This window comes from Aquisphaera insulae (genome assembly GCF_011064615.1).
Taxonomy (GTDB): Bacteria; Planctomycetota; Planctomycetia; order Isosphaerales; family Isosphaeraceae; genus Aquisphaera; species Aquisphaera insulae.
Genome location: NZ_JAALJH010000007.1, coordinates 1 through 183,709 on the forward strand (window position 1 = coordinate 1; position 183,709 = coordinate 183,709).

Consider the following 183,709-nt stretch of genomic DNA (forward strand, 5'->3'; position numbering starts at 1 on the left):
TATCTCCCGGCGCGCGCTTCCGCCGGATGAACCTAAAAAGTGTACAACTGTCGCATTTGATAGAGGTTGCGGTCCCCGAATCCACGCCCCCACCGCCCGGTCAAATCATGGGCCAACCGGACGATGAGCTGCTCGCCGTAATCCGCCCTGGCCTGGCCAGCTTGCTCGGAGACGACGATCCGCCTGCCGATCTCCCAGTAGGTCGCCGTCATGACGTTGTTGACGGCCCTGGCCGCGAAGCGGCGCGCGACCTCGAGGAGGTCCGAGATCCCCGAAAGGATCTCGTCGTAAGAGGGCCCATGGACGTCACTCGGCGCGGGCAGCGATGCCCCCGTCTTTTTCTGCTTCGCCATGCGGGTGGTATACCACGGCGCGGCCTTCGCGCGGAGGCGGAAGCCGAGACAATTCCGGGTGGTCTTTCAAGCTATCCGAGAGTTATCCGCCTCCCCACCCGCCCCAGCGAGGAAAGGTCACAAGTTGGGTTTCTAAACACCTGGACTGGGCCCTCTTCAACGTCCGGAGTCGGGTTTCGCCGTTGCCTGCCACAGCGGGCCGCACATAGAAACAGTAGAACAACCCAGTCCACGCGCTTAAACGACGAACTGCGCCGCTTCAGCGGCGCCAGTCGGCCCGGCGGAAGATCAGGTACTGGAGGCAGATGGGGACCTCGTAGATCAGGAGGATGAAGTTCAGCTCGCGGCCGGGGGGGAACCGCTTGTTGAACTCCGACATGTCGGCGGCCGTGGTCCAGATGCGGTGGCCCCACGTCTGGATCTTGTAGCCGATGGGGACCAGCCCGAGGAACGCCGGGATCGACCACGCGGGCAACCGGGGCACGGCCAGCACGCTCGCGACGAAGAGGACCAGGAAGGCGGCGGTCGCCAGCGTGGCCCGGATCGTCGCGTTGAATCCGACCGCGATGAGGTACGCCAGGGCCGGGGGCACGACGACCCACCAGGCCGGTGCGCCCAGCAGGAGCGCGACCTGCGCGAGGGTCTCGTAGATGCCGAACCAGATGAGATAGAGCGCCAGCAGGTGGTTGACGTTGATCCCGAACTGGGAATGCCGGCCGAGATGCCTGGTGTACAGGCCAGGGAAGTTGACGTGCGTCATGCTCAGGGGCCGAGTCTGAGGCTGGGTCGTCGGCGTGATCATCGTTCCTTCCTTCGTGTCCGAAACGGCATGAGGATGCGGAGAAGGCCGGCGAGGAAGACCCCCGGGAGCGGCCTGCGGAGGACGTCCACGATCGTCTCGCAGGCCCGCCGGATCTCCTCCGGGCCGGCGTCGAGCGGCGGCGTGACCTTGAGCGTCTCCGGCTCATACTGGCAGAAGCCCGCCAGCAACGGGAAGCGATCGTGGCGGAGCATGGCGAGCAGGTAGAGGGCCGAGAGTCGCTTCCGGAGCCGTCGCCTCAGCCCGCCCCGGGCGTCGATCTCGATCGCGATGAGCAGGCCGAACACCCGGACGTCGCGGATCCCCTTGTGCGACCCCAGGCCTTCCTGGAGCAGGCGCCGGAACAGCTCGCCCGACTCGGCGACCCGGCGCGAGAGGTCCAGCTCGTCTCCCAGGCGGAGGACGTTCAGGACGGTCCTGTACCCGAGCTCGTAGCCCTGGCCACGCCGGATCGAATCCACGAGCGCCGGGCCGCGTTCCGACACCGCGGCGGCCACGGCATCGGAATAGAGCGTCAGGGCGAACGGGAAGATCATGTCCGAGGTTGCCTTGCCCAGCAGCAGGAGGTCCGGGGCCAGGCCGAGGGCCCGGGACCGGACGAACGGCCCGGTCCGGTACATGCCGGTCTGCACCTCGTCGACCAGCAGGAGGTAACCCCCGCGCGCCCGGCGCTCGTCGAGGTGCGCGATCACCTCACCCGGGATCGGCCGCACCCCGCCCACGGACTGGATCAGCTCCACCTGGACGACCGCGAACTCGTGCTCCGCGAGGAGGGCGTCGATCCGTTCCCGCGCGTCGGCGGCGAAGGGGTCGACGTAGTGGACCTCGGCGTGGAGGGGGCCGACGTTCTCCTTGTAGAAGGGGTTGGCAGTGCCGGCCAGCGAGACGAGCGTCTTCCCGCCGAAGCCGGCCTTCAGGGCCATGATGTGCCGCCTGGGGAACCGTGCGACCAGGGCGAGCTTGAGGGCGTTCTCCACCGCGGTGGCGCCGCTGACCGCGGGGAGGATCTCTCCCAGGCCGGTGAGCTCTCGGAGCCGGCCTCGCAGCTCGGCCTCATCGCGATCGGCCAGGCCGATGAACGATCTCATCTCGTCCGGGTAGGTCGGGGGATTGTGGCCCCGGACGCTGCACGCCACGCCGCCGACGACGTCGTAGACCCTCCGCCCGTCCACGACGACGAAGGGCCCGTCGGTCCGGATCTCGCCCGTCTCGAAGCCGGCGACCCGGATGAGGCGGCGGAGCGAGGGGCTGTAGTATCGGCCCAGGCCGTCGGCCCGCCGCGCCGGGTCGTCGCGGAAGGCGGCGAGCTCCCCCGCGTGGCGATGGAGGAAGTCCGGGTCCTCCGCGGCCAGGCAATTCATGAAGTGCCGGGTCGAGACCGTGTTCGGCTGGAAGGTCGTCGAGTGGAAGGTGCTCTTGCCGGGCCGGTTCCAGGCGGCGAAGAGCGACCGACGGGCCGTGAAGGCGCCGAACGGCACCCCGTATCCCGTGAACGATTCGTCGAAGACGACGACGTCCGGGATGGACTCCCGCAGGAGGCCCCGCGGGCCGCCGCGGATCGCGTCGAGGCCGCCGCGGTCGACGCAGACGATGAGCGCCGGACGGTCGCGACGCATCAGCCCGCGGATCGCCTCCGCATGCCGTTCGATCTGCAAGTCGGGATCGGCGACCAGGACGAGCAGGTCGTAGCGTGTGCCGGCCCCTTCGGACGCGATCCTGGCGGCGAATTCGTCGAGCTGGTCCCCGCCGATCACGCGGAGGCCCGGGAGGAACTCGGCGCGGCTTCCTCCCGTCAGGTCCAGGTGGGCGAATCCCGTCAGGCGGTCGGTGGGGTCGAGGATCAGGCCGTTCGACGGGGCGGCGACCGCCCCCCGATTGTGGCGGACGAGCTTGATCGCGCCGCCGAGGGCCTCCCCCAGGCTGTTGGCCAGGAACGACTGGCATTCCTCCCCGCCGTGGCGGCCGTTCGGCCCGGAGGCTCTCGCTGTCCACGTCTCTCGGACGTAGCGGTCCAGGCAGAAGCAGGCCTGGACGACGTGCGGGTTGAGGTAGAGCCGCAGCAGGTTCGGCTCCCGCTCCGCGATCATCGGCTCGATGGTCGCCAGCGGCGATGGCAATGGCGATGGGGACGCGTCGGGCATCGCGGATGTCGGCTCGATGGTCTCGGCGAATGATGTTGGCTGGTTCATGCGAGGAGTGTTCGATTCCAGTCAATTGCTGTGCTTGCCGGGGTTGAATCGGACGGAGGGGATCGTCCGTCTCACGTATTCGTCATAGGCGGGCTTGTCGGGGCGGAACAGGAAGAGGTCCGCCGAGACGCAATCGCCGTCGCGGAACGGGGAGTGGGGCATGCCGTCCCGGCGGATGTAGCGGAGCTGGATCTTCCGCAGGGGGACCTTCGCGTGGGTCCTCCAGAAGACCTCGAATTCGTCGGGGGTGAGGAACAGCTCCGTGTGCCAGGCGACGTGCCGGCTGAGGGCGTGCATCAGGTAGGACGAGATCGGATTCTCCTCGAGCCGGTCCCAGAGCCGGCCCAGGGCGTCGCGGGGGAGCTCGAGGGCCGTCCCGGCCGCCGTGCCCGGCTCGTTGTAGTACTTGCTCACGGTCACCCGGTCGCTGGCCGCGCTCCCCTGGCGGACCTCCACGTTGGTCGCGCCGCGATCCCGGAGGGCCTCGAGCAGTTCGCCCGCGGTGGGCCTCGTCCGGATCTCGCGGCGGACGAAGTAGCCGGCCTTCGGCTTCGTCCGCAGGTAGAGCCGCAGGGCGACCGCGCGGGACTTCAGGTTGTAGACGGTCGCCGCGAACTCCGCGTCGTCCCTCGAGGCCGAGACGATCCGGTCGCGATCGGGGTCGTAGAAGACGACCCGGTCGATCGTGTCGGCCACCGTGGCAAAGTCGACCGAGGATCCGTGGATCGGCACGAACAGGGCGGTTCCGAGCGACACGTACGAGTAGTTGGGGAGGACGTAGAGGTCCTCGCCGCTCGCCGACAGGCAATCGAGGGCGTCGCGGATCGTCGCGCCGGCGTCGGCCTTCAGCCTGCCGGGGCCGATGCGGGCCGTCCGGCGGCAGCGGACCGTCGAGACGACCGTCTTCCCCGGGTGCCGATGGCCGAAGTGGTTCACGCCGTTGTTGTAGCCGACCACCCGGACGCGGCCGATGTTCCCCGGATGGCAGAGCGAGATCAGCTCGCCCTGCGATCGCGGCTTGAGAGTATGGACATTCCATGCCCTCAGCCTCGGGATCCGCCCGGCCAGGAGCGTCAGGGCGAGCCCGGCCGCCTGGCCGACGCCCAGCCACGACAGGGCCGTCGCGGCCGCGGCGACGATCGTCCCGCCGAGAGACGGGCTTTCATGGCGGCGGAGCAGCTCGCGCCAGGACGCGTTCTCGCCGAGTAGCGTGTAGGCCCGGCCGTCGCGCCGAGGGGCCCGGCTCATCGCTCCAGTCGACGGCCCGTCCTCGCGGCTCGCGGCCTCGGTCCGCAACGCCTCGATCGCGGCGAAGAGCTCCTGACCCTGGATGAAGCAGGAGTGCAGCCGCCCCGGGACCAGGGGTGAGAACGGGGCCAGACGCCTCAAGGACGCGTCCACGGGCGAGCGCCCGCCGAGCACGTGCCCCGGGCGGAGGACGACGACCCGGGCGTCCGGCACGCCCTCGCGGACCCGGGCCAGGGCGTCGCGCTCGGCCGCCTCGCACTCGGGGTCGTCCAGGTGGATCCGGAAGGAGCCGACGATCCCAACGAACCGGACATCCCGCCCCTGCACGGCCTTCAGCAGATCCGCCAGGGCACGTCGGCCTTCCGCGGTCGGACGAGGCGTGAGGAACAGGATCAGGCTCATTCGATCCGCCTCGCGGGCGAGGCGGCCGGTCATGCCGCCGGGGACGAGGACGGCGCCGGCCCGCGGCCCCCGGCCCAGGAACTCCGCGTAGTCGGCCGCGATGGGATTGCCGAGGTCGGCCACCACGACGATCTCCCCCGTGCTCGGCCGCTCGTCGCGCACCGCCATGCCGACGCCGACGGAGTCGATCCCGGGCACGGGGGGCGTCGAGGGGTCAGGCGAGGCGGAATATGGGCTGTCCATATCGGACCTTCTCGTTGGGGAAGACCAGGGGCGTCGCCTCGGGCGACGAGGAGGAGATCAGGACGACCGTCGAGCCGAGGCCGAAGGTCGCGAGCCAGCTCCCGCGCCGGACGGCGGGGGGCGGATCCGGGGTGCGAGATTCGACGCGCCTCGGGCGGGCCCGGAGCCACGGGGCCAGCGGCGAGGTGATGTTCCCCACGCCCCAGCCGGCGACCATGACCACCGCACACGAGCCTCCGCCCCCTTCGAGGCGAAAGACCGCGCGTTCGTTCAAGGTGTACACCGGGAACTCGGGCCTCTGGAATGGCGGATGGACGAGGAGGCGTGCCCCCGGGATGTGGGCGACCCGCCCGAGCCGTCCGTCCATCGGGCTGAAGACGCGATGGCAATCGATCGGGGACAGGAAGACGATCGCGAAGGCCCCGCCCTCGTACGGCTTCGCGTCCTCGTCGTCGCCGTCGCCGAGGAGCGAGGCCACCGAGTACTCGATCCCCTTGACGGTGAGCAGCCTGCCCCGCTCCACGCGGCCGATATCCTGGACCACGCCGTCGCACGGGCTGAGCAACGCCCGGCCGTCGGCGGGGATGGGGCGATGCTCCGGCTTCACCCCCCGGGTGAAGAGGTCGTACATGGAGCGATAATCCTCGAGCGGCCGGTCCGCCTCCTCCGCGTTCAGGCCCGGCGGGTACATCCGGGCGTAGAGGTCCCGGAAGAGCCGGAGCCGCAGCCGCCGCGAGGGGATGGGGAGGCGGGAGAGCTTCACCACCGCGGCCGCCAGGCAGAGTCGCAGGAATCCGCCATGGATCCGGCGGGCCTGGCGGACCTGCTCGAGCCAGATCGCGAGGCGGCGTCCCGGGCCGATGAGGGATGGGGGGCTCGTGCTCATAGCTCCGACACCACTCCGGACGCCACGCGGAGGGCATTGGCCGCGATCGTGAGCCCCGGGCCGACGCCCAGCGACGTCGGCAGGAAGCTGCCGTCCACGACGAACACCGAGGGATCGGAGTGCATCCGGCAGTCGGGATCGAGGACGGAATGGGCCGGATCGATCCCGAAGCGGAGCGTGCCGCACTGGTGGGCGACGTGCTCGTGCGAGATGAACTTTCGCGCGATGCAGTAGACCGCGCCCGCCCGCTTCAGGATCCGGGCGATCGCGGGGGTCATGCGCTTGCGGCGGGCGAGGTCGTAGCGGGCATAGCGATGCGTGAGCCTGGCCCCACCGTTGGCGGCCAGGGTCACCCGATTGGCGGGGTTGGGCAGGTCCTCGACCATGCCGGCGAGCAGCAGGACGCGCTCGCGGAGGAACTGGCGGACCGGCGCGGGCAGGAACGGCATGACCTTGGCGGACATCAAGGGCCCGGGCACCGGGAGCGACTGCACCAGGCCCATCTTGTGCGGATACCGGCTGGTGCCGAAATAGAAGTCGGCGAACCCGACCTGCTTGATGAACGACGCGTCCGCGGCCGTCGAGAAGGGGAAGACCCCGGCGACGATCGCGCCGATGTGGAACATGTAGTTCCTGCCGATCAGCGGGTGATCGAAGCCGGACCGCAGCAGGATGTGGGGCGAGCCGATGGCGCCCGCCGCCAGCGCGTACCGCCTGGCCCGGTACTGGGTACGCTCGCCCGTGTCCCGATCGCGCACCAGGACGGAGGTCACCCCGGCCTTCGGCCCCTTGACCAGCCGTTCCACCTCCACCCGCGTCCGGACGGTGATCGGGTCGCCGCGATCCACGGCCGCCTCGATCAACTGGGCCGCGGAGCCGCGGGCGCCGGTCGGGCAGAGATAGCCCGCGCAGGTGGCGCACCGGAGGCAGCGCGCGGCGTCGATGGCCAGGGGCAGGCGGAACGGGCGCAGCCCTCGCTCGCGGTTCGCGGCCATGAGCCGCTCGTTGAGCGGGTGCAGGGGCAGGGGCTTGCCGGGATAGCCTCGGGCCGGCTTCTGGAGCGGGCCGAAATCCTCGTCGGCGCAGCCGGCGACGCCGTAGAGCCGCTCGGCCTCCGTGAAGTGGGGCTCGAGGTCGTCGTAGGAGATGGGCCAGTCCCAGATGGCCCGCGAGATCCGCTTGCCGTAGTGGCGGCCGGGCTGGAAGTCCCCCAGGCTCGGCCGGATCAGGGCGCCGCCGTAGAGGCTCGTGCCGCCCCCGAGGAGCCCCCCCATGTAGAGGCGGCGACGGGCGCCGTTGACGTTGACCTCGCGGTCGTCGTACGGCCCCTTGTCGATGAGCATCGTCCGCTCGTCGTGGACCGGCCCGCCGACCGCCTGCCGTCCCCCCCGCTCGAGGATCAGGACGGACTTCCCCGCCCTGGCACACGCATACGCAAAGGTACCCCCCCCGGCACCGCCGCCGACCACGATCACGTCGAAGTCATGCTGCACTCGACCCGCTCCCCCTCGACCCGCTTCTGCGTCGTCAGGATGGTGACCTGGGGGCGGCCCGGATACAATGCACTTGACAAGATTTAACGATACTTGAATGGAAACCTTCGACGACGACGGAGGATCGTGAAGGCGGCGTGATTTTCGGGGGAAGACCCTGCGTGCGTCTCGTTGCGACGTGATGAAGTCACCGAGCCGGCGGGACCGCCGGCCGTTCAGGCCGATCCCGACGACGTGCCGCGGAACGGGTCGCCGACCATCGCGCGGAGGAGGGGAGCGGGGAGGAAGTGTTGATATTGCTTGAAATCCCCCATTCCTCCGGGGCCGGGATATCGTAACGACGCGTCGACGAAGAAGGCGGCGGACTCCAGGATCCGCCGCTGCGGGGACCATTCCAGCATCAGGGGGACATCATCGGACTGCCTCCACTGATCCTCGGTCATGCTGATCATGGGTCATCGTCCGCCTCACATCGGCTGCATCTTCCCGTACGTCAGCGACCGCCAGAGCCATTCGGCCGGCCCGAAGCGGAAGTGCTTCAGCCAGATCGGGCTGATGAGGAGCTGGACGACCCAGATAACCAGGACGATCGCGGCGAGGCCGGTTCGGTTGACCTGGCCGAAGAGGCCGAGGCCGTAGCCGTAGAAGAGCGTGGAGCAGACGATCGAGTGCGTCAGGTAGTTCGAGAGGGCCATGCGGCCCACCGCGGCGAGGCGGCCGGTCAGCCAGGATAGGGTGCCCGACTGCACCAGGAGCATGATCAGGCCGACATGGCCGAGCGCGACGACCAGGCTGCCGAACAGGTTGTAGAAGGCGCCGCCGTTCCACATGTATTCGGGCCGGAACGCATGGCGGATCAGCTCGCGGGCGTCGACGACCATCAGGGGCAGGCCGATGCCGTAGCCGAGGGCGGCCAGCCAGGCGTAGAAGGGCCGCGACCGCTCCGCCGAGAAGACGCCCAGCTTCATCAGGCCCATGCCCAGGAGCATACGCGACATGGCGAAGAAGAACCCGCCGAGCACGAAGCCGATCGTCTGCCCGATGAACAGCTCCGGGGCGCGTTGCTTGACGACATCGAGGTAACGGCCCCGGTGCGCGGCCATCGCCTCGTCCCAGTCCTTCGCCTCCTGGGCGGGGTTGGGGTTGAGCTCCTTCTGGAGCTTCTCCGCCCAGAGGTCGCGGAGCTTCCTGTCCCACTTCGTGGGCGTCTCTCCGGCCGCGACCTGGGCGTCCACCCGCGCGGTGATCCGCTCGAGCGACCGGATGGCCAGGCCGAAGCCCAGGACGATCGGGATCAGGATCAGGCTGAAGATCAGGCCGATCGTGATGAGAGCCTTCGCCGACAGTCGGCGGAAGAGGTACAGGAAGAGGCCACACTCCGCGTAGAGGACCAGGATGTCCCCCTCCCAGATGAGGTACGCGTGGACCAGGCCGATCGCCAGCAGCCAGAGGACGCGGCGGTAATACACGCCGCGGATCGACGCCCCTCGCGCCTCGGCCCGCTCGCCCATCAGGACGAGCCCGGCGCCGAAGAGCATGGAGAAGAGGGTCATCATCTTGTCTTCGAAGACCAGGTGGTTGAAGAGCCAGATGAAACGGTCGGTCCCCGTGAATCCGCCCCCCTTGAGCGGGTTCCCGTAGGCGGCGCCCGGCCAGCCGAAGAGGACGATGTTCATCGCCAGGATGCCCAGCAGGGCGAAGCCGCGGAGCGTGTCCACGGAGGCGAATCGCTCCTCGGGTGTGACCGGGGCGGCGGCCGCGGTGAGGGGCGCCAGGTCGGCCTCCGGGTCATGAGGCACGCGAGGTTCGGTGTCGAGCATCGTCGGCTCGACGGGCGGTCCGTCCTTCTCGGGGGCTACGTCCTGCAATTCCGGCGGCATGGTGCGTCCTCTCGGGCTTGGCCGGGAGCGGCGGTGTCACGGCGACCTACGGCAGTTCGCACGATACCCGCGAATATTGCGGCGCGGAAGGCCGTCCGCGGCCCGATCAGAAGAACATGGCGAACCGCATCCAGAACGTCTGGTAGCCGTCCACCGGGCTCCTGCCGGAGAGCGGGATGCTGTTGTTGAAGTGGGTCCAGACGTAGTTGAAGCTGAACCGGGTGAAGCGGTTGGGCCACCAGTTGACGCCGGCCATGGCGTTCTGCATCCGGCTGGCGTTGACGGCCGGATCCACGAAGCCCCGATTGAAGTCGCCGGTGCCGGCGTTGAACTCCGACCACTGGGCGGCGAGCTGCCAGGCGCCCGGGCCCCACAGGTCGTTGCTCGGGCTGAACGGCCGGTTGGGGATGACCGTGGAATAGCCCTGGAAGCCGTTCCCCTTGAAGTCGCGCTCGCCGGTCAGGTAGTAGGACAGGTTCACGTAATAGGCCCGCTGGGTGGACCGGCCGCGGGTGGTCGGGTCGACGAGCTCGCGGCTGAAGTCGATGTACTCCGCCAGCACGCTGAACCGGCCGAACCAGTAGACGTGCGGCGCGAAGACGCTCCGCATGCCGTCGGCCGAGACGTTCGCGTTGTACGTGTGGAAGGGGACGCCCAGGACGGTGGAGAAGGCGGGGTTCGTGGTCGCCTCGCCGTTGTTCGAGATCGAGACGCCTTCCTGATGGAGCAGATACTGCTGGTAGCCGGAGGAGAAGCCGACGCCGGCGCCCAGGCCCTCCCAGGCGGTGTTGTCCCAGCCCTCGCCGCGGAATGGCGTGAGGTCCACCGCACCGTTGTAGTCCACGTTGCGGTCCAGGTTCCCGAAGAGGCTGGTGCCGCTGTTGGTGACGCCGGACCACCACTGGATCCGCTCTTTCCAGAGCATGCCGGTGAACATCACCCCGACGGGACGCTTGGCGGCGAGCTGGTAGAGCGGCGAGTTGGTGATGACCGGCTCGAGCGCGGGGCTGAAACCGTAGTATTCATAGAGGGGCGGCGTCAGGCCCTTGCCGGCCCGCATCGTGACATATTTGTTGATATGCCAGGCCATGAACAGGTCGAGGAGGTTGAAGGTGCCGAGGAATCCCTGGGTGCCGACCTGGTAGCTGAAGTCCTTGGTGATGTTGCCGTAGAGGAAGGTGCGGGCCCAGGGGACATTGAACCCCTGCTCGTTCGTGGGCAATCCCGTGCGGTCCACGAAGGTGCCATCGACGGTGATCTGGTTGGTGACGTTGAGCGAGAACTCGTCGTCCTCGGAGCCGAAATGGAAGTAGCCGCCGCCGCCGAGCGGGCCGGTGGCCTTGTCGTTGTACTTGTAGCGGCTCTTGAGGCCGAATCGCTGGACCTCCACGTCGGTCTCGCCCGCGAAGGCTCCGGATTGATAGCGGCCGGGCGTCGGCAGCGTGGCGCGGCCGCCGGCGTCGGCACTCGTACCGGCCGGCGTGCCGTTACGGAAGTTTCCCGCGTTCGCGCCCGCCCCGGGGCCGACGTCGCCCCAGGCGTTGGGATCTCCGGCCCTTGCGGCCGAGCCGGCCGCCGCCGCGTTCATGGACTGGATCTGCCCGCGGAGGCTGTGGACCTCATCACGCAGGGCACGCGTCTCGGCCACCTCGGACCGCAGCCGCCTCAGCTCCTCGGCCAGCTCCGCGTTCGTCGGCGCGGCGGGCAGGGCGGGGGCGATCGCGGGCGCCGGGTCCTGGGCGGCGGCGGGGCCCGCCGTCGGCGTCCAGCACAGGACGCCGAGGAGGCCGAGGGCCGGCAGCCGCCGCCGCCGTCGCGATCGGCCCGTCATGATGGGGATCGTGCCCATGAATGGAGCCCGCGCTCACCTGGGGAGAGGGTAATCCGTATAGTGTCGGATGTGGCGATCGTGGCGAGTCTTCTGCTTGTTTCGGCTCCTGGCGCCTTGACCCTTCAACTCTTCCCGGTAATCTGAACCCTAGGCGTGCTACCCGGAGCCGGGAACTGTCGCCATCCACTCGTCGTAGTTCCCTGACCCGGCTCCATTCGGTCCCCATCGCGACCTGAGTGTGTCATCATCGAGACGACTCCGAAGGCTCTTGGATGGATGAGAGATGATCCCCGGCGGGCGGTCCTCGTCGTCCTCCGCGGCGTGGCGCAGGTGATGTTCCAGCCGAGCGCCGCGACGGGCGCCTTCTTCCTCGCCGGGCTGGCGGTGGGGTCGCCGCTGGTGGCCTTCGGCGCGTTGCTCGGGTCGGCGATCGGCACGGCGACGGCCCTCCTGGGCGAGTTCCCGCGGGAGGAGATCGAGCGGGGGCTCTACGGGTTCAACTCGGCGCTGGTGGGCGTGGCGCCGCTGGTGCTCCTGCAGCCGCGGCCGACGACGTGGGCGGCGATCGTGATCGGCTGCATGCTCGCGGCGATCGTGACGCGGCTCTGCCGCCGGTACGTGCCGTTCCCGACGTACACGGCGCCGTTCATCGCGGTGACCTGGGCACTGCTGCTGGCGGTCCACGGCATGTCGGGTCGTGGGATCGACGCCCCGCCGGGCCCGGCGCCGGCCGTGACGGCGTCCCCGGCCGGATTCCTGAGCGAGGTGCTCGCGGGCGAGGCGGAGGTCTGGCTGGGGACGAGCCCGCTGACGGGCCTGCTCTTCCTGGTGGGCATCGCGCTATCCGAATGGCGGCATGCGGCCATGGCCGTCATCGGCTCGGTCGCCGGCACGCTACTGGCGTTCTACCACCGCGACCCGGAGGCCTCGATCGCGCTGGGGATCTATGGCTACAATGCGGCGCTGGCGGCGATGGCCATCTGGCTGGCCCGGCCGTCGCTGGTCCCCGTGCTGCTGGCGGCGCTCGTCTCGGTGCCGCTGACGGAGTTCTTCCCGAGCTCGCTGGGCCTGCCGGCCCTGACGGCCCCGTTCGTGGCGGCGTCGTGGATCGTCCTGATCCTCCTTGCCCTGGATCCGTATTTGCAGAAGCGCGAGACCGCGCGTCCCTGACCTGAAGAGGGCAGCCGGCCCGCGTCCCCGGCTCCTCTTGCGGAGGCGAACCGATGCACCTGACCCCGCGCGAGATCGAGAAGCTGATGATCTACCAGTTGGCCGAGATCGCCGAGAAGCGGAAGGCCAAGGGGCTGAAGCTGAATCACCCCGAGACCATGGCCGTCCTCTGCGCCACCGCGATGGAGGGGGCCCGCGAGGGCAAGACCGTCGAGGAGGTGATGAAGGATGCGGCCACGGTCCTGACCAGGGGCGACGTCATGGAGGGCGTGGCGGAGATGATCCCGTTCGTCCAGGTGGAGGCCATCTTCGACGACGGCAGCCGGCTGGTGACGATCCACGACCCCATCAGGTGAGGCGAGGGCGCCGGCACGCGATCCGCATACCTCATTGTCCGTTGGCAGGAGCATCCCCGATGGCCGAGACGAAGAAACCCGATGGCGGCGGCGACCAGGGGCACGAGCCGGGCGTGGGCGATTGGCTCCGGGAGCCCGGGGCGGCCCCGCACGCCAGCACCATGTCGACGGCGCCGGTCGGCGGGCTGATCGTCGCCGCCGGGGACGTCACCCTCAACGAGGGCCGCGAGGCGATCTCGCTGAAGGTCAGGAACACGGGCGATCGGCCCATCCAGGTCGGGTCGCACTTCCACTTCTTCGAGGTCAACCGGGCGCTCGAGTTCGACCGCCCCGCGTCGTTCGGGCTCCGGCTGGACATCCCCTCCGGCACCGCCATCCGCTTCGAGCCCGGGGATGAGAAGGAGGTCTCGCTCGTCCCGATGGGGGGCAAGCAGTATTGCTACGGCTTCAACAACCTGGTCGACGGCTGGACCGGCGGCGGCCCCCCCGCGACGTACCGGCCCAACCTCACCACCGCCGTGGCGCGGGCGAACGAGCTGGGATTCAAGTCCTCCAAGAGCTGACCATCGGCCGGATCGGGGAGCCTCTCATGCACAAAATTTCGCGCAAGCAGTATGCGGACCTCTACGGGCCGACGGTCGGGGACAAGATCCGCCTCGGGGACACGGACCTCTTCATCGAGATCGAGCGCGACCTGCGGGTCTACGGCGACGAGCTCCAGTACGGCGGCGGCAAGACGCTCCGCGACGGGATGGGCTCAGACAACCAGCTCACCCAGTCCTCCGGCTGCCTGGACATGGTCATCACCAACGTGACCGTCCTGGACCCGATCCTGGGCGTGGTGAAGGCCGACGTGGGGATCCGCAACGGCAAGATCGTCGGCGTCGGCAAGGCGGGCAACCCGAGCACCATGGACGGCGTGACGCCGGGGCTCTCCACGGGCACGGCCACCGACGCCATCTCCGGCGAGCACCTGATCCTCACCGCCGCGGGGATCGACGTCCACGTCCACTACATCTGCCCGCAGCAAGCATGGGCGGCGCTCAGCAACGGGATCGGCACGCTCTGGGGGGGCGGCATCGGCCCGTCCGACGGCACCAACGGCGTGACCACCACGAACGGCCCGTGGAACCTGGAGATGATGCTCCGGGCCGCCGACGGCCTGCCCATCAACATGGGCTTCCACGGCAAGGGGAACTCCGCCGGCGTCGCCCCCCTGGTCGAGCAGATCCGCGCCGGGGCCGCCAGCTTCAAGATCCACGAGGATTACGGCACCACCCCGGCCGCCATCCGCGCCTGCCTGAAGGTCGCCGACGAGTACGACGTCTCGGTGTCGATCCACACCGACACCCTGAACGAGGCCGGCTACGTCGAGGACACGATCGCGGCCTTCGACGGCCGGACCATCCACACCTACCACAGCGAAGGGGCCGGCGGCGGCCACGCCCCGGACCTGCTCAAGGTCGTCGGCCAGCCGAACGTCCTCCCGAGCTCCACCAACCCGACGCTCCCCTGCGGGGTCAACTCGGTGGCCGAGCTCTTCGACATGATCATGGTCTGCCACAACCTGAGCCCCAAGATCCCCTCCGACGTCGCCTTCGCGGAGAGCCGCGTCCGCGGCGAGACGATCGTCGCCGAGAGCGTCCTCCACGACATGGGGGCCATCTCCATGATCAGCAGCGACTCCCAGGCGATGGGCCGGATCGGCGAGACCTGGCTGCGGACCGTCCAGACCGCCGACATCATGAAGAAGGCCCGCGGCACCCTGCCCGAGGACGCGAAGTCCGGCAACGACAACCAGCGCGTGCTCCGCTACGTCTCCAAGGTCACGCTCTGCCCGGCGCTCACCGTCGGCATCGCGGATTGCCTGGGCTCCATCGCCCCCGGCAAGATGGCCGACCTGGTCCTCTGGGAGCCCGCCTTCTTCGGGGCCAAGCCCAAGATGGTCCTCAAGGGGGGCCTGATCGCCTGGGCGAACATGGGGGACCCGAATGCATCGCTGCCGACCTGCCAGCCGATGATCTACCGTCCCATGTTCGGCGACTTCGGCTCGGCCCGCTACCAGACCTGCGTCACGTTCATCTCGCGAGAGGCCCACGAGCTGGGGGTCGCGGAGAAGTACGGCCTGCAGAAGATCGTCCGCCCCGTCTACGGCACCCGCACGATCACCAAGCGGGACCTCGTCCGCAACGACTTCCTGCCCAGGATCGACGTGGACCCCCAGACCTTCGCCGTGACCGTGGACGGCGTCCACGCCACCGTGGAGCCGCCGAAGTCGATCAGCCTGAACCGGCTCCACTTCTTCGGCTGATCGCGGCGGGGCACCGGCCCCCAGGAGGCCCATCATGCTTCTCGTCGACAAGCCGCTCGGGAACCTCGCCGATGCCTCGTGGGCGGACCGCCTGGCGACGGCCACGGTGGATGTCCTCGAGCTGGATCAGTGGCAGGCCCAGAAGAACCGCTTTCGCCTCAGGACGAGGTCGGGCGCCGAGGTCGCCGTCGCGTTCGACCGCGGGTCCCACCTGCACGACGGCGACATCCTGGGCTGGGATGAAGGCACCAGGACGGCCATCGCCGTCCGGATTCGACTCCAGGACGTCCTGGTCATCCACCTCGACGCCCTGCTGGGCGAGCCGGCGGAGACGCTCGCCCGCACCTGCTTCGAGCTGGGCCACGCGCTGGGGAACCAGCACTGGCCGGCCGTCGTCAAGGGGACCTCCGTCTACGTCCCGCTGACGGTGGACCGCCGCGTGATGGACTCCGTCATGCGGACCCACGCCTTCGCCGGGATCACCCACGAGTTCCGGCCGGGGCTCGAGGTCATCCCGTACCTGGCCCCTCACGAGGCCCGCCGCCTCTTCGGCGGGGCCGACGCCACGCCCCATTCGCACGTGCATCCGCACGATCCCGGCCGCCATGTCACGAGCGCCGAGGGGCCGCGTTGACCACGATCTCCTCGATGATGCGGCTGCTCCAGCTCGGGGACTCGGCGCTCCCCGTGGGCGCCTTCTCGTTCTCGAACGGGCTGGAGTCCGCCGTGCAGGCGAAGGTCGTCCGCGACGCGAAGGGCCTGGAGGACTTCGTCCGGGCGGCCTCGAGGACCTCGGCCACCACGGACGGCGTCGCGCTCCTGGTCGCCTTCCGGGCCGCCCGGGCGGGGGACCGCCCGCTCGTGGCGCGGGCCGACCGCGAGGCCTTCGACCGCAAGCTCAACGAGGAGATGAGGCTCATGTCCGTGCGGATGGGCCGCAAGCTCGCGGAGGTGGCCGTCACGATCGCCGAGGCGCCGGGCGTGCAGGCGTGGCTCGAGGAGATCCGCCGCGGCCGGACGCCCGGCACCTACCCGGTCGCGCAGGCCCTCGCCTTCGAGGCCCTCGGCCTCGACGAATCCTCGGCCTTCGCGGCCCATCAGTACGGGGTGGCCGCCATGATGGTGAACGCCTCGATGCGGCTGATGCGGATCGGCCACATGGACGCCCAGGCCATCCTCCGGCGGATCGGCGACGAGGCCCCGGCGGCCTACGAGGAGGCCCGCGGCCGGTCGCTCTCGGACATGGCCTCGTTCTCCCCCCAGGTGGACATCCTGGCCGCCGCCCACGTCCGCGCCACCGTCCGCCTCTTCATGAATTAACCGGCAACTGATGGGATGAGGATGGCAGCGTCATGAAGAAGATCACGCGGATCGGCGTCGGCGGGCCGGTGGGGTCGGGCAAGACGGCCATCGTGGAGGCGATCACGCCGAAGCTGATCGGCCTGGGGATCCGGGTCCTCATCATCACCAATGACGTGGTGACGACGGAGGACGCCCGGCACGTCCGGCGGACGCTCAAGGGGATCCTGATCGAGGAGCGGATCCTGGGCGTGGAGACCGGCGCCTGCCCGCACACGGCCGTCCGCGAGGATCCGAGCATGAACCTCGCCGCGGTGGAGGACATGGAGGCCCGCTTCCCGGATACCGACGTCGTCCTGATCGAGAGCGGCGGCGACAACCTCACCCTCACCTTCAGCCCGGCGCTCGTGGACTTCTTCATCTACGTCATCGACGTGGCGGCCGGCGACAAGATCCCCCGCAAGAACGGGCCGGGGATCAGCCAGTCGGACATCCTCGTCATCAACAAGACCGACCTGGCCCCGTACGTGGACGCCAGCCTGAAGGTCATGGAGGATGACTCGCGCGCCATGCGGGGCGAGAAGCCGTTCGTCTTCACCAACTGCAAGAGCGGCGAGGGGATCGACGAGCTCGTCCGCCTGATCCGCGACAATATCCTCTTCGACCTCGAGCCCGAGGGCGCCGGCGCGTGAGCGAGACCACGACGACGATGCCGGGCCCGGACGCGACGGCCTCGCCCCCTTACGACGAGCCCGAGCTGGACCCCTACCGGGACGAGCCGAGGCAGCTCCCGAGCGGCTCGCCGATGAAGGATGCGCGGCTGCGGCTCCGGTTCGAGCGGCGGGGCGAGCGGTCGATCCTCGCCGCGATGGAGCGGAAGGCGCCGCTGATCGTCCAGAAGGCACTCTACTGCGACGAGGCGATGCCGCGGATGCCCTGGGTGTTCATCATCACCAACTCCGGCGGCATCCTCCAGGGGGACCGCTACCGGATCCGGATCGAGGCCGGGCCGGGCGCCTGCGGGCACGTCACGACCCAGGCCGCGACCAAGATCCACGAGATGGACGCGAACTTCGCCGCGCAGGACCAGTCGATCGTCGTCGAGGAGGGGGCGTACCTGGAATACCTCCCGGACGCCGTGATCCCGTTCCGGCACTCGCGGTTCCTGACGCGGACCGCGATCGAGGTCCACCCGACGGCAACGCTCCTCTACTCGGAGATCCTCTGGGCCGGCCGCAAGCATTACCGCGGGGGCGAGAGCTTCGAGTACGACCTCTTCTCCTCCACGGTCCGCGCCGCGAGGCCCGATGGGGCGTCGCTGTTCGCCGAGAAGCTCGTCATCGAGCCGGGGAGGACCCCGCCCCGGGGCATCGGCGTGATGGGCGATCTCGACATCTTCGGCAACGTCATCCTGCTGACGCCGAAGGCCCACGCCGACCGGATCGCCGAAGCCTTCCCGACGGGCTCCGATTTCTCATCCGGCTGCGTGGACGGCGTCTCCCGCCTCCCCAACGACGCGGGCCTGATCTACAAGCTCCTGGCGAGCGAATCGGCCGTCGCGAGGGCCCGCGTACGGGCCTTCTGGGGCGTTGCGCGCCAGATGGTCGCCGGCCACCACGTCCCGCCGGCATTCCCCTGGAGTTGATCGACGCGGCGAGATGATGATTGATGATCGCATGAACGAGTTATGACGTGACGTTGGAATTGGGGGCGGGTCACCCCCCGCAAGGCGGCAAGGCCCCGATGGTGAGGGAAGGGGCTGCCTCCCGGGGCCGTGCGGCCTTGCGGGTCATGGGCCTCCATAAGGGATACGGAGGTGGAAGGACGCGATTGGCGAAGCAAGTCGACCGTGCGGGCCGGGCTCCTATTTCTGGCCCCAGAGGACCGTGCGGAGGCGGATGCTCCCCGCCGTGTCGGCCTCGAAGAAGCCCTCCTGGAACCATCGCGTCCAGCCTCGAGGCCGGCGAGTCTCCCGACGGACACCGTAGATCTTGCGACGCTTCTTGGCACTCATGGTCGCGCCTCCGTGGGAATGGCAAAGAACCGTTGAGACGATGTGAGGGCCCGTCGTGTGCTCCCGAGCGGGCCCGTCAGGTCATTAAAGCAACACCGATACCACAGACACCTTGATCCCGGAATCTGTTCGGATTTCGCCCGCGGGCCGATGGCGACGCCCCGCGCGGCTGCCGTAAAATGTTCTCCGTGTTAAGGATAAACGAAGCCCCCCGGGCAGGCATCAAGAGCGGGACGCGCGTGGATGCTCCGCGGTTTGGGGCGAAGAAATCCGCTCGATTTGTAAGCACTACCGCGCCGAGCCTGGGCAAGGTTACCGAGATGGGGGCCCGGGGGCGTGAGCACGAGCAGATCCGTTCACGACGCATGAGCAGGGACTCCGCGATGGGAAGCACAGCTCCGCGAATGGGGATCGCGCCGACGATGGGCGTGGCGCTGGTCATTCTACTCCTGGCCCCGGCCGGCCTTCAAGCGGCCGAGCCGACAGTCCGGGGCTCACGGAAGCCGCCCGAACAAACCCTAGCTCTCTGGTACGCGCGGCCGGCCAAGGAATGGCTCGAGGCGTTGCCCGTGGGCAACGGCCGGCTCGGCGGCATGGTGTATGGCGGCATCCTCTCGGAGCGGATCGCGCTCAATGACACCACGCTGTGGTCCGGCGGCCCCAAGGACGGGAACAACCCCGGCGCCCGGCAGGCCTTGCCGGAGATCCGCCGGCTCATCGCCGAGGGCAAATTCGCGGAAGCTCATCAGCTCGGCAAGAAGATGATGGGCCCCTACACGCAGACCTACTTGCCGCTGGGAGAGCTTGTCCTCAAGCTCCACGAGGGGGAGCCCGAGCCGGCGGAGGTCACGGACTACCGGCGCTGGCTCGACCTGGATCGCGCGGTGGCCCTGGTCGAGTATCGGATCGGCGAGATCTCGTATCGTCGCGAGGTCTTCGCTTCCCACCCCGACAACGTGCTCGTCGTCCGCCTGTCCGCGAGTCGCCCTGGGGCGCTGAACTTCACGGCCCGGCTCGGCAGCCGGCTCCATTTCAAGACGAAGGCTGACATCGACGAGTTGGTCCTTGATGGCAAGGCCCCCGCGCATGTCGACCCGAATTACTACAATCGCCCGAACCCGGTCATCTACCAGGACGACGGCGAGGGCATGCGCTTCCAGTGCCGGCTGCGGGCGACGGCCGACGGGGGGCTCGTGTCGGTTGATGACTCCTTCATCCGCGTCGAGGGGGCGACCTCGGCCTTGCTGTTCCTGGGCGAGGCCACCAGTTTCAACGGCTTCGACCGCTCGCCGGCACGCGAGGGCATGGACCCCGGGCGCGAGGCCAAGCGCCGGCTCGGCGCGGCCGTCGGGCAGGCTCATGAGGCCCTCCTGGCCCGGCACGTCGAGGACCACCAGGCCCTCTTCCGCCGCGTGGCGCTGGACCTGGGCGGCTCGCCCGCGGACGCCCCGCCGCTCCCCACGGATGAGCGTGTGAAGAAGTACGGGTCCGACGATCCGGCGCTGGTGCGGCTCCACTTCCAGTACGGCCGCTATCTCCTGATCGCCTCGTCCCGCCCCGGAGGCCCGCCGCCGAACCTCCAGGGAATATGGAACGACGAGATCCGCGCCCCCTGGAGCAGCAACTGGACGATCAACATCAATACCGAGATGAACATGTGGCCGGCGGAGGTGACCAACCTGGCCGAGTGCCACGAGCCTCTCTTCTGGCTGATCCGCGGCCTGGCCCTCAACGGCCGGAAGACGGCCGAGGTCAACTACGGCTGCCGCGGCTGGGTGTCGCACCACAACGCGGACATCTGGTGTCAGACGGCGCCCGTCGGCGACTACGGCGACGGCGACGCCACGTGGGCCCTCTGGCCGATGTCCGGGCCGTGGCTCTGTCAGCACCTCTGGCAGCACTACGAGTTCTCTCGCGACGTGGCGTTCCTCCGCGACACCGCCTATCCGCTCATGAAGGGCGCGGCGGAGTTCTGCCTGGACTTCCTCATCGATGACGGCAAGGGGCGGCTGGTGACGTCGCCCTCGACCTCGCCGGAGAACCAGTTCCGCACGCCCGACGGCAAGACGGCCGCGGTGGCGATGGCCAGCAGCATGGACCTGGAGTTGATCCACGACCTGTTCACCCACGTCATCGCCGCGACCAAGGTCCTGGACACGGATCCCGAGTTCCGTTCGAGGCTGGAGGCGTCGCTCGCGAAGCTCTACCCGCTCCAGGTCGGGCCCGACGGCCGGTTGCAGGAGTGGTTCCGGCCGTTCGAGGAGCCGGAGCCGCATCACCGGCACCTGTCGCACCTCTGGGGGATGTACCCGGGGTCGCAGATCGGCCGCGGGACGCTGGAGCTGCGCGAGGCGGCCCGCAAGTCCCTGATCGGGCGGAGCGACGAGGGGACGGGCTGGTCCACCGGCTGGAAGGTCTGCCTCTGGGCCCGGCTGGGGGACGGCGACCACGCGCTCGCGCTCATCAAGCGGACTCTCCGCATCGGCCCCGGCGGCGTCCATCCGAACCTCTTCGGCAGCCACCCGCCGTTCCAGATGGACGGCAACTTCGCCTTCCCGGCCGGGGTCGCGGAGATGCTCCTCCAGAGCCATGCCGCCGACGGGGAGATCCACCTGCTGCCGGCCCTGCCGAGGGCCTGGCCGACCGGCTCGGTGCAGGGCCTGCGCGCCCGCGGCGGCTTCACGGTGGATATCGCCTGGAAGGACGGAACGCTCGCCTCGGCGGCGATCGCCTCATCGCTGGGGGGCACGGCGAAGGTCCGGCTCGGTGACCGGACGGTGGCGATCGATACCGTCAAGGGGGGGCGATACAACCTGGGCGCGACTCTCGCCCCCGTCGGCGGTCGTTGAGCCGTCGGCGGGGCAAAAGGGTTTGCCCGGTCCCCGCCCGCATGAGATAGTTGCGGGCGGAGAGCGTCGCCACCGACTTATCCCGGAAGGGGTCCAGCATGTCCGACCGCAAGAATCCCGCATGCCTCGGCCGTCGTGATTTCCTGGGCGCGGTCGCCGCGGCTCCGGCCCTGGGGGCCCTCGGGGCCAGCTACGTCTCGGCCCAGGAGCCGAAGGCCGCGGCGGCGGCAAGCGGAGTCGCGCCGGTGCACGTGCCCGTGATCGGCGATGGGTCGCTGGGGATCCCCGGGCCGTATCCGGGCAAGGTCGTCGAGGTTCGCAATCCCCGGATGATCGTGAAGGGCGTCAAGAGCCGGGAGGCCATCAAGCAGTCGGTGGACCGTGGCATGAAGGCGCTGACCGGCGCGGACGACGCCGTCTCCGCCTGGCGGCGGTTCTTCGAGCCGGGGGACGTCGTCGGCGTGAAGATGAACCCGGTGGGCAACCCCCTGGCCAATACCTCCAGCGAGCTGATGCTGGAGGTCATCGAGGGCCTGAAGGCGGCCGGCGTGAAGCCCCGCGACATCGTCGTCTTCGAACGCTACCGCGCCGAGTTCCTGGTCGCGAAGATGCACGAGGCCGTGCCCGACGGCGTCGAGTGGCTGGCCCTGGGGGCGGGATACAACGGCCGCCAGCTCGACCTGAAGGGGAAGGACGACCTGCCCGTGGACGACCTCTCCCACGTCACCGGGTATGACCCCGATGAGTTCGTGCACCTGGAGGCGGTGAACGTCGGCGAGGACCCGAAGGATGACCGGACCAGGCGGTCGCACCTGGGGCTGCTGGTCACGAAGCGGGTGAACAAGATCGTGAACCTGCCGGTGCTCAAGGACCACGGATCGGCCGGGGTGACGGGGGCGCTCAAGAACATGAGCCACGGCCTGGTGAACAACGTCTGCCGTTCGCACAGCACGCCGGATTCGAACATCTGCAATATTTTCATCCCGCAGGTGGTCTCGCACCCGATCATCCGCAGGAAGTGCGTCCTGAACATCATGGACGGCATCACGGGGGTCTTCCAGGGGGGCCCCGGCACCGGCAAGGTGGAATGGACCTGGGAGAACAACGCCCTGATGTTCTCCACGGATCCGGTGGCCATGGACCACATTCTCCTCAGGCAGATCGACGCCAAGCGGAAGGAGAAGGGGCTGCCGCCGGTGGCCGCCTCCGGGCGGACGGCCTCCGATCCCCTGGGCGCCGAGGGCTTCGACGTCCGCCAGCCGCAGCACATCCGGCTCGCCGGGTTCCTCGGCCTGGGCCTCTTCGAGCTGAACTCGCCCCGGGGGCGGAGGTTCTCCGTCCAGCACACGGCGATCGACGTGTCGTGATCGCATCGCACGCGTCACCGCCACGAAAGGCGAACCGCACCATGGGAACGCAAGTCGCCCGCCGAGAAGCCACCATCGTCAACACGTACGGCCTGCACATGCGGCCGTCCACCCGGTTCGTGAAGCTCGCCGGCACGTTCCAGTCCGAGGTCTGGGTGGAATTCCACGGCGCCCGAGCCAACGGCAAGAGCCTGCTCGAGATGACCTGCCTCGCCGCCGAGCGCGGGGCGACCATCGAGATCGAGGCCCACGGTCCCGACGCCGAGCGGGCCGTCGGGGCCCTGGCGGAGCTCGTCGCGGCGGGATTTCACATGGATGATGAAACGGCGGAGAACTGACCACGGAGACTTGGCGCGGCCTTTCGGCCGCGTCAAGGTTGGTCTTTCTGCCGGCGGAAGACCATGAGGGTCTGAGGCGAGCCCGGCTCGGCCTTGAACTCCGTCGGTCGGGGCTTGTCGGGGTCGGCCATGCAGAGGGTGAGCTCGTCACCTTCCTGCTTGTAGATGCCGAGCACGCGTTTTCCCTTCGAGGGTCCGCCATCGGGGAGGACGTCGATCGTCTTCACGTCCTTGCCGTCGGAGGGCTGCACGCCCAGGACGAGCTTCGTGCCGGCGAAGCTCTTGCCGTCGCGCTTCCAGACGACGTGATCGGCCTCGACGGTCCGCGTGATCGTGCGGACGATCCCCGCCGGAGTCTGCTTGCCGTCGCGGCGGAAGGAGACGGCGATCCAGGTGCCGGCCTGGGCCTTGAGCGCGGCTTCGTCGTTCCGCTCGCCGGCCGGCTCCTGCGCGGGGAGTAGGCCCGCGCAGAGCAGGATGGCGATGGGAACGAGGGACCGGGCGGCCGGCCCCGGGCGTCCCACGAGGCACATCATCCGAAGAGCCGCGTCACGGCCTCGGCCTTGACGAGCTCCCTGGGCTGGTTCAGGTGGTTGAGGACGATGGTGGCCGGGTCGATGCCGAAGGCGTGGTAGATCGTCGCCAGCAGCTCGCCGGGGTGGACCGGGTCGGCCAGGGGGGCGGAGCCGGTCTTGTCGGACTGGCCGTGGACGTGGCCGCGCTTGATCCCGGCGCCGGCGACGACCGCCGTGTAGCAGTACGGCCAGTGGTCGCGGCCGTCGGCGCTGTTGCCGTTGCCGGAGGTGCTCACGCCCTTCTGCGGGCTGCGGCCGAACTCGCCGACGGCGACCACCAGGGTCTCGGCGAGGAGGCCGCGGCGGTCCATGTCGATGAGCAGCCCGGAGAGGCCCTGGTCGAGCATCGGGCCGGAGCGGTCGCGCATCCGGTTGGTGAGGTCGACGTGGTGGTCCCACGAGTGGTTGTCCGAGTTGGCGACCTTGGGCCAGACGACCTCCACGACCTTGGTGCCGGCCTCGACGAGGCGGCGGGCCAGCAGGCAGCTCTGGCCGAAGGTGTTCCGGCCGTACAGGTCGCGGGTCTCCGCGTTCTCGGCCTGGAGGTTGAAGGCCTCGCGCGCCTTGCCGGAGACGACGAGGCTGAGGGCCTGGTCGTAGTACTCGCCGAGCTTGTAGTCGGAGACGGCCTGGTCGATGGATTTCATCCCCGCGTTGAGGGCGTCCCGCAGCTTCGCCCGGCGCTGGAGGCGGAGGGCGAAGACCTCCGGGCGGAGCTTGAGGTCGTCCACCTTGATCCGGTCCATCTTGGTCATGTCCATGTCGTCACCCTCCGGGTAGAGGGTGTACGGGTCGTACGCCTTGCCGAGGAACCCGGCGGTGCCCCCCTTGCCGACGACGCCGCTCTCCTGGAGCGGGCGGGGGAGCATGACGAACGGCAGCATCGGCACGGTCTGGGGCCGCAGGCGGACGATCTGCGAGCCGAAGTTGGGGAAGTCCTTCGGGCTCGGGGGCTCGAGCTGGCCCGACGGGCTGACCTTGTCCGTCGTGTAGCCGGTCATCATCTGGTAGATCGCGGCCGTGTGGTTGAACAGGCCGTTGGGCGTGTAGCTCATCGACCGGATGAACGTGAACTTGTCCGTGACCTGCGCGAGCTTCGGCAGGACCTCGGTGACGTCCATGCCGGGGACCTTCGATTGGATCCGCTTGAAGACGCTGCGGACGTTGTCCGGGACGTTGTCCTTCGGGTCCCACAGATCCAGGTGGCTCGGCCCCCCCTGGAAGTAGACCATGATGATGTTCTTGGCCTTCCCCCACCCGGGCCCGCCCCCCTTGCCGCCGACGGCGTCCGCCTCCGCGGCGCGTGCCGACGTCGCCCGGAGCTGGAGCATCGAGCCGAGGCTCAGCCCGAGCAGTCCGGATCCCCCCACGCGGAGGATGTCGCGTCGGGTCATGCCCAGCTCCGGGTCACACAGATCCTTGCCGGCCTGTCCGGGGACGATGATCATGGCGGGGGTCCTGGTTGGGGGAAGTTGGGGCCTACGATTCGAATCCGGGCGGAAAGGGTTCTGCATTCACAGGCTATTAGAGAGCGGAAGGGACAGGATCCTCGAATTCCATGTTGGAGAACGATTTCCCCTTCTCCGAGCCATCGAGCAGGACGAGCATGCTGATGTCTTGCTGGGATTCTTCCGGGAGCAAAGCCAAATAGCGCCAGACTTGATCGTTTCGCTCAACCCGACTCATCCCTCGGAACGCCGGATCGACGATCCGGATCCGGACGGAGACCGAATTCTGCCGGTAAAGATCGACGGAAGCTCCGGGGTGATCGGCCTCATACTGTCGAAGGATGCCGATGATCTGATCAAGGATCTCATCGGCCTCGCCTCTGAGGAGCCTGACGCCCATTTCACAACCTGCCTTTCGCCCATTGGATGAGCCGCCCGGCTGCGTCCAGAAACGCCTTCGCTTCATGCTCATGCAGCGTCGCTGGCTCGTATCGGAGATCAGTAGACCAGGTATCGACAAGCGTAAAGTCCTGGATCACCGTCGTCGGCAGGGAAGCCCCTCCTCTCAGGCGATACGTCTGCCTCAGCCAATTGTAATCATGGGCGCGAGCCCCGCGGAAGGAATGGAGAACTTCCTGAGTGTCGGTCGGTGCAACGACGGCGAGGATGAGGGACTTCAAGGCGCACTCGATGCTGTAGCCTGCGAGGTAAACCGCACCGGTTGGATGATCGGCCTTCTGAAGCACCTCGGCTTCGACGAATCGTTGTCCCGCACAGCGATAGAACTTCCTTGCTTCCTTGGAACGGGGATTTGCCATAAGGTCGAGAGCTTTTAATCGACAGCGATCAATGATTGAACAGGAAGGCCGGGCTGTTGATCAAGGCCCAGGCGACGTCCTGCGCGGCGGTGAGGCGGCGGGAGGCGGCCTGCTGGATGCTCTGCTCGACGTCGTGGCGGAGCTGCTGGAGCGACGGGTCGGCCGCGACCGGGAGCTTCGCCTGGTCCACCTGGGCGCGGAGGGCGGCCAGTCGGGCGTCCTCGGGGAGCGGGGCCCGGCTGGCGTTCAGGGCGTCGGTCTTCGCCCTCAGGTCCGTGTCCATGGCGCGGAGATAGCCCATCAGCAGGTCCTTCTGGGCCTGGGGGCGGACCTCCGGCGCGACGGCGAGGGCGGCGCGGAGCGGCTCCGCCAGGTCGAGCCCCGGCGCGGGGGCCTTCGTGACCGAGATCCGGAACCGGCCGAGCTGGTAGACCCGGCCGCCGTACTTCTGATGCAGCTTGATCGTCAGCAAGGTGCCGCCGGGGTTCCCCGCGGGGGCCTTCGTCTCGAAGGTCGCCCAGTGGATCATCCCGGTCCTCGGCGAGACGGCCCAGCCGTTGTCGCCGTCGTCGGTGCCGTCGATCGCCTTGGAGACGTCGAAGCCGCCCTGGCTGAAGTCCGCCTTCGCGTTCTGGAGCGGGATCGGTGCCGCCTTGGCCGGCTCGGCCTTCGGCGCGGCCGAGAGCTGGATCTCGGAGAGGACGAAGTTGCCGTCGGGGGCGCGGCCCGGGCCGTTGACCGGGAATCTCGGATCCGGCAGCAGCTCCAGGCGGACGCCCGTGATCCCGACCAGGTCGGTCTCGGCGGCGATCGTGTACTCGTCCATGGCGATGTTGCCCGAGGCCACGATCGAGCCGTCGGCCTCCTTCGAGAGCTTCGTCCCCCCGGTCGCGGACAGGGCCTTCGGCTCCAGGACCGCCCAGCGGTTCACGATCGACCCGGCATGCTCCTTCTCCCAGGCCGCGAGCCTGGCCGGGAGCGTCGCCTCGTACGCCTTCAGGTCGGCCTCGAGCTTCGCCGTGGCCGCGGCCTTGTCCTTCTCCTGCCGGGCACGCTTCGGGGCCAGCTCCTTCTCGTACGAGCCGAGGGCGGCCTCGGCCCGGGCGATCGCCGCCAGCCGGTCGCGCTCGAGCTGCGGGCGCTTCAGCGCGTGCTCGAGCTCGTGCCTGGCCAGGTTCTCCGCGAGCTTGCGGTGGTCGTCGTCGATGGCCTTGAGGTCGGCCTCGCAGGTGGCGACCTCCGCGGCGGTGGCCGGGCGGTTGAGGACGCGGACGAAGATCTCGTCGATCAGCTTCGCGTCGTCGGGCTGGGTCGAGACCAGCGCCGTCAGCTCGTTGGCCGGGTCGGCCAGCGCGTCCGCCAGCGTGGGGCCGCTGACCAGCGCCATGACCGGGCCGAGCTGCATGCCGCTGGTCCGCTCGCACTCGCAGGCGCTCTCGCGGGGAGGCCGGCCGAAGGTGGTGAGGAAGCCGCTGGGGAGCTCCACGCCGGAGTCCGGCAGGGCCGCGGCGCGGGTCCCTTCGGGCACGCCGGGGATCTTCGATTTCGTCCCGGTCACCCGGTAGACCGCATCCAGGAGCACCTCCGCCGGCAGCCGCCGGGCGATCGCGTGCGAATAGTTGGTCTTGTCATCCTGGTTCCATTTGTTCGTCCCGACCGAGAGCTGATACGTCCGCGACGTGCAGATCAGGCGGACGACGTGGCGGACGTTGAAGCCGCTCCTGATGAACTCGTCGGTCAGGTAGTCCAGGAGCTCCGGATTCGTCGGCGGGTTGCCCGCGCGGATGTCGTCCAGCGGCTCGATGATGCCGACGCCGAAGAGATAGCCCCAGAGCCGGTTGACGTAGCTGCGGGCGAAGTAGGGGTTGTCCTTGGAGGTCAACCAGGCGGCCATGTCGGTGCGTCGGCTGGCGTGCTCCGGCTTCCGGTAGGCGCACGGGTAGGGGAACTTGGGCGCGGTGACCTGCTTGGTCCGGTCGTGGATCATCTCGCCGGAGCCGGTGTCGCTGACCATCTCGTAGAGGGGCTTGGGGGCCTCAACGTCGGTGCCGCCGACCATCCGGCCCTTGCTCTCGGGGTCCCCCTTCAGGCCCACCTGGGCGAAGAAGGCGGCCGTCTGATAGTACTGGTCCTGGGTCCAGCGCTCGAAGGGGTGGTCGTGGCACTTGTTGCAGTTGAACCGGACGGCCAGGAAGAGCTGGGTGGTGTTCTCCATGATGGCCGAGGGCTCGCGGAGCACCTTGAAGTAGGCGGCCGGCGGGTTCTCCCGGTTCGAGCCCGAGGCCGTGATGATCGCCCGGGCGAACTGGTCGTACGGGGTATTCGCCGCGACCTGGCCGCGGATCCAGGCCCGCAGGCCGACGGCGCCGTCGACGTCCAGGAACTTGCGGTTCACCTGGAGCAGGTCGGCCCACTTGTTGGTCCAGTAGTCGACGTACTCGGGCGAGCCGATCAGGCGATCGACGAGGGCCTCTCGCCTGGCCTTCGAGTCCCGCGAGTCGGCGAGGAAGGCCCTCACGTCGGCCGCGGTCGGCGGCAGGCCGGTGAGGTCGAGGGACGCCCGGCGGATGAACTCCTCGTCGGTGCAAAGGCCGGAGGGGAGGGTCTTCATCCGCTTCCACTTGGCGGCGGTCAGGTCGTCGATCTTGCCGTAGGAGGGGGGCTGGGACCAGGCGAAGTCGCCGCGGTCCCCCATGACGGTGAGCGTCGTCGAGGCGTAGGCCCCCTCGAACCGCGCGAGGATGGGCGCCTCGCCGCGGCGGAGGGCGGTCATCACGCCGGACCTGCCGGCGGAGGCCACTTCCATGTTGCCGGTCTCCAGGAAGGCCTCGCGGGAGACGTCACGGACCTCGCCGTTGGCGTAGGTCGCCATGACCCGGAGCTGCTGCTTCGAGCCGATCCGCGGGAGGATCGGGTTGACGGGCGTGACCTCGATCTTCGCGACCCGCGGGGTGGTCAGGTCGAGCTTCGCGCCGTCGGCGATCCAGGCGCGGAGGGTCTCGTAGTACGGCTCTCCCCCCTGCATGAGGACGCCGCCGACGTGCGGCACGGCGCCGGTCGGCTTGGTCAGCATCATGCTGTCCTCGGGCGAGGCGAGGTTGACGTGCCGGCCGGCGTTGTCGTCCACCAGCGCCCGGACGTCGAAGAGCGGGTCATAGCCGCGGAGCGAGAGCTTGAAGCCGTTCTTCCCCTGGGCCGAGCCGTGGCAGGTCCCCTGGTTGCAGCCCAGGCGGGAGAGGATCGGGTTGACGTCGTGGACGAAGTCCACCCGCGAGGGCCGGCCCATCCCCTCGACCGACACGGGCACCGCGACCGACTTGCCGGCCAGGCGGAGCGTGATCGTCCCCTTGCCGTCCTTCAGCGGACGGACCAGGCCCGACCGCGTGACGGATGCGAAGTCCGAGCTGATCTCGGGCTCGACCATCCGGGTCGCGTCCACCGACTCGCCGCCGGCGAGCCGGCCGGTGACGAGCATCTGGACGTAGGCGAACTTGCCGGAGAGCGCGACCTGCTTCGGTTCCACCTCAAGCGCCGCGAGCTTCGCCCCGGCGGGGAGCGTCTCGGTCTCCACGGCCTCCTCGGTCCGCGGCGCGACCATGCCGGCGGTGGCCGCCTGCGAGGGCTTCGCGGGGGTGGCCGTCACCGGCGCGAACTCCTTGACCAGCTTGCCGGACTCCGCGTCGATCAGCCGGATCAGGCCGTCGCCGCCGGCCGCGGCGAGGACCTTGCCGTCGGGCCGGAACGAGACCGTGTAGACCGCCGCCTTCGGCACCTTGAAGCCGGAGATCTTCGTCACGCCCTGCTTGTGGTAGGCGTCCAGCGCGGCGGCCTCCGCGGCCGACCGCGACGTGACCACCTTCTCGTTGATGGCCTTGATGTTCGCCGGCAGCGCGGTGTCGAACTCGTAGCCGTAGACCGTGACCTCGCCGGAGGCGCCGTCCAGGCTGCTCGCCGCGGCGATCCGCTTGCCATCGGGGCTGACGGCGACGCTGCAGACCCGGCCGGGCAGGGCGGGCAGCTCGCGGATCAGGTTCGAGTCGTCGCCGATGACCCGCGAGGTCAGGCGGAAGAGGCGATACACCTTGGGCTCGCCGTCGGAGCCCCCCACGACGATCTCATCCCGCGACGGATGCCGCGCCACGGCCGAGAGGCCCCCCTTGAGCGCGCCGGGGGTGATCGACGTGATGTTGTCCACGAACCGCTGGGTGGCGAACTCGGTGAGCTTAGCGGCCATGTCGCGGCCGACCGAGACCAGGTGCGACCCGTCCTTCGAGAAGACGGTGTCCAGGGCCCAGTCGCTGTGGGCGCCCAGGAAGAGGACCTGCTCGCCGGACTTCGCGTCGATCGCGCGGACGGTGTTGTCCGCGCAGCCGAAGGCGAGCTTCGATCCGTCCGGCGACCAGCTCACCCCGAAGACCGTGTCGGACGTGACCGGGACGGAGAGCTTGAGGGCCCTCTTCTCGACGTCCCAGACCTGGACCTCGCCCATCCGGGCGGGGCGGCCGCCGGTGACGGCCAGCCGCTTGCCGTCGGGGGAGAACGAGAGCGACTCGACGCGCTCGGAGAGCCCCACCAGCCGAGCCACCGGCGCGGAGCCGTCCGCCTTCCAGAGGAGGACCTCGTGGAAGCCGGCGACGGCCAGGGTCGAGCCGTCGGGCGAGAAGGCGATCGCGGGGATCACCGGGAGGCGGGTGTAGACGGGCGGGTGATCCCTGTCGTATCGCGGCCCGGCGCTCGGCGGCGAGTCGTCGATGGCCCCCTGGGCGATCCAGCGCGCGATCAGGTCGATTTCCGAGGCCGCGAGCGGGGCCCTGTCGCGGGGCATCTCCGCCTTGCCGTCATGCGGCGTGATGAGGCCGATGAGATGGCTCTTCGCGGGCTTCCCCGGGACGATCGCCGCCTCCGCGGATTCACCCCCCTTGACCAGCCGGTCGAAGGCCGTCATCACATAGGCCCCGCCGGCCTTGGCCGGTTGGTGACAGCCCTGGCAGTGGACCTGGAAGATGGGCCGTACCTGCCTATCATAGCTGACCTTCGCTTCCGCCGCCGACTTCGGCGCCTCGCCCGACTTCTTCCCCTTCTCGTCGAGGGCCATGGCCGGCGCGGCCAGGATCAGCAGGGTCCAGGCGAGGCTCGCCGGGGTGAAACTTCTGGGCAGGCTCATCGGGGAGTGCTCCTCAGCCAGGGTTCTCGACTCTCGGTGAGCAGGTCGGTGGCAGTCGCTCGTGGAGGAACGCGGATCGCGAGGCGGGGCGGACTCGGTGTGATCGAGCCGATCACCTTCTGCAAGTTCGGAGGGCGGGTCCCCGGACGGGAATCGTTATAGCTCGTATCCCATCGGAGGGGGCAGCGGACATTGACCCAGCATATTCTACCATGCGACGCCGCATGGGATGCAAACGGATTTGCGGTCGATTCGGCGATTCGCGGCCCGTGCCCCGGGTCGTGGATTTGTGGAGAGTGGACAGGGGGGATGCCCCGAAGGCAACGGAGAGGCATGGGCGGGGAGGGGCCCGCCGGATACCGGGGCGAGGCACCTCGCCAATGCCCGCCGGATATTGCCGGCGGGCTTGCCACATCAGGGACCGACATCGCTGGGTGCCGCGGAGCTCGCCCGCTCGGCGGCGTGCAACGCGGTTCGCGGCCCGGAGCGACGCCGTGTCCGCGCTACTCGTCGAACCCCCGCTCGATGAGGCTCATGATGGCGTCGAGCGCCTCTCGGGCCTCCGGTCCTTCGGCGTGCACCTCGAGGTTCGAGCCGCAGTCCGCGGCCAAGGTCATCAGGTCGAGGACGCTCGCGGCGTTGACCGCTCGACCGTCGCGACTGATCCGGACCTCGGCGCGGAACCCCCGGGCGAGCGCCGCGAGCCGCCCGGCCGCACGGAGGTGCAATCCCGATCGGTTCTTGATCGCGACGATGTGCCGCGACTCTTCCCGCGCGTCGTCGCCTCGCCCCCTCCCGGGCGTGCGCGCGTGCGTCGGGGATTTCAACAAGTCAAGGAGCGTCATCATGGCGTCGCCGTCCAGGGGCTTGATGAAGTGGCGGTCGAATCCGGCGTTTCGGCTGCGGCGGAGGTCCTGCTCCCGGCCGTAGCCCGAGATCGCGACGATGACCATGTCGCCCGGGCATTCGCTCCTCAACCTCGTGGCGACCTCGTAGCCGTCCATGCCCGGCATGCCGATGTCGAGGAGCACGACGGACGGGCTGAACCGATTCGCGGCCTCGATGGCCCGACGGCCGTCGAGGGCGACCTCCACGCGATATCCGTGGAGCCGAAGCAGCAGTGACATGCTCTCGACGTTATCACTGTCGTCGTCAACGACCAGGATGATATCGCCCTTGGGGGCCCCATCGAGTGGGTGATAACTGGGAGTGTTCATATCATGCAATGGAGGCTCGATTCGATGCGATCGGTTGCCGGGGTGCCTCCACCCTGCGACGCGCCGCCTCACGAATGGCCTCCATGCCGCCGGCGTGCTGGGCTACACGGCCTGGCGAGGATGATCTCACTCCCGGTCGAAGCGAAGGGCGATTATCGGGCCCTCGGGGCCGTGGCCGGTATCGGGATTGGCGGGAAAATGGAGGTGGTTTTCCCCGACAATCGGGACGCTCAACCGCCCGTCAGCCATCCCCGACGGATTGCATGGCCGACGATGTCCGCGCGGCTCTTGAGGCCCAGCTTGTCCATGCCGCGGGCCTTGTGGGTCTCGACGGTCTTGACGCTCACGTCGATTTGGGCGGCGATCTCGCGGTTGGTGTAGCCGCGGGAGATGAGGCGGAGGACCTCCCCCTCGCGGTCGCTGAGCGGCTCCGCGGGCGGCGTCTCGTCGGGCGGCGAGGCCTCGGCATCTTTGAGCAGCTCGGCGGCGAGCGCGGGGTCGACGTAGGCGCCGCCCCGGGCGATCACGCGGATGGCATGGATGAGCTCGTCGGCGGCCGCGCGCTTGAGGAGGTAGCCGGAGGCACCCGCCTGGAGGAGCTGCCGGACATAGCTGCGATCCTCGTGGACCGTCAGGGCCAACACCCGGATCCGCGGCCGTTCGCCGAGGATCCGTTCGGTCGCCGCGATGCCCCCCAGGCCGGGCATGGAGACGTCCACGACGGCGAGGTCGGGTTCCAGGTCTGCGGCCAGGAGGCAGGCGGCCTCGCCGTCCTCCGCCTCGGCGATCACTTCCATGTCGGGCTGGGCGTCGATCAGGGCCCTGAGCCCCGCGCGGACCAGGTTGTGATCGTCGGCCAGAAGCACGCGCAGCCTGTCACCCATGATGCCCCTCCGGAGGTCCTTGCAGGGGGACGCGGATTCGGACGATGGTCCCCCCGAACTTCCCCTCGCCGCCGCCCGACTCGATGAGGAAGCTGCCCCCCAGCAGGGCCACGCGCTCCCGCATGCCGAGCACCCCCAGGCTGCGAGATCCGTGCCCGGACCGGTCGAGCGGGGAGAGGTCGAATCCGCGGCCGTCGTCCTCCACCAGGGCGGTGAGTTCGCCCCCGTGGCGTTCCACGATGACGCTGACGTGCCGGGCGGCGGCGTGCTTGACGACGTTGTTGAGGGCCTCCTGGACGACGCGATAGACGGCGGTCTCGACGTCCGGGGGGAGCCGTTCGCCGTCGAGCCCGGGCGACCGGAAATCGGCCGCGATCCCCGTCCGTTCCGACCATCGGGCGACGTAGGTGGCCAGGGCCGGCCCCAGGCCGATGTCGTCCAGGGCGGTGGGACGCAGTTCGATGGCCAGGTCGTGCGACTCGCGGCCGAGCCTGTCGACGATCGCCTCGGCCTGGATGAGCCGGCCGCGTCCCGGCGAATCCGGGGGGACGACCCGCTCCAGCGCTTTCAAGGAGAGGATCAGGGCGGTCAGCTCCTGGCCGAGCCTGTCGTGCAGCTCTCGCGAGATCCGCCGCCGCTCGTCTTCCTGCATCGACACGGCGCGCCGGAGCAGGTCGGCCCGCGCGGCCGCCGCCTCCTGGAGCGCCGCATTGGTCGCCTCCAGCTCGCTGGTGCGCTCGGCGACGCGGCGTTCCAGCTCGTCGCGTGCCAGGCGGAGGGCGCCCTCCGCCTCCTTCAGGCTCGTCACATCGAGGCACACGCCCGACATGTGGCCGGATGAGTCCTCGGCGTCGCCGAAGATGTCGCCCTGATCTCGGAGCCAGCGCACCCGGCCGTCCGACAGGACGATGCGGAACTCGACGTTCAATGGGCGTCCGCGCGAGGCGGAGTCGCGGAACGTCGCCTCGACCCGCTCGCGGTCGTCCGGATGGATGGACCGGGCCAGGAAGTCGCCGAACGGTTGCCTCGATTCGACCGGCTCTTGACCTAGCAGGCGGTTGAGGTTCGCGTCGCGGGTATGCATGTCGGTGGTCACGTCCCACGTCCAGATCCCCATCCTGGCCGCCGACAGGGCGAGCTGGAGCCGTCCTTCGCTCTCCCGCAGGGCATCCCTCGCCTCGACCGCGTCCTCCATCACGTTCAGGGCGGCCCGGCGGGCGGCCCGCAGCTCGGTGACGCGCTCGACCAGCTCGGCCCGGGTGAGGTCGAGCGCACGCCGTTCCTCCCGGCGCCGCTGCTCGGCGCCGGCCCCCTCCCCGCGGGGCGTGACGAGCTCCTCGTCCAGCGATCGGCCGAGCTGGCGGTCCCACGCATCCGGGTCGAGCGCGAGGGCCTCGGCCAGGCGCTCGTTGATCGCGAGGAGGTACTCGATGTCGTCCTCGAGCCGCCGGCCGTTCTGGACCTGGGACCAGAAATGGGCCGTGCGTACGAAGGCGAGGAAGTTGAGCACGGACTGGAGCCTGGCCTCGCCGAGGGAGCGGCAAAGGGCGTCCAGGCAGCCCTCCAGGTCCGGGGTGCCGAGGAAGATGTGGGAGGCGCATGCGAAGACGGCCTCCTCGTCCGGCGAGCCCGGGCCCGGGAGCTCGGCGAGCTTGCCGCCGTCGAGCAGCCGCCCCCGCAACGAGCCGAGATCGGCGCCGCGCGGGAACGGCCGGCGGACCAGGCGGATGACCTCCGCGGCCGACTCGACGGGCGACGCCGCGTCGCCGGACGGGGTCCCCAGGCCGATCAGGAAGCCGACATGCCGGGCGATGCGGTATCGGACGTCGCAGAACCGCGAGAGGGAGACGAACAGCCGCTCCTTGAAGAGCGGCGGGAGGGGGTTGTCGAGGTACACGAAGGTGGCGAAGCCCTGGAGCGCGGCCGCGATCTCCGGGTTATCGGACGGAGAGCCGGACGAGTTCGGCGGGACGCCGAATCGGCGCTCGACTTCCGCCCTGAGGGCTCCCCCCCAGTCGCCCTCGCCGCCAGCCGGCTCAACCGTCATTGTCCCCCCCAGCCTCGAAATCGAGCGAGTATTTCGCGGCCCCTCCCGCCCGTCGGAGCAGTTCGTTGACCTCCCGCTTGAGCTCGATCATCCGCGATTCGCGCGCCACCATCGCGCGGTTGAACCGGGTCAGCTCGTCGATGTTCTCCCGCAGCGTCGCCGCCGCCTGCGCCCGCTCGAGCGCCTCCCAGGTCCGCTCGGCCGTCTCCCGGACCAGGTAGAGGTCCGTCTCGGTCCAGGCCCGGGGCTTCGAGTCGTGCACGCCGAAGGACGCCACCCAGCGGCCCCCCCTGACCAGGCCCACGCCGAGGATCGCCCGGGAGCCGGCCCCGATCAGCGCCCGCCGCTCCGCGTCGGAGAATCGGGGGTCGGACTCGACGTCATCGAGGACGAACGGCTCGCCCCGCCGCAGCGCCTCGGCCGCCGCGGCGCCGAGGGCCTCGATCGGGATCCGCCCCGCCAGCGGGGGGACGCCGCTCGCGTAATCGCGTCGGATGTAGGCCCATGCCCCGTCGATGATGTCGCAGTAGAACGCCCGCGAGACGCCGAGGTGCTCGCCGAGGATCCGCGCGGCCGCCTCCGGGATCTCGAGCGGATCGGCCAGCGGCCGCAGCGCATCGCTCACCCTCAGGAGGAGCGCCTGCCGCCCCTCGCTCTCCCGCAACGCCTCCTCGGCCCGCTTCCGCGCCTCCGACTCCGCATGGTGGGCGATGATGATGGAGGCGGTGTGGGTCAGGAGCGACGCGAGCTCCGCGTCGCGTCGCGGGGCTGCCGCGAGTAGATCGCCAACGTGCCCACGAGCCTCCCCGACGAGCTATGGACCGGGAAGCTCCAGAAGCCGCGGAATTCGAAGCGGTCGGCCAGCGCCCGCCAGGGCTCCCAGGATTTCTCCCGGGCCACGTCCCCGATGAGGACGGGGCGGCCGAAGCGCGCCGCCAGGTCCCATACCAGGGACTCCGGGGCGGTCTCGAGGCCGTCGGCCGCATCGGCGCGGGCTGCCGGCACTCCGGCCGCGTGGCGGAGCGGCGCCCCCTCCTCGCCGGCCAGATAGAAGGCCGCCCGCGTGCCCTGGCCCATCGCGTCGACGGCCACCCGCGCCAGGGCCACGAGGGATGCCCCCAGCGGCTCCCCATTCAGGACCGCCTCGAGCGCCTCTCGCTGGCCGCGCAGCCAGACCTCGCGGTTCCTCAACGATGCCTCGGCCTCCTTGCGGGCGGTCGCGTCGATGCAATACTCGACGATCGTACCGTCCTCGAGGGCGGCCCCGACGAACACCATCCACAGCCGCGACCCGTCCTTGCGGCTGAGCTCCTTCTCGTAGGGCCCGATCCGCCCGGTCTCGGCCAGGGACTGCATCTGCCGCTCGCTCTCGGCGACGAACTCGGGGGGGGTCATCGACCGCCAGCTCAACGACCGGGATTCGACCTCCGCCTGGGAGTAGCCGGTCATCTTCAGGAAGGCGCCGTTCGCCTCCAGGAGCGTCCCGGCTGCATCGAACATCAGGACGCCGACGGCGTCGATGTTGAGCATCCGTCGGAACCGGTCGTCGCTGGCCCGCAGCGCCTCCTCGGCCCGCTTCCCGAACGTGATATCCACGAAGGTGACGACGACGCCCTCGATGCGGTTGTCGGTCGTCCGGTAGGGCAGGACCCGCCGGAGGTAGTGCCGCTCGCGGTCGCCGGCGACCTCGCGCTCGATCGGGACCAGCCGCTCCAGCACCGCATGCGCGTCGTCGTCGAGCTGGGGGTCTTCGAACCGGCGGGCCAGGGCCGTCATCGGCCGGCCGATGTCCGCGGGGATCAGGTCGAGCAGGTCGCGCACCGCGGGCGTGTACCGCCGGATCCGGAAGCCCGTGTCGAGGAACAGGACCGCGATGTCCGTGCTGGCCAGGAGGCTCATCAGGTCGCTGCTGGTGGCCTGGTGCTCCTCCATCTTCGCCCGGAGCTGGGCATTGACGGTGGTCAGCTCCTCGTTGAGGGACTGCATCTCCTCCTTGCTGGTCTCGAGCTCCTCGTTGGCGCTCTGGAGCTCCTCGTTGATGCTCATGACCTCCTCGTTGGAGGCCTTCAGCTCCTCGTTGCTGGTCTGGAGCTCCTCGATGGTGCTCTGCAGCTCGGCGCGGAGTCGGTGGAGCTCCTGGAGGGATCCGTCGGCACGGGCTGCCTCGTCGAGGACGGGCGAGGGGAAATCCCCACGCTCCTCGAAGCTGACGACGAAGTAGTCGGCGGAGCCGGGCGATTCCTCGGCGGGCTCGTCGAGGATCGGCGAGGCCGAGACGGCGATCCGGACGCGGCGGCCGGGCTCGATCTCCACCCAGCCGTCGGTCGCGACGACCTTGGCGCCCTGGGCGGCCGCCCGGTGCAGGGCTACCCGCGCGGCGCCGCGGATGCCATCGCGGGCCAGGAGCATGATGTCCCGCGTCGGCTCGCCCGAGGGCTGCTGGAGGAAGGGCCGGGTGTCGCCGTGGTAATAGAGGATGCGGTGGTCGCGGTCCACGGTCACGGCGGCCGGCGTGTGCGAATCCAGCAGCGTGCGGCGGGTGAGCTGGGCGATCGAGGCCTTCTCCCCATCTCGTCGGCGCGGTCGGACGCGCAGGGCGCCCGTGCCGTCATCCTCGCGGCCCGGCGTTGCGTGCGGGAGCGGGAAGTCGATGAGCCCGTGCCGGGTCGGCCCGACGCGGCGGAAGATCCGCGCCTTCTTGTCGATCGGCTCGAACAGGCCCTCGGCGCCGGCGATGGCCTCGGTGTTCCCGAGGAACAGGGCCCCCCCTTCCCGGAGCCCGAAGTGGAGGAGCGAGAGCACCCGCTGTTGAATCTCGGGCTCGAAGTAGATGAGCATGTTCCGGCAGGTGGCGATGTCCAGGCGGCTGAACGGCGGGTCCTGCAGGACGTTCTGCGGCGCGAAGACGACGCGGTCGCGGAGCTCCGACCGGATCCGGTAGATCTCGTCCTCCCTGGCGAAGAACCGCTGCAGCCGCTCCGGCGGTATCTCCGACTCGATCCCCCCGGCGTAGATTCCGGCGCGGGCGTGGGCCAGGGACCGCTCGGCGAGATCGGTGGCGAACACCTTGATGTCGAACGCCTTGCCTATCTTCTCCGCCTCCTCCACCAGGATCATCGCCAGCGAATAGGCCTCCTCGCCGCTGGAACAGGCGGTCACCCAGCCTCGGATCGCGCTGCCATGCTCCCGGCCGTCGACCAGGGGAGCGATGACGAGCCGCCTGAGGGTCTCCCACGCCTCGGGGTCGCGGAAGAAGCCGGTGACGTGGATGAGCAGGTCGTCCGCCAGCGCGCCGACCTCGGCGGGGTTCTGCCGCAGGAGCCGAGCGTAATCGGCGATGGTGAGCGTGCGGGTCAGCCCCATCCTCCGCTGGATCCGGCGCAGGAGCGTGGGCTTCTTGTAGCCGGAGAAATCCTGGCGCGTGCGGGTCCGGAGCACGGCCAGGATCTCTCGCAGGTGCTGCTGCTCGCGATGCAGGGACTCATCCGCATCGGCCTCCCGCCCGCCCCGCGCGTACGGATGGCGCGCGTAGGAGAGCAGGATCTCCGGCAGGTCCGACGGGCGGAGGATGTAATCGGCGTAGCCGGCGTCGATCAAGTGCCGGGGCATGCTGGGGAAGAGGGCCGACTCCGGATCCTGGGCGATGCATAGCCCGCCCACCGCCTTGATCGCCTGGGCCCCGGCCGTGCCGTTGGAACCCATGCCGCTCATCACCACGCAGATCGCCCGCTCGCGCTGCTCCTCCGCCAGGCTGCGGAAGAAGTCGTCGATGGGCCGGTTGGCGGCCCGCGGCGAACCGAGGATCGGGCCCAGTTGGAGGCGGCCCTCGTGGATCGCCAGCGTACGGCCCGGCCGGATCACGTAGACGTGATTCGGCGCCACGTCCATCCCGTCCTCGACCTGGAACACCGGCATGGCCGTACGCCGAGCGAGGATCTCCGCCATCATGCTCGAGCGGTCGGGCGCCAGATGTTGCACGAGGATGAACGCCATCCCCGAATCCGGCTTCATGGCGTCGAGCAACTCGCTGACGGCCTCCAGGCCCCCCGCCGATGCCCCGATCCCAACGACCGGGAACGGCAGCCGCGGAGGCTGCTCGGCGTCCACCGGCTCCGCCAATCGGTCCTGCTCGACCGGCTTCCCGGACGGATCCTCATCTTCGCCCGGTTTGACCTGGTCTTCCATCACGGGCTACCCTTTCCCAACCCGCAGCTCCGGCGCGCATGACGGAATGTGGTCTTCTTAGCTCTGCTGCGGTAGGCCTTTCCTTCGGACATGTTAGCAAGCGGCGGGCAAGGCGCCTTGCCGGAAGTCGGACGCTCCGGGGCCCGAGGGGCCCGATACGCGGTCGCCGAGGAACGTCGAACGTTTGCGGAAAAAAATCGCCGCATGGGTTGTCTCGCGAGTAAGATTTGGCTTGGCGATCGGACGTTCGATATCCTGTGTGATTGGATCGCGAAGTAATGCGTGCGTGCATCTAATCTCCTCGGCCGAAGTGCACGGCGGACCTGGGAAGTGCCGCTGAATGGCTGGAAGGGACTGACTCCCGGCGTCGGGAGGTTCTCGAGAACGCGAGGTATCGATGGAGTCTCGCCGGTTGGAGAGGATTCCACCCCGACCACGTGGGGATACCGAGGCCCGCGACAGCTCTCTCACCGTAGGAGAGTTGCCCGTCGATGCGTCATCCATGGAAGGCGTCTCGTCCGATTCAACGCTCGCCGATCTGGTGGAGCGACTGACGAAGGGGCTGGAGGCCGGCGAGTCGATCGACATCGACGAACTCGTCGCGAGCGACCCGGCACGTGCCGGGATGCTGCGAGGCCTGTTGCCGGCGTTGCGGCAGTTGGCTCGCCTGGGCTCCGTCGAGGAGAAAGGGGGCGAGAGGGGCGGGCCCGGCCTGGGGCTCTCGGGCCGCGAGAAGCTGGGCGAGTTCCGGCTCATTCGGGAGATCGGCCGGGGGGGGATGGGGATCGTCTACGAGGCGGAGCAGGAGTCGCTGGGCCGCCGGGTGGCGCTGAAGGTGCTGGCGAACGCGGGCTCGGCGAGCGAGCGGGCATTGCAGAGGTTCCAGCTCGAGGTGCAGGCGGCGGCGCAACTCCAGCACCCGAACATCGTGCCGATCCACCTCGTGGGGACCGCCGAGGGGATCCCCCATTACGCGATGCAATTGATCGACGGCAGGAGCCTGGCCGATCTGTTGAGGGACCTGCGACGGCTGACGGGCATCGGCCCGGCTCCCGAGGTCGATGCCGCCGAGGCCACCCCGACCGATCCGCTGGCGGAGCGTCTCCTGCACGACGGCTTCGACCAGGCGGGTGAGGGGGCCCTCGCCGCTTCCGCGCGCCCGGGGGCCGCGTCGGGCGAGCCGGCCGCGACCTGTACGTCGGACTATTATCGGGCCGTGGCGAGGATCGGCGTCCAGGCGGCCCAGGCGCTGGAATGCGCCCACGAGCGGGGGATCATCCACCGCGACATCAAGCCGGCGAACCTCCTGCTCGATCGCCGGGGGAACGCCTGGGTCGGGGATTTCGGGCTGGCGAGGATCCAGGGGGATGAGGGCCTGACGCACACGGGAGAGCTCGTGGGGACGCTCCGCTACATGAGCCCGGAGCAGGTGTCACGCGAGCCCGGGCTCGTGGACCGGCGGACCGACGTCTATTCGCTGGGGGTGACGCTCTACGAGATGCTGACGCTGCGGCCGGCCTTCCAGGGCTCGGACTCGCACCGGATGCTCCGGGCGATCGCGGAGGAAGAGCCGCCGCCGATCCGGGCCCTGGCCCCCGAGGTCCCCCGCGAGCTGGCCACCGTCGCCGCCAAGGCGATGGCGAAGGATCCGGGGGGTCGCTACGCGACGGCGCGGGATCTCGCCGACGACCTGGGGCGTTTCATCCAGGGCCGGCCGGTGCTGGCGAAGCCGGCCCCCGCCTGGTCGCGGACCCTGAGGCGGGCGAAGCGGGGGCTGGGGTCGGCGGCCATCGTCGTGCTGGCCCTGGCGTCGATGATCCTGGCGGTGCAGTCTTACCGCCGGGGACGCGCGGGGAGTGAGTCGCCTTCGGTGGTGGAGTCGCGCCGGACCTCCGCGGCGCTGGCCCTGGACCGGGGCATCGGCCTGGCGGATCGGCGCCGGGTCGGGCGAGGCCTGCTCTGGATGCAGCGGTGCCTGGATCTGGCCCTCGAGGACGAAGAGCTTGCCCGGGTCGCCCGAAGCAACCTCGCGGCGTGGGGCCGGCGAGCCCCCGTGCCCAGGGCGGTCTTCGCCTGCGGCACGCCCGTCGCGGCGATGGCGCTGAGCCCCGACGATCGGACCCTCGCGGTCATCGGCGAGGACGGCGTGCTCAGCCTCTGGGATCTCGTCTCCGGGCAGCGGCTCGCCTCGGCCCGGACGGTTCATCTGAATGACGATCGCATCATCGCGCCCAATATCATGCTGCTCCAGTTCGACGCCGGCGGCCGATTCCTGGTCAGCGGGGGATCGGATCGACGGGTTCAGGTCTGGGAGGTCAACTCGCTGCGGCCCATCGGTCCGCCGGTCGCGGTATCCGACGGGGCGCTTTCGCCCGCTGCACTGGACCGTGAGGGTTCCCTGCTCGTGACGATCGACGCGGACGGCGTCATCCGACGGCGGCGGATTGACACCGGCGCGGTCCTCGGCCCGGGATTGGCCGGACCTCGGAACCTGAGTGGCCTCCATGGCGTCTGCGTCCGTCCGGCCCACGACCAGGTATTCGTCCATGGCCGCTCCGGAACCTCGCGGATCTGGGATGCGGCCACGGGGCGGCCGACCGAATCGCCGCGGCCGACCGAATCGCCCTCCAACGGCGATTCGGAGATCTACTTCGCGACCTTCTCCCGCGACGGCGGGCGTCTCGCCCAGGTGGAATCTGGCCAGGACACCAGCGTTGTGGTCATCCGCGACTCGGTTGACGGCCGCGTCCTGGCGCGTTCGGAGCCCATTGGCGGATCCGTGACTGAGATCCAGTACGGTCCCGCCGGCCGGCGAGTCGCGGTGTTGATCGGGGATGGCACGCCCTACCTGATCGACGCGGAGACCGGGAAGACGCGCGAGGTGTCGATCCCCGACGGCGGCACGGCCCGAGGTCTCGCCTTCAGCCCGGACGCCGAGTGGCTGATCACCTGGGGGGACGACGGCACCGTGCGCTTCTTCGAGGCGGACACCGGCCGGCCGACCGGCCCGATCCTCGAGGGGAGCGGGCCGGTCGGCCGGGCGGCGTTCGCGGGGGACGCCCGAACGCTCGTCGCCATCGGTCACGACGGCGTGGCCCGGGTCTGGGACATGGCCCCGGCCCTGACGGAATGCCGGGCCGCCCCGCAGGCCGTCGACGCCTTCGCCGTCGACTTCAGCCCCGACGGCCGCCTGCTGGCCTGTGACGGGAAGGACGGTGCGGCCCGCGTGTTCGAGGCCGAGACCGGCCGTCCCGCCTTCCCGCCCCTGCTGCACGGCGCCCGGGTGCGGGCGGTGCAATTCAGCCCGGACGGTCGCCTGCTGGCGACCGGCGGCGACGACCGCATGGTCCGGATCTGGGACGCCGCGACCGGGAAGCCGGCGGGGCCGGCCCTCTTCCAGCCCGCCTGGGTGATGAAGCTGCGATTCAGCCCCGATGGCCGGCGGCTCCTGGTGGGCACCTCGGGGGGGAGCGGACGCCTCTGGGACCTGGAGACTTACCGCCCGATCGGGCCGGTCCTCGTCCATCCGATGACGTTCGGGCACGAGGTCCGCTCCACCGCCTTCAGCCCGGACGGGCGCGTCGCGATCACCGGGACGACCCTGACCCAGGCCAGGGAGGCGACGCTCGGCTTCTGGGACGCGGCGACCGGCAAGCCCCTGGCGCCCTTCGCGCGATTCGAATCGAGCATCGTCGACCAGGTCTTCGGGCCGGAGCCCGACGGGCCGCTCTTCGTCCTGGAAGGGGGGCGAATCCACGTCATCGACCTCCGGACGTTCCGTGAAGTTCGGCCGGCATTCGGCCGCGATCTCGTGAGCATCGTGCCCCTGCTCGGTGGGCGATTGCTGGCCGGCGGATCCGACCGGACGGCCCGGATCTGGGACGTCGCGGCCGGGCGGCCCGTGGGACCCGTCCTGGAGCACGAGGATCCGGTCCAGGACGTCGCCGCCTCCCCCGACGGCTCCGTGCTCCTGACGTTGTCGGGGGATCGGCTGAGGTTCTGGGACGCGGCCGCGGGCAAGCCGCTGGGGCCTCGCTGCGAGCATCGTCGCCTCAGCCGGGGACGCCGCCAGGATGACAGCAAGTTCATCGGCTTCGGGCCGGACGGCCGGTCCGCCTTCAGCGTGGGGAGCACGGTGCTGCTCTGGGATACGCCCCGACCGGGATCGGAGGAGGGCTCCCGGGACCGCTTCGAAGGCCTGGCGGGCATGGCCCTCGGCGAGAGCGGCGATTGCGCGATGCTCGACCCGATCGAATGGAACCGCCGGCTCGCCATGGGCGAGGCGGCGCGGCACTTCGAGGTCCCTGACGCGGCCGAATGGCACGACCGGCGGGGGGCCGAGTGCGCGCGACTGCGGCGGCACGACTCGGCCGCGTGGCACCTCGACCGCCTGGTCGCCAACGGGCCCGACGACGGGATCGCCCATGCCCGCCGGGCCATCCACCGCCGGTTCGACGGGGACTTGCGCGGGGCCGATGACGACTGGAGGCTTGCCCGGTCGAAGGGGCCGGGGGCGGCCGTCCGGACCTGGGAGGCCTTCGAGACGCTCGAACGATTGGCCGCCGCCAACTCTCGACAGGACGGGGAACTGGCCGCCGCCCAGCTCCGACGCCTCGCCGACCTGATCGGCGACGACCCGGCCCTCCGCCGCCGTCTCGGCGAGGCCGAGGCCGCGGTCGGCCGCATCCGCGAGGCCCGCGCGCACTTCGCCGCCTTCCTCGCCGATGCGGATCGGTCGGCGCCGGCCGCGGGCGAGCCCTGGGATGTCCGCACCAACCACGCCATCCTGTGCGCCCTGGACGGCGACGTCCCCGCCTACCGGGCGGCGATCCACCGCATGCTCGAACGGGCGGGACCGTCGCCTTCCCACTACCTCGCCATCGTGGCCGCCTGGACCTGCTCGCTCGGGCCCGGCGGGGCCGACCCGGCGACCGCCCTGCGCCTGGCCGACCGCGCCCTTGCGGAGGCGGCGAAGGGGGAGCGGGCGGAGCTCCTCGCCATCTCCGGCGCGGCCCTCCATCGCGCCCGGCGGTTCGAGGAGGCGGTCGGCCGCCTCGAGGAGTCGGAGCGACTCTCCCCGGGGTTGAGACCCCAGGCCTGGGCCCTCCTGGCCCTGGCCAACCAGTCCCTCGGCCGCTCGTCGGAAGCTCGCCGCTGGCTCGACCAGCTCCGGGGACGTCCTCGCTCGACCAGGCCGGATGAGCTGTGGAACGAGCTGGAGATCGCCGCCCTGGCCCGCGAGGCCGCATCGGTCATCCTCCTCGCCCCGGACCTCCCCGCCCATCCGTTCGCCCCGTAAGGCATCGGATCCCAACGGCCGCGAGCTCGACGGTCGGCCCGAGGCCGCTGGCCGATATGCCCTGACCCCCGCGGGGGAGGAAATCGGAAGAAAAAAATGCGCCCCGTGTAACCCCTCCCCACGAGTTACGGCTCCTATCGTGGGAGACTTGCTTCGATGTCGGACCTCGATTCGCGCGCCCAGGACCTGATCGAGCGGGCGGCAAGTGGCGATCGGACCGCCCGCGAGCTGCTGCTGGATCGCTATCGCGACCACCTGCGGCGGATGGTCGTCGTCCGCCTCGATCGACGCGTCTCCAGTCGCCTCGATGCCTCGGACATCGTCCAGGAGACCCTCATGGAAGCCGATCGCCGACTCGACGATTACCTGCGAGATCGGCCGATCCCCTTCCATGCGTGGCTCCGCCGCATCGCCGGGGACCGGATCGTGGACGCCCATCGGGTCCACGTCGCCTCCCAGAAGCGGAGCGTGAACCGGGAGGACAACATCCCCGCGCTCCCCGACGAGTCGAGCAAGGCCCTGGTCCGATCCCTCTTCGCGGACGACACGAGCCCGACCCAGCGGGTGATCCGGGATGAGAACCTCGAGGCGGTCCGGTCGGCGATCGAATCCCTCTCCGGCAAGGATCGCGACCTGCTGGCGATGCGGCATCTCGAGCATCTCTCCATATCGGAAATCGCCGAGGCGGTCGGGATCAGCGAGGGGGCGGTCAAGGTGCGGCTGCTCCGGGCCCTCGTCCGCCTGCGGGCTCGCCTGGAGGGGGGGGCATGAAGGAGGATCGCGGCGCCTTGATCACAACGAACGCGGGACAACGCCTGACGTCGTCCGAGGAGCGGCTGCTGCTCCGGGAACTCGCCGAATGCCGGCTGGCGCTGGAGAGCGCCCCGGCCGACCGGGACATCTCCTCCCTCCGCGAACGTCACGCGACGATTCGCGGCCGGCTCGCGCTGGGCAGCTCCTGGATCGTCTGGAGCGTGGTCCGCCGCTATCGCGACCGCGGCGTCTCCCTCGCCGACCTGATGCAGGACGGCTTCTGCGGCCTCCTCGAAGCCATCGATCGGTTCGACCTCGCCAACGAGAACGAGCTCTCGACCTATGCGGTCTGGTGGATCCGCCAGAAGCTCCAGTGCGCGGTGGCGAGCGGCGCCTACCCGGTGAGATTGCACCCGCGCGGCCTCCAGAAGGTCGCGGAATACTCGCGCGTGGCCTCGCAACGGGAGGTCGACGGCACCCCGTGGGAGCCGGCCTCTCCGACCCTCCGGAGCCTCCTCGCGGCGACTCGGCCCTGCACCCTGCTGGATTCGGCGGACGCCGGTGGATCCTCGCGGGCCTCGTCGCTGGCCGGCGACTCGGACGGTGCGATCCGCGAGCTGGAAGACCGCGAGAGCCTCGATGTGATGCTCGGCGCCCTCCGGCCCCGGGAGCGACGGGTCCTGAAGCTCCGATTCGGCCTCGGCGGCGAGGCCGAGCACACTCTGGGCGAAGCGGGCCGTCGCCTCGGCGTATCCAAGGAGCGGATCCGCCAGATACAGGGCGACGCCATCCGGAAGCTGCGGGCCATGGCCCATGGCACCTTCGAAGACGCCGCCCCCCGCCTCCCTTCCTATCTCTGCCACAGCCTTGCCTGAGGATCGCCGCGAAGAAGACCCGCCGTCACGATCCCCGCACCCGATCGAACCTCATCTTAGGCAGCGGTGTCGAGCGTCGCGTCGGGGGTCGGCGCGACACGACGCGGACGAGGCCAGCCGGCGCGAAGCCTGATCGGGTGGGGAGGACATGACCGACGACGACATCGACTCTCTCGTCGCGCGATTCGAGGACGGCACGCTGCCGGGCGCGGAGTGGACGCACGGGGCGCATCTGGTCGTCGCGCTCTGGTATGTCCGGCAGCATGATCGCGACGAGGCGACGGCCCGGATCCGGGACGGGATCCGCGAGTACAACCGGCGAGCCGGGAACCATACCGGGTATCACGAGACGATCACGCTCGCGTGGGTCGAGGTGATCGACCGGTTCCTTGCGGGCCGGGATCGGCGGGCGCCGATCAGCGTGCTCGCGGCGGGGCTGCTGGATCGATGCGGCCGGTCGGATTACCTGCTTCAATTCTACTCGAAGGATCGCCTCTTCTCGGCCGAGGCCCGCGCCGGATGGTTGCCGCCCGACCTCCGGGCGATCGGCTAAATAAGGCCGGCCGGCGAGCAAGCCCGCAAGACTCTCGCGGCCGGGGCGAATCGCCTACGTTCGTGCTGGGTGGCCAGCACTATTGATCGACCGCGAACAGGACGTGTCGCCCCTCGGCCGCGGCCCTGAGGTAGAGCCGACGGACGTCCTGGAACCATTCCCACGTGTAGCCGAAATCCTCCTCGTCGGGCGGCATGCCGTAGCGGCCCTCGTCGATGGTGTAATACCTCCGACGGAACTCCTCCTCGGTGACGCCCGGCAGCGCGGCCGCGATGTCGCGGACCTGCTCGGGGGTCTTCAGGCTCAGGATGTAATCGTCCTCGGTGTAGAGCAACTCCCCTGCGAGTATCACATGATTCAGCGGATAGTCCCCGCCGTCCCAGGTCAGTTCCCCGTCGGCGAGGCAGCGATGCATCGCGTCCCAGGCCTTGTCGCTTCGGGCCAGGAACTCCTCGCGCCCGGAAAAGTAGGTGTCCTCGAGATACTCGACGACGTAGTCAATCCGGGCCCGCTCGCTCGTCAGGGAGCGCAGGTGCTCGACCTCGGCGGCAATCAGCGCGAAATGAACGCCACGACACGCCATCGAGCCCCATCCCATTCCACCAACGCCGTACGCCGCCGCGCGCGGCGGGACGTCCAGGTCGCGACGAGATCATGATCCCGCGTCATCCTCCCCTGGGCTACCCCATTCTTATCCGCTTCCGGCTGTCCTAGGATGGTGGACGGAAGCTCGACGATCCCGGATCGCCGGGGCTGGCTCACCGATGTGAGGTCGCTTGCCATGTCGCGAACGCGTCAATTCCTGACCCTGGTCGGTTGCGCACTGCTGGGAATGATCGGCTCAACAGCCCTCGCAGAGGATCCGCCTTATCCGCTCGTCACCGCGACCGAATGCCGGCCGCGGGACGGGCTGCCGAACTTCCTGGCGAAGGCCCGCACGCCCGGGGCCGGGGTGAAGGTGGCGTACCTCGGCGGCTCGATCACGGCGCAGGACGGGTGGAGGCCGAAGACGCTCGCGTATTTCAACAGGACCTACAAGGATGCGAGGTTCTCCGAGATCAACGCCGCGATCGGCGGGACCGGGTCGGACCTGGGGGTGTATCGGCTCGGGCAGGACGTCCTCGATCGGGGACCCGACCTGATGTTCGTGGAGTTCGCCACCAACGACGGCGGGGCGCCGCCGGACCAGATCCGGAAGTGCATGGAGGGGATCGTCCGGCAGACGTGGAGGGCGTTGCCGGGCTGCGATATCTGCTTCGTCTACACGCTCACCGAGTCGGCCGCCGGCCCGATGCTCGAGGGGAAGTTCCCGAGATCGGCCAGCGCCATGGAAGCGGTCGCCGACCATTACGGCATCCCGACGATCCACATGGCGATGGAAGTCGCGAAGCTCGCGAAGGAGGGCCGGCTCGTCTGGGCCGGGCCGCTGCCGGGGGCCTCGGGGAGGGTCGTCTTCGCCAACGACGGCGTGCATCCCTACCCGGAGACCGGCCACGAGCTCTACCTCCAGGCGATCGTCCGATCCCTCGGGCCGATCGCCGTGGCTTCGAGGGCCGCCAGGCCGCATGCGCTCGGCCCGCCGCTCTCTCCCGGCAATTACGAGAAGGCGACGCTGATCCCCATCGAGGAGGCCGTGCTCTCCCCGGGCTTCACGCCCGTCGACCTGAAGGCCGATGCCGAGTACAGACACTTCCGCGGGCGGTTGCGATCGCTCTACCGGGGGACGCATCCGGGAGATTCGATCACGTTCAAGTTCAAGGGGACGAGCGCGTCGATCTACGACATCATCGGCCCGAGCGCCGGCCAGGTGATCGTCACGGTGGACGGCCGACCGTCGCAGGTCGTCCGGCGGTTCGATGCCTTCTGCCTCTACGATCGGCTGGCCACGGTCCCCATCGCCGCCGACCTGACCGACACGATCCACGAGGTCAAGGTTGAGATCGATTCGCACGAGCCGGACCGGATCAAGATCCTGGGCGAGGAGGCGAGGAAGATCCAGCGGCCCGAGCGGTTCCGGGGCACGAACTTCTACCCCGGCGCGATCCTGGTCGTCGGGGAGTTGGTGAGATAGACGCACCTCGATCCTGTCCCCCCTGGCCCTCCTCCTTATCCCTCTTCTGGATGCCTCGGTATCCCTGCGGTCAGCTCGCCTTCCGTATGACGAAATGGAACGGCCGCGGCTTCACCAGGGCGCGCTGGAGGTCCTCGATGCGGGCGTTGATCTCGGAATCCATGGCGTGGAGGCGGTCGCGGTCCGGGTGATTCGGCAGGTAGTGGTCCAGGAAGAGGCGACCGGCGGACATCTTGTCGCGGCCCTGGGTCATGTCCTGGAGGATCCACGCCTGGGCGTCCCAGGGGCCGCCGGGCTGCCAGCCGTCGGATGTGGCGGAGGCGAGGCTCTCGGACTTCGCGAGCTGCTCGTCGGTCCAGGTCCCCAGGCCGCGGCCGTCGACCTCGATCGCGTATCGCCCGTGGGGCAGCCCTTTCACCGCGAGCATGTACCGGTTCAATTCGTCGGGGATGGGAATGAACCGGAAGTTCAGGGCCCCGAAGAGGCCGAAGTTGATCGGCGAGCCCTCGTCCAGGCGGTCGAACTCGAGGCGGTCCAGGCCGCCGGTCAGGCCCGTCACCTTGCAGCCGCGGGCCTCCGCCAGGCGAGGGCCCGCGGCCTCCACCGCGAGGTCGACCGAGGAGACCTCCGCGGGCGCGTCCAGGCCCTTGATGATGGCGAAGGCCATGGCGAGCTGGCCCAGGTCGTTGAGGTGGATGCCGTCGGCGACGTGGAGAGACTGTTTGTCCTCGGGCTTCGCCCCCTCGTTCGCCTTGATGACCTTCCTCTGGATCGCGTGCATTGCGCGATGGACGTCGATGGAGTGCTCGCCCAGCTCGTGGGCGATGGCCATGCCGTCGTCGCACATCTTCTGAAGATAGCCGCGCTCGGCGGTGTCCGGGTTCTCGGCGGTCGCGGCGGCGGAGCAGATGTAGACCCGGACCTTGCGGGCCTTCGCGCGCTCGACGATGCCGCGGATCGAGTCCAGGTAGGTCTTTCGGTGGGCGTCGTCGGCGCGCGTGCCCCAGCCGATGTCGTTGATGCCGTAGGCGACGATGAGCACGGTCGCGCCCTTGTCGAGGGCGTCGCGATCCAGCCGCTTCAGGCCCCCTTCGGCGGTGTCGCCTCCCCAGCCGGCGTTGAGGAAGTGGACCTTGCGATCCGGGAACCGGAGGAGCGTGTAATTCTCCACGATCCGGCCGAACGTCCGGGCGCCGGTGATGCTGTCTCCCAGGAAGACCACGGTGTCGCCGTCGCGGAGGGCGAAGTCCGCGGCGGATGCCCGCCGCGAGCCGATGCCGGCGATCAGCGTCGCGGCGAGGATCAGGGGCGCGGCGCGACGGGAGAGGCGGCCGAGATCGGACATCGTCGGGCTCCGGCGGAGGTGGGCCGTCGTGCTTCGGCCGCCAGGACGGCTTCTCAGGCGTTGGCGGCGGCATTATTGTGAGTCTATTCATCGATCGCAGGAAATGCTCCGTCAACTTGCCATGCAAATTTCCCGCCCGGGCCGGGTCGCATCCCGGCCCGACTCGAACCCATCACCACGGATCGCCCCATGACCCGATCACCGTTGCGAACGCCTTCGGCCATTCGGCCCGCGGTGCTCTTCCTCGGCTTCACCTTCGCGATCACGGTCCTTCCGGCCCGTTCTCCGGCGGCCGACACGCCGCCGGATCAGGGCAAGCCTTACAACCCGACGATCGCCGCCGCCTCGGACGAGGGCGAGAAGGCTATACGAGGCTTCAGGGTGCCTGAGGGCCTGAAGGTTGAGCTGTACGCCGCCGAGCCGCTGCTGGCCAACCCGGTGGCCTTCTGCTTCGACGAGAAGGGGATCATGTATGTCGCCGAGACCTTCCGCCACAGCGCGGGGGTGACGGACACTCGCGGACACATGAACTGGCTGGATGCCGACCTCGCCTGCCGGACCGTGGCCGACCGCGTGGCGATGTATCGGAAGTACCTGGGCAAGGCGTTCGAAAGCTACAAGGTCGAGCACGAACGCGTCCGCCGGGTCGTCGATTCGAACGGCGACGGCAGGGCCGACGCCGCGACGGTCTTCGCCGACGGCTTCAACGACCCGGCCGCCGGCATCGGCGCGGGCCTGCTGGCGCGCGGGCCGGACGTCTGGTACACGTGCATCCCCTGGTTCTGGCGGCTCCGAGATCCCGGCGGCACCGGCAAGGCCACCGAGAGGATCCTCCTGCACGAAGGCTACGGCGTCCACGTCGCGTTCCTCGGCCACGACCTGCACGGCCTGCGGCTCGGTCCCGACGGGCGGCTCTACTTCAGCATCGGCGACCGCGGACTGAACCTGAAGACGCGAGAGGGGCGTGACCTGACAATGCTGGACACCGGCGCCGTGCTCCGCTGCGAGCTCGACGGCAGCCGCCTGGAGGTCTTCGCCACCGGCTTGCGGAATCCGCAGGAGCTTGCCTTCGACGAGTACGGCAATCTCTTCACCTGCGACAACAACTCCGACGGCGGCGACCGCGCTCGCTGGGTCCACGTCGTCGAGGGGGGCGACAGCGGCTGGCGGATCGGCTATCAGTTCATGGAGCGGGCCTACCCACGAGGCCCCTGGAACGAGGAGAAGATGTGGCAACCCGGGCCCGCCGCCGAGATCGGATACATCGTCCCGCCGCTCCTGAACATCTCCGACGGCCCGTCCGGCCTGACCTATGACCCCGGCGTCACCGCGCTGCCCGAGAAGTACAGGAACCACTTCTTCCTCTCCGACTTCCGCGGCGGCGCCAGCAGCAGCGGCGTCCGGAGCCTGGCGCTGAAGCCGAAGGGGGCGTCGTTCGAGGTCATCGAGCCGGAGCAGTTCGTCTGGCGGATGCTGACCACGGACGTCGACTTCGGGCCCGACGGCGGGCTCTACATCTCGGACTGGGTGGAGGGCTGGGACAAGCCCAACAAGGGCCGCGTCTACCGCGTCGCCGCCCCCTCCCGAAAGGACGAACCGGCCGTGAAGCAGGTCCGCGAGCTGCTCGCCGCCGGCATGGCGAAACGATCGGTCGCGTATCTCGTCGCGCTCCTCTCCCACGCCGATATGCGGGTCCGACAGGAGGCCCAGCTCGAGCTGGCGGCCCGCGGCGATCGCCAGGCACTGGTCGCCGTCGCGAGCGGCAGGGGGGGCAGCCGCATGGCGCGGATCCACGCCGCCTGGGGGCTCGGGCAGATCGCCCGCAAGTCTCCCGAGGGGATCCGGGCCGAGGTCGAGCCCTTGCTGGCCGACCCCGACGCGGAGGTCCGCGCCCAGGCCGCGCGGGTGCTCGGCGAGATCGGCGATCCGGCCGCCGGCCACGCGCTGATCGCCCGCCTGGGGGACGAGTCCCCGCGCGTCCGGTCGTTCGCCGCGATCGCCGTGGGCCGGCTGGGGCCGCCCGAGGCCGCCCCGGCCCTGCTGAGGATGCTCCACGAGAACGACGATAAGGATCCGTACCTCCGCCACGCCGGCGTGATGGGCCTGGCCGGCCTGAAGGATCGCTCCCCGCTCCATGCGGCCCGCAAGGATCCGTCGCGGGCGGTGCGTCGGGCGGTCCTGGTGGCGATGCGTCGCCATGCCGATCCGGAAGTCGCGGGCTTCCTGGACGACGCCGATCCGAGCCTCGTGCTGGAGGCCGCCCGGGCGATCAACGACGTCCCGATCGCCGAGGTGTTCCCCCGGCTGGCGGCCCTGCCGGTCACGTCGCAGTCGCCGCTCCCGCTCCTCCGGCGGGTGGCGAACGCCGCGTTCCGGCTCGGCGGCCCCGAGCGGGCGAGGACGCTCGCCGCGATGGCCGGGCGCGGCGACCTGCCGGAGAAGGCCCGGATCGAGGCCTTGACGATGCTCGGCCAGTGGGCGAAGCCCTCGGGGCGCGACCGCGTCGTCGGCCTCTGGCGGCCGATCCCGGGGCGTCCCGCGACGGAGGCCGCCGACGCGCTGCTCGCGGGCCTGGCGCCGCTCCTCTCCGGCGGCTCGGGCCACGTCCGCGCGCAGGCGATGCGGGCCGTCGCCGACCTCGGCATCCAGGACGCGGCCCCGCGGCTGGTCTCGCTCGCCCGCGACGCGAAGGCCGCGGACGACGTCCGCGCCGAGGCGATCAAGGCGATCGTCTCGCTGAACGCCTCCGGCCAGCCCGAGCTGGCGCGGGACCTGGTGGCCTCCGGCGGGCCGAGGGTCCGCGTCGAGGCCGTACGGATCCTGTCGAAGGCCGATCCGGCCGCCGCCAAGGCCGCGGTGGAGGCGATCCTCGCCGACGGCTCGGCCGTCGAACGTCAGGGGGTCCTCGCGATCCTCGGCGAGGGGCACGACCCGGCGGGCGAGGCCGTCCTCCTCGCCTGGCTCGACCGCCTGGCCGCGGACAAGGTCCCGGCGGAGCTGAAGCTGGACGTCATCGAGGCCGCCGGCCGGCGGAAGTCGCCGAAGCTCGCCGAGAAGCTGAAGGCTTATGAGGCGAAGAAGCCGAAGGACGACCCGCTCTCTCCGTATCGCGAGGCCCTCGTCGGCGGCGACGCCGCGCGTGGTCGCGAGATCTTCCTGAGCAAGGCGGAGACGACCTGCCTCCGCTGCCACAAGGTCGCGCTCGAAGGGGGCCACCCGTTCGGCGGCGAGGTCGGCCCGGATCTCTCGAACGTCGGCGGCCGCCAGCCGCGGGATTACATCCTCGAGTCGATCGTCGTCCCCGACCGCAAGATCGCCGAGGGCTTCGAGTCCGTCGTCCTGGCGCTGGCCGACGGCAAGATCGTCACGGGCGTCCTCCGCGGCGAGGATCCGAAGTCCATCCGCGTCATCACCCCCGAGGGCCAGGCCCTGACCGTCGCCAAGGACGACGTCGAGGACCGCAAGCGCGGGCCGTCCCCCATGCCGGGCGACGTGATCACGAAGCTCTCCAAGCAGGAGCTACGGGACCTCGTCGAGTTCCTGTCGGGGTTGAAGGCGAAGTGAGGCTCGATTCGACCGGATCGGTCCGGCGGCCCCGGCGAACGGCCTATGCCTCTCGAGCAACCGTTCCGCGTCCCGCAGGGCTTTCTCCCGGGCCGGAAGAAACACGTTCCTCACCCAGTCGCGATGGGGCGGAACCGGCTTGCCGTCCCTCGTCTTCGGAACGAAGACGGGACGGAAGCCGTGCCAGTCCGCATGGGCTCCGCTCTCCAGGTACTCCCGCCCCCTGGTGATGGCCTCTTCGAGCGTGTTGATGCGCTCCAGGATGGCCCTTTCCTTGGGATTCATGGGCATGCTCCGGATCGGGTTTCAGGAATCGTCAAGGCGGCCATATCAGCACAAGTCTACCATGATCGGCGGCCGGCGTTCGATTGGCGAGAAGGCCGGGGCTCGGCGGCTGACGGAATTCGTCGCCGACCGTCCCGCTTGGGGAGCGATCTCGCCGCTCCGGCGGGCTAAGATGGGGCGCCGTCGGCATGAGACCTCCCGCCGTCACTGACGAGTTCCAGCCATGAGACTTCGCACCATTGCTCTGCCCCTGTTCGCCGTGGCCCTGATCGTCTCGCCCTCGCCGGCACGGGTACGCGCCGCGGATGACGCGCCGAGGCGTGAGATCGCGATCGCGCATCGATATCTGCATCTCCCCGTCCGCAATGGGGCGGCCAAGCGGAGGCTACAACTGGTCGTGGACGGGAAGGTCGCTCGGGACTTCGAGATCGAGCTGGACGGCGAGCGGCCGGACCTGGTGGTCTTCGACGACGTGGACGAGTACCGCGGCAAGACGATCCAGGTCCGGGGGGTCGGCAACGTCGAGGGGCTGAGCAAGGCCCTCGAGGCGATCACTCAGGCCGATGAGATCCCCGACCCGGCCAATCTGTATCGCGAGGCGGGCCGGCCGCAGTTCCACTTCACCTCGCGCCGGGGCTGGCACAACGACCCCAACGGGCTGGTCTGGCAGGACGGGAAGTATCACCTCTTCTACCAGCACAATCCCTATGGGTGGAGCTGGGGCAACATGCACTGGGGGCATGCGGTCAGCCCGGACCTGGTCCACTGGACCGAGCTCGGCGACGCGATCCGGCCCCGCGAGTACAACGACTGGGTCTTCTCCGGCAGCGCGGTGGTGGACCACGCGAACACGAGCGGCTTCCAGGCCGGTGCGAATCCGCCGCTGGTCGCCGCCTTCACGAGCACCGGCCGCGGCGAATGCATCGTCTTCAGCAACGACGGCGGCAAGACCTTCGCGGAGTACGAGGGGAACCCGGTCGTCAAGCACAACGGCCGCGACCCGAAGCTCGTCTGGTACGCGCCGGGCAAGCACTGGGTGATGGCCGTCTATGACGAGGGGAAGGACCGCCAGAGCATCGACTTCTACACGTCCACCGACCTCAAGCACTGGACGAAGCAATCCCGGATCGACGGCTACTTCGAGTGCCCCGACCTGTTCGAGCTGCCGGTGGACGGCGACGCCTCGAAGACGCGATGGGTCCTCTCCGCGGCCGACGGCAAGTACGCCCTGGGGGACTTCGACGGCAAGGCCTTCCGCGTCAGCTCCGGGCCGGAGAAGCTCCAGAACCGCTACGGGAACTACTACGCCGCGCAGAGCTTCAGCGACGTGCCGGACGGCCGGCGGATCCAGGTCGGCTGGGGCAACGGCGTCACGTTCCCGGGCATGCCCTTCAACCAGCAGATGACCCTGCCGACGCGGCTCACGCTGCGGACGGCCGACGGCGGCATCCGCCTCTTCGCCGAGCCCGTGGCGGAGATGGAGGCCCTCCGCGGGGCGAAGCACGAGTGGACCGGCCTGACGATCACGCCGGGGAGCGAGGAGACGTCGCAGGAGATCACCGGCGACCTGCTCGAGATCCTCGCGGATCTCAGGCCGGCGAAGGCGGGGACCATCACGCTGAACCTTCGCGGCACGCTGGTCACCTACGAGGCGGCGAAGGGAGAGATCTCCTGCAAGGGCGTCCGCGCCCCGCTCTCGCCCAAGGACGGCCGGATCCGCCTGCGGATCTTCGTCGATCGCGGCTCCGTGGAGGTCTTCGGCAACGACGGCCGCGTGGCGCTCTCCGTCGCCACCGGGGCCAACGGCGCCGGCAAGCCGCTCTGGATCTCCGGGGCCGGCGAGCCGTTCGAGGTGCCGTCGCTGACGGTGTACGAATTGAGGTCGGCCTGGCCGTCGCGTTGAAGCCCTCGTCGTCGGCGGGACTCGCCCCTGGAATGGGCGTGACCGCCGTGAGAGAATTCGCACGATGCAGGTGGATCCGAGGCGATCGCCCGCGGTCCCTCTCCGAAGGACGACACGATGCACGCTTTCTCTCCCTCTCCGTACAAGGACGTGGATCAGGCCTTCGCGCTGGCGAAGGAGCGATACGCCGGCCTCGGCGTGGATGTCGAGCAAGCCATCGGCAGGCTGGCGAAGGTCCCGATCTCTCTCCACTGCTGGCAGGGGGATGACGTCGGCGGGTTCGAGGGCTCGGGCGAGGACATCGGCGGCGGCCTCGCCGTCACGGGGAACTACCCGGGGCGGGCGCGCACGCCGGACGAGCTCCGGGCCGACCTCGACCTCGCGCTCTCCCTGATCCCCGGCACCCATCGGCTGAATCTCCATGCGAGTTACGCGGAGACCGGCGGCAAGAAGGTCGAGCGTGACGCCCTGGAGCCGGCCCACTTCAGGGGCTGGATCGAGTGGGCGAAGGGCAAGGGGATGGGGATGGACTTCAACCCCACCTACTTCGCCCACCCCAAGGCCGCCGACGGCTTCACGCTGGCCCACCCGGACGACGGCATCCGCAAGTTCTGGATCGACCACGGCATCGCCTGCCGCAAGATCGGCGCGGCGATCGGCCAGGCGCTCGGGACGCCCTGCGTGACCAACGTCTGGATCCCCGACGGCATGAAGGACTCGCCGATCGACCGCAAGGCGCCCAGGCAGCGGCTGGCCGCCGCGCTCGACGCCATGTTCGCGGAGCCGCTCGACCGCCGGCATAACCTGGACGCCGTCGAGGGGAAGCTCTTCGGCCTGGGGTCGGAGAGCTACGTCGTCGGCTCGCACGAGTTCTACCTGGGCTACGCGATCTCCCGGAAGAAGCTCGTCTGCCTGGATGCCGGGCACTATCACCCGACGGAGACCATCACCGACAAGCTCACCTCCGTGCTGACGTACCTGGACGAGATCCTCCTCCACGTCAGCCGCGGGGTCCGCTGGGACAGCGACCATGTCGTCACCCTGACCGACGACCTGGAGGCGATCGCGCAGGAGCTGGTCCGGGGCGACTACCTGGGACGGGTCCACATCGGGCTCGACTTCTTCGACGCCAGCATCAACCGGATCGCCGCCTGGGTCGTCGGCACCCGCTGCATGCTCAAGGCCCTGCTGATGGCCCTGCTGGAGCCGACCGCGGAGCTTCGCCGCCTGGAGGCCGAGGGGAATTTCACCGCCCGCCTGGCGATGCTCGAGGAGCTGAAGACCCTCCCCTTCGGCGCCGTCTGGGATCACTACTGCAAAAGCAAGGACGTCCCCGTGGGCCCGGCCTGGCTGGGCAAGGTGAAGGCCCACGAGGCCGAGGTCCTCTCGCGTCGCACCTGACGCGACCGGGACCGCAGACGCCGCGATCCAACCCTCCTCGCATCCCCCGGCACCGACGAGAGTCCATGACACCCAATCCGTTCCTCGGCGTCATCTTCCACTGGCTGGGCGGCTTCGCCTCGGGGAGCTTCTACGTCCCCTATCGGTTCGTCCGGAAGTGGTCGTGGGAGACCATGTGGCTTACGGGCGGCGTCTTCTCGTGGATCTTCGCCCCGTGGGTGGGGGCGCTGGTCATGACGAATGACCTGGCGACGGTGCTCTCGGAGACGCCCGGAAGCACCCTCTTCTGGACGTACTTCTTCGGCGTGCTCTGGGGGATGGGCGGGCTGACCTTCGGCCTGACCATGCGGTATCTCGGCATGTCGCTTGGCATGGCGGTGGCGCTCGGCTACACGGCGGCCTTCGGGACGCTGATCCCGCCGATCTTCCGCGGCGAGCTCTTCACCAAGATCCTCCCCACGACCTCCGGCCAGGTGGTCCTCTTCGGAGTGCTCGTCTGCCTGGCGGGCATCGCCATCGCGGGCCTGGCCGGGATGTCCAAGGAGAAGGAGATGTCCGAGGAGGCCAAGCGGGCCTCGATCAAGGAATTCGACTTCAAGAAGGGGATCCTGGTCGCCACCTTCTCCGGCGTCATGAGCGCGTGCTTCGCCTACGGCCTGGACGCCGGCACGTCGATCAAGGCGGCGACGATCGCGCACGGCACGGGTAAGCTGTGGGAGGGGCTCCCGGTCCTGGTCGTCGTCCTCCTGGGCGGCTTCACGACGAACTTCCTCTGGTGCGTCTACCTGCACGTGAAGAACGGCACCGCCTACCAGTACCTCAGCCCGACGAGCCGGCCGGCACCGGTCACGCCCGCCGTGGAGAGGCTGGAGACGGCCATCGACGCCCCCGGCGAGGAGGTCGCCGAGCACGCGCCGGGCCTTGGGGACGACGCGGGGCCCGGCCCCGTGCCGCTCCTGCGGAACTACGTCTTCTCCGCGCTGGCGGGGATCACCTGGTATTTCCAGTTCTTCTTCTACACGATGGGCGAGACCCAGATGGGGCGCTTCAAGTTCTCGAGCTGGACCCTGCACATGGCCAGCATCATGATCTTCAGCACCCTCTGGGGGATCGCCCTCAGGGAGTGGGCGGGGACCAGCTCGCGGACCCGCGGCCTCGTCGCCCTCACGCTCCTGGTCCTGATCGGATCGACCGTCATCATCGGCTACGGGAACTCCCTGGCGCCGGTGGAGTCGGCCCACTGACCGCCTCTCGACGCAACCCGCCCCGTAACGCCCAGACCCACCCGCCCGGAAATGACTGGACCCGGGGGCCAGCCCCCGGCAGCACAGAAACAGGAACACGCGTCATGACTTCCCGCATTGATCGTCCCCAGGAAATGCCCCTCGGCCGGGCCGGCCGCGCGGCGGGCTTCGCCTGCGGGCTCGCGGCGGCGGGCTTCGCCCTCGCGTTCGCCCTCTCGCCGCTGATCGCCGCACCCGCCCGGATGGCCACCGAGGACGGGCCGCTGAAGCCGGCCGAGCTGAAGTGCGAATACCGGGTCGACCCGATGGGCCTCGACGCCGCCAGGCCCCGCCTGAGCTGGATCGTCACGTCCGCCGGCCGCGGCCAGAAGCAGACCGCCTACCAGATCCTCGTCGCCAGCGACTCCGCCAAGCTCGCCCGCGACCAGGGGGACCTCTGGGACAGCGGCAAGGTCGACGGCGCCCACACGATCGCCATCGAATACGCCGGCAAGCCCCTGGCCTCCGACCAGCGAGCCGCCTGGAAGGTCAAGGTCTGGGACAAGGACGGCAAGCCCTCCGACTGGAGCGGGACGGCGACCTGGTCCGCCGGCCTGCTGAAGCCCGAGGACTGGAAGGCCGAGTGGATCGGCGTGGACCATCCCGCCGCCCCCAAGGCGGAGCCCGGCAAGGAGCCCCCCGTCCAGCTCACCCCGGCGCCCTATTTCCGCACCGGCTTCGACGTGAAGAAAGCCGTCCGAAGCGCCACCGTCTACACGACGGCCCTGGGCATCCACGACGTCCACCTGAATGGCGCCCGCGTCTCCGACGATTGGTTCAACCCCGGCTGGACCGACTACACGAAGCGCGTGTATTACCGCGCCTACGACGTGACGAAGCAGATCCACGCCGGTGCCAACGCGATCGGAGTCATCCTCTCCGACGGCTGGTACAGCGGCTACGTCGGCTTCGGCAAGAACCGCGATCATTACGGCCACCTGCCGCGGATCAAGACGCAGATCAACCTCGTCTACGAGGACGGCACCACCGAGGTCGTCGCCACCGGCCCTTCGTGGAAGTCCGCGACCGGCCCGATCCTGGAGGCCGACTTCCTCCAGGGCGAAACCTATGACGCCCGCAAGGCGCTGAGCGGCTGGGACTCCCCGGGCTACGATGATTCCGCCTGGGGCGCCATCAAGACCGGCGCGGAGATGAACCCGGTCGTCCAGGCCCACCCCGGCCCGGCCGTCCGGCCCTTCGCCGAGATCCCCGCCCTGAAATGGGACGAGCCGAAGCCCGGCGTGTACGTCGCCGACCTCGGCCAGAACCTCGCCGGCATCGTCCGCCTCAAGGTCCGCGGCGAGGCCGGCCGCAAGGTCACCCTCCGGTTCGCCGAGCGGCTGAATCCGGACCGCACGATCTACACCACCAACCTCCGCTCGGCCCGCTGCGTGGACACCTACGTCTGCGCGGGGACCGGCGAGGAGGTCTGGAGCCCTCGATTCACCTTCCACGGCTTCCAGTACGTGGAGGTCACCGGCCTGTCCGCGGCCCCCGCGCCGGGGGCCGTCACGGCCGTCGCGCTTTCCAGCGACACGCCGGTCGTCGGCAAGTTCGTCAGCTCCGACCCGATGCTCAACAAGCTCCACAGCAACGGCTACTGGACGCAGCGGGCGAACTTCATCGACATCCCCACGGACTGCCCCCAGCGCGACGAGCGGCTCGGCTGGACGGGGGACGCCCAGGTCTACGTCCGCACGGCCACGCTCAACTGCGACGTCCAGGCCTTCTTCAACAAGTGGCTGGTGGACCTGGCCGACGGCCAGCGGAAGGACGGCCAGTTCCCGATGGTCGCCCCCGTGAAGGTCGCCGGCGACGACGGCGGCCCCGCCTGGGCCGACGCCGGCGTGATCTGCCCGTGGACCATCTACCAGGTCTACGGCGACCGCCGCGTGCTCGAGCGGCAGTATCCCTCGATGGTCAAGTTCGTCGAGTTCTGCCGCTCCCGGTGCACGCCGGAGATGCTGCCGCCGAAGGAGTTCCACTGCTTCGGCGACTGGTTGAGCATCGGCGCGGATACGCCCAAGGACGTCATCTTCACGGCCTATTTCGCCATCAGCACCCGCGACACCGCGAAGGCCGCCGAGGCCCTGGGCAAGCATGAGGATGCGGAGAAGTACCGCGACCTCTTCAGCAAGATCAAGGCCGCCTTCCACCGGGCATACGCCTCGGCCGACGGCCGGATCAAGGGGGACACCCAGGCCGTCTACGTCCTGGCCATCGCCGCCGACCTCGTGGACGGCGACGACCTGCACCGGGCCGCCGAGTTCCTCGTCGAGGACATCGAGAAGAAGGGCCACCTCTCGACGGGCTTCGTCGGCACCAAGGACCTGATGCTCGTCCTCTCGAAGATCGGCCGCGTGGACGTGGCCTACAGGCTGCTCAATAACACCACGTTCCCCTCGTGGGGCTTCTCCATCAAGCACGGCGCGACCAGCATCTGGGAGCGGTGGGACGGCTGGACCCCGGAGAAGGGCTTCCAGGACCCGGGGATGAACTCGTTCGCACACTACTCCTTCGGCGCCGTCTACCAGTGGATGGTGGAGAACATCGGCGGCATCAAGGCCGCCGCCCCGGCCTACAAGCAGATCATCATCGAGCCCCGGCCCGGCCGGCTCGAATCGGCCGAGACCTCCTACAAGAGCATCCGCGGCGAGATCGCCACGAAGTGGGCCGAGAATGGGGACGTGCTGTCCCTCACCACCACGATCCCGGCCAACACCACCGCCACCGTCATCCTGCCGGCGGCCGATGCCGCAGCGATCACCGAGTCATCCAAACCGGTCGCCCAGGCGGAAGGGGTGAAGGTCAAGGGGACTGAAAGGGGCCGGACTTTCCTTGAAGTCGGCTCCGGCACGTACGCGTTCGCCGTGAAACTGCCCGACGTCGAACTCGAGATGGCCCGGGCCTACGGCGCCGCAGCCCCCGTGAAGGCCGAGGCCGGTGCCGACGGCGGTTTCGTCACCCTCTTCAACGGCAAGGACCTCTCCGGCTGGCACGGCGAGGAGACGGCCGACCCGCGAAAAGTCGCCGCGATGCCGGCCGACGAGAAGGCGAAGTTCCTGGCGAAGGGCGCCGACGATGCGAAGAAGCACTGGCGGGTGGACCACGGCGAGATCGTCAACGACGGCGATGGCGCCTACCTGACCACCGACAAGGCGTACGGCGACGTCGAGCTCTACGTCGACTTCAAGATCGGCCCGAAGGGGGACAGCGGCGTCTACATGCGGGGGACGCCCCAGATCCAGGTCTGGGACTCCACCGAGCCCAGCTACGTCAAGTTCGACGCCCAGAAGGGCTCCGGCGGGCTCTGGAACAACTCGCCCGGCAAGCCGGGCAAGGACCCGCTGGTGAACGCGGATAGGCCGATCGGCGAGTGGAACACCCTGCACATCATCCAGGTGGGCTCGCGGACGACGATCTACCTGAACGACAAGCTCGTCGTGGACAACGCGATCATGGAGAACTACTGGGACCGTTCCACGCCGATCCCGGCGACCGGGCCGATCCAGCTCCAGACCCACGGCCACGAGATCCGCTGGCGGAACATCAAGGTCCGCGAGATCCCCGGCGACGAGGCCAACGCCATCCTCGCCGGGAAGGGAGCCGCCGGCTTCACGTCCCTCTTCAACGGCAAGGACTTCACCGGCTGGAAGGGCCCGGTGGAGAACTACCAGGTCAAGGACGGGGCGATCGTCTGCAAGCCGGAGCACGGCGGCACGATCTACCACGAGGGCGAGCTCAAGGACTTCGTCGCCCGCGTCCAGTTCCGCCTCCCCCCCGGCGGCAACAACGGCCTGGCGATCCGCTACCCCGGCGAGGGTGACACCGCGTACGTCGGCATGACCGAGCTCCAGGTCCTGGACAACACGGCCGACCAGTATCGCACGCTCGACAAGCGGCAGTATCACGGCTCGGCTTACGGCATGGCCGCCGCCAAGGTGGGCTACCTGCGGCCGGTCGGCCAGTGGAACTACCAGGAGGTGACCGTGCAGGGCTCGAAGATCAAGGTCGAGCTGAACGGGACCGTGATCCTGGATACGGACCTGGCCACGGCGAAGGACTTCATGGCCGGCTCCGCGCATCCGGGCAAGGACCGGACCTCCGGCTTCTTCGGCTTCGCCGGCCACAATGATCCGGTCGAGTTCCGCGAGGTCTACGTCAAGTCGTTGAAGCCGGGCGAGGCCGCCGACGGCTTCACCGCCCTGTTCGACGGCAAGACGCTGGACGGCTGGAAAGTCAACGGCGGCAAGTCGAAGTATCGGGTCGAGGATGGCACGATCGTCGGCACGACCGACGACCACGGCGCCAACACATTCCTCTGCAAGGGCGACTTCGCGGACTTCCTGCTGGAGGCCGAGGTCAAGGATGACCCGCGGCTGAACTCGGGCTTCCAGGTCCGCAGCCACGTCGGCGAGAACAAGATCGTCCAGGGCCCCCAGTGCGAGGTCGCCCTCAAGTCCTCGGGCACCGCGGGCCGTTTCTACGACGAGGGCCGACGCGGCAAGTGGCTCTGCGAGATCCCCGACGCCGCCAAGGGCACCTTCGACGACCAGGGCTGGAACCGCTACAAGATCCTCGTCCAGGGCCACCGCTACCGGTCGTGGGTCAACGGCGTCCCCTGCTCGGACTTCACCGACGACATGGACAAGTCCGGCTTCATCGGCCTCCAGGTCCACGCAATCCCCCAGGGCGAAGGCCCCTATGAGGTCCGCTGGCGGAATGTCCGGATCAAGGAGCTGAAGCCCGGCGAGAAGGTTGAGGGGATCGACTGAAGCTTGCGGAACCGTGCCTTCTTTCCCCCGGGCCTCGAACATCCCCCACAGTTCGAGGCCCGGGGCGTCCCGGACGATGAGGGCGATGGTCGGACCATGATCCCGGAAATCGAGTAAGATGAGGGAGGAGACAGGCAACACGATTCGGAGGATGACCATGACCCTCCTGGCGGATCGCCCCCTCACGCTCGCCATCCCCTTGCATGAGGAACCACCGGGCGTGCTTCGCGTGGGGAAGAGCCGCGTCTTGCTGGAGCTCGTCATCCGTGCCTTCCAGCGCGGACAGACGCCGGAAGCGATCGTCCAATCGTTCGATACCCTGCGGCTATCCGACGTCTACGCGGTGGTCAGCTACTATCTCGCGAATCCGGCCCCGTTCGACGAGTATCTGCAGCGTTGCGATCGGGAAGCGGACGCGGTACGCCTCAAGCTGACGGCCGCGGGCATGACCGATCGCGTCGGCAAGGAGGAACTCCTCGCCCGCGCCCGGGCCAGGGGGTTACTGCGCAATGAGGCTGCTGACTGACGAGAACTTCGATGGCGACATCGCGCGTGGCCTCATGCGTCGGAGGGCGGATCTGGATCTGGTGCGCGTCCAGGATGTCGGCCTGACGGAAACCCTCGATCCCCTCATCCTGGCCTGGGCCGCCGACGATCGGAGGATCCTGCTGACACATGATCGCGAGACCATCCCCGCCTTCGCGTACGACCGTATACGTCGTGGAGAACCGATGCCGGGGTCTTCCTCGTGAATGACCGAATGCCGAAGGGCCAGGCCGTTGAGGAACTGCTTCTGGCCATCGAATGCCTCGAACCTGAGGACTGCGCTGACCAGGTGCGTCACTTCCCTCTTTGAAAGGTGTTTTGCGACACCAAGACGGGGTTCTCACGCACTCTTGATGATCGGTGACACCAAGATGGAACCGCTCATGGGCGAAGGCTCTCAACGGCCCGAGCAAGGGTACCCCGAACGGATCGACGGCCGGCGGTTCTTCCTCAGCACGGCCATCTCCTTGTTGATCTTCGTCCTCTGCCTGTTCCCGCCCGCGGGGGACTGGGCATGGCCCAGGGGGTGGCTCTTCCTGGGCGTGCTGCTCGCGTCGTCGACCCTGGTGGTCCTCTACCTGTTGAGGGTGAATCCCGACGTCATCGCCGGCCGGGTCAACCCTCATGGACGGCCCAGGACCTGGGACCTGCTCCTGGGGCTGCTCGTCGCCTTGCCGTCGATGCTGGCGATCCCGATCGTGTCGGCGCTCGACGACGGGCGCTACCACTGGTCCCGGCTCTCCGGGTGGGGCTGTGCCTTCGGCTATGTCCTGCTGCTCATCGGGATTGCCGGGATGACCTGGGCGGAGGCGGTGAACAGGTTCTTCGAGCCGTCCGTCCGCATCCAGACCGACAGGGGCCACCACGTCATCGACACCGGCCCCTACGCCATCATCCGGCATCCGGGATACGCCTTCGGCTTCCTGCTGTTCCTCGGCATGCCCCTGGCGCTCGGCTCACTGGTGGGCCTGATCCCCGTCGCGGTCCTGGCGTTCTTCCTTGTCGTGCGGACGATGCTGGAGGACCGGACGCTCCAGGCCGAGCTGCCGGGATATCGGGAATACACCCGACGCGTCCGCTACAGGCTGGTCCCGGGCCTCTGGTAGTCGAAGTCGACTTCCCTGGCTCCCGTCAGATCCAGCTCGCGGGGAAGCCGTCGGGTTCGCCCGGGAGCGTGGCTTCCGGCGAGGGCTCGTGGAGACCTGGCTCCTCCCAGGAGTTGAACTCGTGGGACTGGAGCAGGCGGGAGAGGGCGGCCTCGCGGCGGTTCCGGATCTTCTTGTGGGCGACGTGATAGCCGCCGCATCGCTTGCAGCGGAAGGGGACGACGCGGTAGCCGGGGCGGGACCGGCCGGTGGCCTGGATCCAGATCTCCAGGGTGATACGGTGCCCCTCGGCCGCCTGGCGGTCGGGGTGGAAGACCTTGTGGCAGGCCGCTTCAGCGCGCGGAAGGATCCAGTCTGTGCGTGCCATGGGAATCGGGCCCTCACCACGGCCGCCGGGCGCACGATCGGCGCGGGGCTCGCGGGATGACGGGACATCGAATGGGAGTGGGACGCGGCCGCGTCGGCGCCGGGCTCCACCCGGCCTGTCCGAACGCCTCGCGGGAGGATCCCGGCGGGGGATGCCCGACGTCCGTTACAGAATGGAAACGCCGGGAATGCTCGCCGGTGACCGGCTCTCCTCGCGGACCGAGGCGTTGTGGCCGACGGCCATCGCCCGCGTGCTCCTGCCGCAACATCGGCGCGGGAGCTGGGCGATCCGGCGGGCCTGCACGGGCAGACGGGGCTCACTCGGTGCGGTGGATCTCGTTGACCTCGTCTTCCCAATAGCTGGGGAGGCGGCCCCAGGGATTGTCCCCCTTGGGAGTGTCGGAGACGTAGAGGTAGCCGATCCGCTTGAGGATCGCGCCGTGGACGACCTGACGCATGGCGTCCGCTCCCTTGACCTGGTAGGCGAGGGCCGCGAACCGCGAGGGGTCGCGGTGGCCGTAGGAGGAGGGGAGCTTGAAATCGGTGAAGCCCTGGAAGTCGGCGAAAACACAGGTCGCGTCCGAGCACTGTCGGGTGATGTAAGCTTCGTCGCAGGTCGTCCCCGGGTTGTTCACGACGAGGGCGTCCTTGATCTTCCGCCGTGCCGCGTCGCGGATCTCTATGTAGGCAGGGGCCTTGCGTGCGTCCGTCGATTGCTGGTCGAGGAAGAAGCCGCCGATCGGCGGATAGAACTCGACCCAGCGATCGAGATCGGCCTGGATCTCGGCCACCGGCCGGGCACCATACCTGGTGTTGACGTAGCCGATCACGACGATCCCGGCGTCGTGAGCCTCCCGGATGGCCCGGGCATAGTCGGGGTTCCGCTGATTGCCGGGGCCGCTGTCGGGATTCGCGACCGCGACGACCTTGACCTTGGCCGCCGCGGCCGCGAGGCGACGCCAGTCGTTGAGGCCCTCTCCGGCGGGGTAGAAGTAGGCCGGGACCAGGAGGCGGAGCCTGGGGCCGCCTCCGGCGAGAGCTGGGCTGGCGTTGGGCTCGTCCGCGGCCCCGGGGCCGGTCGTGTCCGAAGCATCCGGGGCTGCCTTCGGCACGCCTCCGCCGACGGGGCGATCGGGCGTTCCCGGCGGCGACTCGCGTCGAGGGCGCAAGGAGGGCAGCCAGACGAATGCGGCGCCGCCGAGCAGCAAGGCGGCGATCCCCGCCGCCAGGATCGCCTTGCGTCGCGGGCCGGCGCCGGCCCGTCCGGGCCCCGTCGCAACGCCCGGCTGCTGCGGGAAGACGGCCGTCTGGACTTCATCCGGGTCGCCGGAGCTGGCGCTCCCCGTGCCGCTGCCGCTATGGCTGCCGCTGTGGGTGACGGGGGGAGCGGCCACCGAGCTCGCCGTCGGCCGGGTGCCGGCGGGATTACCCGCGGGGAACCACCACGAGGGGATCTCGCCGTTGTCCACGACGCCGGATGGGAACATGCCGTCGGGAATGGGGGGGGACGAAGGAGTCGTCGTTCCCGGCTGGCCGATCACCAGCATGTTGCCGCAGACGGGACAGCGTGTCCGCTTGCCGGCGTGGTGGTCCTCCGCCTTGAATCGCCTCCCGCAGGAGCACGCCACCGAGATCATGCGTCAACCTCCGGTATGGTTCGCGCTCCGATGGCCCGCTGCCCGCCCGTCAGTTGATCGCGGCATGGCACGTCGAACATGCATGGCTCGTGCCGACGTGACATCCCGGGCGCCTTCCGAAATGGAGGCCGGAATCACTGCTCTTTTCTTACAAGCATACCTGGCGAGGATGGGAAGCCTCAAGCGTCGGAGTTCGCCGTCGCCCGGGAATGGAGGCGGCACGCCGCCCGATGGGCTCGAATCCGCGGTCGGGACCCGACGCCCGGCCGGCGGGGGCGTGCGCCTTGTCGGGGCCGATCTGGTATGATAACGGGAGTGCCGCGAGCCGGCTGCCGCATCGGGGCGTCGCCGTCGCCACGCAATCGCCCACCGCAGGACGCCTCATGGCCGAGCCCCAGACCTCGCGATTCTGGCAGGCATGTCTCCAGAGCGGGCTGCTCGACGCCGCGAGCCTGGCCGCCTGCTGGGAGGGGATCGCGCCGGAGAAGCGGGACGCGGCGGAGCACCTGGACCGCCGGCTGGCCAGGCAGGCCATCCAGCGGGGTTTCCTCAGCCTCTGGCAGGCGCAGCAACTCCTCGCCGGGCGGACCAGCGGGTTCCGCGTGGACCGCTACGTCCTCGTGGACCTGATCGGCCAGGGGGGCATGGGGCGGGTCTATCTCGCCCGCGACTCGCGGCTCAATCGCCTGGTGGCCCTGAAGATCCTCTCTCCCGAACGGATGAACAACCCGCGGGCGATCGCCCGGTTCCAGCGAGAGGCCCGCGTCGGCGCCCAGCTCCAGCACGAGAACCTGGTCCGGATCTACGACTTCGGGGAGTCGAGCGGCCGCTACTTCCTGGTGATGGAGTACATCGAGGGAAAGACGATCGGTGCGCTGATCTCGGCCCAGGGGCCGATGCCCCCGGCCACGGCCGCCCGACTCGTCCGTCAGATCGCGCTGGGGCTCGAACACGCCCGCCGCAAGGGCCTCATCCATCGCGACGTCAACCCGTATAACATCCTGGTGACTCACGACGGGACGGCCAAGCTGGCCGACCTGGGCCTGGCCCTCGATCTCGCGGAAGAGGATCGCGTGACCCGCGACGGGGCGACCGTCGGCACGTTCGACTACGTGGCCCCGGAGCAGGCCCGGCACTCGCACTCCGCGGACATCCGCAGCGACATCTACTCGCTGGGATGTACGTTCTATCACATGATTGCCGGGCAGGTTCCGTTCCCCAGCCCGAGCCTTCCGGAGAAGCTCTTCGCGCACCAGGCGCTCGAGCCCACGCCGCTTTCTCAGTTCGTGCCGGAGATCTCCGCGGGCCTGGCCGAGGTCGTCCGGAGGATGATGCGTAAGACGCCCGACGAGCGGTATCCGACGCCGCTGCACGTCGCCCAGGCGCTGGACGCCTGCCTGGACGAGCCCGGGCTCGCGGCGGGGGACCCGGCCGGGCCCGCGGGCGATCTCGAGGTCGCGACGGGGATCTTGATGCCCGGCGATCCTGCCGCCCCCACGGCGGAGTCCGGCTCGTCGCATCAGTCCGGGCCGCCATCCCCGGCCTCGCCCTCGCCGGATCTCGGACCGGGGGAGCGGTTCGTGGAGGCGGTCGAGGCGTCGCCGGTCGCCGCCGCCGGCTACGACCTGGGCGAGCGCTCGCCGATGGCCGCCGCCGTCGACGCTTCGTCGGCCGTCGCGACGGCGACGCCACCCCCCGCCGACGACCACGCGGTCGGCAGCGAGGAAGAGATCCCGCTCTACCTGGACCTCGGCCCGGAGCCGTCCCTGACCGAGTCGATCGCCCGGGCCCGGCCCTGGTTCTCCGGGGAGCGGTCGTCGTCGTCGGGCCTCCATGCCACTCCCGCGGCGGCCACGATCTCGCCGGTGGTCGGTGCCCCCCGGGGATTCGCCGGTCGGCTCCGCGGCCGATGGCCCTGGGTGATCGCCGCCTCCCTCATGGCCGCCGCCCTGGCCCTGGCCGCCTACGTCACGCTCCGGCGGTCCGGCGGCGCGGTGCCCGTCACGCCCGCTGCGAAGACCCAACCGACCCGTGCACCCCGCGGCGATCAGCCGATCTCCGCGGCATCCTCGCCCGCCCCCGCCCCCGCCCCCGCCCCCTCGTCCGCGGCCGCGGCCGCGGCGGATGCGGCCCCTCCGCACCCGGACGCGGCGATCACGGTCCTCGACTCCGAGGGCGCGGAGTTGCCGCCCCCCAAGGACATCTATCAGGCCATGGAAGCGGCCCTCGGTGCGAAGGGCTGGGTCGTCCTGAACAACCGAGAACCCCTGGCCGTGGCCGTGCCGGACGCGCCCCGGGTCATGGCGAGCTCCGGCTGGCTCAAGATCAAGGCCGCTCCCGGGACGAGCCCCGTCCTGATCGCCGAGCTCAAGGGCAAGAACCCATTCCTGGTCACCGGGGCCACGACGAACCTGGTGGTCGAGGGCCTGACGATCGTGGCCCGGTATCCCGCACCCTCCTCCGGCCAGCCGGCCAACCCGCCCCCCCTGATCCTGGCCGCCGGGCCGGCGGAGTTCCGCCGTTGCGCCTTCCTGCGGGAGAAGGGGCCGGCGGCGGCCGGATCGAGGGCGGTCGTCGCCGAGGGGGGCCGGCTGACCGTGGAGAATGCCTGGTTCCGCGGCTTCGAAACCGCCCTGGATGTCCACGCCATCGGGGGCGCGACGACCCGGCTCAAGCAAACGATGATCGTCCCCGCGGCCGGACAGCCGGGTTGGGGCATCTCCTCACGGTTCTTCGGCGGCGGCTCCGGCGGGCCGCGGACGCTGACACTGGACCGCTGCACCTTCGCCGCGGGCGCGGGCCTCCTGCGGCTCTCGGGGTTCCTCCCCGCGGGGCCGCTCCAGGTCAGGGCCACCGACTGCGCCGTGCAGGCGGCGCACCTGGCCGGCTGGGACCCCGGCACGCCGGCCGTCGCCTGGGACCCAAAGGCGGTGACGTGGCAGGGGGAGCGGAACCAGCTCGCCATCGCCGGCCCGGCCTGGGTGGCGCAACCCGGCGAGGGGGCCGCGGCGGTCGCCCTCGACCGCGACGGCTGGGCCCGTCTCGCCGCGGAGAAGGAACCCGTGCTCGGGCCGATCGAGTTCCACACCCCCGCCGCGTCACGGCCGGAGTCGCCCGAGCCGGCCGACTTCGCCATCGGCTCGCCGGGGGCCCGCCGCGTCGGTGCCGACCCGGACCAGGTCGGGCCCGTGAAGTCGCCCGCGAATGCGAAGTGAAGGAGGATCTCATGCCGATGACATGGTTGAACGTCTGCGCGGTGATGGCATCCCTCGTCCCCTCGGCGGTCCTCGCCGACGAGCCCCCCGCACCTCGATCGGCCCCCGCACTCGTCCCTCACGACGCCCTCCAGGCGCGGCTGACCGACGCCAACCTGCGGCTCCTCGACACCAGGCCGAAGGCGGAGTACGACGCGGGCCACATCCCGGGCGCGGTCTGGGTGGACGCGAAGGCCGCGCAGACGCTGGCCGCGAAGCCCGGCGGCCTCGATGATCGCGATGCCTGGCAGGCGTGGCTTGCCCCGCTATCGATCGCCCCGGACACGGAGGTCCTCGTCTACGACGGCAAGCGTCAGCTCGACGCCGCCCGCGTCTGGTGGCTGCTCCGCTACCTGGGCGTGGACCGGACGGGGCTCGTCGACGGCAACTTCCCGCTCTGGAAGCGAGCGAACCGGCCGATCTACACGGACGTGCCCACCCCGCGCCCCCCCTCGACGTTCCGGGTCGCCTTCCGCAAGGATCGTCGTGCGACCCGGGAGGACGTCCTGGAAATCCTGAAGACGAAGACCGACCGGATCATCGACGCCCGCAGCGACGGCGAGTTCGCCGGGACCGAGAAGCTCGGCAAGCGGGCCGGCCACATCCCGGGCGCCTGCCACGTCGAGTGGACGAACCTGGTGGACAAGGAGGGCCGGTTCATCCCGCCTGACGCCCTCCGCGAGAAGCTTGCCGCCCAGGGCGTGAAGCCCGGCGAGCCCGTGATCGCCCACTGCCATGGCGGCGGCCGGGCCTCGGTGGACACGTTCGCCCTGGAGCGACTGGGCCTCCCGGCCCGCAACTACTACCCCGGCTGGTCCGACTGGGGCAACGCCGACGACACGCCGATCTCCGGCGAGGATGCGCCGAAGTAATCGAGCCTCGGCGAATGCGAAATGTGTCGATCGCGTCTTGATTGCGGTGACCTTCGGGAATCCGTGGGAGAGACAGCAATGGGGCGGCTTGCTGGCCTTGCGATCGTCCTGGGTATGGCCCTGGTTTCCGCGTCCCTCGGCGATGAGCCCCCCGGCCCGGCGACGGGCGAGGTCCGCCTGGCGAGCGGCCGAGCCGCCTCGTATGCAATCCACTTCGACCGCAACTCGATCCGCGCGAGCGTTCGGTCCGGCGATCACCTGATCGCGGCGACTTCGTCGGGCGCCTTGCTGCGATTCGACCTGCCCGGGCCGCGGTACGTCCGCGAGCGAGTGGACCCCGAGCCGATCACCTGCCTGGGGACGGGCGAGGGCGGTGCGGTCATCGCGGGCTATGGGGACGGCCGGATCGTCGCCGTCGATCCGACGACGCTGGATGTCAGGGAGATGTTCAAGGTTGTCGATGAGCCGCAGTGGATCGGCCGGGCGCCGGCGGTGAAGGGGCGGAAGGCGGGGCTGATCGTGGCGACGCATCCGTCGGAGTGGCGGTCTCGCAAGACGACCCTTCACGACGTGGCCGAGGGGAAGACGATCACCGTGGAGGACCGTGCGACCGCCTTCCTGATCGATCGCCAGGGGCGGCTCTGGCTGGGCTCGGATCACGGCGAATGGGGAGGGAACGTATGGCGAGTGGATCTGGTGGAGGGCACGGTCACGGGGATCATGCCTCCGCCATCTCGGGAGCCCGATCGTCAGTCGTTCTGGCGGGGGATCTACGGGTTCATGGAGCGTCCCGACGGGCAACTGTGGGCCCATGGGGGGACGATGCACATGGGTTCGAGCGACGCGTCCATCGCCCGCATCGACGGTGCGGATCCTCGCCTCCTCTACCTGTGCGAATCGACCGATGACGATGGGAAGTTCGCCGATCCCTCGATGCCGAGCATGCCGATCTCCCACCTAGTCGAGGCGGATGGTAGCCTTCGGGCCTTCGCGTACAACGGAGTCTTCCGCGGTGACGATCGGCTCAAGAACTGGAGGCAGGACGGCACGCTGGAACTCCGGTATCGCTGGGGCCGGCCCGACGCGGTTGGCGCGTATCCGTCGGTCTCGTCGGTTCACGTCCCGGGCCGGGCCGGCGAGCCCTGGATCCTGGCCACGCTCGCCGACGGTTATGTGACCCTGGATGGGGCGAAGGCCGTGTCGCGGTCCGTCCCCGGCCAGCTCGATACGCTGGACGTTCGCGAGATCCGCGAGACGCGTCAGGGCCTGGTGTTTTTCGAGGGAGAAGGTACGCACCTCCCATGGATCCTCGGCCCGAAGGGGTGGGAAGTCGCCCGTCTTGTCCCTCCCTTCGAGGTCGACCCAAACGGTGATGCCGCAACGATTGCGGCCGAGAAGGAGGAGGGCAAGTGGGACCAGACCCAGATGATCGTCGATCCCCGGGGGAACATCATCACGGTGAGCACGACGAACCGGATGAATGGGACCTTGACCACGACGCGGTGGGCCGGTGGCAAGCCCATGAGGATCGGTAGAGAACGGTCAGATCTGAATTTGGACTTCTGTTTCGTCACCGGCGATGGGACGTTGTGGAACGCGTTGAGCGGGGAGTTCAGGCGATTCGAAGATGGTCGGTGGAAACTCGTGGCCGAGGGGATAGATGGGGCAAGCCTCACCCGACTGAAGGGGATTGGCACGCAAGGGCCGCCCTGGTTTCTCCTGGAACGAGAACTCAGGAGGCCCTGGCGGTTCGAGCACGGTCCTCACGGAGAGAACCCACGCCTGATTCCGCTCTATCTCCACGAGGCTGGTCAGCGACTCCGGATCGAGGCTGCGATCCCCTGGATCGGCGGGCCCGGTTCGGTCCTGCTGGCGACGGATGCGGGGCTGCGAACCTATGAGCCGGTTGGGGGAACGGTCGCGAAAGTCGCCCTGCCTGCTCCGCCGGGACCGATCCTCGCCGTCTCTCGCGATGGCCTCGGCCGACTCTGGATCGGCAGGCGAGACGGACTCTGGCTGCTCGAGCAGGCCAGCAAGTCGGCCGAGGCGGTCGGCCGCATTCCGGGCATGGGGAGGGGCGAGGTCACGTCGCTGGCTTTGGATCCTCAGCACAAGGACGGCATCGTCGCGGGGCTGGGCGACCGTGGCGTGGCGTTCGTCCGGGTGCCGGCGCCCTGATGGGCGACGAAATCGGGGAAATCGCGGATTGCCCGGCGGCTTCGCCGCATAGAGAGGTCGAGGAGCCGGCCGGAGCACCGCGATGGGCGGGGCAGGGCGGGCGAGGATCTCGAACTCGACGAGGGGAGAGGGTATGGCCGGTTCGCGACGAGGACTCATGGGCCTGGGGCTGGCCCGCATCCTCTTCGAGGGGGCGGGCACGGTGGCGGCGCGGTCGGATGCGGACCTCGTCCGGATCTTCCTGACCGGGCATGGCGAGACGTCCGAGGCGGCGTTTGAGGCCCTGGTCGTGCGGCACGGGCCGATGGTCCTGGCGACCTGCCGGCGCGCGCTGGGGCGGGACGAGCACGCGGCGGAAGACGCCTTCCAGGCCGTCTTCCTGATCCTGGCGAACCGGGCCCGCTCGGTCCGCGTGGACGACTCGCTGGGCCGATGGCTCCGCGGTGTCGCCCGCCGGGTCGCCGTCAGGGCCCGGCACACGTCCATCCGCCAGGTATCGCCACCGGCCGTCGCCCGGGAGGCCGCCGAGGACCCGGTGGCGCTGGCCGTCCGCCGCGAGGCCCGCCGGGCGATCGACCTTGAGGTGACGCGGCTGCCGCGCAAGTATCGCGACGCGGTGACGCTGCATCACCTCGACGGCCTCTCGCACGATCAGGTCGCCGAGGCGCTCGGACTCCCGGTGGGGACGGTCCGCAGCCGGCTTTCGCGGGCCAGGGACCTCCTCCGCTCAAGGCTCGTCCGCCGGGGGCTCGCCCCCGCGGCCGTCGCCGCATGCCTCGCCCCCCGCCCGTCCACCGCGGCCGTGCCGCCGATGCTCCTCGAAACCACGCTACGGCTGGGCCGCGCCGGAGGACCCGCGGCGGTCGCGGCGTCCCCCGTCGCGATCGACCTGGCCCGGCGGACACTCGGGAGCTTCCGCATGATGAAAGCGATCGGGGCGATGATTCTCGCCGGGACGCTGGGATCCCTGACGATCGGAGCCTACGTGGCCGCCGGGGGCGGCGATCCGCCGTCGCCGCGGGATGCGCCCGCGGCCGCCGCCGTGCCCCCGAAGGAAGGCGCGGTGCCGATCGAGGATCCATTTCAGCAGATCATCCGTGAATTCGAGGATGCGAAGGCCCGCGCCGAGGCGGGGCTGGCGGGCCTGTCGGACTTCGAGCGGTCGAGATCGAAGAAGCTCGACGAACTGCCCGACGAGGCTCCCTATGCGCATCGGATCGTGGAGCTTGCGATGGCCAATCCGAAGGAGAAGGCGGCGCGGGACGCCCTGATCTGGGTCATGGACACGCCCGCGCGGACCGACACCGGACGCTACGGCGATGAGTATGGCCGTGCCGTGGACCTGCTGGTCGCCCACCACGCGGACGACCCGGAGGTCGCCCGCCTAGGGCTGAGGATGAGCAACCAGCTCAGCCGCCATCGCGACGCCTTCCTGGAGGGAATCTACGCCTGCGCCGAGGGCCGCGAGGCGAAGGGCCTGGCCCGGATGGCAGTGGCGCAATACATGGAGAAGAAGGCAGCATTTTCGGAGTCGGCCCGGAATCATCCGGGGCGATCCTTCAACCGTTATCAGGCGTACGACGAGTCGGGCAAACTGGTCTGGAAGCAGTTGGCGATGCCCAACCAGGAGGAGGGTTACCGCGCCCATCTGAGGATGCTCGACCCGGCCTTCCTCCGCGCCGAGTCGGAACGGCTCTACGGGGAGGTCGTCGCCGACTACGCCGACGTGCCTTACATCACGACGGCCTACCGCAAGATGGAGCGCGAGGCTCGGGAGACGCCGTCATCGAAGATCGCCGACCCGAAGCGGAAGGAGCGGATGATCGCGATCGAGAAGGCCCTCGCCGAGAAGCCCCCGACTCTGGGCGCGATGGCGGCGGCCCGGCTCGACGACATCCGCAACCTGGCCCTCGGCAAGCCCGCGCCGGACTTCGAGGGGACGGGGGCCGACGGCCGGCCGGTGAAGCTCTCGGACTTCCGCGGCAAGGTCGTGGTGCTGGCCTACTGGTTCTCCTCGTGCGGCCCCTGCCTGCGTGCGATCCCCGATGAGAAGGCCCTCGTCGCGAGGATGAAGGGCCGGCCGTTCACCCTCGTGGGCGTCGTCAGCGACGGCCTGACCGACGAGGCCCGCAAGGTCATCGCGTCCCACGGGATCGACTGGCCGAACGTGCTGACCGGCGGCGACAAGGTTGCAGCTCGCTATCACGTCGCCAGTAATCCCGCCTACTTTGTTATCGACGCCGGGGGCACGATTCGAGCCAAGGGCCAGCGCGAACTGGACGCGGTCGCCAGGTTGGCGGAACAGCTCGTGGGTGAGGCGGAGGCGAAGGGACGATGAGGAGGGCGTGAACCCTGGTCTCGCCGGCTCAGTGGCCCTCGTTCTCGTTCAGCAGGTGCTTGCTGACCTTGAGGATCTTGTGCTGCCTGGAGCGAGAGGCTTGCGGGCCGGATGGGCCCTGGGTCTGGGATTCCAGGTCGGCAAGGTTGGCCTGGCAATAGGGACACTCGACGACGTCGATGTGGAAGCGGAAGTAGGCGGCCAGGTCGGGGTCCAGGGCATCGAGCAGCAGGCTGCCGAGCTGCTGGCGGCTCGGGCAGGTGAGCCGGGAGCGATGCCAGATCGCTCCCAGGGTGTGGAGCTGGAAGTCCTCGCGGTTGTTGCGGACCTCTTCGAGCCGGGCGCGGAGATCCGCGGAATCGCGGAGGGCCCGCTCGACCCGCGCCATCTCTCCGGGGGCGAGGACGTCGCTCAAATAGTCGCGAAGGGTCGCTTCATCGAAGGCGGCCGTCGCCGGCCCACGATCGCGGTCATGGTCATGGTCATGGTTTTGGGTCATGGCGTCAGGCTCCCCCCAGCTCCTCGAGGCTGAGCCCGGCGCGGCGGGCCATCTCCTTGAGTCGGGCGATCGTCTGGAACTTGTAGCTGGCCACGGCCTGTTCAGTGACATTGAGATACTTGGCAACATCCTTGTTGGCCCAGCCCTTGACGATGAGGAGCTCCAGGCAGCGGACGCGGTCGTAATCGCCGCGGGCGAGCCACTCGCGGACGAGCTGGCCCATGGAATCGGCCAGGAGCCGCTCCTCGGCCTTCCGTCGCTCGCCGCTGCGGGCGATGCTGCTGGCGGCCCGGCCGCCGCCGGGGACCTCGTCGAGGGGCCGGCCGTGGTCGTCGGAGCCGAACTGGTCGATGGGGCGGCGGCCCTGCTTGCGGAGGTGGTCCGTCAGCTTGTGGGCGGCGATGGAGAAGAGGTAAGCCTCCATGTCCCGCTTCTCGTCGTAGTGGGGCAGGCTCGTCAGGAAGCCGATGAAGGTCTCCTGGACGACGTCCTCGCTAGCGGCCCGATCGCGGAGGCGGCTGTCCACGAAGGCGAGTAGCCGGCCCTCGAACCGCTCGATGAGCTGTCGCCAGGCCTCGGCGTCTCCGGCGCGCACCTGCCGGACCAGTAGGGCGTCGGTGTCGGTCGTGGCCATCGGTCTGGTTCGCCCCGTTCGGATCGGATCGAGGAGGACGCGGAGATTCCTCAGACATGGATTCTAAACGCGCCACGGGGCATTTGGCTATCCTCCGGTCGATCAGGCCATCCAGTGGTAGATCGCGCCGCCGGCCGCGCCGACGCCGAGGGCGGCCAGCATGCGGAGGCGGTTGGTGTAGTAGCCCCGGGTCGCCTCGTCCGCGCGGATGTAGCCGGCGAGGCCCGCCAGGCAGGTGAGGACGAACGCGAGGAGGCTGCCCAGGAGGACGAGCCGGTTGCGGACGACGTGGTCCTGGTAGACCTTGCGGAAGGAGGCCAGCCGCTCCGCGGAGAAATCCGGCCGGATCCGGACCTCGTAGACGGTGCCGTATTCCTTGTCGATCCGGGAGAGCTTGTTCTCGCGGACCATGCCGTCGATCAGCCGGGCTGGAGGCGCCCACGAGCGGGGGATGTCGTGGGACTCGAGCCAGTCGGCGACCTCCTTCTCGAGTCGCTTCCGGGCCTCATCCTGGGCCCGCTCCTCGGTGACCGAGACCAGGCCCACGACCCAGCGATCCGGGCCGGCCGTGGTCGGCTGCGGCCGGGGTGCTCGCGGCGGAGCCGGGGGCTGCGGGCCGGGGACATCCCGGGCGAGCCCGGGGAAGCCTGGGGGCTCCGGAGCTTCCGGCGTCTGCGGGGGCCGGGGCGGTACGGGGACGGCGTCGACGGTGCGGGTGCCGGGGACGATGGGGACGGGGATGTCGGCGACCGATTCGCGGAGCTCCTGCGGGTCTTCGAACCCCGCGTCGCGGACCTCGGCGGCGGCCTCGGTCCAGGCGTCGCGGACCTCGTGGAAGGCGTCGCGGATATCGCGGCCGGCTTCCCTCATGGCCCGCTGGGCCTCGTCGCGAGCCTCTCGGAGTGCGCGCCGGGCCTCCTCGGCCGCGCGCTGGGCCTCCCGCCGGGCCTGCGAGGCATGGGCCCACTGGGAGCGGGCCTCGCGATACTCGGAACGGGAAGCTGCCCGCTGCCGGTGGACGGTGAGCGACCAGCCGACGAGCATCAGAACGAGGAGCACGATCAGGAGGCGTTTCATGGGTTTCAGCCGCTCCAGCGTCCGGGCCAGAAGGAAGAATCGGTGGATCGATCGGTTCGGACTCTCAGGATTCGCTCACGCGACCTGGACATTGCGGTCTTTCTTGCGATTCGTGCGGACGTAACGGGCATACCGCGCGGCCTGTTCGCTCCATGGGCTGACGATCTGGGTCGTGGCGGCGATGAGGGCCGCGGCGGCCAGCTCGTCCGACCGGTTGAAGGGCCAGGCGGGTGAGAGCAGGGCGGCGAGGAACGTCACCGTGATCAGGGGCCAGAGGCGGAACCTCCGGCTCCTGCCTCGATCGGCCACGCCCTGCCAGCCCGCCGTCAGGGCGAAGAGGGCGCCGAAGTAGATGGGCTCCAGGTCCTGGGCCTGGCCGAAGAACCGGCTCTGCGGCAGCTCGAGCTCGAGCGCCCGGTTGAGGGCGATGGCGACGGCCCCGAGGACGAGCCCGCCGAAGGCGCCGGCCATCCGCCGGGTCATGGTGTCCACGCCCCGCCCTTCCAGGAGCTTGTTGCCGGCGAGCGCGATCCAGGTCCCGACCAGGGCCATGCCGAAGAGGTAGGCGGCCGACTGGGGGCTGGAATCCACGTTGATGCCCATGACGGCGGTCAGCGGCAGGGCCAGGATCGCGGCCATGGGGGCGGCCCAGAGCATGGACCCGGCCAGCTCGGCGAGGCGGACCCGGGCGCTGGGCAGGGTCGGGGGCTCCGGCGGCGGCGCGAGGGCCGTCGCCTGGCGGGGCCGGGGCGGGGCCGCGACGCGGCGGGCGCCGGCGAGCGGCTGCGGCTGCACGGGCGGGCGGACCTGCGCCGAAGCCGGGGCGGGACGGCGGTAGGCCGCCGGCCGGCGCAGGGCTTCCCAGTTGGCCCGCAACCGCTGCTGGACCGTCGGGCGAGATCGCGGGGGCTTCGTGTCGGGGCCGATGTAGAAGACCGGCTCCTCCGCCTCGATCCGGAAGACGTCGTCATCCGCCCGCCGCGAGGTCCGGGCGGTCGCGGCCGCGTCCAGGGCCTCGCCCTGTTGGCCCTGGCGGCCGCCGCCGATGATCCGCATGTCGGGGGCCTTCGGGACGTCCTCAGGGGGGAGCAGGTCGTAGACACGGGCCGGCCGCTGGTTCGGGTCCTTGGCGAGGGCCTTCGCCACGATCCGGCGGTAGGGCTCCGGCAGCACCGAGACGTCCGGCCGTGCGGTCAGGTGCTTCATCAGCACCTCGTTGACGGTCTCGCCGTCGAAGGGCACGCGGCCGGTGAGCATCTCGTAGAGGATCACGCCGATCGCGTAGACGTCGATCGGCTTGTGGTACTTGCCGGACCCCACCTCCGGCGCCATGTAGTGGCAGGTGCCGATGCTCTCGGAGTGCTCGCTGCCGTGGCTCGGGGTGATCAGCTTGGCGAGGCCATAATCGCCGATCTTGACGGTCCCCTCCTCCATGAAGAGGTTGGCCGGCTTGAGGTCGCGGTGGACGATCCCGTGGTCGTGCAGATAGGCCACGCCCTCGACGAGGCCCTTGATCCACCGCCGGATCTCGGGCAGCGGCAGCCCTTCGGGATACTGCTTGAGGACGTTCGCCAGGCTGGGGCCGGCCACGTACTCCATGACCACGAAGCTGTCGCCCTGGTCGTTGTCCTTGAGGTCGAAGATCGCCAGCAGGTTCGGGCACTTCAGGTTCATGCACTGCATGACGCCGCGGCGCTCGACGTCCAGGTTGCGGAGGACCAGCTTGAGGGCGACCTCCTTGCCGGAATCCGAGGTGGCGTAGTAGACCTCTCCGAAGCCGCCGCGGCCGATGGCCCGCTTGATGGTGTAGCCGTCCAGCGGCCGGGCGCCGGAGCTGAAGGTGTAGCGGCCCTGGGGCGCCTGGGGGACCGAGCCGGGGAACGAAGCGGCCTCGTTGGAGCTGGGCATGTCGGAGTTCCCCATGGGCCGGCCCGAGCCGGGCTCGGAGCCCGAAAGATCGTTCGCCTGGTAGATGACCGTCTCGTTCATATCCGCCCCGGGCAGTGGTTTGGTCGTCGTGCTCATCGCTCTTTCAACTCCACGTCCAGGAGGCGGTCGCGTCGGCTCATCCCGTTCGGGCGCCCCCTCGGCCTCCGGCTCGACTTGCGTCACCGGGCCGAAGGTCGCCGACATGGCGGCTCACGCACTGGTCCGATCGTCCCGTCTCGTCTTGATTCGTCGGATCTTCAGGTCACTTTGTATTCCGGTTCGTCGCCCCGCGGCGATTCTTGACCGCCGGGGTCATCTCCCCCCGGAAGGGGAGGGCACCCTGCCTCCATTAGACCGGGTGCGAACGGAGAGGTTCCAGGCTGAAAGAGTAACCATCCCCGAGCACGCTCGATTGCAGGGTGAGCGGTGCGCGGGCGGCGCAGGTGCGGCCATCGACGTCGAAGCTGCCGGGGGCCCGGCACCAGAGGGCCTCCCCCTGGCGATAAAGGACCAGCGGCTGCCTGATCGACGAGGCCGGGATGTGTGCCTGCCCGGTCCCGCCGACGATGCACGTCTCCGCCATCAAGAGTACGCCGTCGACCGCCAGCGGGAGGCGATGCCGGCTGACGATCGCCAGCCTCGCGGTGGCGCTGACGGGGCTGGGCTGGCGGAATTCCAGCTCCACGGTGTTGCCCAGGCGGATGACGTCCCCGTCGCGGAGCACGGCCCGGTCGGCCACGGCCTTGCCGTTGATGAACGAGGGGTGGTGGGCCTGGAGGACGTAGCTCTCGCCGCTGCGGATCAGGGTGGCATGGCTCCTCGAGAGGTCGCCCATCAGGGGGACATCGGCCGGGCTGTCCGGGCCGGCTCGGCCCAGGACGATCCGGTCGTCGAGGCAGACGAGATATCCCCCGACGGCATCCACCCAGAGAAGGAAGCGACCGCGGGGTCCGGCGAAGTCCGCCGGCGAGGTAACAGGACGCGGCGGGGCCGGCGGCGCCCCGGGGGCCGACCTGGGCGCCCGGGGGGTGGCGAGCCGGGGCCCGGCGACGGCAGGGGCGGCGAGACCGTCCCCGTCGGCGGTCAGCCAGACTATCTCGTCCGCGGGCTTGGCGGGTCCGCCGGGCGTCGCGGCGGCGGGCCCGCGGTCGGGACCGGCCGCGGGAGCCGGCTCGGGCGAGAGGCCCATCAGGGCATTGGCCTGGGCGGCGCGAGAGCCGCGATGGGGCCACTGGGCCGCGCCGGCCGGGCCGATGGCGGCGATCTGCTGCCAGGCCCGGGTTCTCGCCTGCCGCGCGGCGGGGTGCTCGGGGACGACCGCCAGGAGGGCCTCGGCGGCGGCGAGGATCTGCGGCCACCTGGTGTCGGCAAGGGCCTGGTAGAGGGCCTCGACCTTGGGGGCGGCCGCCTTCTGGCGGGCCTCCAGGTCGATCCGCCCCGCGGCCACGGCGCTCTGGGCGCCAATCACCCCCGCGCCACCGGCCAGCCGCTCGGCGCGGTCGAGGTGTTCGAAGGCGTGGCCGAACTCGCCCCGGCGGGCCTCCGCCGTCGCGGCCTGCCAGGCCTCGGCGATCTCGCGGTATCGCCGCATGGCCGGGCCGCCGATCTTGTGCCGCGCCAGCTCCTCGATCCGCTCCAGGGCTCGCGTCGGGTCGCCGACGTCGAGGTCCGAGCGGATCTCGTCGGCGACGCGGTCGGCCAGGCTGAGCCGGGCCGCGGCCAGCGAGTCCGGAGGGGCTCCCATCCGCTCGGCCAGGTAGAGGTCCTCGATCGCGCCGGCCATGTCGTCGGCCGCACCGCGGCGGCCCGCCCGAGCGATCAGGTCCAGGCCGAGCCGGCCGCGGAACTGCACCGCCTGGTTGTGGTCCGCGATGTCGGACCGGCTGGCCAGGGCATAGGCCTCGTCGTATCGACCACCACGCGCGGCCTCTTCGGCCTGCCGCAGGACGATCCGCCATTGTCCCAACATGGTTGACTCGTTGCCCGGATTGACCATGGGGATTCCACTCTCCGCCATCGTACGCTCTGTTGCTACTGCCGCTCCAGCCGTGCCAACCTTCGCGAGCGAATTCCTGGCTCTCGCCTTGCGGCCCCTCGTCGGCCCGGTGCGGCGACACCTTCCGTTTGCTTCGTACCAGCCCGTCCTTCGGTTCGGGGGCGTTTTCGACGATCCTGAGGCCGATTTCGGGCGGGGCCCGATGAAGTCGCGAGGCCGGCCGGATCCGCGTGTGGGGCGGCCGGCCGGCCTCGACCGGCCGGGGATCCAGAATCCGGGGCGTCGATCAGAGGCTCTTGCCGGGCTTCGAGGCCGGGCACTCGGCCCCGTACTCGGCGTCGATCTCCTTCACCACGTCGCGGGTCGGGTCCACCACAACCGGGACCTCTCCGCCGGCGTACCGGCCTTCCAGCTCCGCCTTGTGGGCCATCACCTCGATCCGCTTCTCCAGTTCGGTGACGGTCTCCTTGGCCCGGGACAGGGCGCTGCCGTCGAGGTGCTGGAACTCGTTGGACGCCTGGGTCGCCTCGATCTGCCGCAGCTTGGCCTCGATCGTGTCGAGCTTGGTGCTCAGGGCCTTCTTCTGGGCCACCATCGCGTCGAGCTGCTTGCGGAAGGCGATGATCTCGCTCTGCTTCGCCTTGAGGGTCGTCTCCTTGGCGCTGAGGATGTTCTGCGTGCTCTTGAGCGAGTCGAGCCGCCGGCCCAGGTCCGCCTTCACCTCATCCTCGGTGTAGGCCACCTTGGTGTGCCCCGCCAGGCGATACTCGCCCGTCTTGAGGCTCTCGCGGAGCGTCAGCATCGCCTTCTTCTCGGCCTCCGCGTTGGCCTTGATCGCGGTGATCTCCTTCTCGAGGTTCACCACGTCCACGTCGGCCCGAGCCCACTTCTCGATGTTGTCGCGGATCGCCGGCTCCAGGCTGGCGATCTCATCCCGGGCCCGGTCGATGTCGAACGGCAGCGGCGTCATGTCCTTGGCGTTCTGCCGGACCTTATGGTAGGCCGTCCGCACGTAGCTGGGGGCATGCGTGCCGAAAACCAGGAACAGCGCGCCGGCTCCCAGCGCCGTCCCCACCACCGCCTTCTTGACCATTGAGCAAACCATGCTGTTTCTCCTGTAACCCTGGAACCCCTCGTCTCCGGCGACACCTCTTGTGGTCGTTGGCGGTGGGACTAGCAGGACTCTCACCGCTCCACAACCGTAATTCGAGGGCCGCCCAGCATTATTGGCCGTCCGCCAAATTCCAGGGCCCTCCCCGCGGGCTCCAACCTACGTCCCGGTTCGCCTCGCCGGAGATCCTCGCCACCGAGGCCCGATCTCCCGCAGAGCCATGACCCCAACCCCGGAACTGGAGGCGATTTGTAAGAAATACAGGGGTGAGGTGCTGGCTCCTTGCAGCCCCTTCCAACCGGATTGTAATTCTGTTTCGGGTCCCTGCCGGCGTATCCCGCAAAACCCATTCGGTTGCCGCGGTGTTCTTCTCAAAGCCCCCATTTTATCCAGTCGCCCCATATTGGCACGGTCGTTGCGATTCCTTGGGCCAGCCGGCCCGGAGGCGGACAGCCACGAGGCCGGGCCTGCGGTCCGCTCGGCGGCGAGTCCCATAACGTGTAAAGAATACTGGATGTATCCCCGTCCGGACCGCGAGCATTCGTCCGCGAGACCTCATCCTTCGACTTCAAGCGGAGTGCCGACGATGCGCACAACGATCCTCAATCCGGTGATCTTCACCACCCTAGCGATGGTCGCGGGCCTGACCGGATTCATCCCCACGGCACGGGCGCAGGAGACGTCCGTCGGCCCGATCGGTCGGCTGGTCCATCGCTTCCGCCATCATCATCCGGCGGCTGCCCAGGCGCAGCCCGCGACGGCGGCCCCGGCGCCCGCCCCGCAGCAAGGGGCAGCCCCCTGCGATTGCAGCGGCGGTGATCCGTACGGGTTCGCGGCGGTACTCAATCGGATCCGGGCGGCGGCGGGCTTGCATCCGCTGTCGTACGACTCGGACCTCTCGTCCTGGGCCAGCCAGAACAATGCCGCGCAGTGCCGGCGAGGGATCGGCCACCACGTCAACCCGGGGTGCTTCCAGAACTGTGGCTGGAATCACACCAGCGCGGAGGACGTGGCCCGGGGCTGGATGGACTCCCCGGGCCATCGGGAGAACATGCTCTCACCGTCGGTCACGCGTTTCGGGATCGCTTATGGGCCGGGGCCCTACTGGACGCTGAACGCCCGGTAGATGGCCCACGACGGCAAGTCGTGGGCTCCGATGTGGTCAGCGGACGCCCAGGGGGATGGTGAGTTTCTGCCCGTCCAACTCCACGGTGAGGGTGCCGTCGATGGCGCCGCCGCGGAGGATGGCGGGGCCGGCCGGGGTCGTCAGGCCGTCCCCCTCGGGCCTGAGGGTGATCTCCTTCTTGCCCGAGGTGAAGGTGCCGGAGGTCGGGGCCGGAGAGTACGGCGTCGTCGAGTCCTTGAAGAAGTAGAACGTCACCTCGCCGCCGGAGGCGGAAGGGGATTTCTTGACGACCTCGACGTGGCCCTTGCCCCCCGGGAGGTTGATGACCTCGCCGCCGTGAGGGGGGGGAGTTCCTGGATTGTCGGTGGAGAGGCTGGGCCCTCCGCAACCGGCCAGCAGGAATGCAAGGCCGGCAACCCACGCAAACCGCATCATGAATCGAATCCTGAGTGAATCCGAAGGGTATCAGCTTCGCCCGCGCGGACCGATCGCCCTTGCAGGGCACCATTGAGGTGAATGCCGCCGCCGGGCGCCCGGGATGTATCCCATGCGACCGGCGGCCGAGGCTTTCGGATCAGTACGAATCGGCGCTGATGACTTCGCCCCCGGCTCGCGTGGAGAGGGCCTGGTAAACGCCGAGTTGGGCTGGGCCGTTGGTGCTGCTGTGCTGCAGGTAGCTGCCCGACTTGATGGCGTTCGGATCCGATGCCGCGCTCAGGGTTACGAAGGTGGTGTTGTCCGGCATGGAGTCGCCGTAGCTATCTGCATTGCCGGAGTTGAAAGACCAGGTGCTGATGGAGTTCTTGATGAACCGCACGGAGCCGTCGCAGAAGGCGAAGTTCGCCCCGCCCGGGTGGCTGCTACCGGCCGCCGTCGGGAGGTAGTAGCTCACGTTCTTGATCGCCGTATTGGTGCCGTTGCCCCAGTTCAGCGGGTAGAGCGTGGAGAAGAGGGTGTCGTACCAGCGGGCGGAGTTCCACGCGCCGTCGGAGATTGCATAAGCCGGGTCGACCCGGAACAGGGTGGACTTGCTGTGCTCGCCGAAGAGGAACGTGTTGCTGGTGCCGTCGGTGATCGACGCGAGGCGGACGCTGCTGTCGTTATAGATCAGGCCGTTGAACTGGCCGAGGACCGCGCTGGGCATCAGCTTGGTGAAACCGAATGTGAACGTGCCCGCATTGCCCGCGTAACTGGTGAAGGCCTGCTGCCAGGTGCCGCCGGCGGGTAGCGGGAAGACCGCGTTCGTGCCGCTGTCGATCAGGTTGAAGCTCCAGCCGGGTGAGACCCCCGTGGAGGATCGCGTGGACGGGATCGGGATGGTCTCGTTCTGGGGGTCGCTGGGGCATATCAGCGAGGCGACGCGGACGCCGCAGATCGTCAGGTTTGACACGTCGGACGAACAGAGGTTCGTGTTCATGGCGTTGTACATCGGAGCCTGCTCGAAGTATGGCAGCATCCGCACGAAGCAACTGTAGTTCTCGACATACGTGCCCCAGCGAGGGGGATTGAAGCCATTGAGACCCGAATACGAACCACCAGGAAGGGCACCGTTGCCCGACTCATAATTCGCGGCCGCCAGGGCTAGCTGCTTGAGGTTGTTCGTGCATTGGGCGCGTCGCGCGGCCTCGCGGGCCGACTGAACCGCCGGCAGGAGCAAGGCGATCAGGACGGCGATAATGGCTATCACCACGAGCAATTCGATCAGCGTGAAACCGTTGGCGGCACGAAGTCGTTTCGGGGCGATCATTTCAGACGGCTCCTCGGGATGGGATCTGGATGAACAAGGTCGCGAGCGGATACAAGACGACATCTCGACGACGGGAAGATCCCGTCGCGAGGGAGTTTTGTGTTTGATTGGCTGGGTGGAGGAGAGGAGGTCTGATCGTCGAGGACGCGTGCGGTCATCACGCTAGTACAGGAGACATGATATACGAGCCAACGGAGAATTTCATCAAGAATCGAAGAATGTGGTGCGCGTGTCGAGGAGTGTCGGAGCGATCGGAGCGATCGATAAGACCGGGAGGGATTTCCCTCAAGGCAACCTGCAAAGCAAGAGCCCCGGCATCGGTGGGATGCCGAGGCTCCGAGTGATGGTGGGAGATGGTCGGTCGGTGGGGGAAGGCAGGCCGCGCGGGGGGCCGGCCGATCATCAGCGATCGACGCTCCCGCTCGTCTCGACGAGCCCGTTGGTGAGCTTCTGGATCGCCTGACTTTCAAGCTGGCGGACCCGCTCGCGGGTCAGCCCGAGCTTCTCGCCAACCTCGCGTAGGGTCATCGGCTGATAGGGGCGGAGGAGTCCGAACCGCATCCGGATCACGGTCGCTTCCCTCTCGTCCAGGTCGTCGAGACGGTCGAAGACGCGGCTGAGGTCATCGGCCTCGATCATCTGCTGCTCGGGCGCCTTGCTCCGATCGTCGGTGAGGATCTCGTCGAGGACGGCCCCGTCATCGTCGGAGCACTCGACCTGCGGCGTCAGGTTGCTAACCTTGATGGCCTTGACCACGATCCCGATCTTCTTCTTGGAGAGCCGCAGCGCCTTGCCCACCTCGTCGGGGGTCGGCGCGCGGCCGAGCCGGTCGCTGAGGACGGTGGTAGCCCGCTTCCATTTCGCCAGCAGGCTGACCATGTAGGCCGGCAGGCGGATCGGCTTGCCGTTGTTCATCACGGCCCGCCGGATCGACTGCTTGATCCAGTAGCTGGCATAGGTGCTGAACCGCGTGTCCATCATGCCGTCGTAGCCCTCGACCGCCCGCATGAGGCCGAGGTTCCCCTCCTCGATCAGGTCCTCCAGACTGAGGCCCTTGCCGAGGTAGCCGCGGGCGATGTTGACGACCAGGCGGAGGTTCGCCTTGACCATGTGCTCGCGGGCGTAAGGGTCCCCGGTCGCCACGCGCTCGGAGAGTTCACGCTCCTCGTCGGGGGACAGCAGCGGCGTATCGTTGATGTCGTGGAGGTAGATCTGGAGGGGAGACGCTGTGCTCATCTCGCGGCGTTCGGCTCGGTGGGGCATCATGGCGGATTCGCTCCTTGGTGGCCCTGCTTCATCCTTCGATGGCCCGGGTCCGCCGCCCCGGTCTCGGGGACGGCCTGCTTCCAGTAACCTAGGACATGCATGGTCGTTGTCAATTTGCAGTCGCGAACCGATCACCCCACCGCCCGGCGTCGATGCCCGTCTCGCACTTGTCGATGCTGTGGATCGACACCATGGGGCCGGGGATACCAATTCGGCTCATTGTCCGGGTCGTGCGTGGCCGATGATCGTTGCAAACGTCATCGACGGCTCAATCGCGTCGTGCCGGTCGGGGCGAGCTCCACCGGTCGAGTCGATCCGCGGGGCATAACCGCAGGGAAGGAAGAGGGTTCGAATCATGGTGAGGCTACGAGATGCCGTCCTGGCCGTGGCGATGGCGGTCGGTGGCACCGGATGCGTGATGTTCTGCGACGAGTGCGATGACTTCCCCTCGCCGGGGCCGCCGGGCGGACCGACGATGCTGCTGCCGGGCTCGTATACCGGCCCTCCGCTCCAGGTTGCGCCCGATGCCGGCCCCGGTCAGGAGAGCTCGCCGGCACCATTGCCGCCAGCGAACCCCGCACCCCCCGAATCGACGCCCAACCCCGCGGATGCCGACCAGCCCACCACTCCTCCCGTACCCGTCCCGCCTCCCGCCGCCGATCGAGGCAGGGGGCCCGGCGTCGAGTCTGCCCCCGCGGTCGTTGCGGAGGTGACCTCGGAGTCTCGGGTCGCCGCCACGGCCACCCCGGAGCCATCCGCGAACACCCCGGTTCAACCCACGGGTGAAGAGGGGACCGGTCCTGCCATCCCCGCCGAGGTGCCCACGCCACCCGCTGCCGGCGAGGGGAGCCTTCCGCCCTTGCCCGTCGATCCCGCCACCCCAACCGCGAATCCCTGACCGGTCGGCGTGTCGCAGAGCCTTGTCAAGGCTGGGGGCCGCGAGGGGATCGATCCGATCGGCGTCTCCTCATCACCGCGTCTCTCGAGGGACTCGTTTTCTCTCGTCACAGGAAGGATCTGGAGCCATGGCGAGGATCGCCGCTTTCTGCTTGTCCCTGGCACTCCTGATTGGGTTCTCCGGCTGCACCTGGACGGAAACCCGGAGCGATTACCCGCCGGAGGTCTCGGCCGGCGACGGTCACCATCCGGGCCATCCGCCCGCGATCCAGGGTGAGATGCCCCCGGTGCCCTGAGCGGGCGGGGGCCTGGGGCGAACGACGGGCCAGTGTCGTCGTTCGTCGTTTCATCGAATTGCCGCCGTGTTGACTCGGCCGGTGAGTTTCCGGGACAATTGGCCGATTGCAGCGAGCGTCGGCGGAGAACGAGCGTTTCGTTCCCGAGGCCTGGCCCGACGCCGGGGCTCCAGGGCGTCCGTTGAGACTCCTTCCATGAAGTTGATCATCGCGATCATCCAACCCACCAGACTCGAGGCGGTCAAGGAAGCGCTCTCTCGCGTCGAGGTGTTTCGCCTCACGGTGATGGATGTGCAAGGCTTCGGGAGGCAGAAGGGTTACACGGAGGTCTATCGAGGCCACGAAGTGACGGTGAATCTCCTCCGCAAGATCGAGCTCCAGATTGCCGTCAACGAAGACTTCGTCGAGCCGACCGTCAACGCGATCCTCGAGGCGGGCCGCTCCGGCCCCGACGGCAAGATCGGCGACGGCAAGATCTTCATCCTCCCGCTCGACGATTGCATTCGCATTCGCACGGGCGAACGCGGGCCGGAGGCTATCTGACCGTCGCCCGCGAGGGGGCCTCGACCGCCTCCTCGGGATCTCGTATCGTAATCCCCGGCTCGTCTCCCGGCCCAGTCAGCCTGGGCCGGTCGCATTTTGACGCGGCGACGAGCCTCGAATTGGGCCTACACTCGTTCCGTCAGCACCGGGGAACCATGATCCAGGCGGTCATCTTTGATTTCAACGGCGTCCTCGTGGACGACGAGTCCGTCCATTTCGAACTCTTTCGCGAGGTGCTCGCGGAGGAGGGCGTAACGATCACCGATCGGGACTATCACGAGAGGTACCTCGGCTACGACGACCGCGGCTGTTTCGCCGCGGCGCTCGCCGATGTGGGCCGGTCGGCGGACGATGCCAGGCTGAACGAGCTCATCGCGCGGAAGGCCCGACGCTATGTCGACGTTGCCGACCAGGGCCTGAGGTATTTCCCCAGGGCCGGGGAGACCCTCGACGAATTGTCCGCACGCTGGCCCGTGGCCATCAACTCCGGTGCGCTCCGCCAGGAGATCGAGTACGCCCTGCGACGGATCGATCGCCTGGGCCGCATCTCGGCCATCGTTGCCGCCGAGGATGCCCACAAATGCAAGCCGGACCCCGCCGGCTACTTGCAGGCCCTGGATGCCCTCCGCGAGCATCTGGCGGCGAGGTCGCCTTCCACGCCCGCCGCCGGCCCTTTCCTGGACGCCTCCAACTGCCTGGTCATCGAGGACAGCCTCGCGGGGATCGTGTCCGCCAAGGGGGCCGGGATGTGGGCCGTGGGTATCACCCACACCTACAACGCCCCCCAACTTCGTCAGTCCGGCGCCGACGCGATCATCCACGGGCTGGACCAACTGACCCCGGCGTGGATCGAGGCCCACTTCTCCGGCCGACCGCGCTGACGAAACGCTCGAGATCCGCAGGAAAGAACGAAATCGAGTCGATTGATCGGCATTCATCATGAGTAACGAAGGCTCCATCGCCGACCCCAGCGGACCGATCGGCCTCTTGCTGGGGCGGGACCTGATCTTCACGTCGAAGGTGACCGGCACGGCGAGGGCCCTCGGCCGACGCGTCATGGTTGCCGGCACTCCGGGCCTGGCCGCATCGATGATCGAGGAGTGGCGCCCGGCCGTCGTCTTCGTCGACCTGGCCGCGGGCGACCTCGTGACGCCGGAGGCGCTCGTCGCCTATCAATCCCTGGCCGGCCCCGGGACGCCCTTCGTCGCCTTCGGATCCCATGTGGATACCGAGGCGCTCGCGGCCGCTCGCGCGGCCGGCTGCGACCGGGTCATGCCCCGCAGCGCCTTCACGCAGGAGCTACCCGACCTGATCCGCCGATACCTTTCGGCCCCGGGGACCTTGGCGGGCGATTGAAGCGAAGGGGCTCTTCAGTTCGCCTCGCCGGCTTGCACGGCGTCTGCACGGGACGGCGCCTCGTGCCGGGCCGGAATGGAATGCGGCATCTTCGAGGGAACCTCCGGAACCCGGGCCCCGATTTGCCGTAGTCGATGGCCGAGGCCCAGGGTGAGGAGCACGGCGGGGATGAAGAGGTTGCCGTAAGCCTGGGCATATAACGGCGCGAAGACGGCCAGGCCGGGGATGAGCAGCACGGCGGCGAGCCAGGCCCGCTCCGCGTTACGCCACGGAGCCGGGGAGGGATCGTTCAGGGCGAGATGGATCGCCACGGTCGTCGGGTAGAGGAGCCAGACGAAGGCATAGTTGAACGACAGCGGGGAGAACATCACGATCAGGAGCGTCATCAGGGCGAACTCGATCGCGTCGGTCTCCCCCGTCCGGGCACCCTGCCTCGGCATCGCGAAGAGAACGAAGAGCGAGAGCCCGAGCATGGCGGCGAGGGTGATCAGCGTGACCGCTCGGAAATCCAGCGAGGCAACGTTGACGCGCCAGGCGGACCGGAGCGACGCGGCGACCTCCGGCCCGTAATCGTCCCAGCGGGGGGTGTCGGTCGGAGCGTTGAGCATCGCCGTCAGGTCGAACGTGCCGTCGCGGCCCAGCGCCGCCTTGCGAGATTGCGCGGCCGGCAAGGGCTTGCCGGCCGCCTCCGCGGCGGCCGTGGCCGTCTCCACGCCGCGGGTGATGGCCTTCTCGCCGTCCGCCGGCACGTCGCGGAGGAGGCGGTGCGCCATGGCCATGATCGACTGGTTCTTGTAGCTGAACGATCGATACGGCCGCTGGGCGATCCCGTGAGAGTTGTAGGTGAAGACCATGCCCCGCGCCCAGACGTCCACATCGCGGACCGCCTGGGCCGGCGTGCGGAAGGGCAGGGGGACGATGAGCAGCCAGGTCGCCAGCGCCAGGATCGTCGCGGCGGTGGCCCGCCACATCCGGCGATAGATCAGGTATCCCAGGGCGAGGATCGGAAATGCCTTGATCGCCGCGGCCGTCGCCACGAGGACCCCGGCGAGCCCATTGCGGCCTCGCCGCAGGCAGGCGAAGGAACCCAGCAGCAACGTGAGCAGCGCGAGGTTCGGCTGGCCGAGGAGGTAGGTGTTATGGATCAGGGCGATGATGCAGAGCGAGGGCGCCAGGTAGAGCAGGGGGTGCTGCCCCCAGATGCTACCGAGTCTGCCGTTGCCCGCCCGATCGCGCCGGCCGCCGACCGCCAGGTGGATCGAGAGTAAGACGGCTCCCAGCCAGGCTACGGAGTGGCCGAGCACCAGCACGAGGGTTGTGCCGTGCTTGCCCAGCGGGCTGAGATATCCCAGGAGGGCGGCGGCGGAAGGCGGATACATGAAGGGAAAGAGCCGGCCCGAGGCCGGATCCGGATAGATCTCGATACCCTTGCGGACGGCCTCGCCCACCTGATACCAGAGGCTGTAGTCCTTGTTCGGCCGGTCGCGGAGATCGGCGGCCAGCGGGATCGCCGAGAAGACGAGGCAGAGCAGGGCGAAGAGGACGGCGAGGCCCACGCGTGCCCGCGGCAAACCATGAGGGCCGGCGCCGTCGGCGGCGGGAATGCCATCCCGACGGATGCCGGCCGGCCTGTCCTGTCTCTGATCGTCTCGACCTGTCATTTGCGGCTCGTCCTTCCATGGCTCGCCGGGGGTGTGAATCGGCGGGATCGTAACGCGTCGAGGCGATCTGTCAAACGGCAATCCCGCCGCCTTTCCAGGGCCGAGCCTGCGTTTGCATCAAGCCCGGGTGGGAATGGAGCCGATCCTGACTCGAGGAGCGGCATTCCGTCCGGGGTTGACACGCGCGGCGGTTCGGCTAGAGTCCCCGCGGCTCCTGTCCGTGATCGAGCCCGTCCCGGGCGTTGCCCCGGTCGTCGGGGGGTCGTCCGACTCCTCGACCCACCCTCTCCCTCTCCGCGAGAGTGGACCGTGTCGCCGGATCCGATTTCGCCGGAACATGGCTCGACCGAGCCCGAGCCCAATCCCAGGGCCGTGCATCGCCCCGTCCTTCTGGAAGAGGTGGTGGCCCACCTGGGATTGGCGGAGGGCATGGTCCTCGTCGACGGGACCGTCGGCGCGGGCGGGCATGCCGCCGCCCTCGCCCGGAAGGTCGGCGCGAGCGGGCGCGTGATCGGGCTGGATCGGGATCCGGCCATGCTGGCCCTGGCAGGCGCCGCCACCGTCGGCTTGCCCGTGACCCTGGTCCAATCGCCCTATAGCGCGATCCGGCGGGTCCTGGACGAGCTGGGGATTGCGGTCGTCCACGGCATCGTTCTGGATCTGGGGCTCTCCTCCGATCAACTGGCCTGGGCTGATCGCGGGTTCAGCTTCGCGACCGAAGGGCCGCTCGACATGCGATTCGAATCCGGCACCGATCCCGATCGGGCGCCGGGCCCGACCGCCGCCGAGCTCGTCGCGACGCTCCCGGAAGAGGAGCTTGCCCGCATCTTCTTCGAATATGGTGAGGAACGGTTCAGCCGCCGGATCGCGCGGCGGATCGTTGAGACCAGGCGGGCCGAGCCGATCATGACGACCCACCAGCTCGCCGAGCTGGTCCGCCGGTGCATCCCGGGCAAGTACCGGCACGGGCCGATCGATCCGGCGACGCGCGTCTTTCAGGCCCTGCGGATCGCAGTCAACGAGGAGCTCGAGCACCTCGACGCGACCCTGGCGATCCTGCCCGAAATCCTGGCCCCCGAGGGCCGTGCCGCGATCATCAGCTTCCACTCGTTGGAAGACCGCCGCGTCAAGTGGGCCTTTCGAAACGAGCCGAGGCTGACCGTCCTGACGAAGAAGCCGGTGACGGCGACGGTCCAGGAAGTGTCCCTCAATCCTCGTGCGCGAAGCGCCAAACTCAGGGTGGCCGAGCGATGTCCGAACCCGAAACAGGCTGGAATGACGAGCCCGAACCCGTCGTGAACCCCGCCGAGTCCGGAGCCCCTCCCGACGTCTCGGGGCACATCCCGACCGCCGCCGATCAGGGCGAGCTCGGGGATCAGGATGAGGGCAGTGGCGAGGAAGAGGGGCCGGAAGTCGAGGGCTCCGCCGCGGGCCGCCAGGGGGGCGTGAGCCTCGCCTCTCGGCTCCTTGCCGGAGCCGGCACCGCCGCGAAGTCGGCCGGATCGCTGACCCTTCAAGGTGTGAGCGTAGCCCGGCGCCATCCTCGGGGACTGCTCGCCGCGGGCCTCTCCACGGCGATCCTCGGGGGCGTGATCGTCCTCCGGCCGGGCACGGGGGCGCGCGACCTGAAAGTCCAGTTGCCCGGAGATGCCGACAAGGCGCCCGCCGCTGCGACCGGTCGGCCCGATAAGCCCGAAGAGAATGGCGACAAGGAGCCTGCACCGCCATCGAATCTCGCGGGCGACCCATCGCCAGTCCCACCGAAGGCGAGCGAGTCGGCACCGGCTTCGACCCCCGCTCCAGAACCCGATCCCGGGAAGCCGGAGGCTGTTGCCGCGGATCCGCCCTTGCCCGTACGCGGATCCGAGCCCCTTACGCCGGCCGATACGACCTCTCCCGCGCGCGATCGCGTCGATGACCTGATCGCTAGTGCTGCCGAATTGCCAGCTCCCTCCGATGCTCCCAACACCACCGCGCCCGCTCCCGCTCCCATCCCGAACCCGACTCCGGCGGTCGGCGAGCCTGTGAAGCTGACCGGCGGCGAAGGTGCGGCCGAGCCTGGATTACCTCCGATCGAGACACAACCCGCGATGGCGGCCGCATCGGGAACTTCCCATCCGCCGACCCCGGCCACGGCCGTCCCAGCTCCGGACGGACCTGCGAGCTTGGTCGCCCCCCCGGCGTCTCCCCCGCCTATCGAGCTCGCCGCCGCCGATACAAAACCTGGTACGCCTCCGCCTGGTGCGCCGGCCTCCGCGCCTGCCGCCACCGTCGCGGATCCTAAGGCAGCTCCAGGCTCCGCTCACGCTCCGGTCCCCCCTTCCGCGATCCCGCCCGTGGAGCCGAAGCCCGGGCTTGGCCTTGCGCTCGGAGCCGCCGCGGTCGCTGCTCCGGCACTCGATCTGGTGGATGGCAAGAAGGAAGGACCTCCGAAACCCCCCAACGAGAAGGGCGCTCAGCCCGCTGAACCTCACATCGGTCCTGCACCTAACCCTGTCGCACAGGCTCCAGCACCGGCCAGTCCCGTGCCCGGCAACACCACGCAGGCATCGCCTGCGCCGGCACCCGCTTCGCCCGCGCCTGCGCCGGTAACCGCTTCGCCCGCGCCTGCGCCGGTAACCGCTTCGCCCGCGCCTGCGCCGACACCGGCTTCGACCACGCCTGCGCCGGTAACCGCTTCATCCGCACCTGCGCCGGCACCCGCTTCGCCCGCGCCTGCGCCGACACCGGCTTCGCCCACGCCTGCGCCGGCACCCGCTTCGCCCACGCCTGCGCCGGCACCCGCTTCGCCCGCGCCGGCACCCGCTGCGCCCGCATCATTGCCCTCGAGCCCGTCGGTTGCGGTCCCGTCGGTCGTGGCGGTCGCCGTGCCCTCAGCAAAGCCAGTGGACCTGCCCTCTCTCCATCCGGCGAGTGACGCTGGCCCCTCTTCCTCCGATAGGGGTGTCGCGGCGGCAGATCCTCTGGCATCCTCGCCGGGGCATTCTCCCAAATCCGAGGAAAATGCGCCGAGAGCCTTGTCCGAGGACGAGCTGACGAAGCAAGGCTGGGTGCCGCTCAAGCACTCAGGAGGAGAGATCGATCGCGACATCCAGCGCGAGATGCCGGCCATGGACGAGGGCTCGTCCATCGACCCCGGGGCCCACGCGGACAAGTCGCAGAGTTTCGACCTCGAGACGCCGCCGGCTCGCAACGAAGACCTCCCTCCCGGAAGAAAGGTATCGATCGCGAGTCCCGACAGCTCGGCCGCGAGGGCTGCCGCCCAGGCCGACGGCAAGGCCGAGACCGTGCTCCACAAGGTCGCGACCAATGAGAACTTCTGGACGATCTCCCGCACCTATTACAACTCGGGCCGATTCTATCGCGCCCTGTGGAAGGCCAATGCCGATACGGTCCCCGTCATCGACAAACTCTATCGCGGCACGGTGATCCGGATCCCGCCCGAGGAAGATCTCGACCCGGCCTACATCGATCCTCCGGGGGCCAGCATGCGCACGGCCCGCGCGGGGACGGAGTCCACGGCCGGACGCGGCGGCCGGGCCCGCCAGGATCCGGAGATCGATCGCTCGGAGGCCCGGACGCGATCCAAAGCCGATTCTGACGGCGTTCCCATCCGCCGCTCCCGCCGTGCGGAAGCGGAGCTTGACCTCCCCGATTCCGACGCCGACTCGGCGAACCCCCGCGAAGCAGGCTCCGCCTCCGGCAATTCCGGGCGATCCAGGAACGCCCGCCGCGCCTTCCGAGACGACGATTCGGAGCCACCGGCCCGCCCCTCGGGTGGCGCGGAGCGGCCGGTATACAAGGTCCGCCAGAACGATACTTTGCGCACCATCGCCCGCGATACCCTGGGCGATGCCCGCCGCGCCGACGAGATCCTCGAGCTGAACCACGACATCGTTGACGATCCTGTTCATTTGATCACAGGTCAGGTCCTCGAGCTCCCGGAAGACGCACGAACGAGCCGCCCGCGCAAGCGGTAGGCCGGCATGACGCCCTCTTCACCGCCCGGCCGAACGATCGCGGGGAGAATTTCCTCGAGTCCTCGGCCGGGTCGTTGTATCGCCGCAAGTCATTGCTTAATCTGAGTCATCGTCGTCGGCGCGGGCGGGCGGGCATCGGGTTCACAGCGATGCGAGGCAGGCGGCTGGGAGCGGAAATTTGATCGGGATTGGGACGACGCTCAGGCAGCGCTATCTCCTGGAGAAGGAGCTCGGCCGAGGAGGCATGGGGGCGGTCTACTCGGCGACCGACCAGGTCCTGGCGCGGAAGGTCGCCATCAAGCTGCTCAAGGAGCAGGGGGGAGACGAGGTCGGCAAGCGGCTTCGCCTGGAGGCCCAGATCGCGGCCCGGCTCCTCCACGACAACGTGGTGCGGATCTATGACTTCGACCAGGATTCAGGCATCTCGTATCTCATCATGGAAGAGGTGGACGGCACCAGCTACGTCAGGCGGTGGCGAGTGCTCACCCTGGCCGAGCGGCTGCGGATCCTCGCCCAGGTGGCGGATGCCCTGGATTATGCCCACCACCAGGGGGTGATCCACCGCGACATCAAGCCGGGCAACGTCCTGCTGACGGCAACGGATGTCCCCAAGCTGTCCGACTTCGGCCTTTCGCTCCTGGCGGAGCAGGCGGATGAGTCGGGGGCCATCCGGGGGACGCCCCACTACATGAGCCCGGAGCAAGCCAAGGGCAAGCGGCTCGACTTCCGGACCGACCTGTACTCGCTGGGGGTGATGGTCTACGAATCCGCGACGGGCGTCGTCCCCTTCCTGGGGAACACGACGACCGTGATGGCGCAGCACTCCGGGACGCCCCCGCCGCGACCCTCCGAGCGAAATCCGTCGATCTCCGAGTCGCTCGAACGGCTGATCCTCGATCTCCTGGCCAAGCGGCCCGCCGATCGTCCCGCGAGCGGCGCCGCCGTGGCGGAGGCCCTCCGCCAGGAGGTCGAAAAGCTGGGCTCCCAGGGCCTCGATCCGGCCGTTGACGCGCCGCCGGCAATCCCCGCCGGGCCGGATCTCGCCGCCCTGGCGCGGATCGAGGAGGAGGCCGGCTCCGTGGACTCCGGGGAGGCGGCCGGCGGCGACGGATCGCCCCCGGCGAAGTCTCCGACGCGTGCCGTCGCCCCCCCCCGGCCGGTCCCACCGCCGGCCAACGCGGCCGATCTGGTCACCTCGCCCATGGTCCGCTCGATGCTCCGCCGGGTCCTCGCCGAGCCGGTGATCCTCCAGCCGGAGGAACGCTACCTCATGGGCCACTACCTGGCCTACCTGCTGATCGGTGCCAGGCGATTGAGCCTCTTCAAGCGACGGGACGCGGACCGTCGCAACGCCGATCGCGCACGGCTCCTCCTGGCCATGACCTACGCCCTTTCCTGCGGCCCCACGGAAGAGTCCGTCAAGGAGGCCGCCGAGCTGCTCGACCAGCAGATCGAGGTCCGTCCCGCGCTCTCGCCGGTCGTCGTGGCCAAGTACCTGGAGTGGCGGGCCAGCCCCCCCCACCGTCGCCTCTTCCGGCAGACACGCAAGGCCCTCCTCGAGGCCAGCTCCTACGCACGCAAGTCGATGACCGATGCGAAAGGGGTGCTCAATCCCGGGCTCATGCCCCAGGTCCTGGACGACCTCCGGAAGGTCGCCCCGACGCGGACCGTGGTGGACGACGTGCTCGTGGAGCGATGGAACCGCCTGGCGGAGATCTGGCGCGATCAGCCCGCCTTCCGCACCGCGACCCTGCGCTACGCCAGCCCCCTGGCCTATCGCGATCCGGCCAGCCAGGCACTCTGGCCCGAGGTCGTCTATCCCCTGATCGAGCTCGCCCGCTGGCAGCGGCGGTTCCGGTCGCGGGCGGAAGCCGTTTGGGACGGGCTCGTCGGCAAGGTCCTCCATATCGGCGACGCTGGTTCTCAGCTCGATCGGCTGCTCGAGCGATCGGTCCCCGCCCGCGTGGTCGCCCAGATCGACGACTCGGTCAACCTGCTGGCCCGCAAGCCGCGGGACGTCGAGGAGGACGAGGATGTAGGGGCCGAGGCCGACGAAGCGGCCGACCGCCTGAGCGCCGCCGTCTCCGGCGGCGCAATCGACATGGACGACCTCGCCGCCGACGCGTCCCGATCCGGCCAGCCCCGGAGCTTCGTCCCCCTGACGCATCCCGACCCGCTCCGCTTCCTCCAGGGCCAACTCCACGAGCTCTGGAAGGAGGCCGTCAACGCACTCCAGAGCCAGGCCCGTCCCGTCCCCGGCCGCCCCGCCCCCGCAGGCCACCAGCACATCGCGGTGGGGCCGTATCGGCTGGTCGTCGTCGCCTCGCTCCGCGGCCGGGCCGCCGGCCAGGTCGCCATCCAGGGGATGGCCAACAAGCAGGTGGAGATGACCACCCCCTCGTTCCGCACCACCGGCTCCGCGGGCAAGCCGATCCTGGCCATCTGGCTCTACAAGGACAACAGCCTCGTTATCTCCCACCTCGACTTCCAGGGGGCCGTCAAGTACATCCTCTGGCATGCCCCGAGGGCCCACCAGCTCCGCTTCGACGTCCCCGAGGACGTCTTCCGCGAGCTCCAGACCCTCGGCCTGGAACCCCCCGAGCAGCTCGACAAGGCCCTCTCCCGCTGGTATCGCCCCAGCAATAAGGTATGACCCGTGGACTCCTCGCCGGAAAGTGAGGGCGTGGGGTCATCGACGCTTGTCACGTCTGCTCCCCATTCGATCGGACGTCCCCGGGCCCTCCTGGTTGCAGGGCGAGTCTCAGCCTCACCAGATCGTCCGGGATGAGATCGCGATTCGGCACCTGCAAGGCATGCAGGCGGCGGCGGTCGCGATCCCCATTCCGGCTACCGTCGGAGGCGGCGTCAGCCGGTGGCCCGCTCCGTCCGTGCCATGCCCTCGATGCGAAGCATGTCGTCGCGGTAGGCCGCCGGCGTCGTCTTCATGAAGCGGCGGAAAACCACGGTGAGGTGGCTCTGGGAGCAGAAGCCGACCTCATAGGCGACCTCCACGATGGTCCGCCGCGGGTCGCGGAGGAGATCGGCGGCGCGGCTGACGCGCTGCTCGATGATGTAGCGGTGGGGGCTACGGCCCGTCGCCCGCTTGAATACGCGCAGGAAGTGATAAGGGCTGAGGCCCGCCACTTGGGCCAGCCTCGCCACCGAGATCTCCTCGCCGAGCCGCTCGTTGATATACGCCATCGCGCGGCGGCAACGGGGATCGTCCAGGGTTTCCACGGTCATCGGCATCGTCATCATCGTGTCGCGTTCCACTTGCACACCTCTTGATCCATCGTCGTCGACCCCGGGGCGGACTTCGGCGAACCATCTGTGCCGGCCGGGGGTCCTATCTCGATGCGACTCCGTAAAGCCTCGCCATGTCGCGGTGCCGCTCGTGCCGATCCGCTGTGGATCGCGCCCATCAAGGGCCGCGAGGTGACGGGGGTTCACGCCTTGGGATTTAAGGGCGCAACCTTCACCCAGGGGGTGGCGAAGGCGAAGGCGCGAGCCGCCGGCTCAACAGCGAAGCGGGGTTCGCCAGGCCGGGAGGAGAGGGGAAAGTGCCAGGTGGTTCGAGGTGCGGAGAGAAAGATCACCCTTGCCGGGGACGGGCGGGCCTTCGGGGCAGAATGCCGCCGTCTCGCCATCGTCCTCGGTGCTCGCCTCCTCCGCGTCCACCATCATTTCCAGCGGATCGCGATCGTCCGGCCCCAACACAAGCTCATCCTCGGGCCGACGGATCGGCAGCGATCCGGCTTCGGGGTGCGTGTTCGTCTCGATGCAGTCGGTCGGCGTCGGCGAGGTCTGCACGTGGTCGGCCACGGCCGCGGGGACGAGAGACGCCCCCACTCTCTCGGCGGGCGAGAGGTTCGTGGTACCGGCGAAGACATAGAGAAGGGTTAGCAGTCGCAGAGCCATGCAGTCCGCCCGAAGAGGATTCGGAAACTGTGCCGCGATCGCGTACGTAGTTTGATTCTATTCACGCGTTCCGTCGAGTGTCAAACTCACTCTCGAATTCCTGCTGCGTTTGGCGACGCCGAAATCCTAAACCATTCCCACAAGGCATGTTCCCGCATCTTCCCGAAATTCGGCCCCTTGACTGCGGAAACCCACTTCGCTACTTTGTGTGACGTAGTAGTGGTGAGGGAGGCATCGATGGGGAACTGGGAAACGCAGTTGCGCAAGGGGCTGGTGGAACTGGCCGTCCTTGGGCTCATCTCTCGCGGCGAGACGTACGGGTATCGGATTGTGGAGGAGCTCCAGGGGATTGAATCCCTGGCGTTTACGGAGAGCACCATCTATCCGGTCCTGGTACGGCTGGCACGCGAGGGCTGTCTGGCGGTCCGATCCGAGCCCTCGCGGGCCGGTCCCGTGCGCCGCTACTACCGATTGACGGCGGCCGGATCCAGGCGATTCCGGGCGATGGCCGTGAGCTGGGAGTCCGTATCGAGGTCGATTTCGGGATTGATCGAGTGCCAGAATGAACACGTGAAGGAAGGATAGGACGATGATGACCGCGGCGCCGGTGATGGAACGGATGTCGGGGAGCCTACGGGGGCTGATTGACTCGCGGCTGGACACGGTCGACCGGATGCTCCTGGGCCGGCTGCCTCGATCGGAGCGGCTGGATGTCGTCCGCGACGTCGAGTCGCAGATCTACGAGCTCCTGGAGGAGCGTGCGGGGCGGGAGGGGGAGGAAGTGTCTCGCGAGGACGTGCTGGCGGTCCTCGCCCGGCTGGACCCGCCGGAGGCGTACCTCAGTGAGGAGGCCGAGGGAGAGGTCTCCCCGCGACGCACCGGGGAAACAAACCGGCGCGAACGATCACAGACCGCGTCGGGCATCAAGGCGGATGCGGCTGGCCGCCGGCTGGCTCTCATCAGCGGTCTCCTGGGGATCGTCTCGTTTGTGACGTCGCTTCTCCTGCTTCCCCTGGTTTACGTCTTCGTGTCCGTCGCCCCTTCGGCCAGCAACGTGCTGGTGCTCGGATTCTGGTTCTCTTCCACGACCACCATCTTCGTGCTCGAAACGTTGGGCATCGTCCTGGCTGTTCGCGCGGGTCTCCACAGGCCATGGTCGGTCGTCGGCCTTGTGCTCGGAATCCTGGGCGTGCTTGCGGCTCTAGGCCTGTCGGCCTTCGGTCTCTTCATCTGACGGTGAATTGCAGGGGGGCGTGACTCGGTCAAGGAATGCCCGGCGTGAGGAAGATCGACTCACGCCGGGCGTTTCTCCGTCAAATTCCCATGCCCTGAGGCGATCGCCTGTCACGAACACGGCTGTCGGACTGACAAACTTGAAGAAAAAACTACAATCTCCTTCAAAAAGCCGGATCCCGGGTTGTTCAATCGCCGCGGATCGCGCTAGATGGCCCTCGCAGATCGGCCACCCCATCTCACATCGTTCGACCTGATAAACCTAACGCACAGATCGGTCCGGGAACTCCGGCGGATCTGTCGCTTGAACTAACCGGTTGCCCACCCTAGGGGTTTGCCGCGCGCTGAAGGAAGTCGCGGCGGGGGTAGGGCACTGAAACCGACTTCGGTCGATCCCAAGGAAGGGCTCCCCGATGAGACGACGAATCCCGCGCTGTGATCGGTTCCGGCTCCCCACCTGGCTCTGCTTCCCATTCCGGGGTCGGGCTCGCCTGGCCCTGGGAGTTGCCCTGTGCCTGGCTCAAGGGGCAGGGGTGATTCCCGGCGGAGCGGCTCTCGCCGCGAGCAAGAAGTCGGCGTCCACCGTACTGACCGGCCCCGTGGTGCTTGACGCGGATGGCCGTCCGCTCCGGCTCCCGGCCCGCGTGAGCTCGGCGGCGGTGGCGCTCCAGTCGAACCGGACGCCGTCCTATCTGGCCTACCGCGTCTCGAATCCGAAGGCCCTGGATGCATCGATCCCCACGGTCGTCACCCATTCCGGAGACAAGACGACCGGGCCGCTGTACTTCAACCCGGCCGTGAAGGCCCAACTCGGCGTGGCGCTCGCGGCCGGCTCTAGCGTTGCGGTAAACAACGGCAAGAGCACGACCTTGCTCCAGCCCATCCCTCCTGTCTTCGGCCCCGGGGTCTCCAATGGCAAGGTCCTGGCCTGGCTGGCAGCCCAGACGGCCGCCAGCCGCTCCGCGACCTCTGACGCCTCCGCGACGACGGCGAAGGGCTCGACCACGACGGCGCAGCAGAACCTGCTTGATCCCAACAAGATCCTCGATTCGATCACCGGGAACAGCCTGATCAAGGACATCACGAGCCTGGTCTCCAAGGAGTCCAGCGGCGTGGCCAAGTGGAATCAGGAGTCGCTCGAAGCCCTCAAGGCAGAGCTGCGGCGGGCGACGCTCAAGGACGTGTCCGCCCACGCCGCTCTGACATCGGGAACGACCGTGGCCGCCCAGGAGCTGAGCACGGCGAGCGGCGGTGCGACCGCTGACGTCCAGCCGGCTCCGGTGCCCGAGCCCGGCTCGATCCTGGTCTTCGGCATGGCCGCCTCCGCCATTGCAATCCGGGGATGGCGTTGTCGTCGCAGAGCAACCTGAATGGCTGGCGATCCGACGGCCGCTCGACGAGACCGCCCGGCCACAAGGGGACAAGCCTCGCCTCGTCTCGGCGCACATCCTCCTGGCGTCCGGGGCGAGGCGAGGTCATTCCCCAGATTCTCCGCGCTCATCGCTCTCCCTTCATCATCACATCCCTCTTCAGCCCCGGCCTCCCCGACGACCTCACGGGAATCCCTCAAGACGGGCCGCGAAGTCGGTCGAAACCCGATGAGCCGATTTGGTCGAATTCGACCGTCGGTCGGGCCTCCCATCCTGCGTCGTAGCCGCCCGACCCGAGGATCGATCGTCCGGACGCGAACCACGGGGGGCCGCATGCCGATCCTGCTCCGCGAGCCTCTGAGCTCAGCCAGTCACGGCATCGGATTTGTGCTGGCGGTCTTCCTGACGTGGACTTTCTGGCGGACTTGCAGCGAGAGGGTCCGGCTCGCGATGGCCGCAGGCAGCACCAAGGCCGTCGGACTTGAGCGTGGAAAGCTCGCGTCGATGCTGGTCTTCGGGCTCAGCATGATGATCTGCTATGGCTGCAGCAGCCTGTATCATGGGGCGACGGCGGAGGCGGGAACCCTGGCCAGGCTTCGCAGGCTCGATCACGTGGGGATTTACCTGCTGATCGCCGGGACGTACACACCTGGGGTCTGGTGCCTCATGCACGGGCGCTGGCGGAGCCGGACGCTCCAGGTCGTCTGGACGCTAGCCTTGTGTTGTTCGGCCAGGATCTGGATGGGTGGAGTGCTCGCCCGGTGGGCGTCAACCATGATCTATCTGGGGATGGGCTGGGGCGTCCTCCTTTGCTATGGCGAACTGGCGAGGAGCTTGGGGCATCGCGCCCTGCGACTCCTCCCGATCGGCGGGGCCTTCTACAGCGTCGGGGCGGTTATCAACCTGACGGGTTGGCCGGCCCCGTTTCCCGGCGTCTTCGGGGCCCACGAGGTCTTCCACCTTTTCGTGATCGCGGGCACGGCCTCCCACGCCTGGTTCATGATCCGAGTGGCCATCCCCGCGGCGGAACCGGTCGCGAGATCCATCCCACCGGTCGCCGGTGCTCGGCTGGGTTGGCGGCTGGCTAGACTGGGCGGCCAGGTCTCGCTCGATGTGGGGGAGACGTTACCGCGAGGGCCATCCCTGGATCGCCGCGGGAGCGGATCTCGCGCCGTCTCCGAGCCGGATGCTCGCGAGGCGTCAATCCGCGGCCCGGAGATCCCCATCCAGGTCGCGCCCTCGACGCCCGGAGAGCACCTGGGAGCGAGCCGTTGAACCTCAGCGGCGAATCGCCTCGCGAATCCGTTGAGCGGTCTCGGACTGACTGAGATCGGACTTGCCGAATCCCGGCACCGCGCCCGCCTCTCGGGCCTCTTGCTGGGCCGCGGGCAGATTGCTGACCAGCATGACCGGCGGTGCGGACACGGCCGAGTTCGGGTCCTGCTTGATGGCCCGGATCAGGTCGACTCCCGACGAGCCGTCCCCATCGAGGATTCGATTGACGAGCACGAGCTGGAATGGTCCCGACGCGAGCAGGCGGCGGGCGTCCTCCAGGTCGTCGGCCGCCTCCACGCGCGCACCGAGCTGCCTTGTGAGGAAGTCGGCGATCATACCGCCGTCGAAGCCGCACTGGCCGATGCTGAGGATTCGCGGGGATTCCGTCTGGTTGTCGTGTTCCATGGCGCTGCCCTGAGGGATCGGTGGTCGCTCGGATCTGAGAGGAGCACGTCGAATCGCTCCCCGCGTCCCTCCATTCTAGTGATGATGTCCAGTTACCTCACTCCCCTGGGTGCAAATCCGGACCCAAGCGATTGGCGATCAAACGCCATGCGGCAACTCGCGTGAACGCAAAGCCTTGGCTGTCAAGTGAATTTTTGGAAGTTTTAATTGACTGCCGTGTAACGTCTTGTGGCGAGTCTATGGCTTCTCTTGGCGAATTGCATGAACGAAAAATCGCAGACATGGCGCACTCTCTCTATAGAGGCGTGACGAGGATCGCCTGGAGGTGGAGCGGGTCTTTCGTTGAGCCCGAATCCCGTATAGGGGATACGCCGAGAGAGGGACAGGTAACCATGTCAAGGCGGAGCGCGAGAGAGGAAGATGACCTGCGGTTGATCCCGCTGTTCCCCATCGGTCCGCTCACCCCGACGTCCCAATGTCCCCACCACGGGCCGATTCGCAGGGGGTCGTCGTTCTGTTGCATGGTCTGTTCCCAATCCGGGCTCGACGACCACCCAAACCTGAGTCGCGACGCCAGGACGGATCCTCGTCCTGAGCCGAAGCGGGCCGCCGCGGAGCCGTCGCGGAAGTGTGCCTCGCGAGAGACTCGCAGGGAGCGGAGGCTCCGGCTCCGCGTGGGGTCCGGGCCCGCCTCTGCGGGCCCGCCCCGGTCCTGAGTCGCACGGTCCCCCCCGCCCGGGTGATCCGCCGCCGTCCCGCCCGATCGTCCCCGGCGGCGCGGCTCACGTGAGCCTCTTTGATCAGAAATTTATAAGTGAGTTGATCATGATTCAGAAAATACGAAGTCTCCTGCTGGCGGAGCGGAAGACGCTGCTCCTGGTCGCGGTCACCTCGGTGGCGTCCGTCGGCCTGACGGGCGGAGCGATCCCCGCGGCGTTGCGATGGTGGCGAGGCGATTCCGCGGCGGCTCCGGCCCTCGATCCTCGCTTCGTTGCCATCGGCCGCTCGTACGTGCCGGAGCTGGGCGAGGCGTACTCCGCCGCCTGGGAAGACGGGGCGAAGGCCCTCGAGGCCGGCCAGGGCATCGGCGAGGCTCTGAAGGTCGTCGGCCGGTCGTGGGAGCAAGGACGGGCGAAGCTGTTCGACCGGCTGGTGACGCCCGAACTCTCCAAGGTGATCCCGGACGGGAAGGCGGAATCCGAGATCGAGGATGGCGACAAGGAGGCGATGGTCCGGGCCTGGCGAGGCCTGGCCGGCGGCATGAAGCCCCGCGGTCGGTTGAGCTGGCCATTCGGCCGTTGAGGACCTGGGGGCCGCCGCGAGGGGCACGGAGGCGGCGGTACAGCGAAAAATCAAGACAAGAGAATACGACGATTCGATCAACACGGAGAATCACCCGAGATGGGCGCGACGATCCCCCCGCAAATCGTGACCGGCTGGCTGGGCATCGACGCCGCGCAGAAGGCCTGCGCCGGCCAGTTTCCGGCCCTCTCGACGGCCGCCCCGCACCTCCTTCGCGACACGCCGACCGCCCCGATCCTGCTGTACAAGGCCTGGCGTGAGGTGCTCGGCAAGGATCCGGATTATCCGGCCCAGCAGATCGGCGACTGCGTCTCATTCGGCCACGGCCACGCCAACGATCTGCTGCAATGCATCGAGATCGGCCTGGGCGAGGCGTCCGAGTACCGGGAGACGGACACGGAGTTCATCTATGGGACGTCGCGTGAGGCCGCCGGCATCCTCGGCCGCGGGGACGGCTCTTACGGGGCGGCCGCCATCAAGGCGATGACGACAATCGGCGTCGTCAGCCGCGAGCTGCTTGGCCCCGACGGCGCCTACAGCGGCGGTCGGGCTCGGGCCTGGGGTCGCACCGGTGTGCCGCGGGCCATCAAGGAGAAGGCCGGCCCGTACAAGCTGGGGTCTGCCGCGCTGGTCTCGACCTGGGATGAGCTGGTCGCGGCGCTTGGCAACGGCTATCCCGTGACCATCTGCTCCAACCAGGGCTTCTCGCTGCACCGAGATAAGGATGGGTTCTGCTCGGCACAGGGAATCTGGGGCCACTGCATGCTGATCGCGGGGGTCCGGTTCGACCGCCCTGGCGCGTGCATCCTCCAGAGTTGGGGCCCCGAGACTCCGGACGGGCCTCGATCCCTCGATCAGCCATCGTTCTCCTTCTGGGCGGATCGCCGAGCGGTCGAGCGGATCCTCGCCGCCGGGGATTCCTGGGCACTCTCAAGGGCCGCTGCATTCGTGAGCCGGCCGCTCCCGGAACAGTGGGGATATCACGCGGCGGCATGAGCCGATGAGAAGACCGTCGATCAAGGCGAACTCCCCTCGCGAGGGCCGCCGCGCGGGACCGGCCGACGAAGGCCGAGGATGGCCCGCGCGGCGTGCCTCACGCGATGCGGGGGCGCCCGACAGTATCCGCCATGCCGCCCCGCGGCGGCCACGACGTGGCCCGCGAGATCTCACCGTCGACGAATGGGCCTGGCTGGCCCTCCTGTCGGCCATGGGGCTGTTCCTGCTCCTCTGCGAGAGCCTCTGGACCGTTATCCCCCTCTGAACCATCCAATCCATCACCACCGAGGTCCGATCACGATGAAAAGCGTCGCGGTTCTACTCAGTCTGGTCAATGGTTACAAGACCTACTCCTCGGTCATCCTGGCCGTCGTCTCCGGGCTGGGGATGATCCTCTCGAAGAACTACAGCGAGGGCGCCGCCCAGATCTTCCAGGCGCTCCTGGTCGTCTTCAGCGGCACCACCGTCGTCAGCATGCGTCACGCTGTCTCCAAGGCCGAGGCTCAAACGCCCTCGGCGTCCTGAAGGGGCCGGGGCGGCGTCGGCAGATCGGGGACCTGCCGACGCCGCTTCGACGCAAGACCGCGCCCCCAGGATCAAGGAACCGCGGGCATGAGTTCTCTACCCGAAATCACCGTCAGGTCTGCCACCCTTGTGGGTGGCCTCATGGCGACCGGCGTCGCCGTGATCGCCGAAGCTACCTCGACCGATCCGTCCGTGAACACGGGCTCGTTCCTGCTCGGAGGAGCCGGGCTCATCGCGGCCATCTCGGCCTTCTCGAAGGACTACTGGACCGACCGTCAGAAGCAGCGAGACCACGAAGTCTGTGTGCTCCGCCTCAAGCTGCGGACCGGCCGATCCCATGTCGCCCTCAATGATCTGTACCACTGGGCCAAGGCTGCCCACGACGCCGTGCCCACGCTACCCGCGGTCCCGGAATTCCGCGCGGATGAGGGCAGTAACTCCCAGACGGAGATCGCCAATGCTTGATTTCTGCAGGTGGTGGAGCGGCCGCAAGACGCAGATCGCGGCGGTATTCGTGCTCGCCACGGTCCTGGTCTGGACGATCTTCTCGCTGGCCAGGTCGGAGATGAAGTACCGCGAGGTCGTCCGCGAGGTCCGCGAGGGGTTCCGCCGAGAGGCGGCCATTCGGGACGCGACCCTGAGGGCGCTCCGGGCCGTGCCGCCTCAGGTCGCCGCCCAGTCCCGGAAGCCGGCGGCTCCGTGATGGCCTGCCGAGACACACGAGTTGGGAGCCCGATCGTGCCCGTTCGAGCCCACAGTCGCAACCCTGAGGACATCTCGTCGCCCCTGCCTGATCGGGATGGCGAGCCTCCCGTCGCCCCGGAGCCCCTGCCCACGGGACGCGGGACCGTCGGGCTGACCAAGTTGCTCCACGACTCCCTCGACCTTCCCAGCCCCGACGATCCGACGGTGTCGGGCCGCCAGAAAGTGATCCGACAGGTCCTGAATCTGGCCGGCCGTGGCGACCTGAAGACCATCCAGGAAATCTGGACTCGCCTCGAAGGTAAACCCGGCCCGGCCTTCGAGCCCTCCGAGGAGGAGCCCGGGCCGCTGACCGAGGACATGGCTCGGAGATATCTGGAACTCGCCCTCGACGGCACTGACGACGAGGCCCAGGAAGGCGACGAAGATGCCGGCACCCACGACGAGGACTAGCGGGAAGATAAACGGAGTACCGTGGCTCGATGCCGTCCGCAACCGTCGCCCGGAGACGATCAAGGAGCTGGCCGGATGGGTCTACCGCTTCCTGGGTGTTCGCATCCCCTCCCGATCGGTCTGCTCCGGTCACCATGCCCCGCTGGACATCTTCGCCCATCAGGTGCTGGAGCGTCCCTCGCTGGCCCTCTGGCACGGTCCCCGCGGCAGCGGCAAGTCGTTCCTCTCGGCGATCGACACGCATCTGTCCAGTCGGTTCCACCCGCGGCATGAGACGAGGATCCTGGGAGGGTCGAAGGCCCAGTCCGAGCAGATCTACCGGGCCATCGCCGAGGTGGTCCTGCACGGCCAGGGGGATTCCGGCAGCGATCGGGAGGTGATCCGGAAGTTGCTCAAGACGGAGGCCGACTACGTCAACGGTTCCCGGGTCTCGATCCTGGCGGCCAGCCCGACGAGCGTCCGTGGTCCCCACGTCGCGAGCCTGAAGCTGGACGAGGTGGACGAGATCGTCCCGGACATTCGCGAGTCGGCCCTGGGCATGGCGATGGAGATCCGCGGCGTCCGCGCCAGCGTGCTGATGACGTCCACCTGGCACCGCTTGGACGGGCCCATGGCCGCCCTCATCGATCGCGGCCGAGGCGGCGAGTTCCCCGTGTTCACATGGTGTGTCTTCGAAGTCCTCGAGCGTTGTCCCCCGGAGCGGAGCGGCGTGAACCTGGAGAAGTGCCCGGAATGCCCCCTGGTGGCCTGGTGCCATCAGGACCACGATGGGAGACCGGGATGGCGGCCCAAGGCCAAGCGGAGTCGCGGTCATTATGCAATCGACGCCCTGATCCAGAAGGTCAAGGGCCTCTCCGCGAGAGTCTTCGCCAGCGATTACCTGTGCCTGGGACCCAAGGCCGATGGCGTCTGGTTCACCCAGTACGACCCGGCCTCCAACGTGAGCGAGTCCGCCGAGTACGATCCGGCGCTGCCGGTCCATATCGCGATCGACAGCGGCGTGTTCACCGGCGCCGTCTTCTTCCAGGTCGCGCCCGCCTCGCGGCGAGGCGAGCGAGGATCGAATAGAGATTATGTTCATGTATTTGGTGATTACCTGGCGGAGGGCCGGACCGCCGAGGCCTGCGCCCTGGAGATCCGGGCCATGGCGGACGAGCTCTGCGGAGGTGCCCGCCGGACCGTCTCGACCGACTCCGCGGGGGGGGCCCGCAACCCGGTGGGCCCCACGGTCATCGCCGAGTACCAGCGATGCGGTCTGGTTGGTGAGGGGGGGATCCAGTCCTGGCCCAAGTATCCGGGCTGCGTGAATGAGGGGCTCGGGCTCATCGAGAATCTCGTCCGATCGGCCGACGGGGGCGCTCGGCTGATCCTCCATCCAAGGTGTCGGCGGCTCGACGTCGCGCTCCGCAGCTACGCCCGCGCCCGGCGTGGGGGGCAATGGATGGACTATCCGGCCGATCCCCAGCATCCCCATGAGGACCTGATCGATGCCCTCCGTGGCGGACTCAAGCTGAGCTTGCCGGAGGACCGCGGGCAGGCAAGGGGGCTCGCCCGTGCCCGGGTCGGCCGCGTCTTCTGAACGCAGCTTCTTGCCTTGCCTCTCGTCGCTCTACCCATTGTTCGTCGTGGCCATCGTTCGAAAGACACTCAGCCGGACGTAACGACATCATGGCACTCGCACCCAACTCGGCAGTCCTGGCCTACCTGAACGGACCGGCGGGCATCCCCCGCCTCAAGCTCCCCGACGGCCGGGTCGTCGATCGCCCCCATCCCGAGTGGCTCATGCACCAACTCCGGTGGCGATGGCTCCTCGACTCGTGGGAGGGGGGAGAGGCCTACCGGATGGCCGTCTACGGGTTCGATCCTCAGGGGATGCCCGTCCGCAACCTGATTCGCCACAAGCGGGAGTATCCCTCCGCGTTCGACGCCGGGACCTCCTCGCAGGGCGGTCGGCCGCCGGGGAGCGACCCCGCCGCCCAGGCCACGGACGACGACTATGAGCTCCGCAGGGCGAGGACCCCCGTCCCCACGTTCGTGGCCGAGGCCGTCGAGGCGCACCTCGCGAGGATCTACAGTCGCGAGGTCCATCGCGAGGGCCCGGAGCGGCTGGTGGCCTGGTGGCGGGACGTGGACGGCCGCGGAGCCACCATCGACGACTGGATGGTCGGCACCATCGCGCCGTTGCTCATGGTCCTCGGCCAGCTCGACATCATCATCGACCATCCGGCGATCCCCGCCGGCGAGGAGGTGCGGAGCAGGGCGGACGAGGTCCGCCTCGGGCTCGATTCCTGCGTCGCATCGTACATCCTGCCGGAGAACCTCACCTGGTGGTCGCTCGACCGACTCGGCGGCTACAGCGAGTGTCTCGTCCGAGAGGTCGCGGACGACGGCGAGGTCCGGTGGCGGTACTGGGATGCTCGCATCTGGGCGGCCTATGATTCGGCCGGGGCCCTGGTGAGGGGGCCCGTGGAGCATCCCTTCGGCCGCGTCCCCGTCATCCGCCTCTTCGACCGTCGCCGGCCGAGGAGCCGGAACATCGGCCTGCCTCGCTATGAATCCATCGCCGAAATCCAGAGAGAATTTTATAATCGCGATAGCGAGTTGATCCTGTCGGACACGACGCAGGCCCACCCGCTCTTGCAGGGGCCGGAAGATTACGTCCAGGCCGACGGCACGATTCCCATCGGGCCCAACTGGCTCCTCCCCAAGAAGAAGAACACCGGCGGCTCGGGCGCGACCTATGAGGGGTTCGATGTCGTCCCCTTCCCCAAGGAAGGGGCCGACTCGATCCGCCTCAACAAGGCGGACCTTCGCGACGCCGCGGATCGCGCGGCATTGCTGCTGAAGCCCGCCGGCGGCGCGGGGACCTCGGGCTCCACGGTCGGCCAGAGCGGGATCTCCAAGCGACTTGACCAGGCGGCCGGTAACGACCTGCTGGGCAAGATCGCCGCCATGCTCGGCCGGGCCGAGCGGCAGATCGCCGAGCTGGTGCTCCTCGTCCTCGATGACGGCAAGCCGCGCGGCGACGCGGCGGCCCTGCGGGTGAATTATCCGACGCAGTTCGACCTATTCACCGCCGAGGAATTGGCCCGGGCCATCTCGCAGTTCCAGGGCATCGTGGCGGCCGCCGGCCACGCGCCGGCCACCGAGTCCCAGCTCATGCGGAAGCTCGTCCGCCTCATGCTCCCCGGTCTCGAGGATGGGGACTACGCGGGCTTCGACGCCGAGATCGACGCCTACCTTGACTCCCGCTCGGCGAGCGGGCCCGCGAGGGCCGGCTCCCCGGACGAGCTTTCGCCCGGATCTCGTCCGGATTGCTCGAAATCCGCGCCGTAGCCTCGTCGCGGCGTGCTCCTCGCCTGGCCCTTGCACACTTCCGAGACGGCCGACGCGGTCGCCTCGGTCCATCGCACCGCAACGGAGCTGAACCGTGAGCGAACCATCGTACAGCCAATCGAATTCGAGCCCGGCCGTCGGCCCTTCGGCCGCCCCTCCGACGATCCATCTGAGCGTCGAGGAATACCAGAGGCTCCGGGCGTTCGAGCAGCAGCTCGACGAGGTCCGGAAGGCGCAACAGGTGGCGATCGACGCCAAGGAAGCGGAGCGGCTGAGGGCGCTCGCCGAGAAGGGGCAGATTGAAGAGGCCCTGGCCCAGCAGCGAAAGAGCTGGGAGCAGAAGCATGCCGAAGCTACGGCCCGCTACACGCAACTCGAGCAGCAGGTCCACGCCGAGCGGAAGGCCGCGGTGATCGCCGAGTCCTTCGAGGGCCGGTCGTTCATCGGCGAGACCGCCGAGCAGCGGGCCGCCACGGCGATCATGGTCCGGCGTCTTCTCCAGGAGGAGTTCGACTCGACTCGTGACGCCTCCGGGGCGCTGGTGGTACGGGAGAAGGTGAGCGGCCGGCCTGCTATCGAGGTGCTCCGCGAACGGCTCGATTCTCCCCAGTTCGCGATCTTCTTCGCGCCGTCTTCTCGCGGCGGGTCGGGCACAGACGGGACCCGCCCACCTGCGAACCCGCAATCCTCGCAGCCCGGCACGCTTGACGCGATCGTCGCCGACTGGCGGAACCGGCAGAACCAGTATCAGTCGTTCGGCCTCCGCTCCCGCAGTTGAACCGATGACGCGTGTCGCGTCCGGTCGCTGCGAGCCTCCCGCCGACCTCCTCGACCCTCCCGAGTTCGCACCGGGCTGACCGCCGGCCCGAGGTTCTCTCACATTCAAGGAGCCTTGTATGCCTCTTTATGAAGGTGGACCGCTGACTCCCTTCTCCGCGTTCAACGCCGGCGTGATCCCGAACGACGTATTCGGCGTCGCGATCAACTGGTTCGTGAACCGGACGCCCCTGGTGTCGCGCCTCCCGAAGCTGCCCACCGGCTCGCCCCAGTTCCTGGTGACGAACGACAACTACAGGCCCCGCTCGAACCCGCTGAACAACGGGGCCGCCGTGACAGCCGCGGCGACGACCGCCACGGTGGCGGACGGCTCGATCTTCGACACGGGCGACGTGATCCAGATCGAGAACGAGTACATCCTGGTGACGGGCATCAGTGGCAATGCCCTGACCATCACCCGCGGCTACGCCGGCACGACCGCCGCGAGCCATGCCGACGCGCTGCCCGTCTACCTGGTCAGCAACAGCCGGACCGGGGCCGAGCTGAACGTGACCAGCGTCAGCCGCATCCCTCAGGCCGTCACTCAGTATTGCCAGACGGTGCAGCATGCCTATCAGGTTGGCGGCTCCTTGCTGTCCGACGTCAACTACGCCTCGGGCTTCGCGACCCCGCTGGACCGCGACCGGATGCTCGCGATCCAGCACACGATGGACGACTTCGAGAGCGCCTGCTACTACGGCAAGGGGGTCCCCCTTTCCGCGTCCACCAGCCGTCCGCTGATGAAGGGCATCTTCAGCCTCCTCCAGACCAACAACGTCAGCTCGCCGACCAACGCCGCGGCCTACAAGCCGAGCGACCTGGTCCGCGACACGCTCCAGGCCTGTTTCAACGGCGGCGGCAATCCCACGGTGCTGCTGGTGAGCACGGACTTCCTTTCCGGCATGGCGGTCTGGGGCCACGCGGCGATGCGGCTGAATGCCGGGTCGAATGTCTTCGGCACGCCGATCGACCTCTTCGAGGCGCCCTTCCTCTCCGGTGTCTCGATCATCCCGGCCCCGCTGCTGCGGCCCGGGACGGCGATCTGCCTGTCCGACTCGGAAATTCGCATCCGCCTCAAGCGAGCCATGATCGACAAGCCCCGCGGCAGCCGCGGTGATGCCTTCGAGGGCGACATCATCATGGAGGGCGCCATCGAGGTGGACAACGAGGCTCACCACGCCTGCGTCAGCGGCGTCACCGCTTTCGCGGCCTCCTGAGGCACCCGTCATCGGTCGCCGGGCCCGCACGGATGCGGGCCCGCCCCCGGGCGCCGATCGCGACCGATCGTGCATCCTTTTCCCTAAGTCGTCGATGCAACTGCAGAGATTATCGACATGCCGTACGTCTTTCCCGGCCTCTGGCCATTCATCGAGCGAGTGGCCCACGGCCGTAGCCTGCACCATCTCGGCCGCGCCGGCGAGCTCTGGCACTGCAAGCAGGTCCAGGATGCGCTGGGGCAGATCCCCCGCCTGGATGGCCGCAGCCAGCGACAGTTGCTGGAGCATGTCCTGGCCATCCGAGACTCTCTTGCGGCCGCGCTCGAGGGGATCGACGTGGCCATTGAGGAAGCCGCCTCCGAGCTCGGCATCCCGCTCCCGGGAGCGGCCGGCTCGGAGGCGGCGGGTGCCGATAAGCGGCCCAGGAAGCGCTGAGGACCACTCGACCGGATCACCCCGCGAATCCATAACGAGGTCTCATCATGCCGAATGACACGTATGTCGCCCCGGTGATACAGCCATCGGGCACGACGTTTGCCCAGTTCCAGGCGGGGGGGTATTCCCTGCTCATCGACAATCTGATCGCCGCCAACGGCGCGGTCGCCAACCCGACCGTCTCGGCCACGGTGAGCGTCGGTGGCACGGGCGGTACGCTCGCCGCGGGTACGTATCAGGTGGCCTACAGTTTCCGCGACGCGTTCGGAGAGACTCTCGTAGGGGGCCAGTCGGCCACCTTCACGATCACGGCCGGCCAGATTGCCACCGTGACGCTGCCCGCCGTGCCGGTCGGAGCTGACGAGATCTGGCTCTACGTTTCCGCCGCGGGCAACCCGACCGGTCCCCTCTCGCTGTATGCAACGGGCATCACGGCCACCACATTCGCGATGTCCCTGGCCGCCGGGTCTGATCCCTCGGCGTCGGTCCCGACCGCCAACACGACGGGCGCCGCCTCTGTCGCGGACAAGATCCGCAGCTATCGGGGCAGCTCCGGGGACCAGGTCATCAAGAGCTACTCGGCGTTCCTCTCCACGCTCTTGCGAGGGAGCGCCATCCTGCGGAAGGAAGGACGGCTGGCTGCACAGCAATGGGCCGCGATCTTCGCACTGTGGGCCCAGGCCGCAAAGGAGGCCGCGTCGCTGGTGCTGCTCAACCCTGGGACGCTTGCCTACAAGTATCTGCCGGTGGGGCATCCCGTCACCGTCCGCTCCTGGCCGTGATCGCTGCGTGCGGGATCCGTCCCCGCCGCCCTCCGCTCAACTCCAGCTTCTCCGGGAGATCCCATGTCCGCTGCCGATCGCCTCGCGGTCGTCTATGCTACCGACGAGAATATCGCCGTCCACGCCAGCGGCGATTTTAGCGTGCTCTGCCCAGACTGGCAGAAGCTCGCCTGGGGCAACGACGGAGTCCTGCTGGCGAGCTCTCCATGGGTGCTCAGCTCGGCATCGGTCAACTTCTCAAGGGCAGGCGTCGTCCCCGGCCATGTCGTCCTCTTGCGCAAGCCCAGCACCGTGTTCAAGGGGAGCGGGGAGCTGCTCGCGGTGGACGCCGTGGCCGGTAACACCGTGACGCTGCGACGGTTGGGCCTTGCCCCCGGCGCAGGCCAGCCGCCTTCGCCGGGGGGGGACCTCAATGCCGTCGAATTCCTGATGACGACGCTGGACCCCCAGACGGAAGAGGCCAGCTTCGACTTGAACCGCCGCCTCTCCATCGATCCGCTGCTGACGGGCAGGGCTCCGAGTGACCTCCATGACCTGCGGGAACTCCGGCAGGCCTGCGTGCTCACCGTGCTCGCTCGCCGCTATGCGGCCGAGGTTCGCGGCAGCCAGGGCGACTTCGCCCTGAAGCTGTCAGACGTCAAGCAAGAGCTGGGAGAGATCCTGGCAAGGCTGCAGCTCCGCTGGGGGGCCGGCGGCACGGCCGAGAACTCCACGAGCTGGCTCTCCACCCGGATCGTACGCTGACCACGGAGTCATCGATTCATGGCATTCTTGGTTCCTCATGAGGGTGATGTCCAGTTGCTTACCGACTTGCTCGGTGGCGGCACCCTGGAGAACTGGCTCCTGGGCCTGTTCCACGCCAACATCACGCCTTCCGAGACGGACACGGCCGCTGCCTACACCGCCCAGGAGGCGACGTTCACGAACTATGCTCGCAAGACCCTGACCAGGAGCATCGGAGCTGGCGCCTGGAACACGCCCGTCGTCCAGGCGCCCGGCGGGTCTCCTGCGTGGACTGCTCGCGCGCAGGTCGGCCATAGCCAGTACGGCTCGACCTCCCAGACATGGACCTGCGGTGCGACGGGGGACACGATCTACGGGTACTTCATCATCGGCGCGACCAGCGGCAAGCTGATCTGCGCCGAGGCATTTGCAGCCCCCCGCACACTGGTCAGCGGAGACAGCCTTTCGATCACGCCCGTCTTCGAGAATGCATGAATCGGATCGCTGCCCCCCTGGTCGACGCGTGACCCGGAGGCAATACCCAATGACTTATACTCACGCGCAATTTTCGGAAAGGATGGGCCGACGTGGCTGGACCGAGTGTGACTGCTGGAATCGCGGGGAATGTCGTCGCGAGCGGGTTGCTCGGGGCTGGCGCTAACGTGGCCTCGACGGTCGATTTCAGCACGGGAGGCGCGTTTGGCGGCGATGTCGCCATCAGGGTTACTGCCGGGGCAACCGTCTCCGGGACCAATGGGTGCCGGCTTGACGTCTTTCCTCTCGGGGATTCCACACCAGCTTTCGACACGGTCGCTTCGCAGTCATACACGCTCAGCCCGGTCGTTGCCTCGGGCACCTACCAGAAGACGCTCCGGCTGCCGACCGGCGTGTACAGCCTCAAGGCGACCAACCTGGACGCAACCAACGCGATCACCGTGCAGATCACCAGCTCGAAGATGAGCTGAGAGGGGGCGTTCGATGCGATGGACTTCGAAGCCCTCGTTCGGCACCCGCGTCGACCCGGCCCACCCGATCGGCCGGGGCTGCCTGCTGGCGATCGCCGTGAATGCGGGCCAGGGCATCACGCTGGCCAACGCGGCCTGGTCGGACGCCTGTACCCTCGCCGGGGCGCCGGCCTGGGCGTCCACGGACCAGGGCCACGGGCTGGGCTTCACGGGCACTCAGTACGGACTGCTGCCCGCGTCAACCCGATACCGGCCGTCGTCGGGGTTCACCTTCGCTGCGAGGGTGTTCATAACATCGGCCACGAACCTCAGCACAGTCATCCGCCTCGACGACGGGACCAATCGGATCGGGATCCTCGACGGGGTCGGGACAGGCACGCTTCGCGCGCTCGCGTTCACCACCGCCGGAAACGTGGCGGCTGTCACCGGGGCCGTCCTCGTCCAGAACACATGGGCCGATCTCGCGGCCACCTACGACTCTGCAACGGCGGTGGCCACCGCCTATCTGAACGGCGTACCGGTGGCGACGGCGACGGGGACGCCCGGAGCGGCGTTCGTTGGATCCGGGGCCGTGCCAGTCGGGCTCTTCGTGAACCCGAACGGACTCGGGTCGATCGGGCGGGGGACGCTCGCCTTCGCCGCGATGTTCGGGCGGGCGCTGTCCCGGACCGAGCTCGTCGCGCTCGCGGCCAACCCGTGGGACCTGTTCGAGCCGCCGGCGCCGTGGCGCGAGGATCTCATGTCCGCCTATTACTACGCCCCCGCGTCCGCCTCGACCTGGCGGCGCACGATCTCGCCCCGATTCGGCTCAAGGAGCGCGACATGATCAGCTACCCGATCAAGCAATCGAGCACGGCCCAGCCCCTGCTGTTCCTGCTCATCTCGTCGACCGATCACACCACGCCGGTCACGGGCGCCACGCCGACCGTGAAGATCTCGAAGGCCGGCGCCGCGGGCGCGCCTCCGTCGGGGGCGGTCTCCGAGGTCGACGCCACGAACATGCCGGGCTGGTACAAGGTGGCCGGCAACGCGACCGACAGCAGCACGCTCGGCCCGCTCATCCTCCACGCGACGGCCGCCGGCGCGGACCCGTGCGACGTGCTCTATCCCGTCGTCGCCTTCGATCCCCAGGCGGCGACGAACCTCGGCCTGTCCTCGCTGCCGACGGCGAACCCCGCGGCAGCCGGCGGGATGCTGACGGTCGGGACCGGCGCCGGGCAGATCAATCCGTCGTCCGGCAAGGCCCCGGCGACCCTCGTCAGCACGGACGTGACCGGGAACCTCCCGGCCGACATCCAGACCATCAAGACGCAGGCCGTCACGTGCTCGGGTGGCGTGACGGTCCCGGCCGCGACGCTTGCCAGCACGACCAATATCACGACCGTCGGGGCCGTCGCCGGCTCGGTGGCGAGCGTCACCGCGGCTGTCACACTGCCGTCGATGCCGCCCAACTGGATCACGGCCGCCGGCATCGCCTCCTCGGCACTCAACGGCAAGGGCGACTGGCTCCTCGACTCGGGCTACACGACGCCCCCAACCGCCGCAGCCGTCGCGACGGCCATCTGGACGGACACGGCGTCGGGCGACTTCTCCGTCAGCAACAGTCCGGGGTACGCGGTGAAGAACGGTCTCCCGATTCTGCTCACCCAGGCCGTGCCTACGTCCAATACCCCCCAGACCGTCGGCGATTCGCTCAACGCCGCTCGGGCGCAGGGCTTCGGCAAGTGGACGCTCGTCGGCACCGCCCTCACGCTCTACGCGGGGGATGGGACCACGATCGTCCGGACCTTCACCCTCGACAGCGCCACGGCGCCGACGCAGAGGTTCTGATGCCATCGATCTTGAATCAGGGCCTGGGTGGCGATCATCTCGTGACGCAGGGATGGGGGCCAGTCATCCTGAATACGGGCCCCGTGCTTCAGGGGTGGGGGAGCTCTCGGGTCGTATCGCAGGGACTCGGTGGCCCGATCGGCACTGTCAATGCCTCGTTCTCGCCATCGGGAGGACTTGTTCATGGGGGTCGAACGGCTCCCGCCACGTCCAGCAAGGCGCCCTGCGTCGTCGGCGTGGGGCAGGGGGGGCAGGCCGGCTCGTGGCGATCGGCGACAACCGTCGCCTCGGGAGGCATGCGTCTAGGCGGAGAGCGAACCGTATGGACGAGCTTCGAGCCGGCGGTCTCTGGTGGCTCCTCGCTCGGAGGAGAGGCATTTGACAAGGAAACGATGTATGCAATATACATGAATGATGGGGGTGGTGGCTCGGTGGACTATTCGCTCGTCCTGGCGACGACATCGAAGACGACCTGGACGAGCCGGCCACTCGATGCCCCGGGTTCGTACAAGCTGGCGGTCCGCTCCAGGGGCATCTTCTCCGGCCTCGAGGAGAAAAATGTCGACGCCGTCGTGGAGCTGATCCTCGACGATTCCGCCAGAGATCTCACGGACTTACCATCTCCTCCTCGAGGGATGCGAGCTTTTGCTCTAGCCGGGGGCAAGCTCCGTGTCGAGTGGGCGGACTCGGGGGACGTCCGCCCCCTTCGCCGGCCCTTGGGTTATCGTGTCTACGTCGGCATTGATGGACCGCCCGACTACACGACTCCGAGGGCGATTCTCTCGTGGGGTGGTGGGAAGCTCGGGGGCTATTCCATCGATCTCGACAGGTTGACGAGTGGCCGTGCCTATCAGGTCGGTGTCCGTGCCTACGGCGCATGCGGGGAGGAGCAGAACACGGTCGTACTCACGTCCTCGGTGGACGAAAGCCCTCCGGAGGAGGTGGATGCAATTTGCGTGAGGATTCTCGGTTCGGAGTAGTTAAAAGGTCAAGAAATCACCACGTGATACAAACTACGACGTCTGCTCCGAGCTCGAAGCGCCCTGCCGGGCTCGCCGGCATATCGAGCTCGATTCGGTCCCTGGCCCCTGCACGGCAATTCGTCGTGGTTGCAGACGACCTCCATCCAATCCCCCGACCAGCAAGGCCGCGACGCGCAGCCTGACCGAGGATACCCATGTCGATCAAGCTCTCCAGCACGAACAACTACCTGCTCTGCACGGCCGGCAACGACCTGTGGGTCTCCCAGGCGTCGGCGTCGTTTAGCGTGTTCCTGATGATCACGCCAGGGAGCAACTTGGCCGCGCTGGTCAACGCCGCGCCGATCGGCGGCTTGTACACGAATACCAAATGGAACCTCACGTTCGGGGCGGTCTCCGGCCAGACGATCGCTTTGACCCCCGTGATGCGGGGCGCGATTCATAGTTGCGGCACGACGGTCCAGATATCGGCGGGCGTCGTCTACCACATCGCCGGGGTGTGGCAATCGGGCTCGCAGGCGCTCTACGTCAACGGCATCCAGGTCAAGCTCCTCACGTTCGCGGAGCTGACGAGCACCATCACGAGCACGGACATGCGGCTCGCCGGCGCCCCGGCTGGCGCCGGAGTCGAGCTCTCGGATGCCGTGACTTGGAACGGCTATGCCCTGTCGCCGACCGAAATCGTGGCGATCCGGGACGGCGGCGATCCGGCCAGCATCGGTTCGTCCGCCACGACGCGTGTCCGCTGGAGATTCGACGGCGCGGTGGGGTCCGCGGTGGCGCCGGGGGACCCGGCCATCAAGAACGCGTTCGGCGGATCGACATCCTACGACCTCACCCTCACCTCCGGCACCGGGGCGGGCGTCTACACGGCCCCACTGGTCCTTACGCCGGCCGCCAATGCCGCGCTCACCGTGCTCACGGGCGGGACGCTCGTGAGGGCCATGTTCTCGGCGGCGGTGAACGGCGTCCCGGCGACCCCGTCGTTGCTCATCACGGCCCCGACGATCGCCGTGAATGGAACAGTCGTTGGCCAACTCCAGCAACTCGACCTCGCGGGCACCTGCTCCGATTGGCTATTCCGTATTCCCGGGGGAGTGTCTGTGGATCCCGCGGACGCCGTGACCTTCTCGGCCCCCATGGGCTGGGCGAACACGAGCACCGGGATCACGTTCGGGGCCACGAACGCCCCCGTCGAGAACCGCGTCGGTCGTTCGGCGTTCGGGACCGATGCGCTGGTCAAGACGCTCAAGCCCGGGATGAATATGGGCTGGTCGCCGAATGAGTCGAATCCCGGCGTCGTGCTCAAGAACTGGGCCGCGAAACTCGGTCTATGGCTCGGAGGAACGGTCTTCGACCGAAACGGCAACGGCACAATGCCGTCCACCACAGATCAAGGCCGAATATTCTACGAGACGTTCGGGTCATGCACGAATGTAAACGAGATGGTTCCGCATCCAGACGGCGTGTATGCAATAGGATGGGACGATCTGGACGCGGCGAATGGCTACCCGACCGACTTCACTCTCGGGAAGTCGGCCGGCAGCGATCTCACAATCACTGAACTAGCGGGCTGCAGGAACCCAGGTGTCAATGGTGTCGGCAAGGTCAGGTTATATCAGATTACGCATAACACTCTGTTGACTGCTGTCCAACTATACGTGAACCTCTCGTGCTCGACGAAGGCCCCGAAGATATCGAATTTTGTCTTCTATCCGCCGGGCAGCTTCTCGTATACGCCTGGCGTGAAATGCGACCTGGACAAATCGGACCCGCTCGCGCTCGACCCCATGATGTTGGCCCGATTCCCCAACGGCATCGGGTCGGTGCGGTGCATCGACACGACGTGGGGCGCCTCAGGGCTCGGCGGCGGCGAATACGAGCCGGAGGACGCGAGAACCCCGACCGACCTGGCCACCGGGGTCCCGCTGATCACGGCGGTCGGCTGCTCTGCGATCCGGCCGTGGGATCCGGCCGTCTCGCCGTACGTCTACAGCTCGCACTTCGGCCAGACCTACCAGGCGACGCTCGGGGCCTCGATCACGGACCTCGGCTCGATCGACTCCCAGGGCAGGCGCGTCTCGACGATCATCGTCACGGATGCGTCGACGGCGCCGATCATCGCTGGGCAACGGCTCACGATCGATTCCGAGGAGATGGGCGTCCTCAGCGTCAATGGGACCAGCATCCTTGTTCGACGAGGTTCGCGGAGCACGACGCCGGCAACCCACACATCGGGCGTGGGAACGCTCGGCTCGGTGACGGTCTCTTTCCGATTCCCGATCAGCTCGACGACGTTCAGGCCGAATTCCCGCGTCATCGAGGTGGTATTGGCAACCCCCGGCGTGCTGATGACGGGACCGCTTTATCACTGCACCACCACGTCGAGTTGGGGCTCGCAGGCCATGACCGACGGCGGGTCGATTGGCTTCTCGGACGGATACATCACCCCCTTCCTCACCGGCCCGAACACGTTCCTCACCCTGCAGGACGCGATCGCCTCATCAGGACCCTATACGGCCTCGACGACCACGAGCCTGAATTCGTCGCTGTGCCAGCTCAAGAAGGTCTGCCCGAGTAGTTCCTACCCCATCGAGGTTATCACCAGGATCGCGTCGACGTTCGGGGCGGATGCACACGTCGGCCTCCCGATCTGCGCGAACGACGACTTCGTGGATGCCATCGCTCGCCGAGTCCGCGACACCATGCCTGCGGGCCGCAAGGTCTACCTGGAGTATGGGTGCGAGCCGTGGAACACATTCCCACCCTGGTATTTCCAGTGGGCGTTCAGTTACCACCTCTCCTACATGCTCAATGGGCCAGGGGGCGATCTGAGGGCGTGGAACATCGACCGGACCCAGCAGGTCGGCCAGCGGTTCAAGGCGATCTTCAACGAAGGCGGGCGGAACCGCGGTGGCGAGGTTCACGTAATCTACAATCACCAGTTCGTCAACACGGGCGGCGCCATCACGTCCGAAATGGACTACATCGGCAGCAAGGGATACGACATCGACGTGGTGGCCGTGGCACCCTACACGGGCGCGCTGGGATTCACGACATCGTCGACCGTCGCGCTTTACCGCGGTGCCACGATCCCCGAAGGGATCGACATCCTGATCAACGGCATGTGGTACGGCGCGAACGGCTCGTTCGCGGCGATCCGGCAGGTGAGCCTCTCCTTTGCCGCGTCCGTCGCCGCGTACAACGCGAAGTACGGCAAGTCGGCGTTCCTGTACGGCTACGAGGGCGGCGACCAGGACCCGTGGCCTACACCGGGCGTGATCAGCGTCGGCAACAACTACGGATTCACGCTCGGGGCGGCAGTGGGCGCGTCGGACGCGACCATCACCCTCGGGAGCGGCCAGGCCGCGAAGCTCGGCATCGGGGATGACCTCATGATCTGCGCGCAGCCGTTCGGCCGGATGGCCGCGACGGACGAGTGGGTCCGGATCACGGGGATCAACGGGAACGTCCTGACCGTCACGCGCGGGCTGTACGGGACCTCGAACCAGAGTCACGCGTCCGGGAAGGCGGTCGTCTCGGACTTCTTCCTGAAGGCCCGCGACCTCGAATATCACCCGAACTGGAGGATCTGCTTCAAGGACTTCATCGCCATCCTCCAGCAGGCCGGCTTCCAGGGATGGAATCGCTACGCTTACGCCATGCCATGGCCGTACGGCAAGGCGTGGGGGACCTACACGACCTCCTCGCAGTTGCCGGGCAAGGGCGACGGCTCAGACGGAAAGACCGACAACCGCTTGTATCTCGCTCAGCGTGGTCTCCCGAATTCCGTGACGGCCGGCGTGATCCAGGACATGCGAAACGTGTCGGTGGTCGGGCAGGCGATCAACGAGTGGATGGCCGATGCTCGGTCGGGGAATGTGGTCGTCCCGCCCAAGTCCTCGAGTCGCACGGCGAAGAGATTCGTTCCCCGGCCGAGATTCAGGTGATCGACCCGTAACGAAGCGAGGCACCACCGTGACGCTCTTTCGCGAACGCGATGTCCGACGGCTGATCGGCGAACTGCTCGAGCAGACAGGAGCTTTCGACGGGATCTATCTGTCGGGGCTTCCGGAGGGACGAGGAGAACGCGCAAGCGATATCCGGGCCGTGTGCATCGAGCCCGTCGAGTCTCGCCAGGCCGAGCCCTGGGACGACTTGGATGGCGAACCGATCATGACGTGCCAGATCTCCCTGACCCTCATGGCGAGGCACGAGGATCCCGAGATCCGCGACGACATCGCCGAACTCCTCCTGAACGTCGCGGCGAACTCCCTCTGGCGAAGCAACCTCGGCGGCGCGGCGATCGCTTCGAAGACCCGTGTCCGGTCGTGGGCCTGGCAACCGACTGACGCCCCTGAGCGGCGCATCAAGGCCGTCCTGGAATACCAGTATCTGGTCGATGGCCTGACGGGATTCAACACGATCGAATGACGGTGACTCGCTCTTCCAATCTCGCTCCGTTCGCTGATCACGCCTTCAACCGAATCACAGAGGAGGTTCTTCCATGGCGGCTACCAAGCTGCAGGCCAATTGGACCGCGGTTTCACATGGCACGACCACCATCACCAGAGTTACCCAGGTGAGCTTCACTCAAGGGGGTTCGCTGAGCTCGTACTCCGCCGACGGGGACCACTATCCCACGGTCATCGTCAGCTTGCTCAACAAGCCCGGCGCCAAGGTAACCAGCTCGGACACGGCCACCCTGATGGGGCTGGCGCCGGGGACCGTCGCCTCCTTCAGCGCGACGCACAAGGACGCGAAGGGGGCTACCGGAGGTGACGTTCTCTATGTCATGGCGAATGCGGTCGTCGAGAACGTCGACACGACGGGCAGTCATGGCGAGTTCGGCTCTGCCACCATGTCCTTGCTGGGATTCTCGAGCGACGGCGTGACGAACCCGCTGAGCTTCACCCGGGCCTGATTGCCGGTCCTGGGCGGCTCCCGGCGTGGCGAGCCGCATGACTGACTCCTCCTGCGTAGAGTGAAAGGGCGACATGAACGCTCCGGATGCCCTCCTCATTCCCGAATCCTGGAAGGTGGGCGAGACACAGCTCGATCGGATCGACTCGATCCTGAGATTCGCCGAACCCGTGCTGAATGTGGACCGGGCCAGGGGAGGGCGGGCCTATATCCGTCGCCAGCCGGGCGGGCGTCTCTTCGTGACGCCCGACCCCGGCGACACGCTTCAGTTCCCGATCGGCCACCCAAGGGAAGGGACGCCGAGATATGGCTGGGTGGTCCAGCCCGACGGCTCGGAGCACGGCTTCCTCGTCGAGAGGGCTCCCGATGCGTGATGAGCGAACTGTCCGGAAGGCGACTTTCACCGAAGGTCCTCGCGTCGTGCTCGGCGACGGCCAGGAGTGGACCTTCCCTCGCCCCTGGCTGCGTCTCTATCCAGTCCGCGGCGCGGACGGACGGCTTGCGGTCGGCGGCGGCATGGGCTACGGCGCCGACTACGAAGAACTCGTCGACCGCCTCGTCGAGTGCGGCACCGACGACACCTCATCCCGGCTGGCCCTCCAGTTCCAGATGGCCGGCCTTCTGCTCGGACGAAACTACGAGCTCGACGATCGAGACCTGCGGCGGCTCCTGGCCGTCGATCTCGCGGATCCGTCCTGCGAGGGTCGCTGGGCCCAGATCAACCAGATCCTGCTGGGCCGCCCCCCAAAACCTTCTGCCGATGGCTCCGCTACACCCTGATCGCAAACGGGATCACCCGGGATCTCCCCTGGGAGGACGCCATCGGCGTGGCCCATATGCTGGTTGCTCTGGGACGCGCCGTGTCCCCGACACGTTGGGTTGAGAGCCTCTCCGTTCGCCGCGATGAGGCGGCCCGAGAAGCCCTGTTCTGATCCGACTTCCTGTGATTCCGCGGGATGAGGAGCCATCACCGTGACCGAGGACCAGAGAGAAATCTCGGATGATCAGCCGGACCGAGCCGCGGCCATCGAGCACCGCGGCCTTGCCTCGTTGCTCGGCGCGCTGCCTACCGGCACCCTCGATCCATTCGTGATCTTCCCGGCGGTTGAGTTCGAAGAGACTCGGCCGGAAGCCGCCGCCGATTCGATGGCGATGGCCGATCGTGGTTTGCCTCGTTCCTCGCCGTCCGAGTCGATCGTTGACCAGCCACCCAGACCCGCCGAAATGGCGTCTCAGCGGGACGCACTGAGGATGGCACGGGGGGCGATGATGACCTCGTCCCAACAACCGTTCTTACCCGGGCCGGGATCGAGTCCGCCAGGGAACGAGGTCTTGCACCCCTTCCTGGCACGCTCGCCCGACGTTCACCCTTCGGAGGACCGTATCAAGGGCCAATTTGATCCCTCGGCCTTGCTGCTCGACGTCTCGGCCGGGCGGACGGAGCGTGCCGGGCTGCCGACCTCCCGCGCCGGCCACTCGGTCGTCCCGGGGATCATCGAGGATCCTTCCGGATTGATGTCGACGGCCCTCGATCTGTCATCTTCGGCCTCGATCGTCGAGCGGGCGATGCCACCGGAGCAAGCTTGGGGACCGTCGCCGGGGAGTACTCCGGCCCATTACGCGGACGAACTCGACGAGTTCGATTCAGCCCGCAGTTCTCGATTCGCCACCTCGCCCATCGTCTCCGCGACCGATCTGCTCGGGCCAGCTAGCTCCCCCGTGGACGGCCCGAGGGAATTGGGCCCCGCGGCTGCCTCGGAGCCCGCTTCGAGCATTCGTGAGGCCAGTCCGTGGGGAGAGCGAGGCCCTTCCACCCGGTTCCCAGTCCCGTCATCCCTTGACCTGGGTGCGACCGGCCCGGTCGGGAACTCCGGCTCGATCGACGAGATCTCCGGGGTGGCGGCCCGCCTGCTGGATGTGGCCGCTCGGATCGAACAGGCAGCCGAACGCTTCTCGATGCAGCGACCCCAGGCATATGCCTCCACTCCGCCGCCATTCCGCGGCCGCGTCGATGGTTGAGCCGGTCAGCTCGTCACCCAACGGCCCGAGGAGCCTTCTGATCCATGATCACATACGACGGCAACAACATTTTCGGCGCCGCGGTTCAATTCCAGCACGTGGCGCATCCGAATGCGCAACAGGTCAATACGTTTTTTGGAGTAAACGGGACGCAGTCGCTATTCGGGGGGCAGCGAGGTCGCATCTTCCTCATCCGGGGGATCCTGCTCGGGGCCTCGCTGGACGAACTCAACGCGGCCGAGGCGACCCTCAGGAGCTATGCCGATGGCGAGGCCAGGATCCTGGTGGATCCTCGGGGTCGAACCTGGCCCAACGTCATCTTCCGCGGCGAGTTCCATTCCGACGCGCAGGGGCCGCTTCGCACGGTGAGGGGCTGGGCGCTGCCGTACCGGGCCGTCTTCCATGGACTGAGCTGATGCCCTTCGATCAATCCTCGATCATCGACGTCGAGCCGCCGGTCTGGGACGGCTCCGCGCTCCATCTCCAATGGTCCTCGACGGCGCCGGACGGGACCTATTTCCAGGTGTATGTCGGGCGTATGCTGGCGTGGTATGGGACGAGCCGATGGGCAGCCATCACGATGCCCACGAGCCGGGTCCGCGTCGACATCGGTGCCGTCGGATCCGGCGAGCAGGCCGTGGATTTCAGCGGCATGTTGCCGCTGGCGCCGGCGGACCGGGCGTCGCTCTCCTGGCTCGGCGGATCCTATCTCGACCCCACGGGTAGCGATGACGTCGCCGGATTCCGCGTCTTCGGGGAGGTTACACCCGGGAGTGGCATCGATTTCACGACCCCCCTGGTCGAGATCCCGGCGTACGCCGGCGGCATCATCACGGACGGCTTCGGGCTCGGGGGCTTCGGTCAGGGCGGATTTGGCCGCTCGGCATCGAGCTATCAATGGACGAGCCGTTCCCTCCGATCGGGAACATGGTCGTTCGCGGTCGCCTCGTTCGATGCGGCCGGGAATCTGGGAGCCCCCGTGATCGTCTCGGCGACCATCAAGGCTCCGCCTCGTTCGCCGGCGGCCTTCCCGGATGGCACGCGACTGAAGGCGTCCTATGATCCCACGACGCGAAGGGTGACGCTCAACTGGCTGGATAGCCCCGCCTGACTTCCACACCGCCGAGGACCGAAGAGAAATGGCCACTTCCTACACCGGCAACATCAAGCTGGGCAAGCCCGCGGTTGCAGATCGCAACTGGAACCTCGTACTCAACGCGAACGCCGACCAGCTCGATTCGCTCTCGCCGCTCGCCGGCCTTTGCGTGACGCCGCAGGAGGCTCCCAGTGTCAGCCTGAATGTGCAGGTCGCACGCGGTTGGTATCGAAAGAAGGACGGCACCGCCGCCATGTTCGCCGGCGCCGCGTCGTTCGCACTCGCCGCGAGCCAGACGACTTCGCTCTACCTGAGCGACGGCGGCACCTTGCTGGCCTCGACGAGTGGATATCCGACGACCGCGTGCATCCGGCTCGCGACCGTGACGACAGGGCCATCGACGGTCCTCGGAGTGGCCGATGATCGGCTGATCTGCAGCGTGGCGGGATCCGATACGTTGCAGTTCGTGCCCCTGGCCGGAGGGACGCTGGTGGACGGCGCCGGCCTGACTCTGGGCGCGACGACGGGCACTCAGATCGGCACAGCGAGCGGCCAGAAGCTCGGATTCTGGGGCGCGGCACCGGTCGTGCGGCCCGGCCCGTTCACCCAGGTCTACACCGCAGCGGGCCGGACGCTCGCTGCCTATGCGCCGATCGTCGAGACGACGGCGTTCGCGGGCATCGCGAGCGGCCAATCCGGCAGCCCCTATGCCCAGGCAAGCGACCTGAACAACCTGCGAGCTGCTTACGAGAACCTGCGCGGACTCGCCGAAAACGTCGCTCAGGTCGTAAATGGTCTGATCAACGACCTCCGTTCGGCGGGACTGATCGGCTGATGGGGCTGCGATTTCCACTCCTTCGACGGGATTCTCCGAAATGGTCGGCAGCTTCGACTTCGATCCGTTCGCCGCTCCGCTGGCGAGCCCCGCGGCGACCGTGGGGGTCTTCCGCTACGACCCCTCACGGTCGGGGGACCAGTGCTTCTCGCTGGTGCCGAACGTCCGCTGTGAGTCGATCCAGCATCGCGAGGGGCCGGAGCCCCCGGTGGCCAGGTTCCGTTACACCCTGGACGACTCCGATCCCTCGTCGGACCTTCCCTCCCAGTTCGAGCTGCTCTGGCCTATGGGCGCCCAAGGGCCGTACGTCGTGCGGAATGACGAGAGGATCGTCGTGCTGGCGAACACGCCGTGGGGAGGGATCCGGATCCTATTCGACGGGTTCGTCCAGGTGCCGTCCGTTGCTCTCAGCCCCAGTTCGCAGGACGTGTCATTCCTCGCCGTCGGCGCCGCGATCCGCGCGTGGGATACACCTATTGGTGGTCGTCTCGAACGCCACGCCGACGATCCCAACGGCGGGGACATGGTCTCGGTTGACCTGCCGACACGCTTCAATCCCGACGGCCAACCGAACTGCACTCCGGACGGTCGGGACGCCTTGAACTCGGATCCGTCAAAGCGATACCCCGTTTTCCTCGACCCGAACCTCCGGCGAGATCCCGACCCTCGAACGTTCTGGACTCTCGGGAAATTCGCCCGCTACATCCTCGCCGTGCACAATGACGGCGCTTTCATCAAGAATCCGGACTTCGGGCCGATCGATGCGCTGCTCCAGGCTCGCCAGCCGCGTCAGGGGGCGGGTTTCATCGACATCACTCAATCCAGAGATTATGAATCCGAGGATGTAATTGTCCGAGACTTCGACGCGACGAACATGGCGTGGCCGGAGGCGCTCGCCGTGCAGTTGGGCTACGCCGGCTTCGGCATGAGGTTCGTAACGACTCAGGATGACGAGGGCGCCCCTCGCACCGAGCTGGAATTCTACCGGAAAGATGCAGGCGACCAGCCTGCCGCGCGAGACCTGGAGCTGCCGGTCCGTGGCTCCGAACTTGACCCGGCCCGTTGCAACGTCGCCTCGCTCCATTTGTCTCGCGATGCCAGGTCGATCGTCAACGCGATTTCGGTCGAGACGCCGCCCCGGAGAGTCGAGGTCTCCGTCGTGCTGGCGGCGGGCTTCTCGCCCGCCGCGGGCGACGAGTTGGCGGCCAGTCGGGTCCGATTCCTCCGCGCCAATCTGTCGATGGCCGACGGCGACATCCGCCGAAAGTACCGCGTGTATGTCGCGGACGAGGCCGGCGATGGCCATTGGGATGGCTCTTCGGGCCGATGGGTCACGTCTCCGCTCGACCTCTCGGCGATCTTCCCGCCCCGTGACCGCAACCGACCTTCCTATGTTCGGAGGCTGCGGCCCGGCTCGATGACGCTCGTGTCGAGGGATTCCACGGGCCGTCCGCTCCGCGCCCAGCTTGCGTTCTCTCGCGACTACACGGGCGCGTCGCCCGGCCTGTGGGACGGCTCGGGGACCTGGCAGCCGATCGCCGGCGCCTGGGAGCTGCTGGAAGACCGGCTGGGCATCCTGGTGACGGCGGAGGATCCGGAAGCCTGGCCAATCGGCGAGTACACCGGCTTGAATCCTCAGGAGTCGAGCCGGACGCTGCGAGGGATCTCCAGCCAGTCCAATCCGTCGGCCCCGAACACTCGCTTCGTGCTTCGTCTGACCACCGTCATCGACGACGACCTGATGCTCCCGGCCGTGAATGCCCCACGGCCGGCTTCGCCCACGACGTTCACCCTTCGGCGGCGGGTCGACGCGCGCGACCACTTCCGGATGGAGTCGATTGCCGCGCGGTCGGCGTACAACCCGAGCCAGACGCCAGTCGTCGTCCGAGACGACACCGACCTCGCCCTGGCCCATGCTCGCCAGCTTCAGGCCGCTCATGAATTCCCCCCGCTGGCCGGCAGCGTGACCGTGCCTAGCTTGTTGACCGCCTTCCGCGTCGGCGATCGAATCGGTCGGATCAACGGTCGAGACATTTCATTCCAGACCAACCTTGGCGAAGGACAGGGCGAGTCACCGGTCTATCCCGTCGTCGTCTCGCTGACCTGGGACTTCACCGGTCAGAGGCAGGCGACGGTCATGGAACTCGCCGATCGTCGTCCCGAGGCCACCGGGCTGGCGTGATCGAACCCGGCTTGCTCCCCTGGATCAAGGGCCGATCCCATGACCGACGGCAGAATCCTCCGCGACCGGCAGTCCGAGAGGCTTGCAACCTCCGATCGCCTGGCCTCCCACGCCGAGCTCGGCTCGGTCGCCATTCTCGGCCAGACCAAGCTCGTCGCCAGCTATCCGACGAAGGTCCAGGCGTTCTTCGCGTGCTCGCCCATGGAAGTGGACGGGGCGGAATCCGAAGGGGCCATCGCAACCTTTGCGATCGACGCCTCGAGGACGATCTACGCATTGAACCTGGGCACTCAGATACCCCCCGTTGGCAGTCAGGTCATCCTCCATTCCTGCGGCGGGCGCTGGACCTTCCGCTACGATGGCTGAGGGATACCCGCGTCGGCGCCCTTCTCCCCTCTTCCTTTCGCTTCGATTCGAGATTGATGAGAGATCATACCTTTCAACGACTCGCGAGACTTCGCGACGAGGCGATCCGCGCCCGCGCTTCCGACGGGGTCACCGTCGCGGTTGGCGGGCACCCCCGATTCGTCGGGCAGGTGGCCAGCGGGGGGGCGATCCCTTCGAGCACGAAGAAGGTGTTCCTCGTCCATCCCGTGACGCTCGATGGGCCCGAGCGGGAGGGGGGGATTGCATCCTTCTCCGCGGACACGACGCGCACGATACCCGTGGTGATGATCGGCTCGCGCGTCCCAGCGGCCGGCGACCTCGTCATGGCGCTCTCGATAGGCGGGCGCTGGGTCGCGAATTCCGGGGCCTCGTCGCTCTTGAGCTGCTCGCCATGTTCCTTGCCCCGCAAGAACCTCGTCGTCTCGTGGACCAATAGCCAGCTCGGGAATGGCTCGACCCCCCTGGTCTTCAACGCCCCTTCGAACTGGACATCGGCCTGCACCCAGCAATTGCGCTTCTACCTCGCTTGCTCGGCGTCGCTGATTCAGTTCGGGGTGAAGTTCTTCCTCAACGGTTCATGCCTGGGCGAACCGTCGCAGACGTGCGCGAGCCCGGGCTTGAACCCCCAGGCCCTCGTGCTGGATTCCTGGTCGTGCAGCCCGCTCTATCTGCATTACAGGGCGACCGCTGCAGCCTGCACGGCACTATCGAACAGGGGCTATACCGCCTTCACGATCACGGCCTGATCCGTGACGCCGCCCCGGAACCGGCCCCTTCGCCTCGAACCTGCCGAAGCTCCCCCCGAGATGTCCAGGCTACTCGACGAGTCTCGTTGTGACGGATGCCCCGTGGCCCCGGGGGTACCCTGTGAGGGGACACGCGCCCGGCGCCTGTGCGAGTTGGCGAGCCCGGAGCATCCCGACTACGACTCGGCGTATCGGGATCTCCTCCTGAGCCTCGCTAGGCCCGAATCCGCTCCCGCGACGCACGGGCCGATCGATGTCCCCTCACGGCCCACTCCGGCCGAAGTCCTCGCCCAGTTGCGTCGCCTCGAAGCCTGCCCCAACCGCGCCGAGCTACTCGACTGCGGCTGCGGTGGCCTGGCTCGATGCGCGCTGGGCAGGGGACGTGAAGGCCTTGTCAATCATCAGGATTGCCTCGACTGCCTGCGCGGCATGACGGCCCTTAGCGATCCCCGTTGATGACCCAGAGGCCCCGCCTGCCGCGTGCCTCGGCCTGTTTTCCGACCCCTCGTTTGGAGCGCCTCGATGAAGTCACCCCGCCCGGACGAATCCCCGGAATCCCTCGGCAATGCGGACGATGCGAGCCCCGATCATGATGGGGGGCCATTCCCGTCCGCCGAGGACGAATTCGTGATCTCGGTCGCCGACGTGCCATCCGACCCGGATATCCCCAATCGGCTCTGGATCAAGGCGATCGTGCCCTTGCTTCAGCTTCGTTCGGTGGAGGATGTCCCTGCGGGGAGAGTGGGGTTCGCGTTCGACCAGATGCAGATTGCGGCCTGTGAACGCCTCTCCCGGATCCTCCGGTCGGATCTCGACGCACTCCCCGACTGATCCGCGCGGGAGGCCGGAAGCGCGTCCGGTTGGACGCTCGGATCGGGCGTCATGCCCGCGCCCGATGATCCTTGCCGCGAGCGATTCGCTCGCGGATTTGGGATAGCCCCGGTTTTTTTCCATTTTGGTGAAACTCAACATCCCGAATTCGGGATTGTATTGAGTAAAGCCTGCGAGAAAACGGGGGCCGCAGAGAGGAGAGGATCGAGGCGGGGCCGAGTCCGGCCCGTTCCTCTCGCCGTGTCGGCCCTCCGGAAAGAGGGCCAGCTACCAACTCCAAGAAAGGAGCGAAGAGGAATGTGTCGTCGATTTGTCTTCGAGGGCCTGGCGTCGTTTGAAGGGCTCGAGCATAGGCTCAGCATGAGCGGGCTATTCGCGGGCGTCACGGACCCCAAGACCCCCGCCGATGAGGATCCGGCGCCGAAGCCCGAGCCGGATCCGGGGCCGCTGCCGACCGACGAGCCGCCGATCCTCATCCCGCCCCTGCCGCCGTCCGGACCCGTCGGGCCCGGCTGAGCGGAGAGCCCTGCTTCGACCCCGATCGGTCTAGCCCGTCGGCCGATCGGGGAGGGCCTCCCATCCGTCATCCCGGGGGGCTGGGGCCGGCCCCGAGGTCGGACGGGCCGCGACGGTCCTGGGGGTGTCTTCCCGCATTAGGGAATTTCGGCCCGAAGTCAACGGGATCGAGGTCGACTCGCACATCGAATCGCGGCCGCACAGCGGCGAGGCGTCGGATCGCGCCTCCGCGGCCGCGGGGGGGACTTCAGACATGGCGACTTACTCGATCGTTCATAGGTGGAGCAGGACTCCTCTCCTGCTCGTCGAGGCCGGATCTCCGCCCCGTGCCATCGAACTGGCCGCAGCCAGGCGAGTCCCGCTCCCGTACGCTGACCTGAGGGGACTGGTCGCACCGGGGGCTTTCCTGGCGGCCCTGGATCTGCGGGGGGGGGACCTGTCGCATGCCGTCCTCTCCGGAGTCGACCTCTCGGGGGCCGACCTGCGGACCGCCAGGCTCTCGCGGACTTACCTCCAGGAGGCGGATCTCCGCGGCGCCGACCTCCGACAGGCCGACCTCCGACAGGCCGACCTCCGCGCCACGAGGCTCGACGGTGCTCGACTGGCCGGGGCGGACCTCCGCGGTTCGCTCTTCTACGGGGCGAAGCTCGACGGCGCCATGCTCGATTGGCGGTGGGGCTGCATCCCCCGCGAGCTGATCCGCCAGGCGGACTGGGCCGCCGGCCGTCGAGGTAGCCCGGAAGCCGACCCCGCCGGAGACGACGAGCGGCCTTTCGCCTGGCTCAAGGCGATCCTGGCCGATCGCGAGCACGCGGATCGCGCGATCGCCATCCTCGGGCCGTTCATCCGTCCGGGGGACAATTCGCCTCCCATCCTGCGGGCGCTCGCCCTCGTCGCAGGACCCGCGACCCCTCCCATCGCCGGAGAGTGTCGAGCGTCCAACGCTCCCATGCTCTGGACCTCTCTCTCCCACCCGCGCGGGAGTATGCGGCGATCAGCCCGTTGCCCCTGAGCGGGCCCGCGTCCTTCTCACTCCACGGATCGAGGAGCGTGCCCCATCCTTGGCGCCCGGGCGGCGTCTACGCCCGGGGTGCGCGCCTCGCCCGCAACGACATCCACCGGGTCCACGACAGAGATCAAGCTCCTCGGCCCTTCGCTGGGAGGTTCCATCGCCATGAAGCCAGAAGCACGTTCCGGTCGCGAAGACGACAAGGCCACCGCATCCTCGGAGCGGGAGGCTCAACCAGATATTCTGCCCTTCCGGAAGTGTGATCCGTCTGCACGGCCCAGGGCATACCCCCGCAAGGACAGCTCGGCGGTAAGGGCCCTGGCGATGCTCTCACTCCTTCCCGTGACCGAGATCCCTGTCCCTCGCGTCCATGTCGGGGGCCGCCAGTCGGATGGATCCCTCCGCGTCCTCGACCGGCCGTCGGGGGAGTCGGTGGTGGTCTACACGCCCTGCTTCACCCAGCAATTCCATTCCGGCCATCGCGCTGGCAAGTGGTACGTCCGCAAGTTGACTCACGTGGGTGTGATCCCGCGGAGCCGTCCGTACCCAACGGCGAAGGCGGCCGTGGAAGCGGTCGAGGCGGGACGATGGGCCCTGGCTCCCGCGGCCTCGCCGTCGCGCGGCCTGGCCCGAACATCAAGTTCGTCCTGGTCATCCCCGGACGACCATCGCGATTTGCCTGCCTGAGGCCGTTCCGATTTCCCGCGTCCCCTGACCTCGCCTTGCGTGATCCACATCGTCGTGACGACGCACTTGCTTCAGAGGTAGTATCATGACCGCCTTGCTTTGCATCCATGCTGCGGTTGGCGAGCGCCGGGGCCTGCGAACGAAGGAAGCCCCCCGGCGTGCGGGACCGCCCGTCGGTCGAGGAAGGGCCGTTCCTGATGGTCCCGATCTCCTCGATGTCCACGAGGAGCGGGCGCTGGCCGCCCGCGTCAAGGCCGGAGATCATGAGGCTCGCGATGCCCTCGTCACCGCCAATCTGGGCCTGGTCGTCCATGCCATCCGAGGTTTCCATTGCCCCGGCATGACGGCCGAGGATCTCCGCCAGGAAGGCGTATGCGGCCTGATCCGTGCCGCCGAACTCTATGATCCCGAGCGATACGAGACCCGATTTGGTCCCTATGCCGCCTCCTGGATCCGGCGCTATGTGCAGCGGGCCGCCGGCGAGAACTTCTCGCTGATTCGTCTGCCTCGATACCTGGTGGGATTGCATGGCCGATGTCGACGGGTCCTGGCGCAGTCGGGGCTCGACGCGGCCGAGGCCGGGGTGTCTCACGCGGGGGACAACGAGGCTTCAGGGGAAGCCGAACGCGGGGATGAAGGCGAGCGGAGCAGGGGCCTGGCAGAGCTCGCGAGCCAATTGCAGCTTTCGGCGCGACGGCTTCGAAGCGTCGTCTCCGCGATCAAGACGCAGACGGGGTGGTCGATCGTGGAAGAGGGCGAGTCGAGCGCCTTGGAAGAATCGGCCGTCGATCCGCGCCGCCCCGATCAGGAGCTGGAGAAGGCCGAGACGGCGACCCAGCTCCGGAAGGCGATTCGGTCTCTCACCCGGCTCGAGGCCCGCGTCGTGAACTGCCGATTCGGCCTCAATGGTCGTCGTCCCCGGGCGACGCGAGGCGGGGTCGGAACGGTTACCGTCACGAAGTTCTGTGAGATGAGCCGGATACTCGGCATCAGCCCTGTCCGGGCGCGTAAGATCCTGCATCGGGCACTCGGGAAGCTGCGTGAGAACCTGGAGTTGACCCTCGATGAGGACGATCCGCGTCCCGGGGTGCCGGGATCGTCCCTTTCCATGTCCTGATCCGAAGCTTGAACGAGACGAGTCCGCATCGTTGCGGGACGAGCCCGCCCGATCCCAGGGACCTTGCGAGCGCCCCATGCCGGCGCCGCGTTGCCCTCAAGATCGGGCGGGCTCGTTCTGTTTGGTCGCTCATATCCGTGTGAGACAAAGCGATGCGATCCAGTGGCCATTGCGTGGTCGCCATGGCGCCACAACGCAGGACGTCCTGGAGGAGGCACGCTTGATTGGTTGTGTGCACGCAATTGTCATTCGAAGTCTGTCACGCATGCTTGATCGCGTTTTTGGGATATAGATCTGGATGATTGAGGGATCGGGGCGACTAAGTGACGATTTTTCGCATCATCGGCCATCCGGATGGAGGCCAGATGTTGATTTTCCTCAATACCCTCAATCTTGGTTTGATCTCCACCGTTCCAAAAGCTAAAAGTGAGTTCGTGAACGAGGGGAGCCGGTATCACCCGGTTTCTCGGGGCTGACGGCTGTTTCCCATGTCCGAAGGGGTCATCAAGGGAGATAAGTAGGCGATTCTCTCGACTTTTCCACGCTAAGCCGGCTGCGGTGAGTTGAGGGGAACGTCGGTCAGCCTGAGTGGTTGGGCATCTTTTTGTCGTTGACAGGGTGGGCCGGAACCATCACCATGATGCCGATCTCGCCTTCGGGCGATGAAAGGACTTCCTCGGAAGTGGTGGTGAAGCCAGGAAGTTCGCGAACGGGCTCGAGACGAGCGTCGGCCCGGCGGACTTCTCACGGAAGCGAGAATACGGACGCCAGCTCGACGTCCCGTCAATCATTGCCGCGAAGGGGCCACTCTCTCCCCGGGCCAGAATCAGCCGAACGACGGACCAGGATTCGTTGCACCAGGGCTATCCACCAGCCGTCCGATTTGGTGGCTTCATTCGTCTAGCTGTCCTCAGCCAGGTCATGCTCGGCGGATGAACCCGGCCACCGCTTCCGAGACTCAAGCAACGCACGATCCGATTGGTCTATTGTTTCGGGGCCTGGGCATCCAGGCGGTTGACCTCAGCCATCAATCGCTCAACCTCGCGGCCAGGATGGTCATTCTTCCCAAGGATCAAGAATTCCGGAGGTTCATTTCATGCGTCGATTTCTCTTCGGTTGCATGGCGGCGGCGGTGGCGCTGACGCTCGTCAGTGCCAACACCCAGGCTGGCTATGTCCCGCTGCCCACGAAGCTCGATAGCTTCGTACTGGCAAACGGTCTGACAAACGGGAATTTCACGACGGTTAATGCCGGAGCGCTGACGTTCTCGGATTTCAAGTACACCCAGACGACGGGCGCTCCTCCCGTTGCCTCAGGTATCAATGTTTCCGAGTTCGCGATCGGGAACGAGCATGGCCTGACGTTCAACGGTGCATTCGTTGCGGCGCCCAGTACCGTCCAGGATTGGTCCATCGAGTATACCGTCACGGCCACGACCGGACTCATCACCGACGCGTATCTCTCGGCCACCGGCTCCAGCTTTGGAACCGACGGTGGTTACACGATCGGTGAGTCGTACTATAACGCGGCGACCGGAGCATTGCTTGGCAAGCTGACCGCCAATGCGATCCTCGACGGGCTCACGATCGATTTCGCTGGCGTGAAGTCGGTGCGGGTTCACAAGGACATCGCCGTGTTCGGCGGCAGCGCCGGCTACTCTCTCTCGTTCATCAATCAGGGATTCTCGACCACGGCCATCCCCGAACCGGCCTCCATGGCCCTTCTGGGCATCGGCCTCAGTGGACTGGTGACCTTCCGCCGGTTCTTCCGCCGGTCTTCGATCGCCTGATGAATCCCACGACACCGGATTTTCAGCCCTAGGACCGTTCATGATTTTGCCACCACGGTGGCATTCAATCTCCTGCGGTTCAGAGAATCGCCCGCAAAGGGCGATTCTTTTTTTTCGAACGTCTCCCCGAAGCCTTCCATCCTGAGCGGAGATGACCCTTGGTCGAGGAACTGTGGCCGATCGCCGACTGGAAGTGCGTCCATATGAGACTCCTCGTCGATCCATCCGCACGGCTTTGTTCTCCGTCTCCAACCCATCAGCCCGCGTGCAGAGTCAGTAGGTCGCCTGTGGTCATGGACTTCGAATTTTACTTTGATCACGACCGGCAACCCGATCAGCATGGTCAACGGCTCCCGTTTTCCGGATCATCGTCCCAACGCCCCCAATCTCACGCAGAGCGTCGCAGGGGACTCGTTCGCCGGACCCGCTGGATGGGTTAGTAGTCGACACTGTGGCAGGAATCAAGCAGAGGGTGACCTACGATCCGGCCCTTGCAAGCAGGACCTTGAAGAATGACCATGGCCAAACCTCGAGTCGCATACGACAACCTGATCCGTCGCGCTCGGGAGCTTGGCGTGCTGGGTTCTTGCTCGTCGCTATTGAGTTGGGATGAACAAACCTACATGCCAGAGGGGGGCGCCGAGCACCGAGGTGAGCAATTGGCCATGCTCGCGGGGCTCTTCCACGAGCGAGCCACAGATCCAAAGCTTGGCGACATGCTGGCTGTTCTCGAATCGAATGCCGGAGATTTCGGTCCGGAATCCCCCGAATCCGTCAATATTCGCGAAATGAGGAGGAGTTACGAGCGATCGACATGTTTGCCTCGTCGGCTTGTTGAGGAACTCGCTCGGACGACTTCATTGGCCCAGAAGGAGTGGATATCGGCTCGGCAAGGGTCATCTTTCGAAACCTTCCGCCCCTGGCTGGAGAGGATCGTCACACTCAAGCGCGAGGAGGGGCAAGCTCTGAAAACCCTCCTGCCCACCGCCGATTCCGCGAATAACGACGATGCGACTTATGATGCTCTGCTCGATGAGTATGAGCCAGGGGCGAGGAGCGGCAAACTGATCGCCATCTTCCGTTCGCTTCGGGAGCAACTCGTACCACTTGTTCAATCCGTCGGCGAGGTGTGTGCTCGCCGTGCTCACGAGACAGCCCCGCTCCGGAATATCCTTCAAAGACGATATCCGATCGATCGGCAGCGAACGTTCGCAGAGACCGTGGCGTCGTCCTTAGGCTTCGACTTTCGACGCGGTCGTCTCGATGTGACTGCTCATCCGTTCTGTACGGGGATCGCCCCCGGAGACACGAGGATCACCACTCGCTTCGACGAAAACCGATTCGACCAAGCTTTGTTCGGTGTTATTCATGAAGTCGGGCACGCGCTATATGAGCAAGGATTGCCCCACCAGGCGTTCGGCACGCCGGTCGGAGAGGCCACATCACTGGGAGTCCATGAGTCTCAGTCGAGACTTTGGGAGAACTTCGTGGCCCACGGGGGAGCCTTCTGGACGTACTGGTTCCCGATAGCCCGCGGCTTCTTCCATGAGGCACTCTGGGACGTTTCGCTCGACGAGTTCCTGGCCGCAATCAACCGGGTCGAGCCGAGCCTGATCCGCACCGAAGCCGACGAGGTCACATACGATCTCCACATCATCGCCCGCTTCGAGCTCGAGAGGGCCCTCCTCAAAGGAGACCTGACCGCCGCCGACCTGCCTGGGGCCTGGAGCGAGATCTATAATGAGCTTCTGGGGATACGCCCCGCCAACGATACGGACGGCTGCTTGCAGGATGTGCACTGGAGCGGGGGACTCTTCGGCTACTTCCCGACGTACACCCTGGGCAACATCTACGCGGCGCAGCTATACGAGAAGGCCCAGGCCGATCAGCCCGATCTCGAGGCGGACTTCGCACGGGGGAATAGCCAGGGACTTCTCACCTGGCTTCGGGACCGCATCCATCGTCACGGCCGTTGCTATAGGGCCGAGCATCTCATAGAGAAGGCTACGGGCAATCCGCCCGATGGTCGCTTCCTGATCGCGTTCCTTCGACGCAAGTACCGCGTATAAAAGCCCTTGCGGATGGATGCTGGGGGGCCAGGTCGCGAGCCGCGTCGAGGGGCCAGGAATCACTCGGAGGGGTGGAGGTAGCTCTGAATGTTGCCGATTCGCGTCATCATTCGAAGAATGATTAGCGGCGGGTCGTGAGCGGAGTATTCTTAAGGGATACGGAAGAGGACCTCTCCCCCGGAGCTCAGGAATAAATCGATGAGATCGCCGTTCTCCCCCATCCGCAGCGTCGGCTCGGGACCTCGCCGAAAGACCCAGAGCACGGATCGTCGCCGAACACCCAGGCATCTGCCCATTCAGCTCGAGGTGCTCGAGTCACGACAGCTCCTCTCTACCATCACGGAGTTCTCCTCATCGATAGCGGGCAGCACGTTGCGCCCAGAAGCGATTACGTTCTCCGGCGGCAAGATCTATTTCACGTCGCCGAACACTGGCCAGATCGGCGTGGTCGATACGTCGAACCCCTCGGCTGGCGTTCAATCGGTTACGAATCCTCCCAGCAGCATCGCGATCTCGGATATCACCACTGGTGCCAACGGATCGATATGGTATTCGGATTACGGGAGTAGCGTAATCGGGCGACTGGGCCAAACGCCTGTCGACCTGCCGAGCGGAACCTTCCCCGCCAGGCCTACGTCACTGGTGGCCGGCCCCGACGGCGCGATGTGGTACACTGATACCGCCAATAATATTCTTGGCAGGGTCGATTCGGCGGGAAATGTCAACCCGCTTACCATCACTGCCCACAATCAGATCGGCTTCAATTCGCTGACCTCTCAGATCGTGTCCGCCGCCGGCCAGCTCTGGTTCACCGAATATGATGCGAGCGGTTCGACTCCCGTGGCCGCCGTAGGAGCATACAATCCTACGTTGAATCAGTGGGTTCCCAGCATCCAGATTCCCCAGGCATCAGGCATGAAACCCGTCGATATCATTCTGGGGTCCGACAACAGCATCTGGGTAAGCCTGGTAAATGTAACCAATAGCAACGTCGTGACCGCCGCCGAATTGGCCAGAATCGACCCCACAACCCATGCGGTGACCGAGTTTCCCTTCGCCGCGACCCCCGATGGTATTCCCTATCCGTATCGGATCACGACGGGCGGTGACGGCAATATCTGGTTCGCGGACCCCGTTCAGGCCCGCGTCTATGAGTTTGACATCGCGAGTCACGGCCTCACAAGCTCTCCAGCACCTGCAACGATCCAGAATACCGCCGGTGGGTCCCCTATCAACAATCCAACACCGAAACTGCTGGCGGTCGCGACGGGTTCAGACGGGATCGTCTGGTACACGGACAAGAATGGTGCTATCGGCCAGGTTATCCAGGCGTCTCAGCTTTCGATTCATTCCCAGCCTCCGACCAGTCTGAACGCAAATACGCCGTTCGGACTCGTCATCTATGCGACGACATCCGGGGGCGTTCTCGATACATCGTTCAATGGAGACGCGACAGTCTCGCTGGTGAACAATCCCGGTGGAAGCACGCTGGGCGGAACGCTGAAGGTCCCTATTACCAACGGCGTCGCCACCTTCTCCGGGCTCACGCTCAACAAGGCAGGCAACGGTTACACGCTGCAGGTCTCCACGAACGGACTTACGTCCACCCCCCCCACCACGGCCATCAGCGTCAGCTCGACCGTCCAGGGGGCGACCCACTTCGTCATCCAGGCCCAACCGCCGGCGAGCCTGAATGCCGGGACGGCGTTCTCGGTCGTCGTGCGGGCTGTCAATGACGCGGGTGCGGTCGACACGACCTTCGCCGGGAGCGTGTCGATCGCTCTGGCCAGCAACCCCGGCGGGAGCACGCTCGGAGGCGGAACATTCACCGTGGCCGCGGTCCAAGGCGTGGCGACCTTCTCCGGCCTGACGCTGGACAAGGCCGGCAACGGGTACACGCTGAACGTCACGGCCAGTGGCCTGACCTCCGCGACGACCGCTGCCATCAATGTGATCCAACCGGCCACCAAACTCGTCATCGTCTCCCAGCCATCGAACGTCACGACCGGGTCAGGATTCTCGGTCGTCGTCCAGGCCGTCAATGACGCAGGCGCAGTCGACCCGACGTTCAACGGCAACGTGACGATCGCCCTGGCAGGGGGCGCCGGTGGCCTCGGCGGGACGACGACGGTCCAGGCCGTGAACGGCGTGGCCACGTTCGGTAACCTCACCCTGGCCAACGCCGGCAACAGCCTCGCCCTGGTCGTCTCGAGCACCGGCCTGACGGGAACGAATTCGACCGCGATCACCGCGCAGAATCCGATCCCGCCGTCGCCGGTCGTCGTCTCGGCCTCGATCGTGATGAACCCCCCCAAGAAGAAGCGGGGCAAGGCCACTTTCGGCGGGTTCCAGATCGTCTTCAGCTCCGCGATGGACGGGGCAAGCCTCAACAACGGCGGAAATTACACCCTTCGGGCCCTGGTTCAGGTGACGCAGAAGGTCGGGAAGAAGAAGGTCAAGTCCCTCCAGCCGAACAATGTCGTCCCCTTCTCGCTCCAGATCGTCAACAGCACAACGATCCGGCTAGTTACTACCAACACCAAGGTCTTCAAGCTGGGCGGCCAGATCAAGCTGATTGGGACCGCACCGGGCGGCCTCAAGAGCTCGGCCGGTGGCTATCTCGGCAGCGTCGGTGGAGCGGTCCTGACGTTCAACATCTCCAAGAACGCGAAGAGCATCGCTCCCGCGTGACAGCGCGGGAGCGGGTTGTCCATAATGAGCGAGGGCGCATCGCCGAGATGCGCCCTCGCTTCGCGTTCGAATGACAGACCAGGACCCCCGCGATGAGTCACGACGTGTCCGTCACTCCTCCGCATGATGAGGCAGCCAACCTGGCGGAGGGGATGCTCACCGAGGCGCCGCCGCCCTCGCTCGCTCCCGGCCAGCGCCTGGACTCGATCGACGCCTACCGCGGCCTGGTCATGTTCCTGATGATGGCCGAGGTCCTCGAGTTCTGCCAGGTCGCGGAGAAGGTGCCCGGGAGCAACCTCCTGGCCCCCGTCTGGTCCTTCCTCTGCCATCACCAGTCGCACGTGGAATGGGCGGGGTGCGTGCTCCACGACATGATCCAGCCGTCGTTCTCCTTCCTGGTGGGCGTGGCGCTGCCGTTCTCGATCGCCAGCCGAATGGCCCGGGGACAGTCCCCGGGCCGGATGACGGCCCATGCGGTCTGGCGGTCGTTCCTCCTGATCTTCCTCGGCGTCTTCCTCCGCTCGGTGGGTCGAGACCGGACGAACTTCACCTTCGAGGATACGCTCAGCCAGATCGGGCTGGGCTACACGTTCCTCTTCCTCCTCGGCCGCTGCCGGGTCCGCACTCAGTGGATCGCGTTCGTCGCGATCCTTATCGGATACTGGGGACTCTTCGCCGCCTACACGCCGGGCACGAACTACGTCCCGGAGGCCGCTGGCGTCAAGGCGGACTGGGCCCAGCAGTACAACTTCACCGGCTTCCCCGCGCACTGGAACAAGAACGCCAACCCGGCCTGGGCGTTCGACGTCTGGTTCCTCAACCTCTTCCCCCGGGCACGTCGGTTCGAGTTCAACGGCGGCGGCTATGCCACGCTCAGCTTCATCCCCACCCTGGCGACCATGATCCTCGGCCTGCTCGCCGGCGGCGTCCTGAGGAATTCGTGGAAGCCCCGCCCGAAGGTCCTCGGCCTGGCGATCGCCGGGATCGTCAGTTTGACGCTCGGCTGGGGACTCGGCGAGCTCGGCGTCTGCCCGGTCGTGAAGCGAATTTGGACCCCAAGCTGGGTGCTCTACTCGGGCGGTCTCTGCCTCCTCTTCCTGGCCACCTTCTACCTGGTCATGGACGTCCAGGGATGGAAGATCTGGGCCTTTCCGCTCCAGGTGATCGGCGCCAACTCGATCGCGGCCTACTGCCTCAGCCACCTGATCGAGCCGTTCATCGCTGGCAGCGTCCAGACCCATCTCGGGCCCCACGTCTTCGACATCCTGGGGACTGTCTATGCTCCCTTTGTCCGGGGCTGTGTCGTTCTCGCAGTCTTGTGGTTGACCCTCTTCTGGATGTACCGCAACAGGGTCTTCGTCCGGATCTGATCCAATCCATCGGCCGGCAAAGCTTGCCCAGGATGATGTCCGGTAGGCACGCTTACCCGAATGGTCATCGGCTCTGTTCGATTGGTGAATGATCACTATTCCCCGTGCGCTCCGCACCGGGCCCTTTCATCCACCTTGCCCATGCGTTAGAGTCGCAACTTTCGACCGGCACGAAAATCGCTAGATCCCGCCTTCCAGAGACCTCTCTACATCCTGGACCCCGAAGGGAGTGTCCTAGAGTTCAACGTGCAAGCGATTAGAGAAGGTTTTTCCAGAGCCCCTAATCGTCAAATTTTTTCCATGGTGCCAATCTTTCCCATGTTGTAGACTTCGTTGAGATATTCCGGCTGAATCCGCATCATGTTTGTGACGCGAAAGCCGGAGAACGACCTGGGACAGGCAACTCTTGAGAGGGCAAAGTTCATGCGATCCGGATTGATTCGATGTTTGGCGGTCGCGGCCGCGTTGACGATGGCGACCGGCACGGCGTCGGCCTGTCACAAGTGCAAGCAGACTCCCTGCGCGTACGTCTCGCCGCAGCCGGCGTATCAGTGCGTGACGGAGATGGTGCCGTACACCGTCGTGAAGAAGGTCTGGCACACGGAGTACGACACGGTCACCAAGACGGTGATGGTTCGGGAGCCGGTGACGAACTACGTCGAGCGTCAGCGGGTCGTCAGCAAGCCCGTCTACGACACGATCGAGGTTCCTCGCCAGCGGGTCGTGTGCAAGCCGGTTCACGAGACCGACTACGTGACCCAGAACTACACCGTTTGCAAGCCGGTCCAGACGACCCAGCAGGTGACCTCGTACTGCTTGCAGCCGACGACCCAGTACGTCACCGTGCCGACCGGCCACAAGTGCGGCCTTTGCCACAAGGATCCGTGCGGCTGCAAGACGGTCGCGTGCACGACCTACACGCCGGTTCCGGTGACCCGCGACGTCGTCACGACCACGTTGGTCCCCGAGACGCACACCCGCCAAGTTCCGGTCACCCGCACCCGGTACGTCCAGGAAGTCGTCAACGACGTCCAGCGGATCACCAAGTGCCGGATGGTCCAGGAAGTCGTGACCGAGAAGGTCCCCTGCGTGACCTGGACGTGCGTGCCCAAGACCGTGACCAAGCAGATCCCCCGCAAGGTCTGCGAGCAGGTCGCGGTCACCTGCTACAAGCCGGTCAAGCGGATCGTGCCGTGTGCCGCCCCGGTCGCGTACGCGTCGGAAGTGGCGCCGACGATCCAGGCGGCCCCGGTAGTCGCCCCCTCGACCCAGGCGGCCCCGGCCGCCCCCTCCAAGCAGGGCTGAGGCTGAGGGCCGATCAGCCCGATCGGCGGCTGATCAGATTTGGGCCGGCTCTACCTCCTGGATTCTCCCCCGCGTGCCTGGCATGCTCGGAGGGTCCGGATGGTGAGGCCGGCCCTCTTTCATTCCATGGTCGCGGCCGGCAATCTCCGGTGGAGGGGATCGCTCGTGCGACGGCGAAGTATCCTGATCGTCACTCTTGCGATTGCGGGAGCGACGGCCACCGAGTCCCCGGAAGCCAGGGCTCAGCAGGCGCAAAGGGGTGAGGGCGAGCTTCGATTGGAGACGACTCGGGATGCCTGGGTTTCCCAGGTCGGTTCCGAGGCGGACGGCAACAACGGCGCCTCGCCCCGGCTCAAGCTGAAGAGCTATCAGGAGATGAGTCTCCTCGACGTGGACACGGCACCGCTCCGGGGCCGGGTCATCGAGGCCGCGACACTGCACGTGAGGCAGGTCGGCGAGTCGCCGCTCCTCCGAATCACCGTCGGCGGCGTTGGGGCGGAATGGTACGAGGGGACGGGCACCAGCTATTCGACGGATCCGGGCGGGGCGACGTTCCGCTGTCGCCGTCATCCCGACCTCCCCTGGTCGATCGGAGGTGGCGACCTCTGCCACGTGATCCTCGGCAACGGCGGGACGAACTGGGGGAACGCCGACGCGACGTCCCCCGATGCGAGCGGCTGGCAATCGATCGCGGTTCGCCCGGCCGTGGTCGCCGCCCGGGTCGCCGGGCTCAGCCACGGCTTCCTGCTCTTCGACGACACGGGCTCGGAGTTCTCGCACGAAGGAGGCCGGTTCAAGCTCCGCCTGTTTCCCAACCGCTTCGCCTTCAGCAAGGATCAGAATCGCGCGAGCGCCCCGTACCTGATGGTCCGCCTTGGTGAAGAAGATCGCCGGCCTCCCTCCCCGCCCACGGGACTGGAATCCCTCCCGTTCGAGGGGCTGCCGGGCGAGGCGATCGTCTCGTGGATCACCCCGAAGGACGAGGGCCCGGCCGGCACGCTCGGCTTCGTGGCGACCCTCGACGGCAAGGTACTCCCTCGCGAGTTGATCCCGCTGGCGGGCGTTGCCGGCGGGCGGGTGGAGATGCACCTTCGCGATCTCGGGCTTGAAGCCGGCAAATCCGTCACGCTCGCGATATCCGCCGTGGACGCCGCCGGCAACGTGGGGCCGGCCGCAAGGGTGACGGCGAGGCTGGCGAGCGAGCACCCGGTGGATCTGCCCTTCCGAGGGCCGGCTGTCGCAGGCGGCAGGAGGGCCCCCCCCGATCCGAGGGCCGGATTGCCTCGACTCGGAGCCGCCGAGGTGGCGGTGATCGACGAGCTGGTGAAGGTTCATCCGGAGACGAGGCGGATGATCCCGCCCCAGCCCGCGGACGTCCTGCTGAACAGCCCGATCTGGGATGCCGCCTCGCGGACGATCCGCCTGGAAGCGGCCCGGAATGAGCTGGTGGCCTTCCAGGTCCTGGTCCGGGGTGAGTCCCCGATCCCGAGCGAGAGCCTGAAGATCGGGCTGAAGATGACGGACGGGCAGGAGGGGCGTGGGCGGGCCGTCGAGGCGACCTTCGGACGCTACCACCTGGTCCCCACCGCCGACGGCCCGCTGCCGGATCCGATCGTCCCCCTCGGACCGGATAGCGATCGCACGCCGGCCGAGCCGGCCGGCCGGTTCCTGGCCCGGAGCCTCCACGCCGAGCTCTACGTGCCGCACGAGGCGACGGCTGGCACGCACCGGGGGACCTTGACCATCGAGCTGGGTCGCGACCGCCTGGCCCTTGCCGTTGAGCTGCGGGTCTGGGATTTCAGCCTGCCCGATCACCTCAGTTTCCTCCCGGAAATGAACTCCTACGGCCTGGCGAAGGACGAGATCGACTACTATCGGCTGGCACATCGCCATCGGACGGTTCTCAATCGTCTGCCCTATAACCAGAGGGGCGAGATCGCCGATGGCTGTGCCCCGACCCTCGTCGGCGACGGTCCCGACGGGCGACTCGACTGGACGGCCTGGGACCGCCGCTTCGGCCCGCTCCTGGACGGCTCGGCCTTCGCGGACCTCCCGCGCAAGGGGGTGCCGGTGGAGTGCTTCTACCTGCCGATCCACGAGAACTGGCCGACCCCGATGGAAGGGAACTACCGCGACGGCTACTGGGCCGACCGGGCCTTCCCGGAGTCATACCGCCGGGCCCTCGTCCGTTCCTCCAGGCAGTTCGCCGAGCACTTCCGTGATCGGGGCTGGGACGACACCCTCTTCCAGGGCTTCCTCAACAACAAGAACAACTTCAAGGAGCCCGGCTGGTCGCGAGGCTCGTCCCCCTGGCTCCTGGACGAGCCGGCCAACTTCCAGGACTTCTGGGCGCTCCGCTACTTCGCCCGTGCCTTCCACGAGGGAATCAACCAGGCCCGTGCGAGGGAGGGAAAGGGCGAAGGCGCGAAAATCCCGCATGCGGGAATGAGGGGCTTCCCGCGAATGGTCTTCCGGGCCGACATCTCGCGGCCCCAGTGGCGGCGCGACGTGCTCGACGGGCTGCTCGACGACATGGTCGTCAGCTCGGCGATGCGGGAATACCCGCGGTTGGTCCTCGATCGCAAGCGACGGCTCGGCGAGATCGTCCTGGAATATGGGAGCACGAACCCGATCACGGCGTCGAACTGGCAGCCGGTGTCGTGGAGCCTGGACGCCTGGACGCTCGGGGCCGATGGCGTCGTCCCCTGGCAGACGATCGGCACCGCCGGGTCGTGGCGGCAGGCCGACGAGCTGGCGCTCTTCTATCCCAGGGAAAGTGCCCGGGGCCGGGGCGCCGGAGTCGTCCCGTCGGTCCGCCTCAAGGCGTATCGCCGGGGCCAGCAGGATGTGGAGTACCTGACGCTCTGGGCCCGCCGGCAAGGCTTGCCGCGCCAGGCCGTGGCCGTCGCGGCCCGCCGGGCCCTGAAGCTCGCCGGCACGCGCCGGGCCACGGAGGCCGGAGGCGTGGAGGACGCCGGCCGGATCGACGCCGCGGGCTTCGACCCGGACGCCCTGCGGGCGCTCCGCTCGGGCATCGGAGAAGCCCTCTCGCGGGCTCACCCCGCGCCGGAGGCCCGGCTGATCGACTTCCGGACGCCGCCCCGGGAGCCGTGAGCCGGCGGGGGAGCGTCTGCTTTTCGCCTCTTGCGGCGGGCCCCGTTTCGCCGGGGGGCGACTTGGCGTATCATGGATTTCGTCTCGAGTCGCGGCGAGGAGTAGGGCCTTCGGGCCTGATCCCCCGGGAATTCACCGCAGGTCAGGTCATGAAGCTCACAGCGCGGAACGTCGAGAACGGCATGGTTTCCCTGCACAACACCGGCGAGATCCGCCTCGGCGATCGGCCCGCCGACAAGGGCGCGGCCGAGGCGCTCCTCGGCCCGGGCTGCTACACCAGGAAGGTGCTGTTCGACCTCAAGAACACGTCCTTCATCGACTCCGCCGGGGTGGGCTGGCTGGTGAAATTCCACAAGCTCTGCGAGCAATCCGGGGGCATGCTCATCCTCCACTCGCCGCAGCCGGCGATCGTCGCGATCCTCCGCCTCCTGCACATGGATCGCTTCCTCCACATCACCGATGACGAGGCCGCCGCCCGCGCGATGGCCGGAGCCGAGGTCCCCACCCGCTGAGGCGGGATTCGACCCGCGACGATCGATCCGTCGCACGCCCCGGAGGAGCGCCGCGTGACCGAGTCCCGAGATGCCGCCCTCGCCGTCCTCTTCGATCTCGACGGCACGCTGCTCGACACGCTGGAGGATCTCGGACGATCGGTCAACGAGGTGCTCGCCGGCCACGGCTTCCCGCCGCATCCGCTGGATGCCTACCGGCGATTCATCGGCGACGGCGTGGTCAACCTGATCGCGCGGGCCCTTCCCGAGGAGGCGGTCCGGTCGGACGCCTCGCTCCTGGCCCGTTGCGTGGAGGGCTTCCAGGAGGCCTACGGCCGCGGCTGGAATGTCGCCAGCCGGCCCTACCCGGGCATCCCGGAACTCCTCGACGGCCTGGCCGCGAGGGGCTTGCCCCTGGCCGTGCTCTCCAACAAGCCGGATCCGTTTACTCGCCGGTGCGTGCAGGAGTTGCTGCCTCGCTGGTCCTTCGCAACCGTCCTGGGCGATCGCCCGGGCTTCGCCCGCAAGCCGGACCCCGGCGAGGCCCTGCGGATCGCCGCGGAGATCGGCGTCGCGCCGGCGCGGGTCGCCTACCTCGGCGACTCCTCGATCGACATCGAGACCGCGAGGCGGGCCGGCATGATCGCCCTGGGCGCCGGCTGGGGATTTCGGGGTGCCGAGGAACTGCTCGCCCACGGCGCCGCCGCGGTCCTGTCGCGGCCGATCGACCTGCTGGGATGGGTGGATCGGGACCTTGCCGTCAAGGGGTAGTCTCCGGGAGCCATGCCGGGGATAATCCTCAGCCGGAGAGTCGATACGTCGGGGGACGCGAGTCGCCTCGAGGCATCTCCGGCCACACCTGGACCTTCGGGGTAGTCATGAGCGCCTTCCGCAAGTTGATGGTCGCCAATCGGGGCGAGATCGCCATACGGGTCTTCCGGTCGGCCCACGAGCTGGGCATCCGCACGGTGGCCATCTATTCGCACGAAGATCGCTTCGCGTTGCACCGGCTGAAGGCCGACGAGGCTTACCAGGTGGGGAAGCCGGGCGAGCCGATCCGCAGCTATCTCGACATCGACGGGATCGTCGCCCTGGCGCAGGAGAAGCAGGTCGACGCGATCCATCCCGGATACGGGTTCCTCTCCGAGAACGCCGATTTCGCGCGGGCCTGCGCGAAGGCCGGGATCGTCTTCATCGGGCCGCCGCCGGAGCTCCTGGACCTGCTCGGCGACAAGGTCGCGGCGCGGGAGCTGGCGGAGGAGGCCGGCGTGCCGATCCTCTCCGGCAGCGAGCCCGTCGAGCCGGGGGAGTCCGCCCACGCCGCCGCGGCGAGGCTGGGCTTCCCGGTGATCGTCAAGGCCTCGATGGGGGGAGGCGGCCGAGGCATGCGGGTCGTCGAGTCGGCCGATGCGCTCGACGAGGCCGTCGACCAGGCCCGCCGCGAGGCCGGCATGGCCTTCGGCTGCCCGGACGTCTTCCTCGAGAAGTTCATCCGCAAGGCCAAGCACATCGAGGTCCAGCTCCTGGGCGACAAGCACGGGCACCTCGTCCACCTCTACGAGCGCGATTGCTCGATCCAGCGGCGGCATCAGAAGGTGATCGAGATCGCCCCGGCCAGCAACCTGGAGCCCTTCCTCCGCGACGGCATCTGCCAGGCGGCGCTGGCCATCGGCCGCAAGGTGAACTACGAGAACGCCGGCACGGTGGAGTTCCTCGTGGACGCCGAGGCCGCCACGTTCGCCTTCATCGAGGTCAACCCGCGGCTCCAGGTCGAGCACACGATCACGGAGGTCGTCACCGGGATCGACGTCGTCAAGAGCCAGATCCTGATCGCCCAGGGCTTCGAGCTGAGCGACGACGAGATCGGCATCGACGGCCAGGAGTCGATCCACACCACCGGCTACGCCATCCAGTGCCGGATCACCTCCGAGGACCCGGCCAACAACTTCACGCCCGATTACGGCCGGATCACCCACTACCGGTCCTCCGGCGGCCCGGGACTGCGGCTCGACGGCGGCAGCACGACCTCCGGCGCCATCATTACTCCCTTTTATGATTCGCTGCTGGTGAAACTCTCCACGTCCGGGCGGCGGTTCAAGGACGCCGCGCTGCGGATGGAGCGGGCGCTCCAGGAGTACCGCATCCGCGGCGTGAAGACGAACATCCCGTTCCTGCTCAACGTGATCACCCACCCGACGTTCCTGGACGGGCGGTGCACGACGCGGTTCATCGACCAGACCCCGGAGCTCTTCCAGTTCGCCCAGAGGCAGGACCGCGCCACCAAGCTGCTGACCTATGTCTCCGAGGTCATCGTCAACGGCTTCCCCGGAGTGAAGCGGACCGAGGAGCTGGCGAGGCTCCGCGAGCCCGAGCCCCCGGCCTACGACCACATCGAGAAGATCGCCGAGGGCACGCGACAGCGGTTCAAGGCCCTGGGCGCCGACGGCTTCTCGAAGTGGGTCCGCGAGCAAACCCCCCTGCTGGTCACCGACACCACGTTCCGCGATGCCCACCAGTCGCTCCTGGCCACCCGGCTGCGGACCCGCGACATGCTCCGCGTGGCGGAGGCGTATGCCCACCTCGCCCCCGATCTCTTCTCGCTGGAGATGTGGGGGGGCGCCACGTTCGACACGTCCATGAGGTTCCTCAAGGAAGATCCGTGGGAACGCCTGGCCCAGCTCCGGGAGAAGATCCCCAACGTCCTCTTCCAGATGCTCATCCGCGGGTCGAACGCCGTCGGCTATACGAGCTATCCGGACAACGTCGTCGAGGCTTTCGTCAAGGAGGCCGCCGCGGCGGGCATCGACGTCTTCCGCGTCTTCGACTCGCTGAATTGGGTGCCGAACATGGAGCGCACCATCGAGGCCATCCGCGAATCCGGCGCGATCTGCGAGGCGGCCATCTGCTACACGGGCGACATCCTCAACCCCGCCCGGCCCAAGTACAACCTGAAGTACTACGTCGACATGGCGAAGGACCTGGAGAAGCGAGGCGCGAACCTCATCGCCATCAAGGACATGGCCGGCCTCTGCAAGCCCTTCGCCGCCGAGAAGCTCGTCGAGGCGCTCCGCCAGGAGGTCGGCCTGCCCATCCACTTCCACACCCACGACATCGGTGGCGCCCAGGCCGCGAGCGTCCTGAAGGGCGCGGCCGTCGGGCTCGACGTCGCCGACGGGGCGATGGCCAGCATGTCCGGCCTGACCTCGCAGCCGAGCCTCAGCGCCGTCGTCGAATCGCTGCGGTTCACCGAGCGAGACACGGGCGTGGACCACGAGGCGCTCATCGTGCTGAGCCGCTACTGGGAGGCCGTCCGCGACATGTATGGGCCGTTCGAGTCCGGCCCGCGGGCGCCGGCGGCGGACCTGTACGACCTGGAGATGCCCGGGGGCCAGTACACCAACCTCTTCCAGCAGGCCAGGTCGCTGGGGCTGGCGCCGCGCTGGCCGGAGGTCTGCACGGCCTACAGCGAGGTGAACCAGCTCTTCGGCGACATCGTCAAGGTGACCCCGTCGTCCAAGGTCGTCGGCGACATGGCGCTCTTCCTCGTGGCGAACAACCTGACGCCCGAGGACGCGCTCGATCCGTCCCGCGAGCTCGCCTTCCCGGACAGCGTGGTCGAGCTCTTCCAGGGCCGCCTGGGCCAGCCCCCGGGGGGCTTCCCGGCGGAGATCGCCGCGCGCGTCCTGAAGGGCCGCGAGGCCACCACCGATCGCCCCGGCGCGGGGCTCCCCCCGGCGGACCTCGCCGCGGCCGGCGAGAAGGCCTCCGCGCTGCTCGGCCGGCCGGCCACGAACCGCGACACGCTCAGCTACGTCCTCTATCCCCGCGTCTTCCCCGACCTCGCGGCGCACGAGCGGACGTATTCGGATACGTCAATCCTGCCAACGCCCCTGTTCTTCTACGGCCCGGAGCCGGGCCAGGAGATCAAGGTCGAGATCGAGGAGGGCAAGACCCTGATCGTCAAGCTGCTCGCCGTCGGCGAGCCGCACACCGACGGCAAGCGCACGGTCTTCTTCGAGCTCAACGGCCAGCCCCGCGAGGTGGAAGTCGTGGACCGCTCGCTGGCCTCGGCCGTCCGCGAGACCCCGAAGGCCGACCCGGCCGACCCGAACCAGCTCGGCGCCCCGCTCCCCGGCCTGGTCGTCGGCGTCGCCGTCTCCGCCGGCGATCCGGTCCGCAAGGGCCAGAAGCTGCTCTCGATCGAGGCCATGAAGATGGAGACCACCCTCTACGCCGAGCGCTCCGGCCGCGTCGCCGAGGTCGTCGCGTCGGTGGGACTCCAGGTCAAGGCCGGCGACCTGCTGCTGAAGCTGGCCGACGCCTGAAGCCGGCTCTCACGGGGGCGACGAAGACGTCGCCCCCGGGCCACCGCGAGGTCGCGGAGGGAGTTCCGATGCACGATTATGACCGCAGCAGCAAGTGGCTGATCCAGCACTACGGCGCCTCGATCCTGCGGCTGGCGGGCATCGCGGATATCGTCGAGTGGAAGCCGCTGCAGGCGGAAGTGGTCCAGCCCCGCGGCCTCCCCGATGGTTTCCTGGAAGCGAGGCGCGCGACCCAGGCCGAGGCGAACCTGTATGTCGTGGAGGTCGCCACCTACCCGGAGCCACGGATCGCCGCACAGGCGGTCCGGGATGCGGCGCTGATCTACCTGGACCGAGGCGTCGTCCCGGAGGTGATCGTCCTGGTGCTGCGTCGGCGCGGCCGGCGGCCTGCGCCCCGGATGGCGCGGCTGCGGAGCGAGAGCGGTCGGACCTCGTTCATGGTGAAGTGGCACCTGATCGAGCTCTGGGAGATCCCCGCGGAGATCCTCCTCGCGTCCGAGGACGTGGGGGTTCTGCCGTGGGTTTCCCTCTCTCGGATCGACGGGCCGCCGGGGCCGATCTTCCGCCGCTGCCGGGACCGGATTCTCAGCGAGGCGCCGGCGGAGGAGCGAGAGAGCCTGATGGCGATCTCGCAGGTGCTGGCGAGGTTGAGGTATCATGACGAGACGATCTTCCAACTTCTCGGAGGGCGAAAGGCGATGCTCGAGCTGCCATTCCTCGAAGAGCTGAAGGCCGAGTGGATTCGCGAGGCCCTGGAGCAGGACCGGGCCGCCCGCGAGGTGGCGGAGAAGGCCGCCCGCGAGGCGGCGGAGAAGGCCGCCCGCGAGGCGGCGGAGAAGGCCGCCCGCGAGGCGGCGGAGAAGGCCGCCCGCGAGTCCAGGCATGAGGCCGTCTGCCACATCATCATGGAGGTCTTGAGCGGTCGCTTCGGAAGTTCGGCGAAGGACATCCTCGGCGAGCTGGACGCGATCGCCGACGAATCTCGACTCGAAGAGCTGGCGAGGTTCACCGGGACGTGCAAGGACCTCGAGTCCTTCCTCGCCCGACTCAGGACATCGTGATCCTCCTTGAGATATCCGGTCCGGCTCCTCACCACGAAGGAAGGCCCGAGCCATGCCCGCCCCCCGCCCCGACCTGATCGGCCGCCACCTCCTCGATCGCCGCGGCTTCCTGGGCCACATGGCCAGCGGGGTGGGAGGGATCGCGCTGGGGAGCCTGCTGGCGTCGCAGGCGAGGGCCGCGGACGTCCCGGCGGGGGCGTCGGCCGCGGCGACCCCGGCGCGGGCGAAACGCGTCCTGCACATCTTCTGCACCGGGGCCGTCAGCCACCTGGATACCTTCGATTACAAGCCCGAGCTGATCAGGCGGCACGGCCAGCCGATGCCCGGCTCCGCGAACCTGATCACGTTCCAGGGCGAGAACGGGGCGCTCAATCAGAGCCCCTGGGCGTTCCGCCAGCGCGGCGAGTCCGGCAAGTACGTCTCCGACCTGCTGCCCCACCTGGCCGGCCGCGCCGACGACCTCTGCTTCCTCCATTCGCTGACCTCGAAGACCAACACCCACGGCCCCGGCGAGATGTTCATGAGCACGGGGTTCACGCTCGAGGGCTTCCCCAGCATCGGCGCCTGGGTCGGATACGCGCTCGGGTCGGAGAATCACGACCTGCCCACCTACGTGGCGATCCCGGACCCTCGCGGCGACCCGCAGCAGGGGCCGGCCAACTGGACCAGCGGCTTCCTGCCGGCCGTCCATCAGGGCACCCCATTCAACGCCGACCGGCCGATCCGCAACCTGCAACGGCCCGCGAGTCTCGCCGCGGCCGACGACCGCGCCGGGCGCGATTTCCTCAAGCTCCTCAACGACGAGCATCTGAAGCGGAACCCCGGCGACACCGAGCTGGCCGCCCGGATCGCCTCGTACGAGCTGGCCGCCCGGATGCAGCTCAGCGCCCCGGAGGTCGGCGACCTCGCCTCCGAGACTCCGGCCACGCGGGCCCTCTACGGCCTGGACGACCCCAATCCGATCCTCGCCGGGTTTGCCCGCAACTGTCTCCTGGCGAGACGCCTCCTGGAGCGAGACGTCCGGTTCGTCACCCTCTTCAACGGTGCCTTCGCGATGGGCGAGGGCGTGCTCAACTGGGACGGCCACCGGCGGATCAAGTCCGACTACGACCGCCACGGCCCGATCCTGGACCAACCGGCCGCCGCCCTCCTGACGGACCTCAAGGCTCGGGGCCTGCTCGACGACACGCTCGTCGTCTGGACGACCGAGTTCGGCCGCATGCCGACCTTCCAGAAGGGGACGCAGGGCCGCGACCACAATCCCAAGGGCTTCACCGCCTGGCTCGCCGGCGCCGGCGTCAAGCGAGCCTTCAGCTTCGGCGCCACCGACGAGTTCGGCTACCAGGCCGTCGAGGACGTGGTTGACGTCCACGACTTCCACGCCACCATCCTTCACCTCCTGGGCCTCGATCACGAGAAGCTGACCTTCTACCACAACGGCACCCGCCGCCGGTTGACCGACGTTCACGGCAAGGTGATCCGGCCGATCCTCGCCTAAGAGGATCGCCCCCGGCACGTCATATGGACCGGAGGAGTTCATCCCGCCTCGACCATTCGCTTCGCGGAGGATCCCGCCATGAGGCCCAAGCCGGAACCGATCGTCGGGCTCGATCCCGACCTCTTCGCCATCCCGAAGCCGCGACCCTGGTCGGATATCCGCCGACCCAGGCTGCTGGTCGTGCTGGGAGTCCTGGGCGTGCTGTCGCTCGTCCTGAATGCCACCACCAGGGCCGATGATGCGCCCGGTCGCCGTCGGCCGGTCCCGCCGGGGGTGAGGCCCCGGGTTGTCCTGCCTCAACGCGTTGGGCCGTCGATCGAGGTCAACCCATTCCTCGTCAAGCCCCGCGAAGGCATCGACGACGCCATGGTCATCCCCTCGCCGCGGGGAATCGACGACGCCATGGTGGTCGTCCCGCGCGGCGGCCTCATCGCTTCGTCCCGGCCACGTTGACGCCGCTGCCGATGATCAGGTCGTGGCGGTAGGCCCAGTCGTAGGCCGGGCCGTGCTTCGCCGGGGTCAGCTCAACCAGGTCGCCGAAGCCCTCCTCGTCGAACCACGAGAGCAGCTCGTGGAGGGTGTGGTGGGACTGATAACGCGGGGCGTACCAATCGAAGTTGTCGCAGACGCGGAGTGTCCAGTCCGGGTGGGCGGAGAAGTTCACGAGCTTGTTGAGCGTCCGGTTGACGACCGGGATGCTGCCGAGGACCCCCGTCGCCGCGCAGATCGGCTCCAGGAGGCGGGCCGACATCCTCGTTGAGACGGCCCGCAGGCCGGAGTTGATCCACTCCTGCGGCGGGGTGTTCCTGCGATAGAGCCAGACGGCGAGCCGGCCGCCTCGCTTCACCTTGCGGGCCACCTGAGCGAACGCCCGGCGAGGGTCCGGCGTGTGGTGCATGACGCCGATCGAGAAGGCCGCGTCGAACGACTCGTCCGCGATGGCCAGGTCCAGCAGATCGGCCTGGGCGATGAGCACGTTCGGGAGCCCGGCGCAGAGGGCTCGCGCCTTCTCGACCGCCGAGCTCAGGTCCACGCCGACGACCATCGCCCCGTGGCTCCCCACCAGCCGCGAGTACCGGCCGCCCCCGCAGCCGGCGTCCAGCACGAGCTTGCCGGCCAGGGACACCGCGGGCATCCCCGTCTTGACCTCGAACGTCGCCTCGTCCTCGTCCTCCCGCATCACGTCGTAGCGGTTCCACTGCCGGCCGAAGCTGCCGGCGTAGGGATCGTTCGTGAGCCGGGGGATGCCCGCGACGATCGGATATCGGCCCTCGTCGCCCGAGGTGCAGCAGAGCGCCTCGGGCGGGTCGCCGACCACGGTCAGCGGCCCCCGGCAGCGAGGGCAGCGGAGCAGGGAGAGCAGGTCCGGATTCATGCCTCGACCGGCCGCAAGGTGGCGCGGATGGCCGTGCCGTCCAGGTCGATGTCCGTCGCCGAGGCTGAGCCGTCGAGCGGCCGGTCCTCGATGCGGACGGCCAGCAGCTCGTCGGCGATGTACGACCGGTGGGCGTCCACCGCGGCCCTCAGCGCCGGGTCAGCGATCTCGAGCCCCAGCTCGATCCGCTGGGTGATCGCCAGGCCCGAGTCCTTGCGGAGGACCTGCACGTTGCGGACGAGGTCGCGGACCAGCCCCTCGTGCTTCAGGTCGTCGGTCAGGCGAGTATCCAGGGCGACGGTCAGTCCCTCCTCGGTGGCGATCCTCAGGCCCGGTCGCGCGGTCGTCTCGCGGTTGAACAGGTGAGGAGGCACCGGTTTGTCATATCCCGGCACCTCGACCGGCTCGCCGCGTTCCTGGGCCGCGGCCATCGCGGCCATGGCCTCGTGGTCGGCGTGCTCGACCAGGCCCTTGACCTTGCCGACGTCGCCGCGGAGGACCGGGCCGGCGTCGCGGGCCTTGAGGGCCAGCTTCGGGACCAGGAGCGCCTCGGGCGAGTCCAGGCACGAGACCGCCTTCACGTTCAGCTCGGACTTCACCAGTGCCAGTTGCTCCTGGAGCGCCTCGCGCTGCTCCGGGCCGGTCGCGACGATGAGCAGCTCCGGCAGCGGCTGGCGGACCCGGAGGCTCGCCTGGCTGCGGAGGTTCAGCGCCAGGCTGATGACCCGGCGGACCAGGTCCGTGCGGGCCAGCAGGTCCTCGTCCTCCCACCCGGCCGGGATCTCCGGCCAGAGGGCATGATGGACCGACGCGGGCGCATCCGGCAGCAGGCCGCGGACGGCGTTCTGCCAGATCTCCTCGGTCACGAACGGGACCATCGGCGCCAGGGCCAGGGCCGTCGCGCGAAGGCAGTCCAGCAGCGCCCCGTAGCAGGCCCGCTTGTCCTCGACCTCGCCGTCCCGCCAGAACCGGCGACGGCTCACCCGGACGTACCAGGTGGACACGTCCTCTAGGAACGGCTCGACCTCGCGGAGCGCGGCCGGGGTGTCGTAGGCCTCGTATCCGGCCTTCACGACCCTGAGCATGCGTGCGGTCCGGGCTCGCAGCCAGCGGTCGGTGATCTGGACGGCCTCCGGCCGCTCGGGCGTCGTCAGGTCGGGCTTGTCAATGCTCGCGTAAGTGGTGAAGAACGCGTAGATGTTCCAGAGGTCCGCGAGCTTCCGCCTCGCCGACTCCGCCGCTCCGTAGCCGAACCGGAGCTCGGTGGAGACGGGCTGGCGGCAGTAGAGGTAACGCATGACGTCGGCGCCGACGCGTTCCACGGCCTCGTCGAACCGGATCATGAAGCCCGTCTTGGAGAACATCGTCCCGTCCTCGGCGACGACGCGCTCGTATCCGAGCACACGCTTGTACGGGGCGCGGTCGCTGAGCGTCACGCCCATGAAGAGCATGGAGTAGAACCAGAGCCGGACCTGCTCCCGCATCTCGCAGACCCATTCCACCCGGCCGAGCGATTCCCACTTCTGCGGGTCGTCGAAATAGCCGAGCGTCGAGTACGGGACGATCCCCGCGTCCAGCCAGCAGTCGCCCACCTCCACGACGCGGGAGACGGCCGAGTCGCACTTCGGGCAGCGGATCTGGACCTCGTCGATCCACGACCGGTGCAGCTCCGGGAGCGCGTCCACCTTCGCCGGGTCCACGGCCAGCTCGCGGAGCCGCGCGACGCTGCCGACGACCTCGAGGTGGCCGCATTCCTTGCACGGATAGAAGGGGAGTGGGAGGCCCCAGTAGCGTTTCCGGGAGATGCACCAGTCTCCCATGTTGTTCAGCCAGTCCTCCATCCGCTTGCCGGTGTACTCGGGCGTCCACTCGACGGCGCGGGCCGCCGCGATCATCCGCGGGCGGACCTCCTCGCAGCCGATGAACCACTCGTCCACCAGGCGGAAGAGGAGCTCTCCCTTGCACCGCCAGCAGACCGGGTAGCTGTGCGTATAGGGGAGCTCCTTGAGCAGCTTGCCGGACTCGGCCAGGCTCCTCGACACCTGGTGCGCGAGCTCCCCGGCGAACTGCCCGGCGAATTCGCCGAAGCCCTCGCCCATGGTCCCGCGCTCGTCGATCGGGACGATCGCCGGCAGGCCGCACGTCTTGCCCAGCTCGAAGTCCTCGCGGCCGCAGCCCGGCGCGATGTGGACGATCCCGGAGCCTTCCTGCGCGTCGACCGCCTCCCACGGGATCACGCGATGGGTCACGTTCGCCTGCGCCGGCAGGTCCGGGAAGAAGGTCTCGTACTCCAGGCCCACGAGCTCCGAGCCCGGGAATTCGCGGTCGATGGTCTTCTTGACCCCGGCCAGCACGCCGAGGGCCGACTTGCAGAGGATCAACTTATGATCCCACGACGCGGAGGAGACCTCGCAGTATGTCAGCTTGGGGTTCACCGCCGCCGCGACGTTCGCGGTCAGGGTCCAGGGGGTCGTCGTCCAGAGCAGGAGCCGGCGTCCCGAGCCGTCCTTGAGCGGGGCGCGGACGAAGAGCGAGAGGTGCTCCATCTCGCGGTAGGAGCCGGCCATCTCGTGCTCGGAGAGGCTGGTCCCGCACCGCGGGCACCACGGCATCGGCAGCCCCTTCCGGTAGAGCCAGCCGTTCTCGTGGCAGACCCGGAGGAAGTGCCAGATGCCGGCGATGTTCGAGTCGTCATGCGTGTAGTAAGAGTGATCCCAGTCCATCCACTGGCCCAGGCGGATGGACTGCTCGGTGATGACCTTGGAGAAGGTCTCGACCCGCTGTCGGCACTGGCGGGAGAACTCGTCCAGGCCGAATCGCTCGATGTCCTGCTTGCCCTGGAAGCCGAGCGCCTTCTCGACCTCGACCTCGACCCAGAGGCCCTGGCAGTCGAAGCCGTTCTGATACTTGAGCGAATGCCCCTGCATGGCCCGGTAGCGGAGGAAGGCGTCCTTGAGCGTCCGACCCCAGGCGTGGTGCACGCCCATCGGGTTGTTCGCCGTGATCGGGCCGTCCACGAAGTTGAACAGCGGGCCGCCTTCCCGGAGCTCCCGCAGGGTCTCGAACGCCCGGGCCTGGTCCCAGAACTCGAGGATCTCCTTCTCCAGGCGGACGGAGTCCAGGTTGGTGCTGACGTTACGTACTGCCATCGCGTTCCGCATCGCCTTCTCTGTTGGGGACGGCCTCGACGGGGCATGGGCTGGTGGAGAGGGGACCGGCCGGCCGCTCCATTCCGTTGGTATTGTTCGGCGGGCCGGCAAGGGGGCCGCGGCGGCCCCTGGGTCGCGCACGAGGGCGCCCGCAAGTTGCCGATCCATGCTATAGCATGGTACGAGGGGCATCAAGATAATCAGGCTGCGGTTGGCCGCCGGCTCGCCTCATCACGGACCCGCGGTCCGTCGCCGCGGTTCGCGGCGAGCCGGCCGTTCCCCACCTCGCCATCGCCACGAAGGGCCGTCCATCGATGCACGCCGATTCCGGACGACCCGCCCTCATCCCTCCCTGGTTCAACCGGGTCCGGCTTCGGATCGCCAGGCGCTGGCCCGACCTCCTCGGCCGGCCCTGGATCGTGGCGGTCTCGGGCGGGGGCGACAGCGTCGGCCTCCTCCTCGCCCTGCACGCCATCGCCCCGTCCCTGGATCTCAGGCTCTCCGTCGCCCACCTCGATCACGGTGTCCGGGGCGAGGAGGCGGACGCGGACGCGGCCTTCGTCGCGGAGCTGGCCACCGGGTTGGGCCTCCCCGTGGACCTTGGCCACTGGCAGCCGTCGCGGGGGGGCCACTTCGAGGCCGACGCCCGGCGCGCCCGGCTTGCCTGGCTGCTCGAGGTCGCCCGGGGCAGGGGGGCGTGCGCCGTCGTCCTGGGGCATACCGCCGATGACCAGGCGGAGACGATCCTGCACCGAATCCTCCGGGGGACGGGCCTCCGCGGCCTGGCCGGCATCCCCGCGCGACGGCCCATGGCCGACGACCCGCCGGTGGCCCTCATCCGCCCCATGCTGGCGATCTCCCGATCCGAGATCCGGTCCAGCCTGGCGGCCCTGGGCCAGCCCTATCGCGAGGACGCCACCAATGCCGACACCGCACGCACTCGCTCGCGGATCCGCCTGGACCTGATTCCCCATCTCGCCGGCCGGTACAACCCCCGCGTGGCCGAGGCCATCGGCCGCCTCGGCCGCCTGGCCGCCGGTTCGCAGCGGGTCCTCGAGTTCTGCCTGGATTCCCTCGATCGGGAGACCCTCCTCGCGGCCTCTCCCGACCGGGTCGAGCTCGACCGTGCCCGCCTCGCCGCCCTCCCGCCACCCCTCCGCATCGAGCTCCTCCGCCGGGCCTGGCGCCGGGCGGGCTGGCCCGAGGTCGGCATGGGCGCCCGCCGCTGGCGACGCCTGGGCCGGCTCGCGTCCCGGCCCGCGTCTCCCGCGCATGACATCGGCCACGGCATTCGGATATGCGTGTCCGGTAACATCGTCCTGGAGCGGTTGCAAAGAGGGAATGAAGACCCTGAGGAGCCATCCCGACCCCTTCCCGTTCCAGGGTCCGTCATCTGGCGCGGGAGGACGATCCTGGCCTCGACCGACCCCGACGAGCCTCGCGACGAGGCGGTGGACCTGGACCGCATCGCCCCGCCGCTGGAGGTCCGCGGCCCTTGCCCCGGCGATCGCTTCGAGCCCCTGGGCATGGGCGGCCGGACCATGCCTCTGGCGGACTTCCTCCGCGGCCGCAAGGTCCCCCGGGGCGACCGCGCCGCCGTCCCGCTCCTCTGCGACTCCGCCGGCATCCTCTGGGTCGTGGGCCACCGGATTGCCGACCGGGTGAGGGTCGCCGACGGCACCACCCGCATCCTGGGCCTCCGCGCCGGACTCTGGGCCCCGTGATTTCGACGCGTCGGCGGCCGCGCTCATTTTCGCGGTGCCGGATGCACTAACCCGTGGGGAACAGCGAACTCCTCCCGATCGGGAAAGGGGACCCACGACGTGCTCAGTATCGACTCGCAGCTCGTCGAGGCCGCTCGCCGGGGAGACCTTGCGAGCTTCGGCCTGCTGTACGAGCGGCATTACCGGATGGCGGTCGGCATCGCCCGCTGCCGGCTGAACGACCGCCACCTGGCGGAGGATGCCGCGCAGGAGGCATTCGCGGTCGCCTGCCGCAGCCTGAACACCCTCCGGGACCCTCGCCGGTTTGCGGAGTGGCTGGGGACGATCTGCCGCCGGACCGCCTCGCGGCTGGACGCCGATCGACCCCCGCACGAACCGCTCGAGGCTGCTCCCGAAGGCGGCGATGATCCCGACCTCCGCGCCCTCCGGCTCCAGGTCCACGAAGCCCTGCAGTCCCTGGAGGAAACCGCGCGGGAAGTCGTCGTCCTCCACTACTTCAGCGGCCTTTCCTACCAGGAGATCGGCCGGGCGCTCGGCCTGTCGGTGCAGAGCGTCCATGGCCGACTCCAGAGGGCCCGCGGCAAGCTCGCCCGGGCCCTGGAGCCTCACGATCCATCAGGAGCCCGATCATGAATGCGTCTCGTCCGGATGCGAACCTCGACGGCTGGCTGAAGGCCGGCCTTGGCCAGGCGCCCCAGCCCGACTTCGACGACTGGCGGGCCCGCCACGCCGGCGACCTTGCCACCCTTCAGGCTGCTCATGCGGTCGGACCGCGACGGCCTCGAACGATCCTCATGCTCGCCACGCGTGCCGTCGCCGCCGCGCTGATCCTGGCGGCCGGCCTGTACGCATTCTGGCCGTCCGGGAACCTGGGCCCGAAGGCGATCGCCGGGAGCATCCCCGGCGTCGACAATCCTCAGGCCATCACCTGGACCACCATCTACTACAACCGGGCGACGAGCGCCGACGGCAAGCGAACCTGGATTCAGCAAGAGCGCCGGCTCCTCGCCTACCGCCATCCCGGCCAATATCGCGAGACCTTCCTCGATAAGGAGGGCAAGGCCCGCCACGTGGACATCACGGACGCCCGGGCCGGGCGAACGCTCGCCCTCGACCTGCAGGCGAAGACCGCCGTCCTGAAGATGACCGACTTCCATCCCGACGTCCGCGGGCCGTTCGCCTGGGTCGGCGAGGCGCTCCGGGACCGCATCGTCGCCCAGGCCCTGCGGGTCAAGTCCGTCGCGATCGTGGGCCGGAAGGAGTTCGAAGGCGCCCAGGCGAATGTCCTCCGCGCCATGATCGACCGGGGCGACGACCTCGGCTATGCCCGGCATGATTTCCTCTTCGATGCGTCGTCGAAGCGGCTCGTCGGGATCTGGATCCCGAGCGACAATGGCTTCGACCTCGAGAACGCCCCCGATCGCGACCGGCCCGCCGAGGACAAGTTCTCTCAGTGCTTCCCGGTCGGCTACTGGCAGCGCGAGATTGTCTTGGATGCGAAGGTCCCGGCCTCCGACTTCAGCCTGACGCCCCCGCCGGGCTTCGCCTACAAGGCGCTCGCCCGGCCGACCGTCACGGAGGAGGAGATGATCGCCTACCTGGGCGCGGCGGCGAAGTTCAACGACGGCACGTTCCCCGACTCCGCCCAGGCGGCCTTCGATCAGGCGAAGTTCAACGCGGCCAGCCGGAAGCCGGAGGAATCCCGGACGCCGGCCGAGCGCGAGCTGATCAAACTCCACGACTCCTTCCTGACTCGCGAGATATACCGCTCGCCGGTCCTCCAGTTCGTCGCGGACCACGCCGAGTCCCGATCGTTCCACTACGTCGGCGCGGGGGTCAAGTCCGGCCAGGCCGACCGCATCGTCGCCTGGTTCATCCCCCTGGGGACGGCCAGGAACCGGGCCATCTTCGGAGATCTCTCCGCCCGCGACGTCGAGAAGTCGGAGCTGCCCATCGACATGGGCGAGAACCCCTGAAGCCCGGACGCTCCGGCTCGAGTCCCGCCGAGACGCCCCGACGCCATGCAAGGCGCGTCGGGGCGTCTCCGGTGTCGGGCCTTTCGATCAGGCGGCCCGGCGCGTCGGGAATCCGTCCCGATCGGCGGAGCCGGGCCCTCAACCCGCGGAATAGTCCATGCGGTCCAGGTCGTCGATCAATCCGGCCGCCTGGGTGGGCTTCCATCCCAGCCGCTCGCGAGTCAGTACGCTCGACGCCGGCATGTCCATCGCGGCGAACATGCCGAGCCAGCCGAAGTGGCCGGCGGCCTCCTCGGGGGACAGGGAGACGACCGGGATCTTCAGGCCCCGGCCGATGGCCTCCGCGATGGCCCGCCCGGTCACGCCTTCCTCGGCGACCGGGTGATACCTCGCCCCGGCCGGAGCCTTCTCGAGGGCCAGCCGGTAGACGGGCGCGGCGTCCAGGAGATGCACCGCCGGCCAGCGGTTGAGCCCGTCGCCGACGTAGGCCGAGGTGCCCTTCTCGCGGGCGAGGGCGATCAGCAGGGTCACGAGCCCTTGCTTCTTCGTGTCATGAACCTGGGGGAGCCGGACCACGGACACGCGGACGCCCCGCGCCGCGACCGCCTCCGCCGCGAGCTCCGAGGCCGATCGAGGGTTCGGGTGGTTGGGGTCGAAGTGGTCCTCGGTCGCGGGCCGGCCCGGCGCCGGGGTCCCCATCCCGGTGCCGGAGGTGAGGACCAGGGGACGATCCGAGCCGGCCAGCACGTCTCCCATCGCCTGGATCGCCCGGCGATCGACCTCGCAGACCTCCCGGAACCGGGAGAAGTCGTGGATGAACGCCGTGTGGATGACGCCGTCCGCCGCCGCGGCCCCACGCCTCAGGCTATCCAGGTCCTCGACATCCCCCCGGTGCACCTCGGCCCCGGCGGCGGCAAGTGCCGCGGCACCCCGGTCCGAACGGGCGAGGCCCAGCACCGCGTGCCCCGCCTGGAGAAGATCCTGGACGACGACGGAGCCGACGAAGCCGGTCGCGCCGGTGACGAAAACGCGCATCGGAAACCTCCCTGGGCTCGAACTTCGGGCCGATCGGTCGGCCCATGGGTTTCCAAGGTAGGGGAGCGATCGGATACGATCTATGCTCTGTAGTCCAATCTATTTTCGCGATCGTCCAGGAGCTTCCGATGGACCCGCTCTCGGGCGTGCTTTCACTCCTGAAGCCGCAGAATACGATCTGCGGCGGCTTCGACGTCGGACGGGACTGGTCGATCCAGTTCCCCCAGCATGACGGCATCAAGTGCTACGCCATCGTTTCGGGCCGATGCTGGCTATCGGTGGAGGGGGTGCCCGAGGCGGTCCACCTGAAGGCGGGGGATTGCTTCCTGCTGCCGCTGGGCCGGCCTTTCCGGCTGGCGAGCGACCTCGCCCTGGAGCCCGTCGACTTCAGGGTGATTCATGGGAGTCGGCCGACCGGAGGCGTCTCGACATGGAACGGGGGAGGGGATGTCTCGGGGGTGGGCGGCTACTTCAGCCTCACCGGCAATCACGCCGGGATCCTGCTTCGAGTGCTGCCGCCGATCGTCCACATCCACCGGGAATCGGACCGCGCGGCGTTGCGCTGGTCGTTCGACCGGATGATGCAGGAGCTGCGCGAGCCGCGGCCGGGGAGCTTCCTGGTCCTCCAGCACCTCGCCCACATGATGCTGGTCCAGGCGCTGCGGGCGCACCTGGCGGAAGGGCTCAGGGGTGGCGTGGGCTGGCTCTTCGCGCTGGCGGACGAGCAGATCGGTCCGGCCATCGACGCCATGCACGGTGCCCCCGACCACCCCTGGACCTTGCGGGAGCTGGCGGAGCACGTCGGGATGTCGCGATCGGGCTTCGCCCGCAAGTTCAAGGAGACCGTGGGCGCGACGCCCATCGATTACCTGTCGCGCTGGCGGATGCTCCTGGCCGGCGACCGGCTGAGGAACTCGGAGGATTCCGTCTCCGCCATCTCCCGGTCGCTCGGCTATGAATCCGAGAGCGCCTTCAGCACGGCCTTCAGGCGGGTCATGGGCTGTTCACCCCGGCAGTATGGCCGCGATCGCGACCCGGCGGACGCTTCGCGTTAGCCCGGTCCTGGGCGCCGCTCGACGAGCGGAGGGCCCATCCTCGACGGCATTCCATGCCCTTGTCGGCGGCCCTCGCACCGGCGTCATCAGTCGGGGACATCGGCGATGGACGCGGGCTCGACGCGGGGCTGCGCGTTCATCTCATGGCGGTAGCGGCTCGAGCGTTCGTAGGCGGCGATCCGGACGCGCATGATGGAGCCCAGGGGCCGGTGCTCGCGGATGCCGTTCCAGGGGTTGAACGAGAGGACGTCGTCGCCGTAGACGCGGCGGGCCGGGGACCAGGCGTCCTGGGGCGGGATCCGGAGCGTCGCCACCGGCTGATGGGGGGAGGTCTCTTCCCGCCACAGGATCGCGGCATCCTCGACGGGCATCGTGGCCAGGTCCTTGCAGAGCTGGGCCCGGAGCTGATATTCGGCCCCTTCGGCCCGGAAATGCGCGACGACGAGGTCGCGCATCGTCGAGAACTCGATCGGGCCGACGTCCTTGCCGGTGAGTGCCCGGATGTTCTCCGAGAGGGGCGAGGCGCTGATCTTGGCGATGTGGTCCCCGAAGCGGATCGCGGCCATCGAATGATAGGTTTCCCCCAGGATATGGTGGTTGTCCCGGGCCAGTCCGCGGAGGGTGGCGTCGGGCTCCCGCCCGACCAGCCTGGCGACGGCCTCGATGCCGCGGGCGGCCCCCGCCATGGCCCGCTGGACGACCTCCGGCCTGTCGCCGTTCTTCCCCAGGATCTCGACGAGCTCGCGATACTTGCGAACGGTGCCGAAGGCCAGGACCGGGATGTTGACCATCAGGAAATCCTGGTTGTGCCCCGGATCGCCGGGCAGCAGCCGTTCTCCCTCGACCCCGATCACCTTGACGGCCATGCCGCGAGGCGCGGGGACGGCATCGCTGCGGATGTCTCCCTGGGCCGACGACAGCCGGACCACGACCGGATACGTGGCCGGCCTGGCGAAGATCCCCTGCGCCAGGTGCTCCGGCAGGCCGGGCACGACGAGCTCCCCCTTGAGGAGCCCATGACTCTTGGCGTGGGCGTCGCGGACGGCGTGGTTGTGGCGATCGAAGGCCTTGCGGTTGTTCGCGGCCATGATCTCCACGATTTCCGCGGTCAACGCATCCTCGTCCGCGGCCTGCACCTCGACATCGGGGGAATAACGAACATAATCTTCACCCAAGGCAGCCCCTCCGAGAATGGGCCCGAGGGTCGATGCCAAGCAATCGGATCGTTCACGCCGTCATCGCTACCTGCATCCGCCGTGCCGATCCCGATGAAACGCAAACGGTCACGCCCCGACCGGACCGTTTCCGTGTCCTCACAGGAGACCTGGACCGATGAGAGAGCTTGCCCGCTTCGTGTTGGCCTTCCTCATGGCGTATGGCTTGCTCACGCCTCGAGCCTCGGCGGAGGAACCGCGGTGGCACGACGCGGCGTCGCTCGAGGTCGAGGGGCGGGGCTGGGCGAGGACCGCCGGGCCCTTCGACCGGCTCCCGGATTCGGCCCGAGGCAAGGTCACGCAGGACGTCTGGGACCTGAGCAAGGATTCGGCCGGCGTCTGCGTTCGGTTCGTCACCGACGCGGCGGTCGTGCAGGTCCGGTGGTCGCTGACGAGCCATTCGCTGGCCATGCCGCACATGCCCGCGACCGGGGTCAGCGGCGTGGACCTCTATGCCAGGTCCGAGGACGGCTCCTGGCTCTTCGTCGGCAATCGTTCGCCCCTCAAGCCGGACGGCAACGACGCCCGGATCGAATTCCCGGGAGGGGGGAAATCGGGCCGCGAGTGCCTGCTCTACCTGCCGCTCTACAACGGCACGAAGTCCCTGGAGATCGGCGTACCGCCGGGGGCGAGCCTGACGCCGCCGCCGCCCCGCCCCGAGGCGCTCCGCAAGCCGGTCGTCGTCTACGGCACGTCGATCGTCCAGGGGGGCTGCGCATCCCGGCCGGGGATGGCCTGGCCGGCCATCCTGGGCCGGATGCTCGATCGCCCGGTGATCAACCTGGGATTCTCCGGCTCGGGCAAGATGGAGCCGACCGTCGGCGAGGTGCTCGCCGAGATCGACGCCTCCGCGTTCGTGATCGATTGCATCTGGAATATCGGCGACGACGTGGACGTCTACCCGGATCGCGTGTCGAAGCTCGTCCGGGCGATCCGCAAGGGCCATCCCGCCGTGCCCATCCTCTTCGTGGGGCAGTCGCTGATCCGCCCGAAGGCCCACCCGTCGAGGGCCTCGACCTGGCAGGAGGAGGCGGTGCGGGCCTTGCAGGCGGAGGGCGTCAAGGGCCTGTTCACGGTCCCGGGGAAGGACCTGCTCGGCGACGACGGCGAGGCGACGGTGGACGGCGTCCACCTCACCGACCTCGGCATGCTCCGCCAGGCGCGCATCCTCCTGCCCGCGGTCCGTGCGGCCCAGGACGGGTTGAAGTAGGCCCCGGACGCGAGGCCTCCGGGCCCTCGGTCACTCGGGAGCCCCGTCGATCAGGTCCTGGAGCATCCGGAGGACCCCCGGCGCCTCGGCTTCGCCGAAGCCGTGGGCGATGAGCGGGCCGTCGTAGCCGATCCGTCGGACGGCGGCGACGAACGCCCGGAAGTCGACCGCCCCCTGGCCCGGGGACACGAACCGGCCGGCCGCGTCGACGTCCTTGATGTGGACGAGCTTCAGATCGGGGGCGAGGAGCCTGGCGGCCTCGGCGATGACGGCGGGCTGGCGGGGGAGGGCCTCGGGCGGGAGGATGTTGGCGGGATCGAGGACGATGCCGAGAGACGGCGATCCGACCTCGTCGAGCAGGCGGCGGGCGTGAGGGGCGTCGGCGATGACGTTGCCGGGCTCGGGCTCGATGGCGAGCGCGACGCCGAACGACTCGGCGAGGCCCAGCGCGAAATCGAGCTCGGCGAGGAGGTCGGACCAGGCGGCCTCGGTGGCGTTGTCGGGGTGGTGATGCCACATGTTGTCGGGGTTGCGGGTGCCGGTGCAGAGGGAGACGAGCGGGATGGCCATGTCGGCGGCAGCACGGACGACGTTGGCGAAGCCGACGCGGTCGGCCTGTCGGCGGTCACGGTCGGGATGGATCATGTTGTAGGTGCCGGAGAGGGCGCACAGATCCAGGCCGGCGGCCTGCGCGGCCCGCCTGACCGTTGCCGGGATGCCGGCTGGGAGCTCGGCCGGCAGGGGCGCAAGGCCGAGGCAGGAGAGGTTGAGCTGCACGGACAGGAAGCCGTCGGCCCGGATCGTCGCGAAGAGGGCCTCGACGGGGCGTGGCGAGTAGGCGCGGGCGAAGATGCCGGGGATCATGCGGGGGCCCCTGTCGTGTCGTCGAGGTGGACTGGCTCACCGGTGCGGACGGATCGCTCGATGGCGGCCATGGCCTTCATGGACGCCAGGCCGTCCCGGACGTCGGCCCCGCGCTGGGGGACGCCGACGAGGATCGTGTCGGCGAAGGCCTCGAGCTGGCGGCGGTAGAAGTGGCCGTCGGCGCCGAGGACGCGGGTGGTGGTCGCGTTCCGCTCGTGGAAGATCTCGACGTCGCTCGACTTGTAGTACCAGGGGTTGAAGGTCCTGGCCCGGACGCTGCCGCGCTCGCCGTAGATCTCGAAGCCCTCGGACCAGTCGCCGCGGATCGGGACGGTCAGGTCCAGGTGGCCCATCGCGGTGCTCTCGAACTCGACGTCGATGAACCAGCAGCGGGCGCCGAACTTCTCGCGCAGGCGAGCCCGGACCGAGCGGATTGGGCCGCCGAGGAAGCGGGCGAGGTCCACGAGGTGGCTGCCGTGTGCGAGCATCTCGTAGCGGGCCCGGTCGGCCTTCGGGTCGCCGTCGGGCCGGATCGCATCGGCCCCGCGGCGGGGGAGCGGCTGGACGGCGTCGGTCATCGTGTAGCGATGGGTCGAGTCGCAGTACCAGGCCTTGAAGGCGAGCATCGTGCCCATTTCCTCGGCGATGAACGCGCGTGCGGACTCGATCCCCGGGTCGAACCGGAGCATGTGGCCCACCTGGAAGACCAGGCCGCTCGCCTCCACGGCCCTCGCCAGGTGTTCCACCTCGGCGACGTTCAGGCCGATCGGCTTCTCGCAGAGGACGTGCTTGCCGGCCGCGATCGCGCGGAGGGCGGCCGGGACGTGGAAGGCGTCCGACGTCGCGACGACGACCGCCTCCACGGCGGGGTCGGCCAGCATCCGGTCGTAATCCAGGTAGATCGCCCCGGCGTCGTAGAAGGCGCCGAAGCGTTCAGCCAGGCCCGCGTCGGCGTCGCAGACGGCACGCAGTGTCGTGTTGCGGCCCTTCTGGACGGATTCGAGGTGGGCGAACTGCGCGATCGGCCCGCAGCCAAGGATTCCCACGCGGAGGAGGCGGTCATCTTTCGGAACCATCTGCTTCCCGAGAGTCAGGACGAGCGTGGTCAAGGGTCCGGGGGCGTGCGATGATCGACGGGAGCCCGGGCGACGATCAGGGAGTCCCGTGCTCGCCCGGGCGCATCAGGCGGATGTCGAAGATGCCGCCGGCCAGGCCGGACGGAGCGGCGAGCTTGATCGTCAGGCGACCATCCGTCGCGGACGAGAGGATCTCCGCGGGGATCGGATAGCGCTTCTCGAAGAACCGGCCGCGTCGCGATCCGTCGGGCCGCTCGGTGGCGAGGACCTTGCCGTTGGCGAGGACGTCGAAGGTGCGGCCGCGGTCCCAGCCGGAGTAGGTGATGGCCAGCTCGACGGCCTTCTCTCCCCGGGGGTCCAGGGTGTACTGGAACCAGCGTCCGTGGCGCCATCGGCGGCCCTCGAAGAAGCCGGAGTCCATCCCCTCGCCGGCCAGCCCGTGGTCCACCTCCGGTTGCTGCTCGCCGACGGAGACCGAGTCGAGCGTGGCGGCGTCGCGGGCGAGCTTCTCCCGCTCCGCCGCGGCCAGCCGCTCGCGACGAGCTGCCAGGCCCTCCCGGGTCGTGAGCTGCCAGTACATCTGGTAGCGGGCGTCGTGCAGGCGGAAGAATGGTAGCAAGGGCAGGCCGGCTTTCGCCTCCGGCTCGACCACGTCCACGAGCCGGAAATGAAGCGGCCCGGCGGCCGGATCGGGATCGGGGACGACGTGAGCGGGAAGTTCGGCCGGGGTCGTCAACAGGACCGGCATCGCGTCCAGTGGGCGGTACGAGCCGCCGGCGATGTGATCGCCGCGCCCCGCGCCGGCGCGCAGGCCGTCGAGGTGCTCGGTGCCGGCGGGAGCTGCCAGGACGATCGGCCCGCGGAGGATCGCGTACCATTCGGAGCCGTCGGGGAGGCCCTCGACGGTCGTCCGCATCGGGAGGTCGACCTCGACCCGGTCGCCGTCCTTCCACTCGCGGCGGAGTGCGACGTACGAGGACGGGGCGGAATCGACCCGGACCCTCGCCCCGTTGACCGTCACGGCGAAGGCCCCCGGGGCGACCCATCCCGGGTTTCGCAGGTGGAGGGTGAACGTCGCCGGCCGGTCGAGATGGAGGATCAGCCGTGTCCGCTCCTCGTCGGGGAACGTGGTTTCCTGGCGGAGCTTCAGTCCCATGCCCTGCGCGTCGAGCTCGGAGGCGAGGTAGAGGTTCACATACAGTCCGTCCGCCGCCTTCGCGTAGAGGAACTGGCCGTACTTGCCCGGGTTCTCCATGCCCGAGCCGACGCAGCACCAGAAGCCCTTCTCCGGCTGCGAGTAGACGCGGTAATGCCCCGGCCGGATCGGCGTGAAGTAGACGTAGCCGGGGATGCTCGGGTGGATCGAGGCGAGGATGTGATTGAAGAGGGCACGCTCGTAGTAGTCTGCGTACGCCGCCTTCGGGCCGGTGGCGAAGAGCTGCTCGGTCAGGCGGAGCATGTTGTAGGTGTTGCAGGTCTCCGGCCCTTCGCGATGTTCGAGAAGGCCGTGAAAGTCGCTCGGGTCGTTGAAATGCTCGGATACGCTGTTGCCGCCGAAGGCGACCGAACGTCGGCGGGTGACGGTCTCCCAGAAGAAGCGGGCCCCTGAGTCGGCTTCGCGGTCTCCGGAGAGCGTGGCGATGCGCTCGAGGCCGATCACCTTCGGGATCTGCGTGTTCGCGTGCAGGCCGGTGAGGCGGTCTTCCCCGCGCCGAAGGGGATCGAGCACGGCCTTGTGGTTGAACCGGCGGGCGAGCGTGAGGTACTTCTCGTCTCCGGTGATCGCGGCGATGTCGGCGAGCACCTCGTTCATGCCGCCGTGCTCCTGGCCGAGCATCCGCTGCATCTGGTCGTCGGAAAGCCCGGAAACGACGCGGCCGGCCCAGTCGCCGAGGCGGATCAGCAGCTCGCGGGCCTTCGCGTTGCCGGCCACCATGTAGGCGTCGCGGAGGCCGGCGAAGGTCTTGTGGACGTTGTACCAGGGGACCCACTTTCGGTTCACCGCGCCGACGTGGCCGGCGGCGATCTCCTTCCAGAGCTCATGGCTGCCGGGCACGCCGCCGATGTAGCCGTCGCCGGAGGCCTGTTGGCAGGCCTCCAACTCATCGATCATGTGATCCAGCCGGCGGCGGAGTTCGCCGTCCTTCGTGTCCTCCCCGGCGGCGATCATGTTCGCGAGCGCGGAGAGATAGTGGCCCGCGATGTGACCGTCCAGCCCGCCGCTCTCCCAGTTCCCGTAAGGAGGCTTGCGAGGTTCCAGCCCCGCTTCCCGGCGGAAGGGGGCGATCAGTCGGCCCGGGTCGACCGCCAGCAAGTACCTGCGATTGACCTCCACGGCCGACTTGAAGGGCCCGTCGAGCAGTCGGACGGATCTGAGCGGGAAAGGCTCGGCGGCGATCGCCGGAGGCTTGGCCGGCTCTTCGGCCTTGGCTTGGGAGCCCGCCGCGCCGGCGAGACCGGGGCCTGCCAGGCTGAACGCCAGCACGACGGATCGGGAGAGGAGACGTCCCATCGCAAGGTTTCCTGTTGCAGATCAGTCGGACTTTCGGCCCATGGCGCCGGGGTCTCCCGGCCTCAGGCCTCCATGACGCGCTCGAGGGCGGTCCTGAAGCGGGCCATCTCGTCGCGGGTGCCGATCGTGACGCGGACGTGATTGGGGAGTGCCGACCAGGCCCGGCCGACGGCGACCTTGTAGGCGATCATGTCCCGGGACATCTGCCGGCCCGGCCGCTTGCCGTCCACCAGGATCATGTTGGCCTCGGACGGGATGAAGCCGATGCCCTTCTTCTGCATCCAGGCGCAAAGGTCCTCGCGGATATCGGCGACGACCTTCCGGCGGTCGGCGACGAGGCCCTTGTCCTTCAGACTGGCGACCGCGCCGGCCATGCCGGTGGCGGGCATGATCCCGAGGCCGCCATAATTCCTCAGCTTCTCCAGCAGGTCGGGCCGTCCGATCGCCGCTCCGGCGCGGAGGCCCGCCATGCCGTAGAGCTTGGAGAAGGTCCGGAGGATGATCACGTCCTTCTCCGCGGCCACGTGGTCGATCGCCGGGGTCGCGGCCGTCGTGAAGTGGATGTAGGCCTCGTCGATCAGGACGACGCAGCCCTTCGGCTTGTTGGCGATGATGTAATCCACGTCCTCCTTCCGGGTCACCGTGCCGGTCGGGTTGTTCGGGTTGCAGACGTAGATCACGCCGGCGTTCGGGTCGGCCTCGACCATCGCCTTCGGGTCGTGCGAGTAGTCCTTGCGGAGCGGTACCTGGATGGTCTTCGCGCCGATGAACCGGGCCGCACTCGCGGGTGCCTCGTAGCCGGGGTTGGCGGTGATCAGCGGCCGGGTCGGCGACGTGAACGCGAGCACGGCGCGGTGGAGGGGATCGCTGGAGCCCGGGAAGGGGAGGATGTGCGAGGCGGGCAGGCCCTCGACCTCCGCCATCGTGTCGATGAAGGCGTACGTCTGATCGAAGAGATAGCGGCCCCCCCGGCGGACGACCGCGGTGATGGACTCGATGGCCGCGGGGCAGGGGCCCATCGGGTTCTCGTTGGCGTTGAGCTTCACCGCGTCGGCCGGGATCGTGCCGATCGCCCGGATGTCCTGGGCCAGGGCCGCCTCGTTGTAGAAGGGGAGGGAGGGCCCGGCCGTGAGCAGGGCGGCCCAGCGCGCGAAATCGCGGCGGTTGAAGCCCCGGTCACGCAGCTCGGCTCGGCGATCGGCCCTCAGGGTGAATGGCTCGCGCATCGTCCCTCCGGGGATAGGATGGTGAAGGACAGACAGGAGGCGATGCAGGTGGAGAGCTTCGGGTTGTCGAAGACCTGCCCGAGGGCGCGGCATCGGATCGATCGGTCTCGTCGGGCCGCACGGATCCGAGGCCATATGCCTGGTCGGACGAGTATGGCACGATCGGCCGCGCGCCGCAACCGCGGGGTCGCTCACCGCTCACCGGCCGCCCTGGTCGCCCGGGGCCAGGGCCCCGTCCACGAACGCGAAGAGCGCCTTGGTGGCGGGATCCTCGGGCAGGCCCAGGTCGGCGTTGAGCTTGCTGTGAGTGGATTCCTGGGCGCCGAAGACACGCACCGGGACGCTCGCGGACTTGAGCGAGGCGGCAAGCCGCAGCGCCTGCGCGGTCGTGTCGGGGTGGCCGGCGACGTGCAGGATCAGGAACGGCGGGATCCCCTTGCCGGCGGCCACGTGGGTCACGGCGGAGAGGTCGCGGTGCTTCGCCGGATCGTCGCCGAACTTCACCCGGTGGCCGTACGTCGGCAGCGGCAACCCGTGGACGCGACAGCGCGTCTCAGCCGTCTCGATGATCGCCGGGACGTCGTAGGTGTCGCCGTCCACGGGGACGCAGCCCTTGAGGATGTCGAGGGCCAGCCCCTGCTCCTTGAGGTATCGGTCGTCGGTGCAGACGATCGCGGCGAGCTGGGCGCCGGCGGAATGGCCCATGACCAGGATCCGGCGAGGATCTCCGCCGTGCTCCGCGATGTGGTCGTGGACCCAGCGGAGGGCCAGGGCGACGTCGCGGATGATGGTCCCCATGTCGACCTTCGGCAGCAGCCGGTAGTTGATGGAGACGAAGACGAATCCCCGGCCCGCGAATGCCCGCGGCTTCACCTGGACGTCGGACTTGTCGCCCGCCTGCCAGCCGCCGCCGTGGATCCAGAAGACCACCGGCAGGCCCTTGGCCCCCCGCGGTGCGTAGACGTCCAGCACCTGTCGGTCCTGCGCCGGCGAGGCATACGGCAGGTCGCGGTGGATCTCGAAGGGCTCATCGGCCCCGGCGCGGGCGAGGAGGGAGGAGAGGAGAAGCGTGGACAGGCACGCCCCGGCCCATCGGCGTCGCGGCTGCGGATTCATCGTCATCGGCCAAGCTCCCGGGAGAGACACACCTCCGGCACCTCGCCGCGAACGGGCCGCGACGACGGTTCGTCAATTGTCCCGGGCGCGTCGAAGCGCTTCAAGGATCCGGGCGCGAGCCTCGCGCGAGAGGATATCCGCCTCCGACGCATCGGGCTCGTCGCCCGGGCGGCGGGCGCAGGCCTCGCGAAGGAACCGGACCTGGCGGGCGAATCTTCGGCACGGGGCACAGGCGAGCAGATGCCCGGCCAGGGCGAGGCGATCGACGAGCGGGAGCGGCTCGTCGAGGCGCCGAGAGATCAGCTCGGAGGCCCCCGCGCATCGGAGCGTCAATAGCGACAGGAGTCGTCGCCTTCGCGAGCGAGGGGACGTCATCATGATCGCCTCCTCGTGGCGGAGGCATCCGGGCCGAACCAGTTCCTCTCCAGGCACTCGCGGAGCAGGAGCCGCGCCCGATGGAGGCGGACCCGCAGATTCCCCGCGCCGACGCGAAGCTCGGCGCGGAGGCGGTCCGCGTCCAGGCCGTCAACCTCTCGGCGCAGGAAGGCGCGGGCGAGGTGGCCGGGCAGGCGGGCGCTGCAATCGTCGAAGACCCGCCAGAAATCGTCGTCTTCGAGCGCCGCGTCCGGGGCGGGCCACCGGGCCGGGGCGTTCTTCCAGTGCCCGCGGGCGTCGAAGGGATACGACGCGGGGCGGCCGCCCGCCTCGTCGAGGTCCGCCTCGATCGTCGCCGCGGAGCGGTCGCGGCGGTAGAGGTCGGCGATCTTGCGCCGGAGGATCCCGATGAGCCACGTCCTGACGGAAGCCTCGCCCCGGAACCGGTCGGCCGACTGGATCGCCGCCAGGAACGTCTCCTGGACGAGATCCTCGGCCGCCTCGCGACGGCCGACTCGCCCCCTGGCGAAGCGATAGAGCGCATCGCCGTGGGTCTCCAGCCAGTCGGAGGGATCGGTCGCCTGGTCGCCGGGCTCCGGGCGGCGCGGCGGGCCCGGCATCGGGGACGCGGTCATTCGGCGCGACCCTTCCGAATCTCGGACGCTCGCGGCCGCCTCCCCGAGAGCCCATCGGCGGCGATGTCCAGGGTGGCGTCCAGCGTCACGGCCGGCGGCCACGCACGGGGGGCGCGGATGGCCTTCACGGCCGAGGCCGCGTCGCGACCGTTCACAGACCTCTCGCCGTCGATCATCGTCATCGGCGTGTCATTCAGCCCGTAGGAGTCCGGCTTGGGGCCCGCGTAGACCTCGTTATAGGTCATCTGTCGCCGGCTGTACAGCGGGTCGGAGAAGACGTCCGTCCACGGGTGGTTGAAGTAATCGACGTGGAGGGCGACCGGGACGATCCCGGGCCCATCGGCGGCGAGCCGCCCCAGGATCGCCTCCGCGGCCGCGCACATGTCGCATCCCTGCGAGGTGTCGAGCTCGACGAGGACCCCTCGCTCCGCCGGCGCGCCATCCTTGGCGATCGCCGGGGATAGTCGCAAGTTGACCAGGATCATGAGGAAGGGGACGAGCATCGATCGCGACGCGGAGCGGACGGGCATGGGGATCTCCGGGCGGGATGCGGTCATCGCTGACGGCCCGGCGCGATCCGATCGCCCCGTGCCGTCCGGAGAGACGCCCGGCGGCATCGGGCTATTCGCGCCCGGGGGCGAGCCCGAGAAAATTCGGCCGCGTGCGTAACGTCCCGCGGATTGCCGCGACTACTGCCCTGGCGACGGCGTCACGGCCGAGCCGTCCCGCATTCCAGGAGACCCGGCCTCGATTCAGGATCTCAGACGAGAGGACGAATCATGCATGGAACTTACGTCGCGCGGGCCAGGATGCTCGCGCTCGGATCGCTCATCGCGCTGCTCGGCGTCCGGTCCGCGGCCGCGGAGCAACTGACGGTCACCGTCCAGAGCAATCAACCGCAGGGAGGATTCGCGTTCTCCCCGGTCTGGCTGGGCGTCCACGACGGGACCTACCGGACCTTCACGCCCGGCTCCGCGGTCACGCCGGAACTCCAGTCGATCGCCGAGCTGGGGAGTCCCGCCGCGATGGTGTCGGCCTTCGCGGGCCACGGCTCGCAGGCGGTCGCGGGCTCCGCGCCCCTGGGCCCGGGGGCCTGGGCCTCGACGATCCTGGACGTCGCCGATCCGACGACCCAGCAATTCCTGAGCTTCGCGGCGATGGTGGTCCCCTCCAACGACTTCTTCTTCGGCAATTCGGATCCGCAGGCGTTCCGGCTCTTCGACGCATCCGGCCACTTCACCGGACCCCTCACCATCAAGATCTACGGCACCAACGTCTGGGATGCGGGGAGCGAGGTGAACGACATCAACTTCGGCGCCGCGTTCATCGTCGGCGACAACGCCACGGATCACGTCGCCGAGAACGGCGTGATCACCAGCGTCTTCGGCGGCGGCACGGACTACTCCTCGTACCTCGCCTCCATCGACGGCAAGGCCACGCCGTACGGCTATGACATCTCCCACGTCATCAGCGCCGGCGACCTGATCGCGACCATCACCATCAACGCTGTCCCCGAGCCGGCCTCGGTCGCGATGTTCGCCGCGGGAGCCGCCGTCGTTGGCCTTGCGGCAATCCGGAGACGGCGAAGGGTCTGAGTCGGCCCCTCGTGCCACCCGGGGGCGGACGGATTCGGGGCTCATCGATCGATCATCGGTAATCCGTCTCGCCCACCGGGGGCGGCGAATAGGCCCTCGGCGGCCCCGCGGCGAAGGTCCGATAGCTGCCGGGGGGGACGGCAGGGCCGTCCGCAATCGCGAACCGTGCCTTGCCGAAGTTCACCACGACCCCCAGGCCATTGGAGAAGACCGTCTCCTGGACCGTCCGGTCCGGCGTCAGGACGCGATGCGATTCCATCGTCGCGTAGGCGACTCGCCGCGACCAGTCGCAGACGTAGCGATTCGTCTGGGCGATCTCCTTTCGCCACCGGGAGTACGTGGCCCGATCGAGGAAGAACATCGGCGTGTTGCCGTACAGGACGCTCCAGAGGTTCTTCTCCTGCCAGTGCTCGGGCGCCCGGCAGAAGCCGTCCTCCCACCGCCAGGTGATCATCACCTCGTCGTGATGGACGAGCGAGTAGAACGGTATCCGATGCGCGACCGAGAGGTTGATGCGATACTCGGGCTTGAGCGGGGCCGGCAGCCAGCCCGGCAGGGGATAGCTCGAGGCCGTCCAGCGGACCAGCGACATCGGCGTCTCCAGCCAGTGCAGGTTTGGCAGCAGGCAGTCGATACCCCCCTCGGTCCCGACGACCAGCCCCTTCTCGTTTGCGAGCCGGAGCAACTCCTGGCGGGCCTCGCGAGATCCCTGCGTGTCCATCGGGTGCGACGTGCTCCAGTCCTCGCCCTCCCAGAACGGGCAGGTCCCCACGCAGTCGATGAATCGTCCGTTCAAGGCGAACCGCGGGGCCTCCTCGTCGAGCCGCTTCCGCGCGATCGCGAGGCCGGCCCGGGGGTTGATCACGTAGCCAGGCGGCCAGCCATGACGCAGCTTGCCGTCGAGGTCCCGGACGATCGAGTCGGGATAGGCCTCGGTGTTGAACTGGGCGAAGAGCGAGGCCTTCGGGTCCGGCGCGAACGAGTCCCGGAACTGGTCGTAGCGCGTGATCACGTAGCCGAGGTCGCGGATCTGCGGGATGACGCGGGCCATGGCGTCGAGCTTGGGCCGGAGCGCCTCGTCCGGCCGCGACCAGTACGGGTCGTCGATCTCGACGACGGCCCGCTCGATGCCGTCCTCGTGCATCATCGCGGCGACGGCCTTCACGTCCTCCGCCGGCCCGACGACCCAGAATACGGGCGCCCCGGCGAGCTTATCCACGGTCGGGTTGGCGGCGGCCTTCTCCTTCAGGGTCCTGGCATATCCCCACCGCCGGAAGTGCCGCCGGTACTCCTTCGCCAGGGCCACGTAACCTCCAGACGGCGTCACCGTGAAGATCAGCCGCAGCTCGCGATCGAGCTTCAGCCGGTTCGATCTCCAGAAGATCCGCGGCACCGAGAGCGTCGCGCCGGCAACCTGGACGTCCGCCATCTCGTAGCCGGCCAGGTCGGGCGTCTCGAAGGTCGTCAGCAGGCCGTTGCCCCGGTCGCGATCCACGATCCCGAGGCAGGCACAGTAGGTCGACAGGCCCGAATAGATCCAGTCCTTCGGCAGGGGGACGAAGTCGGGATGGTCCCGGCGCAGCGGGATCAGGGCGCCCTCGGCGTGGGGGAAGACCAGGTCACTTTCGGGGCGCTCCGGGACGAACACGAGCGGATACTCGACCTCGAACCACGTCCCCGGCTCCTCGGGCCGGAGGCGGACGATGACGTCCCGGTCGTCGTCCGCCAGCGACACCCTGACGGAATGCTCGGCGAGCCGCCGCGAACCGTCGGACCGCATCCCGGGCAGGCGTAGCTTGGCGGCGATCACCCGCGCTTTCGGGTCGACGGTAACCTGCCTCGCCGCGGCCGGCGGGTCGGACGGCACGACCACCTGCCGCCAGGCCGCGCCGGTCTGCTTGTCGGCGATGGTGATCCGGCCGTCGGCCGCCATCTCGACGCGGAGCGTCGCGTTCTCCACGGACTCAGCGGCTCTCGTCACGGCGGTGGCGGATATCACGACGCAGAGGCAGGTGAGGAGTCGCATCGGGCATGGTCGATCTCTCATACTTCGAAGCCTCGACGTCCGGACTTTCGGCAGCTCGACTCCATTCTGGTCGCGGAATCGGTCGGGCACCAGGAACGAGGCACGGAATCCTGGCATACTACTGGAGTTTCGACCAAGACGCGGCGGGCACCCCGCCGCCGGGGAGTCCGTCCATGAAGCGAATCCGGATCATCCACGACACCGCCTATCACTACAAAGTTCCCGTGACCTTCGGTCCGCACCGGGCCCTGCTGCGGCCGCGGGAGGGGCACGACCTGCACATCGACTGCTCGACGCTGCTGGTCGAGCCGGAGGCCTCGGTCCGGTGGTATCGCGACATCTACGGCAACTCGATCGCCATCATCACGTTCCTGGAGCCGGGGCCGAAGCTGCACGTCCACAGCGAGATCGACGTGGACCTGTACGAGGACGTGCCCATCGACTGCACGATCGACCCGATGGCCCAGGAGTACCCGTTCCAGTACGACGCCACCGACCAGGTCGAGATCATGCCCTATCGACTGCCGAGCTATCCGCACGACGGCCCGGCCGTCCAGCGCTGGCTCCGCGACCTTTATCAGCCGGGGCAGAAGGCCGACACGGCGGAGCTGCTCGATCGGCTGAACACGCGGATCTTCGAGTCCTTCCGGTACGCGGAGCGGCACGAGATGGGGGTCCAGATCCCCTGCCGGACGCTCGAGCTGGGGAGCGGCTCGTGCCGGGACTTCGCGGTCTTCATGATGGAGGCGGCCCGCCACTGGGGCCTCGCCGCGCGGTTCGTCACGGGCTACATCCAGATGGCCGAGGGCCAGCACGGCTCGACCCACGCCTGGACCGAGATCTACCTCCCGGGCGCCGGCTGGCGGGGCTTCGACCCGACCAACAACAAGCCCGCGGGCACCGAGCACATCTCCGTCGCCGTCGCCCGGGCCCACGAGAAGGCCTCGCCCCTGTCCGGCTACTGGGATGGCCCCGGCGACGCCTTCGAGCGGATGGAGGTCTCGGTGCAGGTGGTGGCCCAATGACGATTCCGGACCGGCGGGCTCTGAAGATCCCGCTCCACACCGACCGGATCTCATCGGGTCGGGTGGCGGTCCGGGAGTGGTTCCCCTCCGTCCCGGCCTGAGGCGGAGGGTTGACGCCGCGGGCGCGGCGATCGGCTCACGTCAGGATTCCGCCGCGAACGGCTCGCGGGGCGAGGACTGGACCACGGGGCGGGCCTGGGACTGGATGCGATCGATCTCGGCCTGGGCGTCGGCGACGGCCGGGGCGTTCGTCAGGACTTCCAGGGTGGTCTCGGCGACGTGGCGGCCGCCCACCGGGAGCGCGACGACGCGGCCGCGTGCCTTCTCGAAGGGGAGGGGATTTGGGTAGTTGGTGGCCGGCTCCAGGCCGGTGACGTATCCGTCGCGGGCCCCCGCGGTGTTCTTCCAGAGGGTGAAGCACGGCAGCTCGTCGGTCCGATAGCGGAGGACGACCGCCTTGTCCCCGCCGCGGTTGCGGAGCATGGCCATCGTCCGCCCGGCCTCGGGGCCGGAGGGATGGGTCATCAGCTCGTGGAAGTAGACCTGCTCCGCGTAGCCGGGCCGGGGCGGGCCGTAGACCTCGTAGCCCTCCAGGCCCTCGACGGCGCGGGGGTCGCGGGGGGTCATGGTCCGGATCGGCGCGGCGAAGCGGGAATCCTCCTGGAGGAACGGGAATCCGAAGTTCCAGTGGTAGAGGACCTGCAGGTCGACCGGCTGGTCCTTCAGGTTGACGAACTCGTCGCGGACGGTCAGCCGGTTGGAGCCGGGGGGCGTCGAGGTCCGCGCGACCATCCGGACCTGCGGGCCGAAGAGGTGGGCCTCGGTGACGTGGCCCTCGACGACGATTTCGTAAGGGGGCTCCTCCGCGACGTGGACGGCGACGTAAGACGCCGGGATGTTCGCGACCTTGCCGTGGAGGTTGTGGATCGTGTTGCTCTCCGAGCCGTCCGGCTTCCTGTCCTTCACCTCGAACGGGGCGCCGTTCCAGGCCAGGCCGCAGCGGACGAGGAGCTCGTCGAAGCCGTCCAGCCAGCCGAGGCCGCCGGCCGCGGCGAGGTTGACGAAGGCCGGGTTCACGGGGCCGTCGGTCACGGGCGAGTCCCAGCCCAGGCGGTCGCCGTCGCAGGAGCCCTTCCAGATCCCCATGCCGCGGGTCGGGATGACCGCGAACGAGAGCCGACCGTTGTCCACCTCGATGAGATCCACGCCCTCGCGGCGGCCGCCGCGGAGCCGTCGCTTGCGGATCGAGATCCGGCGGTCGCCGGGGAACCCCAGGGATCGGCCATCGATCGAGAAGCTCTCGACCCAGATGTCGCGGGACAGGTCCGTGAGGACGAACGTCGCCATGGGAAGGTGGCCTTCGAGGTCAGGGGTCAGGAGGAGGGGCGGGTGTTCGCCCGCCCGGGGCCGCGGTCCGTCGCACCGACGCGGCCCGATGTCCTCAAGGATGCGCGTCGGGCCGGCCCGAAACAATGCCCTGCCTCGCCCCCGAGGGGTTGAAGGGAATTCAGGGCGGCGGGTGGAACACGAACCTTGACGTGCGTATCTTCCTGTCAAGAGAATCTTCGAAATGGCGCTCTCGCGTCGACGCGTCCGCGTCTTCCGCATCGATCGGTTCCTCTCCCGGGAGTGAGGCGGCCTGATGAAAGCGATCCCCGTGTGTCTCGCGGCCATCATCCTGGCCGTCGTCGGCGTCCTGGCGGCTCCTTCTCGAACCGGCAAGGCCCAGGTCCAGGTGGCCGCCCCGCCGCCGCAGCAGGCCCCGGCCGTCGCCCCCGCGGCCGCCGCCGCATCGGCCCCGGCCGCCGCCCCCGCGGCCGCCGCGGCGCCGGCCTTCACCCCTGAGCAGAAGGCCGTGGCCGACGCCCTCGGCTCGTTCGTGAAGGCGTACAACAGCGGCGATACCAAGGCCCTGGCGGCGTTCTTCGCCGACGACCTGGTCCTGATCGACCCGGAAGGCGTCCAGACGCGTGGCAAGGCGGCCATCGGGGAGATGTACGCCACGGCCTTCCGCGACAACGCCGGATTGAAGCTGGAGGCGCAGGCCGGCGAGATCCGCTTCATCACGCCGGATGTCGCCCGGGTGGAAGGGGAATCGCGGGTCTCGTCCCCGAACGGGGATGCCGCGGAGTTCAATCGCTTCGCCGCGCTCCTGGTTCGCAAGGCCGGCGCCTGGCAGGCGGCGGAGATCCGCGAATTCGCCGCGCCGGCGGAGGACATCCCGAGCTATGATCGGCTCCGCGAACTCGAGTGGATGGTCGGCCACTGGGTGGACGACGGGGGCGACGTCAAGGTGGAGGCCGACGTCGACTGGGCCGACAACGCCAGCTTCCTGGTGCGGACGTATCGGGTCCAGATCGCCGGCGAGAATGCCTCCTCCGGCACCATGTTCATCGGGTGGGATCCGCAGAGCGGCCAGATCAAGTCCTGGAACTTCGACTCCGAGGGGGGCCACGGCGAGGGCCTCTGGACCAAGACCTCCGACAAGGAGTGGGTCGTCAAGGCGACCGGCGTGCTCCGCGACGGGCGGCCGAGCTCGTCCACGCAGATCCATACGATCCTCAACAAGGACTCGGTGAAGACCGACTCCATCGACCGGATCATCGGAGGCCAGATCGCGCCGGACATCACCGATGTCGTCATGGTCCGCAAGGCACCCGAGCCGGGCGAGCCCGCCGGCGCGGCCGCCCCGGCTCCGGCAGCGGCCCCCGCGGCTCCTGTGGCTCCGACGGCCCCCGCGGCTCCCAGGTAACCGCATTTCGACCTGCCCGATTCGACCGATCCCGCGACGACTCTCCCAATCCGCCACATCCGCCCGGCGCGCGAGGACCTTCCATGTTCAGCCAGCGACGATGGATCCCACTCCTGGGATTGCTCACCCTCCTCGGTGCCACGGAGCCGGCGCAAGCACAACGCGGACGTGGAGGCGGCGGCATGGCTCGCCCGGCGGGCGGGGGTGCTCGGCCCGCGGGCGGAGGAGCCCGGCCCAACATGGGCGGCATGACCCGTCCGAGCATGCCCACGAACCGGCCGGCGATGGCCGCCCGTCCGAACACCGGCGGGATGAACCGGCCCAACATGGGCGGCATGACCCGTCCGAATACCGGCGGGATGAACCGGCCCAATATGGGTGGGATGAACCGGCCCGCGCCCCTGCCCGGCGGCGGGATCGGCGGCGGTAATCGGCCCGGCGGCGGGATCGGCGGCGGGGCTCGTCCTACGCCCCTGCCCGGCGGAGGGATCGGCGGTGGTAACCGGCCCGGCGGAGGAGGGATCGGTGGCGGGGTC

Annotated in this window: 149 protein-coding genes and 1 pseudogene; 97 read left to right on the top strand and 53 right to left on the bottom strand. The window is 68.5% G+C overall.

Features of this window, described 5'->3' with window-relative positions; all coding sequences use genetic code 11:
• Window positions 1–32: 32 nt before the first annotated feature.
• From G6O54_RS06150 to G6O54_RS06190, 9 genes are all read right to left on the bottom strand, one after another.
• On the bottom strand, window positions 33–353 hold the full coding sequence (locus G6O54_RS06150; RefSeq protein ID WP_165221628.1) for a DUF1016 N-terminal domain-containing protein: 321 nt from the start codon (window positions 351–353) through the stop codon (window positions 33–35).
• 259 nt (window positions 354–612) lie between these two features.
• Window positions 613–1,155 (bottom strand): hypothetical protein, encoded by a 543-nt coding sequence (locus tag G6O54_RS06155; protein WP_250846739.1) that lies wholly within the window; start codon window positions 1,153–1,155, stop codon window positions 613–615.
• The gene (locus tag G6O54_RS06160) at window positions 1,152–3,362 is read right to left on the bottom strand and encodes an aminotransferase class III-fold pyridoxal phosphate-dependent enzyme (protein WP_165221631.1); all 2,211 of its coding nucleotides are present in this window, start codon (window positions 3,360–3,362) and stop codon (window positions 1,152–1,154) included. The genes G6O54_RS06155 and G6O54_RS06160 overlap by 4 nt, the downstream gene beginning before the upstream one ends.
• 21 nt (window positions 3,363–3,383) lie before the next feature.
• Entirely contained in the window at window positions 3,384–5,255 is a 1,872-nt protein-coding gene (locus G6O54_RS06165) for a Rossmann-fold NAD(P)-binding domain-containing protein (protein ID WP_165221634.1), read from the bottom strand.
• Complete coding sequence (gene asd / locus G6O54_RS06170) at window positions 5,227–6,141, bottom strand: archaetidylserine decarboxylase (RefSeq protein WP_165221637.1); 915 nt, start codon at window positions 6,139–6,141, stop codon at window positions 5,227–5,229. The genes G6O54_RS06165 and asd overlap by 29 nt, the downstream gene beginning before the upstream one ends.
• Entirely contained in the window at window positions 6,138–7,634 is a 1,497-nt protein-coding gene (locus tag G6O54_RS06175; RefSeq protein WP_165221640.1) for a GMC family oxidoreductase N-terminal domain-containing protein, read from the bottom strand. The genes asd and G6O54_RS06175 overlap by 4 nt, the downstream gene beginning before the upstream one ends.
• Window positions 7,635–7,849: 215 nt before the next feature.
• Window positions 7,850–8,086: a hypothetical protein gene (locus tag G6O54_RS06180; protein ID WP_165221644.1), complete on the bottom strand. Its 237-nt coding sequence runs from the start codon at window positions 8,084–8,086 to the stop codon at window positions 7,850–7,852.
• A gap of 15 nt (window positions 8,087–8,101) precedes the next feature.
• A complete protein-coding gene (locus G6O54_RS06185; RefSeq protein WP_165221648.1) occupies window positions 8,102–9,514 on the bottom strand; it encodes a DUF418 domain-containing protein in 1,413 nt (470 codons plus the stop codon).
• Between the two features lie 106 nt (window positions 9,515–9,620).
• The gene (locus G6O54_RS06190; RefSeq protein WP_250846740.1) at window positions 9,621–11,345 is read right to left on the bottom strand and encodes a porin; all 1,725 of its coding nucleotides are present in this window, start codon (window positions 11,343–11,345) and stop codon (window positions 9,621–9,623) included.
• A 276-nt stretch (window positions 11,346–11,621) separates the two neighbouring features.
• Between G6O54_RS06190 and G6O54_RS06195 the strand changes: the two genes are divergently transcribed.
• The 8 genes from G6O54_RS06195 (at window position 11,622) to G6O54_RS06230 (ending at window position 18,126) form a co-directional block, all read left to right on the top strand.
• Window positions 11,622–12,515: an urea transporter gene (locus tag G6O54_RS06195; RefSeq protein ID WP_165221654.1), complete on the top strand. Its 894-nt coding sequence runs from the start codon at window positions 11,622–11,624 to the stop codon at window positions 12,513–12,515.
• Window positions 12,516–12,568: 53 nt separating this feature from the next.
• On the top strand, window positions 12,569–12,871 hold the full coding sequence (locus tag G6O54_RS06200; protein WP_165221657.1) for an urease subunit gamma: 303 nt from the start codon (window positions 12,569–12,571) through the stop codon (window positions 12,869–12,871).
• Between the two features lie 161 nt (window positions 12,872–13,032).
• Window positions 13,033–13,434 (top strand): urease subunit beta, encoded by a 402-nt coding sequence (gene ureB / locus G6O54_RS37755; RefSeq protein WP_256368971.1) that lies wholly within the window; start codon window positions 13,033–13,035, stop codon window positions 13,432–13,434.
• 26 nt (window positions 13,435–13,460) lie between these two features.
• Window positions 13,461–15,182: an urease subunit alpha gene (locus G6O54_RS06210; RefSeq protein WP_165221663.1), complete on the top strand. Its 1,722-nt coding sequence runs from the start codon at window positions 13,461–13,463 to the stop codon at window positions 15,180–15,182.
• A gap of 34 nt (window positions 15,183–15,216) precedes the next feature.
• The gene (locus G6O54_RS06215) at window positions 15,217–15,816 is read left to right on the top strand and encodes an urease accessory protein UreE (RefSeq protein ID WP_165221666.1); all 600 of its coding nucleotides are present in this window, start codon (window positions 15,217–15,219) and stop codon (window positions 15,814–15,816) included.
• Window positions 15,817–15,833: 17 nt separating this feature from the next.
• On the top strand, window positions 15,834–16,502 hold the full coding sequence (locus tag G6O54_RS06220) for an urease accessory protein UreF (RefSeq protein WP_439650243.1): 669 nt from the start codon (window positions 15,834–15,836) through the stop codon (window positions 16,500–16,502).
• A gap of 32 nt (window positions 16,503–16,534) precedes the next feature.
• Window positions 16,535–17,173, top strand: a complete 639-nt coding sequence (ureG, locus tag G6O54_RS06225) for an urease accessory protein UreG (protein WP_165221672.1) — start codon at window positions 16,535–16,537, stop codon at window positions 17,171–17,173.
• A gap of 17 nt (window positions 17,174–17,190) precedes the next feature.
• Window positions 17,191–18,126 carry an urease accessory protein UreD gene (locus G6O54_RS06230; protein ID WP_165222104.1) on the top strand — a complete coding sequence of 312 codons (936 nt, stop codon included), beginning with the start codon at window positions 17,191–17,193 and terminating at the stop codon, window positions 18,124–18,126.
• Between the two features lie 219 nt (window positions 18,127–18,345).
• Here G6O54_RS06230 and G6O54_RS06235 read toward each other — a convergent pair whose 3' ends face one another.
• Window positions 18,346–18,495 (bottom strand): hypothetical protein, encoded by a 150-nt coding sequence (locus G6O54_RS06235; protein WP_165221675.1) that lies wholly within the window; start codon window positions 18,493–18,495, stop codon window positions 18,346–18,348.
• A gap of 383 nt (window positions 18,496–18,878) precedes the next feature.
• Between G6O54_RS06235 and G6O54_RS06240 the strand changes: the two genes are divergently transcribed.
• From G6O54_RS06240 to G6O54_RS06250, 3 genes are all read left to right on the top strand, one after another.
• Window positions 18,879–21,344 carry a glycoside hydrolase family 95 protein gene (locus G6O54_RS06240; protein WP_165221678.1) on the top strand — a complete coding sequence of 822 codons (2,466 nt, stop codon included), beginning with the start codon at window positions 18,879–18,881 and terminating at the stop codon, window positions 21,342–21,344.
• A gap of 98 nt (window positions 21,345–21,442) precedes the next feature.
• Window positions 21,443–22,711 carry a DUF362 domain-containing protein gene (locus G6O54_RS06245; protein ID WP_165221681.1) on the top strand — a complete coding sequence of 423 codons (1,269 nt, stop codon included), beginning with the start codon at window positions 21,443–21,445 and terminating at the stop codon, window positions 22,709–22,711.
• 41 nt (window positions 22,712–22,752) lie between these two features.
• Window positions 22,753–23,049, top strand: a complete 297-nt coding sequence (locus G6O54_RS06250; protein ID WP_165221684.1) for an HPr family phosphocarrier protein — start codon at window positions 22,753–22,755, stop codon at window positions 23,047–23,049.
• Window positions 23,050–23,081: 32 nt separating this feature from the next.
• Here G6O54_RS06250 and G6O54_RS06255 read toward each other — a convergent pair whose 3' ends face one another.
• Complete coding sequence (locus tag G6O54_RS06255) at window positions 23,082–23,573, bottom strand: TIGR03067 domain-containing protein (RefSeq protein ID WP_165221687.1); 492 nt, start codon at window positions 23,571–23,573, stop codon at window positions 23,082–23,084.
• A gap of 8 nt (window positions 23,574–23,581) precedes the next feature.
• Window positions 23,582–25,072: a DUF1501 domain-containing protein gene (locus G6O54_RS06260; RefSeq protein ID WP_165221690.1), complete on the bottom strand. Its 1,491-nt coding sequence runs from the start codon at window positions 25,070–25,072 to the stop codon at window positions 23,582–23,584.
• Here G6O54_RS06260 and G6O54_RS38715 point away from each other — a divergent pair.
• Entirely contained in the window at window positions 25,071–25,502 is a 432-nt protein-coding gene (locus G6O54_RS38715) for a hypothetical protein (protein ID WP_165221693.1), read from the top strand. The genes G6O54_RS06260 and G6O54_RS38715 overlap by 2 nt on opposite strands.
• On the opposite strand, the gene G6O54_RS38720 is transcribed toward G6O54_RS38715, so the two are convergent.
• From G6O54_RS38720 to G6O54_RS06300, 7 genes are all read right to left on the bottom strand, one after another.
• Window positions 25,474–25,890 carry a HEPN domain-containing protein gene (locus G6O54_RS38720; protein WP_165221696.1) on the bottom strand — a complete coding sequence of 139 codons (417 nt, stop codon included), beginning with the start codon at window positions 25,888–25,890 and terminating at the stop codon, window positions 25,474–25,476. The genes G6O54_RS38715 and G6O54_RS38720 overlap by 29 nt on opposite strands.
• A gap of 28 nt (window positions 25,891–25,918) precedes the next feature.
• Window positions 25,919–31,054, bottom strand: a complete 5,136-nt coding sequence (locus G6O54_RS06275) for a DUF1549 domain-containing protein (RefSeq protein ID WP_250846743.1) — start codon at window positions 31,052–31,054, stop codon at window positions 25,919–25,921.
• 503 nt (window positions 31,055–31,557) lie between these two features.
• Window positions 31,558–32,271 carry an HPr family phosphocarrier protein gene (locus G6O54_RS06280; RefSeq protein WP_256368970.1) on the bottom strand — a complete coding sequence of 238 codons (714 nt, stop codon included), beginning with the start codon at window positions 32,269–32,271 and terminating at the stop codon, window positions 31,558–31,560.
• 230 nt (window positions 32,272–32,501) lie between these two features.
• On the bottom strand, window positions 32,502–33,155 hold the full coding sequence (locus G6O54_RS06285) for a response regulator (protein WP_165221702.1): 654 nt from the start codon (window positions 33,153–33,155) through the stop codon (window positions 32,502–32,504).
• On the bottom strand, window positions 33,148–35,202 hold the full coding sequence (locus tag G6O54_RS06290; RefSeq protein WP_165221705.1) for a sensor histidine kinase: 2,055 nt from the start codon (window positions 35,200–35,202) through the stop codon (window positions 33,148–33,150). Before G6O54_RS06290 ends, G6O54_RS06285 begins: the two co-directional genes overlap by 8 nt.
• Window positions 35,192–35,866, bottom strand: a complete 675-nt coding sequence (locus G6O54_RS06295; RefSeq protein WP_165221708.1) for a GAF domain-containing protein — start codon at window positions 35,864–35,866, stop codon at window positions 35,192–35,194. Before G6O54_RS06295 ends, G6O54_RS06290 begins: the two co-directional genes overlap by 11 nt.
• A 68-nt stretch (window positions 35,867–35,934) precedes the next feature.
• The gene (locus G6O54_RS06300) at window positions 35,935–39,387 is read right to left on the bottom strand and encodes a chemotaxis protein CheB (RefSeq protein WP_250846748.1); all 3,453 of its coding nucleotides are present in this window, start codon (window positions 39,385–39,387) and stop codon (window positions 35,935–35,937) included.
• Window positions 39,388–39,889: 502 nt separating this feature from the next.
• On the opposite strand from G6O54_RS06300, the gene G6O54_RS06305 reads away from it, so the two are divergent.
• The 4 genes from G6O54_RS06305 to G6O54_RS06320 all read left to right on the top strand — a co-directional run bounded on the left by G6O54_RS06305 (window position 39,890) and on the right by G6O54_RS06320 (window position 46,867).
• Window positions 39,890–44,686: a protein kinase domain-containing protein gene (locus G6O54_RS06305; protein ID WP_165221714.1), complete on the top strand. Its 4,797-nt coding sequence runs from the start codon at window positions 39,890–39,892 to the stop codon at window positions 44,684–44,686.
• A gap of 156 nt (window positions 44,687–44,842) precedes the next feature.
• The gene (locus tag G6O54_RS06310; protein ID WP_165221717.1) at window positions 44,843–45,457 is read left to right on the top strand and encodes a sigma-70 family RNA polymerase sigma factor; all 615 of its coding nucleotides are present in this window, start codon (window positions 44,843–44,845) and stop codon (window positions 45,455–45,457) included.
• Window positions 45,454–46,314 (top strand): sigma-70 family RNA polymerase sigma factor, encoded by an 861-nt coding sequence (locus G6O54_RS06315; protein ID WP_165221720.1) that lies wholly within the window; start codon window positions 45,454–45,456, stop codon window positions 46,312–46,314. Before G6O54_RS06310 ends, G6O54_RS06315 begins: the two co-directional genes overlap by 4 nt.
• Window positions 46,315–46,462: 148 nt before the next feature.
• Window positions 46,463–46,867 (top strand): hypothetical protein, encoded by a 405-nt coding sequence (locus G6O54_RS06320; RefSeq protein ID WP_165221723.1) that lies wholly within the window; start codon window positions 46,463–46,465, stop codon window positions 46,865–46,867.
• Window positions 46,868–46,946: 79 nt separating this feature from the next.
• On the opposite strand, the gene G6O54_RS06325 is transcribed toward G6O54_RS06320, so the two are convergent.
• Window positions 46,947–47,450 carry a YfbM family protein gene (locus tag G6O54_RS06325; protein WP_165221726.1) on the bottom strand — a complete coding sequence of 168 codons (504 nt, stop codon included), beginning with the start codon at window positions 47,448–47,450 and terminating at the stop codon, window positions 46,947–46,949.
• Window positions 47,451–47,648: 198 nt separating this feature from the next.
• Between G6O54_RS06325 and G6O54_RS06330 the strand changes: the two genes are divergently transcribed.
• Window positions 47,649–48,938 carry an SGNH/GDSL hydrolase family protein gene (locus G6O54_RS06330; protein ID WP_165221729.1) on the top strand — a complete coding sequence of 430 codons (1,290 nt, stop codon included), beginning with the start codon at window positions 47,649–47,651 and terminating at the stop codon, window positions 48,936–48,938.
• Window positions 48,939–49,008: 70 nt separating this feature from the next.
• Here G6O54_RS06330 and G6O54_RS06335 read toward each other — a convergent pair whose 3' ends face one another.
• A complete protein-coding gene (locus G6O54_RS06335) occupies window positions 49,009–50,283 on the bottom strand; it encodes a GDSL-type esterase/lipase family protein (RefSeq protein ID WP_165221732.1) in 1,275 nt (424 codons plus the stop codon).
• 189 nt (window positions 50,284–50,472) lie between these two features.
• Here G6O54_RS06335 and G6O54_RS06340 point away from each other — a divergent pair, with 189 nt between their 5' ends.
• Window positions 50,473–53,847: a DUF7133 domain-containing protein gene (locus tag G6O54_RS06340; protein ID WP_165221735.1), complete on the top strand. Its 3,375-nt coding sequence runs from the start codon at window positions 50,473–50,475 to the stop codon at window positions 53,845–53,847.
• On the opposite strand, the gene G6O54_RS06345 is transcribed toward G6O54_RS06340, so the two are convergent.
• Complete coding sequence (locus G6O54_RS06345) at window positions 53,803–54,132, bottom strand: DUF1839 family protein (protein ID WP_165221738.1); 330 nt, start codon at window positions 54,130–54,132, stop codon at window positions 53,803–53,805. The genes G6O54_RS06340 and G6O54_RS06345 overlap by 45 nt on opposite strands.
• 223 nt (window positions 54,133–54,355) lie before the next feature.
• On the opposite strand from G6O54_RS06345, the gene G6O54_RS06350 reads away from it, so the two are divergent.
• The 7 genes from G6O54_RS06350 (at window position 54,356) to G6O54_RS06380 (ending at window position 65,146) form a co-directional block, all read left to right on the top strand.
• Window positions 54,356–56,035 (top strand): glycoside hydrolase family 32 protein, encoded by a 1,680-nt coding sequence (locus G6O54_RS06350; RefSeq protein ID WP_165221741.1) that lies wholly within the window; start codon window positions 54,356–54,358, stop codon window positions 56,033–56,035.
• 117 nt (window positions 56,036–56,152) lie between these two features.
• Window positions 56,153–57,436: an L-rhamnose isomerase gene (locus G6O54_RS06355; RefSeq protein ID WP_165221744.1), complete on the top strand. Its 1,284-nt coding sequence runs from the start codon at window positions 56,153–56,155 to the stop codon at window positions 57,434–57,436.
• 65 nt (window positions 57,437–57,501) lie between these two features.
• Window positions 57,502–58,680 (top strand): L-rhamnose/proton symporter RhaT, encoded by a 1,179-nt coding sequence (rhaT, locus tag G6O54_RS06360; RefSeq protein WP_165221747.1) that lies wholly within the window; start codon window positions 57,502–57,504, stop codon window positions 58,678–58,680.
• Window positions 58,681–58,784: 104 nt separating this feature from the next.
• Window positions 58,785–63,494, top strand: coding sequence for a family 78 glycoside hydrolase catalytic domain (locus tag G6O54_RS06365; RefSeq protein ID WP_165221750.1), 4,710 nt, complete (start codon window positions 58,785–58,787; stop codon window positions 63,492–63,494).
• Between the two features lie 151 nt (window positions 63,495–63,645).
• Window positions 63,646–64,020, top strand: coding sequence for a DUF433 domain-containing protein (locus G6O54_RS06370; RefSeq protein WP_205678683.1), 375 nt, complete (start codon window positions 63,646–63,648; stop codon window positions 64,018–64,020).
• A gap of 34 nt (window positions 64,021–64,054) precedes the next feature.
• Window positions 64,055–64,246 carry a DUF5615 family PIN-like protein gene (locus G6O54_RS38725; protein ID WP_369432127.1) on the top strand — a complete coding sequence of 64 codons (192 nt, stop codon included), beginning with the start codon at window positions 64,055–64,057 and terminating at the stop codon, window positions 64,244–64,246.
• Between the two features lie 177 nt (window positions 64,247–64,423).
• A complete protein-coding gene (locus tag G6O54_RS06380; protein ID WP_165221753.1) occupies window positions 64,424–65,146 on the top strand; it encodes a methyltransferase family protein in 723 nt (240 codons plus the stop codon).
• A gap of 25 nt (window positions 65,147–65,171) precedes the next feature.
• On the opposite strand, the gene G6O54_RS06385 is transcribed toward G6O54_RS06380, so the two are convergent.
• Window positions 65,172–65,513 (bottom strand): cytochrome P450 family protein, encoded by a 342-nt coding sequence (locus G6O54_RS06385; RefSeq protein ID WP_165221757.1) that lies wholly within the window; start codon window positions 65,511–65,513, stop codon window positions 65,172–65,174.
• A 316-nt stretch (window positions 65,514–65,829) separates the two neighbouring features.
• The gene (locus G6O54_RS06390; protein ID WP_165221760.1) at window positions 65,830–67,149 is read right to left on the bottom strand and encodes a spherulation-specific family 4 protein; all 1,320 of its coding nucleotides are present in this window, start codon (window positions 67,147–67,149) and stop codon (window positions 65,830–65,832) included.
• A 383-nt stretch (window positions 67,150–67,532) separates the two neighbouring features.
• Here G6O54_RS06390 and G6O54_RS06395 point away from each other — a divergent pair, with 383 nt between their 5' ends.
• The 4 genes from G6O54_RS06395 (at window position 67,533) to G6O54_RS06410 (ending at window position 75,791) form a co-directional block, all read left to right on the top strand.
• Complete coding sequence (locus tag G6O54_RS06395; RefSeq protein ID WP_165221763.1) at window positions 67,533–70,364, top strand: serine/threonine-protein kinase; 2,832 nt, start codon at window positions 67,533–67,535, stop codon at window positions 70,362–70,364.
• An 11-nt stretch (window positions 70,365–70,375) separates the two neighbouring features.
• On the top strand, window positions 70,376–71,275 hold the full coding sequence (locus G6O54_RS06400) for a sulfurtransferase (RefSeq protein WP_165221766.1): 900 nt from the start codon (window positions 70,376–70,378) through the stop codon (window positions 71,273–71,275).
• A gap of 78 nt (window positions 71,276–71,353) precedes the next feature.
• Window positions 71,354–73,453 carry a ligand-binding sensor domain-containing protein gene (locus tag G6O54_RS06405; RefSeq protein WP_165221769.1) on the top strand — a complete coding sequence of 700 codons (2,100 nt, stop codon included), beginning with the start codon at window positions 71,354–71,356 and terminating at the stop codon, window positions 73,451–73,453.
• 133 nt (window positions 73,454–73,586) lie between these two features.
• Entirely contained in the window at window positions 73,587–75,791 is a 2,205-nt protein-coding gene (locus G6O54_RS06410) for a sigma-70 family RNA polymerase sigma factor (protein WP_165221772.1), read from the top strand.
• Window positions 75,792–75,819: 28 nt separating this feature from the next.
• Here G6O54_RS06410 and G6O54_RS06415 read toward each other — a convergent pair whose 3' ends face one another.
• From G6O54_RS06415 to G6O54_RS06440, 6 genes are all read right to left on the bottom strand, one after another.
• Window positions 75,820–76,290 (bottom strand): hypothetical protein, encoded by a 471-nt coding sequence (locus G6O54_RS06415; protein WP_165221775.1) that lies wholly within the window; start codon window positions 76,288–76,290, stop codon window positions 75,820–75,822.
• A 4-nt stretch (window positions 76,291–76,294) separates the two neighbouring features.
• Entirely contained in the window at window positions 76,295–76,924 is a 630-nt protein-coding gene (locus tag G6O54_RS06420) for an RNA polymerase sigma factor (protein WP_165221778.1), read from the bottom strand.
• A 102-nt stretch (window positions 76,925–77,026) separates the two neighbouring features.
• Window positions 77,027–78,001: an ATP synthase subunit B family protein gene (locus G6O54_RS06425; protein ID WP_165221781.1), complete on the bottom strand. Its 975-nt coding sequence runs from the start codon at window positions 77,999–78,001 to the stop codon at window positions 77,027–77,029.
• Between the two features lie 75 nt (window positions 78,002–78,076).
• Entirely contained in the window at window positions 78,077–80,026 is a 1,950-nt protein-coding gene (locus tag G6O54_RS37285) for a serine/threonine-protein kinase (protein ID WP_205678685.1), read from the bottom strand.
• 253 nt (window positions 80,027–80,279) lie between these two features.
• Complete coding sequence (locus G6O54_RS06435; protein ID WP_165221784.1) at window positions 80,280–81,899, bottom strand: FHA domain-containing protein; 1,620 nt, start codon at window positions 81,897–81,899, stop codon at window positions 80,280–80,282.
• 313 nt (window positions 81,900–82,212) lie between these two features.
• Window positions 82,213–83,031 (bottom strand): hypothetical protein, encoded by an 819-nt coding sequence (locus tag G6O54_RS06440; RefSeq protein WP_165221787.1) that lies wholly within the window; start codon window positions 83,029–83,031, stop codon window positions 82,213–82,215.
• A 592-nt stretch (window positions 83,032–83,623) separates the two neighbouring features.
• Here G6O54_RS06440 and G6O54_RS06445 point away from each other — a divergent pair.
• Entirely contained in the window at window positions 83,624–84,163 is a 540-nt protein-coding gene (locus G6O54_RS06445; RefSeq protein WP_165221790.1) for a CAP domain-containing protein, read from the top strand.
• Window positions 84,164–84,199: 36 nt separating this feature from the next.
• Here G6O54_RS06445 and G6O54_RS06450 read toward each other — a convergent pair whose 3' ends face one another.
• The 3 genes from G6O54_RS06450 to G6O54_RS06460 form a co-directional block, all read right to left on the bottom strand.
• A complete protein-coding gene (locus tag G6O54_RS06450) occupies window positions 84,200–84,598 on the bottom strand; it encodes a hypothetical protein (protein ID WP_165221793.1) in 399 nt (132 codons plus the stop codon).
• 139 nt (window positions 84,599–84,737) lie between these two features.
• Window positions 84,738–85,910, bottom strand: a complete 1,173-nt coding sequence (locus G6O54_RS06455) for a DUF1559 family PulG-like putative transporter (protein ID WP_165221796.1) — start codon at window positions 85,908–85,910, stop codon at window positions 84,738–84,740.
• A 402-nt stretch (window positions 85,911–86,312) separates the two neighbouring features.
• On the bottom strand, window positions 86,313–87,173 hold the full coding sequence (locus G6O54_RS06460; protein WP_165222116.1) for a sigma-70 family RNA polymerase sigma factor: 861 nt from the start codon (window positions 87,171–87,173) through the stop codon (window positions 86,313–86,315).
• A 358-nt stretch (window positions 87,174–87,531) separates the two neighbouring features.
• Here G6O54_RS06460 and G6O54_RS06465 point away from each other — a divergent pair, with 358 nt between their 5' ends.
• The 5 genes from G6O54_RS06465 to G6O54_RS06485 all read left to right on the top strand — a co-directional run bounded on the left by G6O54_RS06465 (window position 87,532) and on the right by G6O54_RS06485 (window position 90,268).
• The gene (locus G6O54_RS06465; protein WP_165221799.1) at window positions 87,532–88,074 is read left to right on the top strand and encodes a hypothetical protein; all 543 of its coding nucleotides are present in this window, start codon (window positions 87,532–87,534) and stop codon (window positions 88,072–88,074) included.
• A 127-nt stretch (window positions 88,075–88,201) separates the two neighbouring features.
• Complete coding sequence (locus G6O54_RS06470; RefSeq protein ID WP_165221802.1) at window positions 88,202–88,369, top strand: hypothetical protein; 168 nt, start codon at window positions 88,202–88,204, stop codon at window positions 88,367–88,369.
• Between the two features lie 195 nt (window positions 88,370–88,564).
• On the top strand, window positions 88,565–88,912 hold the full coding sequence (locus G6O54_RS06475) for a P-II family nitrogen regulator (protein ID WP_165221805.1): 348 nt from the start codon (window positions 88,565–88,567) through the stop codon (window positions 88,910–88,912).
• Window positions 88,913–89,067: 155 nt separating this feature from the next.
• On the top strand, window positions 89,068–89,793 hold the full coding sequence (locus tag G6O54_RS06480) for an HAD family hydrolase (RefSeq protein WP_165221808.1): 726 nt from the start codon (window positions 89,068–89,070) through the stop codon (window positions 89,791–89,793).
• A 58-nt stretch (window positions 89,794–89,851) separates the two neighbouring features.
• A complete protein-coding gene (locus G6O54_RS06485) occupies window positions 89,852–90,268 on the top strand; it encodes a response regulator (RefSeq protein WP_165221811.1) in 417 nt (138 codons plus the stop codon).
• Window positions 90,269–90,282: 14 nt separating this feature from the next.
• Here G6O54_RS06485 and G6O54_RS06490 read toward each other — a convergent pair whose 3' ends face one another.
• Entirely contained in the window at window positions 90,283–91,929 is a 1,647-nt protein-coding gene (locus G6O54_RS06490) for a glycosyltransferase family 87 protein (RefSeq protein WP_250846744.1), read from the bottom strand.
• Between the two features lie 309 nt (window positions 91,930–92,238).
• Here G6O54_RS06490 and rsmH point away from each other — a divergent pair, with 309 nt between their 5' ends.
• From rsmH to G6O54_RS06505, 3 genes are all read left to right on the top strand, one after another.
• Window positions 92,239–93,228 (top strand): 16S rRNA (cytosine(1402)-N(4))-methyltransferase RsmH, encoded by a 990-nt coding sequence (gene rsmH, locus G6O54_RS06495; RefSeq protein ID WP_250846745.1) that lies wholly within the window; start codon window positions 92,239–92,241, stop codon window positions 93,226–93,228.
• A 1,718-nt stretch (window positions 93,229–94,946) separates the two neighbouring features.
• A complete protein-coding gene (locus G6O54_RS06500; protein ID WP_165221820.1) occupies window positions 94,947–95,909 on the top strand; it encodes a LysM peptidoglycan-binding domain-containing protein in 963 nt (320 codons plus the stop codon).
• Window positions 95,910–96,087: 178 nt separating this feature from the next.
• Window positions 96,088–98,562: a serine/threonine-protein kinase gene (locus tag G6O54_RS06505; RefSeq protein WP_165221823.1), complete on the top strand. Its 2,475-nt coding sequence runs from the start codon at window positions 96,088–96,090 to the stop codon at window positions 98,560–98,562.
• A gap of 212 nt (window positions 98,563–98,774) precedes the next feature.
• Here the strand turns inward: G6O54_RS06505 and G6O54_RS06510 are convergent, their stop codons facing one another.
• The gene (locus G6O54_RS06510) at window positions 98,775–99,182 is read right to left on the bottom strand and encodes a helix-turn-helix domain-containing protein (RefSeq protein WP_165221826.1); all 408 of its coding nucleotides are present in this window, start codon (window positions 99,180–99,182) and stop codon (window positions 98,775–98,777) included.
• A gap of 243 nt (window positions 99,183–99,425) precedes the next feature.
• A complete protein-coding gene (locus tag G6O54_RS06515) occupies window positions 99,426–99,827 on the bottom strand; it encodes a hypothetical protein (RefSeq protein ID WP_165221829.1) in 402 nt (133 codons plus the stop codon).
• A 237-nt stretch (window positions 99,828–100,064) separates the two neighbouring features.
• On the opposite strand from G6O54_RS06515, the gene G6O54_RS06520 reads away from it, so the two are divergent.
• The 4 genes from G6O54_RS06520 (at window position 100,065) to trhA (ending at window position 103,705) form a co-directional block, all read left to right on the top strand.
• A complete protein-coding gene (locus tag G6O54_RS06520; protein WP_165221832.1) occupies window positions 100,065–100,412 on the top strand; it encodes a PadR family transcriptional regulator in 348 nt (115 codons plus the stop codon).
• Between the two features lie 4 nt (window positions 100,413–100,416).
• Window positions 100,417–101,061: an HAAS signaling domain-containing protein gene (locus G6O54_RS06525; RefSeq protein WP_165221835.1), complete on the top strand. Its 645-nt coding sequence runs from the start codon at window positions 100,417–100,419 to the stop codon at window positions 101,059–101,061.
• A 412-nt stretch (window positions 101,062–101,473) separates the two neighbouring features.
• The gene (locus tag G6O54_RS06530; RefSeq protein ID WP_165221838.1) at window positions 101,474–102,430 is read left to right on the top strand and encodes a PEP-CTERM sorting domain-containing protein; all 957 of its coding nucleotides are present in this window, start codon (window positions 101,474–101,476) and stop codon (window positions 102,428–102,430) included.
• A 333-nt stretch (window positions 102,431–102,763) separates the two neighbouring features.
• The gene (gene trhA / locus G6O54_RS06535) at window positions 102,764–103,705 is read left to right on the top strand and encodes a PAQR family membrane homeostasis protein TrhA (protein ID WP_165221841.1); all 942 of its coding nucleotides are present in this window, start codon (window positions 102,764–102,766) and stop codon (window positions 103,703–103,705) included.
• Window positions 103,706–103,708: 3 nt separating this feature from the next.
• Here trhA and G6O54_RS06540 read toward each other — a convergent pair whose 3' ends face one another.
• The gene (locus tag G6O54_RS06540; RefSeq protein ID WP_165221844.1) at window positions 103,709–104,110 is read right to left on the bottom strand and encodes a response regulator; all 402 of its coding nucleotides are present in this window, start codon (window positions 104,108–104,110) and stop codon (window positions 103,709–103,711) included.
• An 825-nt stretch (window positions 104,111–104,935) separates the two neighbouring features.
• Here G6O54_RS06540 and G6O54_RS06545 point away from each other — a divergent pair.
• The 35 genes from G6O54_RS06545 (at window position 104,936) to G6O54_RS06715 (ending at window position 137,309) form a co-directional block, all read left to right on the top strand.
• Window positions 104,936–105,412, top strand: a complete 477-nt coding sequence (locus G6O54_RS06545; protein ID WP_165221847.1) for a hypothetical protein — start codon at window positions 104,936–104,938, stop codon at window positions 105,410–105,412.
• A gap of 99 nt (window positions 105,413–105,511) precedes the next feature.
• Complete coding sequence (locus G6O54_RS06550; protein WP_165221850.1) at window positions 105,512–106,408, top strand: C1 family peptidase; 897 nt, start codon at window positions 105,512–105,514, stop codon at window positions 106,406–106,408.
• Between the two features lie 300 nt (window positions 106,409–106,708).
• A complete protein-coding gene (locus tag G6O54_RS06555; RefSeq protein ID WP_165221853.1) occupies window positions 106,709–106,933 on the top strand; it encodes a hypothetical protein in 225 nt (74 codons plus the stop codon).
• A 141-nt stretch (window positions 106,934–107,074) separates the two neighbouring features.
• Window positions 107,075–107,398 (top strand): hypothetical protein, encoded by a 324-nt coding sequence (locus G6O54_RS06560; protein WP_165221856.1) that lies wholly within the window; start codon window positions 107,075–107,077, stop codon window positions 107,396–107,398.
• Window positions 107,391–107,636: a hypothetical protein gene (locus G6O54_RS06565; protein ID WP_165221863.1), complete on the top strand. Its 246-nt coding sequence runs from the start codon at window positions 107,391–107,393 to the stop codon at window positions 107,634–107,636. Before G6O54_RS06560 ends, G6O54_RS06565 begins: the two co-directional genes overlap by 8 nt.
• Window positions 107,637–107,671: 35 nt before the next feature.
• Window positions 107,672–108,088 carry a hypothetical protein gene (locus tag G6O54_RS06570; RefSeq protein WP_165221868.1) on the top strand — a complete coding sequence of 139 codons (417 nt, stop codon included), beginning with the start codon at window positions 107,672–107,674 and terminating at the stop codon, window positions 108,086–108,088.
• On the top strand, window positions 108,063–109,667 hold the full coding sequence (locus tag G6O54_RS06575) for a hypothetical protein (protein WP_165221871.1): 1,605 nt from the start codon (window positions 108,063–108,065) through the stop codon (window positions 109,665–109,667). Before G6O54_RS06570 ends, G6O54_RS06575 begins: the two co-directional genes overlap by 26 nt.
• Before the next feature lie 89 nt (window positions 109,668–109,756).
• On the top strand, window positions 109,757–111,424 hold the full coding sequence (locus tag G6O54_RS06580; protein ID WP_165221876.1) for a hypothetical protein: 1,668 nt from the start codon (window positions 109,757–109,759) through the stop codon (window positions 111,422–111,424).
• Window positions 111,425–111,518: 94 nt separating this feature from the next.
• A complete protein-coding gene (locus tag G6O54_RS06585; RefSeq protein WP_165221881.1) occupies window positions 111,519–112,202 on the top strand; it encodes a hypothetical protein in 684 nt (227 codons plus the stop codon).
• A gap of 118 nt (window positions 112,203–112,320) precedes the next feature.
• Entirely contained in the window at window positions 112,321–113,457 is a 1,137-nt protein-coding gene (locus tag G6O54_RS06590) for an SU10 major capsid protein (RefSeq protein WP_165221887.1), read from the top strand.
• Window positions 113,458–113,574: 117 nt separating this feature from the next.
• Window positions 113,575–113,892: a hypothetical protein gene (locus tag G6O54_RS06595; protein ID WP_165221890.1), complete on the top strand. Its 318-nt coding sequence runs from the start codon at window positions 113,575–113,577 to the stop codon at window positions 113,890–113,892.
• Window positions 113,893–113,939: 47 nt separating this feature from the next.
• Complete coding sequence (locus tag G6O54_RS06600) at window positions 113,940–114,674, top strand: hypothetical protein (RefSeq protein ID WP_165221895.1); 735 nt, start codon at window positions 113,940–113,942, stop codon at window positions 114,672–114,674.
• A gap of 63 nt (window positions 114,675–114,737) precedes the next feature.
• On the top strand, window positions 114,738–115,418 hold the full coding sequence (locus G6O54_RS06605) for a hypothetical protein (RefSeq protein ID WP_165221900.1): 681 nt from the start codon (window positions 114,738–114,740) through the stop codon (window positions 115,416–115,418).
• A gap of 18 nt (window positions 115,419–115,436) precedes the next feature.
• Window positions 115,437–115,892 carry a hypothetical protein gene (locus tag G6O54_RS06610; protein ID WP_165221905.1) on the top strand — a complete coding sequence of 152 codons (456 nt, stop codon included), beginning with the start codon at window positions 115,437–115,439 and terminating at the stop codon, window positions 115,890–115,892.
• A gap of 92 nt (window positions 115,893–115,984) precedes the next feature.
• Window positions 115,985–116,362 carry a hypothetical protein gene (locus G6O54_RS06615; RefSeq protein ID WP_165221910.1) on the top strand — a complete coding sequence of 126 codons (378 nt, stop codon included), beginning with the start codon at window positions 115,985–115,987 and terminating at the stop codon, window positions 116,360–116,362.
• Between the two features lie 13 nt (window positions 116,363–116,375).
• Window positions 116,376–117,188 (top strand): LamG-like jellyroll fold domain-containing protein, encoded by an 813-nt coding sequence (locus G6O54_RS06620; protein WP_165221915.1) that lies wholly within the window; start codon window positions 116,376–116,378, stop codon window positions 117,186–117,188.
• Complete coding sequence (locus G6O54_RS06625) at window positions 117,185–118,192, top strand: hypothetical protein (protein ID WP_165221920.1); 1,008 nt, start codon at window positions 117,185–117,187, stop codon at window positions 118,190–118,192. Before G6O54_RS06620 ends, G6O54_RS06625 begins: the two co-directional genes overlap by 4 nt.
• 296 nt (window positions 118,193–118,488) lie before the next feature.
• On the top strand, window positions 118,489–119,172 hold the full coding sequence (locus G6O54_RS06630; protein ID WP_165221923.1) for a fibronectin type III domain-containing protein: 684 nt from the start codon (window positions 118,489–118,491) through the stop codon (window positions 119,170–119,172).
• A gap of 197 nt (window positions 119,173–119,369) precedes the next feature.
• Window positions 119,370–123,122 (top strand): LamG-like jellyroll fold domain-containing protein, encoded by a 3,753-nt coding sequence (locus G6O54_RS06635; RefSeq protein WP_165221926.1) that lies wholly within the window; start codon window positions 119,370–119,372, stop codon window positions 123,120–123,122.
• Window positions 123,123–123,348: 226 nt separating this feature from the next.
• Window positions 123,349–123,606: a hypothetical protein gene (locus G6O54_RS06640; RefSeq protein WP_165221929.1), complete on the top strand. Its 258-nt coding sequence runs from the start codon at window positions 123,349–123,351 to the stop codon at window positions 123,604–123,606.
• 73 nt (window positions 123,607–123,679) lie between these two features.
• Window positions 123,680–124,096, top strand: coding sequence for a hypothetical protein (locus tag G6O54_RS06645; RefSeq protein ID WP_165221931.1), 417 nt, complete (start codon window positions 123,680–123,682; stop codon window positions 124,094–124,096).
• 73 nt (window positions 124,097–124,169) lie between these two features.
• Window positions 124,170–124,469, top strand: coding sequence for a hypothetical protein (locus tag G6O54_RS06650; protein ID WP_165221933.1), 300 nt, complete (start codon window positions 124,170–124,172; stop codon window positions 124,467–124,469).
• On the top strand, window positions 124,462–124,875 hold the full coding sequence (locus tag G6O54_RS06655) for a hypothetical protein (protein WP_165221935.1): 414 nt from the start codon (window positions 124,462–124,464) through the stop codon (window positions 124,873–124,875). The genes G6O54_RS06650 and G6O54_RS06655 overlap by 8 nt, the downstream gene beginning before the upstream one ends.
• Window positions 124,876–126,158: 1,283 nt before the next feature.
• Window positions 126,159–126,530 (top strand): hypothetical protein, encoded by a 372-nt coding sequence (locus tag G6O54_RS06660; RefSeq protein WP_165221957.1) that lies wholly within the window; start codon window positions 126,159–126,161, stop codon window positions 126,528–126,530.
• The gene (locus G6O54_RS06665; protein ID WP_165221959.1) at window positions 126,530–127,225 is read left to right on the top strand and encodes a hypothetical protein; all 696 of its coding nucleotides are present in this window, start codon (window positions 126,530–126,532) and stop codon (window positions 127,223–127,225) included. Before G6O54_RS06660 ends, G6O54_RS06665 begins: the two co-directional genes overlap by 1 nt.
• Before the next feature lie 28 nt (window positions 127,226–127,253).
• The gene (locus G6O54_RS06670) at window positions 127,254–128,045 is read left to right on the top strand and encodes a hypothetical protein (protein ID WP_165221961.1); all 792 of its coding nucleotides are present in this window, start codon (window positions 127,254–127,256) and stop codon (window positions 128,043–128,045) included.
• A 40-nt stretch (window positions 128,046–128,085) separates the two neighbouring features.
• Window positions 128,086–130,227, top strand: a complete 2,142-nt coding sequence (locus G6O54_RS06675; RefSeq protein WP_165221963.1) for a hypothetical protein — start codon at window positions 128,086–128,088, stop codon at window positions 130,225–130,227.
• A gap of 39 nt (window positions 130,228–130,266) precedes the next feature.
• Complete coding sequence (locus tag G6O54_RS06680) at window positions 130,267–130,593, top strand: hypothetical protein (protein ID WP_165221965.1); 327 nt, start codon at window positions 130,267–130,269, stop codon at window positions 130,591–130,593.
• Window positions 130,594–130,649: 56 nt separating this feature from the next.
• Window positions 130,650–131,360 (top strand): hypothetical protein, encoded by a 711-nt coding sequence (locus G6O54_RS06685; protein WP_165221967.1) that lies wholly within the window; start codon window positions 130,650–130,652, stop codon window positions 131,358–131,360.
• 522 nt (window positions 131,361–131,882) lie between these two features.
• Window positions 131,883–132,191 carry a hypothetical protein gene (locus G6O54_RS06690; RefSeq protein WP_165221970.1) on the top strand — a complete coding sequence of 103 codons (309 nt, stop codon included), beginning with the start codon at window positions 131,883–131,885 and terminating at the stop codon, window positions 132,189–132,191.
• A 297-nt stretch (window positions 132,192–132,488) separates the two neighbouring features.
• Complete coding sequence (locus G6O54_RS06695; protein WP_165221973.1) at window positions 132,489–132,707, top strand: hypothetical protein; 219 nt, start codon at window positions 132,489–132,491, stop codon at window positions 132,705–132,707.
• Window positions 132,708–132,960: 253 nt separating this feature from the next.
• A complete protein-coding gene (locus G6O54_RS06700; protein WP_165221976.1) occupies window positions 132,961–133,719 on the top strand; it encodes a pentapeptide repeat-containing protein in 759 nt (252 codons plus the stop codon).
• Between the two features lie 321 nt (window positions 133,720–134,040).
• Window positions 134,041–134,403, top strand: a complete 363-nt coding sequence (locus G6O54_RS06705; RefSeq protein ID WP_165221978.1) for a hypothetical protein — start codon at window positions 134,041–134,043, stop codon at window positions 134,401–134,403.
• A gap of 85 nt (window positions 134,404–134,488) precedes the next feature.
• A complete protein-coding gene (locus G6O54_RS06710) occupies window positions 134,489–135,520 on the top strand; it encodes a sigma-70 family RNA polymerase sigma factor (RefSeq protein WP_165221981.1) in 1,032 nt (343 codons plus the stop codon).
• 1,096 nt (window positions 135,521–136,616) lie between these two features.
• Window positions 136,617–137,309: a PEP-CTERM sorting domain-containing protein gene (locus G6O54_RS06715; protein WP_165221984.1), complete on the top strand. Its 693-nt coding sequence runs from the start codon at window positions 136,617–136,619 to the stop codon at window positions 137,307–137,309.
• Between the two features lie 38 nt (window positions 137,310–137,347).
• Here G6O54_RS06715 and G6O54_RS06720 read toward each other — a convergent pair whose 3' ends face one another.
• Window positions 137,348–137,650: a hypothetical protein gene (locus G6O54_RS06720; protein WP_165221987.1), complete on the bottom strand. Its 303-nt coding sequence runs from the start codon at window positions 137,648–137,650 to the stop codon at window positions 137,348–137,350.
• Between the two features lie 171 nt (window positions 137,651–137,821).
• Between G6O54_RS06720 and G6O54_RS06725 the strand changes: the two genes are divergently transcribed.
• The 3 genes from G6O54_RS06725 (at window position 137,822) to G6O54_RS06735 (ending at window position 143,439) form a co-directional block, all read left to right on the top strand.
• The gene (locus G6O54_RS06725; protein WP_165221990.1) at window positions 137,822–139,378 is read left to right on the top strand and encodes a carboxypeptidase M32; all 1,557 of its coding nucleotides are present in this window, start codon (window positions 137,822–137,824) and stop codon (window positions 139,376–139,378) included.
• A gap of 198 nt (window positions 139,379–139,576) precedes the next feature.
• Window positions 139,577–142,069: a virginiamycin B lyase family protein gene (locus tag G6O54_RS06730; RefSeq protein ID WP_165221993.1), complete on the top strand. Its 2,493-nt coding sequence runs from the start codon at window positions 139,577–139,579 to the stop codon at window positions 142,067–142,069.
• Window positions 142,070–142,161: 92 nt separating this feature from the next.
• Complete coding sequence (locus G6O54_RS06735) at window positions 142,162–143,439, top strand: acyltransferase family protein (protein WP_250846746.1); 1,278 nt, start codon at window positions 142,162–142,164, stop codon at window positions 143,437–143,439.
• 287 nt (window positions 143,440–143,726) lie between these two features.
• Here the strand turns inward: G6O54_RS06735 and G6O54_RS06740 are convergent, their stop codons facing one another.
• Window positions 143,727–143,924 (bottom strand): hypothetical protein, encoded by a 198-nt coding sequence (locus G6O54_RS06740; RefSeq protein WP_165221996.1) that lies wholly within the window; start codon window positions 143,922–143,924, stop codon window positions 143,727–143,729.
• Here G6O54_RS06740 and G6O54_RS06745 point away from each other — a divergent pair.
• The 8 genes from G6O54_RS06745 to G6O54_RS06780 all read left to right on the top strand — a co-directional run bounded on the left by G6O54_RS06745 (window position 143,911) and on the right by G6O54_RS06780 (window position 155,686).
• Window positions 143,911–144,744: a hypothetical protein gene (locus G6O54_RS06745; RefSeq protein WP_165221999.1), complete on the top strand. Its 834-nt coding sequence runs from the start codon at window positions 143,911–143,913 to the stop codon at window positions 144,742–144,744. The genes G6O54_RS06740 and G6O54_RS06745 overlap by 14 nt on opposite strands.
• A gap of 276 nt (window positions 144,745–145,020) precedes the next feature.
• On the top strand, window positions 145,021–147,858 hold the full coding sequence (locus G6O54_RS06750) for a glycoside hydrolase domain-containing protein (protein WP_165222002.1): 2,838 nt from the start codon (window positions 145,021–145,023) through the stop codon (window positions 147,856–147,858).
• Between the two features lie 149 nt (window positions 147,859–148,007).
• Window positions 148,008–148,370 carry an STAS domain-containing protein gene (locus G6O54_RS06755; RefSeq protein WP_165222005.1) on the top strand — a complete coding sequence of 121 codons (363 nt, stop codon included), beginning with the start codon at window positions 148,008–148,010 and terminating at the stop codon, window positions 148,368–148,370.
• A gap of 54 nt (window positions 148,371–148,424) precedes the next feature.
• Window positions 148,425–149,120 (top strand): HAD family hydrolase, encoded by a 696-nt coding sequence (locus G6O54_RS06760; RefSeq protein ID WP_165222008.1) that lies wholly within the window; start codon window positions 148,425–148,427, stop codon window positions 149,118–149,120.
• Window positions 149,121–149,227: 107 nt separating this feature from the next.
• Window positions 149,228–152,674: a pyruvate carboxylase gene (locus G6O54_RS06765; protein WP_165222011.1), complete on the top strand. Its 3,447-nt coding sequence runs from the start codon at window positions 149,228–149,230 to the stop codon at window positions 152,672–152,674.
• A gap of 68 nt (window positions 152,675–152,742) precedes the next feature.
• On the top strand, window positions 152,743–153,735 hold the full coding sequence (locus G6O54_RS06770; protein ID WP_165222014.1) for an RpnC/YadD family protein: 993 nt from the start codon (window positions 152,743–152,745) through the stop codon (window positions 153,733–153,735).
• 52 nt (window positions 153,736–153,787) lie between these two features.
• Window positions 153,788–155,233 (top strand): DUF1501 domain-containing protein, encoded by a 1,446-nt coding sequence (locus G6O54_RS06775; RefSeq protein WP_165222017.1) that lies wholly within the window; start codon window positions 153,788–153,790, stop codon window positions 155,231–155,233.
• A gap of 78 nt (window positions 155,234–155,311) precedes the next feature.
• Window positions 155,312–155,686 carry a hypothetical protein gene (locus G6O54_RS06780; RefSeq protein ID WP_165222020.1) on the top strand — a complete coding sequence of 125 codons (375 nt, stop codon included), beginning with the start codon at window positions 155,312–155,314 and terminating at the stop codon, window positions 155,684–155,686.
• On the opposite strand, the gene G6O54_RS06785 is transcribed toward G6O54_RS06780, so the two are convergent.
• The gene (locus G6O54_RS06785) at window positions 155,661–156,608 is read right to left on the bottom strand and encodes a methyltransferase domain-containing protein (protein WP_165222023.1); all 948 of its coding nucleotides are present in this window, start codon (window positions 156,606–156,608) and stop codon (window positions 155,661–155,663) included. The two genes, G6O54_RS06780 and G6O54_RS06785, sit on opposite strands and share 26 nt — an antisense overlap.
• Entirely contained in the window at window positions 156,605–159,757 is a 3,153-nt protein-coding gene (ileS, locus tag G6O54_RS06790) for an isoleucine--tRNA ligase (protein ID WP_165222026.1), read from the bottom strand. The genes G6O54_RS06785 and ileS overlap by 4 nt, the downstream gene beginning before the upstream one ends.
• Before the next feature lie 314 nt (window positions 159,758–160,071).
• On the opposite strand from ileS, the gene tilS reads away from it, so the two are divergent.
• The 3 genes from tilS to G6O54_RS06805 all read left to right on the top strand — a co-directional run bounded on the left by tilS (window position 160,072) and on the right by G6O54_RS06805 (window position 163,457).
• Window positions 160,072–161,481, top strand: coding sequence for a tRNA lysidine(34) synthetase TilS (tilS, locus tag G6O54_RS06795; protein ID WP_165222029.1), 1,410 nt, complete (start codon window positions 160,072–160,074; stop codon window positions 161,479–161,481).
• 99 nt (window positions 161,482–161,580) lie between these two features.
• Window positions 161,581–162,114: an RNA polymerase sigma factor gene (locus tag G6O54_RS06800; RefSeq protein WP_165222032.1), complete on the top strand. Its 534-nt coding sequence runs from the start codon at window positions 161,581–161,583 to the stop codon at window positions 162,112–162,114.
• A complete protein-coding gene (locus G6O54_RS06805) occupies window positions 162,111–163,457 on the top strand; it encodes a hypothetical protein (protein WP_165222035.1) in 1,347 nt (448 codons plus the stop codon). The genes G6O54_RS06800 and G6O54_RS06805 overlap by 4 nt, the downstream gene beginning before the upstream one ends.
• Window positions 163,458–163,595: 138 nt before the next feature.
• On the opposite strand, the gene G6O54_RS06810 is transcribed toward G6O54_RS06805, so the two are convergent.
• Entirely contained in the window at window positions 163,596–164,492 is an 897-nt protein-coding gene (locus G6O54_RS06810; protein ID WP_165222038.1) for an SDR family oxidoreductase, read from the bottom strand.
• 128 nt (window positions 164,493–164,620) lie between these two features.
• Between G6O54_RS06810 and G6O54_RS06815 the strand changes: the two genes are divergently transcribed.
• A complete protein-coding gene (locus tag G6O54_RS06815; RefSeq protein WP_165222041.1) occupies window positions 164,621–165,547 on the top strand; it encodes an AraC family transcriptional regulator in 927 nt (308 codons plus the stop codon).
• A gap of 86 nt (window positions 165,548–165,633) precedes the next feature.
• Here G6O54_RS06815 and G6O54_RS06820 read toward each other — a convergent pair whose 3' ends face one another.
• The gene (locus tag G6O54_RS06820) at window positions 165,634–166,722 is read right to left on the bottom strand and encodes a catalase family protein (RefSeq protein ID WP_165222044.1); all 1,089 of its coding nucleotides are present in this window, start codon (window positions 166,720–166,722) and stop codon (window positions 165,634–165,636) included.
• Window positions 166,723–166,879: 157 nt separating this feature from the next.
• Between G6O54_RS06820 and G6O54_RS06825 the strand changes: the two genes are divergently transcribed.
• Window positions 166,880–167,971: an SGNH/GDSL hydrolase family protein gene (locus G6O54_RS06825; protein WP_165222047.1), complete on the top strand. Its 1,092-nt coding sequence runs from the start codon at window positions 166,880–166,882 to the stop codon at window positions 167,969–167,971.
• A 30-nt stretch (window positions 167,972–168,001) separates the two neighbouring features.
• Here G6O54_RS06825 and G6O54_RS06830 read toward each other — a convergent pair whose 3' ends face one another.
• The 8 genes from G6O54_RS06830 to G6O54_RS06865 all read right to left on the bottom strand — a co-directional run bounded on the left by G6O54_RS06830 (window position 168,002) and on the right by G6O54_RS06865 (window position 176,305).
• Window positions 168,002–168,835 (bottom strand): sugar phosphate isomerase/epimerase family protein, encoded by an 834-nt coding sequence (locus tag G6O54_RS06830; protein WP_165222050.1) that lies wholly within the window; start codon window positions 168,833–168,835, stop codon window positions 168,002–168,004.
• Window positions 168,832–169,911, bottom strand: a complete 1,080-nt coding sequence (locus tag G6O54_RS06835; protein ID WP_165222054.1) for a Gfo/Idh/MocA family protein — start codon at window positions 169,909–169,911, stop codon at window positions 168,832–168,834. Before G6O54_RS06835 ends, G6O54_RS06830 begins: the two co-directional genes overlap by 4 nt.
• A gap of 76 nt (window positions 169,912–169,987) precedes the next feature.
• The gene (locus G6O54_RS06840; protein ID WP_165222057.1) at window positions 169,988–172,423 is read right to left on the bottom strand and encodes a glycoside hydrolase family 127 protein; all 2,436 of its coding nucleotides are present in this window, start codon (window positions 172,421–172,423) and stop codon (window positions 169,988–169,990) included.
• Window positions 172,424–172,485: 62 nt separating this feature from the next.
• A complete protein-coding gene (locus tag G6O54_RS06845) occupies window positions 172,486–173,649 on the bottom strand; it encodes a pyridoxal phosphate-dependent aminotransferase (protein ID WP_165222060.1) in 1,164 nt (387 codons plus the stop codon).
• Between the two features lie 198 nt (window positions 173,650–173,847).
• Window positions 173,848–174,771, bottom strand: coding sequence for an alpha/beta hydrolase (locus G6O54_RS06850; protein ID WP_250846747.1), 924 nt, complete (start codon window positions 174,769–174,771; stop codon window positions 173,848–173,850).
• Window positions 174,772–174,837: 66 nt separating this feature from the next.
• Entirely contained in the window at window positions 174,838–175,143 is a 306-nt protein-coding gene (locus tag G6O54_RS37290; protein WP_205678686.1) for an anti-sigma factor family protein, read from the bottom strand.
• The gene (locus tag G6O54_RS06860; RefSeq protein WP_165222063.1) at window positions 175,140–175,775 is read right to left on the bottom strand and encodes a sigma-70 family RNA polymerase sigma factor; all 636 of its coding nucleotides are present in this window, start codon (window positions 175,773–175,775) and stop codon (window positions 175,140–175,142) included. Before G6O54_RS06860 ends, G6O54_RS37290 begins: the two co-directional genes overlap by 4 nt.
• Window positions 175,772–176,305, bottom strand: a complete 534-nt coding sequence (locus G6O54_RS06865) for a DUF1223 domain-containing protein (protein ID WP_165222066.1) — start codon at window positions 176,303–176,305, stop codon at window positions 175,772–175,774. The genes G6O54_RS06860 and G6O54_RS06865 overlap by 4 nt, the downstream gene beginning before the upstream one ends.
• Window positions 176,306–176,554: 249 nt before the next feature.
• On the opposite strand from G6O54_RS06865, the gene G6O54_RS06870 reads away from it, so the two are divergent.
• Window positions 176,555–177,370 carry a spondin domain-containing protein gene (locus tag G6O54_RS06870; protein ID WP_165222151.1) on the top strand — a complete coding sequence of 272 codons (816 nt, stop codon included), beginning with the start codon at window positions 176,555–176,557 and terminating at the stop codon, window positions 177,368–177,370.
• Window positions 177,371–177,422: 52 nt separating this feature from the next.
• Here the strand turns inward: G6O54_RS06870 and G6O54_RS06875 are convergent, their stop codons facing one another.
• A complete protein-coding gene (locus tag G6O54_RS06875; protein WP_165222069.1) occupies window positions 177,423–179,396 on the bottom strand; it encodes a glycoside hydrolase in 1,974 nt (657 codons plus the stop codon).
• A 173-nt stretch (window positions 179,397–179,569) separates the two neighbouring features.
• On the opposite strand from G6O54_RS06875, the gene G6O54_RS06880 reads away from it, so the two are divergent.
• Window positions 179,570–180,421 carry a transglutaminase family protein gene (locus G6O54_RS06880; protein WP_165222072.1) on the top strand — a complete coding sequence of 284 codons (852 nt, stop codon included), beginning with the start codon at window positions 179,570–179,572 and terminating at the stop codon, window positions 180,419–180,421.
• 141 nt (window positions 180,422–180,562) lie between these two features.
• Here G6O54_RS06880 and G6O54_RS06885 read toward each other — a convergent pair whose 3' ends face one another.
• Window positions 180,563–181,768, bottom strand: a complete 1,206-nt coding sequence (locus G6O54_RS06885; RefSeq protein WP_165222075.1) for an aldose 1-epimerase family protein — start codon at window positions 181,766–181,768, stop codon at window positions 180,563–180,565.
• Between the two features lie 295 nt (window positions 181,769–182,063).
• Here G6O54_RS06885 and G6O54_RS06890 point away from each other — a divergent pair, with 295 nt between their 5' ends.
• Together G6O54_RS06890 and G6O54_RS37295 are read left to right on the top strand one after the other, a co-directional pair.
• Window positions 182,064–183,173: a YybH family protein gene (locus tag G6O54_RS06890; RefSeq protein WP_165222096.1), complete on the top strand. Its 1,110-nt coding sequence runs from the start codon at window positions 182,064–182,066 to the stop codon at window positions 183,171–183,173.
• A 182-nt stretch (window positions 183,174–183,355) separates the two neighbouring features.
• Window positions 183,356–183,709: pseudogene (locus G6O54_RS37295) on the top strand (translation initiation factor IF-2); the annotation flags it as partial.

Bases quoted from the DNA above. Each gene is read 5' to 3' on its own strand.
- G6O54_RS06830 (WP_165222050.1), bottom strand. From the start codon at position 168,835: ATGATCCCCGGCATCTTCGCCCGCGCCTACTCGCCACGCCCCGTCGAG.
- G6O54_RS06685 (WP_165221967.1), top strand. From the start codon at position 130,650: ATGAGAGATCATACCTTTCAACGACTCGCGAGACTTCGCGACGAGGCG.
- G6O54_RS06560 (WP_165221856.1), top strand. From the start codon at position 107,075: ATGGCGACCGGCGTCGCCGTGATCGCCGAAGCTACCTCGACCGATCCG.
- G6O54_RS06350 (WP_165221741.1), top strand. From the start codon at position 54,356: ATGAGACTTCGCACCATTGCTCTGCCCCTGTTCGCCGTGGCCCTGATC.
- G6O54_RS06590 (WP_165221887.1), top strand. From the start codon at position 112,321: ATGCCTCTTTATGAAGGTGGACCGCTGACTCCCTTCTCCGCGTTCAAC.
- G6O54_RS06515 (WP_165221829.1), bottom strand. From the start codon at position 99,827: ATGGCTCTGCGACTGCTAACCCTTCTCTATGTCTTCGCCGGTACCACG.
- G6O54_RS06210 (WP_165221663.1), top strand. From the start codon at position 13,461: ATGCACAAAATTTCGCGCAAGCAGTATGCGGACCTCTACGGGCCGACG.
- G6O54_RS06645 (WP_165221931.1), top strand. From the start codon at position 123,680: ATGGCGGCTACCAAGCTGCAGGCCAATTGGACCGCGGTTTCACATGGC.
- G6O54_RS06580 (WP_165221876.1), top strand. From the start codon at position 109,757: ATGGCACTCGCACCCAACTCGGCAGTCCTGGCCTACCTGAACGGACCG.
- G6O54_RS06290 (WP_165221705.1), bottom strand. From the start codon at position 35,202: ATGACGGTTGAGCCGGCTGGCGGCGAGGGCGACTGGGGGGGAGCCCTC.
- G6O54_RS06635 (WP_165221926.1), top strand. From the start codon at position 119,370: ATGTCGATCAAGCTCTCCAGCACGAACAACTACCTGCTCTGCACGGCC.
- G6O54_RS06380 (WP_165221753.1), top strand. From the start codon at position 64,424: ATGGGCGAAGGCTCTCAACGGCCCGAGCAAGGGTACCCCGAACGGATC.
- G6O54_RS06815 (WP_165222041.1), top strand. From the start codon at position 164,621: ATGGACCCGCTCTCGGGCGTGCTTTCACTCCTGAAGCCGCAGAATACG.
- G6O54_RS06845 (WP_165222060.1), bottom strand. From the start codon at position 173,649: ATGCGCGAGCCATTCACCCTGAGGGCCGATCGCCGAGCCGAGCTGCGT.
- G6O54_RS06470 (WP_165221802.1), top strand. From the start codon at position 88,202: ATGGCGAGGATCGCCGCTTTCTGCTTGTCCCTGGCACTCCTGATTGGG.
- G6O54_RS06355 (WP_165221744.1), top strand. From the start codon at position 56,153: ATGCACGCTTTCTCTCCCTCTCCGTACAAGGACGTGGATCAGGCCTTC.
- G6O54_RS38720 (WP_165221696.1), bottom strand. From the start codon at position 25,890: ATGGCAAATCCCCGTTCCAAGGAAGCAAGGAAGTTCTATCGCTGTGCG.
- G6O54_RS06405 (WP_165221769.1), top strand. From the start codon at position 71,354: ATGGGGCGGCTTGCTGGCCTTGCGATCGTCCTGGGTATGGCCCTGGTT.
- G6O54_RS06765 (WP_165222011.1), top strand. From the start codon at position 149,228: ATGAGCGCCTTCCGCAAGTTGATGGTCGCCAATCGGGGCGAGATCGCC.
- G6O54_RS06555 (WP_165221853.1), top strand. From the start codon at position 106,709: ATGAAAAGCGTCGCGGTTCTACTCAGTCTGGTCAATGGTTACAAGACC.
- G6O54_RS06710 (WP_165221981.1), top strand. From the start codon at position 134,489: ATGACCGCCTTGCTTTGCATCCATGCTGCGGTTGGCGAGCGCCGGGGC.
- G6O54_RS06870 (WP_165222151.1), top strand. From the start codon at position 176,555: ATGCATGGAACTTACGTCGCGCGGGCCAGGATGCTCGCGCTCGGATCG.
- G6O54_RS06330 (WP_165221729.1), top strand. From the start codon at position 47,649: ATGTCGCGAACGCGTCAATTCCTGACCCTGGTCGGTTGCGCACTGCTG.
- G6O54_RS06755 (WP_165222005.1), top strand. From the start codon at position 148,008: ATGAAGCTCACAGCGCGGAACGTCGAGAACGGCATGGTTTCCCTGCAC.
- G6O54_RS06735 (WP_250846746.1), top strand. From the start codon at position 142,162: ATGAGTCACGACGTGTCCGTCACTCCTCCGCATGATGAGGCAGCCAAC.
- G6O54_RS06250 (WP_165221684.1), top strand. From the start codon at position 22,753: ATGGGAACGCAAGTCGCCCGCCGAGAAGCCACCATCGTCAACACGTAC.
- G6O54_RS06860 (WP_165222063.1), bottom strand. From the start codon at position 175,775: ATGACCGCGTCCCCGATGCCGGGCCCGCCGCGCCGCCCGGAGCCCGGC.
- G6O54_RS06385 (WP_165221757.1), bottom strand. From the start codon at position 65,513: ATGGCACGCACAGACTGGATCCTTCCGCGCGCTGAAGCGGCCTGCCAC.
- G6O54_RS06445 (WP_165221790.1), top strand. From the start codon at position 83,624: ATGCGCACAACGATCCTCAATCCGGTGATCTTCACCACCCTAGCGATG.
- G6O54_RS06435 (WP_165221784.1), bottom strand. From the start codon at position 81,899: ATGTTGGGACAATGGCGGATCGTCCTGCGGCAGGCCGAAGAGGCCGCG.
- G6O54_RS06670 (WP_165221961.1), top strand. From the start codon at position 127,254: ATGGCCACTTCCTACACCGGCAACATCAAGCTGGGCAAGCCCGCGGTT.
- G6O54_RS06715 (WP_165221984.1), top strand. From the start codon at position 136,617: ATGCGTCGATTTCTCTTCGGTTGCATGGCGGCGGCGGTGGCGCTGACG.
- G6O54_RS06680 (WP_165221965.1), top strand. From the start codon at position 130,267: ATGACCGACGGCAGAATCCTCCGCGACCGGCAGTCCGAGAGGCTTGCA.
- asd (WP_165221637.1), bottom strand. From the start codon at position 6,141: ATGAGCACGAGCCCCCCATCCCTCATCGGCCCGGGACGCCGCCTCGCG.
- G6O54_RS06230 (WP_165222104.1), top strand. From the start codon at position 17,191: ATGCCGGGCCCGGACGCGACGGCCTCGCCCCCTTACGACGAGCCCGAG.
- G6O54_RS06565 (WP_165221863.1), top strand. From the start codon at position 107,391: ATGCTTGATTTCTGCAGGTGGTGGAGCGGCCGCAAGACGCAGATCGCG.
- G6O54_RS06730 (WP_165221993.1), top strand. From the start codon at position 139,577: ATGAGATCGCCGTTCTCCCCCATCCGCAGCGTCGGCTCGGGACCTCGC.
- G6O54_RS06745 (WP_165221999.1), top strand. From the start codon at position 143,911: ATGGCGACCGGCACGGCGTCGGCCTGTCACAAGTGCAAGCAGACTCCC.
- G6O54_RS06390 (WP_165221760.1), bottom strand. From the start codon at position 67,149: ATGATCTCGGTGGCGTGCTCCTGCGGGAGGCGATTCAAGGCGGAGGAC.
- G6O54_RS06660 (WP_165221957.1), top strand. From the start codon at position 126,159: ATGATCACATACGACGGCAACAACATTTTCGGCGCCGCGGTTCAATTC.
- G6O54_RS06575 (WP_165221871.1), top strand. From the start codon at position 108,063: ATGCCGGCACCCACGACGAGGACTAGCGGGAAGATAAACGGAGTACCG.
- G6O54_RS06890 (WP_165222096.1), top strand. From the start codon at position 182,064: ATGAAAGCGATCCCCGTGTGTCTCGCGGCCATCATCCTGGCCGTCGTC.
- G6O54_RS06370 (WP_205678683.1), top strand. From the start codon at position 63,646: ATGACCATGACCCTCCTGGCGGATCGCCCCCTCACGCTCGCCATCCCC.
- rhaT (WP_165221747.1), top strand. From the start codon at position 57,502: ATGACACCCAATCCGTTCCTCGGCGTCATCTTCCACTGGCTGGGCGGC.
- G6O54_RS06595 (WP_165221890.1), top strand. From the start codon at position 113,575: ATGCCGTACGTCTTTCCCGGCCTCTGGCCATTCATCGAGCGAGTGGCC.
- G6O54_RS06260 (WP_165221690.1), bottom strand. From the start codon at position 25,072: ATGATCATCGTCCCCGGACAGGCCGGCAAGGATCTGTGTGACCCGGAG.
- G6O54_RS06610 (WP_165221905.1), top strand. From the start codon at position 115,437: ATGGCATTCTTGGTTCCTCATGAGGGTGATGTCCAGTTGCTTACCGAC.
- G6O54_RS06395 (WP_165221763.1), top strand. From the start codon at position 67,533: ATGGCCGAGCCCCAGACCTCGCGATTCTGGCAGGCATGTCTCCAGAGC.
- G6O54_RS06220 (WP_439650243.1), top strand. From the start codon at position 15,834: ATGCGGCTGCTCCAGCTCGGGGACTCGGCGCTCCCCGTGGGCGCCTTC.
- G6O54_RS06775 (WP_165222017.1), top strand. From the start codon at position 153,788: ATGCCCGCCCCCCGCCCCGACCTGATCGGCCGCCACCTCCTCGATCGC.
- G6O54_RS06725 (WP_165221990.1), top strand. From the start codon at position 137,822: ATGACCATGGCCAAACCTCGAGTCGCATACGACAACCTGATCCGTCGC.
- G6O54_RS37290 (WP_205678686.1), bottom strand. From the start codon at position 175,143: ATGATGACGTCCCCTCGCTCGCGAAGGCGACGACTCCTGTCGCTATTG.
- G6O54_RS06780 (WP_165222020.1), top strand. From the start codon at position 155,312: ATGAGGCCCAAGCCGGAACCGATCGTCGGGCTCGATCCCGACCTCTTC.
- G6O54_RS06215 (WP_165221666.1), top strand. From the start codon at position 15,217: ATGCTTCTCGTCGACAAGCCGCTCGGGAACCTCGCCGATGCCTCGTGG.
- G6O54_RS06825 (WP_165222047.1), top strand. From the start codon at position 166,880: ATGAGAGAGCTTGCCCGCTTCGTGTTGGCCTTCCTCATGGCGTATGGC.
- G6O54_RS06520 (WP_165221832.1), top strand. From the start codon at position 100,065: ATGGGGAACTGGGAAACGCAGTTGCGCAAGGGGCTGGTGGAACTGGCC.
- G6O54_RS06705 (WP_165221978.1), top strand. From the start codon at position 134,041: ATGCTCTCACTCCTTCCCGTGACCGAGATCCCTGTCCCTCGCGTCCAT.
- G6O54_RS06240 (WP_165221678.1), top strand. From the start codon at position 18,879: ATGGGAAGCACAGCTCCGCGAATGGGGATCGCGCCGACGATGGGCGTG.
- G6O54_RS06540 (WP_165221844.1), bottom strand. From the start codon at position 104,110: ATGGAACACGACAACCAGACGGAATCCCCGCGAATCCTCAGCATCGGC.
- G6O54_RS06280 (WP_256368970.1), bottom strand. From the start codon at position 32,271: ATGAACACTCCCAGTTATCACCCACTCGATGGGGCCCCCAAGGGCGAT.
- G6O54_RS38715 (WP_165221693.1), top strand. From the start codon at position 25,071: ATGGCGGGGGTCCTGGTTGGGGGAAGTTGGGGCCTACGATTCGAATCC.
- G6O54_RS06840 (WP_165222057.1), bottom strand. From the start codon at position 172,423: ATGGGACGTCTCCTCTCCCGATCCGTCGTGCTGGCGTTCAGCCTGGCA.
- G6O54_RS06415 (WP_165221775.1), bottom strand. From the start codon at position 76,290: ATGACCCAAAACCATGACCATGACCATGACCGCGATCGTGGGCCGGCG.
- G6O54_RS06885 (WP_165222075.1), bottom strand. From the start codon at position 181,768: ATGGCGACGTTCGTCCTCACGGACCTGTCCCGCGACATCTGGGTCGAG.
- G6O54_RS06190 (WP_250846740.1), bottom strand. From the start codon at position 11,345: ATGACGGGCCGATCGCGACGGCGGCGGCGGCTGCCGGCCCTCGGCCTC.
- G6O54_RS06345 (WP_165221738.1), bottom strand. From the start codon at position 54,132: ATGAATCCCAAGGAAAGGGCCATCCTGGAGCGCATCAACACGCTCGAA.
- G6O54_RS06235 (WP_165221675.1), bottom strand. From the start codon at position 18,495: ATGAGTGCCAAGAAGCGTCGCAAGATCTACGGTGTCCGTCGGGAGACT.
- G6O54_RS06525 (WP_165221835.1), top strand. From the start codon at position 100,417: ATGATGACCGCGGCGCCGGTGATGGAACGGATGTCGGGGAGCCTACGG.
- G6O54_RS06195 (WP_165221654.1), top strand. From the start codon at position 11,622: ATGAGAGATGATCCCCGGCGGGCGGTCCTCGTCGTCCTCCGCGGCGTG.
- G6O54_RS06810 (WP_165222038.1), bottom strand. From the start codon at position 164,492: ATGCGCGTTTTCGTCACCGGCGCGACCGGCTTCGTCGGCTCCGTCGTC.
- G6O54_RS06545 (WP_165221847.1), top strand. From the start codon at position 104,936: ATGATTCAGAAAATACGAAGTCTCCTGCTGGCGGAGCGGAAGACGCTG.
- G6O54_RS06665 (WP_165221959.1), top strand. From the start codon at position 126,530: ATGCCCTTCGATCAATCCTCGATCATCGACGTCGAGCCGCCGGTCTGG.
- G6O54_RS06605 (WP_165221900.1), top strand. From the start codon at position 114,738: ATGTCCGCTGCCGATCGCCTCGCGGTCGTCTATGCTACCGACGAGAAT.
- G6O54_RS06480 (WP_165221808.1), top strand. From the start codon at position 89,068: ATGATCCAGGCGGTCATCTTTGATTTCAACGGCGTCCTCGTGGACGAC.
- G6O54_RS06400 (WP_165221766.1), top strand. From the start codon at position 70,376: ATGCCGATGACATGGTTGAACGTCTGCGCGGTGATGGCATCCCTCGTC.
- G6O54_RS06305 (WP_165221714.1), top strand. From the start codon at position 39,890: ATGGAAGGCGTCTCGTCCGATTCAACGCTCGCCGATCTGGTGGAGCGA.
- G6O54_RS06410 (WP_165221772.1), top strand. From the start codon at position 73,587: ATGGCCGGTTCGCGACGAGGACTCATGGGCCTGGGGCTGGCCCGCATC.
- G6O54_RS06185 (WP_165221648.1), bottom strand. From the start codon at position 9,514: ATGCCGCCGGAATTGCAGGACGTAGCCCCCGAGAAGGACGGACCGCCC.
- G6O54_RS06625 (WP_165221920.1), top strand. From the start codon at position 117,185: ATGATCAGCTACCCGATCAAGCAATCGAGCACGGCCCAGCCCCTGCTG.
- G6O54_RS06460 (WP_165222116.1), bottom strand. From the start codon at position 87,173: ATGCCCCACCGAGCCGAACGCCGCGAGATGAGCACAGCGTCTCCCCTC.
- G6O54_RS06690 (WP_165221970.1), top strand. From the start codon at position 131,883: ATGAAGTCACCCCGCCCGGACGAATCCCCGGAATCCCTCGGCAATGCG.
- G6O54_RS06695 (WP_165221973.1), top strand. From the start codon at position 132,489: ATGTGTCGTCGATTTGTCTTCGAGGGCCTGGCGTCGTTTGAAGGGCTC.
- G6O54_RS06425 (WP_165221781.1), bottom strand. From the start codon at position 78,001: ATGAAACGCCTCCTGATCGTGCTCCTCGTTCTGATGCTCGTCGGCTGG.
- G6O54_RS06550 (WP_165221850.1), top strand. From the start codon at position 105,512: ATGGGCGCGACGATCCCCCCGCAAATCGTGACCGGCTGGCTGGGCATC.
- G6O54_RS06165 (WP_165221634.1), bottom strand. From the start codon at position 5,255: ATGGACAGCCCATATTCCGCCTCGCCTGACCCCTCGACGCCCCCCGTG.
- G6O54_RS06865 (WP_165222066.1), bottom strand. From the start codon at position 176,305: ATGCCCGTCCGCTCCGCGTCGCGATCGATGCTCGTCCCCTTCCTCATG.
- G6O54_RS06420 (WP_165221778.1), bottom strand. From the start codon at position 76,924: ATGGCCACGACCGACACCGACGCCCTACTGGTCCGGCAGGTGCGCGCC.
- G6O54_RS06835 (WP_165222054.1), bottom strand. From the start codon at position 169,911: ATGGTTCCGAAAGATGACCGCCTCCTCCGCGTGGGAATCCTTGGCTGC.
- G6O54_RS06805 (WP_165222035.1), top strand. From the start codon at position 162,111: ATGAATGCGTCTCGTCCGGATGCGAACCTCGACGGCTGGCTGAAGGCC.
- G6O54_RS06490 (WP_250846744.1), bottom strand. From the start codon at position 91,929: ATGACAGGTCGAGACGATCAGAGACAGGACAGGCCGGCCGGCATCCGT.
- G6O54_RS06640 (WP_165221929.1), top strand. From the start codon at position 123,349: ATGACGTGCCAGATCTCCCTGACCCTCATGGCGAGGCACGAGGATCCC.
- G6O54_RS06245 (WP_165221681.1), top strand. From the start codon at position 21,443: ATGTCCGACCGCAAGAATCCCGCATGCCTCGGCCGTCGTGATTTCCTG.
- G6O54_RS06880 (WP_165222072.1), top strand. From the start codon at position 179,570: ATGAAGCGAATCCGGATCATCCACGACACCGCCTATCACTACAAAGTT.
- ileS (WP_165222026.1), bottom strand. From the start codon at position 159,757: ATGGCAGTACGTAACGTCAGCACCAACCTGGACTCCGTCCGCCTGGAG.
- G6O54_RS06465 (WP_165221799.1), top strand. From the start codon at position 87,532: ATGGTGAGGCTACGAGATGCCGTCCTGGCCGTGGCGATGGCGGTCGGT.
- G6O54_RS06485 (WP_165221811.1), top strand. From the start codon at position 89,852: ATGAGTAACGAAGGCTCCATCGCCGACCCCAGCGGACCGATCGGCCTC.
- G6O54_RS06600 (WP_165221895.1), top strand. From the start codon at position 113,940: ATGCCGAATGACACGTATGTCGCCCCGGTGATACAGCCATCGGGCACG.
- G6O54_RS06200 (WP_165221657.1), top strand. From the start codon at position 12,569: ATGCACCTGACCCCGCGCGAGATCGAGAAGCTGATGATCTACCAGTTG.
- G6O54_RS37285 (WP_205678685.1), bottom strand. From the start codon at position 80,026: ATGAGCACGACGACCAAACCACTGCCCGGGGCGGATATGAACGAGACG.
- G6O54_RS06440 (WP_165221787.1), bottom strand. From the start codon at position 83,031: ATGGTTTGCTCAATGGTCAAGAAGGCGGTGGTGGGGACGGCGCTGGGA.
- G6O54_RS06455 (WP_165221796.1), bottom strand. From the start codon at position 85,910: ATGATCGCCCCGAAACGACTTCGTGCCGCCAACGGTTTCACGCTGATC.
- G6O54_RS06475 (WP_165221805.1), top strand. From the start codon at position 88,565: ATGAAGTTGATCATCGCGATCATCCAACCCACCAGACTCGAGGCGGTC.
- G6O54_RS06300 (WP_250846748.1), bottom strand. From the start codon at position 39,387: ATGGAAGACCAGGTCAAACCGGGCGAAGATGAGGATCCGTCCGGGAAG.
- G6O54_RS06785 (WP_165222023.1), bottom strand. From the start codon at position 156,608: ATGAATCCGGACCTGCTCTCCCTGCTCCGCTGCCCTCGCTGCCGGGGG.
- G6O54_RS06365 (WP_165221750.1), top strand. From the start codon at position 58,785: ATGACTTCCCGCATTGATCGTCCCCAGGAAATGCCCCTCGGCCGGGCC.
- G6O54_RS06340 (WP_165221735.1), top strand. From the start codon at position 50,473: ATGACCCGATCACCGTTGCGAACGCCTTCGGCCATTCGGCCCGCGGTG.
- G6O54_RS06700 (WP_165221976.1), top strand. From the start codon at position 132,961: ATGGCGACTTACTCGATCGTTCATAGGTGGAGCAGGACTCCTCTCCTG.
- G6O54_RS06675 (WP_165221963.1), top strand. From the start codon at position 128,086: ATGGTCGGCAGCTTCGACTTCGATCCGTTCGCCGCTCCGCTGGCGAGC.
- G6O54_RS06310 (WP_165221717.1), top strand. From the start codon at position 44,843: ATGTCGGACCTCGATTCGCGCGCCCAGGACCTGATCGAGCGGGCGGCA.
- G6O54_RS06450 (WP_165221793.1), bottom strand. From the start codon at position 84,598: ATGATGCGGTTTGCGTGGGTTGCCGGCCTTGCATTCCTGCTGGCCGGT.
- G6O54_RS06320 (WP_165221723.1), top strand. From the start codon at position 46,463: ATGACCGACGACGACATCGACTCTCTCGTCGCGCGATTCGAGGACGGC.
- G6O54_RS06275 (WP_250846743.1), bottom strand. From the start codon at position 31,054: ATGAGCCTGCCCAGAAGTTTCACCCCGGCGAGCCTCGCCTGGACCCTG.
- G6O54_RS06875 (WP_165222069.1), bottom strand. From the start codon at position 179,396: ATGCGACTCCTCACCTGCCTCTGCGTCGTGATATCCGCCACCGCCGTG.
- G6O54_RS06315 (WP_165221720.1), top strand. From the start codon at position 45,454: ATGAAGGAGGATCGCGGCGCCTTGATCACAACGAACGCGGGACAACGC.
- G6O54_RS38725 (WP_369432127.1), top strand. From the start codon at position 64,055: ATGCGTCGGAGGGCGGATCTGGATCTGGTGCGCGTCCAGGATGTCGGC.
- G6O54_RS06335 (WP_165221732.1), bottom strand. From the start codon at position 50,283: ATGTCCGATCTCGGCCGCCTCTCCCGTCGCGCCGCGCCCCTGATCCTC.
- G6O54_RS06770 (WP_165222014.1), top strand. From the start codon at position 152,743: ATGCACGATTATGACCGCAGCAGCAAGTGGCTGATCCAGCACTACGGC.
- ureB (WP_256368971.1), top strand. From the start codon at position 13,033: ATGTCGACGGCGCCGGTCGGCGGGCTGATCGTCGCCGCCGGGGACGTC.
- G6O54_RS06650 (WP_165221933.1), top strand. From the start codon at position 124,170: ATGAACGCTCCGGATGCCCTCCTCATTCCCGAATCCTGGAAGGTGGGC.
- tilS (WP_165222029.1), top strand. From the start codon at position 160,072: ATGCACGCCGATTCCGGACGACCCGCCCTCATCCCTCCCTGGTTCAAC.
- G6O54_RS06285 (WP_165221702.1), bottom strand. From the start codon at position 33,155: ATGGGTGACAGGCTGCGCGTGCTTCTGGCCGACGATCACAACCTGGTC.
- G6O54_RS06150 (WP_165221628.1), bottom strand. From the start codon at position 353: ATGGCGAAGCAGAAAAAGACGGGGGCATCGCTGCCCGCGCCGAGTGAC.
- trhA (WP_165221841.1), top strand. From the start codon at position 102,764: ATGCCGATCCTGCTCCGCGAGCCTCTGAGCTCAGCCAGTCACGGCATC.
- G6O54_RS06630 (WP_165221923.1), top strand. From the start codon at position 118,489: ATGCGTCTAGGCGGAGAGCGAACCGTATGGACGAGCTTCGAGCCGGCG.
- G6O54_RS06655 (WP_165221935.1), top strand. From the start codon at position 124,462: ATGCGTGATGAGCGAACTGTCCGGAAGGCGACTTTCACCGAAGGTCCT.
- G6O54_RS06620 (WP_165221915.1), top strand. From the start codon at position 116,376: ATGCGATGGACTTCGAAGCCCTCGTTCGGCACCCGCGTCGACCCGGCC.
- G6O54_RS06720 (WP_165221987.1), bottom strand. From the start codon at position 137,650: ATGCTGATCGGGTTGCCGGTCGTGATCAAAGTAAAATTCGAAGTCCAT.
- G6O54_RS06850 (WP_250846747.1), bottom strand. From the start codon at position 174,771: ATGACGATGAATCCGCAGCCGCGACGCCGATGGGCCGGGGCGTGCCTG.
- G6O54_RS06160 (WP_165221631.1), bottom strand. From the start codon at position 3,362: ATGAACCAGCCAACATCATTCGCCGAGACCATCGAGCCGACATCCGCG.
- ureG (WP_165221672.1), top strand. From the start codon at position 16,535: ATGAAGAAGATCACGCGGATCGGCGTCGGCGGGCCGGTGGGGTCGGGC.
- G6O54_RS06180 (WP_165221644.1), bottom strand. From the start codon at position 8,086: ATGATCAGCATGACCGAGGATCAGTGGAGGCAGTCCGATGATGTCCCC.
- G6O54_RS06325 (WP_165221726.1), bottom strand. From the start codon at position 47,450: ATGGCGTGTCGTGGCGTTCATTTCGCGCTGATTGCCGCCGAGGTCGAG.
- G6O54_RS06155 (WP_250846739.1), bottom strand. From the start codon at position 1,155: ATGATCACGCCGACGACCCAGCCTCAGACTCGGCCCCTGAGCATGACG.
- G6O54_RS06530 (WP_165221838.1), top strand. From the start codon at position 101,474: ATGAGACGACGAATCCCGCGCTGTGATCGGTTCCGGCTCCCCACCTGG.